The sequence below is a fragment of the Serratia sp. BFP-2025 genome (assembly GCF_050880365.1).
Lineage (GTDB): Bacteria > Pseudomonadota > Gammaproteobacteria > Enterobacterales > Enterobacteriaceae > Serratia > Serratia surfactantfaciens.
In genome coordinates this window covers 2114975-2336328 of the sequence record NZ_JBPAFV010000001.1, presented here as the reverse complement: position 1 = coordinate 2336328, position 221354 = coordinate 2114975, and the positions used below count along the sequence as shown (strand labels likewise).

Annotated in this window: 235 protein-coding genes, 11 tRNA genes and 4 other RNA genes (2 of these 250 running past the window's edge); 143 read left to right on the top strand and 107 right to left on the bottom strand. The window is 58.5% G+C overall.

Annotated features, from left to right (window positions below; translation table 11 throughout):
* Positions 1 to 515, bottom strand: the 5' portion of a protein-coding gene (locus ACRAWE_RS11240; RefSeq protein WP_063919598.1) for a GGDEF domain-containing protein. It extends 1186 nt beyond the left edge of the window; only the first 515 of its 1701 coding nucleotides appear in the window; the start codon lies at positions 513 to 515; its stop codon lies off the left edge, out of view.
* Positions 516 to 851: 336 nt separating this feature from the next.
* Between ACRAWE_RS11240 and pepN the strand changes: the two genes are divergently transcribed.
* Entirely contained in the window at positions 852 to 3470 is a 2619-nt protein-coding gene (gene pepN / locus ACRAWE_RS11235; RefSeq protein WP_432525352.1) for an aminopeptidase N, read from the top strand.
* 55 nt (positions 3471 to 3525) lie between these two features.
* Here pepN and ssuB read toward each other — a convergent pair whose 3' ends face one another.
* Genes ssuB through ssuE form a run of 5 tightly spaced genes read right to left on the bottom strand, consistent with a single transcriptional unit; the run spans position 3526 to position 7839 of the window.
* A complete protein-coding gene (gene ssuB, locus ACRAWE_RS11230) occupies positions 3526 to 4299 on the bottom strand; it encodes an aliphatic sulfonates ABC transporter ATP-binding protein (RefSeq protein ID WP_019454521.1) in 774 nt (257 codons plus the stop codon).
* Positions 4296 to 5090, bottom strand: a complete 795-nt coding sequence (ssuC, locus tag ACRAWE_RS11225) for an aliphatic sulfonate ABC transporter permease SsuC (protein WP_019454520.1) — start codon at positions 5088 to 5090, stop codon at positions 4296 to 4298. Before ssuC ends, ssuB begins: the two co-directional genes overlap by 4 nt.
* Positions 5091 to 5101: 11 nt before the next feature.
* Complete coding sequence (gene ssuD / locus ACRAWE_RS11220) at positions 5102 to 6250, bottom strand: FMNH2-dependent alkanesulfonate monooxygenase (RefSeq protein WP_432525351.1); 1149 nt, start codon at positions 6248 to 6250, stop codon at positions 5102 to 5104.
* Positions 6251 to 6270: 20 nt separating this feature from the next.
* Entirely contained in the window at positions 6271 to 7236 is a 966-nt protein-coding gene (locus tag ACRAWE_RS11215) for a sulfonate ABC transporter substrate-binding protein (RefSeq protein ID WP_019454518.1), read from the bottom strand.
* A gap of 24 nt (positions 7237 to 7260) precedes the next feature.
* On the bottom strand, positions 7261 to 7839 hold the full coding sequence (gene ssuE / locus ACRAWE_RS11210; protein ID WP_019454517.1) for an NADPH-dependent FMN reductase: 579 nt from the start codon (positions 7837 to 7839) through the stop codon (positions 7261 to 7263).
* A gap of 258 nt (positions 7840 to 8097) precedes the next feature.
* Between ssuE and pyrD the strand changes: the two genes are divergently transcribed.
* Entirely contained in the window at positions 8098 to 9108 is a 1011-nt protein-coding gene (pyrD, locus tag ACRAWE_RS11205; protein ID WP_019454516.1) for a quinone-dependent dihydroorotate dehydrogenase, read from the top strand.
* 176 nt (positions 9109 to 9284) lie between these two features.
* Entirely contained in the window at positions 9285 to 9833 is a 549-nt protein-coding gene (locus ACRAWE_RS11200; protein WP_432525350.1) for a cell division protein ZapC, read from the top strand.
* A 6-nt stretch (positions 9834 to 9839) separates the two neighbouring features.
* Here the strand turns inward: ACRAWE_RS11200 and ACRAWE_RS11195 are convergent, their stop codons facing one another.
* On the bottom strand, positions 9840 to 10943 hold the full coding sequence (locus tag ACRAWE_RS11195) for a YcbX family protein (RefSeq protein WP_025159671.1): 1104 nt from the start codon (positions 10941 to 10943) through the stop codon (positions 9840 to 9842).
* Positions 10944 to 11046: 103 nt separating this feature from the next.
* Here ACRAWE_RS11195 and rlmKL point away from each other — a divergent pair, with 103 nt between their 5' ends.
* The 6 genes from rlmKL (at position 11047) to rmf (ending at position 19104) form a co-directional block, all read left to right on the top strand.
* A complete protein-coding gene (gene rlmKL / locus ACRAWE_RS11190) occupies positions 11047 to 13173 on the top strand; it encodes a bifunctional 23S rRNA (guanine(2069)-N(7))-methyltransferase RlmK/23S rRNA (guanine(2445)-N(2))-methyltransferase RlmL (RefSeq protein ID WP_432525349.1) in 2127 nt (708 codons plus the stop codon).
* A 5-nt stretch (positions 13174 to 13178) separates the two neighbouring features.
* Positions 13179 to 15083, top strand: coding sequence for an ABC transporter ATP-binding protein (locus ACRAWE_RS11185; protein ID WP_063919141.1), 1905 nt, complete (start codon positions 13179 to 13181; stop codon positions 15081 to 15083).
* 73 nt (positions 15084 to 15156) lie between these two features.
* Positions 15157 to 16473: a membrane integrity-associated transporter subunit PqiA gene (gene pqiA, locus ACRAWE_RS11180; RefSeq protein ID WP_019454512.1), complete on the top strand. Its 1317-nt coding sequence runs from the start codon at positions 15157 to 15159 to the stop codon at positions 16471 to 16473.
* The gene (pqiB, locus tag ACRAWE_RS11175; RefSeq protein ID WP_019454511.1) at positions 16460 to 18106 is read left to right on the top strand and encodes an intermembrane transport protein PqiB; all 1647 of its coding nucleotides are present in this window, start codon (positions 16460 to 16462) and stop codon (positions 18104 to 18106) included. Before pqiA ends, pqiB begins: the two co-directional genes overlap by 14 nt.
* Complete coding sequence (pqiC, locus tag ACRAWE_RS11170; protein WP_019454510.1) at positions 18103 to 18663, top strand: membrane integrity-associated transporter subunit PqiC; 561 nt, start codon at positions 18103 to 18105, stop codon at positions 18661 to 18663. Before pqiB ends, pqiC begins: the two co-directional genes overlap by 4 nt.
* Positions 18664 to 18933: 270 nt before the next feature.
* Positions 18934 to 19104 carry a ribosome modulation factor gene (rmf, locus tag ACRAWE_RS11165; protein WP_004928150.1) on the top strand — a complete coding sequence of 57 codons (171 nt, stop codon included), beginning with the start codon at positions 18934 to 18936 and terminating at the stop codon, positions 19102 to 19104.
* 63 nt (positions 19105 to 19167) lie between these two features.
* Here rmf and fabF (ACRAWE_RS11160) read toward each other — a convergent pair whose 3' ends face one another.
* The 4 genes from fabF (ACRAWE_RS11160) to ACRAWE_RS11145 all read right to left on the bottom strand — a co-directional run bounded on the left by fabF (ACRAWE_RS11160) (position 19168) and on the right by ACRAWE_RS11145 (position 23589).
* Complete coding sequence (gene fabF, locus ACRAWE_RS11160) at positions 19168 to 20445, bottom strand: beta-ketoacyl-ACP synthase II (protein WP_019454509.1); 1278 nt, start codon at positions 20443 to 20445, stop codon at positions 19168 to 19170.
* The gene (locus ACRAWE_RS11155; protein WP_019454508.1) at positions 20442 to 20969 is read right to left on the bottom strand and encodes a winged helix-turn-helix transcriptional regulator; all 528 of its coding nucleotides are present in this window, start codon (positions 20967 to 20969) and stop codon (positions 20442 to 20444) included. Before ACRAWE_RS11155 ends, fabF (ACRAWE_RS11160) begins: the two co-directional genes overlap by 4 nt.
* Before the next feature lie 284 nt (positions 20970 to 21253).
* The gene (gene fabA / locus ACRAWE_RS11150; RefSeq protein ID WP_019454507.1) at positions 21254 to 21772 is read right to left on the bottom strand and encodes a bifunctional 3-hydroxydecanoyl-ACP dehydratase/trans-2-decenoyl-ACP isomerase; all 519 of its coding nucleotides are present in this window, start codon (positions 21770 to 21772) and stop codon (positions 21254 to 21256) included.
* Positions 21773 to 21840: 68 nt separating this feature from the next.
* Positions 21841 to 23589 carry an AAA family ATPase gene (locus tag ACRAWE_RS11145; RefSeq protein ID WP_025159668.1) on the bottom strand — a complete coding sequence of 583 codons (1749 nt, stop codon included), beginning with the start codon at positions 23587 to 23589 and terminating at the stop codon, positions 21841 to 21843.
* Positions 23590 to 23799: 210 nt separating this feature from the next.
* Between ACRAWE_RS11145 and matP the strand changes: the two genes are divergently transcribed.
* A complete protein-coding gene (matP, locus tag ACRAWE_RS11140) occupies positions 23800 to 24258 on the top strand; it encodes a macrodomain Ter protein MatP (protein WP_019454505.1) in 459 nt (152 codons plus the stop codon).
* Between the two features lie 106 nt (positions 24259 to 24364).
* Here the strand turns inward: matP and ompA are convergent, their stop codons facing one another.
* Together ompA and sulA are read right to left on the bottom strand one after the other, a co-directional pair.
* A complete protein-coding gene (gene ompA, locus ACRAWE_RS11135; protein ID WP_025159667.1) occupies positions 24365 to 25444 on the bottom strand; it encodes a porin OmpA in 1080 nt (359 codons plus the stop codon).
* A gap of 357 nt (positions 25445 to 25801) precedes the next feature.
* Positions 25802 to 26308: an SOS-induced cell division inhibitor SulA gene (sulA, locus tag ACRAWE_RS11130; RefSeq protein WP_432525348.1), complete on the bottom strand. Its 507-nt coding sequence runs from the start codon at positions 26306 to 26308 to the stop codon at positions 25802 to 25804.
* 230 nt (positions 26309 to 26538) lie between these two features.
* Between sulA and ACRAWE_RS11125 the strand changes: the two genes are divergently transcribed.
* Entirely contained in the window at positions 26539 to 27195 is a 657-nt protein-coding gene (locus tag ACRAWE_RS11125; RefSeq protein ID WP_025159666.1) for a TfoX/Sxy family DNA transformation protein, read from the top strand.
* A 3-nt stretch (positions 27196 to 27198) separates the two neighbouring features.
* Here the strand turns inward: ACRAWE_RS11125 and yccS are convergent, their stop codons facing one another.
* Together yccS and ACRAWE_RS11115 are read right to left on the bottom strand one after the other, a co-directional pair.
* On the bottom strand, positions 27199 to 29334 hold the full coding sequence (gene yccS, locus ACRAWE_RS11120) for a YccS family putative transporter (RefSeq protein WP_063919144.1): 2136 nt from the start codon (positions 29332 to 29334) through the stop codon (positions 27199 to 27201).
* Positions 29335 to 29360: 26 nt separating this feature from the next.
* Positions 29361 to 29813, bottom strand: a complete 453-nt coding sequence (locus ACRAWE_RS11115; protein ID WP_025159665.1) for a YccF domain-containing protein — start codon at positions 29811 to 29813, stop codon at positions 29361 to 29363.
* A gap of 166 nt (positions 29814 to 29979) precedes the next feature.
* Between ACRAWE_RS11115 and helD the strand changes: the two genes are divergently transcribed.
* Complete coding sequence (gene helD, locus ACRAWE_RS11110) at positions 29980 to 32034, top strand: DNA helicase IV (RefSeq protein WP_432525347.1); 2055 nt, start codon at positions 29980 to 29982, stop codon at positions 32032 to 32034.
* A 33-nt stretch (positions 32035 to 32067) separates the two neighbouring features.
* On the opposite strand, the gene ACRAWE_RS11105 is transcribed toward helD, so the two are convergent.
* Both ACRAWE_RS11105 and ACRAWE_RS11100 read right to left on the bottom strand, forming a co-directional pair.
* On the bottom strand, positions 32068 to 32526 hold the full coding sequence (locus ACRAWE_RS11105) for a methylglyoxal synthase (protein WP_015377363.1): 459 nt from the start codon (positions 32524 to 32526) through the stop codon (positions 32068 to 32070).
* Positions 32527 to 32649: 123 nt separating this feature from the next.
* Entirely contained in the window at positions 32650 to 33315 is a 666-nt protein-coding gene (locus tag ACRAWE_RS11100; RefSeq protein ID WP_432525580.1) for a DUF2057 family protein, read from the bottom strand.
* 255 nt (positions 33316 to 33570) lie between these two features.
* Here ACRAWE_RS11100 and ACRAWE_RS11095 point away from each other — a divergent pair, with 255 nt between their 5' ends.
* Positions 33571 to 33984, top strand: coding sequence for a CoA-binding protein (locus tag ACRAWE_RS11095; RefSeq protein WP_154746886.1), 414 nt, complete (start codon positions 33571 to 33573; stop codon positions 33982 to 33984).
* Positions 33985 to 34041: 57 nt separating this feature from the next.
* On the opposite strand, the gene hspQ is transcribed toward ACRAWE_RS11095, so the two are convergent.
* Both hspQ and rlmI read right to left on the bottom strand, forming a co-directional pair.
* Positions 34042 to 34359, bottom strand: coding sequence for a heat shock protein HspQ (gene hspQ / locus ACRAWE_RS11090; RefSeq protein WP_004928104.1), 318 nt, complete (start codon positions 34357 to 34359; stop codon positions 34042 to 34044).
* A gap of 60 nt (positions 34360 to 34419) precedes the next feature.
* Positions 34420 to 35610, bottom strand: a complete 1191-nt coding sequence (gene rlmI, locus ACRAWE_RS11085) for a 23S rRNA (cytosine(1962)-C(5))-methyltransferase RlmI (RefSeq protein ID WP_063919149.1) — start codon at positions 35608 to 35610, stop codon at positions 34420 to 34422.
* Positions 35611 to 35703: 93 nt separating this feature from the next.
* Here rlmI and yccX point away from each other — a divergent pair, with 93 nt between their 5' ends.
* Entirely contained in the window at positions 35704 to 35982 is a 279-nt protein-coding gene (gene yccX / locus ACRAWE_RS11080; RefSeq protein WP_025160338.1) for an acylphosphatase, read from the top strand.
* 34 nt (positions 35983 to 36016) lie between these two features.
* On the opposite strand, the gene tusE is transcribed toward yccX, so the two are convergent.
* Positions 36017 to 36346 (bottom strand): sulfurtransferase TusE, encoded by a 330-nt coding sequence (gene tusE, locus ACRAWE_RS11075; protein WP_004928095.1) that lies wholly within the window; start codon positions 36344 to 36346, stop codon positions 36017 to 36019.
* A gap of 111 nt (positions 36347 to 36457) precedes the next feature.
* The gene (gene yccA, locus ACRAWE_RS11070) at positions 36458 to 37117 is read right to left on the bottom strand and encodes an FtsH protease modulator YccA (RefSeq protein ID WP_004928091.1); all 660 of its coding nucleotides are present in this window, start codon (positions 37115 to 37117) and stop codon (positions 36458 to 36460) included.
* A 228-nt stretch (positions 37118 to 37345) separates the two neighbouring features.
* Here yccA and ACRAWE_RS11065 point away from each other — a divergent pair.
* A tRNA-Ser gene (locus ACRAWE_RS11065) sits at positions 37346 to 37433 on the top strand.
* Positions 37434 to 37661: 228 nt separating this feature from the next.
* Positions 37662 to 37877 carry a hypothetical protein gene (locus tag ACRAWE_RS11060; protein WP_019456259.1) on the top strand — a complete coding sequence of 72 codons (216 nt, stop codon included), beginning with the start codon at positions 37662 to 37664 and terminating at the stop codon, positions 37875 to 37877.
* Between the two features lie 90 nt (positions 37878 to 37967).
* On the opposite strand, the gene ACRAWE_RS11055 is transcribed toward ACRAWE_RS11060, so the two are convergent.
* Both ACRAWE_RS11055 and ACRAWE_RS11050 read right to left on the bottom strand, forming a co-directional pair.
* Positions 37968 to 38450 carry a hypothetical protein gene (locus tag ACRAWE_RS11055; protein WP_019456258.1) on the bottom strand — a complete coding sequence of 161 codons (483 nt, stop codon included), beginning with the start codon at positions 38448 to 38450 and terminating at the stop codon, positions 37968 to 37970.
* The gene (locus ACRAWE_RS11050; RefSeq protein ID WP_432525346.1) at positions 38451 to 39230 is read right to left on the bottom strand and encodes a winged helix-turn-helix domain-containing protein; all 780 of its coding nucleotides are present in this window, start codon (positions 39228 to 39230) and stop codon (positions 38451 to 38453) included.
* 401 nt (positions 39231 to 39631) lie between these two features.
* On the opposite strand from ACRAWE_RS11050, the gene ACRAWE_RS11045 reads away from it, so the two are divergent.
* From ACRAWE_RS11045 to ACRAWE_RS11025, 5 genes are all read left to right on the top strand, one after another.
* Positions 39632 to 40243 (top strand): LuxR C-terminal-related transcriptional regulator, encoded by a 612-nt coding sequence (locus ACRAWE_RS11045; protein ID WP_211130284.1) that lies wholly within the window; start codon positions 39632 to 39634, stop codon positions 40241 to 40243.
* A 179-nt stretch (positions 40244 to 40422) separates the two neighbouring features.
* Positions 40423 to 41007 carry a fimbrial protein gene (locus ACRAWE_RS11040; RefSeq protein WP_019456255.1) on the top strand — a complete coding sequence of 195 codons (585 nt, stop codon included), beginning with the start codon at positions 40423 to 40425 and terminating at the stop codon, positions 41005 to 41007.
* A gap of 49 nt (positions 41008 to 41056) precedes the next feature.
* Positions 41057 to 41752, top strand: a complete 696-nt coding sequence (locus ACRAWE_RS11035; RefSeq protein ID WP_063919152.1) for a fimbrial biogenesis chaperone — start codon at positions 41057 to 41059, stop codon at positions 41750 to 41752.
* Positions 41753 to 41767: 15 nt separating this feature from the next.
* Positions 41768 to 44260 carry a fimbria/pilus outer membrane usher protein gene (locus tag ACRAWE_RS11030; RefSeq protein WP_019456253.1) on the top strand — a complete coding sequence of 831 codons (2493 nt, stop codon included), beginning with the start codon at positions 41768 to 41770 and terminating at the stop codon, positions 44258 to 44260.
* An 18-nt stretch (positions 44261 to 44278) separates the two neighbouring features.
* The gene (locus ACRAWE_RS11025; RefSeq protein WP_211130286.1) at positions 44279 to 45349 is read left to right on the top strand and encodes a fimbrial protein; all 1071 of its coding nucleotides are present in this window, start codon (positions 44279 to 44281) and stop codon (positions 45347 to 45349) included.
* 40 nt (positions 45350 to 45389) lie between these two features.
* On the opposite strand, the gene soxR is transcribed toward ACRAWE_RS11025, so the two are convergent.
* On the bottom strand, positions 45390 to 45866 hold the full coding sequence (gene soxR / locus ACRAWE_RS11020; RefSeq protein WP_432525345.1) for a redox-sensitive transcriptional activator SoxR: 477 nt from the start codon (positions 45864 to 45866) through the stop codon (positions 45390 to 45392).
* Positions 45867 to 46011: 145 nt separating this feature from the next.
* Here soxR and ACRAWE_RS11015 point away from each other — a divergent pair, with 145 nt between their 5' ends.
* Together ACRAWE_RS11015 and ACRAWE_RS11010 are read left to right on the top strand one after the other, a co-directional pair.
* Positions 46012 to 47097, top strand: a complete 1086-nt coding sequence (locus ACRAWE_RS11015; protein ID WP_432525344.1) for an efflux RND transporter periplasmic adaptor subunit — start codon at positions 46012 to 46014, stop codon at positions 47095 to 47097.
* A 10-nt stretch (positions 47098 to 47107) separates the two neighbouring features.
* The gene (locus ACRAWE_RS11010; RefSeq protein ID WP_197667445.1) at positions 47108 to 50188 is read left to right on the top strand and encodes a MexW/MexI family multidrug efflux RND transporter permease subunit; all 3081 of its coding nucleotides are present in this window, start codon (positions 47108 to 47110) and stop codon (positions 50186 to 50188) included.
* 49 nt (positions 50189 to 50237) lie between these two features.
* Here ACRAWE_RS11010 and ACRAWE_RS11005 read toward each other — a convergent pair whose 3' ends face one another.
* From ACRAWE_RS11005 to ACRAWE_RS10985, 5 genes are all read right to left on the bottom strand, one after another.
* Positions 50238 to 51038: a DNA/RNA non-specific endonuclease gene (locus tag ACRAWE_RS11005; RefSeq protein ID WP_060387549.1), complete on the bottom strand. Its 801-nt coding sequence runs from the start codon at positions 51036 to 51038 to the stop codon at positions 50238 to 50240.
* 153 nt (positions 51039 to 51191) lie between these two features.
* On the bottom strand, positions 51192 to 52652 hold the full coding sequence (locus ACRAWE_RS11000) for a TrkH family potassium uptake protein (RefSeq protein WP_025160337.1): 1461 nt from the start codon (positions 52650 to 52652) through the stop codon (positions 51192 to 51194).
* Between the two features lie 127 nt (positions 52653 to 52779).
* Complete coding sequence (locus ACRAWE_RS10995; protein WP_016928271.1) at positions 52780 to 53094, bottom strand: hypothetical protein; 315 nt, start codon at positions 53092 to 53094, stop codon at positions 52780 to 52782.
* 236 nt (positions 53095 to 53330) lie between these two features.
* The gene (gene wrbA, locus ACRAWE_RS10990; protein ID WP_004928045.1) at positions 53331 to 53930 is read right to left on the bottom strand and encodes an NAD(P)H:quinone oxidoreductase; all 600 of its coding nucleotides are present in this window, start codon (positions 53928 to 53930) and stop codon (positions 53331 to 53333) included.
* 78 nt (positions 53931 to 54008) lie between these two features.
* Positions 54009 to 54626: a LysE family translocator gene (locus tag ACRAWE_RS10985; protein WP_004928041.1), complete on the bottom strand. Its 618-nt coding sequence runs from the start codon at positions 54624 to 54626 to the stop codon at positions 54009 to 54011.
* A 68-nt stretch (positions 54627 to 54694) separates the two neighbouring features.
* Between ACRAWE_RS10985 and ACRAWE_RS10980 the strand changes: the two genes are divergently transcribed.
* On the top strand, positions 54695 to 55618 hold the full coding sequence (locus ACRAWE_RS10980) for a LysR family transcriptional regulator (protein WP_432525343.1): 924 nt from the start codon (positions 54695 to 54697) through the stop codon (positions 55616 to 55618).
* On the opposite strand, the gene ACRAWE_RS10975 is transcribed toward ACRAWE_RS10980, so the two are convergent.
* The gene (locus ACRAWE_RS10975) at positions 55602 to 56072 is read right to left on the bottom strand and encodes a helix-turn-helix domain-containing protein (protein ID WP_432525342.1); all 471 of its coding nucleotides are present in this window, start codon (positions 56070 to 56072) and stop codon (positions 55602 to 55604) included. The genes ACRAWE_RS10980 and ACRAWE_RS10975 overlap by 17 nt on opposite strands.
* A gap of 135 nt (positions 56073 to 56207) precedes the next feature.
* Positions 56208 to 56783, bottom strand: a complete 576-nt coding sequence (locus ACRAWE_RS10970) for a helix-turn-helix domain-containing protein (RefSeq protein WP_211130289.1) — start codon at positions 56781 to 56783, stop codon at positions 56208 to 56210.
* 67 nt (positions 56784 to 56850) lie between these two features.
* Here ACRAWE_RS10970 and ACRAWE_RS10965 point away from each other — a divergent pair, with 67 nt between their 5' ends.
* Positions 56851 to 57774 (top strand): DMT family transporter, encoded by a 924-nt coding sequence (locus ACRAWE_RS10965; protein ID WP_211130290.1) that lies wholly within the window; start codon positions 56851 to 56853, stop codon positions 57772 to 57774.
* Between the two features lie 51 nt (positions 57775 to 57825).
* Here ACRAWE_RS10965 and cycA read toward each other — a convergent pair whose 3' ends face one another.
* Positions 57826 to 59226: a D-serine/D-alanine/glycine transporter gene (cycA, locus tag ACRAWE_RS10960; RefSeq protein ID WP_019456240.1), complete on the bottom strand. Its 1401-nt coding sequence runs from the start codon at positions 59224 to 59226 to the stop codon at positions 57826 to 57828.
* Positions 59227 to 59575: 349 nt separating this feature from the next.
* Between cycA and ACRAWE_RS10955 the strand changes: the two genes are divergently transcribed.
* A tRNA-Lys gene (locus ACRAWE_RS10955) sits at positions 59576 to 59651 on the top strand.
* Between the two features lie 220 nt (positions 59652 to 59871).
* Here the strand turns inward: ACRAWE_RS10955 and ACRAWE_RS10950 are convergent.
* Positions 59872 to 60375, bottom strand: a complete 504-nt coding sequence (locus tag ACRAWE_RS10950) for a DedA family protein (protein WP_019456239.1) — start codon at positions 60373 to 60375, stop codon at positions 59872 to 59874.
* A gap of 74 nt (positions 60376 to 60449) precedes the next feature.
* On the bottom strand, positions 60450 to 61763 hold the full coding sequence (locus ACRAWE_RS10945; protein WP_019456238.1) for an MFS transporter: 1314 nt from the start codon (positions 61761 to 61763) through the stop codon (positions 60450 to 60452).
* 369 nt (positions 61764 to 62132) lie between these two features.
* On the opposite strand from ACRAWE_RS10945, the gene ACRAWE_RS10940 reads away from it, so the two are divergent.
* Entirely contained in the window at positions 62133 to 62435 is a 303-nt protein-coding gene (locus ACRAWE_RS10940; RefSeq protein ID WP_198635433.1) for a putative quinol monooxygenase, read from the top strand.
* A gap of 117 nt (positions 62436 to 62552) precedes the next feature.
* On the opposite strand, the gene ACRAWE_RS10935 is transcribed toward ACRAWE_RS10940, so the two are convergent.
* From ACRAWE_RS10935 to ACRAWE_RS10905, 7 genes are all read right to left on the bottom strand, one after another.
* A complete protein-coding gene (locus tag ACRAWE_RS10935; protein ID WP_074054557.1) occupies positions 62553 to 63107 on the bottom strand; it encodes a hypothetical protein in 555 nt (184 codons plus the stop codon).
* Positions 63091 to 63657: a GNAT family N-acetyltransferase gene (locus tag ACRAWE_RS10930; protein WP_063919165.1), complete on the bottom strand. Its 567-nt coding sequence runs from the start codon at positions 63655 to 63657 to the stop codon at positions 63091 to 63093. Before ACRAWE_RS10930 ends, ACRAWE_RS10935 begins: the two co-directional genes overlap by 17 nt.
* Positions 63658 to 63781: 124 nt before the next feature.
* Positions 63782 to 64501 (bottom strand): enoyl-CoA hydratase/isomerase family protein, encoded by a 720-nt coding sequence (locus tag ACRAWE_RS10925; protein WP_063919166.1) that lies wholly within the window; start codon positions 64499 to 64501, stop codon positions 63782 to 63784.
* Positions 64494 to 65666, bottom strand: coding sequence for an MFS transporter (locus ACRAWE_RS10920; protein ID WP_432525341.1), 1173 nt, complete (start codon positions 65664 to 65666; stop codon positions 64494 to 64496). Before ACRAWE_RS10920 ends, ACRAWE_RS10925 begins: the two co-directional genes overlap by 8 nt.
* A complete protein-coding gene (hemA, locus tag ACRAWE_RS10915; protein ID WP_432525340.1) occupies positions 65663 to 66874 on the bottom strand; it encodes a 5-aminolevulinate synthase in 1212 nt (403 codons plus the stop codon). Before hemA ends, ACRAWE_RS10920 begins: the two co-directional genes overlap by 4 nt.
* Before the next feature lie 15 nt (positions 66875 to 66889).
* On the bottom strand, positions 66890 to 68101 hold the full coding sequence (locus ACRAWE_RS10910) for an acetyl-CoA C-acyltransferase (protein ID WP_432525339.1): 1212 nt from the start codon (positions 68099 to 68101) through the stop codon (positions 66890 to 66892).
* A 9-nt stretch (positions 68102 to 68110) separates the two neighbouring features.
* Entirely contained in the window at positions 68111 to 69640 is a 1530-nt protein-coding gene (locus ACRAWE_RS10905) for a 3-hydroxyacyl-CoA dehydrogenase NAD-binding domain-containing protein (RefSeq protein WP_432525338.1), read from the bottom strand.
* Positions 69641 to 69987: 347 nt separating this feature from the next.
* Between ACRAWE_RS10905 and ACRAWE_RS10900 the strand changes: the two genes are divergently transcribed.
* From ACRAWE_RS10900 to ACRAWE_RS10890, 3 genes are all read left to right on the top strand, one after another.
* Entirely contained in the window at positions 69988 to 70704 is a 717-nt protein-coding gene (locus ACRAWE_RS10900) for a LuxR family transcriptional regulator (protein ID WP_025160334.1), read from the top strand.
* A gap of 179 nt (positions 70705 to 70883) precedes the next feature.
* The gene (locus tag ACRAWE_RS10895; RefSeq protein WP_019456450.1) at positions 70884 to 71312 is read left to right on the top strand and encodes a universal stress protein; all 429 of its coding nucleotides are present in this window, start codon (positions 70884 to 70886) and stop codon (positions 71310 to 71312) included.
* A gap of 171 nt (positions 71313 to 71483) precedes the next feature.
* Complete coding sequence (locus tag ACRAWE_RS10890) at positions 71484 to 72167, top strand: hypothetical protein (protein WP_043129445.1); 684 nt, start codon at positions 71484 to 71486, stop codon at positions 72165 to 72167.
* 46 nt (positions 72168 to 72213) lie between these two features.
* Here the strand turns inward: ACRAWE_RS10890 and ACRAWE_RS10885 are convergent, their stop codons facing one another.
* The 5 genes from ACRAWE_RS10885 to ACRAWE_RS10865 all read right to left on the bottom strand — a co-directional run bounded on the left by ACRAWE_RS10885 (position 72214) and on the right by ACRAWE_RS10865 (position 78503).
* Positions 72214 to 73227 carry an Ldh family oxidoreductase gene (locus ACRAWE_RS10885; RefSeq protein ID WP_432525337.1) on the bottom strand — a complete coding sequence of 338 codons (1014 nt, stop codon included), beginning with the start codon at positions 73225 to 73227 and terminating at the stop codon, positions 72214 to 72216.
* 19 nt (positions 73228 to 73246) lie between these two features.
* A complete protein-coding gene (locus tag ACRAWE_RS10880; RefSeq protein ID WP_432525336.1) occupies positions 73247 to 74812 on the bottom strand; it encodes an APC family permease in 1566 nt (521 codons plus the stop codon).
* Positions 74813 to 74827: 15 nt separating this feature from the next.
* Positions 74828 to 76465: an aldehyde dehydrogenase (NADP(+)) gene (locus tag ACRAWE_RS10875; RefSeq protein WP_063919172.1), complete on the bottom strand. Its 1638-nt coding sequence runs from the start codon at positions 76463 to 76465 to the stop codon at positions 74828 to 74830.
* A gap of 54 nt (positions 76466 to 76519) precedes the next feature.
* Positions 76520 to 77440: a dihydrodipicolinate synthase family protein gene (locus ACRAWE_RS10870; protein WP_019456455.1), complete on the bottom strand. Its 921-nt coding sequence runs from the start codon at positions 77438 to 77440 to the stop codon at positions 76520 to 76522.
* A gap of 208 nt (positions 77441 to 77648) precedes the next feature.
* Positions 77649 to 78503 (bottom strand): AraC family transcriptional regulator, encoded by an 855-nt coding sequence (locus tag ACRAWE_RS10865; RefSeq protein ID WP_019456456.1) that lies wholly within the window; start codon positions 78501 to 78503, stop codon positions 77649 to 77651.
* Between the two features lie 389 nt (positions 78504 to 78892).
* Here ACRAWE_RS10865 and ACRAWE_RS10860 point away from each other — a divergent pair, with 389 nt between their 5' ends.
* The 4 genes from ACRAWE_RS10860 to ACRAWE_RS10845 are packed head-to-tail and all read left to right on the top strand — an operon-like array spanning position 78893 to position 82482.
* The gene (locus ACRAWE_RS10860) at positions 78893 to 79840 is read left to right on the top strand and encodes a 4-hydroxyproline epimerase (protein ID WP_063919173.1); all 948 of its coding nucleotides are present in this window, start codon (positions 78893 to 78895) and stop codon (positions 79838 to 79840) included.
* The gene (locus ACRAWE_RS10855; protein ID WP_063919174.1) at positions 79840 to 80964 is read left to right on the top strand and encodes an NAD(P)/FAD-dependent oxidoreductase; all 1125 of its coding nucleotides are present in this window, start codon (positions 79840 to 79842) and stop codon (positions 80962 to 80964) included. Before ACRAWE_RS10860 ends, ACRAWE_RS10855 begins: the two co-directional genes overlap by 1 nt.
* Positions 80961 to 81221, top strand: a complete 261-nt coding sequence (locus tag ACRAWE_RS10850; RefSeq protein ID WP_019456459.1) for a (2Fe-2S)-binding protein — start codon at positions 80961 to 80963, stop codon at positions 81219 to 81221. Before ACRAWE_RS10855 ends, ACRAWE_RS10850 begins: the two co-directional genes overlap by 4 nt.
* Positions 81214 to 82482 carry an FAD-dependent oxidoreductase gene (locus ACRAWE_RS10845; RefSeq protein ID WP_432525335.1) on the top strand — a complete coding sequence of 423 codons (1269 nt, stop codon included), beginning with the start codon at positions 81214 to 81216 and terminating at the stop codon, positions 82480 to 82482. The genes ACRAWE_RS10850 and ACRAWE_RS10845 overlap by 8 nt, the downstream gene beginning before the upstream one ends.
* A gap of 47 nt (positions 82483 to 82529) precedes the next feature.
* Here ACRAWE_RS10845 and ACRAWE_RS10840 read toward each other — a convergent pair whose 3' ends face one another.
* On the bottom strand, positions 82530 to 82889 hold the full coding sequence (locus tag ACRAWE_RS10840; RefSeq protein WP_019456461.1) for a hypothetical protein: 360 nt from the start codon (positions 82887 to 82889) through the stop codon (positions 82530 to 82532).
* A gap of 524 nt (positions 82890 to 83413) precedes the next feature.
* Between ACRAWE_RS10840 and ACRAWE_RS10835 the strand changes: the two genes are divergently transcribed.
* Positions 83414 to 83749: a hypothetical protein gene (locus ACRAWE_RS10835; RefSeq protein ID WP_019456462.1), complete on the top strand. Its 336-nt coding sequence runs from the start codon at positions 83414 to 83416 to the stop codon at positions 83747 to 83749.
* 176 nt (positions 83750 to 83925) lie between these two features.
* Positions 83926 to 84357 carry a hypothetical protein gene (locus tag ACRAWE_RS10830; RefSeq protein ID WP_019456463.1) on the top strand — a complete coding sequence of 144 codons (432 nt, stop codon included), beginning with the start codon at positions 83926 to 83928 and terminating at the stop codon, positions 84355 to 84357.
* Between the two features lie 17 nt (positions 84358 to 84374).
* On the opposite strand, the gene ACRAWE_RS10825 is transcribed toward ACRAWE_RS10830, so the two are convergent.
* Entirely contained in the window at positions 84375 to 84716 is a 342-nt protein-coding gene (locus tag ACRAWE_RS10825) for a GlpM family protein (RefSeq protein WP_019456464.1), read from the bottom strand.
* A 122-nt stretch (positions 84717 to 84838) separates the two neighbouring features.
* A complete protein-coding gene (locus tag ACRAWE_RS10820; protein WP_004927950.1) occupies positions 84839 to 85063 on the bottom strand; it encodes a DUF2594 family protein in 225 nt (74 codons plus the stop codon).
* Between the two features lie 703 nt (positions 85064 to 85766).
* Here ACRAWE_RS10820 and uvrY point away from each other — a divergent pair.
* The 9 genes from uvrY to ACRAWE_RS10775 all read left to right on the top strand — a co-directional run bounded on the left by uvrY (position 85767) and on the right by ACRAWE_RS10775 (position 91010).
* Positions 85767 to 86423 (top strand): UvrY/SirA/GacA family response regulator transcription factor, encoded by a 657-nt coding sequence (gene uvrY, locus ACRAWE_RS10815; RefSeq protein WP_025160332.1) that lies wholly within the window; start codon positions 85767 to 85769, stop codon positions 86421 to 86423.
* On the top strand, positions 86416 to 88248 hold the full coding sequence (gene uvrC / locus ACRAWE_RS10810) for an excinuclease ABC subunit UvrC (RefSeq protein WP_047568116.1): 1833 nt from the start codon (positions 86416 to 86418) through the stop codon (positions 88246 to 88248). The genes uvrY and uvrC overlap by 8 nt, the downstream gene beginning before the upstream one ends.
* A 58-nt stretch (positions 88249 to 88306) precedes the next feature.
* Positions 88307 to 88855: a CDP-diacylglycerol--glycerol-3-phosphate 3-phosphatidyltransferase gene (pgsA, locus tag ACRAWE_RS10805; protein WP_025160331.1), complete on the top strand. Its 549-nt coding sequence runs from the start codon at positions 88307 to 88309 to the stop codon at positions 88853 to 88855.
* A gap of 144 nt (positions 88856 to 88999) precedes the next feature.
* Positions 89000 to 89075 (top strand) — tRNA-Gly (locus ACRAWE_RS10800).
* Between the two features lie 227 nt (positions 89076 to 89302).
* Positions 89303 to 89443, top strand: coding sequence for a hypothetical protein (locus ACRAWE_RS10795; protein WP_019456469.1), 141 nt, complete (start codon positions 89303 to 89305; stop codon positions 89441 to 89443).
* 177 nt (positions 89444 to 89620) lie between these two features.
* Positions 89621 to 89956 carry a TfoX/Sxy family protein gene (locus ACRAWE_RS10790; RefSeq protein ID WP_432525334.1) on the top strand — a complete coding sequence of 112 codons (336 nt, stop codon included), beginning with the start codon at positions 89621 to 89623 and terminating at the stop codon, positions 89954 to 89956.
* 90 nt (positions 89957 to 90046) lie between these two features.
* Entirely contained in the window at positions 90047 to 90499 is a 453-nt protein-coding gene (locus ACRAWE_RS10785; protein ID WP_019456471.1) for a hypothetical protein, read from the top strand.
* 341 nt (positions 90500 to 90840) lie between these two features.
* Positions 90841 to 90914, top strand: a tRNA-Cys gene (locus ACRAWE_RS10780).
* Between the two features lie 10 nt (positions 90915 to 90924).
* Positions 90925 to 91010, top strand: a tRNA-Leu gene (locus ACRAWE_RS10775).
* Between the two features lie 158 nt (positions 91011 to 91168).
* Here the strand turns inward: ACRAWE_RS10775 and ACRAWE_RS10770 are convergent.
* Positions 91169 to 92509 (bottom strand): anaerobic C4-dicarboxylate transporter, encoded by a 1341-nt coding sequence (locus ACRAWE_RS10770; RefSeq protein WP_019455908.1) that lies wholly within the window; start codon positions 92507 to 92509, stop codon positions 91169 to 91171.
* A gap of 236 nt (positions 92510 to 92745) precedes the next feature.
* Here ACRAWE_RS10770 and ACRAWE_RS10765 point away from each other — a divergent pair, with 236 nt between their 5' ends.
* From ACRAWE_RS10765 to ACRAWE_RS10755, 3 genes are all read left to right on the top strand, one after another.
* Positions 92746 to 93198 (top strand): PaaI family thioesterase, encoded by a 453-nt coding sequence (locus tag ACRAWE_RS10765; RefSeq protein WP_019455888.1) that lies wholly within the window; start codon positions 92746 to 92748, stop codon positions 93196 to 93198.
* A 142-nt stretch (positions 93199 to 93340) separates the two neighbouring features.
* Complete coding sequence (locus ACRAWE_RS10760) at positions 93341 to 93622, top strand: hypothetical protein (protein WP_071892059.1); 282 nt, start codon at positions 93341 to 93343, stop codon at positions 93620 to 93622.
* Positions 93588 to 94139, top strand: a complete 552-nt coding sequence (locus tag ACRAWE_RS10755; protein ID WP_025159957.1) for a hypothetical protein — start codon at positions 93588 to 93590, stop codon at positions 94137 to 94139. The genes ACRAWE_RS10760 and ACRAWE_RS10755 overlap by 35 nt, the downstream gene beginning before the upstream one ends.
* Positions 94140 to 94206: 67 nt before the next feature.
* Here the strand turns inward: ACRAWE_RS10755 and ACRAWE_RS10750 are convergent, their stop codons facing one another.
* From ACRAWE_RS10750 to ACRAWE_RS10725, 6 genes are all read right to left on the bottom strand, one after another.
* Positions 94207 to 94476, bottom strand: coding sequence for a hypothetical protein (locus ACRAWE_RS10750; RefSeq protein ID WP_019455885.1), 270 nt, complete (start codon positions 94474 to 94476; stop codon positions 94207 to 94209).
* A gap of 103 nt (positions 94477 to 94579) precedes the next feature.
* Positions 94580 to 94708, bottom strand: a complete 129-nt coding sequence (locus tag ACRAWE_RS10745) for a hypothetical protein (protein WP_255428177.1) — start codon at positions 94706 to 94708, stop codon at positions 94580 to 94582.
* A 150-nt stretch (positions 94709 to 94858) separates the two neighbouring features.
* Positions 94859 to 96361: a glycine betaine/L-proline transporter ProP gene (gene proP, locus ACRAWE_RS10740; protein ID WP_004927916.1), complete on the bottom strand. Its 1503-nt coding sequence runs from the start codon at positions 96359 to 96361 to the stop codon at positions 94859 to 94861.
* 413 nt (positions 96362 to 96774) lie between these two features.
* Positions 96775 to 98142: a TolC family protein gene (locus ACRAWE_RS10735; RefSeq protein ID WP_432525333.1), complete on the bottom strand. Its 1368-nt coding sequence runs from the start codon at positions 98140 to 98142 to the stop codon at positions 96775 to 96777.
* A gap of 3 nt (positions 98143 to 98145) precedes the next feature.
* A complete protein-coding gene (locus ACRAWE_RS10730; protein ID WP_432525332.1) occupies positions 98146 to 100083 on the bottom strand; it encodes a MacB family efflux pump subunit in 1938 nt (645 codons plus the stop codon).
* Entirely contained in the window at positions 100080 to 101285 is a 1206-nt protein-coding gene (locus ACRAWE_RS10725) for an efflux RND transporter periplasmic adaptor subunit (RefSeq protein WP_019455881.1), read from the bottom strand. The genes ACRAWE_RS10730 and ACRAWE_RS10725 overlap by 4 nt, the downstream gene beginning before the upstream one ends.
* Positions 101286 to 101501: 216 nt before the next feature.
* On the opposite strand from ACRAWE_RS10725, the gene cho reads away from it, so the two are divergent.
* The 5 genes from cho to ACRAWE_RS10700 all read left to right on the top strand — a co-directional run bounded on the left by cho (position 101502) and on the right by ACRAWE_RS10700 (position 103873).
* Positions 101502 to 102350, top strand: a complete 849-nt coding sequence (gene cho, locus ACRAWE_RS10720; RefSeq protein ID WP_063919599.1) for an excinuclease Cho — start codon at positions 101502 to 101504, stop codon at positions 102348 to 102350.
* A gap of 112 nt (positions 102351 to 102462) precedes the next feature.
* Positions 102463 to 102559 (top strand) — tRNA-OTHER (locus ACRAWE_RS10715).
* 186 nt (positions 102560 to 102745) lie between these two features.
* Complete coding sequence (locus tag ACRAWE_RS10710) at positions 102746 to 103045, top strand: sigma-S stabilization anti-adapter protein IraP (protein ID WP_019455879.1); 300 nt, start codon at positions 102746 to 102748, stop codon at positions 103043 to 103045.
* Positions 103046 to 103168: 123 nt separating this feature from the next.
* On the top strand, positions 103169 to 103672 hold the full coding sequence (locus ACRAWE_RS10705; protein WP_015377412.1) for a YlaC family protein: 504 nt from the start codon (positions 103169 to 103171) through the stop codon (positions 103670 to 103672).
* Positions 103673 to 103741: 69 nt separating this feature from the next.
* The gene (locus ACRAWE_RS10700) at positions 103742 to 103873 is read left to right on the top strand and encodes a hypothetical protein (RefSeq protein ID WP_432525331.1); all 132 of its coding nucleotides are present in this window, start codon (positions 103742 to 103744) and stop codon (positions 103871 to 103873) included.
* A gap of 62 nt (positions 103874 to 103935) precedes the next feature.
* Here the strand turns inward: ACRAWE_RS10700 and ACRAWE_RS10695 are convergent, their stop codons facing one another.
* From ACRAWE_RS10695 to mdoC, 4 genes are all read right to left on the bottom strand, one after another.
* Positions 103936 to 104064 carry a hypothetical protein gene (locus tag ACRAWE_RS10695; RefSeq protein WP_019455877.1) on the bottom strand — a complete coding sequence of 43 codons (129 nt, stop codon included), beginning with the start codon at positions 104062 to 104064 and terminating at the stop codon, positions 103936 to 103938.
* Between the two features lie 240 nt (positions 104065 to 104304).
* The gene (locus ACRAWE_RS10690; protein ID WP_019455875.1) at positions 104305 to 106026 is read right to left on the bottom strand and encodes a potassium/proton antiporter; all 1722 of its coding nucleotides are present in this window, start codon (positions 106024 to 106026) and stop codon (positions 104305 to 104307) included.
* Between the two features lie 283 nt (positions 106027 to 106309).
* Positions 106310 to 106534: a hypothetical protein gene (locus ACRAWE_RS10685; protein WP_019455874.1), complete on the bottom strand. Its 225-nt coding sequence runs from the start codon at positions 106532 to 106534 to the stop codon at positions 106310 to 106312.
* Between the two features lie 304 nt (positions 106535 to 106838).
* Positions 106839 to 107969 (bottom strand): glucans biosynthesis protein MdoC, encoded by a 1131-nt coding sequence (gene mdoC, locus ACRAWE_RS10680; protein ID WP_432525330.1) that lies wholly within the window; start codon positions 107967 to 107969, stop codon positions 106839 to 106841.
* 260 nt (positions 107970 to 108229) lie between these two features.
* On the opposite strand from mdoC, the gene ACRAWE_RS10675 reads away from it, so the two are divergent.
* The 3 genes from ACRAWE_RS10675 (at position 108230) to ACRAWE_RS10665 (ending at position 112758) form a co-directional block, all read left to right on the top strand.
* Entirely contained in the window at positions 108230 to 109798 is a 1569-nt protein-coding gene (locus ACRAWE_RS10675; RefSeq protein WP_432525329.1) for a glucan biosynthesis protein G, read from the top strand.
* A complete protein-coding gene (mdoH, locus tag ACRAWE_RS10670; RefSeq protein WP_025159952.1) occupies positions 109791 to 112349 on the top strand; it encodes a glucans biosynthesis glucosyltransferase MdoH in 2559 nt (852 codons plus the stop codon). Before ACRAWE_RS10675 ends, mdoH begins: the two co-directional genes overlap by 8 nt.
* 163 nt (positions 112350 to 112512) lie before the next feature.
* Entirely contained in the window at positions 112513 to 112758 is a 246-nt protein-coding gene (locus ACRAWE_RS10665; RefSeq protein ID WP_074054529.1) for a YceK/YidQ family lipoprotein, read from the top strand.
* A 6-nt stretch (positions 112759 to 112764) separates the two neighbouring features.
* Here the strand turns inward: ACRAWE_RS10665 and ACRAWE_RS10660 are convergent, their stop codons facing one another.
* Both ACRAWE_RS10660 and ACRAWE_RS10655 read right to left on the bottom strand, forming a co-directional pair.
* Complete coding sequence (locus ACRAWE_RS10660; protein WP_432525328.1) at positions 112765 to 113310, bottom strand: GNAT family N-acetyltransferase; 546 nt, start codon at positions 113308 to 113310, stop codon at positions 112765 to 112767.
* A 34-nt stretch (positions 113311 to 113344) separates the two neighbouring features.
* Positions 113345 to 113722 carry a MysB family protein gene (locus tag ACRAWE_RS10655; protein WP_074054527.1) on the bottom strand — a complete coding sequence of 126 codons (378 nt, stop codon included), beginning with the start codon at positions 113720 to 113722 and terminating at the stop codon, positions 113345 to 113347.
* Positions 113723 to 113931: 209 nt separating this feature from the next.
* Here ACRAWE_RS10655 and leuA point away from each other — a divergent pair, with 209 nt between their 5' ends.
* Positions 113932 to 115611 (top strand): 2-isopropylmalate synthase, encoded by a 1680-nt coding sequence (gene leuA / locus ACRAWE_RS10650; protein WP_154746922.1) that lies wholly within the window; start codon positions 113932 to 113934, stop codon positions 115609 to 115611.
* Here the strand turns inward: leuA and ACRAWE_RS10645 are convergent.
* Positions 115571 to 116362 (bottom strand): AraC family transcriptional regulator, encoded by a 792-nt coding sequence (locus tag ACRAWE_RS10645; RefSeq protein ID WP_432525327.1) that lies wholly within the window; start codon positions 116360 to 116362, stop codon positions 115571 to 115573. The two genes, leuA and ACRAWE_RS10645, sit on opposite strands and share 41 nt — an antisense overlap.
* Positions 116363 to 116498: 136 nt before the next feature.
* Between ACRAWE_RS10645 and ACRAWE_RS10640 the strand changes: the two genes are divergently transcribed.
* Genes ACRAWE_RS10640 through ACRAWE_RS10625 form a run of 4 tightly spaced genes read left to right on the top strand, consistent with a single transcriptional unit; the run spans position 116499 to position 118060 of the window.
* Positions 116499 to 116816 carry an ArsR/SmtB family transcription factor gene (locus tag ACRAWE_RS10640; protein WP_019455865.1) on the top strand — a complete coding sequence of 106 codons (318 nt, stop codon included), beginning with the start codon at positions 116499 to 116501 and terminating at the stop codon, positions 116814 to 116816.
* Entirely contained in the window at positions 116806 to 117240 is a 435-nt protein-coding gene (locus ACRAWE_RS10635) for a YeeE/YedE family protein (RefSeq protein WP_432525326.1), read from the top strand. Before ACRAWE_RS10640 ends, ACRAWE_RS10635 begins: the two co-directional genes overlap by 11 nt.
* Positions 117241 to 117242: 2 nt before the next feature.
* Positions 117243 to 117671 (top strand): YeeE/YedE family protein, encoded by a 429-nt coding sequence (locus ACRAWE_RS10630; protein ID WP_019455863.1) that lies wholly within the window; start codon positions 117243 to 117245, stop codon positions 117669 to 117671.
* A complete protein-coding gene (locus ACRAWE_RS10625; RefSeq protein ID WP_432525325.1) occupies positions 117662 to 118060 on the top strand; it encodes a VOC family protein in 399 nt (132 codons plus the stop codon). Before ACRAWE_RS10630 ends, ACRAWE_RS10625 begins: the two co-directional genes overlap by 10 nt.
* Positions 118061 to 118111: 51 nt before the next feature.
* On the opposite strand, the gene ACRAWE_RS10620 is transcribed toward ACRAWE_RS10625, so the two are convergent.
* From ACRAWE_RS10620 to ACRAWE_RS10605, 4 genes are all read right to left on the bottom strand, one after another.
* The gene (locus tag ACRAWE_RS10620; RefSeq protein WP_019455861.1) at positions 118112 to 119665 is read right to left on the bottom strand and encodes a peptide MFS transporter; all 1554 of its coding nucleotides are present in this window, start codon (positions 119663 to 119665) and stop codon (positions 118112 to 118114) included.
* 474 nt (positions 119666 to 120139) lie between these two features.
* A complete protein-coding gene (gene mdtG / locus ACRAWE_RS10615; protein ID WP_019455860.1) occupies positions 120140 to 121378 on the bottom strand; it encodes a multidrug efflux MFS transporter MdtG in 1239 nt (412 codons plus the stop codon).
* Between the two features lie 199 nt (positions 121379 to 121577).
* Positions 121578 to 121862, bottom strand: a complete 285-nt coding sequence (locus tag ACRAWE_RS10610; protein WP_063919185.1) for a YciI family protein — start codon at positions 121860 to 121862, stop codon at positions 121578 to 121580.
* Between the two features lie 100 nt (positions 121863 to 121962).
* On the bottom strand, positions 121963 to 122883 hold the full coding sequence (locus ACRAWE_RS10605) for a Kdo(2)-lipid IV(A) acyltransferase (RefSeq protein WP_025159951.1): 921 nt from the start codon (positions 122881 to 122883) through the stop codon (positions 121963 to 121965).
* Between the two features lie 393 nt (positions 122884 to 123276).
* Between ACRAWE_RS10605 and ACRAWE_RS10600 the strand changes: the two genes are divergently transcribed.
* Positions 123277 to 124344: a rhodanese-related sulfurtransferase gene (locus ACRAWE_RS10600; protein ID WP_063919186.1), complete on the top strand. Its 1068-nt coding sequence runs from the start codon at positions 123277 to 123279 to the stop codon at positions 124342 to 124344.
* 42 nt (positions 124345 to 124386) lie between these two features.
* On the opposite strand, the gene ACRAWE_RS10595 is transcribed toward ACRAWE_RS10600, so the two are convergent.
* Both ACRAWE_RS10595 and ACRAWE_RS10590 read right to left on the bottom strand, forming a co-directional pair.
* Entirely contained in the window at positions 124387 to 124965 is a 579-nt protein-coding gene (locus ACRAWE_RS10595) for a YceI family protein (protein ID WP_019455856.1), read from the bottom strand.
* A gap of 23 nt (positions 124966 to 124988) precedes the next feature.
* Complete coding sequence (locus ACRAWE_RS10590) at positions 124989 to 125543, bottom strand: cytochrome b (RefSeq protein WP_019455855.1); 555 nt, start codon at positions 125541 to 125543, stop codon at positions 124989 to 124991.
* Positions 125544 to 125985: 442 nt separating this feature from the next.
* Here ACRAWE_RS10590 and ACRAWE_RS10585 point away from each other — a divergent pair, with 442 nt between their 5' ends.
* Entirely contained in the window at positions 125986 to 127044 is a 1059-nt protein-coding gene (locus ACRAWE_RS10585; RefSeq protein ID WP_198635405.1) for an AI-2E family transporter, read from the top strand.
* On the opposite strand, the gene ACRAWE_RS10580 is transcribed toward ACRAWE_RS10585, so the two are convergent.
* The 8 genes from ACRAWE_RS10580 to pyrC form a co-directional block, all read right to left on the bottom strand.
* A complete protein-coding gene (locus tag ACRAWE_RS10580) occupies positions 126992 to 127996 on the bottom strand; it encodes a zinc-dependent alcohol dehydrogenase family protein (protein ID WP_211129902.1) in 1005 nt (334 codons plus the stop codon). The two genes, ACRAWE_RS10585 and ACRAWE_RS10580, sit on opposite strands and share 53 nt — an antisense overlap.
* 3 nt (positions 127997 to 127999) lie before the next feature.
* Complete coding sequence (locus ACRAWE_RS10575; RefSeq protein WP_046686852.1) at positions 128000 to 128116, bottom strand: DUF2770 family protein; 117 nt, start codon at positions 128114 to 128116, stop codon at positions 128000 to 128002.
* Between the two features lie 122 nt (positions 128117 to 128238).
* The gene (locus tag ACRAWE_RS10570; protein ID WP_025159950.1) at positions 128239 to 128865 is read right to left on the bottom strand and encodes a response regulator transcription factor; all 627 of its coding nucleotides are present in this window, start codon (positions 128863 to 128865) and stop codon (positions 128239 to 128241) included.
* A 216-nt stretch (positions 128866 to 129081) separates the two neighbouring features.
* Entirely contained in the window at positions 129082 to 130197 is a 1116-nt protein-coding gene (solA, locus tag ACRAWE_RS10565; protein WP_025159949.1) for an N-methyl-L-tryptophan oxidase, read from the bottom strand.
* Between the two features lie 141 nt (positions 130198 to 130338).
* A complete protein-coding gene (gene bssS, locus ACRAWE_RS10560) occupies positions 130339 to 130593 on the bottom strand; it encodes a biofilm formation regulator BssS (protein ID WP_004927812.1) in 255 nt (84 codons plus the stop codon).
* Between the two features lie 200 nt (positions 130594 to 130793).
* Positions 130794 to 131072 carry a hypothetical protein gene (locus ACRAWE_RS10555; RefSeq protein WP_019455850.1) on the bottom strand — a complete coding sequence of 93 codons (279 nt, stop codon included), beginning with the start codon at positions 131070 to 131072 and terminating at the stop codon, positions 130794 to 130796.
* Between the two features lie 129 nt (positions 131073 to 131201).
* Positions 131202 to 131441 (bottom strand): DNA damage-inducible protein I, encoded by a 240-nt coding sequence (gene dinI, locus ACRAWE_RS10550; RefSeq protein ID WP_019455849.1) that lies wholly within the window; start codon positions 131439 to 131441, stop codon positions 131202 to 131204.
* A 75-nt stretch (positions 131442 to 131516) separates the two neighbouring features.
* Positions 131517 to 132563 (bottom strand): dihydroorotase, encoded by a 1047-nt coding sequence (pyrC, locus tag ACRAWE_RS10545; RefSeq protein WP_432525324.1) that lies wholly within the window; start codon positions 132561 to 132563, stop codon positions 131517 to 131519.
* A 213-nt stretch (positions 132564 to 132776) separates the two neighbouring features.
* On the opposite strand from pyrC, the gene ACRAWE_RS10540 reads away from it, so the two are divergent.
* Positions 132777 to 133064, top strand: coding sequence for a putative quinol monooxygenase (locus ACRAWE_RS10540; RefSeq protein WP_019455847.1), 288 nt, complete (start codon positions 132777 to 132779; stop codon positions 133062 to 133064).
* A gap of 62 nt (positions 133065 to 133126) precedes the next feature.
* On the opposite strand, the gene rne is transcribed toward ACRAWE_RS10540, so the two are convergent.
* Entirely contained in the window at positions 133127 to 136477 is a 3351-nt protein-coding gene (gene rne / locus ACRAWE_RS10535) for a ribonuclease E (protein ID WP_025159948.1), read from the bottom strand.
* 552 nt (positions 136478 to 137029) lie between these two features.
* On the opposite strand from rne, the gene rluC reads away from it, so the two are divergent.
* A complete protein-coding gene (gene rluC, locus ACRAWE_RS10530; RefSeq protein ID WP_004927787.1) occupies positions 137030 to 137989 on the top strand; it encodes a 23S rRNA pseudouridine(955/2504/2580) synthase RluC in 960 nt (319 codons plus the stop codon).
* A 6-nt stretch (positions 137990 to 137995) separates the two neighbouring features.
* Here the strand turns inward: rluC and ACRAWE_RS10525 are convergent, their stop codons facing one another.
* Positions 137996 to 138577 (bottom strand): Maf family protein, encoded by a 582-nt coding sequence (locus ACRAWE_RS10525; protein WP_063919194.1) that lies wholly within the window; start codon positions 138575 to 138577, stop codon positions 137996 to 137998.
* A gap of 141 nt (positions 138578 to 138718) precedes the next feature.
* Between ACRAWE_RS10525 and yceD the strand changes: the two genes are divergently transcribed.
* The 14 genes from yceD to ptsG all read left to right on the top strand — a co-directional run bounded on the left by yceD (position 138719) and on the right by ptsG (position 151028).
* Entirely contained in the window at positions 138719 to 139240 is a 522-nt protein-coding gene (gene yceD, locus ACRAWE_RS10520) for a 23S rRNA accumulation protein YceD (RefSeq protein ID WP_004927780.1), read from the top strand.
* A 16-nt stretch (positions 139241 to 139256) separates the two neighbouring features.
* Positions 139257 to 139424: a 50S ribosomal protein L32 gene (gene rpmF / locus ACRAWE_RS10515; protein WP_004927778.1), complete on the top strand. Its 168-nt coding sequence runs from the start codon at positions 139257 to 139259 to the stop codon at positions 139422 to 139424.
* Between the two features lie 11 nt (positions 139425 to 139435).
* Positions 139436 to 140470: a phosphate acyltransferase PlsX gene (plsX, locus tag ACRAWE_RS10510; RefSeq protein ID WP_025159946.1), complete on the top strand. Its 1035-nt coding sequence runs from the start codon at positions 139436 to 139438 to the stop codon at positions 140468 to 140470.
* A 6-nt stretch (positions 140471 to 140476) separates the two neighbouring features.
* Entirely contained in the window at positions 140477 to 141430 is a 954-nt protein-coding gene (locus tag ACRAWE_RS10505) for a beta-ketoacyl-ACP synthase III (protein WP_025159945.1), read from the top strand.
* An 18-nt stretch (positions 141431 to 141448) separates the two neighbouring features.
* Positions 141449 to 142378, top strand: coding sequence for an ACP S-malonyltransferase (gene fabD, locus ACRAWE_RS10500; protein ID WP_432525323.1), 930 nt, complete (start codon positions 141449 to 141451; stop codon positions 142376 to 142378).
* An 11-nt stretch (positions 142379 to 142389) separates the two neighbouring features.
* Positions 142390 to 143124 carry a 3-oxoacyl-ACP reductase FabG gene (gene fabG / locus ACRAWE_RS10495; protein WP_004928729.1) on the top strand — a complete coding sequence of 245 codons (735 nt, stop codon included), beginning with the start codon at positions 142390 to 142392 and terminating at the stop codon, positions 143122 to 143124.
* A 154-nt stretch (positions 143125 to 143278) separates the two neighbouring features.
* Positions 143279 to 143515: an acyl carrier protein gene (gene acpP / locus ACRAWE_RS10490; RefSeq protein WP_004719003.1), complete on the top strand. Its 237-nt coding sequence runs from the start codon at positions 143279 to 143281 to the stop codon at positions 143513 to 143515.
* Between the two features lie 82 nt (positions 143516 to 143597).
* On the top strand, positions 143598 to 144839 hold the full coding sequence (gene fabF, locus ACRAWE_RS10485; RefSeq protein WP_025159944.1) for a beta-ketoacyl-ACP synthase II: 1242 nt from the start codon (positions 143598 to 143600) through the stop codon (positions 144837 to 144839).
* A 144-nt stretch (positions 144840 to 144983) separates the two neighbouring features.
* Positions 144984 to 145781 carry an aminodeoxychorismate lyase gene (pabC, locus tag ACRAWE_RS10480; protein ID WP_197667471.1) on the top strand — a complete coding sequence of 266 codons (798 nt, stop codon included), beginning with the start codon at positions 144984 to 144986 and terminating at the stop codon, positions 145779 to 145781.
* Between the two features lie 13 nt (positions 145782 to 145794).
* The gene (mltG, locus tag ACRAWE_RS10475; protein WP_074054514.1) at positions 145795 to 146820 is read left to right on the top strand and encodes an endolytic transglycosylase MltG; all 1026 of its coding nucleotides are present in this window, start codon (positions 145795 to 145797) and stop codon (positions 146818 to 146820) included.
* On the top strand, positions 146810 to 147448 hold the full coding sequence (gene tmk / locus ACRAWE_RS10470; RefSeq protein ID WP_432525322.1) for a dTMP kinase: 639 nt from the start codon (positions 146810 to 146812) through the stop codon (positions 147446 to 147448). Before mltG ends, tmk begins: the two co-directional genes overlap by 11 nt.
* Entirely contained in the window at positions 147448 to 148455 is a 1008-nt protein-coding gene (gene holB, locus ACRAWE_RS10465) for a DNA polymerase III subunit delta' (protein WP_074054513.1), read from the top strand. The genes tmk and holB overlap by 1 nt, the downstream gene beginning before the upstream one ends.
* 19 nt (positions 148456 to 148474) lie before the next feature.
* The gene (locus ACRAWE_RS10460; protein WP_063919200.1) at positions 148475 to 149251 is read left to right on the top strand and encodes a metal-dependent hydrolase; all 777 of its coding nucleotides are present in this window, start codon (positions 148475 to 148477) and stop codon (positions 149249 to 149251) included.
* A gap of 343 nt (positions 149252 to 149594) precedes the next feature.
* Positions 149595 to 151028 carry a PTS glucose transporter subunit IIBC gene (ptsG, locus tag ACRAWE_RS10455; protein ID WP_019455831.1) on the top strand — a complete coding sequence of 478 codons (1434 nt, stop codon included), beginning with the start codon at positions 149595 to 149597 and terminating at the stop codon, positions 151026 to 151028.
* 57 nt (positions 151029 to 151085) lie between these two features.
* Here ptsG and ACRAWE_RS10450 read toward each other — a convergent pair whose 3' ends face one another.
* Together ACRAWE_RS10450 and mntR are read right to left on the bottom strand one after the other, a co-directional pair.
* On the bottom strand, positions 151086 to 151451 hold the full coding sequence (locus ACRAWE_RS10450) for a DUF4180 domain-containing protein (protein WP_432525321.1): 366 nt from the start codon (positions 151449 to 151451) through the stop codon (positions 151086 to 151088).
* A gap of 14 nt (positions 151452 to 151465) precedes the next feature.
* Positions 151466 to 151936 carry a manganese-binding transcriptional regulator MntR gene (gene mntR / locus ACRAWE_RS10445; protein WP_019455829.1) on the bottom strand — a complete coding sequence of 157 codons (471 nt, stop codon included), beginning with the start codon at positions 151934 to 151936 and terminating at the stop codon, positions 151466 to 151468.
* Positions 151937 to 152166: 230 nt separating this feature from the next.
* Between mntR and ACRAWE_RS10440 the strand changes: the two genes are divergently transcribed.
* Positions 152167 to 153471: an Nramp family divalent metal transporter gene (locus ACRAWE_RS10440; RefSeq protein ID WP_019455828.1), complete on the top strand. Its 1305-nt coding sequence runs from the start codon at positions 152167 to 152169 to the stop codon at positions 153469 to 153471.
* 9 nt (positions 153472 to 153480) lie between these two features.
* On the opposite strand, the gene ACRAWE_RS10435 is transcribed toward ACRAWE_RS10440, so the two are convergent.
* Complete coding sequence (locus ACRAWE_RS10435) at positions 153481 to 154386, bottom strand: LysR family transcriptional regulator (RefSeq protein WP_432525320.1); 906 nt, start codon at positions 154384 to 154386, stop codon at positions 153481 to 153483.
* 158 nt (positions 154387 to 154544) lie between these two features.
* Here ACRAWE_RS10435 and ACRAWE_RS10430 point away from each other — a divergent pair, with 158 nt between their 5' ends.
* The gene (locus tag ACRAWE_RS10430) at positions 154545 to 155063 is read left to right on the top strand and encodes a YybH family protein (protein WP_432525319.1); all 519 of its coding nucleotides are present in this window, start codon (positions 154545 to 154547) and stop codon (positions 155061 to 155063) included.
* A 50-nt stretch (positions 155064 to 155113) separates the two neighbouring features.
* On the opposite strand, the gene ACRAWE_RS10425 is transcribed toward ACRAWE_RS10430, so the two are convergent.
* Entirely contained in the window at positions 155114 to 155863 is a 750-nt protein-coding gene (locus ACRAWE_RS10425) for an SDR family oxidoreductase (RefSeq protein ID WP_063919206.1), read from the bottom strand.
* Between the two features lie 99 nt (positions 155864 to 155962).
* Here ACRAWE_RS10425 and ACRAWE_RS10420 point away from each other — a divergent pair, with 99 nt between their 5' ends.
* Entirely contained in the window at positions 155963 to 156340 is a 378-nt protein-coding gene (locus ACRAWE_RS10420; protein WP_029999120.1) for a winged helix-turn-helix transcriptional regulator, read from the top strand.
* Here the strand turns inward: ACRAWE_RS10420 and ACRAWE_RS10415 are convergent.
* Positions 156337 to 157242 carry a transporter substrate-binding domain-containing protein gene (locus ACRAWE_RS10415; protein ID WP_019455823.1) on the bottom strand — a complete coding sequence of 302 codons (906 nt, stop codon included), beginning with the start codon at positions 157240 to 157242 and terminating at the stop codon, positions 156337 to 156339. The genes ACRAWE_RS10420 and ACRAWE_RS10415 overlap by 4 nt on opposite strands.
* Positions 157243 to 157463: 221 nt before the next feature.
* Between ACRAWE_RS10415 and hinT the strand changes: the two genes are divergently transcribed.
* From hinT to ACRAWE_RS10370, 9 genes are all read left to right on the top strand, one after another.
* The gene (gene hinT, locus ACRAWE_RS10410; RefSeq protein WP_004928776.1) at positions 157464 to 157814 is read left to right on the top strand and encodes a purine nucleoside phosphoramidase; all 351 of its coding nucleotides are present in this window, start codon (positions 157464 to 157466) and stop codon (positions 157812 to 157814) included.
* Between the two features lie 11 nt (positions 157815 to 157825).
* On the top strand, positions 157826 to 158215 hold the full coding sequence (locus tag ACRAWE_RS10405; protein ID WP_309531122.1) for a YcfL family protein: 390 nt from the start codon (positions 157826 to 157828) through the stop codon (positions 158213 to 158215).
* 26 nt (positions 158216 to 158241) lie between these two features.
* The gene (lpoB, locus tag ACRAWE_RS10400) at positions 158242 to 158832 is read left to right on the top strand and encodes a penicillin-binding protein activator LpoB (RefSeq protein WP_019455821.1); all 591 of its coding nucleotides are present in this window, start codon (positions 158242 to 158244) and stop codon (positions 158830 to 158832) included.
* Positions 158813 to 159679, top strand: coding sequence for a thiamine kinase (thiK, locus tag ACRAWE_RS10395; RefSeq protein WP_432525318.1), 867 nt, complete (start codon positions 158813 to 158815; stop codon positions 159677 to 159679). Before lpoB ends, thiK begins: the two co-directional genes overlap by 20 nt.
* 38 nt (positions 159680 to 159717) lie before the next feature.
* Complete coding sequence (gene nagZ / locus ACRAWE_RS10390) at positions 159718 to 160737, top strand: beta-N-acetylhexosaminidase (RefSeq protein ID WP_063919209.1); 1020 nt, start codon at positions 159718 to 159720, stop codon at positions 160735 to 160737.
* A 79-nt stretch (positions 160738 to 160816) separates the two neighbouring features.
* A complete protein-coding gene (ycfP, locus tag ACRAWE_RS10385; RefSeq protein ID WP_019455818.1) occupies positions 160817 to 161359 on the top strand; it encodes an alpha/beta hydrolase YcfP in 543 nt (180 codons plus the stop codon).
* Between the two features lie 332 nt (positions 161360 to 161691).
* Entirely contained in the window at positions 161692 to 162996 is a 1305-nt protein-coding gene (locus tag ACRAWE_RS10380) for an NAD(P)/FAD-dependent oxidoreductase (protein ID WP_019455817.1), read from the top strand.
* A 357-nt stretch (positions 162997 to 163353) separates the two neighbouring features.
* On the top strand, positions 163354 to 163890 hold the full coding sequence (locus ACRAWE_RS10375) for a glycine zipper 2TM domain-containing protein (protein WP_004928798.1): 537 nt from the start codon (positions 163354 to 163356) through the stop codon (positions 163888 to 163890).
* Between the two features lie 264 nt (positions 163891 to 164154).
* The gene (locus ACRAWE_RS10370; protein WP_015377469.1) at positions 164155 to 164634 is read left to right on the top strand and encodes an RrF2 family transcriptional regulator; all 480 of its coding nucleotides are present in this window, start codon (positions 164155 to 164157) and stop codon (positions 164632 to 164634) included.
* 64 nt (positions 164635 to 164698) lie between these two features.
* Here the strand turns inward: ACRAWE_RS10370 and sdeB are convergent, their stop codons facing one another.
* Together sdeB and sdeA are read right to left on the bottom strand one after the other, a co-directional pair.
* Positions 164699 to 167842, bottom strand: coding sequence for a multidrug efflux RND transporter permease subunit SdeB (gene sdeB / locus ACRAWE_RS10365; protein WP_432525317.1), 3144 nt, complete (start codon positions 167840 to 167842; stop codon positions 164699 to 164701).
* A gap of 24 nt (positions 167843 to 167866) precedes the next feature.
* Positions 167867 to 169054 carry a multidrug efflux RND transporter periplasmic adaptor subunit SdeA gene (sdeA, locus tag ACRAWE_RS10360; RefSeq protein WP_432525316.1) on the bottom strand — a complete coding sequence of 396 codons (1188 nt, stop codon included), beginning with the start codon at positions 169052 to 169054 and terminating at the stop codon, positions 167867 to 167869.
* 296 nt (positions 169055 to 169350) lie between these two features.
* Between sdeA and ACRAWE_RS10355 the strand changes: the two genes are divergently transcribed.
* Positions 169351 to 169707, top strand: a complete 357-nt coding sequence (locus ACRAWE_RS10355; RefSeq protein ID WP_019455813.1) for a helix-turn-helix domain-containing protein — start codon at positions 169351 to 169353, stop codon at positions 169705 to 169707.
* 72 nt (positions 169708 to 169779) lie between these two features.
* On the opposite strand, the gene ACRAWE_RS10350 is transcribed toward ACRAWE_RS10355, so the two are convergent.
* The 7 genes from ACRAWE_RS10350 to ACRAWE_RS10320 form a co-directional block, all read right to left on the bottom strand.
* Positions 169780 to 170475, bottom strand: a complete 696-nt coding sequence (locus ACRAWE_RS10350; RefSeq protein ID WP_432525315.1) for a hypothetical protein — start codon at positions 170473 to 170475, stop codon at positions 169780 to 169782.
* A gap of 145 nt (positions 170476 to 170620) precedes the next feature.
* Positions 170621 to 170740: non-coding RNA, RtT sRNA (locus ACRAWE_RS10345), on the bottom strand.
* 46 nt (positions 170741 to 170786) lie between these two features.
* A non-coding RNA gene (locus ACRAWE_RS10340) (RtT sRNA) lies at positions 170787 to 170906 on the bottom strand.
* Positions 170907 to 170952: 46 nt separating this feature from the next.
* Positions 170953 to 171072, bottom strand: a non-coding RNA gene (locus tag ACRAWE_RS10335) — RtT sRNA.
* Positions 171073 to 171118: 46 nt separating this feature from the next.
* A non-coding RNA gene (locus ACRAWE_RS10330) (RtT sRNA) lies at positions 171119 to 171238 on the bottom strand.
* A 46-nt stretch (positions 171239 to 171284) separates the two neighbouring features.
* Positions 171285 to 171374 (bottom strand) — tRNA-Ser (locus tag ACRAWE_RS10325).
* A gap of 580 nt (positions 171375 to 171954) precedes the next feature.
* Positions 171955 to 172044 (bottom strand) — tRNA-Ser (locus ACRAWE_RS10320).
* 447 nt (positions 172045 to 172491) lie between these two features.
* On the opposite strand from ACRAWE_RS10320, the gene ACRAWE_RS10315 reads away from it, so the two are divergent.
* The 6 genes from ACRAWE_RS10315 (at position 172492) to ACRAWE_RS10290 (ending at position 179390) form a co-directional block, all read left to right on the top strand.
* Positions 172492 to 173958, top strand: a complete 1467-nt coding sequence (locus ACRAWE_RS10315) for a peptide MFS transporter (RefSeq protein WP_432525579.1) — start codon at positions 172492 to 172494, stop codon at positions 173956 to 173958.
* Between the two features lie 127 nt (positions 173959 to 174085).
* The gene (gene ghrA, locus ACRAWE_RS10310) at positions 174086 to 175027 is read left to right on the top strand and encodes a glyoxylate/hydroxypyruvate reductase GhrA (RefSeq protein ID WP_432525314.1); all 942 of its coding nucleotides are present in this window, start codon (positions 174086 to 174088) and stop codon (positions 175025 to 175027) included.
* A 90-nt stretch (positions 175028 to 175117) separates the two neighbouring features.
* Positions 175118 to 175855, top strand: coding sequence for a phosphatase (locus ACRAWE_RS10305; protein ID WP_049202798.1), 738 nt, complete (start codon positions 175118 to 175120; stop codon positions 175853 to 175855).
* Positions 175856 to 175897: 42 nt separating this feature from the next.
* The gene (locus tag ACRAWE_RS10300) at positions 175898 to 176476 is read left to right on the top strand and encodes a TorD/DmsD family molecular chaperone (RefSeq protein ID WP_019455786.1); all 579 of its coding nucleotides are present in this window, start codon (positions 175898 to 175900) and stop codon (positions 176474 to 176476) included.
* 158 nt (positions 176477 to 176634) lie between these two features.
* Complete coding sequence (locus ACRAWE_RS10295) at positions 176635 to 177288, top strand: tellurite resistance TerB family protein (RefSeq protein ID WP_025302440.1); 654 nt, start codon at positions 176635 to 176637, stop codon at positions 177286 to 177288.
* A gap of 68 nt (positions 177289 to 177356) precedes the next feature.
* Positions 177357 to 179390, top strand: coding sequence for a S9 family peptidase (locus ACRAWE_RS10290; protein WP_021505293.1), 2034 nt, complete (start codon positions 177357 to 177359; stop codon positions 179388 to 179390).
* 35 nt (positions 179391 to 179425) lie between these two features.
* On the opposite strand, the gene exoX is transcribed toward ACRAWE_RS10290, so the two are convergent.
* On the bottom strand, positions 179426 to 180094 hold the full coding sequence (gene exoX, locus ACRAWE_RS10285) for an exodeoxyribonuclease X (protein WP_004928833.1): 669 nt from the start codon (positions 180092 to 180094) through the stop codon (positions 179426 to 179428).
* 26 nt (positions 180095 to 180120) lie between these two features.
* Positions 180121 to 180867 (bottom strand): carbon-nitrogen hydrolase family protein, encoded by a 747-nt coding sequence (locus tag ACRAWE_RS10280; RefSeq protein WP_021505295.1) that lies wholly within the window; start codon positions 180865 to 180867, stop codon positions 180121 to 180123.
* A gap of 369 nt (positions 180868 to 181236) precedes the next feature.
* Between ACRAWE_RS10280 and dksA the strand changes: the two genes are divergently transcribed.
* Positions 181237 to 181662, top strand: a complete 426-nt coding sequence (gene dksA, locus ACRAWE_RS10275; protein ID WP_004928840.1) for an RNA polymerase-binding protein DksA — start codon at positions 181237 to 181239, stop codon at positions 181660 to 181662.
* 4 nt (positions 181663 to 181666) lie between these two features.
* Here dksA and ACRAWE_RS10270 read toward each other — a convergent pair whose 3' ends face one another.
* Positions 181667 to 182563 carry a LysR family transcriptional regulator gene (locus tag ACRAWE_RS10270; RefSeq protein WP_432525313.1) on the bottom strand — a complete coding sequence of 299 codons (897 nt, stop codon included), beginning with the start codon at positions 182561 to 182563 and terminating at the stop codon, positions 181667 to 181669.
* A gap of 148 nt (positions 182564 to 182711) precedes the next feature.
* On the opposite strand from ACRAWE_RS10270, the gene ACRAWE_RS10265 reads away from it, so the two are divergent.
* Positions 182712 to 183107, top strand: a complete 396-nt coding sequence (locus ACRAWE_RS10265; protein WP_432525312.1) for a RidA family protein — start codon at positions 182712 to 182714, stop codon at positions 183105 to 183107.
* A gap of 156 nt (positions 183108 to 183263) precedes the next feature.
* Entirely contained in the window at positions 183264 to 184217 is a 954-nt protein-coding gene (gene pip / locus ACRAWE_RS10260; RefSeq protein ID WP_242141639.1) for a prolyl aminopeptidase, read from the top strand.
* Between the two features lie 31 nt (positions 184218 to 184248).
* Here pip and ACRAWE_RS10255 read toward each other — a convergent pair whose 3' ends face one another.
* The gene (locus ACRAWE_RS10255) at positions 184249 to 184479 is read right to left on the bottom strand and encodes a DNA polymerase III subunit theta (protein ID WP_044031457.1); all 231 of its coding nucleotides are present in this window, start codon (positions 184477 to 184479) and stop codon (positions 184249 to 184251) included.
* A gap of 344 nt (positions 184480 to 184823) precedes the next feature.
* Between ACRAWE_RS10255 and ftnA the strand changes: the two genes are divergently transcribed.
* The 4 genes from ftnA to ACRAWE_RS10235 all read left to right on the top strand — a co-directional run bounded on the left by ftnA (position 184824) and on the right by ACRAWE_RS10235 (position 187346).
* Positions 184824 to 185342, top strand: coding sequence for a non-heme ferritin (gene ftnA / locus ACRAWE_RS10250; RefSeq protein WP_015377481.1), 519 nt, complete (start codon positions 184824 to 184826; stop codon positions 185340 to 185342).
* A 325-nt stretch (positions 185343 to 185667) separates the two neighbouring features.
* Positions 185668 to 186051: a CopC domain-containing protein YobA gene (yobA, locus tag ACRAWE_RS10245; RefSeq protein WP_004940886.1), complete on the top strand. Its 384-nt coding sequence runs from the start codon at positions 185668 to 185670 to the stop codon at positions 186049 to 186051.
* Between the two features lie 2 nt (positions 186052 to 186053).
* Entirely contained in the window at positions 186054 to 186935 is an 882-nt protein-coding gene (copD, locus tag ACRAWE_RS10240; protein ID WP_031300111.1) for a copper homeostasis membrane protein CopD, read from the top strand.
* Between the two features lie 69 nt (positions 186936 to 187004).
* Entirely contained in the window at positions 187005 to 187346 is a 342-nt protein-coding gene (locus tag ACRAWE_RS10235; protein WP_432525311.1) for a YebY family protein, read from the top strand.
* A 316-nt stretch (positions 187347 to 187662) separates the two neighbouring features.
* On the opposite strand, the gene ACRAWE_RS10230 is transcribed toward ACRAWE_RS10235, so the two are convergent.
* The 9 genes from ACRAWE_RS10230 to ACRAWE_RS10190 form a co-directional block, all read right to left on the bottom strand.
* On the bottom strand, positions 187663 to 188745 hold the full coding sequence (locus tag ACRAWE_RS10230) for a tyrosine-type recombinase/integrase (RefSeq protein WP_103682073.1): 1083 nt from the start codon (positions 188743 to 188745) through the stop codon (positions 187663 to 187665).
* The gene (locus tag ACRAWE_RS10225) at positions 188720 to 189061 is read right to left on the bottom strand and encodes an excisionase (protein ID WP_080435747.1); all 342 of its coding nucleotides are present in this window, start codon (positions 189059 to 189061) and stop codon (positions 188720 to 188722) included. The genes ACRAWE_RS10230 and ACRAWE_RS10225 overlap by 26 nt, the downstream gene beginning before the upstream one ends.
* Complete coding sequence (locus ACRAWE_RS10220) at positions 189027 to 189233, bottom strand: hypothetical protein (protein WP_103682074.1); 207 nt, start codon at positions 189231 to 189233, stop codon at positions 189027 to 189029. Before ACRAWE_RS10220 ends, ACRAWE_RS10225 begins: the two co-directional genes overlap by 35 nt.
* A gap of 51 nt (positions 189234 to 189284) precedes the next feature.
* Positions 189285 to 189461: a hypothetical protein gene (locus ACRAWE_RS10215; protein ID WP_168166355.1), complete on the bottom strand. Its 177-nt coding sequence runs from the start codon at positions 189459 to 189461 to the stop codon at positions 189285 to 189287.
* 41 nt (positions 189462 to 189502) lie between these two features.
* Positions 189503 to 190003: a siphovirus Gp157 family protein gene (locus ACRAWE_RS10210; RefSeq protein ID WP_103682075.1), complete on the bottom strand. Its 501-nt coding sequence runs from the start codon at positions 190001 to 190003 to the stop codon at positions 189503 to 189505.
* A complete protein-coding gene (locus ACRAWE_RS10205) occupies positions 190000 to 192174 on the bottom strand; it encodes a hypothetical protein (protein ID WP_432525310.1) in 2175 nt (724 codons plus the stop codon). Before ACRAWE_RS10205 ends, ACRAWE_RS10210 begins: the two co-directional genes overlap by 4 nt.
* 51 nt (positions 192175 to 192225) lie before the next feature.
* A complete protein-coding gene (locus tag ACRAWE_RS10200) occupies positions 192226 to 192504 on the bottom strand; it encodes a hypothetical protein (RefSeq protein ID WP_103682077.1) in 279 nt (92 codons plus the stop codon).
* A gap of 10 nt (positions 192505 to 192514) precedes the next feature.
* On the bottom strand, positions 192515 to 192832 hold the full coding sequence (locus ACRAWE_RS10195) for a hypothetical protein (RefSeq protein WP_060435313.1): 318 nt from the start codon (positions 192830 to 192832) through the stop codon (positions 192515 to 192517).
* A gap of 485 nt (positions 192833 to 193317) precedes the next feature.
* A complete protein-coding gene (locus ACRAWE_RS10190; RefSeq protein WP_079451881.1) occupies positions 193318 to 193719 on the bottom strand; it encodes a helix-turn-helix domain-containing protein in 402 nt (133 codons plus the stop codon).
* Positions 193720 to 193797: 78 nt separating this feature from the next.
* Between ACRAWE_RS10190 and ACRAWE_RS10185 the strand changes: the two genes are divergently transcribed.
* The 8 genes from ACRAWE_RS10185 (at position 193798) to ACRAWE_RS10150 (ending at position 199786) form a co-directional block, all read left to right on the top strand.
* Positions 193798 to 193998 (top strand): Cro/CI family transcriptional regulator, encoded by a 201-nt coding sequence (locus ACRAWE_RS10185; protein WP_072269387.1) that lies wholly within the window; start codon positions 193798 to 193800, stop codon positions 193996 to 193998.
* Positions 193999 to 194059: 61 nt separating this feature from the next.
* Complete coding sequence (locus ACRAWE_RS10180; RefSeq protein WP_151888345.1) at positions 194060 to 194512, top strand: toxin YdaT family protein; 453 nt, start codon at positions 194060 to 194062, stop codon at positions 194510 to 194512.
* Positions 194513 to 194536: 24 nt separating this feature from the next.
* On the top strand, positions 194537 to 194755 hold the full coding sequence (locus tag ACRAWE_RS10175) for a hypothetical protein (protein ID WP_103682079.1): 219 nt from the start codon (positions 194537 to 194539) through the stop codon (positions 194753 to 194755).
* A 2-nt stretch (positions 194756 to 194757) separates the two neighbouring features.
* Positions 194758 to 195495 (top strand): helix-turn-helix domain-containing protein, encoded by a 738-nt coding sequence (locus tag ACRAWE_RS10170; protein ID WP_193158969.1) that lies wholly within the window; start codon positions 194758 to 194760, stop codon positions 195493 to 195495.
* Entirely contained in the window at positions 195485 to 196900 is a 1416-nt protein-coding gene (locus tag ACRAWE_RS10165) for a DnaB-like helicase C-terminal domain-containing protein (protein WP_103682081.1), read from the top strand. Before ACRAWE_RS10170 ends, ACRAWE_RS10165 begins: the two co-directional genes overlap by 11 nt.
* Before the next feature lie 43 nt (positions 196901 to 196943).
* Positions 196944 to 197366: a hypothetical protein gene (locus ACRAWE_RS10160; RefSeq protein WP_103682082.1), complete on the top strand. Its 423-nt coding sequence runs from the start codon at positions 196944 to 196946 to the stop codon at positions 197364 to 197366.
* 3 nt (positions 197367 to 197369) lie between these two features.
* Positions 197370 to 197615, top strand: a complete 246-nt coding sequence (locus tag ACRAWE_RS10155) for a hypothetical protein (RefSeq protein WP_103682083.1) — start codon at positions 197370 to 197372, stop codon at positions 197613 to 197615.
* On the top strand, positions 197612 to 199786 hold the full coding sequence (locus tag ACRAWE_RS10150) for a DNA cytosine methyltransferase (RefSeq protein ID WP_432525309.1): 2175 nt from the start codon (positions 197612 to 197614) through the stop codon (positions 199784 to 199786). Before ACRAWE_RS10155 ends, ACRAWE_RS10150 begins: the two co-directional genes overlap by 4 nt.
* A gap of 40 nt (positions 199787 to 199826) precedes the next feature.
* Here the strand turns inward: ACRAWE_RS10150 and ACRAWE_RS10145 are convergent, their stop codons facing one another.
* Complete coding sequence (locus ACRAWE_RS10145; RefSeq protein ID WP_103682085.1) at positions 199827 to 200867, bottom strand: ParA family protein; 1041 nt, start codon at positions 200865 to 200867, stop codon at positions 199827 to 199829.
* 559 nt (positions 200868 to 201426) lie between these two features.
* On the opposite strand from ACRAWE_RS10145, the gene ACRAWE_RS10140 reads away from it, so the two are divergent.
* The 30 genes from ACRAWE_RS10140 to ACRAWE_RS09995 form a co-directional block, all read left to right on the top strand.
* Positions 201427 to 202020, top strand: coding sequence for a DUF1367 family protein (locus ACRAWE_RS10140; RefSeq protein WP_193158970.1), 594 nt, complete (start codon positions 201427 to 201429; stop codon positions 202018 to 202020).
* Positions 202017 to 202301: a DUF1364 domain-containing protein gene (locus ACRAWE_RS10135; protein ID WP_103682088.1), complete on the top strand. Its 285-nt coding sequence runs from the start codon at positions 202017 to 202019 to the stop codon at positions 202299 to 202301. The genes ACRAWE_RS10140 and ACRAWE_RS10135 overlap by 4 nt, the downstream gene beginning before the upstream one ends.
* Positions 202301 to 202699 (top strand): antiterminator Q family protein, encoded by a 399-nt coding sequence (locus ACRAWE_RS10130; RefSeq protein ID WP_103682089.1) that lies wholly within the window; start codon positions 202301 to 202303, stop codon positions 202697 to 202699. Before ACRAWE_RS10135 ends, ACRAWE_RS10130 begins: the two co-directional genes overlap by 1 nt.
* A gap of 260 nt (positions 202700 to 202959) precedes the next feature.
* Positions 202960 to 203036 (top strand) — tRNA-Met (locus tag ACRAWE_RS10125).
* A 2-nt stretch (positions 203037 to 203038) separates the two neighbouring features.
* Positions 203039 to 203119, top strand: a tRNA-His gene (locus ACRAWE_RS10120).
* A gap of 2 nt (positions 203120 to 203121) precedes the next feature.
* Positions 203122 to 203196, top strand: a tRNA-Gly gene (locus ACRAWE_RS10115).
* Between the two features lie 765 nt (positions 203197 to 203961).
* A complete protein-coding gene (locus ACRAWE_RS10110) occupies positions 203962 to 204300 on the top strand; it encodes a hypothetical protein (protein ID WP_432525308.1) in 339 nt (112 codons plus the stop codon).
* A gap of 173 nt (positions 204301 to 204473) precedes the next feature.
* Entirely contained in the window at positions 204474 to 204821 is a 348-nt protein-coding gene (locus ACRAWE_RS10105; RefSeq protein ID WP_103682091.1) for a phage holin, lambda family, read from the top strand.
* Positions 204808 to 205248 carry a lysozyme gene (locus ACRAWE_RS10100; RefSeq protein ID WP_103682092.1) on the top strand — a complete coding sequence of 147 codons (441 nt, stop codon included), beginning with the start codon at positions 204808 to 204810 and terminating at the stop codon, positions 205246 to 205248. Before ACRAWE_RS10105 ends, ACRAWE_RS10100 begins: the two co-directional genes overlap by 14 nt.
* Positions 205245 to 205628, top strand: a complete 384-nt coding sequence (locus ACRAWE_RS10095) for a hypothetical protein (RefSeq protein WP_181006763.1) — start codon at positions 205245 to 205247, stop codon at positions 205626 to 205628. The genes ACRAWE_RS10100 and ACRAWE_RS10095 overlap by 4 nt, the downstream gene beginning before the upstream one ends.
* Positions 205528 to 205785, top strand: coding sequence for an Rz1-like lysis system protein LysC (lysC, locus tag ACRAWE_RS10090; protein WP_219821502.1), 258 nt, complete (start codon positions 205528 to 205530; stop codon positions 205783 to 205785). Before ACRAWE_RS10095 ends, lysC begins: the two co-directional genes overlap by 101 nt.
* 83 nt (positions 205786 to 205868) lie before the next feature.
* A complete protein-coding gene (locus ACRAWE_RS10085; RefSeq protein WP_143778883.1) occupies positions 205869 to 206198 on the top strand; it encodes a TonB family protein in 330 nt (109 codons plus the stop codon).
* A gap of 146 nt (positions 206199 to 206344) precedes the next feature.
* Entirely contained in the window at positions 206345 to 207346 is a 1002-nt protein-coding gene (locus ACRAWE_RS10080; protein ID WP_103682094.1) for a terminase small subunit, read from the top strand.
* Entirely contained in the window at positions 207276 to 208688 is a 1413-nt protein-coding gene (locus tag ACRAWE_RS10075; protein ID WP_089191841.1) for a PBSX family phage terminase large subunit, read from the top strand. Before ACRAWE_RS10080 ends, ACRAWE_RS10075 begins: the two co-directional genes overlap by 71 nt.
* Complete coding sequence (locus tag ACRAWE_RS10070; RefSeq protein WP_193158972.1) at positions 208688 to 210232, top strand: DUF1073 domain-containing protein; 1545 nt, start codon at positions 208688 to 208690, stop codon at positions 210230 to 210232. The genes ACRAWE_RS10075 and ACRAWE_RS10070 overlap by 1 nt, the downstream gene beginning before the upstream one ends.
* A gap of 40 nt (positions 210233 to 210272) precedes the next feature.
* Complete coding sequence (locus ACRAWE_RS10065) at positions 210273 to 210956, top strand: phage head morphogenesis protein (protein WP_103682119.1); 684 nt, start codon at positions 210273 to 210275, stop codon at positions 210954 to 210956.
* A gap of 3 nt (positions 210957 to 210959) precedes the next feature.
* Complete coding sequence (locus ACRAWE_RS10060; RefSeq protein WP_103682096.1) at positions 210960 to 212285, top strand: DUF2213 domain-containing protein; 1326 nt, start codon at positions 210960 to 210962, stop codon at positions 212283 to 212285.
* Position 212286: 1 nt separating this feature from the next.
* Positions 212287 to 212769: a structural cement protein Gp24 gene (locus tag ACRAWE_RS10055; RefSeq protein WP_038875760.1), complete on the top strand. Its 483-nt coding sequence runs from the start codon at positions 212287 to 212289 to the stop codon at positions 212767 to 212769.
* Positions 212769 to 213797: a major capsid family protein gene (locus tag ACRAWE_RS10050; RefSeq protein WP_103682097.1), complete on the top strand. Its 1029-nt coding sequence runs from the start codon at positions 212769 to 212771 to the stop codon at positions 213795 to 213797. Before ACRAWE_RS10055 ends, ACRAWE_RS10050 begins: the two co-directional genes overlap by 1 nt.
* A 3-nt stretch (positions 213798 to 213800) precedes the next feature.
* The gene (locus ACRAWE_RS10045) at positions 213801 to 214145 is read left to right on the top strand and encodes a hypothetical protein (protein WP_103682098.1); all 345 of its coding nucleotides are present in this window, start codon (positions 213801 to 213803) and stop codon (positions 214143 to 214145) included.
* 3 nt (positions 214146 to 214148) lie between these two features.
* A complete protein-coding gene (locus ACRAWE_RS10040) occupies positions 214149 to 214619 on the top strand; it encodes a DUF4054 domain-containing protein (RefSeq protein ID WP_038875751.1) in 471 nt (156 codons plus the stop codon).
* Complete coding sequence (locus ACRAWE_RS10035) at positions 214620 to 215099, top strand: hypothetical protein (protein ID WP_103682099.1); 480 nt, start codon at positions 214620 to 214622, stop codon at positions 215097 to 215099.
* The gene (locus ACRAWE_RS10030; RefSeq protein ID WP_049194153.1) at positions 215096 to 215461 is read left to right on the top strand and encodes a hypothetical protein; all 366 of its coding nucleotides are present in this window, start codon (positions 215096 to 215098) and stop codon (positions 215459 to 215461) included. Before ACRAWE_RS10035 ends, ACRAWE_RS10030 begins: the two co-directional genes overlap by 4 nt.
* Entirely contained in the window at positions 215446 to 215997 is a 552-nt protein-coding gene (locus ACRAWE_RS10025; RefSeq protein ID WP_047730616.1) for a phage neck terminator protein, read from the top strand. Before ACRAWE_RS10030 ends, ACRAWE_RS10025 begins: the two co-directional genes overlap by 16 nt.
* Positions 215978 to 217462 carry a DUF3383 domain-containing protein gene (locus ACRAWE_RS10020; protein ID WP_103682100.1) on the top strand — a complete coding sequence of 495 codons (1485 nt, stop codon included), beginning with the start codon at positions 215978 to 215980 and terminating at the stop codon, positions 217460 to 217462. The genes ACRAWE_RS10025 and ACRAWE_RS10020 overlap by 20 nt, the downstream gene beginning before the upstream one ends.
* Positions 217462 to 217899, top strand: a complete 438-nt coding sequence (locus ACRAWE_RS10015; RefSeq protein WP_038875737.1) for a phage tail fiber protein — start codon at positions 217462 to 217464, stop codon at positions 217897 to 217899. The genes ACRAWE_RS10020 and ACRAWE_RS10015 overlap by 1 nt, the downstream gene beginning before the upstream one ends.
* Positions 217899 to 218303 carry a hypothetical protein gene (locus ACRAWE_RS10010; RefSeq protein ID WP_049194151.1) on the top strand — a complete coding sequence of 135 codons (405 nt, stop codon included), beginning with the start codon at positions 217899 to 217901 and terminating at the stop codon, positions 218301 to 218303. The genes ACRAWE_RS10015 and ACRAWE_RS10010 overlap by 1 nt, the downstream gene beginning before the upstream one ends.
* A 208-nt stretch (positions 218304 to 218511) precedes the next feature.
* A complete protein-coding gene (locus ACRAWE_RS10005) occupies positions 218512 to 220446 on the top strand; it encodes a transglycosylase SLT domain-containing protein (RefSeq protein WP_236553304.1) in 1935 nt (644 codons plus the stop codon).
* On the top strand, positions 220443 to 221249 hold the full coding sequence (locus tag ACRAWE_RS10000) for a phage baseplate protein (protein ID WP_103682102.1): 807 nt from the start codon (positions 220443 to 220445) through the stop codon (positions 221247 to 221249). The genes ACRAWE_RS10005 and ACRAWE_RS10000 overlap by 4 nt, the downstream gene beginning before the upstream one ends.
* A protein-coding gene (locus ACRAWE_RS09995) for a phage baseplate plug family protein (protein WP_047730622.1) crosses the window boundary here: on the top strand, positions 221249 to 221354 show its beginning. It continues 197 nt past the right edge of the window; 106 of the gene's 303 nt are visible here — the first part of the coding sequence; it begins with the start codon at positions 221249 to 221251; its stop codon lies beyond the right edge, outside the window. Before ACRAWE_RS10000 ends, ACRAWE_RS09995 begins: the two co-directional genes overlap by 1 nt.

Genomic DNA, 221354 nt, shown 5'->3' with positions numbered 1-221354 from the left:
AACATAAAGGAATCGGTATCCACCATCCGGGTATCGTAGGTGTAGCGATAATAGCTCTTGCTGGTTTGCGAGATGTAATAGGCGCTGTTGATGTTGAACAGATTGGCGTTGGCGTTGTTGACCTGCGAAAGCTGCAGATTGTCGTTATCCAGCAGCTGTTCCAGCAGGCCGATCATCGACAGCGCGGCGATTTTTTGCCGCACCCCGAGCTGTTTGGCGACCGCATCGTTCAGGTGTTCGCGGATCCGGGCGATTTTCTCGCGTGCTGCCCGATCGGCGGCCAGACATTGCGCGCGGGTGATTTGCGGATCGATCAGGCTCAATCGCTTGAGGCGGTGGGCCTGCAGAGATGCCTGAAAGGCCTCGGAGATTTCTTTGGCGCGATCGATCTTATACAGGTTGAGCTGGTTATCACGGTATTCGGTATGGGCTTCGAGCAGCTCCTCGACAATGAACAGCGAGAAGGAAGTCATCAGGCACAGGGTGAAAAAATAGATTGCGTATTTAATCTTCATAATGCGAGCCATCCCTGAACCTGATTCGGCAATTATACCATCATGCCGCCAGCACCGCCTTAACTATGCCGGGGCGCACCGATGGCCTCTTTTTAGCATTTAATGCTGAATTTTATTTAGCCACTGGTCACCCACTCCTGCGCCCGGCGGGCGATTTATGACTTGCTTCTGATTTCTCTATCGCGAACGCCCGGCGACTCTGGGCTTTTCAGCTAGCTGTGATACAGTTTATTCACAATCAGGTCCGCCGGGCGCCGCAGGTGAATATACCGGCTGCGGCGCGGTTGAGAAGAGCGGCTTGGCTCCTATAACTCACTGAGACGTTTAAGGGTTTTTATGACACAACAGCCACAGGCAAAATATCGCCACGATTATCGCGCGCCCGATTACAGCACGACCGATATCGACTTGGACTTCAGTCTGGACGCGGAAAACACGCGCGTGACCGCCGTCAGCAAAATCAAACGTCAGGGCGCGGCCGGCGCACCGTTGGTGCTGGATGGCGAGGATCTGACGCTGGTGAGCATTGAGGTCGACGGCCAACCGTGGGGCGCCTATCGTCAGCAGGATAACCAGCTGATCATCGAGGATTTGCCGGCACAATTCACTCTTACCATCGTCAACGATATTCATCCGGCGAAAAACACCGCGCTGGAAGGGCTGTACCTGTCCGGCGATGCGCTGTGCACGCAGTGCGAAGCCGAAGGCTTCCACCATATTACCTACTATCAGGATCGCCCGGACGTGCTGGCGCGTTTTACCACCCGCATCGTGGCCGACAAGGCGCGCTATCCGTTCCTGCTGTCCAACGGCAACCGCATCGGCCAGGGCGAATTGGCCGATGGCCGCCACTGGGTGCAATGGCAGGATCCGTTCCCGAAACCTTGTTACCTGTTTGCGCTGGTGGCGGGGGATTTCGACGTACTGCGCGACAGCTTCACCACCCGTTCCGGCCGTAAGGTGGCGCTGGAGCTGTTCGTCGATCGCGGCAACCTGGATCGCGCCGATTGGGCGATGACCTCGCTGAAGAACTCGATGAAGTGGGACGAGACCCGCTTCGGCCTGGAATACGATCTCGACATCTATATGATCGTGGCGGTCGACTTCTTCAATATGGGCGCGATGGAGAACAAAGGGTTAAATATCTTTAACTCCAAGTATGTGCTGGCCAAGGCGGAAACCGCCACCGACAAGGATTATCTGAACATCGAAGCGGTGATCGGCCATGAATACTTCCACAACTGGACTGGCAACCGCGTCACCTGCCGCGACTGGTTCCAGCTCAGCCTGAAAGAGGGGCTGACGGTGTTCCGCGATCAGGAGTTCAGTTCCGATCTGGGATCACGCTCGGTCAACCGCATCGACAACGTGCGCGTGATGCGCGGCGCACAGTTCGCCGAAGACGCGAGCCCGATGGCGCACGCCATTCGTCCGGACAAAGTGATCGAAATGAACAACTTCTACACCCTGACGGTGTATGAAAAGGGTTCCGAAGTGATCCGCATGATGCACACCCTGTTGGGAGAAGCGAATTTCCAGAAAGGGATGCAGCTCTATTTTGAGCGCCACGACGGCAGCGCCGCCACCTGCGACGACTTCGTGCAGGCGATGGAGGATGCATCCAACGTCGATCTGTCGCGCTTCCGCCGTTGGTATAGCCAGTCCGGTACGCCGCTGTTGACGGTGCGCGACGAGTACGACGCACAAACCCAACAATATCGCCTGCATGTCAGCCAGAAAACCGCGCCGACCGCCGATCAGCCGGAGAAGCTGCCGCTGCATATCCCGCTGGATATCGAATTGTACGACAGCGAAGGCAACGTCATTGCGCTGCAGAAGGGCGGTCTGCCGGTCAACAACGTGCTGAACGTCACCGAAGCGGAGCAGACTTTCGTGTTCGACGGCGTGGCGCACAAGCCGGTGCCGTCGCTGCTGCGCGAATTCTCCGCGCCGGTGAAGCTGGACTATCCGTACAGCGATCAGCAGCTGACCTTCCTGATGCAGCACGCGCGCAATGAATTTGCGCGTTGGGATGCGGCGCAGAGCCTGCTCGCGACCTATATCAAGCTGAACGTGGCGCGGCACCAGCAGAAACAGCCGTTGTCGCTGCCGCTACATGTGGCCGACGCGTTCCGCGCGGTGTTGCTGGACGAGAAGTTGGATCCGGCGCTGGCGGCGCAGATCCTGACGCTGCCGTCGGAGAACGAGATCGCCGAGCTGTTCGCTACCATCGATCCGGAAGCGATCGCTGCAGTGCACGAAGCGATCGTTCGCTGCCTGGCGCGGGAACTGGCCGATGAGTGGCTGGCGGTGTACCACGCCAACAAGACCGACGGCTACCGCGTGGAGCACGCCGAGATCGCCAAGCGCGCCTTGCGCAATGTTTGTCTGGGCTATCTGGCGTTTGGCGAAGATGCGGCGCTGGCGGATCAGCTGGTGAGCGAACAGTATCGTCAGGCGGATAACATGACCGACTCGCTGGCGGCGCTGTCCGCCGCGGTCGCGGCCCAGTTGCCGTGCCGCGATGCGCTGTTGGCGGCGTTCGACGAACGCTGGCATCAGGATGGTCTGGTGATGGACAAATGGTTCGTGCTGCAGGGCGGCAGCCCGTCGGCGGACGTGCTGAGCAAGGTGCGTGCGCTGCTGCAACACCGCTCGTTCAGCCTGAGCAACCCGAACCGCACTCGTTCATTGATCGGCGGTTTCGCTTCCGGCAACCCGGCGGCGTTCCACGCTGCGGACGGCAGCGGCTATCAGTTCCTGGCGGAGATCCTGAGCGATCTCAACCAGCGCAACCCGCAGATCGCCGCGCGTCTGATCGAACCGCTGATTCGCTTGAAGCGTTACGATGCCGGCCGCCAGGCGCTGATGCGTAAGGCGCTGGAACAGCTGAAAGGGTTGGAAAACCTGTCCGGCGATCTGTACGAGAAGATCAGCAAGGCGCTCGACGCCTGATTTTTTCGCGCTAGAGACATCAAGGGACGGCCTGGGCCGTCCCTTTTTCATTCATTCAATTCGCCGCCCGGCGCGCGGCGTCCGTCGCGGCAGGCGGCGATAGTACCCGTTCCAGCACTTCGGCCTCCAGTTCTGCCAGCCTGGCAGAGCCCTTGCGCCGCGGCCGCGGCAGATCGATGGCGAGATCCAGCCCGATATGCCCCTCTTCGATCAGGATGACCCGATCCGCCAGCGCGATGGCTTCGCTGACGTCGTGCGTGACCAGCAGTACGGTAAAACCGTGCTGTTGCCACAGTGTCTCTATCAGACCTTGCATCTCGATGCGCGTCAGGGCATCCAGCGCTCCGAGCGGTTCATCCAGCAGCAGCAGGCGGGGGCGGTGGATCAGCGCGCGCGCCAGGGCGACCCGCTGCTTTTGTCCGCCGGATAGCGCCGCCGGCCAGTCGCCGGCGCGATCCGCCAAACCGACCGCGGCCAGCGCCTCCAGCGCCGCGTCGCGCCAGTGGCCGCGCAGCCCCAGCCCTACGTTGTCGATCACCGTTTTCCATGGCAGCAGGCGCGCATCCTGAAACATCAGCCGGGTATCCTCTTTGGCGGCGGCGAGCGGCGCGTTGCCGCTGAGCAAAGCGCCGCTGCTGGCCTGTTCCAGGCCGGCCAACAGGCGCAGCAACGTGCTCTTGCCGCAGCCGCTGCGGCCGACCACCGCCACGAACTGCCCGGCGGAAATGCGCAGCTGAATATTGTCCAGCACCGTGCGGTTGCCGTAACGTTTGCCGATGGACTCCAGCGTCACCGGCGTGCCTTGCGCAAGGCGAGCGGGAAGGGTCATAGCGCTTCTCCCTGTTTCAGTTGATAGGCCGGATGCCAGCGTAGCCAAACGCGTTCCAGCAGTTGCGCACCCACGTCCGCCAGCTTGCCGAGCAGGGCGTACAGCACGATCGCCACCACCACCACGTCGGTTTGCAGGAATTCACGGGCGTTCATCGCCAGATAACCGATGCCTGAGTTGGCCGAGATGGTTTCGGCGACGATCAGCGTCAGCCACATGAAGCCGAGGGCGAAACGCACGCCGACCATGATCGACGGCAGTGCGCCCGGCAGCACCACCTGTGTGAACAAGCGGAAGCCGCTCAGGCCATAGCTGCGCGCCATCTCCAGCAGGCCGCGATCGATGTTTTTGATGCCGTGATAGGTATTGAGATAGATAGGAAACAGCGTGCCGAGCGCCACCAGAAAGATCTTGGCGGATTCATCGATGCCGAACCACAGGATCACCAGCGGGATCAGCGCCAGATGCGGCACGTTGCGGATCATTTGCACCGAGCTGTCCAGCAGGCGTTCACCCCAGCGCGACAGGCCGGTAATAAAACCGAGGGTAAGCCCGATGCCGCCGCCGATGGCAAAGCCTAACAACGCGCGCTGGCTGCTGATGCTCAGATGCTGCCACAGTTCGCCGCTTTTGCTCAGGCTCCAGAAGGCGGTCAGTACTGCGCTCGGTGCCGGCAAAATGCGGTTGGACAGCCAGCCGGTTTCGACGGCGATTTGCCAGATGATCACCAGCGCCAGCGGCAGCGCCCAAGGGGCCAGCCGGTACAGGATGCGTTGTGCGTTATTTGCCATCGGGGCGCTCCTCAACTCTGCGACACTTTTTGCGGAACATAAATGTTGGCTACCACTTCGCCCTGTGGACGCACCGGCTGAAGACGCGCGGGCGTTTCCTCCTGCGCCAGATCGAGGTGTGGGAACAGCAGTTCGCCGACGCGGTAGGCCTCTTCCAGATGCGGATAGCCGGAGAGAATGAAGGTGTCGATGCCCAGATCGGCATATTCCTGCATGCGCGCCGCGACCGTCGGGCCGTCGCCCACCAGCGCGGTGCCGGCACCGCCGCGCACCAGGCCGATGCCGGCCCACAGGTTCGGGCTGATCTCCAGGTTATCTTTCTTGCCGCCGTGCAGCGCCGCCATGCGCCGTTGGCCGACGGAGTCGAAGCGCGCAAAAGCCTGCTGTGCATTGGCGATGGTTTCTTCATCAAGGTGAGCGATTAGCCGATCGGCAGCGCGCCAGGCCTCTTCGGTGGTTTCCCGCACGATGACATGCAGGCGGATGCCAAAGCGTACCTGGCGGCCTTTCGCCGCCGCCTTGGCGCGAACTTCTTCGATCTTCTCTTTGACCTGCGCCGGCGGCTCTCCCCAGGTGAGGTACAGTTCCACCTGTTCGGCGGCCAGATCCTGCGCGGCGGCGGAAGATCCGCCAAAATAGAGCGGCGGGCGCGGTTGCTGTACCGGCGGGAACAGCAGTTTGGCGCCTTTCACCTGAATATGCTTGCCGTGGAAATCGACGGTTTCACCTTCCAGCACCCGGCGCCAGATATGAGTGAACTCGGTCGAGGCTTCGTAACGTTCTTCATGGCTGAGGTGCAATCCCTCTGCCGCCAGCTCTTCCGGATCGCCGCCGGTAACCAGATTGAACAGCGCGCGCCCGTTGGACAGGCGATCCAGCGTTGCCGCCTGGCGCGCCGCCAGCGTAGGGGAGATGATGCCCGGCCGCAGCGCGACCAAAAACTTCAGCCGCTGAGTGACCGGGATCAGCGAGGCGGCCACCAGCCAGGAGTCTTCGCACGAGCGGCCGGTAGGGATCAACACCCCACCGAATCCCAGCCGATCCGCCGCCTGGGCGATCTGCTGCAAATAGCCGTGATCGACGCTGCGTGCGCCCCGTGCGCTGCCGAGGTAGTGGCCGTCGCCGTGGGTGGGTAAAAACCAGAAAACGTTCAGGCTCATCGTCAATGTTCTCCCATTATTTATTGTGCGCTTGGGCGCCAGATGCGTTGCGAGATATCGACCTTCACCGGCACCAGTCGGTTGGCGTAAAACAGGTCGGCGGTTTGTTGCTGTGCGGCGATGGTATGCGCATCGAGCGGTGTGATGGCGGTCGGTGGGCGGTGATCCAGATAGCTGGCGATCACCGGCTCCGGCAGCCCCATGGCGTTGGCCAGCAGGGTCACGCTTTGCGCCCGGTCGCTGCGGGTCAGCGCATCGGCCTGGGTCAGCACCGTCAAGACCTGGCTGATAAAGGCGCCGTTAGCTTCGACATACGGCCGCGCGGCCAAATAGAAGGAACCGGTCTGATTCAGATCGGTGCCGTCGCCGAGCACCCGGACGCCGCCCTGCAGCAGCGCGGCGGAATAATAAGGATCCCAAATGGCCCAGGCATCGACATTGCCCTGTTGGAAGGCGGCGCGCGCATCGGCGGGCGTCAGGTAAGCGGGCTGGATGTCGGTAAATTTCAAGCCGGCCTTTTGCAGCGATCGCAGCAGCAGGTTGTGCGAGCTGGATCCTTTCTGGAAGGCGACCTTATGGCCTTTCAGATCGGCGACGGTTTTGATCGGGCTGTTTTCCGGCACCAGGATCACTTCCGCTTTGGGTTTAGGTGGCTCAACGCCGACATACAGCAGGTCCGCCCCCGCGGCCTGCGCGAAGATCGGCGGAATATCGCCGGTGCTGCCCAGATCGATGCTGCCGACGTTCAGGGCTTCCAGCATCTGTGGGCCGGCGGGAAACTCGATCCAGCTGATGCGGGTGGCGGGGAAACGCTCCTCCAGCAGCCGGTGGCTTTTCGCCAGCACCAGGCTGACCGATCCTTTCTGGTAACCGATGCGGAATTGCGCCGGATCCTGCGCGGCGGCGGCGTTGGCCCAGACCAGCGACAGCAGGCCGGTGAAGGCGGCGGCGTTCAGCCAACGGCGCAAAGCGATGCGTTGTTTCATTCAAGCTCTCCTTTTCCAGGCGTTTCAGGCCGTCTGGCGCGTCGCTAGCGGTGAGGCGACGCGCAGCGCAGGCGGTTTGCGGCGGCCAAGCGCCAGGTAGAAGCTGGCCAGCGCCTCTTCCAGCCGGGCGGCGACGGCGTCGGTGAGCGTGGCGCTTTCACCGGTCAGTTGGATCTGGCTGTCGTCGGCGAACACGCCGTGCAACACCTCTTGCGCTTTCAGCGCGGCCAGCACCGGCTTCAGCGCATAGTCCACCGCCAACATGTGGCCGATCGAACCGCCGGTCGCCAGCGGCAGCACCACCTTATGATCCAGTGCGCGCTCCGGCAGCAGATCCAGCAGGGTTTTCAGCGCGCCGGAGAACGACGCCTTATAAACCGGCGTGGAGATCAGCAGGCCGTCGGCCTGCGCCAACTGGTCGGCAAAGGCCTTGATCGCCGGGCTGTTGAAGTTGGCGTACAGCAGATCTTCGGCATCGAAGTCGTGCAGGGTATAAGCCGTCACCTCCACGCCTTGCTGCCGCAGCCAGTTCTGACTCAGCGAGAGCAGTGCGGCGGAACGTGATGGGATGCGTGGGCTACCGGCCAGTGATATAACGCGCATTGCCACTCCTTATAACTAAAAGTTAGGTTTAATTAGAAAATCAATAGGAAGTGTTTTAAACCTACCAGCAACTGGGCGCGTTTTTTAAATCTCATTTTTTGATTTGGATATCCGCAAAAGCGGATTGGCGCCGATTTGGCGGCGAAGAGAGAAAACGATTGCGTAAAAACGGCTTTTTTTGCCTTTAATCAATTCCAATTGGGCGGGGGATACCGGATAATACGCCCCCGGTTTGCAACCGGGAAATCAGGAGAGTCCATGTACTACCCCCTCATCAGGAAAGCGTTGTTCCAGCTCGATCCGGAGCGCGCGCACGAAGTGACCTTTCGTCAGCTCAGCCGTATTACCGGCACCCCATTAGCGTTTCTTGTCCGCCAGTCCGTGCCGACCAAACCGGTCAGCTGCATGGGGCTGTCGTTTAAAAATCCGTTGGGATTGGCCGCCGGTCTGGATAAAAACGGCGAATGCATCGATGCGTTCGGCGCGATGGGCTTCGGCCATGTGGAAGTCGGCACCGTGACGCCGCGTCCGCAACCGGGCAACGATAAGCCGCGCTTGTTCCGCGTGGTTGAGGCGGAAGGCCTGATCAACCGCATGGGGTTCAATAACCATGGCGTGGACAATCTGGTTGAAAACGTTAAGAAATCCCATTTTGGCGGCATTCTTGGGATCAATATCGGCAAGAATAAAGACACTCCGGTCGAGCAGGGTAAAGACGATTATTTGATCTGCATGGATAAAGTTTATCCGTATGCCGGTTATATCGCGATCAACATCTCTTCACCGAATACGCCGGGGTTACGATCCTTACAGTATGGCGAAGCGCTGGACGATCTTTTGGCGGCGATTAAAAATAAGCAGCAGGAATTACATGCGCGCCATCACAAATATGTGCCGGTGGCGGTAAAGATCGCGCCGGATCTTTCAGAAGAAGAATTGATCCAAATTGCCGATAGCCTGGTGCGGCATAATATCGATGGCGTGATCGCCACCAATACCACCTTGGATCGAAAATTGATCCAGGGATTAAATTACTGCGAGCAAGCGGGCGGGTTAAGCGGGCGTCCGTTGCAATCACGCAGCACCGAGGTGATTCGTCGTCTCTCCACCGAACTGCAAGGGCGCCTGCCGATTATCGGCGTGGGCGGCATCGATTCGCTGACGGCGGCGCGCGAAAAAATGGAGGCCGGCGCGAGTCTGCTGCAAATTTATTCCGGATTTATCTATCACGGCCCGCGTTTGATTAAAGATATCGTTACCCATATCTAATATTTTTCCTCTCATTTTATTCCGGGGGTTTATTTCTGCCCCCGGCTCGTCTATATTTTGTTCGTTAGCATAAATATCGTTCGCGGAATTATCCGATGTTTAAGCTATTTTATCGATGATAAAATCGCCTTTTAGGGTGAGTGCGGCGTTGGCGTAGGCAGCGAGAAGGATACGAAATGAAGATAAAACCTGACGATAATTGGCGTTGGTATTTTGATGCCGAACACGATCGGCTAATGTTGGATTTAGCTAATGGTATGATCTTTCGTTCACGTTTCCCGGCCAAAATGTTAACGCCGGACGCCTTCGATGAATGCGCTTTTTGCGTGGATGACGCCGCCCTTTATTTCACCTATGAAGAACAGTGCAAACAGGTCAAGCTCAGCCACGAGCAGCGCGCCGAGCTGGTGCTGAATGCGCTGGTCGCCTACCGTTTCCTGAAACCGCTGATGCCGAAAAGCTGGCATTTCTCGCAGCAGCACTATCCGTTGCAGCCGAAAAATGGCGAGCTGGCGGCGGTAAAAGTGATGGAAAGCGGCGCGGAAGCGCGCCTGCTGGTGGTGGAGGCCGGGGATAACGCCAGCCTGTGCCTGCTGGCGCAAAATCAGCTGACGGTGGCCGGCCGCACCATGGTTTTGGGCGACGCCATCAAGGTGATGCACGATCGGCTGAAACCCTGCGCGCAGGATGAAAGCTCCGCCCCGGCTTACGACAGGGCGGTGTAAGGCGGATTACGCCAGGGTTAAATCGCTTTTCGGGATGCAGCTGCAGCACAGGATGGTGCCGTTGTCGCCCAACGCGCTTTTCTTCAGGGGCGCGACCTCACCGCTCACCAACGTAATGCGGCAGCTGCCGCAAATCCCGGCGCGGCAGGAGTAAGGCACGCGAATGCCTTGCTGCTCCAGCTGTTCGAGCAGGATCTGCTGATTGTTGCCGGTAAATACCTTTCCTTCATAGTCGATAGTGACGCTGTGCGCGCTGTCTTGCGGCGCCTGCACGCTCTCCACCACTTTGCCGGCGCCATACGGGCGCGGCGGTTTGGTCGACAATACTTCCACCGTATCGCCCACGCGAATGATGCCGCTGTTGCGCGCGATCATATTCTGGCCGAAATCGATATCGCCGTTGTCGGCTGTGCGGAATTTTTGCAGCGTGCTCAGCGGTTCGCCGCTCGGATGCTTGCGGCCGCGTTCGGTACTGACGGTAGTCAGCACGCAGCGGCTGCAGGGTTTCACCAGATCGAACATCACGTCGCCGACGCGGATCACCTGCCAGCCGTCTTCGGCCCAGGCGGTTGCGCCGCTCACCACCAGGTTGGGGCGAAACTGCTCCAGCTTGATGCTGCCGGGGCAGCGCTGCTGCAGATCGTTGAACGAGGCCTGGTTAATCAGCAGATAAGGGTAGCCATCGGCAAACGTCAGCGGAATCTCAGGGTGCTTCTTCACCCGGCGGGTCAACTCCGGCCCCAGCCAGCGCAGCTGCACGTCGCGCTGGAAATAGCCGCTCAGCCAGCGGTTGATCTCATCCGGCGCGATCAGCGCGGTGAAATGGTTGCCCCACACCTCGGTCGGCTGCGGCGCGGCGGCGAAGTCGCTGAAGCGAATGGCGGCGCTTTCGCCGTCCGGCGCGGTCAGGAACAGTCCGTCCGGCAACAGCGCCGGCGTGAACAACACCATCTGCGGGTATTGGCGCGCGGTAATAAAGGTGCCGTCCGGCTCGGTGATCATAAAGTTGCGGTCGAAAGCCAGGCCGCTGCTGCCGACCTGGGCGTAAGAAAGCTGCAGACCGCGCAATGATTTAACCGGATGGACGTAGAGTCTGGAAAGCGTAATCACCCTTATCTCCGTGCGATGATTAAATAGAAGGGAGCAACTTTATGACAAGCGGTGCGGATTAGCTATAATGCGCAACAATTTTCTTTTTGGTGATAAGCACGATATGAACTCTCTGTTTGCCAGCACGGCGCGTGGATTGGAAGAACTGTTAAAAAGCGAGCTGGAAGCGCTTGGCGCTCACGACTGCAAAGTGGTGCAGGGTGGGGTACATTTTCAGGGTGACGATCGTCTTCTGTACCAAAGCCTGCTCTGGAGCCGCCTGGCTTCGCGCATTCTGTTGCCGCTGAACGAATTCCGCGTGCACAGCGACCTGGATCTGTACCTCGGGGTGCAGGCGATCGACTGGCCGAGCATTTTTGGCGTGGATAAAACCTTTGCCGTGCATTTCAGCGGCGTGAACGAAGAGATCCGCAACAGCCAGTATGGCGCGCTGAAGGTGAAAGACGCCATCGTCGACAGCTTCACCCGTAAACTGGACCAACGCCCGACGGTCGCCAAGCAGCAGCCGGATATTCGGGTTAACGTCTTCCTGCAACGCGATATGGCCAGCGTGGCGCTCGATCTGAGCGGCGAAGGCCTGCACCAGCGCGGCTATCGCGATCTTACCGGCCAGGCGCCGCTGAAGGAAAACCTGGCGGCCGCCATCGTGCTGCGTTCCGGTTGGCAGCCGGGCACGCCGATGCTCGATCCGATGTGCGGCTCCGGCACGCTGTTGATCGAAGCGGCAATGATCGCCGCCGATCGTGCGCCGGGCCTGCACCGCCAACACTGGGGCTTCAGCGCCTGGAACGGTCACGACGCCGACCTGTGGCGTGAAGTCACCACCGAAGCGCAGGTGCGCGCGCGCCGTGGCCTGCAGGAAACCCCCTCTCGCTTCTTCGGGTCCGATATCGATCGCCGGGTGATTGAAATGGCGCGCGGCAACGCCCGCCGCGCCGGCGTCGCCGAGCTGATCACCTTCAACGTCGGTGACGTGGCGCGCTTGACCAATCCACTGCCGGAAGGCCCGCACGGCACCGTGATCAGCAACCCGCCGTACGGCGAACGTCTGGAAAGCGAACCGGCATTGATCGCGCTGCACAACATGCTGGGTCGCGTGATGAAAAGCGCCTTTGGCGGCTGGCAGCTGTCATTGTTCAGCGCTTCGCCGGAGCTGTTGAGCTGCCTGCAGCTGCGCGCCGAGCGCCAGTTCAAGGCGAAGAACGGCCCGCTGGAGTGCGTGCAGAAAAACTATCAGCTGGCGGCAAACCCGGCCGGCGCCGCTACCGGCGGCGTGCAGGTGGCGGAAGATTTCGCCAACCGTCTGCGCAAGAACTTGAAGAAGCTCGACAAGTGGGCGAAGCAGCAAGGCATTGAATGCTACCGCTTGTACGACGCCGATCTGCCAGAATACAACGTTGCGGTGGATCGCTACGGCAGCAAGGTGGTCGTGCAGGAGTATGCGCCGCCGAAAACCGTCGATGCGCAAAAAGCGCGTCAGCGCCTGTTCGATGTGATCAACGCGACGTTGGCGGTGCTGGAACTGCCGTCGAATCAGCTGATCCTGAAAACCCGCGAGCGGCAGAAGGGTAAAAACCAGTACGAGAAACTGGCGCAAAAGGGCGAGTTCCTGTTGGTGGAAGAGTATAACGCCAAGCTGTGGGTCAACCTGACCGACTATCTCGATACCGGCCTGTTCCTCGATCACCGCATCGCGCGCCGCATGCTGGGCGAGATGAGCAACGGCAAAGACTTCCTCAACCTGTTTGCCTATACCGGCACCGCCAGCGTGCACGCCGGGCTGGGCGGCGCGCGCAGCACCACCACGGTGGACATGTCGCGCACCTATCTGGAATGGGCGGAGAAGAACCTGCGCGCCAACGGCCTGACCGGCCGCCAGCATCGGCTGATCCAGGCCGACTGCCTGTCTTGGCTGAGCAACGCCGACGAACAGTTCGACGTGATCTTCATCGATCCGCCGACGTTCTCCAACTCCAAGCGGATGGAGAACACCTTTGACGTGCAGCGCGATCATCTGGCGCTGATGAAAGATTTGAAACGGTTGCTGCGCCGCAACGGGACCATCATGTTCTCGAACAACAAGCGCGGTTTCCAAATGGATATGGCAGGGCTGAGCGCGTTGGGTCTGGAGGCGAAAGAGATCACCGCCAAGACGCTGTCGCAGGATTTTGCCCGTAACCGTCAGATCCACAACTGCTGGCTGGTGACTCACGCCGGCGAAGGAAAATAATTACTATGTCGTTAATCAGCATGTCCGGCGCCTGGCTCTCTTTCAGTGATGCGCCGCTTTTAGACAACACCGAAATTCATATCGAAGACAACGAGCGCGTGTGTCTTGTCGGGCGCAACGGCGCCGGTAAATCCACGCTGCTGAAGATCCTCGGCAAAGAGATCCCGCTGGACGACGGCCGGGTGATCTACGAACAGGATCTGATCGTGGCGCGCCTGCAACAGGATCCGCCGCGCAATATCGGCGGCAGCGTGTTCGATTTCGTGGCGGAAGGCGTCGCGGAGCAGGCGGAACACCTGAAGGCGTATCACGCGATCTCGCACCTGGTGGAAAGCGACCCGAGCGAGAAAAACCTGGCGCGCATGGCGCAAATCATGGAGATCCTCGATCACCAGGGGCTGTGGCAGCTCGACAGCCGCATCAGCGAAGTGCTGCTGCAGCTGGGGCTGAACGGCGACGCCGAACTGTCTTCGCTGTCCGGCGGCTGGCTGCGTAAAGCGGCGCTGGGCCGCGCGCTGGTGAGCTCACCGCGCGTGCTGCTGCTCGACGAACCGACCAACCACCTGGATATCGAAACCATCGACTGGCTGGAAGGCTTCCTGAAAGAGTTCGACGGCAGCATCGTCTTCATCTCGCACGACCGTTCGTTTATCCGCAACATGGCGACGCGCATCGTCGATCTGGATCGCGGCAAGCTGGTCTCCTGGCCGGGCAACTACGATCTGTATCTGCAGAGCAAAGAAGAAGCGCTGCGGGTGGAAGAGCTGCAAAACGCCGAGTTCGACCGCAAGCTGGCGCAGGAAGAGGTCTGGATCCGTCAGGGTATCAAGGCGCGCCGTACCCGCAACGAAGGCCGCGTGCGCGCGCTGAAGGCGCTGCGCGTCGAGCGTTCAGAGCGTCGTGAAGTGATGGGCACCGCCAAGATGCAGGTGGAAGAGGCGACTCGCTCCGGCAAAATCGTGTTCGAGCTGGAAGACGTCAATTATCAGGTCGGCGAGAAAGTGCTGGTGCGCGGTTTCTCCGCTCAGGTGCAACGCGGCGACAAGATTGCGCTGGTGGGGCCTAACGGCTGCGGTAAAACCACGCTGCTGAAACTGATGCTCGGTCAGCTGAAAGCCGACAGCGGCCGCGTGCACTGCGGCACCAAGCTGGAAGTGGCTTATTTCGACCAGCACCGCGCCGATCTCGATCCGGAGCGCACGGTGATGGACAACCTGGCGGAAGGCAAGCAGGAAGTGATGGTCAACGGCCGCCCTCGTCACGTCTTGGGTTATCTGCAGGACTTCCTGTTCCACCCGAAACGCGCGATGACGCCGGTGAAGGCGTTGTCGGGCGGTGAGCGTAACCGTCTGCTGTTGGCTAAGCTGTTTCTGAAACCGAGCAATCTGCTGATCCTCGATGAACCAACCAACGATCTCGACGTCGAAACGCTGGAGCTGCTGGAAGAGCTGATCGACGGCTATCAGGGCACCGTGTTGCTGGTCAGTCACGATCGTCAGTTCGTCGACAACTCGGTGACCGAGTGTTGGATCTTCGAAGGCAATGGCGTGATCAACGCCTTCGTCGGCGGCTACTACGATGCGCATCACCAGCGCGCCACGGCGAAACCGATTCGCCAGGCGGCGCCGAGCGCGAACAAACCGGCGGCGGAGAAGAAGGCCGAACAGCCGAAGAAGGCGGCGGCCAAGCTGAGCTACAACCTGCTGCGCGAACTGGAACAGCTGCCGCAGCGGCTCGAACAGCTGGAGGCGGAAATCGAAGCGCTGCAGGCGCAGATGAGCGACGCCGACTTCTTCACGCGGCCGCACAGCGAAACGCAAGAGGTGCTGACGGCGCTGGCTAACGCCGAGCAGGCGCTGGAGCAGGCCTTCGCCCGCTGGGAAGAGCTGGAAGCGATGAAAAACGGCTGACCGTTGCGATACCGCCCGCGCGCTGCTGCGGGCGGTATCGACGTGCCGGTGAGCAACGTTATTGAGGAGGAATATGGTGTGTTCCCACAACAATCATCAGCAGCATAGTCATTCCGCACCGGCGGCGCAGCAGCAGGATAACCTGATACTGTGCCCGCAATGCGACATGCTGGTGGCGCTGCCGCCGCTGGCCTATGGCAGCAAAGCGGTATGCCCGCGCTGCAAAACCACGCTCAGCGCCCGCTGGGACGAGCCGCGCAAGCGGCCGATCGGTTACGCGCTCAGCGCGTTGTTCATGTTGGTGTTGGCCAACATCTTCCCGTTTATCAACATGCGCGTCGCCGGCCTCGGCAACGAGATCCGGCTGATTCAAATTCCGGAAGTCATGGTGGCGGAAGACTACGCCAGCATGGCCACGCTGTTTATGGTGTTCGTGCAGCTGATCCCGGCGTTCTGCATGGTGGCGATCATCCTGCTGTGCGCCAAAGTGCGACTGCCGCTGGGGCTTAAAGAGTGGATGGCCAGGGTGCTGTTCCAGTTCAAGACCTGGTGCATGGTGGAGATTTTCCTCGCCGGGGTACTGGTCAGCTTCGTCAAGCTGATGGCCTATGGCGATATCGGCATCGGCAGCAGCTTCGTGCCGTATTGCCTGTTCTGTCTGCTGCAGGTTCGCGCCTTCCAGTGCGTGGATCGGCGCTGGCTGTGGCAGGACATCGAGCCGGCGCCGCGTCTCGATCGCCCGCTGACGGTGGGGCGCACCGGCATGCGCCAGGGCGTGCGCTCCTGCGCCTGCTGCACGGCGATCTTGCCGGCCAGTCAGGTGCGCTGCCCGCGCTGCCACACCAAGGGCTACGTGCGTCGCCGCCACAGCCTGCAATGGACGCTGGCGCTGCTCGTAACCTCCATCATGCTGTATATTCCGGCCAACCTGATGCCGATCATGGTGACCGAGGCGCTGGGCAACAAGATGAACTCCACCATCATGGCGGGGGTGATCCTGCTGTGGGGAGACGGTTCTTACCCGGTGGCGATGGTGATTTTCATCGCCAGTATCATGGTGCCGTCGCTGAAAATGCTGGCGATCGGCTGGCTGTGCTGGGACGCCAACGGCAGGAAGAAGCCGCGCGCCGACAGCGAGCGCATGCATCTGATTTATGAAGTGGTCGAATTCGTTGGCCGCTGGTCAATGATCGACGTGTTTGTGATCGCCGTATTGTCGGCGCTGGTGCGAATGGGGCAGTTGATGAGCATTTATCCCGCGACGGGCGCCGTGCTGTTCGCGCTGGTGGTGATCCTCACCATGTTCGCCGCCATGACATTTGATCCCCGGCTGACCTGGGATCGCGCAAGTGAAACAATCAACAAGGAGCCGCAAGGTGACGGAAAATAATCATAGCGTCGCGGACGTTGAGAAGATCAAACGCTGGTCGCCGGTGTGGATCATTCCCATCGTGACCGCGCTGATCGGCGCCTGGATCCTGTTTTACCACTTCAGCCATCAGGGGCCGGTGGTGACGCTGGTCACTACGACGGCGGAAGGGCTGGAAGCGGGTAAAACCAAAATCAAAAGCCGCAGCGTTGACGTCGGCGTGGTGGAAACCGTCACGCTGAGCGATGACCTGAGCAAGGTGATGGTGCAGGCGCGCCTTAATTCCGGCATGGAGAAATTGCTGCGCCAGGACTCTGCCTTTTGGGTGGTGAAGCCGCAGATCGGCCGTGAAGGCGTCTCCGGCTTGGGTACGCTGCTCTCCGGCGCCTATATCGAACTGCAGCCGGGCAGCAAGGGTAAAGACGGCAAAGACAATTATCAGCTGCTCGATGCGCCGCCGCTGGCATCCCCGGACGCCAAAGGGCTGCGCATCGTGCTGGACAGCGAAAAATCGGGCCAGCTTAACGCCGGCGATCCGGTGCTGTTCCGCGGCTATCGCGTCGGGTCGGTGGAGACCAGTTACTTCGATCCTAAAGAGCGCGCCATGCGCTATCAGCTGTTCATCACCGCGCCTTATGACCAACTGGTCACCACCAACGTGCGCTTCTGGAAAGACAGCGGCGTGGCGTTCGACATGTCGGCGCAGGGCATGCGGGTGGAGATGGGGTCGTTGACCACGCTGTTCAGCGGCGGCGTCAGCTTCGATGTGCCGGACGGCTGGGATCGCGGTGAGCAGGCGAAAGAGAAGGCGGAATACCAGCTGTTCGACAACCAGCGCAGCACGCAGGATTCGCTGTATACCGTGCATAAAGACTACCTGCTGTTCTTCTCCGATTCGGTACGCGGCCTGCAGCCGGGCGCGCCGGTCGAGTTCCGTGGCATCCGTTTGGGTACGGTGGCGCAGGTGCCGTTCTATAAAGAGGGCATGGCGCAGCGTCTGGATAACGATTACCGCATTCCGGTGCTGATCCGTATCGAGCCGGATCGTTTCCAGAAACAGCTGGGCGGCAACTTCGATATCGAAGGGCACTTGAAAGACGCCGAGTCCCGCGGCATGCGCGCTTCGATGAAGTCCGCCAACCTGTTGACCGGTTCGCTGTATATCGATCTCGACTTCTATCCGCAGGAGAAGGCGTGGAAAGGGCCGCGTGAGGTCTTCGGTTATCCGCTGATGCCGACCACCAGCGGCGGTTTGGCACAGATCCAGCAGAAGCTGATGCAGACGCTGGACAAGATCAACGCGATGCCGATCAATCCGATGATCAACGAGGCGACCAAAACGCTGGCGGAAAGCCAGAAAACCATGAAGTCGACGCAGCAGACCATGAAGTCGCTGAACGACATCATCGCCAGCAAAGAGATGCAGGCGCTGCCGCAGGATATGCAGAAAACGCTGCTGGAGCTGAACCGCAGCATGAAAGGGTTCCAGCCTGGCTCACCGGCTTACAACAAGATGGTGGGCGACATGCAGCGCCTCGACCAGGTGTTGCGTGAGCTGCAGCCGGTGCTGCGCACCCTGAATGAGAAGAGCAACGCGCTGGTGTTTGAAGCCGCTGGCAGCAATGACCCTCAGCCGAAGAAGGCCACTAAATGATGAAATGGATCCCGGTAGCCCTGGCGCTGTTGCTCAGCGCCTGCAGCAGTTCACCACAGAAGACCTACTATCAGTTGCCGGCGCTGGGCGCGCCGGCGGCGGTCAGCAGCAGCGGCGCCTCCACGCGCCAGCTGTGGCTGGAGCACGTGAGCGTGGCGGATTATCTGGCGCAGAGCGGCGTGGTGTATCAGACCAACGACGTCCAGTACGTGATAGCCCAAAATAACCTGTGGGCCAGCCCGCTCGACCAGCAGCTGCAGCAAACGCTGGTCACCAACCTGAGCAGCGCGCTGCCGGGCTGGGTGGTCTCTTCGCAGCCGATGAGCAGCGATCAGGATGTGCTGAACGTGACCATCAGCGGTTTCCACGGCCGCTTTGACGGTAAAGCGATCATTCGCGGCGAGTGGGTGCTGAACCGCCAGGGGCGTTTGATCAAACGGCCGTTCAGCCTGGAGCTGAAACAGGGTGAGGACGGTTATGACGCCTTGGTGCGCACCCTGGCGCAGGGCTGGCAGCAGGAGGCTCAGGCTATCGCAACACAGATGGGCGGCATTTAGTCATAATTTGGTCTAAAATCATCTAATCCCTGTCGGCGTGAAAAGTCTTTTTTTCTCATCGGCAGGGATTTTTATTTCATTTCAAACAGTTAAATCCTTTCCCTGCAGATCAGCCACTTAGCCTTTTCCGCGTGTGTAGCTCACAAATATGACATTGGCGTGAATTTTGCGCATTGATCTTCTGCTCTTTTAGCGCTATTGATTACTCGTGGCTGCGCAAAAAGCAGCCATTGTTTTCTTTCCACCAGACCAAAATGAGGGAAACGAGGCATGAAGAGACAGAAACGCGATCGTCTGGAAAGGGCGCATTCGAGAGGGTATCAGGCAGGTATTTTAGGGCGTTCCAGGGAACATTGTCCCTACCAATCATCAGTGGACGCCCGGTCTCAATGGCTGGGAGGTTGGCGAGAAGCCATGGAAGACAGGGCTGTGACCGCTTAAGCGGCTCCCTGTCAAATAAAAGGAATAACCTCCGCCCTTTGGCGGAGGTTTTTGTTTCAGCGTTTACTCATCCCGCCAGCGTTTCAACAAAATACTCGCATTCACGCCGCCAAACCCGAAGCCGTTTGATAAGGCGTAGGTCATGTTCATCGACTCCGCCTGTTTCGCGACCAGGTGCAGGCCTGCCGCCGCCGGATCGGGGTTATCCAGATTCAGCGTCGCAGGGGCTATCTGATCGCGCAGGGCCAGGGCGGTAAAGATGGTTTCCAGCCCGCCAGCGGCGCCAAGCAGGTGCCCGGTCGCTGATTTTGTCGAGGTCACGGCGACAGTCCCGGCGCTGCCAAACAAATGTTTGATGGCGTTGATTTCGCCCAAATCGCCGACGGGAGTCGAGGTCGCGTGCGCGTTTAAGTGCTGAACTTCCTCGGGGGCGACGTTCGCTTGCTTCAACGCGATTTTCATCGCCCGATAGGCGCCGTTGCCGTCTTCAGCGCCGGAGGTCATGTGGTAGGCATCGGCGCTGGTGCCATAACCGACGATTTCCGCGAGCGGCGTGGCGCCGCGCGCCAGCGCGTGTTCCAGCGTTTCAATCACCAGCATGCCGGCGCCTTCCCCCATGACAAACCCGTCCCGGGCGCTGTCGAAGGGCCGGGAGGCCTGGCGCGCCAATTCGGCCGGTGCAGTGGACATGGCGCGCGCGGCGGCGAAGCCGCCCAGACTGACGGTATCTATCGCGGCCTCGGTACCGCCGCATAGCGCAATATCGGCCTCATCATTGCGGATCAGACGCACCGCATCGCCAATGGCCTGCACGCCGGCCGCGCAGGCGGTGACCGGGGCGCCAATCGGGCCTTTGAAGCGGTGCTTGATTGACACATGCCCGGCCGCCAGGTTGACGAGGAAAGAGGGGATGGTGAACGGCGACAGGCGCTTGGCGCCTCGGCTGTCCGTGGTGCGTACCGCCTGGGCAATCGCCGGGAAACCGCCAATGCCCGAGGCAATGACGGTGGCGGTGCGCTCCTGTTTTTCCTCCGTATCGGCTATCCAGCCGGCCTGACGAATGGCTTCGTCCGCCGCCGCGATGGCAAACAGGATAAAGCGATCCATTTTCTTTTGGTCCTTGGGGGCGACGGCAGCGTCGGCGTTGAATCCCGCCTCGGCATCTTGCGCCAGCTCGGGAACCTGTCCTCCCACCTTGACCGGCAGCTCTGCCACGATCTCTTCAGGCAGAGGACGAATACCGGATTCCCCGTTTAACAAACGCTGCCAGATGGTCTCTACGCCGCACCCTAGCGGTGAAACGGCGCCCATGCCGGTAATGACGATACGACGATGGTTCATGATGTCTCCTTGGTCAATTCTGGGAAATTTTCGAGGCGCCGGCGCCGCATCAACTCGGCGCGCTGATGTATGCCGTCGCTGGCCGCCGGCCCTGGCGCCAACGTAATAAACCGTTGCGGCACCGGTTGCTGAGTGTCGTGATTGATCAACTGTACCTCGATCGGTTGATCGGAACGGCTGTCGATCAATTGGGCGCTGATGTCACCGTCGGTCAGATGGCGATTACCCCATTGCGAGAGGGCAGCCAGCACGGGGAGAAAATCGTTGCCGCGCTCGGTGAGCAGATACTGATAGCGCGCCGGCCGCGTTTGATAGAGTTCCTTATGCAGAATGCCGTGGGCGACCAAATCCTTCAGCCGTCGGGCCAGCAGAGTTGGCGACATCCCCAGGCTCTGCTGGAATTCGTCGAATCGGGAGAGCCCCTGAAAGGCGTCGCGCAGAATCAGGATGCTCCACCATTCTCCGACGAGATCCAATGAGCGCGCAACCGGGCAAGGCGCATCGCTAAAACAGGTTTTTTGCATTTGATTCCTTTGTAAGTACATTTATTGTAGTTACTAGGTAGACATATTAGGCGATCTTGAAAGGCAAGCAAACAGCAGGAGGAAAAAACCGTCAGGGCGATGATAAGGGGCGCGTTTGAGCCGCTGTTGATTTGGCCGCATCAGATAGGAATAGGGCAGAGATAGCGGAGTCAGGGGGTAAAGCAGGCCGTGAGAATTGGGATACTCAGACACTGAAGGCGAAAGTGATAATCCGCCGATTGGCTTGAAAAGAGAAGGCGGTGGCCGCCTTCTCTTCAGCGCGATTAGAACGCTGCGGTATCCTTGAACAGGCCCACTTTCAGATCGGTGGCGGTGTAGATTACTTCACCGTCAACCAGCACTTCACCATCGGCGACGCCCATGATTAACTTGCGGGTGATGACGCGCTTGAAATTAATGCGATAGGTCACTTTCTTCGCGGTTGGCAGCACCTGGCCGGTGAATTTGACTTCACCGACGCCCAGCGCGCGGCCTTTGCCTTCGCCGCCCAGCCAACCGAGGTAGAAGCCGACCAACTGCCACATCGCGTCCAGGCCCAGGCAGCCTGGCATGACCGGATCGCCGATAAAGTGGCAACCGAAGAACCATAGGTCCGGATTAATATCCAGTTCCGCTTCCACATAACCTTTGTTGTGAGTGCCGCCGTCTTCGGTCATCTTGACCACGCGGTCCATCATCAACATGTTACCTGCCGGCAACGGTGGGCCACCGGCGCCAAACAGCTCGCCACGGCCGGATGCTTCGAGGTCTTCTTTCGTATAGGAATCGCGTTTATCTACCATGTTCTCAGTAAGCCTTATTTTAATGAAGGACGCAGGTTAGCTAACACGTGTACGCTGAACAAGTCCGATCAGCCGTGGTTGAACCAGTTGAGCCAGCGCAGCGGCCACGGACGGCGGCGTTCCTGCAGGCTGACCTGCGCAATCCGTTCCTGAATGGCCGCCAACAGATTCGGCTGTTGTTCGTCAGAGTAGAGGCAACCCGTGAGCAAAGGCAAGGCTTCCGCCGCACTTTCGACTGCCCACAGATGGAACTGCCCCTCGCGCACCGCATCGACGATATCTTGACGCAGACACAGGTGGCGCACGTTGGTCACGGGCAATACGACGCCCTGTTTGCCCGTCAGACCGCGACGCAAACAAACCTCGAAGAAACCTTCGACCTTTTCGTTAACGCCGCCTATCGGCTGTACGTTGCCGAATTGGTCGACGGAGCCGGTGACGGCGATCTGTTGAGTGATCGGCTGCTGCGACAGGGCGCTGACCAATGCGCACAGCTCAGCCAGCGAGGCGCTGTCGCCGTCCACTTCACCGTAAGATTGTTCAAAGACGATCGAGGCGGAGAAGGGCAGTTGCTGATCCAGATCCAGCTCGGCGATCAGGAACGCCTGCATGATCATCATGCCTTTCGCGTGCAGGTTGCCGCCCAGTTCGGCTTTGCGCTCGACGTCAGTAAACTCGCCGTCGCCGAGGTGCACAACGCAGCTGATGCGCGACGGTTCGCCGAAGCTGCGCGGATGACCGGGATAATCCAGAACTGACAGCCCGTTGATCTGTCCGACGACTTCACCCTCGGTCTCAATCAGGATCTGGCCCAGTTCGATCTCATCCTGCATACGCTCGGCCAGATAGCTTTCACGCCATTCGCGGGCATTCAACGCCGCTTCAAACGCTTTGGCGGTAATGCGATCCTCTTCGGCATACAGAGCGGCTTCGGACAGCTGCTGACCAAGCCAAACCGGCGAGAGCGGCAGGATGCCCTGGTCGCCACTGTAACGCACCGCCTGGACGATCAGCGGCGACCAGGCGTCGGCCGCCAGCATCGGCAATTGTCGCTCGGCGATCACGCCGTTGACGTAGCCGCACCACTGCGCCATATCATCAACTTCGGTCAGCTGCAGGTCGTCTTCGTATTCACCGTAGACCGCTTGTTCACTCAGCTCCGGCTCGATATCGTGGAAATCGGCCAGACCGTGGCGGTCGCCGACGACGATCAGACGCAGATCCAGCGGCATTGGCGGAATGGCTACCGGCAGCGGGCGGGTTTCGTCGGGCGAAACCCAATGGAACTGGCGCTGGCCGATCATTTGCTTCAGCCGCAGCCATAGCAACGGCTGGGCCAGCAGCGCCCGGGCCGACAGGATCAGAATGCCGCCGTTGGCCTGGTGCACCAGGCCTGGCTGCAGGGTGATGTCACCATTGTGGATCCGCACGCAGCCAAACAGCTGCTCGGGTTCAATCCAATCCTGGAACACGCAAGCGCCGCCGGCGGCGAAAGGTTCATCGCCACGGCTGGCCGGTGCTACGCTGACCTGGCCATCCTGAATGACATAGTGGCTGCCGCGGAATGCGGTATTTTTCGTCAGCAGCGGCTTGACGGCGTTAGCGATCAGCTCCAGGTACTCGCGCGTTTCTTGCGCTTTCAACAGCATAAAGCGCGGCGGCGATTGGGGGTGGCAAAATAGCGTCAGGGCATTTTCCAGCCGAGGCTGAATGGCGGAAAAGGGCACGGGTGCCAACTGAGCGGCGGTATCAAATATCGCCTGATAAGGCGTTACGTCCGGCAATAAAGATTGCCATTCAAGTCGGTTATTGGTCAAAGTGTTAGATGCAATCGTTAAAAAGGGAAAGGGCGATTATACAAGAATAACGGCGGCTTGATACATGCGGAGTGCCAGTTGGCGTCAGGGAGTTTGACATCGCGCGATGACTGTGCAAAAAACAGTCTAAAAGACGGCTTAATTGCCGGGGAAATTCGGCGCAAAGCTGTTATGCTTAGTTGAAGTTACGCGGTCACTGAAGAGCTCAAGATGAAATATCAGCAACTGGAAAATCTGGAGAGCGGTTGGAAATGGAAGTACCTGGTGAAGAAGCACCGGGAAGGGGAACTCATTACCCGCTACATTGAAAACAGCGCTGCTCAGGAAGCGGTTAACGAGCTGCTGAAGCTGGAAAATGAGCCGGTAAAGGTACTTGCATGGATTGCCGCCCATATGAATCCGGAACTGGATAACCGGATGAAGCAAACGATCCGCGCCCGCCGCAAACGTCATTTTAACGCAGAACACCAGCATACGCGTAAAAAATCTATCGATTTGGAGTTTTTGGTTTGGCAACGCCTGGCTGCTTTAGCACGCCGCCGCGGCGTTACGCTGTCGGAAACCGTGGTGCAGCTTATCGAGGATGCTGAACGCAAAGAGAAGTATGCGAACCAGATGTCGTCGTTGAAAGAAGACCTGAAGGCGATTCTCGGCAAAGAGCCCAAGTAAACGGGGCTGAGGGAGAGCCTTCGGTTGCGTATGGCTTTGAATGCTCGGATAAATTCAAGACGAAAAAAAACCCCGCAATGCGGGGTTTTTTACTAAGCGAGTAAACTTAGCCCTGAGGCTGAGTTACAACGTCTTTGATACCTTTAACTTCGATCTCTACGCGACGATCTGGTGCCAGGCAGTCGATCTGAGCTTTGGTAGCGCGGCCAGCTTTGTAGCCACAGGTGTTGCCTGTAACTGGATCAGCTTTGCCCATGCCACGTGCAGAGATTTTGTCTGACGGGATGCCTTTGGAGACCAGGTAGTCAACAACGCTTTGTGCGCGTTTTTCAGACAGTTTCTGGTTGTACTGAGCAGAACCAACGGCGTCGGTGTAACCCAGAACAACTACGGAACCGTCTTTAGGATCCATGGAGCTCAGCTGGGTGTACAGCTGATCCAGAGCCTGCTGACCTTGTGGCTTCAGAGTTGCTTTGTTGAAGTTGAACAGCACGTCAGACTTCAGAGTGAAACGCTTGGTTTCAACAACTGGAGCCGGAGCTGGAGCTGGAGCAACTGGAGCAACTACGTCATCCTGACCGAAGCGGTAAGAAACGCCCAGGCTCAGCATGGTGTTGTCTGGACGTGCGCCAACGGTACCTGCGTCACCGATGTTGCTTACGAACTGGTAGTCCAGGCGGGTAGCCCAGTTTTTGGTCAGTGCGTATTCAACACCAACAGCAGCCAGCGGAGAAACGCCGGTGTCGTGGTCGCTCAGGCGAGTGCCGTTGCCGTAGTTAGCTTTGGAGTCTGCGCGCCATACCATACCACCCAGACGAGTGTAGATGTCCAGATCGTCAGCAATTGGGTAGCTCAGTTTAGCGGCCAGTTGAACGCCCTGTGCTTTGAAAGCACCGTTGTTCACGCTGCCTTTGTAAGGCATGCGGCCGAGCCAGTCATAGCCCAGTTCGAAGCCCAGGTATTGGTTTGCCTGGTAGCCCAGGAACGCGCCTGCACCCAGCTGATCTTTGTGGGTTGGGCCGTTACCGATACCGTTCTGGTAACCGTTACCGTAGAAACCAGTGTCGTGGTACTGGGACCAGCCCAGTTTAGCACCGGTGTACCAGGTGTTATCTTTTGGAGCGGCTTGCGCTACGGTAGCGAAACCTGCCAGTGCCACTGCTAATGCGATAGCTGTCTTTTTCATTTTGCGCCTCGTTATCATCCAAATAGGCAATGAGCTTTAAAGCTGTTTTAAGCCCTTGGTTAAATTCCTTCGCCAAGGTTTAAGCCCTCGTTTGTTACTCGCCAGTTTTTCTGGCGTTATAGAGCAACCTTGGCGATGTAAAGTCTACAACGTGGCGCGAAAGTTACAAGTGTGATGTGATAAGGCTCTAAAAAAAAACGCGGAATCGTACATATTTGCTAACATTCTTCGCCTAAAAAAACGGCGATTCACCAGGCGTTTTTTCGTGCCAAACCGCAGCCGGACTAGCTTTCTGCCTGACCCCGCAAAGGTTCCCTTCACGGGGTGCGAAAATGATGGGAAAAATCCTAAATTTACTTAATGATACAAAGAAGAGTGAATTTTTAGGGTGGAACAGTGTCCGTGAGTCGGGCCAATGTCACGTTGAGGACGCATGATAAACCCGTAGGCATTACCCAATTCTGCCGCACGTCTTAATTTTAGACGATCCTCCTCCGTTAGCTCGGGCAACCAGCCGAGAACCACGCTGTAATTTCCCGTTTGCAGCGCTTTTTCCATCGCCTCAACCGTATTTACCGGGCTGATTTGGCTTAGCTGCACCATTTTATCCACCGGCAGGCCGGATTGCTGCAGCCATTGCTTGCTTAATTTTTGCTGCGGCGTCAGCCATAAAAGCCAGCGAGACTGCTTGCCCAATTGCTGCAACAAGGGCAACAACAATTGAGCCACGGCGGGCTGGCGTTCGTTGTAAACAAGTTCACTGATCAAGCCATTCTCTTTGCCGACATTCGTGTTCTTCGCAACGTTGCGCGCTGTAAAAGCGCCTTGGCCGAAATGAGGTTGGTAGAGTGATTGAGTACGCATTGAGTTCCCGCCCGTCGTGTTACTGTATGTTTATACAGTATCCCTGATTTAGGATAAGATCAACCCAAATTTTCGTAGCGGCTCGCATAATTACGAACATTTTTTATACCGGGGTTTGTTTGGGATTGGCAGGCAGACGGATAGTGCGTATTTTTCTAATTAGTTGTTCGCGTTACTTTTTTCATTGATGAGAGAAATATTACGACCAGAACCTAAAACGGAGAAACACTATGAAAAGGATGTCGACGAGTAGAATCGCGCAGGCTAAAAATTGCTTTGCGGCGCTGGGGGCCATCACCACGCGATCGCAGTTTGGCGGCTACGGCCTGCTGGCTGAAGGGGTCATGTTCGCCGTGATCGCAGAAGGCGAGCTGTATTTGCGAGCAACGGCGAGCATGGAGCCGGTGTTTCGCGCACGGGGAATGGTCAACATGGTCTATTCCAAGCGGGGCGTGCCGATCACACTGCGTTATTACTGGGTTGACGAGTCGCTGTGGCGCGAGTGCAACGAGCTGGTGGGGCTGGCTTGGCAGGCGGTCAGAGAGGCGCGCCGGGAGCAAAGGCTCAAGGCCGGCGATCACGGCAGGTTGAAGGCGCTGCCGAATATTGACGTCAATATGGAGCGTCTGCTGTGGCGAGCGGGCATTCGCAACGCCTATGATCTCCGATTGCAAGGCGCCAAGCGCAGCTATCTGCGTTTACTGCAACAGCAGACCAATCTGGGGCTGCGAGTCTTGCTGTCGCTGGGGGGCGCGATAGCCGGCTATCACCAGGCGGCGTTGCCGGCCGAATTGCGTAACGAGCTGGTGCGCTGGTTCGAACATACGATGGCGATGCGCCGTCACGGACATGAACCGGTGATTCAGGGCCCGTCGATCAGGCCCTGAACATTAGGTTGTCTTATTAATTTGGGCGTGCAGCGCGGTGAGCTCCGGCAGAAGTTCGAGCATCAGCCCCACCTGCTGCAGGACCAACTGTTCTTTGCTTTCCGGCTCCGGAACGGCTTTGCGAATGCGCTCAGCCAGCTGCTCCAACGCCTGTGCAACCCGCTGGCTGTTCTGCTCTTCCTGATGCAAGGCACCATCCACGTAACACACAGCGTCATTGAGCAGATCGAGCGTGGCGGGGGTACTCAGCCGCTCGCGATGCGCCCCCAATGCCGAGATATAGCTCAGAAGAGTGTGGTTCAGGCAGAGCAGGCGGAAGGCGGCCTCCTGCAGGGCCTTGTCGGCTTTGGGATCGGCGGACATGTTAGAGATGACCGAAGCCAATTCGGCGTCGCTGTTGTGGGCGTCCCGCCGCGCAATGCGGTAGGCGAGGCCGTTATCCTTACCCTGATGATATTGCACCAGAATGGCGTCCAGATAGCGGCAGTTGGCATTCAGCGTTTTATCCACCACCACCGGCAACTGGCGGAATTTCCAGTCCGGCCAGATAAAGCTGACCGCCGCCCAGGCGATGGCGCAGCCCAGCAACGTGTCGTAAACGCGCGGGGCAGCCACTTCGAACCCTTCGCCCAACAGGTTAAAGCACAATAATACCAGCAGCGTGATAAACATGGTGGCATGGGCATATTGCACGGTGCGGAAAGCGAAGAACAGAACGCCGGTGATAACGATCAACACCAGCTGCCCTTCCACTGAAGGTACGAAATAGAGGATTGGCAAACCGATCAGTATGCCGGCCAGGGTGCCGATGATGCGCAGCGCCAGGCGCCGGCGGGTGGCGTTATAGTTCGGCTGGCAGACGAACAGGCTGGTCAACAGGATCCAGTAGCCGTGCTGCATGCCGGTGAATTGAATGAAGGCGTAGCCTACGCACAGCACTGCCGACATGCGGATGGCGTGACGGAACAGGGCCGATTGGGGCGTCAAATGGCGGCTGATGCGCAGGCGGATGTCGCTCCAGCCGGTTAAGCGGTCGTCGGCCAGGCTGTTCTCTTCCGCCTGCCCGCTGGCCAATGTCTGCTCTGATTCGATATTGGCCAACTGCGCATCGATCGCATGCAGGTTTTTCAGCAGATGCGCCAACGCCTTGGCTTGCTCGGCATTACCCTGGGTTTCGGCGATGCGCGTCAAGGCTTCCTGAATGCGGTTGAACGCCGGCTCAAAACGCGGGTTGTGCTGATACTTTTGCCGTAGCAGGATGGATTGCGCTAGCTGGCGACAGGCGCGCGCCTGCATGCTCAGCAACCGCTGGAAGCGAAACAGAATGTCGCTGTGTCGGAATTGTCGGCTGAGCGCATGATACTGAACGTGGGAAGAGCTGGCGCGTTCGTGGATATCTTGGGCGACAAAATAGTAGTGCAAGGTGCGGCGAGTGCCGCGCTGGCCGCGATCGCCTTTCAGGCGCGTCAACAGCGAGGCTTTGGTTTGGTTGAGCAATGCAACCAAGGCGCTGTTGGCCATCGCGACATCCATCCACGGCAGGTCGGCGTCGCGCTCGGCATCGGGATCGAACAGGTTGGCTTTGGCGTCCAGATAGTTGGCCAATTGATCGTAGCAGCGCGCCAGGTTCTCTTGCAGCGGCCGGATAGGAAACAACAGGTGGCCTGCCAGCGTCAGCAGGTTATACCACAGTGCGCCGATCACCAGCAGCAGCGGCTGTTGATACCAGGCATCGTACATGGCGGTGCCGAGCATGGTGTAAACCGCGATCAGCAGCGCGCCGAAGGCGATGGTGGCGTAACGTTGCCCCAGGGCGCCAAGAAGAATAAAACCGCAGGTCGACGTGGTTAAGCCCAGGGCGAATAGCCAGGGATAGGGGAACAGCAGCTCGATCGAGGCGGAGGCGATAAAGAAACATACCAGGGTGATCAGCAGATTGCGCAGCCGGCCGGCCAGGCGATCGTCCAAATCAGTCAGGGCCGCCGCCACCACGCCCAGCGTGAGCGGGATGGTCAGCTTGGGAATGCCCAGCCACCAGGGAACGGCGGTGGTGCCGGTCAGCGCAATAAGGATGCGCAGGTGGTACAGCAGGTTGCTGTTGTAGGTATATCGACGAACTGCGGGTGCAAAAGAGAGCACGAAAAACTCCTCAAACGGAGAAAAAATTAACGCTGTTGATATTGGCGGCGAGCATTCTCAATACGGGCTTGCTGAGCCATTTCTACCGAGACGACGCGGCGTCCCACCGGCCACAGTGCGATGGCGGCAATTTTGAAGTTGGCGATGCCGACCGGAATGCCGATGATCGAAATGCACTGCACGATACCGGCGGCGATGTGCGACAGGCACAGCCACCAGCCGAACAGCACCAGCCAGATAATGTTGAGCAGCGAACCGCCGGCGGAAAGCAGCGTATTGCTTTTCTCCGGGTACAGTTCATCGACGTGTATCGCTTCGTTGCCGAACGGCACCAGCGACAGCTTGGTGATTTCCCAGCAGGAGCGGGTAAGCGGCAATGTGATGACCAGCAGCACGCTGAACACCGTGGCGATGAGCCAGCCGAACGTGGTGACGAAACCGCCCAACACAAAATTAAGAATATTCAGTACAGTACGCATAGACGTCATTCTGCTCTAATGATGGCCAAACCGCGATGCGGGCGTATTCACGATAAAAACGCAAAATCTATTCTACCTTTTTTTTAGCGCTAGAGTGCCACTGCTTATCGCAGGTAAACTGGCAGATATCCGTTATTTAATCTCAACATAGTCATGGCGCGACGATATGGAACTTAAAGCGACATCGCTGGGGAAACACCTGGCTCAGCACCCTTATAACCGCGTGCGGTTGCTGCACGCCGGTGTTGAGGTGAGCGGGGAAAAACATGAATACCTGATCCCCTTCAATCAATTGATTCAGGTCAGGTGCAAGCGCGGCATCGTCTGGGGCGAGCTGGAATTTGAGCTGCCGGACGAAAAAGTGGTGCGGCTGCACGGCACCGAATGGCAGGAAACGCAGCGTTTTTATCACTATCTGCAGCAGGCGTGGCAGCAGTGGAGCGCCGAAATGAGCGAGATCAGCGCCGGCGTGCTGCAACAGCAGGTGGCGCAGATCCAGCGCATCGAGCAACAAGATAAGTGGTTCAAAAAGTCTGAGTTGGGCAAGCTGCAGCAGCAAATTCGCGAGGCTTTCTCCGCGCTGCCGATGCCGGTGGCGCGCCTGGAGGCGTTCGATAACTGCCGCGCCGACTATCAGCTGTGTCTGCAATGGCTGCAGCAAGGGCAGCGCAGCGTCGACCAACGCAACCGGCAATGGACCGAGCGCATGCTGGAGCAGCACCATGACTTCTTCCAGACCGTCGAGAGTTCGCCGCTCAATGAGTCTCAGAGCCGTGCGGTGGTCAATGGCGAGGATTCCGTGCTGGTGCTGGCCGGCGCCGGCAGCGGCAAAACGTCAGTGCTGGTGGCGCGCGCCGGCTGGCTGTTGCGTCGTCAGGAGGCGGAGCCGGGCCAAATTTTGCTGTTGGCGTTCGGCCGTCAGGCCGCCGGTGAAATGAACGACCGCATTAAAGAACGCCTGGGTGATGTCGGCATTCAGGCCAAAACCTTTCATGCATTGGCGCTGCAAATCATTCAGCAGGGCAGTCGTAAAGCACCTGCCATCAGCCGCTTGGAAACCGACGCCAAAGCGCGCAAAGAGCTGCTGATTGCCCACTGGCGCCAACAGTGTGCGGAGAAGAAAGCCCAGGCCAAGGGGTGGCGTCAATGGTTGACTGAAGAGCTGGAATGGGACGTGCCGGAAGGCGACTTCTGGCAGGATAAACGCCTGGCGGATCGGCTGGCGGGCCGGCTGGAGCGCTGGCTGGGGCTGATGCGCATGCACGGCGGCAGCCAGGCGGAAATGATTGAGCAGGCGAATGAAGAGATTCGTGATCTGTTCTCGAAACGTATCCGGCTGATGGCACCGCTGCTTAAGGCCTGGAAAAGCGCCTTGAAAGAGGAGGGGGCGGTGGATTTCTCCGGCCTTATCCATCAGGCGGTCAATATTCTTGACAAGGGGCGCTTCGTCAGCCCGTGGAAACACATTCTGGTCGATGAATTTCAGGATATCTCGCCGCAGCGCGCGCTGTTGCTGGCGGCGCTGCGCCGGCAGAACAAACAGACCTGCCTGTTTGCGGTGGGTGATGATTGGCAGGCGATTTATCGCTTCAGCGGCGCAGAATTGACGTTAACCACGGCGTTCGCCACGAACTTCGGCGAAGGGGCGCAGTGCGCGCTGGATACCACTTATCGTTTCAATGAGCGGATCGGCGAGGTGGCTAACCGGTTCGTGCAGCAGAATCCGCATCAGCTGAAAAAACCGCTCAACAGCCTGAGCAAGGGCAATAAAAAGTCGGTGGCGATCTTGCCGCACGAGCAGTTGGAGCCCTTGTTGGACAAGCTGAGCGGTTATGCCAAGCCGGATGAGCGTATCCTGGTGTTGGCGCGTTATCACCATCTGAAACCGGAAGCGCTGGCGAAAGCGGCCACCCGCTGGCCCAAGCTGGATTTGGAGTTTATGACCATCCACGCCAGCAAGGGGCAACAGGCGGAATACGTCATCATCGCCGGTTTGCATGACGGGCGTGACGGCTTCCCTGCCGTGGCGCGTGAGTCGGTGTTGGAAGAGGTGCTGCTGCCGCAGCCGGAGGACTTCCCGGATGCTGAAGAGCGCCGCCTGCTGTATGTCGCATTGACTCGCGCCAAACATCAGGTTTGGCTGTTGCAGGATCCTGAACGTCCTTCGGTGTTCGTTGAACACCTGCGGGAGCTTGGCGTCCCGGCGCAGAAAAAGCCTTAAGCATCCGGCCTGGCGGCCGCCAGGCCGCGAGGACTATTTCAGGCGATCTTGCAGATAGCGCTGATAGTCGGGGATGGCGATCTCCACTTCGCTTTTGAACAGCGGAGAGTCAATGAGAAAATCCGCGGTTGAGCGGTTGGTGGCCACCGGGATATTCCATACGGTCGCCAGCCGCAACAACGCCTTCACGTCCGGGTCGTGCGGCACCGCATTCAGCGGATCCCAGAAGAAGATCAGCATGTCTATCTTGCCTTCCGCAATCAGTGCGCCGACTTGCTGATCGCCGCCCATTGGGCCACTTAGCATGCTGGTGACAGGAATGCCGCTGGCGCGCTGGATCAGGTTGCCGGTGGTGCCGGTAGCATACAGCTGGTGCTGCGCCAGAATGGTTTTGTGGCTTTCTACCCACTCCAGCAGGGCCTGTTTACGGTGATCGTGCGCCACCAGCGCAATGTGTTTGCGCGCGGCGATAGTGCGGGTGGTCAATTCCATCTCGATGTCCTTCGCTAATCGGGGATGTGCGACAGATTACTGAAACTGTTTTTCACTGCCTAGCGTTTGCACCAGAAAATGCGAAGAAACGGCGCCTTTGCGGGTAAAGGCGCCGAGGCGGGTTCAGCGCACCGGCTGCTTATTGGCCCAGCGCAGGAAACGCTTTTGCGTTTCCTTATCCGCTTGCTGGAACCAGTATTGCAGTATCTGCTCCGATACGTTTTCGCCTTTCAGCGTCACCGTCGGGGCATTCAACGGTGAGTTGGCCTGCGGGGATACCGGGGCATTACCGGCGTTCGTCTGCACGAAGGTCGGGACGGAGGCCGGGCGGTTTTGGCGGTTGTAATCCGTCATCACCTTTTCCAAATCGGCATTGAAAGTCACGCTGTCGGGATGCAGCACATCCTGTTTGAACGGCAGGGCGTTGCCCCCTTTGTCCACCACCAGGTAATTCAGCGTTTTGTCAAAGCGTTGCGCGTCACGATTGTTCTCAATACGCGGAATTTCGATCGCGACCTGGCTGATCTTTTGCGTATTGAAGGTGGCGATCAGCGGCAGGGATGCGTAGGTTTGCGCATGCTGGCCAGAATGTAGGGTTTTGGTCACTTTAAACAGCAATTGATGCTGCCCGCCATCCAGCTCAAGACTGTCGGCGCCTTTTAACAACGAACCTGTCATTTTCTTGCCGTCGACCACCAGCAGGTCGATGTCCGGGGAGAGTTTCAGGGTCGTAGCCGCGGCAGGCATGCTGATGCTGATCAACGCCGCAACCACCAGACCAAATTTCATCATTATCTCCTTATAAAGTGACGTAGCTCTAAGTGTTGAACACGGCACAGGTTGTGTCAAAATTTTTCAATCGGGTATTTTGTTTATATTTTCACATATTTTATCGCGATTAGACACGACCATGCACAGCTGAACCGCGACAGCCTCAGACCATAAGATCGCGCTGAAGTTTCGCACGCGTTGCGTTTAGCCGAGAGAAGGCCGATCGGTTACACTCGAAACGGAGAGTGACGCAGTGATAAACGGGAGTTGAAGATGCAAGATCAAGAGATTGTTGAGCTGTTGCGGCAGGTGCATACCATCGCGCTGGTGGGGGCCAGCGATAATCCGTCGCGGCCCAGCTATGGGGTGATGGCTTATCTGTTGGCGCAAGGGTATCAGGTGATCCCGGTCAGCCCAAAACTGGCGGGGCAGACGCTGTTGGGCCAGCAGGTTTACGCGACGCTGGCAGACATTCCGCAGCCGGTGGATATGGTCGATGTTTTCCGCAATTCGCAGGCCGCGTACGGCGTGGCGCAAGAGGCGATAGCGATCGGCGCCAAGGCGCTGTGGCTGCAGATCGGGGTAGTTAACGACCAGGCGGCAGAGCTGGCACAACAGGCCGGGCTCCGGGTGGTGATGGATCGCTGTCCGAAAATCGACATCCCGCGTTTGGGGCTGGAGCGCTGAATAAAAAGGGCCTGGCGCGATGCCAGGCCCTCTAGGGTTTCTCAGGTCTTGGCGCGGTCAATTGCGCAAGCGTGGCGCCTGTAGCTGGTGGCGGATGGATTCCGCCAGCTCATCCAGCGATGGTTGCTCGGGGTGGGCTTCCTGGGGCTCGCCATCCAGCTGTGCTTCCGCCAGATAGGTGTGCACCGGTTGGCCTTCCTCGTCTTCCATCACCACGTGGTACCAAGGGGCGGAACGCAGTTCATCGTTCGCCGCTATCTCGTCAGCTTTGGGTTGTTCCAAAGAGTATTCGGGGTCGATATCGATCACGACGCCCAAATACCCCAGCAGTTTATGTCTAACCTGTTGTCCGATACCGAATTTGCTGGCAATCATGATGACCTCCTGAGAAACAATGCCTTGCTCATATATGGGGGCAAGGCAGCGCATTTCAAGTTACATCACCCGACAAGCGAAGCCTTTCAGATACAGCCCCTCAGGGTATGTGGCGATCACCGGGTGATCGGCGGCCTGCCGGAACTGCTCTATAAATTGTACATCACGTCCGGCATCTACAGCGGCGTCGGCCAAAATTTTCTGGAACAGGTCGGTCGGCATCAGCCCGGAGCAAGAGAAGCTGAGCAGAATACCGCCTGGGTTCAGCAGCTGCAGCGCCAGCATGTTGATGTCCTTGTAGCCGCGGCAGGCGCTGGCCAGCTGGTTCTTGTTCTCAACGAATTTCGGCGGATCCATGATGATCAGGTCGAACTTCTCGCCCTGGGTGCGGTAGTTGCGCAGCAGCTGGAATACGTCGTCGCGGACGAACTCCGCCTTGTTCAAATCCAGTTTGTTGAGCTCGACGTTCTGTTTGGCGATATCCAGCGCCGCCTGCGAGGTATCCACGCTGATCACCTGCGCGCAGTCGCCCATCAGAGCGGAAACGGCGAAGGCGCCGGTGTAGGAGAAGCAGTTCAGCACCCGACGGCCGGCGGAGTAGTTGCGCGCCGCCAGGCGGCTGTCGCGCTGATCGAGGTAGAAGCCGGTCTTGTGCCCTTGCTGAATGTCCACCAGCAGCTTCATGCCGTGTTCGGTGATCGGCAATAGCTCAGGCGGCAGATCGCCCAATACCGGGCCTTGCGCCAGCGGCAGTCCTTCTTTCTTGCGCACCGCGACGTCGGAGCGATCGTAAATCGAACATTCCGGGTAGCAATGCTGCAGGGCAGAAAGCAGGGCCGGGCGCTGGTATTCCGCGCCGGCGGACAGCAGCTGCAGCACCAGGAAATTCTGGAAGCGATCGATAGTGATGCCCGGCAGGCCGTCGGACTCGCCGGCGATCAGGCGATATCCGTCCAGACCGTCACGCTGTGCGACCCAATCACGCCAACTTTGCGCTTGCTGCAGGCGTCGAATAAAGAAATCGATGTTAATCTCTTCATCCTGCTGGAAGGTCCAGACGCGTGCGCGGATCTGCGACTCGGGCGAATAGGCACCGCGAGCTAGCCATTTGCCCTGGCTGTCGAGAATATCGATGGTTTCACCGGAGAGAGCTTTACCCTCAACGCGTTGAACGGCGCCGGAGAACACCCAAGGGTGGCGACGGAGTAAGGACTTTTCACGTCCTTTGGCGAGAAACAGGCGTACGGTCATAATTAATAATGCTGCCAGCTAGGATAGAAAGAGTGACACGGCGGTGCAAAGGCACGGCAATGCCATAATGAAAACTGAATTAAGGGGGCGATTATGACACAAGTTTGCATTGCTGCGTATGTGTATGGCGTAGTGCAGGGGGTTGGATTTCGCTATTCCACCCAGCGGCAGGCCGAGGCGCTGGGCGTGACCGGCTATGCGCGCAACCTTGATGACGGCAGCGTTCAGGTAGTGGCCTGTGGCGCTCAGGCCCAGGTGGATCAGCTGGTGGCATGGTTGAAACAGGGCGGCCCGCGCAGCGCGCGTGTCGAACGCGTGCTGGTGGAGCCGCAGGGCGTGGCCGATTACGCCGGGTTCGGCATTCGCTATTAAACGCTCGCCTGCAGCTGCGCTGCAGGCTGTGCAGTCAGATGCATTTCACCGGCTTCGGCAACCCGGCTATCTTGGTGGCTTGTTTGGCCGGCCCTTTCGGGAACAGGCGATACAGGTAACGGCTGTTGCCTTTTTCCTCACCGTATTTCTGCGCCATGGCCTTGACCAGCATGCGAATAGCCGGTGAAGTATTGAATTCCTGATAGAAGTCGCGCACGAAGCGCACCACTTCCCAGTGTGCTTCGGTGAGCACGATTTCTTCCTGCGCGGCCAGCAGCGGCGCCAGGCCCTCATGCCAGTCGGCGCTGTTTTTCAGATAGCCCTGCGCGTCAGTGTCGATAACCTGACCTTCAAACTCCAACATACTGCCTCGATAACGGATAATTCGGAACGGCCGCCAGTTTAGCAAATTTTTTCGGCCGCAAAAAACAAAGCCCCGCCGGAGCGGGGCCTGGAAGGCATGCGTAGCGTGCTATCAGTTGCTGCGGGCGAAGCCCAGAATGCTCAGCAGGCTGATGAACATGTTGTAGAGCGACACGTACAGGCTAACGGTGGCGCGAATGTAGTTGGTCTCGCCGCCGTGAATGATGTTGCTGGTTTCCCACAGGATAGCGCCAGCGGAGAACAGAATGAACAGCGCGCTGATCGCCAGATGCAGGGCAGGGATCTGCAGGAACAGGTTGGCGATCACCGCCACCAGCAGCACCACAAAACCGGCCATCATCATGCCTGACAGGAACGACATGTCCTTGCGCGTGGTCAGCACGTAGGCCGAGCAGCAGAAGAACACCGCGGCGGTGCCGCCCAGCGCCAGCATGATCAGATCGCCCGCGCCGGCGTTCAGGAACGAGCTGAGGATCGGGCCGAGGGCATATCCCATGAACCCGGTCAGCGCGAACGCCGCCAGAATGCCCGCCGGGCTGTTGGCCAGCTTATGCGTCAGGAACATCAGGCCGTAGAAGCCGACCAGCATCAGCAATAAGCCCGGCGCCGGCAGGCCCAACATCGTACTGGCGGTAGCGGTCAACGCCGAGAAAGCCAGCGTCAGGGATAACAGGAAATAGGTGTTACGCAGGACTTTATGCGTGCTGAGCAGCGAGTCGCGCGAGGAAGACGAGACGACAATGCGGTCCATAATGCTCTCTCTTATCAAGCCATCACAAAATAATCCCGATGATAGGCAGCGCAAGCGTTTGATTAAAGTCTGTTTACCAATCTTTACCCTTAGTTATCATTATTGCAACCGCGTGGGAGCGGCTGTGCGTTTGTTCGCCGCTTGCATGAGCGTCGCCGATTTTTCGCGCGGTTGAACGCCGCCGGGCTTTACAAGCGAATAAGCTCTGTTTATAGTGCGCGTCGTTGCGGAGGGGTGGCCGAGTGGCTGAAGGCAACGGTCTTGAAAACCGTCGACGGGAAACCGTTCCAGAGTTCGAATCTCTGCTCCTCCGCCATACATTCTGACCCCGCGCTCTCTGAGCGCGGGGTTTTTTGCTTTTGCGTGCGGAGAAACCGGCGCGCTTTGGCAGTAAACGCGTTCGGCTATTGATAAGGGCCACGCATCGGTGAGATTATGCGGTCACCAAGGTCGGCCGTTCGGCTGCCTGCTGCTGTCAGGCGTGACCGGCGTAATAATCAACGCCGCCTTATCAATTTTGCGTAATGCTCTTATGGAGACAGAGATGAACTGGTATCAAGTCGCCCTATGGACCATGATCTTCCTGAAGTCCGGCGCTTTCCTGGTATTCGTATGGTGGTGGATGTTCAAACGCGCGACCAAACCTTATGTGCGCCCGCAGGACGTCGTGGTGGACGATAAGCCGTATGACGAGAATCTCACCATGGAAGAGGTGATGAAAAAACATGGCATTACCCGCGCGGAGAATTCGGTTCAATAAGCGCGTTGCTGCCGCCGGGGGCTTTTATCACGATAGCGCCCCTGTTGATTTTCCTTTCCTGTCCCTGTTGGTTTGCGCGATGAGCGTCCGTTAGCGGCACATCGCGACGGGGAACAACACGCCGTGCATGATATAGGCGTCCTGTCGTACTTTTCGCATCGAAAAGAACCCGTTCTTAATGCCGAGAGAAATCATGGGGATCTCCTTGGTGAGCTCATCCGGTGCGTTGTCGTCGGGGCTTTTGATCACTTCACGTTGCGTCGTCATATAAAAGCCATCGCCTATTTTTTTGAGTTTAAAGATGAGTTTCTGGTCCAGATTGTAGGTTTTACCCCTGAGGGTGATATCGCCGCGTTGCACGATCACCGCCCTGTCTTCATCGTAAATGAACAAGCTGCCCGACACTTTCAGATCGAGAGCGTCGCCTGAAGCCAACAGCTTCCGAGTCACCGTCTCCGCCTTGCAGTTGATGTAGGAGGGGGGACGCAGGGTGAAGACGCGGACTATGACAATAAGAATAATCGCGGCTGACAAGCCGATAATCACTGCTTTGGGGGTGCGCAAGGCCGTCATTTATTTACCGTTGAGTATTTTGTAGGTCACACACTGAGTGTATTGATATTCATTTCCCAGGTAACAAACGCCGAGAAATGTGTCATAACTCAGCGTATGTCTGCGCATCGAAAAATACACGTCGGCGCTGATTTTCTTACAATCTACGTTGCTGAGCTGCAATATCTTCCCCGCCATGCGTTTTTCCGCTTCATTATCGATGTGTTTTTCGGCATCCAGTGAATACAGAGTGCAGTTGTCTTGTTTTCCCAACGCAATTAATTCTTGCTGCAGTTGCTTGGGAAATTCAATCGGATAGAACATCGCCATCATCAATAGTGTGGAGAGCAGGCCGATAATAATGACGGTTGGCGAGAGTCTCAGCCTTTTTAGCGCGTTATTGCGGCGTGGGGAAGGAAATGTCTCGGTCGGCAATGGCGTCTGGGAGGGTATTTCCTCTACCAGAGGCAGGGAGTGTATTTCAACCAACGCGGTAAAGCAAAAACCGACCTTGGCAATGGTTTTTATGGGAGGCGTCTCCCTTCCCAGCAGCTTGAAGGCTTTTCTTATTTCACTCACGGCGACATTCAGGCTGATTGACGAGCCGGTAAAGCCGTATTCTTCCCATACCTTCTGTATCAATACCTCGCGTTTTAATGGAACGTTTGGATGCGTCAGCATTTCAATTAGCAGTCGTGATGCCGGGTTGGATATTCGTATTGATGACTCATGGTTATCAATAAGCTGGAGGTAACAGGTGCTTGCGTCATAGATCACGCAGAGATCGATAATGTATTTCATATTTGCAGGTTTTTATAAGGATATAGGCTTCCAATGCGCGGCTAGTATTTAGGTAAAAGGCAAGGAGGTCAAGGATTATGGCGGAATTCACAAGTGAAGCGGGTTGGTTTTTTATTTTTACGCTGGGCGCAATGTCTGACCTCGAGTGTGATGAATGATGTTTTAAGTGGTTTGTGCTAATAATTTTAATATTTTTAGATTATTGTGATTAAAATTTCTGTTATAAAAAATAATCTTTCTAGTGGTGGCGGTTTGGTGCAGAATTATCCTGGCTGTACGGAACAGGGCTTCCCTGTGCATGTGGCTTATTTTCTATGTTTATCTGGTAATAAGAATTTTCCGTAAAAGTGTTTTTTTCAGTGATGATGACGTGTTCTGGTTAAGCCACGGATGGAGGGGATATGCTCAGTGTCGGTATTGTATCTGAAAATCTGTTCTTCAGAGAGGCGGTCAAGAGAATATTGACGCCAAGGATTTATCATCAAGAACACGTTATTACCTGTTACGGCGATTTGCCATTGGTAATGGGAAGTCGTTGTCATGACATTCTGGTTATTGACGACGCGGTAAAAAGCATGTTGCGTTTCAGCGTGGCGGTAACCTTATTACCGTCCATTCACGGGCTTAAATTTTTTATTGCGACGGAAGAGATGCGCCGCCTGCTATGTCGATCCTTCTGGCACGATGTCGTGGTGTTCGACAAACGGGACAGTGTCTCTAATATGAGCCAGTCTCTGGCGTTATTATTGGCTGATGTTATTCGTTGCTCAGCATCGCCCCAAAAGATAGATGACAGACCGGTTCGCGCGGCGAAACATTGCCTGACGGAAAGCGAGGCGGAAACTCTCCATTTGCTTTCTTTTGGCTATACGGTGACTCAGGTTTCCAAAATGTTGGATAAAAGCGTAAAAACCGTCAGCACGCAGAAATGCAGTGCGTTACGCAAAATGGGGCTGGAAAACCGGGTGCATAATTTGTTGGGGATTTCTTCCGGTTTTATAGGAGAGAGGTAGGGGGCTATTTCTCGCTTATATTCCTGGTGGATACATCACGTTATTTATTGGTTTTTATAAAAACAGGAATGTGATCGCTATTTTTTGCCTCTGTATTACGGGGAGGGACTGTTTCATCCCGCCGGCAGCGGCCGCTTTATTTATTATCTCAAACCAAACTGTTATGGAGTTTTATCATCATGATGAAGAAGATGTTTTCTGTTGCAATCATGGCGGCTGCGGTCGCTGCGCCTACGGCTTTCGCTGAAGATAATTCCGCCGGTGGCGTCATTAACTTTACCGGTGCCATTACCGACACCACCTGTACCATCAACGGCGGCAAAAGTGCGGATTTCACCGTAGCGCTGAGCCCGATCTCGGTGACCGATGCCGGTAACGCCGTTGGGCCAATCACCAAAAACAAAAAGTCCTTCTCGCTGACCTTCTCCGGCTGTTCGCCGGCGGCCGGCACGGCAGGCACCCCGCTGAAAATTTACTTCTCCTCCGCGGATAACATTTCCACTGACGGCAAATATTTGCTGAACAACTCGGTCAACGAGAACGACGCTTCCGTCGCGAAGAACGTGGGCTTCTCTCTGGCGGAAACCGGTTCTTCTACGCCGATCCAACTGAACGTGCCGTATGTCACCGACATCATGGGCGACAAAACGGCGCCGGATTCGGAAACCCTGACGCTGGACGCGTACTACTACAAAACCAACGCCGAAGCGGCAAAAGTGGGCGCTCTGAGCTCCAACGTGACTTACACCATTTCTTACCTGTAATCACGCTGACCGCCAGGCCCCTGACCGGGCCTGGCCACTCGGGGGAACGATGAAAAAATACTTGATGATGGCGGCGTTGCTGCTCACTGCCGTTGGCGCTCAGGCCAACGTGGTGGTTAACGGGACGCGGGTTATTTATCCGGCAAACAACAAGGACGTGATTGTCCAACTGCTGAACAATGGCGCCGACCCCTCATTGGTTCAGGCCTGGATCGACGACGGCGATATCAATTCCACCCCGGAAACCGCCAATGTGCCGTTTTTGCTGTCGCCGCCGGTGGTGAAGGTCAACGGCAATAGCGGCCAGCAGCTGCGAATTCAGAAAGTCGGCGCCGCGTTGGCGGCGGATCGCGAATCGGTGTTCTATCTCAACGTGCTGGATATCCCGCCGACGCCGGAAAACCTGCAGGGCACCAACACGCTGCAGCTGGCGATCAAGTCGCGCATCAAACTGTTCTACCGCCCGCCGGCGTTAACCCGCGGCGTAGAAAGCGCGTTGGAAAAACTGACGCTGCAAGCCAACGGCAAAGGGTTCGACGTCACCAACAGCAGCCCGTATTTCATTACGATAGCGAATATCGGCCAGGGCGCGGACAAACACTTGCTGGTTGACTCGCTCATGGTTGCGCCGTTTTCCACCCAGTTTGCCGCCAGCAAACGATCGGTCACTAAAAACGCCCGCTATGACCTGATGTATATCGACGATCTGGGGGCTTACAAGTCTAAAGCCGTCACCGCACACTAACCTGAAAGAACAACAATGAAGCTGAATAAAAAAGTCCTCTCGTTGCTGACCGCCTCTTCATTCTTGTTGCCGGACACGGCCTGGGCGGTGACGTTCGATACTTCGCTGCTGGCCGGCGAATCGCGCGATTCCGATCTTTCGCGTTTTTATCTCAACAATGACATGCCTGCCGGCCGGCAGGAGATCGATGTGTATGTCAACCATGACTGGAAAGGGCGCTACGCGCTGCTGTTTGGCGCCCAGCGCGACGATATTCAAATCGACTACCGGGATGCGCAGCGGCTGGGCATCGATCTGAGCCGGTTGCCGGCACCTCAGGCGCCCCAGGAGACGCTGCCAATCGCCACGCTGGTACAGGGCGGGCGGTTTGATATGGACGTCGGCGCGCTTAGCCTGCGGTTGACGGTGCCGCAGGCGCGGGTCAACCGGTCGGAGGCGGGGTATGTCGATCCCGCCTTTTGGAATCGCGGCATCTCAGCGCTGACGCTGGCCTACAACGCGACCTACTATCACGCAGAGACGCACGGCGACGGCAATCGCAGCAGCAATGACGATCTCTATACCGGGCTGGAGTCAGGGATCAACCTGGCCGGTTGGCAATTTCGCGACAGCAGCAGCTTTCGCCACGGCAGCGGGCGCGGTAGTCACTGGCAGAACAACACGCGCTATCTGCAGCGCGGCTTCGCCGACATCAAATCCAACCTGACCGTCGGTGATTTTTATTCGCCGGGGGATCTGTTCGACTCGGTGCGCATTCGCGGGGTGGCGCTGGCGTCGGACATCAGCATGCGCCCCAACTCGCAGCAAGGTTTTTCACCGATCGTTCGGGGCGTGGCGCAAACCAATGCGTTGGTGAAAGTGGTGCAGAACGGCAACGTCATCTATCAGGAAAACGTGCCGCCGGGCGCCTTTACGCTCGACAGCATTCAACCTACCGGCTCGGCGGGCGATCTGTGGGTGACGGTCAAAGAAGCGGATGGGCGCGAGCAGTCGTTCAGCGTGCCGTTTTCCGCCGTGCCCAACATGTTGAAGCAGGGTGTCGGCCAATACAGCGTGCTGGCGGGCAAGGTTAACGAAAGCAATACCGATTACGATCCCGGCTTTGTGCAAGGCACCTTGCAGTATGGTTTCAATAACCTGGTGACCGGCTATGCCGGCAGCATTTTGAGCGACGATTATCAGGCCTGGCTGCTCGGCAGCGGCTGGAACCTGCCGATTGGGGCGGTGTCCATCGATCTGACGCATGCCGATACCCGTCTGAAAAATCGCCGCGAAAGCGGGCAGAGCTTTCGCATCGCCTACAGTAAATTTCTCGATGTCACCGCCACCAACTTCACGTTGGCGGCCTACCGTTACTCCACCCGCGGTTACTACAGCTTTACCGACGCCATTTACTCCAATGACGGCTATCGCCAACTGGAGCGGCAATTTGATCGCTGGCGCGACGAAGAGGGTGTATCGGAACTGGATATGAACACCTGGGATGCGCTGCGTTCCGCGCGGCCGAAAAATACCTTTACGCTTAACCTGAACCAGCGCCTGAACGAAGGCTGGGGCACGTTGTTCTTCTCCGGCTCTCAACGCGATTACTGGACGGCCAACGCCAAGAGCCGCGAATACCAGCTGGGCTACTCCAACAATCTGGGGCGCGTCAGCTACGCGGTTTCCGCCAGCCGGGTGCGCAACAGCCAGCGTGAAGAAGAGACGCGCTATTACCTGTCATTCAGCCTGCCGCTGTCGGTATTCGACAACAACGCCTATCTCAGCACCGGTCTGTCGGCGACGGACTCCCACTATCAGCAAAGCACGGTCAGCCTGAGCGGCAACGCGCTGGAATCCAACCGCCTGAGTTACTCGCTGAGCGGCAGCAACCGCAGCGGCGGCGACAATATGGCCAGCGTCAATGCGGCCTATCGCGCTCGCGCTTCGACGCTGGGCGTCTCCTACAGCGAAGGCAACGATTATCGTCAGAGCGGCCTCAGCGCACGCGGCAGCCTGGTGGCGATCCCCTGGCATTTGCTGGCGTCGAACGAAATCGGTAACACCATGACGGTGGTGGAGGCGCCGCAGGCTGCGGGGTTGATGGTCAACGGCGACGAAAGCATCGTCACCAACGCGCAAGGATTGGCGCTGGTGCCCTACGCCACGCCGTACCGGCAAAACTCGATCACGCTATCGGATACCGGCCACAGCAGCGGGGCGGAAATCAGCGGCAACGTCGCCAACCACGTGCCTTACTACGGCGCGGTCAGCTACCTGAAATTCGAAACCGATCAACGCCGGCCATTCCAGCAACGGGCGCAACGCGCCGATGGCGCGCCGCTGCCGTTCGGCGCCGAAGTGCTGGATGAACACGATCGGTCGGTAGGCTTTGTCGGCCAGGCCAGCGTGCTGTATCTGCGCGCCGAACAGCCGCCAACGGCGTTGACGGTGCAACTGCGCGACGGCCGCTGCCGCATCGCCAAACCTACTCTGACGCTGGATGCGTCGCCCGGCGTTTGCCGCTAATACAGGATAATCGAACCTATGATCAGGCTGATTTCTTTACTGCTGCTGTCCGGGTTGTTCAGCGGCTATGGCTATGCTTCCTGCTATGGCAAAGGAGCGGAGTTTGCGCCCCCGATTTTCGTTGATCTCTCCGACAAGCTGAGCGCCAATACGCCGGTCTGGGAGGCGCAATATAATACCCAGTACACCGGCACATTTAACTGCAGCAAGTCCAAAAGCAACTTTTCCTACACCATCAAGCTTTCGCCGAAAGATTCGCAGGCCGCGATTTTCGGTTTTAACAACGGTCAACAGTGGATCCGAGCGGAAATCACCAACAAGATAAGCGACAGAACGTTGAGGGGGCGCGGGGAACACTCCGCGTCAGAATTAAACTCGCCGATGACCATTCGTTATTCGCTGGTGCAAAAACCCAAAGATGGGCGGGTGGTGCCGGGCGATACCTTGATGCTTGATGACGTTTTACTGGTGAGCGATGTGACCGGTATCGGCATTCTGGAATTGCCGTTCTGGCTGCTGGAACAAGTAGGGAAACTGCTCACCTGGTTGCTTACCGGCAACTGGCCTTATGACGATCGCGACATGTACGGCCAGCCGATGAACATCAAATACGCGCCGAAAACCACCACCTGTCGTTTCGACAATGCCGGCCTGACGGTCAGGTTGCCCAAAATGGGCGTGGCGCAGGTGCTGAATAACAGCCAACCCGGCTACACACCGTTCTCGCTCACCATCAGCTGCCAGAACATGCAGCAGGAAGGCATCGCCGATCGCGCCGTAGAGATGTTCCTGTCCAGCAATAACCTGCTGGCCTCTGACGCCAGCGTACTGACCAATGCCAATGCGGGCGGTGCGCAAGGGGTGGGGCTGCGGCTGGTCAAGCGCGACATGCCGAGCTCGCCGGTGGTGTTGTCGCCCTCCAACGTCGATCGCGGCGGCGCCACCTCGCTGTTTCACGTCGCCGCCGGCGGCAGTCTGAACAGTCACTTCATCATCGGCATGGGCGCTTATTATTACCCTTATCAGCGTGATGGCGTCACGCAGGGGGAAATTAACACCTCGGCCACGTTGAACATCATCTATCCCTGAGAGGAATGGGCTGGGAAGCACCGGTGAGCCGCCGTCTCGCTCATCGGTCCTTTCCGGCGCCACGTTCGAGAATCTGTGCGCCGGTGCCCTGTTGGCCCAGAATATCGTTTGGGTTACGCAGCGGGCAGTCGGCAAGCGACAGGCAACCGCAGCCGATGCAGCCGTCGAGATGGTCGCGCAGCATGGTCAGCCGTTGAATGCGCTCATCGAGCGTTTTGCGCCAGGCGGAGGACAACACGCCCCATTGCTCCGAGGTCAGCTTGCTGCCGGCGGGAAAGCGGCCCAGCGTGGCGCGGATCTCCTCCAGCGGAATGCCTGCGCTTTGCGCGATCTTGATCACCGCGATGTAACGCAGCACCACCGGCGTGTAGCGGCGCTGGTTGCCGGCGTTGCGCGTCGCCTGAATCAGCCCCTTGCTCTCGTAAAAGTGCAAAGCGGACACCGCTACGCCACTGCGTTTCGCCACCTCTCCCACGGTCAGCAGCCGATAGTTGTCAATCGGTTCATTTCTTGCCATTCCACATCCCTTAGCTTGACCTCAAGTTAACCTGAGGTTTTATAGTGCAGCCAGCCGGGCTTGGCAACCGGCATCTCTCGTCACCTGCCTGCGTTGCGTCGGGGGAAGGATGGCTTTGGCTGTAAAATCAGGAAGAAACCGTTACATGATGAAACGATACCTCATTATTGCCGCACTGTTGGCGGCGGTCGCCGTCGCTGCGGTAGCGATGCGCTCCACCGCCCGGCAAAGCGAAGGCGCGCCGGCCTATCCGCCGGTAAAAGTGGCGCTGGCGCCGGCCCTGCGTGAACAAACGGCGCGCAGCTATGCCGGCGTGGGCGAGCTGGAAGCGGCCAGCCAGGTGGAGGTCGCGGCGGAGACCAGCGGCCGCATCACGCGCATTCTGTTCGAGTCCGGCCAAACGGTGCGGCAGGGGCAACTGCTGGTGCAGCTCAACGATGCGGTCGAGCAAGCGGAGCTGGTGCGCCTGCAGGCGCAGCTGCGCAATGCCGATCTGCTGCTGGGGCGCATGCGCAAGCTGATGAACCTTAACGCCACCGCGCGGCAGCAGTTGGACGATGCGCTGGCTGAACGGGATATGGCGCTCGGTGCGGTGCAGGAAACGCAGGCCAAAATCGCCCAGAAGGCGATCCGCGCGCCGTTCTCCGGCGTCATCGGCATTCGCCGCGTGCATGAAGGGCAATACCTCAACGCCGCCGAGGCGGTGGCCAACCTGGTGGATGCCGATACGCTGCGGGTCAATTTCTCGCTGGACGAACAAAGCAGCGCCGGATTGGCGTTGGGCCAGGCGGTATCGGTGCAGGTCGGCGCCTATCCCGATCGCGCTTTCCCCGCCGTTATTACCGCTATCGATCCGATGATCGGCAAATCTCGTACCGTACAGGTGCAGGCGACGTTGACTAACCGCCAGGGATTGCTGAAGGCCGGCATGTACGCCGGCATTCGCGTCACGCAGCAACAGCGCGTGGCGGTGCTGACGGTGCCGGAAACGGCGCTGACCTATACGGCGTACGGCGATACCGTGTTCGTCGCGCAGCAGAGTGAAAAGGGCATGGTGGTCAAGCGCGTCTCGGTCACCGTGGGCGAACGCAATGACGGGCGCGTCGAGATCGTCAGTGGCCTGCAGGAAGGCGAGCGGGTGGTGACCTCGGGCCAGCTCAAACTGAGTGACGGCATGGCGGCCAAGCCGGTGGCGCAGGATACCCTGAGCGCCGCCCAGGCCGGTTCCTGAGGAGAGACCGATGACATTTACCGATCTGTTCGTGCGCCGACCGGTGCTGGCGCTGGTGGTCAGCACGCTGATCCTGCTGTTCGGCGCGCTGGCGCTCAGCCAATTGCCGATTCGCCAATACCCGCTGCTGGAAAATTCGACCATCACCATCAGCACCGACTATCCCGGTGCCTCGTCCGAGCTGATGCAGGGCTTCGTCACGCAGCCGATCGCCCAGGCGGTGTCGTCCGTCGAAGGCGTTGATTACCTTTCTTCCTCGTCGGTGCAGGGGCGTAGCGTGGTGACGGTGCGCATGGCGCTGAACCGCGATTCCACCCAGGCGCTGACCGAGGTGATGGCCAAGGTCAATCAGGTGCGTTACAAGCTGCCGGAGCAGGCATACGATCCGGTGATTGAGCGTTCCGCCGGTGAAGCTACCGCCGTGGCCTATGTCGGTTTCTCCAGTAAAACGCTGTCCACGCCGGCGCTGAGCGAATACCTGACGCGGGTGGTGGAGCCGATGTTCACCACCATCGACGGCGTCGCCAAGGTTGAAGTGTTCGGCGGGCAAAAAATGGCGATGCGCCTGTGGCTGGACAGCGATCGGCTGGCGGGCCGCGGCCTGACCGCCGCCGACGTGGCCGACGCGGTGCGGCGCAACAACTATCAGGCGGCGCCGGGCAAGGTGAAAGGGCAGTATGTGGTCGCCAACGTGCGGGTGAATACCGATCTCACCAGCGTGGAGGAGTTTCGCAATCTGGTGGTGCGCAACGACGGTAACGGCCTGGTGCGCTTGAAAGACGTCGGCACCGTGGAGCTGGGCGCCGCGGCCACGGAGACCAGCGCGCTGATGGATGGCGAACCGGCGGTGTTCCTCGGCGTCTTCCCCACGCCGACCGGTAATCCGCTGGTGATCGTCGACGGCATTCGTCACCTGATGCCGGCGATCGACAAGATGCAGCCGCCGGGCGTGAAGATGGCGCTGGCGTTTGAAACCGCGCGCTTTATTCAGGCCTCGATCGATGAAGTGGTGCATACCCTGCTGGAAGCGCTGGCGATCGTAGTGGCGGTGATCTACCTGTGTCTGGGATCGCTGCGCACCGTGTTGATCCCGGTGGTGACCATTCCCTTGTCGATTCTCGGTGCCGCCGGGCTGATGCTGGCCTTTGGCTTCAGCGTCAATCTGCTGACGCTGCTGGCGATGGTTCTGGCGATCGGTCTGGTGGTGGACGACGCCATCGTGGTGGTGGAGAACGTGCATCGCCATATCGAAGAGGGGAAAACGCCGCTGGCGGCGGCGATGATCGGCGCGCGCGAGGTGGCGGGGCCGGTGATCGCCATGACTCTGACGCTGGCGGCGGTCTACGCGCCGATCGGCCTGATGGGCGGGCTGACCGGCGCGCTGTTCCGCGAGTTCGCGCTGACGCTGGCCGGCGCGGTGGTGGTGTCCGGCGTGGTGGCGCTCACGTTGTCGCCGGTGATGAGTTCTCTCCTGCTGCCCGCCAAACAGAGCGAAGGGCGCGTGGCGCGCGCCGCCGAGTGGTTCTTCGGCGGCCTGACGCGGCGCTATGCCCGCGCGCTGGATTTCTCGCTGCATCACCGTTGGCTGACCGGAGCGCTGGCGCTGCTGGTGATGATCAGCCTGCCGCTGCTGTATCTGATGCCGCAGCGCGAGCTGGCGCCGACCGAGGATCAGGCCATCGTACTGACCGCCATCAAGGCGCCGCAGCATGCTAACCTGAACTATGTCGAACGCTTCGCCTATAAGCTGGATGAGGTCTACAACCGCATGCCGGAAACCGAAAGCCGTTGGATCATCAACGGCAGCGACGGCACGGCGTCCGGCATCGGCGGCATCAACCTGACGCTATGGCAGGCGCGCCAGCGCTCAGCGTCGGCGGTGCAGGCCGATCTGCAACGGGCGGTGAACGATGTCGAAGGCACCAGCATTTTCGCCTTCCAGCTGCCCGCTTTGCCGGGCTCCACCGGTGGGCTGCCGGTGCAGATGGTGTTGCGCACGCCGCAGGACTACCCGCAGCTGTACCGCACCCTGGAAGAGGTCAAGCAGAACGCCAGAAACAGCGGCCTGTTTATGGTGGTAGACAGCGATTTGGACTACAACAATCCGCTGGCGGAGGTGCACATCGACCGCGCCAAGGCCAACAGCCTCGGGATCCGCATGAGCGACATCGGCGAATCGCTGGCGGTGCTGGTGGGCGAGAACTACCTCAACCGCTTCGGCATGGACGGGCGCGCCTATGACGTGATCCCGCAGAGCCTGCGCGAACAGCGGCTGACGCCGCAGGCGCTGGCGCGGCAGTATGTCCGCACGCAGGACAATACGCTGGTGCCGCTCTCCACCGTGGTGTCGGTGGCGGTTAAGGTCGAGCCGAACAAGCTGACCCAGTTCAACCAGCAGAACGCGGCCACCCTGCAGGCGATCCCTGCGCCCGGCGTTTCGATGGGCGAAGCGGTAGCGTTCCTCGAACGGCAGGCGAATGCGCTGCCGGCCGAATTCAGCCACGATTGGCAGGGGGATTCGCGCCAGTATACCCAGGAAGGCAGCGCGCTGGCGTTCGCGTTCCTGGCGGCGCTGGTCATCATCTACCTGGTGCTGGCGGCGCAGTACGAGAGCCTGAAGGATCCGCTGATCATTCTGATCACCGTGCCGCTGTCGATCTGCGGCGCCTTGCTGCCGCTGGCGCTGGGCTACGCGACGATGAATATCTATACCCAGGTCGGGCTGGTGACCCTGATCGGGCTTATCAGCAAGCACGGCATTTTGATGGTGGAGTTCGCCAACGAGCTGCAGATGCATCAGGGGCTGGCGCGGCGTGCCGCGATTTTGCAGGCGGCGCAAATTCGTCTGCGGCCGGTGCTGATGACCACCGGGGCGATGGTGTTCGGCCTGATCCCGCTGCTGTTCGCCAGCGGCGCCGGCGCCGCCAGCCGCTTCGGTCTGGGCTTGGTGATCGTATCCGGCATGCTGGTGGGCACGCTGTTTACCCTGTTCGTGTTGCCGACGGTGTATACGTTGCTGGCGCGCGACCACGCGGTAGCCTCACCTCGTCAGCGCGAGTTGGCCGCTGCGCAAAAGGCGCTGACGGAGTAAGCCGCCGGCGCCCGCGTGAAAAATAAACCCGCCTCGGCGGGTTTTTTCGTCAGTTTTTGCAGCCCATCAACTCCGGCAGCACGCCGGGTTTGCTCTTCAGCGAAGCCTGCACGTCGTCCGGCAGGCCGGCCCAGATGATCAGACCGGTGCGTTTCTCAATTTCGTCGACCGTCACGCGGAATTGGCAGAAATCGGCGCCCTTCGGCGTGTTCTGGTCGAACAGGAAGGCGGCGTAGTGGTTTACCGCCGGGCTGTTGTTGATAAAAATCACCTTCCAGTAGGCGCTGGGGATGGTGTGCGCTTTCTGGGTGCCCGGCAGTTTGCCCATATCGCGTTCATACAGCGGTCCGGTCACGGTATAGACCGAAGAGATGTCGGCGCGATCGATCAGCTTGCGTTCCTGGTCTTCCAGCCGTGCCCAGGCGCCCTGGTTCAGATCGGACTTTTGCGGCGTGATGTTGGACAGATAGTTCAGCGATTCCCAGTCGGAAACGCCTGCCAGAGAAGCCAGCGGTGCCTGATGGCCGCGATCGACCTTCAGCGCCGCGTTGGCGCCGGTGTAATCGGCGGGCGCCAGGGTATCCGCCGGATTGAGCGCCGGATCGGTTTTCCAGTTGCGCGTCTTGCCGCTGGCTGGCGTGTCTTTGGTGATGTGATAGGCCACCCAGTTGGCGAACTTGGTGGTGCTGTTGTTATTCAATGTATAAGCATGACGCACGATCGACACGTTGCTGCTGCCGCCGGTCGGGCAGCCGACCGCGCAGTTGTCGATGGATTCGAGCGTGTCGGCCGACGCCTGTGCGGCGAACAGCAGGGCGACCAGGGCCAACATCTTGTTGTTAAAGCGCATATTCATATCCTCAATAAGTTAAAATGTACTGTATATATTTACAGTGAATTAAACTTATCGCAGTGAAACGAATACAACAATGCAACATATGTGTGTTGTGAATGTGTCAGCGATAACCGAGCGAAACGGCGGCTTCATGCCGGGTTTGTCCGCTTAAAAACGCCAAAACGCGCGTGAACAAAGGATCAGCATCGGGTAGATCTCGAGGCGGCCAAGCAGCATGGCGGCGCACATCAGCCATTTCGCCGCGTCGTTCAACGTGCCGAAGCCGGCGGCGGTTTCTCCATATCCCAGCCCCATATTGTTGATGCAGGCGGCGACGGTGGCGAAAGCGGTGACCAGATCATAGCCCATCAGATTCAGCAGCCAGATAAACAGGCAGGTGAACAACACGTAGAGGAAGAAAAAGCTCCAAACCGAGCGCAGCATCCGATCCTGGATCGGCGCATTGCCGACCTTGATGGTGTACAAGGCGTTAGGATGCACCAGTTGGTTGATCTCGAGCCGGCTTTGCTTGTACATGATCAGAAAACGCAGTGCTTTAATGCCGCCGCAGGTGGACCCGACGCAGCCGCCGAAAAAGCTCGCCGCCAGCAGCAGCATGATGGTGTGGGACGGAATTTTGGTGTAATCGGCGATGGCCAGACCGTTATCGGTCATCATCGAACTGGTGAGGAAAAAACCGTGCACGAAGGCGTCCTTGACCCCGTACATGCCCGAACGATACAGCTCGATGCACACGATAGCCACGACGATGGCCAGCACCAACAGGAAAAAGCGCAGCTCGGGGTTCCGGTACAGCGGTTTCAGGCTGCGGCGGCCGACGGCGACGAAATAGAGCGTGAAGTTCACCGCCGCCAGAACAGAGAAAATGCCGCCGACCATTTCCACCGCCGAACTGTCATAGTACCCCAGGCTTTCGTTGCGGGTGGAAAATCCGCCGAGCGAGACGGTAGAGATGCCGTGACACAAGGCATCGAACCACGGCATGCCCGCCAGGCGGAAGGCGACGGTGCAGGCCAGCCCCAGGCCAAGGTAGATCAGCCACAGGTTTTTCGAGGTGTCGGCCAGCCGCGGCGTCAGGCGCTCCTCTTTGAATGGGCCGGGCATTTCCGATTGATAAAGTTTGGCGCCGCCGATGCCCAGCAGCGGCAGCACGGCCACCGCCAACACGATAACCCCCAGACCGCCGATAAAATTGAGCTGCGAGCGATAGTAGAGGAATGATTTGGGGACGTTGGAGACGTCGTTCAGCACCGAAGCGCCGGTGGTGGTGATGCCGGAGACGCCCTCGAACATCGCGTCCACCAGGCGGACGTTCAGCGTGTCATCCAGCCACAGCGGCAGGGCGCTGATTGCGGAAAACAACAGCCAAAACATGACGATGATCAGGAAACCGTCCTGGGTGCGCAGCTGCACTTTCGACTGCCGGGTGCTGAACCAGCCCAATCCGCCTAGCGTGGCGGCGAGTACCAGGGTATAGAAAAACGAGAAGGCGCTTTTTTCTTTATACAGCAGGCCCATCAACAGGGGCGGGATCATTGAAAGGCTGTAAAGGAGGACTAAAAAGCTGCAAAGATGAATAACGACCAGGATTTGTTTGGTTTTGACCATGCTGTTGCTCGGAGTGCCCGCCGACGATGCGTCAATTTATTGAAGTGTATCAAGCATAAAGCAGGCGATATAAAAATAACGTAAAAATTCATATCGCCGAATAAGCATGGCGTGGAGGGGGAGAACGCTATTCCAGCAGATCGTTGACCGTGCGGCGCACATAGTGCGTCATTTGCGCCAGATCGTCCGGCGACACCGGGCCGCCGCCGGCGCGCACCACCTGCTGTTCGATCTGGGCGATCTCCTGCTCGACCTTGTTGGCGATCTGCACTTTGACTATCTTGTCTACCGAAGACAGCAGCACCTTCAATACCACTTTCAACGCGATGTTTTCGCAGAACGAGTCGTAATGATGAACCGGCGGCGGCGGGGCCGGAGCCGGCTCGGGCGCGCGCGGAGCCAGAGCTTTGAAGCTGTCTACATTTTCAATAATAAGATCCATGTCTCTTATTAGTTCATCAAAATCTTTAGACACTGACTTATTCCCTTCGCTGTGCGCAAAAAACAGAACGCCCGTCCTCAGGCTGAAAGCCGATGAGCGACGGGCAGAACGAATTCGGGCCTGGCCTTCAGACGCTGAATGGCCGGGGGAGGGGCATTCTAACCTTGCGGCGGGTCGGCAACAAGATGGGGCCGTGCGAATGCGCGGCCCTTTGAATCAAGGGTGCGGGAGGGCGCTTAACTTTTCAGCTTGGCGGTGATTTTCGCCACGTGCTCGCCCTGATAGCGGGCGATGGTCAGCTCTTCGTTGCTCGGCTGCCGCGAACCGTCGGCGCCGGCGATGGTGGTGGCGCCGTATGGGGTGCCACCGCGCACCTGCGAAACGTCAAACAGCTCCTGCGTCGCATAGCCGATCGGTACGATGATGAAGCCGTGGTGCGCCAGCGTGGTCCAGGTCGAACTGATGGTCTGTTCCTGGCCGCCGCCGGTGCCGGTGGAGGAGAAGACGCTGCCCACCTTGCCGTACAGCGCGCCGGACGCCCACAGGCCGCCGGTCTGATCGAGGAAGGTGCGCATCTGTCCGGCCATATTGCCGAAGCGGGTCGGCGTGCCGAAGATAATGCCGTCATAGTCCGCCAGCTCTTGCGGGGTGGCGACCGGCGCCTGCTGGTGCTGCTTGCCTCCGGCCTTGGCGAAGGCTTCCGGCGTCATGGTTTCCGGCACGCGTTTAATCGTCACGTCCACGTTATCGACCCGATTTGCCCCTTCGGCCACCGCCTGCGCCAGGCGTTCGATGTGGCCGTACATTGAGTAATAAAGCACCAACAGTTTCGTCATGTTCCGTACTCCCTCTCAGATGATTAACAAAAACCCCTGATAAGCATAGAAGCGAATGACGAACTTGGCGTCGCGGCGTTACTTGATGCCGGCGATCGCCAGCAGGGCGCCAAAGGCGATCAGCAGCCCGCCAAAGGTGCGATCGATGCCGCGGCGCAAACGCAAAAAGCGCGCATTGACCCCCGGCGCAGAAAATAGCAGCGCGACGGCGGCAAACCAGAAGATATGGACGGCGGCGATAAAAAGACCATAGCCAATTTGCACGCCGAGCGGGGTGTGCGGAGAAACCACCTGCATGAACAGGCTGACGACGAAGATGGTGGTTTTCGGATTCAGCGCATTGGTTAAAAAACCGGTTTTCAGCGCCGCGAAATCGCTGATGGCGGCCGGTGTCGTGGTGGGCGCGGCGTCATGATGCGCCGCGTTGCGCAGCAACGTAAAACCGAGATAGATCAGATAGGCGGCGCCGATGCCTTTAAGCAGGTTAAACAGCCAGGGCGACTGTTGAATCAACACGCCGACGCCAATCAGCGTATAGCTGACATGGATCAGCACGCCGGCGCCGATGCCGCAGGCGGTCAAGACGCCGGCGCGGCGCGAAAGCAATAGGCTGTTGCGCGAGACCATGGCGAAATCCGGCCCCGGGCTGATTACAGCGAGTAAAGTAATGGTGACGACAGCGATGAGTTCAGTCATAGTTATCCTTGCGATGTTTCTCGATAGAGTGACTGATTTATAAGAGTAATTTCCCTCGGTGACAAACGATGAATAGTGACGGTATCGGTGAGAAAAACTCACGCAAAACCCGCAGGCCGCTGCCGCTGGGCGGTCTGCGCTGTTTTGAAGCCGCCGCGCGGCTGGAAAGTTTCACGCAGGCGGCACAGGGGCTGAATTTGACGCATGGCGCGGTCAGCCGGGCGGTGCGGGCGCTGGAAGAGGAGCTGGGCGTGGCGCTGTTTGAGCGCCGCCATCGGCGGGTTCGGCTCACGGCGGCGGGGCGCAAGCTGTTTCAGGCGACGCAGCAGGCATTCGGCATTTTGGATGCTACGGCGCTGGAGCTGCGCCAGCAGGCGCTCAATGCGCCGTTGGTGTTGTCCTGTGAGCCGACCTTACTGATGCGCTGGCTGATCCCGCGCCTGCCGGCTTTTCAACAGGCGCACCCGGATATCAACTTACAGCTGGTGGCCGGCGGCGGGCCGTTTTCGTTCCATGACGGCATTACGGCGGCGATCAGGCGCAATGACTTTGATTGGGGAAAGCAGGTGCATAGCCTGGCGCTGTTTGATGAGAAAGTCGGGCCGGTGTGCCAACCCGAAGCGCTGACGAGGCTGACGGCCAGCGTGGACGGCAGGCAGAACCTGCGGCCCGACGCCAAATTGCTGCATGCCGCCACCCGGCCGGATGCCTGGCGGCACTGGGCGCAGCGGCAGAGGGTGACGTTGGCGGGGCATCCGGAGCAGCGTTTCGATCATTTCTATTTCAGCCTGCAGGCGGCGGTAGCCGGTCTTGGCATCGCTATCGGCCCGTGGCTGCAGGTGCGAGACGATCTGGCCGCCGGTTTGCTGAGCGCGCCGTTCGGTTTCACGCCCGACGGCAGCGGCTATTACCTGTTGTCGCCGCAGCCGATCGTGCCGGGCAGTGCGCTGGCCCGGCTGGCGGAGTGGCTGACGTTTACGGCAGGCGCCTGAGTTTTTGCGCCAGCCGCTGTTCCTGCCAGCGGCTGAAGACATTGCGCAGCAGCAAGGTACGCACCGCCCGCATGACCAGCGCGAGGCTCATGCCGCCGATCGCCCACAGCGACCAGAGGTACTGCGGGTGAGTCAACTCGTTGATGGCGAACAGCAGCGCGCCAATCACGGCGAAACGCACCGCCATGCTCAGCAGTTTGCCTTCTGCCGCGACCTGGCGACGAATGCGCTGCTCTTCATCTACCTCACTCGGCGTTTCCGCCTGCGGCGGTGAGGTGAGATCGCTGACCTGCACCCCCAGCGCGGCGGCGATCGCGGTCAAGGTTTCCAGGCTGGCCTGCTCGCCGTTTTCAATCCGCTGTACGGTGCGGGTGCTGAGACCGGCAATGGTCGCCAGCTGCTCCTGCGACCAGCCCTTTTCCAGACGTAATGGCCTGATGCGGTACTTTTGCATGATGCACTCCCGAGTTCACTGTCACTGTCACTGTCACTGTCACTGTCATCCAGTGTAGGGCGTGCGGGGTGACGGCGCCACGACAGCGGCACGACAGCGGCACGACATCCGCCGCCGGCGCAGGCTGGCGGGCAGTCAGAAGGCGACGTTGCGGATAAAGCGCAGGGGCAGGTCGCCGAGATTGGCGTAAGCGTAGCGTTGATCGCTGTTGAAGGTTTGCGCGGCGCCGGCGGAAAGGGTCAGCGTGCCTTGTTCCAGCTCCAGCGTCAGGGTGCCGGCAATCACATAGATCATCTCGCTCCAGCCTTCGGCGTCCGGCGCCGAGTCATAGCGCTCGCCCGGCATCAGCGTCCATTCCCACAGCTCGGCCCGTTGGCGCGCCGGCACGCTGGCGGCGAACAGCGCCTGGCTGCCGGACTGCGCGCCTTGCCAGGCCAGTTCCCCTACCAGATGGCTGCCGCGCGCTTCCGGCGCCTGGATCAGATCGGTAAAGGAAATCGCCAGGGCGGCGGCGATCTTGTCGAGCACTGCCAGGCTGACGTTGCGATCGCCGGCCTCGATGCCCGCCAGCATGCGGCGGCTGACGCCGGAAAGCTCGGCCAACGCCACTTGGCTCAGGCCCGCCTGTTGGCGGTAGCCGCGCAGATTGCTGCTCAGGTACTGCAGCACTTTCGGAGGATCGGTTTTCGCGTTATGCACCGTATTGCTCATCGCCGGACTTTATCTCATACTGGCAGGATCTGTGCATTATATTGCACTCAGCAGGAAGGGCAAGCCGGTGTCAGCAGCAAAAAAATCCTTTATTTCCGCCGTGGTTCCGCAAATCAGGTTGCCGGAAGCGGTGTTGATTTTCATCACCATGATCTGGGGCGGCACCTTTTTGGCGGTGCATCACGCGATGCAGGTCAGCGGGCCGTTCTTTTTCGTCGGTCTGCGTTTCGCCACCGCCACGCTGGCGCTGACGCTGTTTTCGCTGCGCGTGCTGCGCGGCCTGACGCTGTATGAACTGAAGGCGGGCGGGCTGATCGGGCTGGCGATCATGTTTGGCTACAGCATGCAAACCGTCGGCCTGCAGACCATCACCAGCAGCCAGTCGGCGTTCATCACCGCCATGTATGTGCCGATCGTACCGCTGTTGCAATGGCTGGTGCTGGGGCGATTCCCCGGCATCATGTCGTGGATCGGCATTCTGCTGGCCTTTACCGGGCTGATGCTGCTGGCAGCGCCGAGCAGCACCGACATGGCGCTGAGCCTCGGCGAAATTCTGACGCTGGCCGGCACCCTTGGCATGGCGGCGGAGATCATCCTGATCGGCGCCTTTGCCGGCAAGGTGAATATCCGCCGGGTGACCATCGTACAGCTGGCGACCGCCTCGCTGGCCTCATTCTTGATGATGGCGCCGACCGGTGAATCGCCGCCGCCGTATTCGGATTACCTGCTGTACAGCGCCATTGGGCTGGGGCTGGCCAGCGCGTTGATTCAACTGACCATGAACTGGGCGCAGCGCAGCGTTTCGCCGACGCGGGCCACGGTGATTTACGCCGGCGAACCGGTCTGGGCGGGCATCGTCGGGCGGTTGGCCGGTGAGCGTTTGCCGGGTGTGGCGTTATTGGGCGGCGCGTTGATCGTGATCGGGGTGGTGGTCAGCGAGCTGCGCGTGCGGCGCAAGGGGAAAGCGGCGGTGGCGACGGAAGCGGACTAGCGCCGAGACACAGAAAGAACAAAGGGGCGGCGATATCCGCCCCTTTTTACATCAAGCGGTTTTCTTCTTGCGCAGGAACACGTAAGACAGGCCGAGCACGATGAACCACAGCGGGGTGACGATCAGCGCCTGGCGGGTGTCTTCGCGCAGCGACAGCAGCACCAGCACGAACACGAAGAACGCCATGCACACCCAGCACATCAGTTTGCCGGCAGGCATTTTGTAGATCGATTTCTGGTGCAGCGCCGGGCGCTGTTTACGGTAGACCAGGTACGAACACAGGATGATAGTCCAGACGAACATGAACAGAATTGCCGACACGGTGGTCACCAGGGTGAAGACCGTCATCACGTTCGGGATCAGGTAAATCAGCACCACCCCGCCCAGCAGGCAGATGCAGGAGAAGGTGAGGCCGTTGGCCGGCACCGCGCGCTTGGATAGGTTGGCGAACGACTTCGGCGCGTCGCCTTCCTGCGCCAGCCCGAACAACATGCGGCTGGTAGAGAACACCCCGCTGTTGGCGGAGGAGGCGGCGGAGGTCAGCACCACGAAGTTGATTACGCTGGCCGCGGCCGGCAGGCCGATCAGCACGAACAGTTCAACGAACGGGCTCTTGTCAGGCACCACGGAGTTCCATGGTGTCACCGACATGATAACGATCAGGGCGAACACGTAGAACATGATGATGCGGATCGGAATCGAGTTGATGGCGCGCGGCAGCGACTTCTCAGGATCCTTGGTTTCCGCGGCGGTGGTGCCCACCAGCTCAATGCCGACGAAGGCGAATACGGCGATCTGGAAGCCGGCGAAGAAGCCGCTGATGCCTTTAGGGAACATGCCGCCGTCATTCCACAGATGGGTGAATGAGGCCACGGTACCGGTCGGCGACTGGAACTGCATGGCGATCATCACCAGCCCGGCGACGATCAGCCCGACGATGGCGACGATTTTGATCATCGCAAACCAAAACTCCATTTCGCCGAACATCTTCACCGTCGCCAGATTAAGGCCGAGCAGCAACAGCACGCACAGCAGTGAAGCGATCCACTGGGAGAGTCCCGGGAACCAGAACTGGGCGTAGGCGGTGATCGCCACGACGTCGGCGATGCCGGTCACCACCCAACAGAACCAGTAGGTCCAGCCGGTGAAGAAACCGGCCCACGGGCCGAGCAGGTCCGCGGCGAAATCGCTGAAGGATTTGTACTCCAGGTTGGACAGCAGCAGCTCGCCCATGGCGCGCATCACGAAGAACAGCATAAAGCCGATGATCATGTACACGAAGATGATCGAGGGGCCGGCCAGGCTGATGGTTTTACCGGAACCCATAAACAGGCCGGTGCCGATGGCGCCGCCGATGGCGATCAGTTGAATATGTCGGTTAGTGAGGTTTCGCCGTAGATGATCTTCTGAGGCGGGCGTCGCTTCAGTCGCTATTTTAGAGTGATCTACCATCTGATGATGTCCTGTTTTACCTGTCATTAGTGAAGTCGCGAGCTCTGAAGTGGCTCTTTTTTATACATTTATCCGGTTGGTCCGGCTTTAGTAAGGTAGTGCAATAACGCCACCTTTGTGCAACATGTTTACAACATTTATACGCGAGATAAAAGTCGATCAATCTTTACACGGAGGAGGCAAATCGGACGTTCAGGGAGCGGAAGATTACTCTTCAAAAGAGGGGATTAACAGACCTTATGCGGCTTATCTCGTTGATTAAACAAAGGGTTGTAAATTTCGCATGAGAAAAAGTAATGTGTGTAAGCGTTTGACAGCGCCTCCGACGAGGAGGACAATTCACCTCGTTGGGTCGTTAGCTCAGTCGGTAGAGCAGTTGACTCTTAATCAATTGGTCACAGGTTCGAACCCTGTACGACCCACCAACCAAATCAGCGTGTTACGCTCAGACTTTTCTTCGTTTCTTCCCGCATTGCGCCGTTTTAAGCGCGCATTCTGCAAAAAAATTCGCATTTTTCGACTGATGTTCAGAAAGGTGATCTGGCGCAAACTGCAATGTTGCACCGGACTTTATACGGCAAGGAAGGCTGTGCGCTGGCGCAACGTCGGCGTAGGGGCGGGCCATTTGCCCAAGAATCTTTCAGGTCAGGAAACGGGGAATAAATGCGCAGCCGACATCAAAAGCAGTGCCCAGACGGCGGCCGAGAGCGCGGCGGTGGCATAGACGCGCCGCGCCGGCAGTTGCAACATGCCGGCCATCAGCGGCACGGTGTAACGCATCACCGCCAGAAAACGCGAGGCGAACAGCAGCGGTAGCCCGCGTTGTTGCAAGGCGCTTTGCGCTTTACGCAGCGGAGCGTGAAAGCGCGCCGGCAGCCGGCGGCCAAGATCTTGGCGGCATAGCATCGTGCCGCAGTGGAACGACAGAATCGATCCCAACGCGGCGCCGAGGGCGATGGCCGCCCAAACCGCGCCGATGGGCAACGCATGCTTGCCCGCCACGATGCCCATCAGCAGCGTGACCGAGGCGGGTGGCAAGACGGAAGACACTACGATCACGGATTTACCCAGCGCAAACAGGAAAATCAGCAGCAGCAATATCTCCGGGTCCGGGCTGTACTTAGCGATAATGTGCGTCAATTCATCCATTTAACACCTGCGAGTGAGGAGGCTGAGTGTCAGTGTCACATTTGCAGGTTCAATAATGGCTAAATAACGCGCCGCTATCCGGCAATCTCTGCATCTGGTTTGCTCACGTCGGCACGCCGATGTTTGAGCGCCCATAATAGTGCGGCGCACAGCAGTGAAAAGGCGGCCAGCACCAGCGGCCCGGCATGCGGGCTGTTGAAGCGCTGTTCCGCCTCGGTGCGGATAAGCGGAGCTAAAAAGCTGAATGCGGCGCCGAGCGTGGTGCAAAAACCGATGCCGGCCGCCAGCGCCGGGCCGGTCAGCACCTGGGCGGGAAACGTCCAGAAAATCGGCTGTACCGCCAGGAAACTCACTGCGCAACAGCTCAGGGCGACGATAGCGAGCAAAGGGCCGGCATAGGAAGAGACCACCAAACCCAGCGCTGCCGCTACCATGCAGCCGACGGCGATCGGTAATCGTCTGGCGGTTTTTCTGTCGGCATAGCGCGGCAGGAAATAGACGCCCAGCGCGGAGAATGCCCAGGGAATGGCGGCCACCAGCGAGGCCTTGAAGCCAAGATGGGTGCCCATCAGCGAGGCGACCTGCGACGGCAGGAAAAACATCAGGCCGTATACGCCGATCTGCAGGGTGCCGTAGATCAACGCCAGATGCCAAACTTTGCCGCTGCTCATCGCCGCTTTGACGCTGCTGGTTTCGGTCTGCTGCTGTTCATCGGCCAATTGTGCCACCAGCGCTGTGCGTTCTTCCTCGTTCAGAAAGCGCGCCTGCCGTGGATTATCGTCGAGATAGAAAAAGGCGAAAACGCCGAGGACGACGGCCGGCAACCCTTCCAACACAAACATCCAGAACCAGCCGGGTTTACCCAATACGCCGTGCATCTCCAGCAATGCCCCCGACAGCGGTGAACCAAGCGTCAGCGCCGCCGGCACGCCGAGCACGAAAATGCCAATCACCGAGGCGCGAACCTTATTGGGAAAATAGATCGACGCCAGCAGCAGGATGCCGGGGTAAAAGCCGGCTTCGGCGATCCCCAGCAGAAACCGCAGGACGATAAATTGCTGTTCGTTGGTCACCAGCCCGGTGCAGGCCGATAACGCGCCCCACAGCGCGGTGGTGGCGCTAAGCCAGCGTTTGGCGCCCCAGCGATTCATCAACAGGTTGGCAGGGATGCCGAACAGCGCATAGGCGGCAAAGAATATCCCGGCGCCCAGGGCAAAGGCGGATTGCGACAGTGCGATATCGATGGCCATTGCGTCTTTGGCAAAACCGACGTTAACCCTGTCGATAAAGGCGATGAAATACATGGCGAACATCAATGGCACCAGTCTGCGCCAGGTTTTGCGGATGGCGGCATTGAGCGCAGGGGCGGCATAGGTGGCGTGATTCACTGGCGTTAACCTCTCTTCTGAGAATGACAAACGTCGGTCACAAGACCGTCTGGCGCCGTCGCCGATGACATCGGATTTTTTTCGTTCCTTTAAAGGTCTAAAGGACTAATGGTCAGGCCTTTAACGGCGAAAAAACGCCGCGCAGTGCGTCGGCATATCGCAGCAGACATCACCCTAGTGAATGGTGTGTTGCTTTTTTGTTAATCAAAAGTTCACACAGGGCTGTGGCGTGTTCAAGCGCTTTGATCGAGATCTGTGTGCGCTATCACCGAATTGAGAACTCGGTTAGAGGCCTGGAGAGCGTCGCTTTCTTCTCGAGAAGGAGAAAGATAAGGTGAAGCACGACAAAACGGAATGCAGGAGTGCGACATGCTTAAGGTCATTGCTGAAGATTTTATTCATCCGGAACACATTGAAACCGTCATGCCCTGGTATCGTGAGCTGGTGGAAAAAACCCGACAGGAGCCGCTGTGCATCAGTTATGACCTGTGCATCGATCAGCAGGATCCCGGGCATTTTATTTTTATCGAAAGCTGGCCGGACCGCGCCGCTCTGGATGTGCATTGCCAAACCGAGCATTTCACCCGGCTGGTGCCGCAGATCAATCAGCATCAGCGCAAGCCTTGCACCTTCCTGTTTATGCAGGTATTTCCGGGCCTAAACGACGGCTAGATGAAAAAAGCCCCGCAGGGGGGCGGGGCTAATGGCTTCTCAATGCATGTTGTAGTGGTTAATAAATAACCTTTCTGATCGCGTTATGCTTTGAGAATGCTCCTAAACACATTCGCACTATGAATGGTTGTGCGGCATGACCTCGCTGGCGGTTTTGATGGCGCGCAACATGCGGCGGCGTATCAACCCGCTGACCAGGCGAATGGTATACCAGTAGGGAGTAAACCGCCGCCGGCTGGCGTCGTCGGGGCAGAAGATGCGCGTTTCCGTCACCAGACGGCAACGGCCGTCCGGCAGCGGGCTCACGGCATAGCCCAGCGCCAGTTTGGCGACGCCGGGCTGTGCGAAGGCCAGAAATTCCGGCCCGTCAGCGACCTGTTTCAGGCCGTATTCGGCCTGCCAAAAGCGGCCGATCAGGCCATAGACCAACGCGCCTTCATCTTGCTCGAGCAGGCAAAAGTTATGCAGGCCAAACGGCGGCGGGCTGGGTTTATTGCGTGGCATCAGACGCGCGGGTAATTCGCGCAGCGCTATCATGCTGCGGAAAAAGCGATCGTGCTTGGGATCGTAAGCGGCCACGGCCGCCAGGACCCGGGCCTGCGGCGCGGCGATGGCGATCGCGTGCCGCTCCGAGAACTGGTATTGCCCAAGGTATTTATTCAGCAGCTTCATGTTTTGCAGCTTCCCGCCATTCGCTTTGCAGCAGAGCGAAACCGAATTCGTCGCCCCATGCGCCTTTGAAAAACACGTTTTGCCGCCAACAGGCTTCACGACGAAAACCCAGCTTGCTGAACAGCGCGGCGGCGCGAAGATTTCGCGCGTCCACCACGGCGGTAATGCGGTGCTTCGCCAGCGGCCCGAACAGCAGGGCGATGGCGGCGCTCAGCGCCTCGCGCGCCTGACCTTGCCGCTGATGAGCGGGATCGAAGGTCACGCCCAGCTCTGCCTGGCGTCCCTCATCGAAAAAATGCACTGCGACATCGCCCAGCAAGGTGCCGTCCTCGCGGCGTTCGACCGCCAGTTGAAACCAGCTGTCGTCGCGGTTGAAGGGGAGCTGCTGCTGCTGTTCGAAGAAGGCCTGGGCGTCCGCCGCGTTGTAGTCGCTCCAGCTCTGGTAGCGCGCCACGTCGGGATGATTGCGGTAAGCGGTAAAATGGGGCAGATCGTCGGCCGTGAACGGGCGCAGGATCAGCCTGGGGGTCAACAGAGGCAAATGGCGCATTGTTTTTCCTTATCAGCGCATTAGGGCAACGGGCAGTGTAGCTTAGCGTCGAGAGATGGGCTGCGTAAAATGAGCTGTGGAGGAGAGGCGGGACATGCCGACTCAGGCGAGCCGGCAAGGAGGATTAACGCCGGGCGGCCGCCTGGCGCAGGCGCTCGACCGGCGCTTGTTGAAAGTCGAACGATGGCGCTTCGCGCTGCGTCAGCCCCTGGCGCACGATGGCCTTGACGGCCAGGCTGGCGTCACGGTCTTTCCCGGCGATCTGCTCGGCGATGCGCAACGCTTCTTCCCGGGCCGAACTTGCGCTGATGCGGGAAATGGCGCCGTGTGACAACGCTTCCTGTGCGCTGACGGTTCTGCCGGTCAGCAGCCAATCCAGCGCCACGTAGGGCGAAACTCGCGTCGGCAAGCGGGCGCATCCTCCCTGGGCGGCGACTAACCCAAGCCCGGTCTCGGGAAAGCTGAAGCGCGCATCGCACCCGGCGACGATCAGATCGCACGCCAGCGCCAGCTCAAAGCCGCCGCCGTAGGCGATACCGTCAACGGCGGCGATGATCACCTTGCCGATCTGCGCATGGATCAACCCGCCAAATCCCTCCGGCGTGACGATGGGCAGTTCGCCCTGACGAAAGGCGTTAACATCCATGCCGGCGGAAAATACCGTCGGTTGACCGGCCAGGACGATAGCGCGCACCGAGTCGTCGCTGTCCGCCTGGCGCAGGTAGGTGCGGATCAGTTCGGCCATCTGCAGGTTGATGGCGTTCTTTTTTTCCGGCCGATTGAGGGTGATGACCGCAACCTGCGCGCCGTGGCGCTCATAAAGCACCGGCGGTGATTCACTCATCGATGGCCTCTCCCCGGAAAAAGAACAGCGTCAGCAGCAGGGCGATGGCGCCGAGCGGCAGCGAAAACAGCGGCAGATAATAGGCCGGCAGCGCGTAGAGCGTCAGGCCGCCCAGCATGCCGCCCGCCGCGATGCCGGCGTACAGCACCGAGCTGTTGAGCGACACGGTCAAGGCGCCAAAGCGTTTCGACAGCGATAACAAGTGGTGCTGGATCGGCACCAGATACATCCAGCCGGTGATACCCCAGACCAGAAAGATGACCAGCACCCACCAGGGCGAGGTGACATAAAAGGCCAGCAGAAACAGGGACAGCGTCTGGATCGCCACGGAAAACAGCAGCACGAATTTGCTGCCGAGGGCGTCGGTCAGCGCGCCGGAGGCAAAATTGCCGATCACCGCGCCAATGCCGAATACCAGCAGCGCGAGGGGCAGGATCGCCTCCGGGCCGAACTGGGTGTTTTTCAATAATACGCTGACGTAGCTGTAGACGATGTGCTCCGAGCAAACGGCAAAGAAGGTGATCAGCAGCGTGGTCAGCACCGCCTTTTGCCGCAGCGGGGCGAGCCGCTCTTTCAGCGAATGCTTGCCCGGCGGCGCAATGGCGCGCAGCGCCAGCGAAAGACCGAGCAGCGCAATCACTCCCAGCAGGGCGATGAACAGGAAGATTTCGCGCCAGCCGATCAGTTTGGCGAGAAAGGTGCCGAACGGGATGCCGAGCGCGATGGCTAGCGTCATGCCGCCATAAACGATGGAAATGGCCAGGCCGCGGCGTTTTTCCGTCACCAACCCCACCGCGGCGGCGGCGGCCTGCGGCGTATAGCAGGCCGCGCCCAATGCCGCCAACACTCTGCCTAACGAGATCTGCAGGTAGCTGGTGGCCCAGGCGCAGGCCAGATTGCCGGCGATGAACAGCACCAGCGCCAACTGCAGAATATGCTTGCGGTTGACGTTGCCCAGCAGCCAGGCGGTCAGCGGCGCGAACAGCATATAAGCCAGCGCGAATACCGATATCAACTGCCCCGCTTGCGCGGGGCTGACGGCAAAGGTTTCGGAAATGTCGCTGAGCACGCCGGCGACGATAAAGGCGTCGGTGCCGATGGCGAAGGTGCCGGTCGCCATCAAACAGAGCGTGACCAGATGGCCGTTATAATCCGCTAACTTCATCCCGCCCTCCGCAGGTCGTTCGCCGCCCAAACCCGTCCCAGCGCCGCCAGAAACGTTTCCACGTCGGCATGGGAGTGCGCCGAGGTCGGCGTCACCCGCAGCCGCTCGCTGCCGGCGGGCACCGTCGGGGCATTGACCGGCTGCACGTAGATATCATGTTCGTCGAGCAGCACCTGACTGATGTGCTTGTTGCGGTGCGGATCGCCGACCAACAGCGGCAGGATATGACTATCGGCCGATACCAGCGGGATGCCGGCGGCGCGCAGGCCGGTTTTCAGGTGATCGACGATCGCCAGCAGGTGCTTGCGCTGGGTGTCATGCTCGAGGTTGTATTTGAAACTGGCCAACGCCGCAGCGACCACCGGCGCCGGTGACGAGGTGCTGAACACGAATGCCGGCGCCCAGCTGCGCACCGCCTCCACCACCGAGCGGGGCGCGGCGATATAACCGCCCGCTGCGCCGTAAGACTTGCCGAATCCGCCCTGAATAATGGTGATTTTATCCAATAGGCCCAGCTGTTCGGCGTAGCCCAATCCCCTTTCGCCGTACACGCCGGCGGAGTGGATCTCGTCGAGATAGGTCAGCGCCTGGTACTGTTCCGCCAACGCCACGATCTGCGCCAGGGGAGCAAAGTCACCGTCCATGGAATACAGCGACTCGAAGGCGATCAGCTTTGGCCGCGCCGGGTCGGCGGCCTGCAGCAGTTCGGCGAGGTGCGCCACGTCGTTGTGGCGGAAGATTTTTTTCTCCGCTTTGCTGTAGCGGATGCCATAAATCATCGAGGCGTGATTCAGCTCGTCGGAGAACACGATCAGATCGGGAATGGCGTCGCACAGGGTGGACAAGGTGGCGTCGTTGGCGCCGAAACCGGTGGTGAACAGCAGCGCCGACTCTTTGCCGTAGGCGCTGGCCAGCAGCGTTTCCAGCTCGCTGTGATAAACCGAGGTGCCGGAAATGCTGCGGGCGCCGCAGGTGCCCAGCCCGACGCGGTTAACCGCGTCGGTGGTGGCCAGCAGCACCTTGGGATGGTGGCTCATTGCCAGATAGTCGTTTGAGCACCAGACGTTGAGACGACGCTCGCCTTGTTGCCCGTGACGGGTAGCCCAGGGTTTGTCCTGCACGCCGCGCTCAAGATTGAGGAACTCGCGAAAGCGCCCCTGTCTTTTGGTTTCTGCCAGCTTTTCTTCAAGAATGTTCAGTACGCTCATAGCATATTCCTTGTGTTAAACGGCTTTAAGGCTTAATGACAGACCCTGACCGACGCCGACGCACATCGTCACCAATGCATTGCCGGCCTGCCGATCGCGTAATTCCAGCGCCGCCGACAGCACCAGACGCGCGCCGGACATCCCCAGCGGATGGCCGAGTGCGATGGCGCCGCCGTTCGGGTTGACGCGTGCGTCGTTGGCGTCGATGCGCCAGTGTTTCAGCGCCGCCAGCACCTGTGAGGCGAACGCTTCGTTAATCTCGATGATGTCGAAGTCGTGCAACGTGAATCCGCCGCGCTGCAGCAAACGCTCGGTGGAGGCGATCGGCCCCAGCCCCATCAGCGCCGGTGCAACGCCGGCGGCCGCGCTGTCGCCGATCTCCGCCAGCGGTTGCCACCCCTGGCGTTTCACGTAGCGGCCGGAGGCCAGCAGCAGTGCGGCGGCGCCGTCGTTGATGCCGGAAGCGTTGCCGGCAGTGACCGAGCCGCCGGCGGAGAACGCCGGTTTCAATGCCTGCAGCTGTTGCAGCGTGCTGAGGCGGGGGAATTCATCCTGCGCGAACAGGCGGGTGGTTTTACGATCGGCCGGCACTTCCACCGGCGTGATCTCCCGCGCCAACCGGCCGCTGTCGATCGCCCAGCGGGCCTTTTGCTGCGAGGCCAGTGCGAACAGATCCTGTTCCTCGCGTGAGATATGCTGTTGTTGGGCCACGTTTTCCGCCGTGATGCCCAGCGGATCGCTGCCGTAGCGTTCCGCCAGACGCGGGTTAACGAAGCGCCATCCCAGCGTGGTGTCGTACAGCTTTACCCCCTTATCGAACGGCGTTTCGCTTTTGCTCAGCACATAGGGCGCGCGGCTCATGCTTTCCACGCCGCCGGCCAGGATCAGTTCGCTGAGGCCGCTGCGAATTTTCGCCGCGGCGTAAATCACCGCATCCAATCCGGAGGCGCAAAGGCGGTTGAGGGTAATGGCCGGCACCGACTGATCCACCCCGGAAAGCAGCGTCGCCATGCGGGCGACGTTGCGATTGTCTTCACCGGCCTGGTTGGCGCAGCCCAGCACCACTTCGTCCAGACTCGCCTCTGCCGCCGGATGGCGCTGCAGCAGGCTGCGAATGATGGTCGCCGCCATATCGTCGGGGCGGGTCTGCGCCAGGCTGCCGCCATAGGCGCCGATCGCCGTGCGCGTGCCGTCGATCAGATACACACCGTCATCTTTAATGCTCATCGTTGATCCTTAAGGCGTGGTGGTCAGCGCCGGTTGGGCGGCGTGCAGAAGGGTGTAATGCGGCGCATAGCGGGCCGCGTGCAGCAGCTGCGCCAGGTTGCTCAGCGTCGTCCTGACGTTTTTCTCCCCCAGGCGAGTGAGCCAGCCGAAAATGCCGTCGGCGTAGTTCACGCCGGCGACGGCGGCGACATCGATGTCTTCCCGGCTGCAGACGCCGCTTTCCACCATGATCACCGACTCGTTGATCAGGCTGCTGAGGACGCGGGCGACGATCAGCGCCGGGGAGTCCTTGATAAATTCAACCTGCGGAAGCGCGGTGTGCAGCAGGCGTAAAAACAACGCCTTATTAGCCGCAGAGGCGTGGCGGCTGTGCGCCGCCACCAGATACGCCGTGTCGGCGTAGTTCAGGGCGACATCGACCACAAAGGCGTCCGCCGCCGTCTGCTCGGCCAACTGATTTGCCGTGCGGCCATCGGTGACGCTGACGGTGAAAGCATCATTGACCTGAATGGCCGCTCCCAGGCCCGACAAGGCCGGCCGCTGTTCTACGCGCAACTGCGGCCATTGCAGTGCGGCTCGCTGTTGCAGCAGGGTAAACAAAGGGTGTTCGCCGTAAATGCGCAGCGTCTCGACATCCGCCTCGACGGCGGCCTCAACCGGCGGGGCGGTTTCTTCGGCGGAAAAATAGGAGCGACCGTTCTTTTTCCCCAGCAGCCCGGCATCGACCAGCGAACGCTGCAGATGGCCGGGGGTATAGCGCGGGTCGTACTGCATGTCCTGCCAAATTTGCCGGCTGACCTGATAGTTGATGTCCTGGCCGATAAAATCGGTCAGCTCGAGCGGCCCCATGCGAAAGTGTCCGCCGGCCTTGAGGGCGCGGTCGATCTGCGGCGCGCGCGCCACGTGCTCTTCCAACAGGCGAAAGCCTTCCAGGTAGTAGGGGCGGGCCATACGGTTGACGATGAACCCCGGCGTAGCCTGGCAGACGACATCGCGTTTCCCCAATGCCGCCACCAGTTGGCGGCAAGTTTCAGTGGTGGCTTGGGCGGTAAAGTAGGCCGGAATGATTTCAATCAGCTTCATTAGCGGTGCGGGGTTGAAAAAGTGCAAACCGATAAAGCGTTCGCTGTGGGTCACCGCCGTTGCCAGCTTATTGAGCGACAATGAGGACGTATTGGTGGCGATCAGCGTGTCGGGTTTGACCGCCGCAGCGATGGCGGCCAGCACCTCGAGTTTGGCTTGCTCTTGCTCGGCGATAGTTTCGAGCACCAAATCGCTGTCGACGATAGCTTCAAACACCGATGAGAACTGCAGATTGGCCAGCACCGCGTCTTTATCCTGCGGCGCGAGCCTGCCCTGTTCGACCTTTTTGTCCAGGTCTTGCACGATATATTCACGAGCCTGAATGAGGGTATTGCCGTTGCGATTATAAAGCACCGTACGAATGCCTTTTTGCGCGAAAAGATAAGCGATGCCTCTGCCCATCGTTCCCGCGCCGATAATCGCAGCCGATTGAATTGCCGCATTACGTTCTGCCATAGAAAATCCCCGTCACTGTATGCCATGCGAAATTCGCAAATGCTTATTATCTCTTTGGATTTACGGCGGCACCGGGTGCCTGTGAGGAAAGTAATTGGCGGTGTGTTGGCTGTCTAACGGTAGAAATGACAGGTTTACGCGCTGGAGGGTTTATGCTATTCGCGTAGTTTTCCCGTGTAGCGTAATAAAAAGGCGTATTCTGAGGCCAATAAACGGGAGAATAGCTTTTTTCGTTATAGCCTTGGTATTTTTTATTATATGAAACGGCTACTGACGCCAGGCGGCGATATCCTATAGTGAGTCTGACCTATCGATAAATCGGCATCGCTATCTGGAGAACTCGCGTTATGGATACCCGCACTCAACGGCTCATGGCGGAGGTGATTGGCAGCTTAACCGATCGCGAACGTTTTCTGACGCAGCTGGGGCCCTGCGCCGAGGCGTTGGGGTTTGATTACTTCTCCTACATCGTTTTTTCCTGCTACCCGGCCAGCCGGCCCAAAATGCTGATCGAGGGGAATATCCCTGCGAGCTATCTCGAGGAATATCGGCGGCAGCGGGCCTATTTGCAGGATCCGGTCATCGAGCGCGCCCACCATTCCACGCTGCAGTTTCAGTGGGACGAAAGCTTTTATCACCAGTGGCCGGCGATGTGGCGGCGTATGGCGCAGTTTGGCCTGTGTACCGGTTGGTCGCAGTCGGTCAAGGATTGCTATGGTCGCCTCGGGATCCTGACTTTTGCCGGCAAGACGCTGCCGCAGCAAACGCCGCAAGCGCGCGCGGCCAACGAAACGTTTTTCCTTTGGCTGGCGCAAACCGCCCACAAAACGCTGCGTGAAGCGTTGATATCGGTGAACGACGAAGCGATAAAAGATGTGCTGACGCTGCGCGAGAAAGATATCTTGCGTTGGTGCAGCGAAGGGAAAACGGCGGAAGAGATCGCGTTGCTGATGGGGGTGAGCGAACGCACGATCAACTTCCATATCGGCAACTCGATTAAAAAGCTTTCTGTCGCCAATAAGACCGCGGCCACCGCCAAAGCGGTTTATTTACAGCTGATTTAACGGTGAGAAATAAATAATTAATCGCCTATCAGTTAGCGGCGCGGTGTTTATATTTTGTTAAATTAAACATTGTCCTTGTCAGTATTTACCCCCGATCACAAAAGTGCGACAAAGCGGTTCACCGCGCTGGTGTGCGGCAGTATTCTGTAGGCACCCGCTTTACATAGAAAGGATGTGATATGTATAAGACTATTTTGGTGCCGATAGATATCGAAGAAGATCTGTTGACTGAACATGCGCTGAAGCATGTGGAATATTTGGCGAAGATGTCCGGCGCTAAAGTGCATTTCTTCCATGCATTGCCGGATGCTTCGGCCTTTGTTACCGCCTATTCATTTGGCCTCAAGGAGTTTGAGAATCAGGCGGAAGTGAAGGCGGTGGACAAGCTGAAGAAAATCATGTCGGAGATCGATCTGCCGTTGGATCGCCTCAACTACACCGTCAGCTTCGGTTCGGCGCGCGATCAAGCGCTGGAACTGGCGGAAGAGATCGACGCCGATCTGATCATTATCGGTTCGCGTCGCCCGAGCGTGAAAACCTATCTGCTGGGCTCCAACGCCGCCGCTATCGTGCGCCATGCCAACATCTCGGTGATGGTAGTGAGATAACCCCCCTCAAGCCCGCCGTTTTCAGGCGCGTTCTGCGGTTGCAGAGCGCGCTTTGTGTTTTTTTGCCATCTCAGCCTGAACTGCTACGATTTTAGCTGACGTTTTATCGGTGTAATCCGGTCTGCCGGCCTTACACGTTTTCATCTCAGCCAGACCAGAAGAGGGACAGCCATGCCATTAGAGGCCAACGGGATCATTAAGGGCGATCGAGGTGCCGAACCGGGCAAGTGGCAGCATACGCCCACTACGCCGTCAGTGACATTAACCTGGCACCACACCATTCCCTGGAATTGCCTGCGCGCGGTATGGAATGGTTTAGTGGCGGGAGAGCATTGGGAGGCGCTGGCAGAGTTTATGCAGTTGATCAGCGTGCCAAATTACGCGGGCGTGCTTCAGCAGATTAAAGATAAAAATGTGCATGACCGCGATGGGCTGCACACGCTGGTGACCTGGCAAGGATGGAATATTGTTGAAGGGCCGGGCAGCGAATATCGCCAGCAAGGGGATGATCCCGGGGAGAAGTATGAGCATTGGTCCGGCAAAGGGATGAGCGGCAACCAACTTTCGACGCTGCAACAGGTTAACGTGCTCAATCTTTGCATGGCGCCGTTCGCCGCCTGCGCGCTGGATCCGGCCACCAATGCGCCGGAGATCAAGCGGGCAGAGGCGGAGCACCTGCGGCGAGTGATTAAGCAGGTCAGGCCCACGTTGAAAGGCAAAGCCCCGATGCTGTGGAAAGAGAGCATGTGGCATAACGTGCAGCAGGGCAAGGTGGATAAAAAGAATGTCGGCAAATGGGCGACAAAACCGATCTGGCGTCGGCGTTTGCATACCGATTTAGTCCAGACCGGTTGATTAAGGCGGGCCCGCGATGACGCTTATCGCGAGCCCAGAGCGGCGCTTATTGGCATAGTGCCGCTATTTCATCGAACAGCGTTGCGGGAATCGCTACCCCCGACTGCTCGCTCTGTCTGCGACGCTGATAGCGCCGTTCGCCGGGGATGCGTGCGCCTTGCGCCTGCATCTCGGCAAACATTGTTTCCGCCGCGGCGAAATACGTCTCCTTATCCGCACCGAGAAAACGTTCGGGATCCAATGCGATGATCAACTCACCGCCGTAAGGCGACGAACCGGTGCCGCCGTCATAAGCCAGCGATTCTTTGCTGGTCATATCGCCGATCAGCGGGCCGGCCAGCAGTTCCACCATCGCCGCCAGCGCCGAGCCTTTATGTCCGCCGAAGGTCAGCATTGCGCCCTCCAACACGCTGGCGGCGTCGGTGGAGGGGTTGCCCGCTTTATCAATGCCCCAGCCTTCGGGTAACGGGGTGCCGGCGCGGCGATGCAGCTCGATTTCGCCGCGCGCCGCCGCGCTGGTGGCCATGTCGAACAGAAACGGCGGCCGCTGCGAGCGCGGCCAGCCGAAGGCGATAGGGTTGGTGCCGAATAGCGGGCGCGAGCCGCCGGCCGGCGTCACCCAGGCGTGGCTGGGCGTGCAGGCCAGGGCCACCAACCCCTGTTCGGTCAGCGGTTCGATGTCGGCCCACAGCGCAGAGAAATGCACGCAGCGATTGATCGCCAGGGCGGCAATGCCGTTGGCGCGTACCTTATCGATAAAGGCCGGCAGCGCGGTGCGGTAAGCCAACAGCGAAAAGGCGCCGCCGGCGTCGACCCGCAAGATGGCCGGCGCCTGGTCGACCAACCTGGGCTGGGCATCGGCGGAGACTTTGCCCGCCTGCAGTGAGCGCACGCAGCCCAACAGCCGATACAGCCCGTGCGAAGCGCAGCCGTCGCGTTCGCCTTGCGTGACATTTTGCGCTACCGCTTCGGCGTGCGCCTGATTGAAGCCGTTGCTGCGCAGCGCGCGCAATGCCAGTTGATAAGCCTGTTCCAGCGACAGAACGTGCATGGCTGTCATCTTGATCTCCTCCCTGGGGTCATTCTTCTTCATCGCCGATAAAATTGGCCTGGGGTAAACAGGTATAGGCGCCCCAGTAGTAAATCGCCAGCGCGATCGCCGCCATGGTGAGGGTGTCCCACGGGTGGGCAATGGCGCCGATGCCGCCGAAGCTGCTGAGATAGGAAAGCGTGATCACCAGCGCATAGAAGACGATCAGCCACAGCGAGGACCAGATTTGTTGCCTGAGACTAACGGCGTGGGTCGGCACCTGATTCTTGAACAGGATGTAGATGAAGAACATCAGGATCTGCAAACCGAGCAGCCAGGAAACGGTATCCCAGCCGGACCAGAAAACGATCAGCGCCGAAATGATAAATGACAGCGGGCCGAGTACGCAGAAACCGCGCACCCTGAACGGACGCGGCATATCGGGCGCATTGCGCCGCAGCCCGGCGGCGGTGACCGGCGCGATGGCGTAGCTCAGCACCAGCGCGGCGGACACCACGCCGATCAGTTTTTCCCACGACGGGAACGGCAGCGTCCAGAATACCGAGAGGGCGAAGGTCAGCCACAGCGCCGGGCGCGGGATGCCGGACTCGCCATCCACCCGGGTGAATAGCTTGAAGAAGGTGCCGGCGCGTGCCCAACCGTAGATCACGCGAGGCGTGGCGTTCATGTAGATGTTGCCGGTGCCGCTCGGCGAAACGATCGCGTCGCTGACCACCAAAAACGCCAGCCATCCCATGCCCAACGTGATGGCGATATCGCGGAACGGCAGGGAGAACTGTTGGCTGATGCCGGCCCAGCCGCCGCTCAGCATCTCGCTGGGGATACTGCCGAGAAAGGCTATCTGCAGCAGCACATAGATGATGGTGGACAACACGACCGACAGGATCAGCGCGATGGGGATGGTGCGCTGCGGTTTTTGCACCTCGCTGGCGACCGAGATGATCGGCGTCAGACCGAGGTAGGCGAAGATGATGCCGCCGGCGGAAATGGCGGCTTCAACCCCGGCGGAGCCGAAGGGGGCAAAGCCCTGGCTGTGCAGGTTTTCCGGTTTGAAGAAGCCGAACAGCACCACGATCACCAACAGCGGCACCAGAAACTTCAGCACGCTGATCAGGTTATTGGATTTGGCGAAGGTTTTGACGCTGTAGTAGTTGAGCGCGAAGAAAAAGCACAGCAGCGCCAGCTGCACCAGCCAGCCGATCGGCGTCGGGTCGCCGGAACCCGGCTGGCTGAGGAACGGAAACCAGGCGGCGGCGTACTGTCGGGCGGCGACGACTTCGATGGCAATGAGGCTGGAGAAGGCGATCAACGTAATAAACCCCAGCAGATAACCCATCAACTCGCCGTGCGAGAACACCGGATAGCGAATGATGCCGCCGGCGCGCGGCAGGGCTGCGCCGAGCTCGCAGTAGACGATGCCGAGCAGCAACACCGCCAGGCCGCCGATCAGCCAGGAATAGATGCCGGCAGGGCCGGCGATGGAGGAGACATGGCTGGCGGCGAACAGCCAGCCGGAGCCGAAGATGGCGCCCAGACCGATGAACGTCAGATCGGTGAGCGTAAGCTGCTTCTTGAATTTGCCTTGGGTTGTCATGGTGTGACCCTTTTGTTATTGGCAGATGCGGCCGGGCTGGTGTTGGGCAGGTGAAACTATGGGATCTCGGGTATAAACGCCGTTCACCAGCCGCAGCAGGTTGAGCGGGTTAGCGTCCTGCAGCGGCGGCGGCAACAGCGCCGCGGGGGTGTTTTGCAGACAGATCGGCCGCAGAAAACGCTCGATGGCCAACGTGCCTACCGAGGTGCCGCGCGCGTCGCTGGTCGCCGGGTAAGGGCCGCCGTGCACCATGGCGTCGCACACCTCTACCCCGGTCGGGTAGCCGTTGAACAGCACCCGACCGGCTTTGCGCGTCAGCAATGTCGTCAGCCCGGCTGCCATGTCGAGATCGCCGTCATCCGCCAGCAGCGTGGCGGTTAACTGGCCTTGCAAGGCCGCCAGCGTCGCATGCAGCTGCGCTTCGTTATCCACCGCCACCAGAATGCTGACCGGGCCGAATACCTCCTGTTGCAGCAGCGGGTCGGCCTGCAGCAGCAACGCGCCCTCGGCCCGATACAGCTGCGCCGCTGCCCGATGAGGAGGCGTTTCGCTTCGGCCCGCCAGACGCCGCATGCCCGGGTGCGCATCGAGGGCCGCCAGCCCGTGGCGGTAGTGCTCCAGCGTGCCGGCATTCAGCATTGGCTGCGGTTCGGCGGCGTTGACCAGGGCACTCATCGTTTCGATCAACTGTTCGAAGGCGGCGCCGCGCAGCGCGACGATCACGCCGGGCTTGGTGCAGAACTGACCGCAGCCGAGTGTGAAGGAAGAGACCAGTTCCTGCGCGATGCGTTGGCCGCGCCGCGCCAGCGCCTGCGGCAGGATAACCACCGGGTTGATGCTCGACATTTCGGCGAAGACCGGGATCGGCTGAGGGCGTTGCATGGCCAGATCGAACAACGCCCGACCGCCTTGCAACGAGCCGGTGAATCCCACCGCCTGAATCGCCGGATGCTGTACCAGGCCGGCCCCCACGCGGTTGCCGAAGATCATGTTGAAGACGCCGGCGGGCATGCCCGTGCGTTGCCGCGCGCGCTCGATCGCCTGAGCGGTCAGCTCAGCGGTGATCATATGGCCGCTGTGCGCCTTGAACACGACCGGGCAACCGGCGGCGAGCGCGGCGGCGGTGTCGCCGCCCGCGGTGGAAAAGGCCAGCGGGAAGTTGCTGGCGCCGAACACCGCCACCGGACCGAGTGCCGTGCGATATTGGCGCAGGTCGGGACGCGGCAGGGGGGAGCGCTGCGGCAATGCGCAGTCGATGCGCACACCTTCGACGTCGCCGCGCCGTAGCAGCGTGGCGAACAGCCGCATCTGGCCGCTGGTTCTGGCGCGCTCGCCGCTCAACCGCGCCGGCGGCAGGGCGGTCTCCTGCGTGGCGAAGGCGAAGAAGGCCTCATCCAAGGCATCCAGCTCCTCGGCGATGGCGTCGAGAAAGTTCGCGCGCCGCTCGGCGCTGAGTTGCGAATAAGGCGCAAAGGCTGCTGAGGCGGCTTCGGCGGCGGCAGCGATTTCCTCCGCCGTAGCCTGATGGAAACGGTAGCCGGTCGGCTGACCGTCTTCGGCGCGCAGGCTCAGCAGCACCGCTTCTTCCGCCGCGCGGCGCTGGCCGCCGATAAAGTGTTGGCCGCTGATGGCGGCGTAGCGATCGTTGGGCATCGGTACCCCCGGTAGAAAAAGAGTGACGCCCGACATGGCCGGGCGGTGAAGGCGTTACAGACCGACGTTCGGCAGCGCGGGGCGGGTGGCCAGCGCTTTATCGATCACGGCGTTGATTTCGGTGAGCGTTTCACCCTGCAGCGCCAGGCGCGGTGGGCGAGTGACGGCGCTGCCGCGGCCGACCCGCTGTTCACACAGCTTGATGCACTGCACCAGATCGGGGCGGGCATCGAGATGCAGCAGCGGCATGAACCAGCTGTACAGCGCCAACGCCTCCTCATAGCGTTTTTCCTTCGCCAGACGGAACAGGGTTTCCCCTTCGCGCGGGAAGGCGTTGGACATGCCTGAGATCCAGCCTTGTGCGCCAACGGCGATGCTCTCCAGCACCACGTCGTCCAACCCGGCGAACAGCACGAAGCGATCGCCGACTGCGTTGCGCAGATCGATAAAGCGGCGTGTGTCGCCGGACGAGTCTTTGAAACACACGATGTTCTCGCAGTCGACCAGCGAGGTCAGGATGTCGGGCGTGACGTCGTTCTTGTAAATCGGCGGGTTGTTGTAGACCATGATCGGCAGATCGGTCGCGCCGGCGACGCTGCGGAAGTGCGCGGCGGTTTCGTGCGGCTTGGCGGAATAGACCAGCGCCGGCATTACCATAATGCCGTCGACGCCGGCCTTTTGCGCTTCGCGCGCCATGTTCTGCGCGAAGGCGGTGGTGAACTCGGCGATGCCGGCGATCACCGGCACTTTGCCGTCGGCGGCGTCTCTGGCCACTTCGATCACCGCCAGCTTTTCCTGCACCGTCATCGAGGTGTTTTCACCGACGGTGCCGCATACCACCAGGCCGGAGACGCCGTCGCGCACCAGGTTTTTGATCACCGTATGGGTAGCGTCGAGATCCAGAGTGAAATCGTTGCGAAACTGGGTCGTCACCGCCGGGAATACGCCGCTCCAGCTTAGGGTTTTATGGCTCATGGTGTTTGTCCTGTCGTTCGAAAGTGTTAATGAAAAGTGAACCGTTGGTGAAACTCACCGACAGATTGACCGGTATTGCACAGGGAGGCTTGACGCTTTTCGCCGATTGCCACGACGAAATTGGCACAGTAGCGCCAAGAGGCGGGCATGCGAAAATCAGGCGCCGGTGCGCCATGAGAAGATGTTTTTAATCTGGTAGATCAGCGCATTAAGCGGAAAGCGTCAGACGGAAATCGCGCGGCGTGGAGCCGGTCATCGCTTTGAACTGACGGCTGAAGGCGCTGTGATCGGTATAGCCGCACTGCAGCGCGATGTCGGTGATCGGCAGATCGCCGGCCAGCAGTTCCGTGGCCTTTTCCAGCCGTACTTTGTGGATCATCTGGCGCGGGGTGAGGTGGAAGATGCGTTTACAGTAGCGTTCGATCTGCGCCACCGACAAACCGGTCAGCGCCGTCAACTCCTCGAGCGCGATCGGCCTGGCGTAGTGGCGGCGGATGTGCACGTCGATCGCCGCCAGTCGTTGATAAGCAGGGTGATTGGCTCTGGCTTCCTGCAGGTCGTGGGAAATGCCCGCCATGCCGATGACTTTTCCCTGTGCGTCGTACAGCGCCAGCTTTTGCGTCAGGCACCAGCCGGTTTCACGGCCGTTGTACAGATGCATTTCCAGCTGATCCTGGATCAGCACGCCGTGGCGCAACACCCGCAGATCCTGCTCGGTATAGCCGGAACCGAGCTGCGCGGGAAACACGTCGGCGGACGTCTTGCCCAGCAGCGGTGTGACGGTCTTGAAACCGCAGCGCCTGGCCAGCGTCAGGTTGGCCAGCAGGTAGCGGGCCTGGGCGTCTTTGATAAAGAACACCACGTTGGGAATCGCGTTCAGCAACGGTGCGATCAGCGCCAGCGTATTCAACAGATCGCGCAGGTTGTTCGGGCGCTGCTGCGCCAGCCCATCGCACAGGCGCGACAGATGCTCGACGGCGAAAATGTCCTCCTGTTCAGGCTGCCCCGCGAGCGAAGGCGGCGAGAGAGAAACCTGAGGCTGAGGGGCTGAAGTGGTTCGCATAGCATTCCCTTTTCGATCGTTAGCCGGAATAACAGGCGGGCCAGGTTGGCGCTTTCGCATCAATATTAACTTTCCTGTAACGAATCAAGCGCTATTTCCGGCCGGTTATTAAATATGCGGATTGCCGCATACTTTTGTCGCGCTGCGCTTGGCGGTTGCTTGAAAACTGCGGCGTCTCTCGCTACTCGGTGGTTTAGCATGAAAGTAAGGCTATGATAAATAAGTTATTGTTATGGCGTTCGTTAAACTCATACCCGCGACGCGCCAGGTCTGACGTTTATCACTGTGCTGATTTCTTCATTCGCCACGCCGAAACGCATCAAGCCGTCATGCTCGCATTCGTTCAGGCTACTGCTATTGGTAACATCTCATTAACCCTGGAGACGCCGATGGCACTTTCAGCGCATATCACCGCTTTGCGGGCGATCGATTCTCATACCGGCGGGGAGCCGACCCGGCTGATCGTCGAAGGTTTTCCCGATCTCGGTGCAGGCAGCATGGCGGAACGGCGGGCGAATTTCGCGCAACATTATGATCACTGGCGCTGTGCGGTGATGCTCGAACCGCGCGGCAATGACGTGTTGGTGGGGGCGCTGCTGTGCTCTCCCTGTTCGCCGCAGGCTACCGCCGGGGTGATCTTTTTCAACAACGCCGGCTATCTGGGCATGTGCGGCCACGGCACTATCGGGCTGATCGCTTCGCTGGCGCACCTGGGGCGCATCCGCGCCGGGCGCCATCTGATCGAGACCCCGGTCGGCCCGGTAAACGCTACGCTGCACGATGACGGCAGTGTGACGGTGGAGAACGTGGCGGCTTATCGTTATCGCCATGAGGTGCGGGTTGAGGTGGCGGGTTATGGCTCGGTGACGGGGGACATCGCCTGGGGGGGCAACTGGTTTTTCCTGATCGGTGAGTCGCCCTTGTCCATCGATAAGCAAAATTTGGAGGCGCTGACCGCGTTCACCTGGGCGGTGCGGCAGGCGCTGGAGCAGGCGGGCATCTGTGGTGAAGACGGCGGGGTGATAGATCATATCGAACTGTTCGGTGACGACCCGCGGGCCGACAGCCGCAGCTTCGTGTTATGCCCCGGCAAAGCCTACGATCGATCGCCGTGCGGCACCGGCACCAGCGCCAAACTGGCGTGTCTGGCGGCGGACGGCAAACTGCCGCCGGATACTCCCTGGCGGCAGGCCAGCGTGATCGGCAGCGAATTCCAGGCCTATTATCGCTGGAACGGCGAGCGCATCACGCCCTATATTCGCGGGCAAGCCTACGTGTGCGCTGATAGCCAACTGCTGCTCGACGAACGCGATCCCTTCGTCTGGGGCATACGCTGATGGGGACGGGGCGGGCAGCCGATGCGATCGTGGTGGGTGCCGGCATCATCGGCGCCGCCTGCGCCTGGCGGTTGGCGAGGGAAGGCTATCGTGTCTCGGTGGTGGACGATCGCCGCGCTGGCGCCACCGCTGCCGGCATGGGGCATTTGGTGTGCATGGACGATAATCCGGCCGAGCTGGCGCTGAGCGCTTATTCACTGCGGCTGTGGCGTGACGTGACGGGGCGGATGCCGGAAGAATGCGCCTGGCGCGGCTGCGGTACGCTGTGGCTGGCGGATAAAGCCGATGAAATGGCCATCGCCGAACAAAAGCGGGCGCGGCTGGCGGAGCGGGGCGTGGTCGCAGAGCTGCTGACGGCGGAGCAGATCGCCGCCATCGAGCCGATGTTGCGGCCTGGCCTGGCCGGTGGGCTGCGAGTGCCGGGAGACGGTATTTTGTATGCGCCGCAGGCGGCGCGCTGGCTGTTGGCCGATGCTGGCGCGGCGATCGACGTGGTGCAGGGTGAAGCGGTCGCGCTGGACGAGCAGACGGTGCGGTTGGCGGATGGCCGAGAGTTGGCTGCGCCGGTGGTGGTTTTGGCCTGCGGCCTGCGGGCCAATGTCTTGTTGCCGCAACCGTTGCTGCACGCCAAAAAGGGGCACCTGGCGATCACCGATCGCTACCCAGCGCGGGTGCGGCATCAGCTGGTGGAGCTGGGGTATGGCGCCAGCGCGCACGCCAGCGACGGCACATCGGTGGCATTCAATGTGCAGGCGCGGCCTACCGGGCAATGGCTGATCGGTTCTTCCCGCCAATTCGATTCCGTCGACTCGTCATTGGATATGCCGCTGTTGGCGGCGATGCTCATGCGTGCGCAGCATTTCTTGCCCGCATTGGCGCAGATGAACATCATTCGCTGTTGGACCGGGCTGCGCGCCGCCTCGATCGACGGGCTGCCGCTGCTGGGCGCGCATCCGCACCATCCCTGGCTGTGGCTGGCGTTGGGGCACGAAGGGTTAGGCGTCACGACTGCGCTCGGCAGCGCCGCGTTGATCGCCGCGCAGATCGGCCGGCAAACGCCGGAGATTGACGACTCCCCGTATTTGGCGGCGCGGGCATTTGCCGCCGAGGAGCTGGCTGTATGAACGAAAGGCAAAACACGCTCATGTTGAGCATCGACGGCGAACCCTGCCGGGTGCCGGTTGGCATCAGCGTTGCGGCGGCGCTCAGTCTGTGTGGCGCCGATCGTTGCCGGTTGTCGGTTTCACGCCAGCCGCGCGCGCCATTTTGCGGCATGGGCGTTTGTCAGGAATGTCGGGTGACCATAAACGGCCTGCGTCGTTTGGCATGCCAGACGCTGTGCCAGTCTGGCATGCGTATCGAGAGGAGCGATGATGAGTGACTTTGACTGCGAAGTGCTGATCGTCGGCGCCGGGCCGGCCGGCATGGCGGCAGCGTTGGCTGCGGCGGAGAGTGGGGGGCTGGTGCGGGTGATCGATGATAATCCGCGCCCCGGCGGGCAAATTTGGCGCGATGGGCCGCAGGTGATCCTGCCTAAGGCGGCGAACCGCTATCGGCAGGCGCTGGCGGCGCGGGAAAATATTGTGCTGCAGTCCGGTTGCAAACTGGTGGCGCGGTGCGGCGCCGATCGATTGGCGTATGAAGACGCAGAAGGCTGTGGCGTGATTCGCTATAAAAAGCTGATTTTATGCCATGGCGCCCGCGAACTGCTGCTGCCGTTTCCCGGCTGGACGCTGCCAGGGGTGACCGGCGCAGGCGGCTTACAGGCGCAAATCAAGCAGGGGCTGACGATGCGCGGCGAGCGGGTGGTTATCGCCGGCAGCGGTCCGCTGCTGCTGGCGGTGGCGCGCAGTGTGAAGCAGGCCGGCGGCGAGGTGGTGCTGGTGGCTGAACAGGCGCCGCTGTGGCGGTTGGCGGCGTTCGCCGGCGGCCTGTGGCGCTGGCCGGGCAAGCTGCGTCAGGCCTTCTCTCTGATGCCAAGCCATTATCGCGCCGGTAGCCGGGTGCTGGCGGCCTTGGGGCAAGAGCGCTTGGCGTCGGTGCGTGTCGAGATTGGCGGGCGGGAAAGTACGGTGGCCTGCGACAGGCTGGCCTGCGGCTTCGGTTTGGTGACGAACATTGAGCTGGCGATGCTGCTGGGGTGCAGAATAGAACACGACGCCGTAGCGGTTGATCATTGGCAGCAAACCAGTCTGGTGCAAGTTTATGCCGCCGGGGAGTGTACCGGCATCGGCGGCAGTGAATTGGCGCTCACCGAAGGCGCCATCGCCGGTTATGCCGCCACCGGGCAGCAGGAAAAAGCCGATGCCCTGGCGGCGCAACGGCGGCGGTGGCGTCGTTTCGCCACGGCGACGGCGAGCGCCTTTCGGCTCGATGAACGCGTGAGCTCACTGGCCAAACCGCAGACGTTGCTATGCCGCTGCGAAGACGTCACGTTGGAACAGGTACGTCATCAGCCGGATTGGAACACGGCCAAGCTGAGCAGCCGTTGCGGCATGGGGGCCTGTCAGGGCAAGGTTTGTGCGGCGGCGGCGCGGCAACTGTTGGGATGGCCTTTGCCGGCGCCGCGCGTTCCTTTAACGCCGGTGAGAACGGAAACGCTGGCTGCTCTGGGGAAGCTCTGCAGCAGCGACGATAACTGATGGGACATTGCCGCAGTGGCGTTTCAGTCTGAACCACGCTCGCTGCATCACCACTGCGGCCAATAGTAGGTTTTCTCCCGCCAGCCCTTGCCGTACATGCAGGCTTCGATGGTGGCGTCTCGAGCGGATTTATTGCGATCGGTCTGCACCGTTTTAATTGACGGCTCCTTGTCATAACGGTATCCCGATGGGCAATCTTTCTTATTCTTCTCGCAAGGAATGTATTTGTTTTCGTAGCTGAACTCCACGTCCCGCACCACATCCGGCGGGAAGCGATCGTAGCCGCGGCTGCGGCATTCGGCATATTCGGCATCCCGGGTACTCTCAACTGCGCCAGGCCTTTCCCATTGTGTGCAGGCAGTCAGCATCAATAACGGCAAAACAATCAAATAACGACAATTCTTCATAGTGTCCCTAACTCTTTCTTTATCCTGAGGACGCGGTCTAGGAATATTCCCAACCTGCGACACAAAAAAGTGTAATCAACTGGAGCGATAATTGGAAATGATAATAGTTATTGTTTAGGTGTGATTGAGGAAACACGATCATCGATAGATGATGCAGATGGGGGCGGGAGGTCTGCAGGAATCAGTGATCTGATGATGTGGGCAGGAGGCAGGCCCGGTAATTTTATCCCTTCTCTTACGCCGTCATGATCCGGTTACTGTGTGAACGTTAGGGTGATTCGGTATAATATGCAGGCTAAGCATTTTCTTATGCGATTTCACTATTATTTTTGTTTAGGATATTTACCCATGCCAAAGATTTAATTCACGGTATTAATACTCTATTTTTTTATTTCGGTTTTTTTATTGTGGTTTTATTTTCAGATTTTCTCCATAAAAGTCTTTTTAGTTATAGGGAATTCATTTGCATTTTAAATTTGGATTTTTTAAATTCATTCCAGATGAAGGATAACCGTTAGTGACAGATGCAAAAAAAGGAGTTTATTTTGCCTGGGATAAAGAAAACGTCTGAAAACCATGACGGTTTACCTTCAGCATCAGAGGATTATGATACATTTAAGTACCTCGCTGACGTCGGCGCCGTGTTGGGATATGGGCGAACCCGTTTTTATCAGTGGTGTCGCGGGCGCGGGTTTCTTACGCCGATGAATGTCCCATCACATGAAATGATCAGTCTGGGATATATGGTGGCCGTGCTGTCGGAGAGTGGCCATACCCGGGTTTACGTCACGCCGGATGGTTTTAGTTACGTCAGCGGCGCATTGGCGGCAGATATCCAACGCGGTATGGTCAAGTTATAATTTCGTAAAAACCGTCTTTATTTCAATGTTTTTAATACAGAATCTTCTTATCTTCACTGGTCATGGATGGAGACTGGGAAGTTATCCTATTTTTTCATCTCTGCGGCATTAGCACTACGGGTGGCCGCTATTCTCTTGTTACGATGAGCATTATTTTCTTCAGGAGCCAAGCAAGGATGAAGCACTACGCCGCGTTGTTTTTTGCCTCTGTACTGTTGACGGGATGTACGACCCAGGCCGTGCCGCCGCAGCAGGCCGAATTACCCCCCCCAAGCCGTCTGTTGCTCTATCAAAATATTCCGGATACACCTTATGCCACGGTGGTCGTCGTGCGCGACAGCGGCATGCTGGCGGGCAGTTGCCGCACTGGCGTCTATGTGAATGGCGAGTTCGCCGCTTCGCTGGGCGCGAAAGAAAAAGCGGAGTTTCGCGTGCCGACGGGCAATACGTCGATCAGCATCGGGCAAGATATGATCGAGAATCACCTGTGTATTTGGCGTGATACCGGCGGCAACGTGCCAATGACGCTGCGCGCCGGTGAGAGCCGCTACCTGCGTATCGCCGGCGACCGGCAGCGCGGTTTCGTTTTGCAGGCGGGGCGCCCGTAATCGCCGAGGCAAGGGCGTTAACGCCCTTGCCACCATCCCCAGAGCGTGATTAATAGCCACGCCGCTGCAATCCAGCACAGCACTGCTGCCCCTAACGCGACGGACAACCGCAGGCTGTTAATCAGAAAATACAGCGAAATCAAATACACCAGATATGGCAGCACCGCCCACATGCCGAAAATCAGCGTGGTTTTCAGAGCCGCAATTGAACGTTCATTGCCGACAATGTAGTGGGCAATCAGGGCGAAAGTGGGGAAGAGCGGGACTAAACCGGCGATATAATAGTTGCGCGTTTTGGCCAGCAGGCCAATCAGAACCACGACCAGCGCGCCGATCAGCGCTTTGACAAGAATGCCCATAATGGTCTCGGGTGTCGGGGGAATGCCAACACACTGCCCGAAAGCCTGAGCAAGATCAACGGGGTGAGGCTGAGCTTGGGGAAAAGCAGACCCGCATGTAACGCGGGTCTGAGGCGCAACGCTTACTGACGGTAAGCGTGCTTGATTTGCTGAATGCTGTTCTTGAAGATTTCTGCCTGGGTCGGATCTTCAATCTGGGCAATGAAACGTTCCATGTTGATGATGACTTTCCCGGCGTCGGCCTGGCCGATCGATTTCAGGATCAGCGTCAGCGTGGCTTTGAGGCAGGCAACCTCGGTTGCCAAGATTTCCGGGTTTGCAGACGTAGTGAAATCAACGTTGCTCATTTTTTCTCCTGATTTTTTTGAGGCCGTAGCCTGATACAAACTGCTTTGGCGCACCGCGCGCGGGCTAAGAAAGGTTGCTCCAGGCACGGCGGCGAATTTAACTGGGCGCGGAGTATAGCATAGCATGTGCCCGCCATCTGCACCGGGCTTGTTTGGGCCGCATTCCAGGGCAAAACTCGCTCACTGCATGACCGAACCATTCAATTATCGACAAGTTATTTCGAGACGGTTAACAAGTATTTGTCCGGCGCGTCATTGTTGAATCCTTGGGGTTATTATAATTATCTTGGGCTGATGGCGCTGATTTCGCCGGCATTCAGCGGGAATAATAGTTTTGCACTCAGGGGGGCAGGTTCCCATCAGTAGTGGTTCTTCCTTCGCCGTTAAATATCAAATGATTACAAAGAACCGGCAACCGTGTTAATATTATTCATGTCGTGATTGCTTACACAGATTTCCCCTTGCGGCATGATTGTCAGGCTATCCTGTATGCGGCGCAGCGAAATTATTTTATCCGGCCAATGTTTCCCCGCGTGACGATTTATCGGCGGCATAGACGGCTAAAATTGAAAAATCAGCTCTGCTCCGCAAAGTTATTCGGCAGTATGTATTAATCTGTGTTCATTCTTGTCTGAAAAACAAGTAATATCTCTGGCGAAAACAGAGGCTGATTGCGTTACTCCCTTTTTTTGGAGATTTTTCCTTGATTAGCGTTCTTCTTGTTGATGACCACGAACTGGTGCGCGCAGGGATACGACGCATTCTTGAAGATATCAAAGGTATAAAAGTTGTCGGTGAGGCCCAGTGCGGTGAAGACGCCGTTAAATGGTGCCGTGGCAACGCTGTCGATATCGTGCTGATGGACATGAATATGCCGGGCATTGGCGGGCTGGAAGCCACGCGCAAGATTGTGCGCTATGCACCCGACGTCAAAGTCATCATGTTGACTATCCATACTGAAAATCCCTTGCCCGCGAAGGTGATGCAGGCAGGTGCCGCCGGCTATCTGAGCAAGGGCGCCGCGCCGCAGGAAGTGGTTAACGCCTTGCGTTCCGTGCATGCGGGGCAGCGCTATATCGCGTCTGATATCGCCCAGCAAATGGCTCTTAGCCAGCTGGAGCCGCAGGCTGAAACGCCGTTCAGCTGCCTGTCTGAGCGCGAGCTGCAGATCATGTTGATGATCACCAAAGGCAAAAAAGTGAATGAGATCTCGGAGCAATTGAGTCTCAGCCCGAAAACGGTGAACAGCTACCGTTACCGCATGTTCAGTAAGCTGAATATCAGCGGCGACGTCGAACTGACCCACCTGGCCATCCGACATGGATTGTTCAATGCGGAGACGTTGTTAAGCAGTGAATGATCGTTTCGATGCCAAAGCCTTCCTGAGTACCGTCACCAGCCAGCCCGGCGTCTACCGTATGTACGACGCCACGGGCACGGTGATCTACGTCGGTAAAGCCAAAGACCTGAAAAAACGTCTCGCCAGCTATTTTCGGCAGCAGGTCAGCAGCCGTAAAACCGAGACGCTGGTTAAAAATATCGCGCAAATAGACGTAACGGTTACCCATACCGAAACCGAAGCGCTGCTGTTGGAACATAACTACATTAAATTGTACCAACCGCGATATAATGTTCTTTTGCGAGACGATAAATCTTATCCGCTGATTTTTCTCAGTGCGGATACCCATCCCCGTTTGGCGGTGCATCGCGGCGCCAAACACGCCAAGGGCGAATATTTCGGTCCTTTTCCCAATTCTTACGCCGTGCGCGAAACGCTGGCGTTGCTGCAGAAGCTGTTCCCGATCCGTCAGTGCGAAAACAGCGTGTATCGCAACCGGTCGCGGCCGTGCCTGCAGTATCAGATTGGCCGCTGCCTGGGGCCTTGCGTCGCCGGCCTGGTGAGCGAAGAAGAGTACCGGCAACAGGTGGATTATGTGCGGCTGTTCCTTTCAGGTAAGGATCAGCAGGTGTTGCACCAGCTGATTGCGCGCATGGAAGAAGCCAGCAAGCTGCTGAATTTCGAAGAGGCGGCGCGCATTCGCGATCAAATTCAGGCCGTGCGCCGCGTCACCGAACGGCAGTTCGTGTCGGGCGATAGCGACGATCTGGACGTGATCGGTGTGGCGTTCGACGCCGGTATGGCCTGCCTGCATGTGTTGTTTATCCGTCAGGGCAAGGTGCTGGGCAGCCGCAGCTATTTCCCTAAGGTACCGGGTGGCACGGATATGGGCGAAGTCGTGCAAACCTTCGTCGGCCAATTTTATCTGCAGGGCAGCCAGGCGCGCACGCTGCCCGGCGAGATTCTGCTGGATTTCAGCTTGCCGGAAAAAGATCTGCTCGCAGAATCGCTCTCCGAGTTGGCGGGGCGAAAAATCCAGATCCAAAGCAAACCGCGCGGTGACCGCGCTCGTTATCTGAAGCTGGCGCGCACCAATGCGGCAACGGCGTTGACCACCAAGCTGTCACAGCAGTCGACGATCCATCAGCGGCTGGCTGAATTGGCCAAAGTGCTGAACCTGACGGAAATCAACCGTATGGAGTGCTTCGACATCAGCCATACCATGGGGGAGCAAACTGTGGCCTCGTGCGTGGTGTTTGACGGTAATGGTCCGGTGCGCGCGGAATATCGGCGCTACAATATTAGCGGCATTACACCCGGCGATGATTATGCGGCGATGACGCAGGTGCTGAAGCGCCGCTACGGCAAAGCGCTGGAAGAGAAGAAGATCCCGGATGTCATTTTCATCGACGGCGGCAAAGGGCAGCTTGGCATGGCGATCGAGGTGTTCAAATCGCTGAATGTGACCTGGGACAAGAACAAACCGCTGCTGATCGGCATCGCCAAAGGCGCGGATCGCAAGGCCGGATTAGAGACGTTGTTCTTCGTGCCGGAAGGCGAGGGGATTTCGCTGCCGCCGGATTCGCCGGCGCTGCATGTGATCCAACACATCCGCGATGATTCACACAATCATGCGATTACCGGTCACCGGCAGAGAAGAGCGAAAGTCAGAAATACCAGCGCACTGGAGCTGATTGAGGGCGTAGGGCCGAAACGGCGCCAGGTGCTGTTGAAGTATATGGGCGGACTGCAACCTTTGTTGAACGCCAGCGTGGAGGAAATTGCAAAAGTGCCGGGTATTTCACAAGCATTGGCAGAAAAGATCTACAATGCATTGAAACACTGAGGGCAATGTAGCAACATACTCTTAATTTCCACTCTAGCCAGATAGTTACCGTAGCATTATGCAATTGAATATACCGACTTGGCTTACCCTGTTTCGCGTAGTTCTGATCCCATTCTTTGTGCTGGCGTTTTATCTGCCGTTCAGCTGGGCTCCGATGGTATGCGCCGTTATCTTTGTGTTTGCCGCTGTCACCGACTGGTTTGACGGCTTTCTGGCACGCCGCTGGAAACAAACGACGCGCTTCGGGGCGTTCCTGGATCCGGTCGCGGACAAAGTCATGGTGGCGGTGGCGCTGGTGCTGGTGGCGGAGCACTACCACAGCTGGTGGATCACGCTGCCGGCGGCGACCATGATCGCCCGTGAAATCATCATTTCGTCGCTGCGCGAGTGGATGGCGGAGATCGGCAAACGCAGCAGCGTGGCGGTGTCCTGGATCGGCAAAGTGAAAACCATGGCGCAGATGATGTCGCTGGTGGGCTTGCTGTGGCGCCCGGATCGTTCCGTCGAGTATGTGGCGTTCGGTTTGCTGTATATCGCGGCGGTGCTGACTTTCTGGTCGATGTTCCAATATTTGAATGCAGCGCGCAACGATCTGCTGGAACCGTGATCGATACGCTGCAAAAAGCGGCAAACGATCGTGATGGGCCAACAATTTTATTGACTCATCACGTCAGGTAAGTAGAATGCATCGCATCAGACGACAACGATGAATTGCCGAAAGATAGCAAAGAAATCAGTCAGTTCTGGTAATGCGGGAATAGCTCAGTTGGTAGAGCGCAACCTTGCCAAGGTTGAGGTCGCGAGTTCGAGCCTCGTTTCCCGCTCCAAATATTGGCCTGTTGAATCCCAGTGATTCGACAGGCAAGCGAAAAGGGGCTTTGGCCCCTTTTTCGTTTTCTTTTTTAGCGCCGTTCGCTAAACCTTTCTTCAATTTCCCATATCGATTATTGACCCTCCTCACGTTATCTCTCCCGCTATCTTCATACTGCTGGCTGCGCCCGTTAAACGGTGAAAGAATGAGCGGCAGAATTTTGGCTATGCCGGGAGCAGCGCCATGCAGGAAGAAACTCACGCGGCGTATGAAACGATCCATTTTATCGCAGCGGACGGCTATGCGCTGAGCGGCAGCTACTTTCCTGCCCCATGCGGTAATAAAACGCCGGTGCTGATTTGCCCCGCCACCGGCGTTAAGTAAGGGTTTTATTATGCCTTCGCGCAGTGGCTGAGCGAGCAGGGGCATCCACGCTGTGCTTTGGCCGCGATTGATCGCAGGGCTATCGGCAAAGTGAAGCGTTATGTCGGTATGAGAAAGAGCGTCTACGGGGGGCTGGCCGCTGCTGGCGATGGACCACTATAGGAAGAAGGGGGGCCGATGGCCTCAAAACCGAGTACGGTAGAATTTATCATCGGCAATATTGCTGTGTCGGATACGGTTTCGGCAAAGAAGATGTTCGGTGAGTATGGCATTTATTGCGGCGAGAAACTGGTCGCGTTGGTGTGCGATGATCGATTGTTTATCAAACCGACGGCGGGCGGCAAAACGCTCCTGAACGACGGTTTAGAGGCGGCGCCTTATCCTGGCGCAAAGCCTTGCTTTCTGATCCCTGAAGAGCGCTGGGAGGATAGCGCCTGGCTTTCCCAATTAGTCTCTGTGACTTACGCCCAGTTGCCGGCACCCAAGAAAAAAGCATCGAAGAAATCCAATTGAATGGCGCGGAGCCACCTTTTACACGGCAGTCTACCCATTTCACCATTACTGTCGGTATCTTGGGGCCGCGCATAGCGCATAGGAGGCGGTATGGAATCCGGTGCTATAAGGCATCTGGTGAGGACGGCGGCGGCATGCATGTTATTTTTCGGTCTGATTGCACCGCCGTTAGGGGGCGTTATCATGTTGCTGCTGATGACGTTCGGCAGCGGCGAACTGGCGGAAATGGGCCGTTTCGACGCCGGAGATATGCTGGGCATGGTGGGGTTTATCGGGGCTTTTTCTTACGCGATTGGTTTTTTGCCGGCATGCTTGGTGGGGGCTATCGTCGGTATCGCCCATCCTGGCATCAGCCGGTTGCGATGGTTTCTGCTGTTATGCGCGCTGCTGTCCGCCGTTGCGCCCGGTTTGCTGAATGTCGAACAGCGCATTTTTGGCGCGATTGCGGTCTTGCCGGGGATAATCACCGGTTTTTTATGGTGGCGCAGGAGATTGCGAGCAGCCTCTAACCAGGATATTTTGCCCGGTACGCCATGGCAATAAACAAGCGCCCCAACAGTCTGAACGAGAAAAAATCGCCGATTTGCCCGTGAACTTCTGAGCCGATGCATATAAAATCAACATTCCGCTTGCCTTTGCGTCGGCATTGTGAACAGTGCGCCCACAAAATAAGCAGTTGAAAGCGTTAGAGAACTTTTTGCTATTTCGAGGGGTTGCCAAGGTAGGGGGTTTAGTCCATAATGCAGTCCATCGATTCGGCGGTAACGAAACAAATCGCTTGAGAATCAGATGATTAGGTTAAGCGGTTTCAGCATCGCAGACCAAAAGAATAAAACGAAGCGGGTGATTCACCGGCTTTAGCATGAAAAGGCAAACAGAATAAAGGCGCGTTAACAAAGCGGTTATGTAGCGGATTGCAAATCCGTCCAGTCCGGTTCGACTCCGGAACGCGCCTCCAACTTTCCCGAGCCCGGGTGGTGAAATCGGTAGACACAAGGGATTTAAAATCCCTCGGCTTATGGCTGTGCGGGTTCAAGTCCCGCCCCGGGTACCAGGGAACAAAAATACCGAATAATCAAAGCAATAAGTAGTAATGTCGTAGACCGCCGAGAGGCGGTTTTTTTGTGCCTGAAATTCGCATTATACCTGCATCCTTTCTTGTCGTGCTGCCACCCTGCCTGCACGGAGCCCCGCAGGGCTCCGAAGTACAACTCATAAGAAACCGAACGCTGCGGCGAGGATCCAGCCGAAGACGCAGGAGACGCTGACGCCGATCAGGCCGGGCAGAATAAAGCTGTGGTTGATCACGAAGCGGCCGATACGGGTAGTGCCGGAGCGGTCAAATTGGATCGCCGCCAGATCGCTGGGGTAGGTCGGCAGAATGTAATAGCCGTAGCAGGCCGGCGCCGAAGCGACGATATAGGCCGGGTTAACGCCGATCGCCAGCGCGACCGGCACCAGCGCCGCCAGTGCGGCGGCCTGTGAATTGACGAACTTCGACACCAGCAGCAGGATCAGCGCATAGGCCCAGGGGTACTCTTTCACCAGCACGCCCAGCGTGGCCTCTATCTGCGCCAGATGGGCGCCAAACATGGTTTCTGCCATCCAGGCGACGCCATACACCGCCACGATGGCGATCATGCCGGAACGGAACACTTCATTTTTAGAGATCGACGCCGGATTGGTGCGGGTGATGATAACGATCAGCGCCCCAGCCATCAGCATACACATCTGGATCACCAGGACCATGGAGAGCGGTTTGCCGCCGAAGTTGGGCCGCAGGTCGGAAAAGGCTCCCAGCACCGCCACCAATGCGATGGTGGCGAGGAAGATCCACATGGCGATCCAGTTGCTGCGCGGCAGCACCCGATCCAGCAGGGTGGCGGCGTCGCCATAGACGTAGCGATGGTTCTCCGGCACCGAGATAAATTTTTGGAACTCGGGATCTTTGTCCAGGTCTTTGCCGCGGAACCAGCTGAAGATGCCGATCGCCAGAATGCCGCACAGGGTTGAGGGAATGGTGATCGACAGCAGATCGAGGAATTCCAGATGGCGGCCATTAAAGGTGTAGCTGCTGAGCATCGCCACCAGTGAGACCACCGCCACCGAGACCGGGCTGGCGATAATGCCCATCTGCGCGCCGATCGAACTGGCGGCCATCGGCCGTTCCGGGCGGATATTATTTTTGATCGCCACGTCATAGATGATAGGCAAGATGGTGTACACCACATGCCCGGTGCCGCACAGGATAGTGAGAATGCAGGTGACGAACGGTGCAATGATCGAAACATAGCGCGGGTTACGCCGCAGCATCCGTTCGGCTATTTGCAGCATGACGTCCAATCCGCCCGAGGCCTGCAGGGTGGCCGAAGCTGCAACCACCGCAATGATCACCAGCATCACGTCTACCGGCGGTTTGCCGGGCTGCAGGTGAAAGCCGAACACCAGAATCATCAAACCGATACCGCCCAGCAACCCCAGCGCGATGCCGCCCTTACGCGCCCCATACAGCAGGCATGCCAATATAACCGCTAATTGCAGAAAGAAATCCATGATAGATGCGCCTTAATAATGTTGAACTTAACTGCGTTCAGTTTCCGGCGGCGCTTACAGCAGAAAGTTGTTTTAAATCTATAGTCATGAATAAATTGTGGTTATTAACCCTAAAGAGTGATAGCGGTCACATTCGAGCATCGGAAACGCGGCTGACTGACGTCATCAGCACGAAAAAGCAAGCCAACAGGTCAGACCTCTCCTATATGACGGGTTTACCACCAGAGGAGAAAACTATGGATCCGACCAAAATGACAGGATTGGCGTTATTACAGGCTGCGATGGCCGGCAAGATCCCACCGGCTTCAATCGCTGAAACGGTGCCCATGAAACCGGATGCGGTTGAAGAGGGCTATATCCGCATCGTGGCGCGGGCTGACGAACGTCACCTGAATCCGCTGGGAGGCGTTCATGGCGGCTTCGCCGCCACGGTTCTGGATTCGGTGACCGGTTGCGCGGTGCACAGCACGCTGGCTGCGGGGATTGGCTATGGCACTGTCGATCTGCAGGTTAAAATGTTGCGCCCTGTGCCGAAGGGAATTGATCTGATCGCCGAGGGGCGCCTGGTCTACACATCGAAGAATGTCGCGTTCGCTGAAGGCACGCTTAAAACGACGGAAGGGAAGCTGTTGGCTTCGGCAACCGCCACTTGCTTTATCATTCGCCCTACCGGGCAAGCGCCGCAATAACCTGTCACTTATCAGGCCTGGGATTAATCATCCGGGGCCTGATGCCTTTCTCTTCGGCTGCATATCACGCGGTGGCGCAATGGCGGGCGCGATGCGTCATTGTGGTCTAGTATTCTTGGGTAAAAATTTTATCGGAGTGAGTATGCAGCCGCATAAAGAGGTTGAGTTTGATCATGAGCTTTGTCTGGCGATCGGCAGGGCCGTATTGGACGTGGTGGCGCAGGGGGAAGAAACCAGCGCGCCGACAGTCATGGGCGCCATCGAGCGGTCGGTGGCGCAGGGGTTGAATGATGAGGAAACCGCTATCGCCGACGACGCTCTGGATTTGATGGCTCGTTTGATCCACCGTTGTGGATTGACTCATCCGACAGGCGGAGAGGATGCTTCCCATGCATTGGTTGAATTTCAAGCGTTACAAGAGTGAGGTTGCCAAACAGGCTGTGCCGCCGCATCTGAATGCGGCCGAATTCGCACGACATTACGCGGCTCAGCCGCAGGCGAATACGGATGAATACTTCTCGTTGAGCGGGGAGATATGTTGGGATGCGGTCGTGCTTTGCGCCTATCGCTCCGGGGCACTCAGCAAGGCGAAATATAAGCAGCTGTGGCTGACGGTATTCGATAAACAATACAAACATTTCGTCAGCCCGGAAGATACCGAGATCCGCACCAGTGCAGAGATGCTGCGCGCTCCGCAGGGCTGCTTTATCGGCATATTCTCCCTGCGCGACGCGGCGGCTCCCCGTTTGCTGCATGCGATGATCGGCACCGGTGCGGGCTTTGCCGCAGGCAATAAAAATCTTTGCATCGGCGTGGGCGGCGCGGTCGGCTGGGAAAATCTCAACCTGGCGCGCGATCTGCGCTGGCAGCCGGAAGGCGGCTTTTTACGCCAGGGCGACAACGAAGTGCTGCGCATTTTTTATCGGCCTTTCCCCGCCTGACCCGGCCAGCATGCTGCCCGAAATAAAAAACCGCCGTCCGGCGGTTTTTTATTGGTGACCATCGCCCTTATTTGAAACCACCGTTGCGAATGAACTCGAGACCAGCGGCGGTGATCCGCGTTTGATGCGGATCGATGTCATAGTTGTTCTCGTCGATATCGCTCATTACATAGGCCTGTATCAGCCCCTTGGTTTTGAGATAGGCGAAGGGATCGGCGAAGGCGTGCGGGCTGGTGGCGTCTTGCTTCCACAGCTCGTAGGTTTTTTCATCCAGCGTGCCGGGGTGATTGGCGGCCAGCCGGGTCAGGATCTGATTGTAGAATACATAGTCGGTCATGATGCGGTCCTCTTTATCGCGAGCGACAGTCTCGGAAAATGACGGTAACGTCTTTCAATCATAGTCGATGTTTGCTCATCGCCCGTGTTGCCGCGTACGCAGGCTATCCTCGTTGGCTTTCAATCCAGTGAAACAGACGAGAAATGGTGAAGGTGATATCGCCGATGTTGAACAGTGCGCCGAGCCACAGGGTTAGCATAACCAGGATGCCAATGATGACGGGAAGATCCATCTTGCTCATGATCAGGTGCTTCATCAATAAAGAGTGTGGTTCAAAGCGTATCATCAATCCTGATTGCCATAAAATGCGCTGCGCGTTGTTTCGCGTGAAACCCATGTAAAAAAGCCACCCAAGCGGGTGGCTTTTGCCTTTCAGCGCCGATCAGTCCAGCTTGGGATGCTGGTCGATCAGGATCTGCTTTTTCTTTTCCAGTTCGGCGATCTGCGCGTTGATGTCCTCGACTTTCTGTTCGATGTTGTCGTAGGTCTCCTGCAGCAGCTCTTTCGCTTCGGTACGGTCAGATGCCGCCGGCGTCGCGCCGCGTAGTGGCTTGTTGGCAGTTTCTTTCATGTACAGACCGGTGATAAGACCGATTACCGCCACAACCATCAGGTAGTAGGCCGGCATGTACAGGTTGCCGGTCGCCTCCACCAGCCAGGCGGCGGCGGTTGGCGTTGCACCGGCGATCAGCACCGAAATGTTGAACGAAATCGCCAGCGCGCTGTAGCGGATGTGCGTTGGGAACATCGCCGGCAGAATGGACGCCATCACCCCGGTGAAGGAGTTGAGCAGCACCGCCAGCACCAGCAGGCCGACGAAGATCAGGCCAATCACGTTGCTGTTGATCAGAATGAAGCACGGGATCGCCAGCGCCAACAGGCCGATACTGCCGCCGATAATGAACGGCTTGCGGCCGATGCGGTCGCTGGTCAGGCCGATCACCGGCTGCACGAACAGCATGCCGATCATGATGGCGATAATGATCAGAACGCCGTGATCTTCCGAGTAGTGCAGGTTATGTGACAGGTAGCTCGGCATGTAGGTCAGCAGCATGTAATAGGTCACGTTGGTGGAGATCACGATACCGACACACACCAGCAAACTTTTCCAATGTTTGGCCGCGATCTCTTTGAACGAGGTTTTCGGCGGATTTTCGATGGCGTTGCGGTCCTCTTTCTCCATCTTGTCCACGTGCTGCTGGAACGCCGGGGTTTCTTCCAGCGCATGGCGCAGATAGAGACCGATCAGGCCCAGCGGTGCGGCGATGAAGAACGGGATACGCCAGCCCCAGTCGAGGAAGTTGGCTTCACCGACGATGCTGGAGATCAGCACCACCACGCCGGCACCCATCACAAAGCCGGCGATGGAGCCGAAGTCCAGCCAGCTGCCCATAAAGCCGCGTTTGCGGTCCGGCGAGTACTCGGCGACGAAGATCGCCGCACCGGAATATTCACCGCCGACGGAGAAGCCCTGTGCCAGCTTGGCCAGCAGCAGCAGGATCGGCGCCCAGATGCCGATCGACGCATAGGACGGGATCAGGCCGATACAGAAGGTGCTGACCGCCATGATGATAATGGTGACCGAGAGAACTTTTTGCCGGCCGAACTTGTCGCCCATGGCGCCGAAGAACAGACCACCGAGCGGACGCACCAGGAAGGGCACGGAGAAGGTCGCCAGCGCGGCGATCATTTGTACGCCGGGAGAGGCGCCGGGGAAGAAGACCTGGCCAAGCGCATAGGCGACAAAGCCGTATACGCCGAAGTCGAACCACTCCATCGCGTTGCCCAGGGCCGCCGCGGTGATCGCCTTCTTGAGTTTGCTGTCATCGATGATGGTGATGTCGTTAATGTGCATCGGTTTATGTCGTTTTTTTCTTAACTTCATATAATCATCCCTTAATGAATTATTCGTTGTTCGTGAAAGCGTAATCTCCGTTCACTGTTGTTTTCGAGTTATCAAATCGGCTAATCGAATCGCGATTCAAGACGATCCATTATCCACATTTAAGTTGTGATGTGGATCGCAAAATAACCTCGCTTATGCCGATGTTATGTCATTTAGGTGACTAATTATTTTGCATCTATAGCTTAACGTTATATCTTGCGGCGATCAAATCCAGCAGTTTAACTTAAGTGTTTGCACCGATTTGGTGCGAGATTGGTCTAATAATTGCGCGATCTGGCGATTTTTCGTCTGATTGACGATGCTTCAAGTATAGAGAGTGCGGGAGATAAAACAGGAAAAATTGATGTGTTTGCCGTCAAAAAAGACCCGGCCCGATGGCCGGGCCGGTTGGGTTATGGCGCCGACGAACCGCCGAATTCCAGATAGATTTTCGCCAGATTCTGGTACTGCGCGAAGCGGTTTTCGTCTACCGCCAGTTCCGCCTGACGACGTTGCTCCTGAGCGTTGAGCCAGTCGGTAATGGTGACGGCGCCCTGTCGGTAGCGCACCTCGTTCAGCCGCTCCGATTTGCGCGCCAGCGCCAATGAAGCCCGCAACTGCGTCTCCTGCGCCAGCAGCTGCGTACGCAATGACAGTGCGTTGTTCACGTCGCCCATAGCTTTGTACAGCGCCTGCTTGAACGCCAGAACCTGCTGTTCATAGTCGTTGCGGGCGATCTTGATATCCACGCCCATTTGCCGCCATTGCAGGAACGGCAGCGTCAGACTGGCGCCGAGGCTGCCCGTCGGGTTGCGCAGGAACTCCAGTAGCGCACTGCTGCTGGCACCCAGCGAGCCGGTCAGGCTGAACGCGGGATAGTATTGCAGCCGTTTCTCGTCGACGTTGGCCAGCGCGGCGCGCAACCGCAGCTCTTTAGCGCTGAGGTCCGGGCGGCGGCTCAAGACGCTGGCGGGAATGCCGGTGTTGATCTGCGGCATCGCCGCCGTCGGCAGACGTGCGGGGACGATGGTGGCCTGGCCTGAAGGCGCACCCAGCAGCACCGCCTGTTCATTCAGCGCCTGTTGGCGTTCGTGCTGCAACGCCAGCAGCCGGCTTTCCTGCGTCAGCAAGCTTTGCTCCGCGTTCACCACGTCCAGCGCCGAGATGCTGCCGGCGCGGTAGCGGGCGTTGGCCAGCCGCAGGGTTTCTTTGGCGTAGGCGATGCTCGCCCGGCTGACGTCGATCTGCTGATTGAGGAAGCCGATGCGCCAGTAATTGGTGGCCGCGTCGGCCAGCAGCGTCAGGCGCGCCGTCTGCAGATCCTGCTCGGAAGCCTGGCTGGCCCACTCGGCGGCGTCGCGCTGGCGCGCCAGTTTGCCCCACAGATCGACTTCATAGCTCGTAGAGAGAGAGGCGCCGCTGGTTTTGTTCCAGGCGGAGGATTCGGACAGCGGGCGATTGATGCCGTTCGTCAACGAAGCGCTGACGGCGGGCGCGGTGCTGATGCCGACGCGTTCCGCTTCGAGCCGCGCGCGGTAAACACGCAGCACGGCGAGGGCCAAATCGTTGTTGCTCGCCATCACCTGTTGCAGCCAACGATCGAGCTCGGGATCGTGGAAATCACGCCAGTCGAACGGCGTCGGTGCGGCATTGTCTGCCGCGTGCTGCCAGCCCGCCGGGTAGTTGACCTGCGGTGCCTGGTAGTCGCTTTTCAGGGCATTGCCGCAGCCGGCGGTGAGCAGGGCGGCGAGGCTTAGCGCCAGGGGGGATAAAATTTTCATGGGTTACTCGCTGGCCAATGAAACGACCGGATCCATCCTTGCCGCTTTGCGGGCGGGGAGATAACCGAAGATCATGCCGATTAAGGTTGAACAGAAAAACGCCGTTGCGGCAGCTTGCCAGGAATAGATGGCGGTGAACATGCCGCCCGCCAGCGAGGTGAACAGCGACCCGGCGGCGAGCGACAGCGCAATGCCCAATGCGCCGCCGATCAGACAGACCAGCACCGCTTCGATCATGAACTGTTGCATGATGTCGCTGCGCCGCGCGCCGACCGCCATGCGCACGCCGATTTCGTGGGTGCGTTCGGTCACCGAAACCAACATGATGTTCATCACGCCGAGGCTGCCGATCACCAGCGAGATCGAGGCTACCATCAGGATCAGCAGGCTGAGCGTCATCGAGGTGCGCTCGATCGACTTACGGAACTGATCGCGGTTGAAGGTCATGAAATCCTTGACGCCGTGGCGCTGGGTCAGCAACTGCGTGATGGCGCTGACGGCGGCATCGCTGGCGACGTCATCCTTCAGCCGCACGGTGATGCCGCTGAGCGTGGTTTTGCCGACCATGCGGTACATCACCGTACTGTAGGGCATCCAAACGCTGATGCGGTTGGGCGCGTAGTTGCGCTCGCTTTTGGCGACGCCGACCACTCGCGCCGGCACCGAGCCGAGAAACACGATCTGGCCGAGCGGCTCGACGCCGAAGTCGCCGAACAGCGCCTGGCGCGCGTTGTCGTCGATGATCACTTCCTGCAGCGCGTTGCGATCGTCGCGGAAGGTGGCGCCTTGCACCAGCGTGATGCCGTTGACGCGGAAATAGTCGCGCCCGACGCCGGTGATTGACGCGGTGGCGGATTTGCTGCGAAAACGGATGCTGTCGGACGCGCTGACTTCCGGGCTGACGCTGTCGACGAAGCTTTGCTGCGCCAGGGCGTCGGCGTCGGCCGGCACCAGGGTGCGGATGCTGTCGATGGCGTCGTCGAAGAAGTCGCGCCCCGGATAGATGCTCACCACGTTGGTGCCGAGCCCTTTGATATTCTCCAGCGTGCGTTGCTTGGCGCCTTCGCCCAGCGCGACGACCGTGACCACGGCGGCGATGCCGAAGATGATGCCGGTCATGGTCAGCGCGGTGCGCAGGCGGTGGGCATTCATCGCCTTCAGCGCCATATGCAGCGATTCGCGGGTGCGGTCGATAAGACTTTGCCAGCCGCTTTGCCGGCTGCGGTTTGGCGACGGCAGCGAAGGACCGGGCGCTGACTGGCGGCCGCTGTCAGCGATGATTTCGCCGTCCCGCAGCTCGATGACGCGCTGTGCATGCTGCGCCACTTTCATGTCGTGGGTGACGATCACCACGGTGTGGCCGCGCTGATTCAGTTCGCTGAGGATCGCCAGCACTTCCTGGCCGGATTGGCTGTCCAGCGCGCCGGTCGGTTCGTCCGCCAAAATGATCTCGCCGCCGTTGATCAGCGAGCGGGCGATGCTGACGCGCTGCTGCTGGCCGCCGGAAAGTTGACCAGGCTTATGGTCTTCGCGTCCCTCCAGGCCTAACCGCGCCAGCAGCTGCGCTGCGCGCCGCCGCCGCTGATCGCGCCTGTCATTGGCATAAATCGCCGGGATCTCGACGTTGCCCAGCGCGCTGAGATCGGGCATCAGGTGATAGCGCTGGAAGATGAAGCCGATATGCTCGCGGCGCAAGCGGGCCAATTCGTCAGGCGACAGATGGGCGGCGTTCTGGCCGCTGATGTAGTAGTCGCCGCGATCCGGCACGTCGAGACAGCCCATGATGTTCATCAGCGTCGATTTGCCGGAACCGGAGGCGCCGATGATCGCCACCAGTTCGCCGGCGGCGATGCTCAGATCGATGTCTTTCAACACCGTCAACGCCTGGCCGCCGTTGGTGTAGGTTCGGCTGATGCCTTTTAGCTCGATGATCGCGTTCACAGGAAGAAGCCATCCTCAGCCGATTTGGCGGCAGGCTGCGACAGCACCACGGCCTCACCGGCTTTCAGACCGCTGAGGATCTGAATATCGACGTTGTTGGTGATGCCGGTGGTCACTTCGCGCGTTTCCAGCCGCTGGTCTTGGGTCAGCACCTGTACCTGCTGCACTTTCCCTTCGGTTTTATGCACCGCCTGGATCGGCACCAGCAGGGCGTTCTTCGCTTCGCCGAGCAGCAAGGAAACCTGCGCGGTCATGGCGATGCGCAGGCGATTTTCCGGGTTAGGTACGTCCAACAGCGCGTTGTAATAGACCGACGCATTCGAGGTGCCGGAGCCGGACGCGGAGCTGGTGCCGGCGAGCGAATCGTCTTTCATCACCGATTCCGGCGCCAGTTCGATGGTGCGCAGCGTGGCGTCGTAGCGTTTATCCGGATCGGAGAAAATCGTGAAGTATGCCTTTTGCCCTGGCGAAATGCGGGTGATGTCGGCTTCGGAGATCTGCGCCTTGATAGTCATCATATCCAGCCGCGCCAGCTTGACGATGGTCGGCGCGCTTTGGCTGGAGTTGACTGTTTGCCCCTGTTGCGTGACCACGGCGATGACGATGCCGTCCATCGGCGCGACCACGCGGGTATAGCCTAGATCGATCTTTTTCTTGTCGACGTCAATCTGCGCCTGTACTAGGCGCGCATTGAGCGAAAGCTGTTCGGCGCGGGTGGTAGCGAGCGCGGTCTCGGCGGTTTCGAAGTCTTCACGCGAGCTGGCTTCGTCGCTCAGCATGCGGCGTTGGCGTTTGAAACGTGATTCCGCCTGTTTCAGCTGCGCCTGTTTGGCCTGCAGCTCGGCTTTGATCACGTTTAGCGCCGCTTCGGCGTTGCGCAGATCGTTGCGCTGTTGCAGATCGTCGATGTCGGCGATCGGCTGGCCTTTGGTGACGCGATCGCCCAGTTTGACCTTCAGCGATTTGACCTCACCGGAGACTCGCGCACCGACGTTGACGCGTTCGACGGCGTCCAGCCGCCCGGTGGCCAGCACGGCGTTTTCGATATCGCCCAGCCGGGCCGGTGCGGTAACGTAATCCTGTTGCGGCGGGCGTTGCCAATAGATGGCCAACGCGACAGCGACGGCGATGAATACGATGACGGCGACCAACGCCAGGCGGCGGGAGGAGAGTTTCAGTGATGGCATACCCAGGTTTTCCATAACGATAAAAGCGGCGGTTCCAGTCTGCCATCATGGCAGCGCCAGCTTGAACTGGCGCTAAACGTCAGGCGCTTTCCCGCTGGAAAGGGGATAGTAAAGGCTTTCTCGCTAAAGATCACGGTGAGTTACTATCCGTTGGGTGTGCAACCGACGGCGATGGGCGTTATACTGGGTAAAAAACCAGTATTCATTCATCAGCAGGATGACACCGCCGCCATGATGCCGAACCGCCTCGAGCCTGAGCTCGATATTTACCAATACCCGGAGCACCTGCGCGCTTGCCTGGCGTCGTTGCCCAAGGGGCCGGGCGTGTATGTGTTCCATGGCCAGAGCGAAAGCCTGCCGCTTTACATCGGCAAAAGCGTCAACGTACGCAGCCGGGTGATGGCGCATTTTCGCGCGCAGGACGAGGCTAAAATGCTGCGTCAAACCCGGCGCATCAGCTTTATCGAGACCGCCGGCGAATTGGGGGCATTGCTGCTGGAGGCGCAGCTGATCAAGCAACAGCAGCCGCTGTTCAACAAACGCCTGCGGCGTTCGAAGCAGCTGTGTGCGCTGCGTTTGCTGGCGGGGAACGTGACGATAGCGCATGCCAAAGAGATTGATTTCGCCGTCACGCCCGATCTCTACGGGCTGTTCGCCAATCGCCACGCCGCGTTGGAAAAGCTGCGCGCCATCGCTGACGAGCATCGATTGTGTTACGGCAAGCTGGGGATCGACAAGCTGCCCGCCGGGCGAGCCTGTTTCCGTTACAGCCTGCGCAAGTGCGCCGGCGCCTGCTGTGGCGTGGAGTCGGCACAGGAACATGCTCTGCGGCTCAGCGCGGCGCTTGAACAGTTGCGCATCGCCTGTTGGCCGTTCGCCGGGCGCGTGGCGCTGGAGGAGCAGGGCGAGGCGCTGCGGCAGTACCATGTTATCCACAATTGGTTTTATCTGGGATCGGTCAGCAGCCTGGCGCAGGCGAAGTTGCTGCAGAGCGCGGCCAGCCACTTTGACAGCGATGGCTACAAGATTCTGTGCAAGCCGCTCATCGGTGGCGATTACCGGATTATTGCGCTGCCTTAATGCCGGAACGCTAGCGATTACCTAAGACTTATCCGTAAATGCATGACATTATGCTAAAAAAGCTTGAGTCCATAATGTTGTTATGGATAATGTCGCCCCGAAGCGAAGGAACGCGCTATTAACTCAGTTGGCAGAGTGATTGGTTTTATAATGGCTTGTTTTGGCTTGAAAATTGATAGACGCGGGTTCGAGTCCTGCATAGCGCGCCAGCTTTCTTTCCCTTCACCTCACCGCGTTTACCGTAAAGCGCACCCGGGTTGATTTGCACTATCGGCTCCTCGTTGGGATTTTCGGGTGTGCTTTACCGTAACCGCTGGCTTTCCTTCCTCTTTCTCTTTCGATCCTTTGCTAAACTGTAATCAGGCAGGCTGTCTGCCCGGCAACAGGAGGTCGATATGTCTCACTCCGAGCAACTGCAGGAGCTCTTGCAACGCGTCGCCGCCCTCGAGGCGAGGGAGAAAGCGCTGACCGCCGCATCCAACGCTTATCAGGCGATTATCACCACCATGTTGGGCAATATGGAGAAGGCCGAACGTGACCGGATCATCGCCATGATCGATCAGGCCCATGAAATCGCCTACGCCCGCGCCATTCAACGCAGCAACGAACCGCAAAAGCAAAAAATCAAACAGGCCGACGACGTCGCCCAGCGCATGTTCATGTTTGCGCAAGGCAAAGCCGCTCAGCCGCGCTGAAGCCGAACTATAACAGTTGCCGTCATTAAGTTGGCTAACTGATCTACTCGGCAAAACTGTACTTGTGTTACTTTTAGCGGTGAGATTTGATGGCAATGCTGTTTCCAGCATAAGGTTGTAACGATGGACGCGATTAAAAGCATCTTGGTTAAAGAGATTGAACAGATCAATCGGCGCGAGGGGCGCGACGGCAAGCCGCGTTTCAACAGCGAATTCGCCCGCACTCACCGCTATTTGTGCCTTGCCATGTTCGCCGGTTACTTCGCGGTGATCGCCGTGATGTATCAGGTGCCGTATATGGGGATGTATGCCTTCCTGGGCTTCACCGCCTTCGTGCTGTTCATGTTCGCCATGCTGCTGATCGAGATTCGGCCGGTGTATCGTTTCGAGGACATCGGGGTGCTGGATTTGCGGGTTTGCTACAACGGCGAATGGTACTTCACCCGCGCGCTGTCGCCTTATGCGGTGCAGCAGCTGCTGGATGAGCCGTCCATCGGCGCCGCGCTGAAACAGAAGATGCGAATCATCATCGGCAACAAGGGCGAAATCGATTTCTACGACGTGTACGACATGGCCTACGGAAAAAAGCCGCAGGATGAGCCGTCTCAGCTGGCGGCGGCGAACTGAAAGGTTTCCGGCCGGCGGCTTGTCGATTATACTCAGCGTTTGAACGTGAAGCAGAATAAGGACCAAGCGATGAGCGATGATATTTTCGATTTTGATATCGATGCCGAACTGGCGAAAGCCGAAGAAAAAGCGGCGCAGAAGGCAAAAGAGGTTCCTGAGTTCCTCGAGGACGAAGCGGACTGCGAAGGCTGCAAGATCTGATCGCCTGCCCCATAAAAAAAACCGCCGCGGCGGTTTTTTTTATGTCTGAGCATCGCGCGGCGTCAATCCAGCACGAATCCCCAGATCAGGAACGCCGCCACCAAAATCAGGCAAAGCGCGGACACCGTCACCAGTATTTTCCCCAGAATGTCTTTTTCTTGTTCCCGCTGCGTCACGTTGAAGTTATCCAATTAAAAGTCTATGGACCAAACCGGCGATGCCGAGATCGAGCGCCGCTACGCCCAGCGCCATGATCATTATCACCGAAAGAAATCGAGTCTTGCCGTTCACATCCCTAATCCCTGTCGGCGCCGTTATATCAAAGGGATATAATTTGGCGGCGCCGTACTGCATACATCGTGATAGAGATTAAGAGCGTTCTTAAGGCCAGAAGTTCCCTCATCTGATAGGCCGGCGCCTGAGCTGCAGCGTTAGTCGGTCACGATCCGCACGCCTATCTTGCTGACTTGATTGCCTTCCATTTCGGCGATGGTCCAGGTCAGACCGTCCCATTCCACCTGGTCGCCGATGACCGGTTCACCGCCGATCAATTGAATAACAAACTGGCCGAGCGTCTGCTGCTCATCCACGTCGTCTTGCAGATTGAGGCCATAGACCTGCGAGATATCGCTCAAACGGGCGTCGGACTGCAGGATAAAGTCGCCGAAGAACCGCTCATCGAGCGTCACGGCCGGCGCCTGGCTGAACAGCTTGCCGAGGATCGGCAGATCGTGCTCATGGCCGATAACGCACAGAATATCGTTCTCTCGCAGCCGGGTGCTGCCGCTCGGGTGCAGCAGTTCTTTGCCGCGGAACAGGGCGGCGATGCGGGTGTTGGGCGGCATTTTCAGCTCGCGCAGCGCCGCGCCGACGCACCAGTTTTCCGCCGAAAGTTGATAGACGAACTGCTCCCACTGGTTTTCCGGGTGCACGTCCAGCCCGACGCGGGAGATCGGCGTCAGCGCCGGCGGCACGATCACCTTGGCTTTTTTGGCGGCGAAAGACAGCGTGGTGCCCTGCAGCAGCAGGGAGACCAGCACCACGAAGAACGCCACGTTGAAGAACAGCTGGGCGTTGGGCAAGCCGGCCATCATCGGGAACACCGCCAGGATCACCGGCACCGCGCCGCGCAGGCCAACCCAGGAGATAAAGCCGCGCTCGCGCAGGGTAAAGCTGCGAAACGGCAGCAGGCCGATAAACACCGACAGCGGGCGGGCGAACAGGATCATCCACAGCGACAGCAGCAGGGCAGGGATGGCGATCGGCAGCAGCTCGTGTGGATTAAGCAGCAGGCCGAGCACCAGGAACATGCCGATCTGGCTGAGCCACGCCAGGCCATCGAAGGTTTGCACGATGCCGTGACGGTTGCGGATCGGCCGGTTGCCCAGCAGCAGGCCGCACAGGTACACCGCCAGAATGCCGCTGCCGTCCAGCGCGGTGGTCAGCGCGAAAATGAGAATGCCGCCGCTCACCGCCAGCAACGGATAGAGGCCGTCGGCCAGCTTGATGTGGTTGATCAGCGTCAGCAGCAGCCAGCCGCCGCCCAAACCGAAGACGATGCCCATGCCGAACTGCTGCATCAGATGCAGCGGGAAGGTCCAGCTTAGCGCGGTTTCCCCGGCGGCGATCATCGCAATCAGCGTGATAGTGAGAAATACCGCCATCGGATCGTTGCTGCCGGATTCGATCTCCAGCGTGGCGCTAACGCGTTCGTTCAAGCCTTTGCCGCCGAGGAGCGAGAAGACTGCAGCGGCGTCGGTGGAACCGATGATGGCGCCGATCAGCAACCCCTGCAGCAGATCGAGATTGAACAGCCAGGCGGCGGCCATGCCGGTCAGGCCGGCGGTGATCACCACGCCAATGGTGGCGAGAGAGAGCGCCGGCCACAGGGCGACGCGGAAAGAGCTGACCCGGGTGCGCATGCCGCCGTCGAGCAGGATCACCGCCAACGCGAGGTTACTGACCAGATAAGCGACCGGGTAATTGCTGAAGACGATACCGCCTGGCCCGTCGACGCCGGCCAGCATGCCGATCGCCAGGAAGATCACCAGGATCGGAATGCCGAGCCGGGAAGAAAATGAGCTGAGCAGAATGCTTGCCCCCACCAGCACGGCACCGATGACGAACAAACTGTTAATGGTGCTGGCATCCAAAATATCGCTCTCCTGAGGCTGGGGGATAGGGGGCACTGCGCTGGTGTCGATGATAACGTGTTTAGTGGGTAAAACGCCAAGGCTGATTGCGAAAACAACCGATCAATTATTGCCCTTTGGTGCGATTAACCGAAGAAAGTGAGGGGAAGAGGGAGAATGCTGCCTTTTATCCAACATTATCAGTCTGCTGTATTTCTGCTTTGGCAACAATGCCCGATCGTGGCTGAGGGAAAAACCATTAAGCCCGCGCAGGCAGGCTTAATGGTTTGCAGGCGCGGCAGGGTTAATGGTCGAGCGATTCCAGCGCCCGCTTGATTAGCTCGGTCGCCAGCTTGCTTTCCGTTTCGGAAATGCCGTCGAGATTGAAGTTGGCGAGTTCAGTTACCAAAACGCTGCGTTCTTTGCCGCTGATCGAAGCGTCCAGCGCGGACAGCAGCCGGCCGAGGATCTTCAGCAAGGTGGCGTTTTCCGCTACGGCTTCCTCAGCCGGTGGGGTTTTATCGGTCATTCAAAATCCTCTCTGTCGTGACGGAAGGGAGAAACAGCTAGCGCCATCGAATATATCAAGCGGTCGCGCAGCCCCTCGGGGGTGTTGAGCCCAATCGCTACCGTAAGGCAGGGATCCGGATTTCTACTTATGCATTGCAGTTATAACGCCTAGGTTATCTATGCAGCCGTATCACTTTGCCTCAACGGTCGACGCCAGGCTGAGCAATGTGTGCTCTGCATGCAAACCACCAGTATAGGCTTTTTACGCGGCGTAAATATGACAGGAAATCCCTGCAAACGATCGGGTTTACAGGGAGGGAAGGTTATTGCGGCTTGCCGGAGAACAGGAAACGCAGCACCGGAATACGCCTATGCAGTTCATATAAAGCGAAGGCCAGCGAGAACACAAACAGCAGGCCCAGCAAGAATCCCAACAGATTGTTGCCGATATAAGGCGTCACGAAGGCGCCATATATCAGCGTCAGAGGATGGTGCACCAGATATATAAACAGCGAGGCGTTGACCAGATAGGTGATGCGCGGCGAGTGATAATTCAGCAGGTTATGCCCGAAAGAGAACACCACATTGGTCATCAGAATCCCCATTAGGGTTTTGATCACCACTTCCAGTTCGAACATATAGCTGCTGTGCGCCAGCAGTTTCTGGTTCAGCATATACGCGATAAACAGCAGCAGTGAGCCGAGCAGCGCCAGCGGCGAACGGCGCAGGAAAATCTCCTTAAGCCACACGTACTTAAACGCATAGGCGCCGAGGATGAAGAACGGCAGGTAGAACATCGTCTCCATCACCACGAAATTGAACAGGCCGTTGGATAATAGCTGCGGCGCGAAAATCAAAATAATACGGTGCGCGGCCGAATAGCATACCGCATAAATAAAGAAACACAGTGAGATGTTTCCTAATCCCCGCATTCTATTTATTAAGGCTGGGATATGCTCACGGGTTTGACGCTTGATTTTACGGAACAGATAAAAACAGGCGCAGGTTAACAGTGATAACGTCAATAAGAACCACAGATGAGAAACCAATTCCCAAACTGTTACATTTATTTTCTGATAGAGAGAAAACGTATCCCAGCCATTTAATTTATCGGTGAAATATTTCAGCATAAAGAACTGCGGCACCGTTATTAGCGGGATGGAACTCAGCAGCGGGATCGCCACCCGTTCCAGCCTGACCTTCAGCCACTGATGTCGCTCGTAGCGTTCGTAAAGCATGTAGGAGAAGTAGCCGGATATCACGAAGAACACCTGCATGCGGAAGGCGTGGATGAAGTCGTTCAGCACCGTGAGCGAGAAGGAGGGCGACGCGCTGTTCACCGCCCAGGCATGGCTGGAATAAATCAGGGAGAGGTGAAACGGAATGCCGAGCAACATCAAATAGGCTCGGATCGAATCGAGGAAAAACTCGCGCTGTTTGCTGCCTTTAGTCATAGATTACCGCTGGTGATTTAATCGGGTGCTCATTAACACGCTTAATAAGTCGTCAAAGGTTAAATTGTTATCCGAAACCCTACTATAGCCCCCCGCATTTTTCCATAGCGTCTTGTTGCGCGGCTTGCTACGCTGGTGCTCCATCAGCTGCTTAAACAATGAGCCGTAAACATGAACCATCCATTTATCATGTTGTCGGAAAGCTGAGTAATCCATTAATATGGATTTAAAATGATTTGAGCACACGAATAGGGGGGGATGTGCTAGTTAATATATTATCCGGACAACCACGCGCCACGAGCGTTCGTTGGTTAGGTGCCACCGTATTGTTCACGCTGTTCAGTGCGCCGGCGTGGGCCTTTTCTATTGATGATGTGGCCAAGCAGGCGCAGGATCTGGCTGCGAAAGGTTTCGAAGCCCCGAAGAGCAACCTTCCTTCTCAGTTCCGCGAGATGAAGTTCGCAGACTATCAGCAGATTCAGTTCAATCACGATAAAGCCTATTGGAGCAAGCTGAAAACCCCTTTCAAGCTTGAGTTTTATCATCAGGGGATGTACTTCGATACGCCGGTGAAAATCAACGAGGTCACCTCCACCAGCGTAAAACAGATCAAATACAGCCCGGATTACTTCAATTTCGGTTCGGTCAAGCACGATCCTGAATCGGTGAAGAACCTCGGCTTTGCCGGCTTTAAGGTGATCTACCCGATCAACAGCGCCGACAAAAACGATGAGATCATGAGCCTGCTGGGCGCGAGCTATTTCCGCGTGGTGGGTAAAGGGCAGGTTTACGGGCTTTCCGCTCGTGGCCTGGCTATCGATACCGCTTTGCCGTCCGGCGAAGAGTTCCCGCGTTTCCGCGAATTCTGGGTTGAGCGTCCGAAGCAGGGCGACAAACACCTGGTGATCTACGCGCTGCTGGATTCCCCGCGCGCTACCGGCGCTTACCGTTTCACGGTGATCCCGGGTCGCGATACCACCGTGGACGTCGAGTCCAAAGTGTTCCTGCGCGACAAAGTGGGCAAACTGGGCCTGGCGCCGCTGACCAGCATGTACCTGTTCGGGCCAAACCAGCCGTCGCCGACGCTGAACTACCGCCCGGCGCTGCACGATTCCAACGGCCTGTCCATCCACGCTGGCAACGGCGAGTGGATCTGGCGCCCGCTGAACAATCCTAAACACCTGTCCGTCAGCACCTATACCGTCGAGAATCCGAAAGGCTTCGGCCTGCTGCAGCGCGGCCGCAACTTCAAGGATTACGAAGATCTGGACGATCGTTACGATCTGCGCCCGAGCGCCTGGATCGAACCGAAGGGCGACTGGGGTAAAGGCAAGGTCGAGCTGGTGGAGATCCCGACGGCGGATGAAACCAACGACAACATCGTCGCATTCTGGACGCCGGACACCTTGCCGGAAGCCAAAAAACCGCTGACGCTGAGCTACCGTCTGAACTTCACCCGCGATGAAGATAAACTGCATTCGCAAGACATTGCCTATGTGGCGCGCACTATGCGTTCGACCGGCGACGTGAAGCAGTCGAACCTGATTCGCGAGCCTGACGGCAGCGTGGCCTTCCTGGTCGACTTCGTCGGCCCGGTGCTGAAAGGGCTGGACGCCAACACGCCGGTCGCTTCTCAGATCAGCATCGGCGACAACGGTGAAATGGTAGAAAACAACGTCCGCTATAACCCAGTGACCAAAGGCTGGCGCCTGACGGTGCGTCTGAAAGTGAAAGACGACAAAAAACCGGTAGAAATGCGCGCGGCGCTGGTCAATGGCGATAAGACTCTGTCGGAAACCTGGAGCTATCAGCTACCTGCCAATGAATAAGCCTACTCAACCCGCCCAGGATTATCTTGCGGCGCTGCCTCTGACCGCTGAGCGGTCGGAGGCGCTCACCCCTCAAACGGCGGATGACGCTCAGGCACTGGAGGCGCTCCATCGGCAGATGGGCGCCGCCGACGCCAACGTCAATAGCCTGTCGGCGGATGACGTGGCGCTGGCCTCGGTCAAACCGCGTATCGAAAGCGCCTGGCCGGATGCGGTCAGCGATGACGACTTCGATACCGACGCCGAAGGGCGCGCCATTCTGAAAGCGACGCCGCCGATCAAACGCACCACCATGTTCCCGGAAGCCTGGCGCACCAACCCGGTGGCGCGCTTCTGGGATTCTCTGCTGGGGCGTTCGCCGCACAATCGGCACGCCACCAAAGAGGAGGCCGAGGCCGAGAACCGCTGGCGTGTCGTCGGTTCGATGCGCCGCTATGTGCTGCTGGTGCTGATGCTGGTGCAGACCGGCATCGCCACCTGGTACATGAAAACCATCCTGCCTTATCAGGGCTGGGCGCTGATCGATCCTATCGCCATGCTGGATCAGGACCTGATGCAGTCGGTGTTGCAGCTGCTGCCGTATGTGCTGCAGACCGGCATTCTGATCCTGTTCGCCGTGCTTTTCTGCTGGGTCTCGGCCGGTTTCTGGACCGCGCTGATGGGCTTCCTGCAACTGCTGATCGGCAAGGACAAATACAGCATTTCCTCCACCATCAAGGGTGATGAGCCGATCAACCCGGCGCACCGCACCGCGCTGATCATGCCGATCTGCAACGAAGACGTCGAGCGCGTGTTCGCCGGCCTGCGTGCGACCTATGAGTCCGTCGCCGCCACCGGTCAGCTGGAACACTTCGATATCTACGTGCTGAGCGACAGCTACGATCCGGACATTTGCGTGGCCGAGCAAAAGGCGTGGATGGAACTGTGTCGCGATGTCGACGGCCACGGCCGTATCTTCTATCGCCGCCGCCGCCGCCGCGTAAAACGCAAGAGCGGCAACATCGACGACTTCTGCCGTCGCTGGGGCGGCGAGTACAGCTACATGGTGATCCTGGACGCCGACAGCGTGATGAGCGGCGAATGCCTCACCGGGCTGGTGCGCCTGATGGAAGCCAACCCGAACGCCGGCATCATCCAGTCCGCGCCGAAGGCGTCCGGTATGGATACCCTGTATGCGCGCGTGCAGCAGTTCGCCACCCGCGTTTACGGGCCGCTGTTTACCGCCGGTCTGCATTTCTGGCAGTTGGGCGAGTCGCACTATTGGGGCCATAACGCCATCATCCGCGTGAAGCCGTTTATCGAGCACTGTGCGCTGGCGCCGCTGCCGGGCGAGGGCTCTTTCGCCGGTTCTATCTTGTCGCACGACTTCGTTGAGGCCGCGCTGATGCGCCGCGCCGGCTGGGGCGTGTGGATCGCTTACGATCTGCCGGGCAGTTACGAAGAGCTGCCGCCGAACCTGTTGGATGAGCTGAAGCGCGACCGTCGCTGGTGCCACGGCAACTTGATGAACTTCCGCCTGTTCCTGGTGAAAGGCATGCACCCGGTGCACCGGGCGGTGTTCCTCACCGGCGTGATGTCCTACCTGTCGGCGCCGCTGTGGTTCATGTTCCTGGCGCTCTCCACCGCGTTGCAGGTGGTGCACACGCTGATGGAGCCGCAATACTTCCTGCAGCCGCGGCAGCTGTTCCCGGTTTGGCCGCAGTGGCGGCCGGAGCTGGCGATAGCGCTGTTCTCCACAACGCTGGTGCTGCTGTTCCTGCCGAAGCTGCTCAGCATCGTGCTGATCTGGGCCAAGGGCGCGAAAGAGTATGGTGGGGCGTTCCGTCTGTTCATTTCGATGCTGATGGAAATGCTGTTCTCGGTGCTGCTGGCGCCGGTGCGCATGCTGTTCCATACCGTGTTCGTGGTGAGCGCTTTCCTTGGTTGGGAAGTGGTGTGGAATTCGCCGCAGCGTGACGATGACGATACGCCGTGGGGCGAAGCGTTCCGCCGCCATGGTTCGCAGATGTTGCTGGGCCTGGTGTGGGCCGGCGGCATGGCGTGGCTGGATCTGCGCTTCCTGTGGTGGCTGTCGCCGATCGTGTTCTCGCTGATCCTGTCGCCGTTCGTGTCGGTGCTGTCGAGCCGCGCGACGCTGGGCATGAAAAGCAAACGCGCCAAGCTGTTCCTGATCCCGGAAGAGTACAATCCGCCGCGTGAGCTGCTGGCGACGGAAGAGTACCTGCATCTCAACCGTAATCGTGCGCTGACCAACGGCTTTATGCACGCGGTGGTCAACCCGTCCTTCAACGCGCTGGCGACAGCGCTGGCGACGGCGCGTCACCATCTGCGCGCCACGCTCGATCGCAACCGCGAAGAGCGGGTGAACGAAGCGTTGCAGCTGGGGCCGGAGAAGCTGGTGAAGGGCAAACGTCTGGAGCTGTTGAGCGATCCGGTCACCCTGGCTCGTCTGCACCAGCGCGTCTGGCTGTTGCCGGAAGGCGCCGCCTGGCGTGAGCATTATCAGCAGTTGCCGCATAACCCGCTGGCGCACCCAACGGGCCGGCGTTAACCGCTAAACGGCAACGCTCGACGGGGAATGCGCATCGCGCGTTCCCCGTTTTTTTTTACCTATTGCTTACGCGCGCCGGTACCGGTGGAGAAAGGGAACTGTGATAGACTGCGGCCAATGCATTGTTCACTCGCGAAACAACCCTTTGCTCAGAGTTAATGTCGTGAAGCTCTCTTCCTACTTTCGCCTGGCCTGCGTGGCGGCCGGCGTGATGGTCTTAACCGGTTGCGGCAGCATCATCAGCCGCACCGTGCCCGGTGCCGGGCATGGCCACCAGTATTATCCCGGCGTGCAGTGGGATCTGCGCGATACGCCCTGGCGCTACGTCACGGTGATAGACGTGCCGCTGTCGATGGTGGTGGACACCTTTATGCTGCCGTTCGATGCGCAGCATGGCCCCTATGAATAGATCCGTTCAGCGGGTGGCGAACACCACCAACTGATAACCTTTTTGTCCGCAGTGGAAAGGCGTCAGCGCCGTCATGCCCAGTCCCTGCACGTGAGCGGCCAGCGAATGCGGGTTGTCGTCGTCGATAAACAGCGCGCCCACGTCGTAGTCATGGCGGGTGTGCGCTTTGACCGCGTCGTAGAGGCGTTTCAGCACACCCTTGCCGCGCCAGGCGGCGTCGAGACAGACCGGGCCGTAGAGAAACACCCGCTGCTCGCTCAGCGCCCGGCCGGCGAAGGACTGCGTGACGAGCGTTGCCAGCATCGCGTCCACCACCGGCGGCCGCGGTTGCACGTCGGCGGGCATCAGGCAAACAAATCCTGTCAGTTGGCCATCCTGTTCCGCCACTACTATGCCGATGCCGCGGTTGATCGCCGCCAGCTGCGCCTCATTCATGCGCGAAACGATAAATCCCTGCCTTTTTTGGCGCTCGTCGAGCGCTTCCGGCACGTTTTCCCCCTGCAGCTGCAAAATGGCGGGGTAGTCACTGGGACGGGCCTGACGAATAATCATGTTGCCTCCTTGGCGATAAAATCTCTGGAGCGGATTAGCGCTCATCCCATTCATCGGCGGCGGCCTGGCCCTCTTCGGTGTCCAGCGGCGGCTCGAGCTGGAAGTCGCCTTCTTCCCATTCGTACAGGGTATTTTCGTCTATCCACTCGGCGGTGATCTCCACCTCGTCGTAGTCACCGTCGAAAATCGCTTGCGCCGCCGCACCGCTGCGTAGCGTCAGGCATTCCACCGCTTCGCCTTCGTCTTCGAAGAACTCCGCCTGCCACATCGTATCGCCATCCTGCATCACGTACTTTTGCAGATTGAACTGCTGCGGCACCGGCGGTTCGCCATCGCTGCCGCCTTCTGCGGTGTCGATAAACTCTTCGCGTGCGGCCTCGATGGCTTCTTCCAGGGTTGCATACAGGCTCATGTTCGCCTCCGTTGACGATGAGAGTAAAGCGCCCGGCGTACTGTTGGCGCGGTGGGAGAAATATCAAAACTAATTGTTGTCTGACTGGCGCAGGATGCAAATTTTTTTATTGTCCGTTGTGCGACGACGATTGTCTGCAAAGCGGGAGAAGCAGAGGCGGAGGCGGGAAATAATGACGTTATCGTTCACTCAGGCGTCAGGAGAAGCCCATGTTAATCGACCCTTCACACAAATACCGACCGTTCCCGCCGGTGGCGTTACCGGATCGCCAGTGGCCTTCACGCACGCTGCGACAGGCGCCGCGTTGGTGCTCCAGCGATCTGCGCGACGGCAATCAGGCGCTGGCGGAGCCGATGGATAATGCGCGCAAACGCGAGTTTTATCAGTTGCTGTTGCAGTGCGGTTTCAATGAGATCGAAGTGGCTTTCCCTTCGGCGTCGCAAACGGACTTCGACTTTGTGCGCGCGCTGATCGACGAGCGGCTGATCCCGGACGACGTCACGATTCAGGTGCTGACGCAGTCGCGCGATGATCTAATCGATCGCACTTTTGAGGCATTGCAGGGCGCCCCGCGGGCCATCGTACATTTGTATAACGCCACTGCGCCGATGTTTCGCGACATCGTGTTCCGTCAGGATAAGGCGGCGACCGTGGCGCTGGCGGTGAACGGCGCGCGCCGCATTCGCCGACATTGCGAGGCGCAGCCCGATACCGCCTGGTGCTTCGAGTATTCGCCGGAGACCTTCTGCTTTACCGAATTGGAGTTCGCGCTGGAGATCTGCGAAGCGGTGGCGGATGTATGGCAACCGGGGGCACAACGGCCGATGATCATCAATCTGCCGGCGACGGTGGAGGTGAGCACGCCCAACGTGTATGCCGATCAGATCGAATGGTTCTGTCGCCATTTCAGTCGTCGCGCCGACGTGACGATCAGCGTGCACCCGCATAACGATCGCGGTACTGGCGTGGCTTGCGCGGAGCTGGCGCTGTTGGCCGGCGCCGACCGCGTCGAAGGTTGTCTGTTCGGCAACGGCGAACGCACCGGCAACGTCGATCTGGTCACGCTGGCGTTGAATCTCTATACCCAGGGCGTGGCGCCGGGCCTGGACTTCAGCCGCCTGAAGCAGGTGGTGGAGGTGGTGGAGCAGTGCAATCAGCTGCCGGTGCATCCTCGCCATCCTTATGCCGGCGAGTTGGTGTTTACCGCCTTCTCCGGTTCGCATCAGGATGCGATCAAGAAAGGCTTCGCCGCACAGCGGCAGCGGCAAGACGGCCGCTGGCAGGTGCCTTACCTGCCGCTCGATCCCGCCGATGTCGGTTGCAGCTATGAGGCGGTGATCCGGGTCAACAGCCAGTCCGGCAAAAGCGGCGCCGCCTGGCTGTTGGAACAGAATCATGGGCTGGCGTTGCCGCGCGGTTTGCAGATCGATTTCAGCCAGGTGGTACAGCGGGCGACCGACGGCAGCGGTAAGGAAATGAGCGTCGCACAGCTGTGGCGTTTATTCCGCGACACTTACGGGCTGGTGGAACAGCCGTGCTTGCAGCTGCTGAGCTACCAGACGGAAAGCCACGGCGCAGAGGCATACAGCTTCAACGCACGAGTCGCTTGCGCAGGAGAACAATTGCGGCTGCAGGGAGCCGGCAACGGTCTGCTTTCCAGCGCGGTGGATGCGTTACGTCAGCGTTTCGGCTTGCCGTTGGCGATCGAGGATTACCACGAACACACGTTAGGGCATCAGAGCGACAGTCGAGCGGTGGCCTACATTCGCTGCGTCTTGCCGCATGGAGAGGCGAGCTACGGCGTTGGCATCGACGTCGACTCCGCCAGTGCCTCGCTGCAGGCGCTGTTCAACGTTGCCGGGCGCTATCTGGCGTCGCGGTTCGAGTGAAATAGTCGCTGGGCGCGACGCCCAGCACCCGGCGAAACATGGCGCTGAACGCGCTGGGGCTGTCATAGCCGAGATCCAGCGCGACTTCCAATACTGAACGGCCGGTCGCCAGCGCGTTTAATGCCGCCAGCAAACGGGCGCGTCGCAGCCAATCGCTAAAACGCAGCCCGGTTTCTCGCTGGAAGCGTCGTGACAGGGTGCGTCCGCTGACGCTGAGGCGAGCGGCCGCCTGTTCCAGCGTCCAGGGCTGCGCCGGTGAGGTCTGTATATGGCGGCACAGGGCGAGCAGCGAGGCTTCGCGCGGTTCCGGCAGGTGCAGCGGCAGGATCGGCAGCATCCTTAACTCATCCAGAATCAGTTCCATCACCCGCTCATCGCGCCCGCCGCTTGGGTAGCCTGGCGCAATCTCCATCGCACAGATAATCAGCTCGCGCAGCAATGGCGAAACCTGCACCACCTGGCATTGGGCCGGCAGATCGGCGCGCGCCAACGGATCGACGAACAACGTTCTGGCTGCCACCTGGCCAGTGATGCGCAGGATGTGCACCATTTTCGCCGGCACCCAGACGCCGCGGCCGGGCGGCACAACCCAGCTGCCAAGCCGGGTTGTGACCTGCACTACACCGCTCAGGCTGTGTATCAGCTGTGCGCAATGATGGTAGTGCTCCGGCTCGCTGTCGCCGTGGCGATAATCTTTGGCTAATGGCCGGATAGGCTGATTGGCCGGCAGAACGTCGTGAAACAACAGCATGGTGAGTGTTCTCCGCGCGGCGAAAAGGGAATAACAGCATGCCATGAGGCGCGGTTTAGCACCAGCCGGTGGCGCGGCACGGTTAGATGGTATATAAAATGATATTATATAATTTTATAAATTGTTTGGAGGGTCAATGGACATAGACGCGATGCGCAAGGCGGCGGCGCAGGCCGGCGCGATGCTGCGCACCTTAGGCAATGAAGATCGGCTGCTGCTGCTGTGCCGGCTCAGCCAGGGAGAAATGGCGGTGAGCGAGTTGGCGCAGGCGCTGGATATCCGCCAGCCGACGCTGTCCCAACAGCTTGGCGTGCTGCGTGAGGAAGGCTTGGTCTCCACCCGGCGCGCCGGCAAGCAGATTTACTATGCGGTGGCCGATGCCAAAGCGCTGGCGCTGCTCCATACCCTGTATCAACTCTATTGCCCACAGCCGGAGAACCGCGATGAACATTGACTGGCAACATTTCACGCCTTATTCCGCGTTGGCGGGCGGGGCCATTATCGGCGCAGCGGTGGCGCTGCTGCTGCTGTTCAACGGCCGGATCGCCGGTATCAGCGGCATTACCGGCGGCTTATTGAGCGCCGGCGGTCGGGAGCGGGGCTGGCGCGTCGCATTTATTGGCGGGTTGTTGCTCTCTCCCTGGCTGTATGCTGCCGCTGTGGCTTTGCCGTCCGGTGAGATCGCGACCGGCAGCGGCTGGCTGGCGGCCGCAGGGCTGTTGGTGGGATTGGGCACTCGATTGGGCAGCGGTTGCACCAGCGGGCACGGCGTGTGCGGCGTCGCAAGGTTGGCGCCGCGTTCGCTGGCCGCCACGGCGGTGTTCATGCTGCTGGGGTTTATGACCGTCTGGCTGATGCGCCACCTGTTGGGAGGGTGAAAATGCTTAAATCGTTGTTGGCGTTGCTGAGCGGCGTCATTTTCGGTCTGGGGCTGATCGTCGCCGGCATGGCCAATCCGGCTAAGGTGTTGGCGTTTCTCGACGTTACCGGCCAGTGGGATCCTTCGCTGGCGTTAGTGATGGCTGGGGCGATCGCGGTAGCGGCGCCGGCCTTCCTGTGGGCGCGGCGACGCGAACGGAGCCTGTTGGGGGAAACGTTGCAGATCCCGGCCGCCGGACGTGTGGATCGCCGTTTGCTGGCGGGTAGCGCGCTGTTCGGCATCGGCTGGGGCATCGCGGGCATCTGCCCCGGCCCCGCCTGGGTGCTGGCGGGAGCGGAGATGCAGCGGGTGTGGCCGTTCCTGTTGGCGATGCTGGCGGGTATGGCGCTGTATGAAATTATCATGAGGCGGAGGCGTTCATGTCGATAGCCAAAGCGGTGTTGCGCATCGCGCGCCCCACGGATCGGTTGCAAGAGATCGCCGCGCTGTATTGCCGCGGGTTGGGATTCGAAAGGCTGGGCGAGTTTGTCGATCATCAGGGCTTTGACGGCATTATGATCGGGCATCCGCAGCATGCCTACCATCTGGAGTTCACACAGCATCGCGGAGTGCGAGTCGGACAGGCGCCGACGCAGGATCATCTGCTGGTGTTTTATCTGTCGGATGAGAACGATTGGCGCGCAGCGTGTGAGCGGATGCGGGCGGCGGGGTTCCTATCGGTCGCCGCCTATAATCCCTATTGGGATCGGGCGGGGCAAACCTTTGAAGATCCTGATGGCTACCGGGTGGTATTGCAACATCAGGCCTGGCAAGCATAAAAAAAACCGGCGCATCGAGCGCCGGTTTGCGAGATGAAAACGGTTTATCCGTCAGGCGTTGGTCGCCGGTTTTGGCGCGCTCTTGGACTGGGTATTTTCCAGCATGCGGCGAATCGGTACGATCAACACAATCAGCACGGCGGCGCAAATCAGCAGCGCGACTGAGCAGCGAGCGAACAGATCAGGCAGCATATTCAGTTGGTCGGCCTTGACGTGACCGCCGATCAGACCGGCCGCCAGGTTGCCCAGCGCACTGGCGCAGAACCACAGCCCCATCATTTGCCCGCGCATTCTCTCCGGCGCCAGCAGCGTCATGGTAGCCAGCCCGATCGGGCTCAGACACAGTTCACCCAGCGTCAGCATCAGGATGCTGCCCACCAGCCACAGTGGCGATACGCCGGCGCCGCCATTGCTCAGCACGTTCTGCGCGGCCAGCATCATCAGGCCGAAGCCGCCGGCGGCGCACAGGATGCCGATCACGAACTTGGTGATGCTGCTCGGACGCACGTTATTGCGCGCCAGCGCAGGCCAGGCCCAGCTGAACACCGGCGCCAGCAGGATGATGAACAGGGCGTTGATCGACTGGAACCACACCGCCGGGATCTCGAAGCCGCCAATCATGCGATTGGTGTAATCGTTGGCGAACAGGTTGAACGAGGTCGGTTTCTGCTCAAACGCCGACCAGAAGAACGCGGCGGAGATCAGCAGGATGAAGCACACCAGCAGGCGTGCGCGCTCTTTGCGGCTCAGGCCGGCAAAGGCGAACAGATAGATGAAGTACAGGGTGACCGACGCGGCGATCACGTACACCAGCACGCTGGCCACCTCGACCGGGTTGATGACGATGGTGCCTTGGGCGATCAGCACGATGACGGCCACCAGGATGGCCGCCAGCGCCAGCAACCAGGCGCCGACGCCTTTTTTCTTCGCGACCGGGCTGTTCCAGGTGGAGTCCAGGCCCACTTCGCGGTCATAGCGTTTCATTGCCGGTACGGCGAACACCCGGAAGATCACCAGCGCCACCAGCATCCCGATACCGCCGATGCCGAAGCCCCAGTGCCAGCCGTGTGATTTGATCAGCCAGCCGGAGATCAGAGGAGCGATGAACGAGCCGATGTTGATGCCCATGTAGAACAGCGAGAAACCGCCGTCGCGGCGCGCATCGCCTTTCTTGTACAGCGTGCCGACCATCACCGAGATACAGGTCTTGAACAGGCCGGAACCGAGCACGATGAACATCAGGCCGATGAAGAACAGGTTGGTGCCCATCACCGCGGACAGGGCGATCGACAGGTGGCCGAGCGCGATCAGGATCGAGCCGTACCAGACGGCCTTGCGTTGGCCGAGCCAGTTGTCCGCCAGCCAGCCGCCCGGCAGCGCCGCCAGGTACATGCTGCCGGCGAAGATGCCGACGATCGCCGAAGCGTTCTCACGCGCCAGACCCAGACCGCCGTCGTACACGGTGGCGGCCATAAACAGGATCAGCAGCGGACGGATGCCGTAGAACGAGAAGCGCTCCCACATTTCGGTGAAGAACAGCGAACCCAGCGGATAGGGATGGCCGAAGAAGGTCCGGCTTTCTGACTTATTGACAGAGGATTGCATAACGATTTCCCAATAAAAGGCGCTGCAAGGCTGCAGCCCGTACTGTGGTATGTATGTGTATTTAATGAAGGCGCTCCGCCCAATGCGGATTACCCGACAAAACCGCGGCTGCAACGCTGATAAACCGTGGAAAGCGTGCTGACCTTTTCTTCACTTGGCCGATGGTTCACATCTGGCGTGATATTATTTAACCATTTGATAACTGGTCGTTGGTTTTGTCTAGTACCTGTATCCCATTTTTTAGACGAAAAGTCGACAAGCATCTCCTTTTCTGGTTTTTCCGTTGGTTAAAGCAGGAATAAGATTGACAGCGGGTTTTATGTGCTGAAAGTTTGTTTTTTGTTGATAAACAAACTGTTGCGATAAGAATGTTCTGAGTGAGGCGAAAATTCACCGCTTCGGGGGAGGCACTATTAAAAGTAGGGGAAATGCGCCGTTGATCCGGTCAACGGCGAAAACTGGCGATAAATGCAGCTATTGTTCCTCTTGCAGCGTGTCTTCCCGCATGTATCCCGGGCGCCGCCGCAGACACCACCAGGAATAGCCGGCGTTGAACAGCACCACCAGCGCGGTGACGCAGAAGACCGCGCGGAAACCGTAGCCGGCGGAGACCGCGGCGCCGAGCAACGGACCGCTGACGTTGCCGACATCGCGGAACGACTGGTTGTAGCTGAAAATACGACCGGCCACCTGATTGGTGCAGTTATAAATCAACAGCGTCTGTACCGCCGGCAGCAGCGCGCCGTCGGCCGCCCCCAGCAGAAAACGCAGTACCCCAAGCTGCCACGGCGTTTGCACGAACGCCATCGGGATCAGCAGCAGCACCGAAAGGAGCAGCATGCATACCAGAATCCGCTCCGGGCCGATGCGATCGCCCAGTTTGCCCAGCCGCGGGGCGCTCATCAAGGCCGCGACGCCGGGCACAGAGGCGATCAGCCCGCTGATAAACGCCAGATTATGGGTGGCGCCGGCCAGATCGCGCACATACAGCGTCAGGATCGGCGCAATCGAGCCGGTGGCGATCTGAATGATCATGGTGGTGACGAACAGGCTGAGCACCAGCTTTGGGTTCTTCAGCGAGGCGAACACCTGCCGTGCGTGCAACATGTCGCGTTTTTGCACTGGAGTGAATTGCTCTTTGACATACAGCAGCGTCAGCACGAAGCAGACGAACAGCACCGCAGCGGTGATGTAAAACACCGGGCGCAGGCCGTACAGATCGGCCAACAGGCCACCGATCAGCGGGCCGATCAGCGCACCGCCTACGCCGCCGGTAGACAGGGTGCCCAGGGCCCAACCGCTGCGGTTGCGCGGCACCTGGGTGGCGATCAGCGCGTTGGCGTTGGGGATGAACCCGCCGAGCAGCCCCAGCACCGCGCGCAGCGCGAGAAACTGCCAGACCGTTTGCGCCATGCCCATCAGCACCATGACGATCGCCATGCCCAATGCGGAGCGCAGCAACATCAGTTTGCGGCCGCGTCGGTCGGCCAGAGCGCCCCAAAACGGCGCGGCGATAGCGGAAAACAGGAAGGTGATGCTGAACAGCAGGCCGGACCACATGTTGAGCGCCTGATGGCCGGTTACGCCCAGCGTCTCTACGTACAGCGGTAGAAACGGCATCACCAGGCTGAAGGCGGCACCGGTGAGAAAACATCCCAGCCAGGCGACGAAAAGGTTGCGTTTCCAGTTAACGGGTTCTGCTGCCGAAGCCATAAATGTCCACTGCCGAAAGGTGACGCGTTTTGCCAGCGGCAAGGTAAAGGGGCAAAACGTGAAAGTTAGCCTGATAAGTATGCGCCGCCAGCGCGGCAACGGCAAACGAGGGGACGAAGATCGGGGTAAAAATGAAATAAAGTTTTAAAAATGGCGTTTAAACCTTATTCCGCGCTTATCGCGCGGAATTTACAGCGTTTTATAGTCCGGCCAGCGCCTCGAAACCGGCGGCGGTGGTGGTGGCGCTAAAGTCGGTGACCTCATAGTGGGCCACGGCGTTGAAGGGATCTTCGGCCAGGATGGCGTCCAGACGCGCGCGTTCAATGCCCTTGGCCAGGATCACGCCGCCGGTGCGGGGATTCTTGCGGCCGGAGGCGACGAAGGTGCCGTCCTGAAAATATTGTTTAAGCCAGGCGATGTGCCCGTCAAGGTGGCTGTCGACTTCGGCAATCGGGCGATGGTAGGTCAGGCTGACAATGTACATAGCGGCTCCAGGGTTGGCGGCAAAGGCTTTACCATCCCACCCTCGCCGGCGATTCTCAAGGGGCGCGCAATAAAAAACCCGCCGGCGGCGGGTTTTTAGGTTAGTACAGCGAAGGCTCGCCTTCCGGGCGAGTCTTGAAGCGGCGATGCAGCCACATGTACTGGTCCGGCGCCATCAGGATCTCTTTTTCCACCACTTTATTCATAAAGGCGGCGGCGTCGAGTTCGTTATCCAGCGGGAAGTTCTCCACCGCCGGCTGCATGATGAGCTCATAGCCTTTGCCGTCCGGCAGGCGGCGCGGGGTGAACGGAATGATCGCCGGCTTGCCCATCCGCACCAGCACGTAGCTGCCGGTGGTGGTGGCGGCTTTGTCCACCGCGAACAGCGGCACGAAAACGCTGCTGCGCGGGCCGTAGTCGTGATCCGGCGCATACCAGATGATATCGCCCTGTTTCAGGGCGCGGATCATGCCTTTGACGTCCTTGCGATCCAACATGGATTTATTGGAGCGCATGCGTCCCCAGGTTTGCAGCCAGTCCATCAGCTTGTTGTCGTGCGGGCGGTAAACGCCGATGCCTGGGTTGTGAATGCCGAAGATGCGCGCGCCCAGCTCCAGCGTCAAAAAGTGCAGGCCAATCAGCAACACGCCCTGATGGTTATCGCGCGCTTTTTGGATATGCTCCAGGCCGCTGACCTTGAACCAACGCTCGATGCGCCAGTTCGGCCAGAACCACGCCATGCCGGTTTCAAACAGACCCATGCCGACCGACTCGAAATTCTTTACCACCAGCGCATCGCGTTCGGCCTGCGGCATGTCGGGAAAACAGAGCTCGAGGTTACGTTGGGCGATAACGACGCGCCGCTTGAGAAAGCGCATGGAAAACCGACCGATCGAGGTGCCGAGCCAGTAGATGACGGGGTAAGGCAGCAACACCAGCAGATACAGCAAGCCGATGCCTACCCAGGTCAGCCAGTAGCGCGGGTGCAATAAGGAACGATTGAAAGTAGGAACTTGAGTCATGGATTCTCTGTTTGAATACGGTTGTTTAAGTGTAATGACAGAGTCATAGCATGGTCTGGCGGCGGATATGCTCGGCCGTCAGGTTCGTTTCTGCCGTTTGTTTGCGACTATTGTGGCATTTTTCTGGCGCGTCGGGAAAAAACAACGCATTAAAATCCCCTTTTCGGCGTTAAATATGCATCAGGTGCGGGATTTTTCCACAAAATTTCCTGTGCAAGGACAACGGCATGGGCATCTTCGGCGATGTTATGGTGCACAAGGCAGCGATATGGCGGCCCTTGGCTCGTGCGCAGCTGTGCGCTGCGCCGGTTTTTCGGGTATGATGTGCGCCGCGCGCGGGCCGGTTGGCAGCGCGCGGTATCAGTCACCTCCCGAAAGACAGGAAAGTACACCATGCCAGTGTTACATAACCGAATTTCTAACGAGGAACTGAAGGCGCGCATGCTGGCGGAAACCGAGCCGCGCACCACAGTTTCTTTTTATAAATACTTCTCCATCGACGATCCCAAAGCGTTTCGCGACAGCCTGTACGTTCAGTTTGAAAAACTGAAGGTGTTCGGCCGCATCTACGTGGCGAAAGAGGGCATTAACGCGCAGATCAGCGTGCCGCAGCATAACTTCGACGCGTTCAAAGCCGCGCTGTTCGCCTCGCACCCGGCGCTGGATCAGGTGCGCCTGAACATCGCGCTGGAAGACGACGGCAAATCCTTCTGGGTGCTGCGCCTCAAGGTACGCGAGCGCATCGTGGCCGATGGCATCGATGACGACAGCTTCGATCCGAGCAACGTCGGCGAGTATCTGCAGGCCGATCGCGTCAATCAGATGATCGACGATCCGAACACGGTATTTGTCGATATGCGCAACCACTATGAGTACGAAGTCGGTCACTTCGAAAATGCCATCGAGGTGCCATCGGATACCTTCCGCGATCAGCTGCCGATGGCGGTGGAGATGCTGCAGGACAGCAAAGACAAAAACATCGTCATGTACTGCACCGGCGGCATTCGCTGTGAAAAAGCCAGCGCCTATATGCTGCACAACGGCTTTAAAAACATCTACCACGTGGAAGGCGGGATCATCGAGTACACTCGCAAAGCGAAAGAGCAGGGGTTGCCGCTGAAGTTTATCGGCAAAAACTTCGTGTTCGATGAGCGCATGGGCGAACGCATCTCCGACGATGTGATCGCCAACTGCCACCAGTGCGGTGCGCCGTGCGATACCCACACCAACTGCAAGAACGACGGCTGCCACCTGCTGTTCATTCAGTGCCCGAGCTGCGCCGCCAAGTTTGAAGGGTGCTGCAGCGAGATTTGCCGCGAAGAGCTGAAGCTGCCGCGCGAAGAGCAGCGCGCGCGCCGTGCCGGCCGTGAGAATGGCGTCAAGATCTTCAATAAATCGAAAGGATTGTTGCAGACCACGATGCACATTCCGGCACCGGAAGAAGAAGGCCCAGCCCGCTGAGCCTGACGAAATGAGAAGCCCGGCCGTCTGGCCGGGCTTTTTTTATTTCTCGCGCACGCCTTCTACGGAGATGATCAGCTCAACGTCTTGCGATGCCGGGCCCAGATCGGTGGTGATGCCGAAGTCTTTCAGCTTGATCTTGCCGTTGGCTTCAAAGCCGGCGCGGTAGCCGCCCCACGGATCGTTGCCCTGGCCAATCAGTTTGGCGTCCAGCGTAACCGGCTTGGTCACGCCGTTCAGCGTCAGGTTGCCGACCACCGCATAACCGTCGCCGTTTTTCTTCACTTCGGTGGATTCAAACTTGGCCTGCTTGTTCTTCTCCACGTTGAGGAACTCGGCGCTGCGCAGATGCTTGTCGCGCTCGGCGTGGTTGGTGTCGACGCTGGCGGTATTGATGGTCACATTGACCTTGTCCTTGGACGGATCTTTTTCGTCGAAGGTGAAGCCGCCGTCGAAGTCTTTAAAGCTGCCGTACAGCCAGCTGTAGCCCAGGTGCTGGATGCGGAACTCGATAAAGGCGTGTTGGCCCTGTTTGTCGATCTTGTAGTTCGCCGCCAGTGCGGAACCGGCGCTCAGCAGCAGGGCGCCTGCGGTCAGGCCCAATACGGTCTTTTTCAACATAGCAATCTCCATAAATCCAAAGGTTAATCGGCGCTGCTACCCAGCATCCGTTTCAAAGTGACATCACGATCGATAAAGTGATGTTTAAGCGCGGCCAGCCCGTGCAGTACCGAAAGCACGACCACGGTCCAGGCCAGGTAAAGGTGTATGGCGCCGGCGGTATCGGCCTGTTCGGCCATACCGGTGACGGTGGCGGGCACGTTGAACCAGCCGAACACGCTGATCGGCTGGCCGTCGGCGGTAGAGATCAGATAGCCGCTGATCAGAATGCCGAACAACACGGCGTACAGCGCCAGATGCGCGAGGATGGCGCTGACGCGAGTGAGGCGGCCATAGCTGGCCAAAGGCTTGGGCGGCGGCGAGACAAAGCGCCAGATCACGCGGATCACCATGACGATGAACAGCAGCGCGCCGATGCTTTTGTGGATCTCCGGCGCCTGGTGGTACCAGACGTCGTAATAGCCCAGCGTGACCATCCACAGGCCGAGCGCGAACATGCCGTATACCGTCAGCGCCACCAGCCAGTGGATCAACACTGACACATGGCCGAAACGATCGGCGGTATTTTTCCAGAGCATCCTGTTTCCTTCGATTACCGATTGGCTGGCTGCAATAATTAAACTTTAGGAAACATAAAATCAATAATAAATTTAACTATGTTACTACTTTGAAATATTAGTCAGTGAATTTGTTTGAGATGTTGGGAGTTAATCAGATAAATCGTTGAAGATGATATTATTTTGCTCACGTAAAATTTATGCTAGTTGTTGAAAATTAGGATTATTCTTTATTAACGTCAGCTTTTGTCATTTTACGTAAATTCTGCATGAATTGCTCGGCGGGATTATTTGTTGGCAAAGGTTATGCCTATTTCTTGCGACGAGAGAAGGGCGAAAAGATTAGTTTCATCGAACGGTTGCGTTAAATCCCCTGCGGCGCGGCGGCGGAATTTTGCTACCATTAGCGCCAAGATACGGCCCCATGAGGCCGGTTAACCCAGTGAAATAACAAGGAAACGTCATGGGCCGTACCCGCGTGACCGACAGCAGCCTGCGCCTGGCCGTCCTGCTGGCGATGTTGGTGATCATTTTGGCCGGGGTGAAAGCCGCCGCCGATATCGTGGTGCCGTTTTTACTGGCGGTGTTTCTCGCCATGGTGTTGAACCCGCTGGTGGCAATGCTGGAACGCAAGCGCGTGCCGCGCATCGTTGGCGTCACGCTGCTGGTGACGGCGGTGATCGTGGTCGTGATGCTGTTTATCGGCATGTTAGGCGCTTCGCTCAATGAGTTCGCCCGCTCGCTGCCGCAGTATCGCGGCATGATGATCGAGAAGCTGCGCGAGCTGCAGCATTACGCCGACCGCTTCAACATTAGCCTCTCCAGCGAAGCGATGCTGCAGTATGTCGATCCCAGCGCGGCGATGAATCTGGTCACCCGCATGCTGGGGCACTTGTCTGGCGCCATGACCAACGTCTTCCTGCTGCTGATGACCGTGGTGTTCATGCTGTTCGAAGTGCAACTGCTGCCTTACAAGCTGCGGCAGGCGCTGGATAAACCGGACGAGGGGCTCGCCGCGATGCGGCGAGCGCTGGATGGCGTGACGCGCTATCTGGTGATTAAAACCATTATTAGCCTGGCCACCGGGGTGATCGTCTGGATCTTTCTGGCGGCGGTCGGCGTGCGCTTCGCCTTTATCTGGGGGCTGCTGGCGTTTCTGCTCAACTATATTCCCAATATCGGCTCGGTGTTGGCCGCCATTCCGCCGCTGATTCAGGCGCTGCTGTTCAACGGATTGGGCGATGCGCTGGTGGTAGCGGGCGGCTTTATCGCTATCAACATGGTGATCGGCAATATCCTCGAGCCGAGAGTGATGGGGCGCGGGCTGGGGTTATCGACGCTGGTGGTATTCCTGTCGCTGATCTTTTGGGGCTGGCTGCTCGGGCCGGTAGGCATGCTGCTTTCGGTGCCGCTGACGATCGTGGCGCGCATCGCGCTGGAGACTACCGAGGGCGGCTATCGGCTGGCGGTCATTTTGGGGGACGGTCGCCCGCCGCGTCAGCCTCCGATGCCGCCGGAGTGAGGAAGATTTTTCCGTTTACGCCTGGCTGGGCGGCATGCCGCAGCGCCGCAGCGAACTGGTGAAGAGGGTAAATCGCAGCGGGCGGGCGCAGCGCCAGCTCCCCGCGTCGCAGCAGCTGGAAGAGCTGATAAAACGCCATCTGCCACTGCGCCGGTGCTGCCTGTGCGTTCCATTTGCGCAGGTGAAACAGCGAAGCGCGCAGCTTAAGCTCGTCCACCACGCGCCGCCAGTCCACCTGACGCCCACCTAAAAGGCCCAGCGCCACGAAGTCGCCGCCGGTGCGAACCGCCCGCGCCAGCTGCAAGCCGTCTTCTCCACCGATGCAGTCGATGGCCGCGCGGGCGCCAAAATTCGTCATCTGTGCCAACTGAGGCGCGTCGATAACGCGCCAGGCGCCGGCGGCCAGCAGCGCCGGGCGATGAGCGGCGTTGCGCGCCACGATCGCCAGACGAATGCCGCGCAGCGCCGTCAGCTGCGCCAGCAGCAGGCTAACGGCGGAGCCGCCGCCGTTAAGCAGCAGCACGTCGCCGGCGGTGAGCGACAGCCATTGCGTCAACAGCACCCAGCAGGTGAGCGGGTTGATATAGATTTGCGCCGCGCTGGCGTCGTCGATGTCGTCCGGTACCCAGACCACCCGCTCGTCAGGCAGCGTGACGAAGGTTTGCCAGCTGCCGTCACCGGCTATCGCCAGCGCGCGTCGGCCGGTTGGGCGCCCGCTTTTCGGATCGACGATGACGCCCACGCCTTCATACCCCGGCACCTGCGGCAGGGCGATGCGGTGCGCATATTGACCGTGAATCGGGATCAGGTCGGAAGGGTTGATCGGGGCATAGCGCATCCGCAGCAACCGCTGGCCGGGGCGCAGTGGCGGTTTGCTCGCCTGCTGCAGTTCCAGCACCTCGGCGGGGTCGCCAAAGCGGTTGAAGCTCAGTCGGGGAAATGACGACGACATGGGTTACATCACGAAGAAGAAATAGACATCCAGCACCAGCAGCACCAGCCACAGACACAGGTACAGCACCAGGTGCTCGCGCACGTTGTTGACGATCGCCGCCAGAATTCGGTTTAACATTTCAGCCGCCTGAAGAAAGGGACCTTTGATTATAGTCCTTTTCTTGGCGTCTTTTATAGCGCGCCGCATGGGGGCGGTGGGCGAATGGCGATAAAAAAGCCTGCGTTATCGCAGGCTTGATGCTAAACCGCCAGCAGCGCCAACGGCGTCGAATTGGTTGGTGCACTCGGCGGATAGAAGTAGCGCAGTACGTTATACAGCGAGTAGAACTCCAGGCGATTGCGCGCGTTGATCTTCTCCGTAATGTGACGTTTGTGCACGTACACCGTATGCGAGCTGATCTGCAGTTTTTTCGCGATGCGGTAGTTGGGCATTTCCGCCATCCAATATTTCATCACCGTCAGTTCCTGCGGGCTGAACAGCGAACGCTCTTCGCCGTCATCGGCCAACGCCAGCGGATTTTCGCGCAGCATGCGCAAGGTGAACGGCAGGATGCTTTTATTGAACAGAAATGCGTTATCGGCGATACGCATTGGCGTTTCGCTGTAAGGGTAAGGGGTGTCGAGATAGATGAACAGCAGGGCGGACTGGCTGGCTTCCATAAACGCCAGCAGCTGCGCGTCGGCTTCGTTATAGCGGCATTGGTTGCTGAGGTTCACCAGTATATGACTCGGCTGAAAGCTGGCCAACAGCGGCGTAGCGTGCTCAATGCTATGGCAGCATTTGATCGTCGTAATTCCACTATCCGCAAAGTAGCTGGCTATACCGACCCGGGTGAAGCAGCATTCGTCCACGACAAGTAGTTTCATGGTGACGTCCTTGTTGAAAGCCGATGGAGCATATCTTCTGTAAAATAGGACTTACACTGCAAGTGTTCAATTCGGAAATTCAATTGCTGAATACAAGAAATTTCCGTTATCAGGATTTTTACTTGATATTTAAAAGCGTTAGCAGGTTAATAAATTGTAACCATCAAATTTCGCTGTCCAGGGACAAGGGTGAATGCGGACAGCGAAATCCTTCGCTCAACGAAATCGCTTCAGGCCAAAGCAGGAAACGTCGACCGGCGGTGCTTTGTCCTGCGCGAACAGCGCGGCGATCTCGCCTAGTGCGCTGGCGAACTTGAATCCGTGGCCGCTCAGGCCGCTGATGACCATCAGGCGATCGCAATCCGGCAGGGTATCGATAATAAAATCTTCGTCGGGGCTCATATCGTAACTGCAGGCTTCACCGTGTAAACATACGCCTACACCCGGCAAAAACTGCCGCAGGAAGGCGAAGACTTCCGTGCCGTCGCTGGCATAGCTGCCGAAGGGTTTACGCTGCTCGGGGGCATCCATCGGCTGGCCGCCGTCGTGCTTGCCTATTTTCAGCCCGTCGTTGTCCGCCGGGAAGCCGTAATAATGCGTGCCGTCTTGCGCTTCGACGGTAAAGGCCGGGAAACGATTATTCACGCTGTAGCGGCCGTCCGCCTGGTGCCAGGAGAAGACCTTGCGCAATGGCGTGACCGGCAATTGCGGCAACAGCGCTTTGACCCAGGTGCCGGCGGTAACTACCGCTTTGCGCGCCGTAAAGCGCCCTTCGCCGGTGACGACCTCCACACCACCATCGATAGGCGTTACCGCGTTGACCGGGCAGTTGAACAACTGACTGCAGCCGGCTTCTTTCGCCAGCTTGATCAGGCCGGCTACCGCCAGCTCGGAACGCAGGAATCCGGCGTCCGGCTCGAAGACGCCGACGTAGCCTTCCGGCGCACGGAATTCCGGCCAACGTTGATTGATCTGTTCGGCGCTGAGGGTTTGCGCGTTCAGGCGGAATTGTTGTGCGCTGTGCTGCGCATTGCGAATGAATTCGGACTGCTGCGGCCCCAGGTTGAGCACGCCGCATGACTGGAACAGTTCCTCGCCGGATTGCTGAATCAACGCATTCCACAGCGCCTGCGCGCGCAGCACCAACGGCACGTATTTTTCGCCTTCGCCGTAAGCGTGACGGATAATGCGGGTATCGCCGTGATGGCTGCCGTTGCGGTGCGGCGGGATGGCGCTGTCGATCATCAGCACTTTCAAGCCGGCGCGCGTGGCGTAATAACCTGCCGCTGCGCCGACGGAACCGCTGCCCACCACAATCAAATCATATTCCACGTGCCCACCTTCTCTGATAGCGATTTCTTATCGGCCCATGATAAAAGTTTGGCGAGCGCAATGCACTGATTGAACGGCGAAAGGCAAAGAAAAAGGCGCCGGGAATGGGGCGCGGCGCCTTAGGGGTTAGGGGACGATGAATCAATGCTTTCTGCGATCAAGATCCTGGTAATCCGTAGCTTCAATTTTGGCGATGCCGGCCTCTAAGATATTGATTAATTGACGGGCGACATCTGTGGTCAGCCAAAGCGTTCGGTCTACTTGGGCTTCTTCGGGCGTTTGGTCTAGTGAAGACAGGTAATGAAGGCGTATCATCATGGCGTCGTAAACGTCGACAGTACTGATATCCCAACCGACAAGCGGGTGCGTCTGAATTACTTCATCATTTCTGTCCATAAAGACCCCTTATTGAGTAGTAACTACCGTGAGTGACTAACGAGGATCAATGCGGCTCATCATCATGAGAGCAATTACAGTATACGCATCCGCTTTCATCGGTGGAGGGGGTTGTCACCGAAATTTGCAAAATAAATATTTATTTGAACAATTATTCTACAAATTCGTATGCGGTTCTGTGGATGAAAAGCGCGGCGGCGTTATTCCGCGCCGGCAGGCGGCGGTGAGCCGTGCAGGCATTTTTCCAGCTCCTCGGCCAAATGCGCGAAATGCTTTTGCGTTTCGGCGTCGCGGTTCTGGCTCTGCGATTCCAGCTTCAGGCTGTGGATCAGCAATTGATTGGCTTTGTCATCCAGGCTGAATGCCAGATAAGAGAAAGCCACTTCCAGTACGTTGAGACGCCTTTTCTGATCGGCAATCAGCGCCAGCAATTCGCCAAACGTCATCGCGTCTTCGGATTTCACCTTGTCCGGGGCCATGCTAACTCCTTTGCGTTAAAAACAGTATGCAGCGGATTTTGTTCCAGAATAAGGGTAAGCGATGAAAGAGCAGGGCGCCAGAAACAAAAAAGCCGGAGAGCGACCCCCGGCAAAAACAGCATTGCAGTGTTATTCTGCGCTGAACCATTCGTCCGCGCTTTCCCAGGTTTCCTGAAGGATTTCCTCGATCAGATCCCGGTCGGTTTTGGCACCCCCCAGCACGGAGAGCCCGTTGGTGCCGGCATAGCGGACGTGCACGACGGCGTCTGGAAACTGGCGATTGACCCGCTTGCCCAGTTCACCGGTCAGCGCCTCAATGGCGCCCGACGGCAGCGGCCGGGTTTTATCTATAGTGACTTCAACACGCATAATTGCCCCCGAAGCGATTTACTGTTTATTTATACAGTTAACCGCGAGCGGGAGCAAGTAGGGAAAGCAAAAATATCAGTCTTTCAGCGACCAGCTTAAGGTTTCGCCGGCCAGGAAGGGGATGACGGACTCATCGCCCAGGGCGATCGCTTCCGGCTGGGTGGTTGGCACGCGCTGCAGCTCGATGAAGTCTTCGTTGAGCGGCAGGCCGTAGAAGCGCGGGCCGTTGAGCGAACAGAAAGCCTCGAAGTGCTCCAGCGCGCCGAGCTGTTCGAAAACGGCGGCGTAAGCCGGGATGGCATTCGGTGCGTTGAAACAGCCGGCGCAGCCGCAGCTGGACTCCTTGCGATGCTTGATGTGCGGCGCAGAGTCGGTGCCGAGGAAGAAACGGTCCGAGCCGCTGGCCACCGCCTGGCGCAGCGCTTCCTGGTGCACATTGCGCTTGAGGATCGGCAGGCAGAACAGGTGTGGGCGAATGCCGCCGACCAGCATGTGGTTGCGGTTGAACATCAGGTGCTGCGGCGTGATGGTGGCGCCGAGGAAACGGTTGCCTGCCTGCACGTATTGAGCCGCTTCTTTGGTGGTGATGTGCTCGAAGACGATTTTCAGTTCCGGGAAGTGACGGCGAATAGGTTCCATCACCTGTTCGATAAAGCGCGCCTCGCGGTCGAAGATATCGACGGCAGGATCGGTCACTTCGCCGTGGATAAGCAGCGGCATGCCGATTTTTTGCATCTGCTCGAACAACGGGTAAATGCCGGTCACGTCGCTGACGCCGTGGCTGGAGTTGGTGGTGGCGTTGGCCGGATACAGCTTGGCGGCGGTAAACACCCCTTGCTCGAAGCCGTTGATCAGTTCACTGGCCGCCAGGGAGTTGGTCAGGTAGCAGGTCATCAGCGGAGTGAAATTGTGGCCCTGCGGAACCGCCGCCAGAATGCGATCGCGGTAGGCGCGCGCGGCGGCCACGGTCGTTACGGGCGGAACCAGGTTCGGCATCACGATCGCCCGGCCAAATACCTGGCTGGTATAGGGCACCACGGTTTTCAGCATCTCATCGTCACGCAGGTGAATATGCCAGTCGTCTGGGCGGCGGATTTTCAGAACTTGAGGTTGTGCGGTCATCTAGCTAGGCTCCGGCGGTCAAATACGTCTAATGAAAAGCGAATAATGGGTTTATTCACGCCGGGGTGTAAGGATAAGCGGAAAGTGCCGCAGATGCATCTGTTTGTTGCCGACAAGTTGAAATCAATGTGCCAGCAGGCGCATAGTGGCAGGGATTTCAACGATGCCGACATGATTAGGGTCGACTGCCATCAAGTGGAAAGGGAGAAAACAATGGAAGTACGCGTTATCGCCACCCTGCAAGCAAAAGCGGGATTTGAGGCCGCCGTCAGCGAAGCGGTGCACGACATACTCGAGCCTAGCCGCCAGGAGTTGGGCAATCTGCAATATGATTTGCATCGCGACCTGGAAAAACCGGGCGTCTTCGTGTTCTTCGAGCGCTGGGCCAGCAGCGAAGCGCTGGATAAGCATAATAAGACGGCGCATTTTCAGCAGTTCGTCAGCCGGCTCGATGGCAAGCTGGATGTTTTGGACATCAAAAAGCTGAAGAAGATCGCCTGAACCTTTTTGCAGCCAAGAAAAAACCCGCCGATGGCGGGTTTTTTTTAGGGTTGCAGATTAACTTATTCGTTAACCGGCTGCGGCTTGGTGGCCGGCGCGGTCGCCTGGCTCACCGCCGAGTGACCGCCGGCGGAACCTTTGCCTTCAAAGTTGAAGGAAGGGCGCTGCCAGTCGCTGTGCTTGCGTTCTTCCGGCACGTAGGCAGGCGCAGGCGCTTTAGTCATCGGCGCAGTGGCGATGTGCTTGTACAGCACGTCCTGCACGGCTTTCACCGGCGTTGGTTGTTGAACAACCGCAGGCACAGGTTCAGCGGCGATAGTCGCAGGAGCTTTTTCCTCCGGGGCCACTTCCACGGCGGCGGCTGCAGGCGCTGTTTCTGCCACAGGCGCAGCTTCTACCGGCGCAGCGACGGCCACAGGGGCCTCTTCCGCTGGTGCGGCAGTTTCAACCACAGGTTCTGCCGCAACGGTTTCAGCTACCGGCTCGGCTTCCACTGCCGGGGCAGTTTCTTCCGCTTTCGGCTCTTCAACCGCGACAGCTGCCGGCGCTGCTGCTACCGGCGCAGGGGTTTCCTCGGCCGGGGTAGCAACGACTGCGGCTTCTTCCGCTACGGCGACGGTAACAGTTTCAGCGGCGGCTTCTGCTGCCGGTTCGTTGACGCTGGCCACGATCTGCGCTTCTTCCACGGCAACGCTGTGCTGTTCAACCGCTGCGGCGACAACGGGTGCCGCTGCCTGTTCTACGGTTTCGGTCTGCACTTCGGCTTCTTCAACCTGAGCGACCGGGTAGCTCACCCACACTTTGCCCGACGCCATTTCCGGCGAAGCGAAGGCGCCCGCCAACGGCATTGGGGATTGCAGCGGGTAACGCTCATCGCGGTAACGACGGCGACGCTGGCCGCTGACGCGCAGGTGACGCGGTGAACGACGGGAACGGCGCGGCATGCCTTCGCCGTTGCCGCGGTTTTCACCTTGGGCATCGTCTTCCGGTTGTGCAGCAACGGTTTCCGGCAGCAGCTTGACGCTGTCGTCGGCAGTCGGCTGCGCGTCTTCGGCTTTCGCTACCGGCGCTTTCGGCGCCAACAGCTCTTCCGCTGCACGCTGCAGTTCTTCTTCCGCAGACAGGATACGCACTTTCTGCGACAGTGGACGGCGCTGACGGCGCTGCATGTTCTGCTGCTGGCGTTCTTCCTGCTCTTCGTCGGTGCTCTCGACCGCTTCAACGCTTTCCAGCGCTTTCACTTCCTGCTGAGCCTGACGTTTCTCTTCCTGACGACGACGCTGGCGTTCAGCACGCTGCTCACGGCGCTGCTGCTGATCTTCGCGCGGCGCTTTAGCGCTTTCTTCCGTTGCGGTTTCCTCAGCTACCGGCGCGTTCTGCTGCTGGTTGCGGCGGTTACGGCGCTGCTCATCGCGGGATTCACGCGATTCACGGCCTTCACGGTTCTCACGCGGTTCACGGTTGTCGCGCTCGCGATTGTCACGGCCTTCACCGCGCTCTTTACGCTCGCCGCGTTCCGGACGATCGCCACGCTCACCGCGCTCTTTACGGCCGGTGCCTTGGCGGCGCTGACCGCGACGATCCTGACGACGGTTTTCACCGTTGCCTTCCGCTTTCGGCGTTTCGGCCGGTTTGGCTTCTTCGACGGCAGGTTGTTCTTCACCGGCGAACAGGCTCTTAAGACCACCGAACAGGCGGCCCAGGAAGCCTGGCTTGGCGGCGACCGGCGCTGCGGCTTTAGCCTTGGCGGCTGCAGCGACAGGTTTGGCCACGGCGACAGGCTCTTCAGCCGGCGGCGGCGCATCGGCGGACAGAGAGAAGGAAGCCAGGGCCGGTTGCTCCGGACGCTTGCGTTCCATCGGCGCATCTTCCAGCGGGCGCTCCATGTCTTCTTCGTGCAGCTTCGGCAGCAGGTAGCTGAGGGTGGAAGTCTCTTCACCCTTACGCACGCGCAGCACCGAGTAGTGCGGGGTTTGCATCTGATCGTTCGGCACGATGACGGCTTTCACGCCGCCCTGGCGTTTTTCGATCGCGCTGACGGATTCGCGCTTTTCGTTCAGCAGGTACGAAGCGACCTGAACCGGCACGATAGCGTGAACTTCTTTGGTGTTTTCCTTCAGCGCTTCTTCTTCGATCAGACGCAGGATGGACAGCGCCAGCGATTCGTTGTCGCGAATGGTGCCGGTGCCGTTACAGCGCGGGCACACATGGTGGCTGGACTCGCCCAGCGACGGGCTGAGGCGCTGACGCGACATTTCCAGCAGGCCGAAGCGGGAGATGCGGCCGATCTGGATGCGCGCGCGGTCCTGACGCACGGCGTCGCGCAGGCGGTTTTCCACTTCGCGCTGGTGGCGTACCGGCGTCATGTCGATGAAGTCGATGACGATCAGGCCGCCGAGGTCACGCAGGCGCAGTTGGCGCGCGATCTCGTCCGCCGCTTCCAGGTTGGTGTTGAACGCCGTCTCTTCGATGTCGCCGCCTCGGGTTGCGCGCGCGGAGTTGATATCGATGGCGGTCAGCGCCTCGGTGCTGTCGATGACGATCGAACCGCCGGACGGCAGGCGCACTTCGCGCTGGAAGGCGGATTCGATCTGCGATTCGATCTGGTAGTGGCTGAACAGAGGGATCTCACCGCTGTACAGTTTGATCTTGCTGCTGAAATCCGGGCGGCCCAGCGCAGCGATGTGCTCTTTGGCCAGATCGAGAATTTTCGGGTTGTCGATCAGGATTTCGCCGATGTCCGGGCGCAGGTAATCGCGGAAGGCGCGCACGATAACGTTGCTTTCCTGATGGATCAGGAACGGCGCAGGGCGGCCTTCGGCGGCTTTTTTAATCGCTTCCCAGTGCTTCAGGCGGAAGGAGAGATCCCACTGCAGCGCGTCGGCGGATTTGCCTACGCCCGCGGTGCGAACGATCAGGCCCATGCCGTCCGGCAGTTGCAGCGAAGAGAGCGCTTCTTTCAGCTCGGTGCGATCGTCACCCTCGATGCGGCGAGAAATGCCGCCGGCGCGCGGGTTGTTCGGCATCAGCACCAGATAGCTGCCCGCCAGGCTGATGAAGGTGGTCAAGGCGGCGCCTTTGTTGCCACGTTCTTCTTTGTCTACCTGAACGATGACTTCCTGGCCTTCGCGCAGCACATCTTTGATGTTCGGGCGGCCATGGGAAGAGTAATTGCTAGGGAAGTATTCGCGGGCGATTTCTTTAAGAGGGAGGAAACCATGTCGTTCTGCGCCGTAGTCCACGAACGCTGCTTCAAGACTTGGTTCAATGCGGGTGATTTTGCCTTTGTAAATATTCGCTTTTTTCTGCTCATGACCCGGACTTTCGATATCCAAATCATACAGCCGCTGTCCATCTACGAGGGCAACACGCAACTCTTCCTGCTGAGTTGCGTTAATCAACATTCTTTTCATCTTAACTTACTCGTTATTTTTACATTATCGACAAAGCTGCGGGCAAAATAACCTCATGGCCGGAGTTAAACCGAAAGCCCCGTGTCTTCTCGCAAAGCCGTCAACCTCACGGTTGTCGCCTGCATAGGGGCGCATTATCTCGGTAAGCCTGCCTTTCTTTGTGAAAGGCAGCACTTTTACTAGGGGAATAGCCTCTGATTTACGTCGACAGATCTGATTCCATTTGCCGGCCAAGCTGCAACCCGCAGCCCGCTAATTGTTTGATTTCGCATTACGTCTTACGCCATTGCTGCGTTTTTGCGCGATCAGACAAATTTTATAATTCCACCGTTTTCCCTGTTTAACGAGAATCAACGCGGAAAGTGACTGCATTATTCCACTGCTGATGCCGTTATAGCAAGGTGACTTTTCCTTAACTGCGGAAGAAATCGCAAACGTTCAAATCGGCTTGCTGCCTTATTGTCCGCTGGGGTTTCGCCCGCCGTCAGAGAGACAGTTAAGCACAGAAAAAGATGTGGCGCTATTCACGCGCTCTATTTAGAATCCCGCACCATGAAAACGAACAATCCAGCAGTACAATTCATCACGATTTCTGACGACGAAGCCGGTCAGAGAATCGACAACTTTCTGCTCGCTCGCCTGAAAGGCGTGCCGAAGAGCATGATTTACCGCATCGTGCGTAAAGGCGAGGTGCGGGTCAATAAAGGGCGCATCAAGGTCGAATACAAATTGGCGGCCGGCGACGTGGTGCGCGTGCCGCCGGTGCGCGTGGCCGAACGCGAAGAGGCGCCGGTGTCGGCCAAGCTGGATAAGGTGGCCGCGTTGGCCGACTGCATTCTGTATGAAGACGACCACCTGCTGATCCTCAACAAGCCTTCCGGCACTGCGGTGCACGGCGGCAGCGGCCTGAGCTTCGGCGTGATTGAAGGGCTGCGGGCGCTGCGCCCCGAGGCTCGCTTCCTCGAGCTGGTGCATCGCCTGGATCGCGACACCTCCGGCGTGCTGTTGGTGGCCAAGAAGCGTTCCGCGCTGCGCTCTTTGCATGAGCAACTGCGGCTGAAGGGCATGCAGAAGGATTATCTGGCGCTGGTGCGCGGCCAGTGGCAATCCCACTGCAAGGCCGTACAGGCGCCGCTGCTGAAAAACATTCTGCAAAGCGGCGAACGCATCGTGCGCGTCAATAGCGAAGGCAAGCCTTCAGAAACCCGCTTCAAGGTGGAAGAGCGTTACGAGTTCGCCACCCTGGTGAAGGCCAGCCCGATCACCGGGCGCACCCACCAGATCCGCGTGCACACCCTGCATGCCGGGCACCCGATCGCTTTTGACGATCGCTATGGCGATCGCGAGTTCGATCGTCAACTGGCGGGCACCGGCCTGAAACGTCTGTTCCTGCACGCTGCGGCGCTGCGCTTTGAGCATCCGGCCACCGGCGAAACGATGCGCATCGAAGCGCCGATGGACGAAGAACTGCGCCACTGCCTGCAGGTGCTGCGCCGGCAGGCGGCCAAGTAATCCGCATCAGACCAGCGGGTTGACGCCTTCAGCCCGCAACATATCCAACAGCGCGATCAACGGCAGGCCGATCAGGGCATTCGGATCCCGGCCCTCCAGCCTGTCGAACAGCGCGATCCCCAATCCTTCGCTTTTGAAACTTCCCGCGCAATTCAGCGGTTGCTCCAGACGCACATAGGCGGCGATCTCCGCTTCGCTCAGCGCGCGAAAATGTACGTGGAAAGGCTCGCACAGAGCCTGCAGCTGTTTGCTGCGGCCGTTGTACAGCGCCAGGCCGGTATAGAAGGTCACGGCCTGGCCGGCGGCCTTGCGCAGCTGCGCGCGGGCGTTTTCCTCGGTATGCGGCTTGCCGGTGATGGCGCCGTCGATCACGCAGACCTGATCGGAGCCGATGATCAGATGTTCAGGATAGGCGAGGGCCAGCGCCCGAGCCTTCGCCGCCGCCAGGCGCAGCACCAGCGCTTCGGCGTTTTCACCCGGCAGTGGCGTTTCATCCACCTGCGGCGCGGCGCAGTCGAAGGGCAGTTGCAGCTTCTCCAGCAGCATTTTTCGATAGGGGGAGGTGGAGGCTAAAAGCAATCTCTGCATAATTTTTTTCGCAAACCGTAGCGTAAATGGGTACGGCATTTTAAACTGTCGGCCGCTGTGGAAGCGAATATTGGTGAAAGGAGCCGTTTTACGGCCTTTTTCTTTGACTCTATGTCGTTACAAAGTTAATATGCGCGCCCTATGCAAAAGGTAAAATTACCCTTGACCATTGATGCGGTACGTACCGCTCAGAAACGCCTGGACTATGCTGGTGTCTATGCGCCTGAGCAGGTTACTCGTGTTGCCGACTCCGTGGTCAGTGTGGACAGTGATGTCGAGGTGTCATTGTCGTTTAATATCGACAATCAGCGCCTCGCGGTGATAACAGGGCATGCGGACGTCACGGTAACGTTGATGTGCCAACGCTGTGGAGTCCCGTTCGAGCATCAGGTCCACACGACATATTGTTTTAGCCCGGTCGTCAATGATGAGCAGGCTGAGGCATTACCGGAAGCGTACGAACCGATCGAAGTTGACGAGTTTGGCGAAGTCGATCTGTTGGCAATGATTGAAGACGAAATTATTCTTTCACTGCCTGTCGTTCCGGTACATGAATCTGAACACTGTGAAGTGTCCGAAGCGGACATGGTATTTGGCCAACTGCCTCCTGAGGCGGAGAAACCGAATCCGTTTGCCGTATTAGCCAGTTTAAAGCGTAAGTAATTGAGGAGTAAGGTCCATGGCCGTACAACAGAATAAACCAACCCGTTCCAAGCGTGGCATGCGTCGTTCTCACGATGCTCTGACCACGACTACTCTGTCTGTAGACAAAGTATCCGGTGAAACTCACCGTCGTCACCACATCACTGCCGACGGTTTCTACCGCGGTCGCAAGGTTATCGGCTAAGTAGCGATACCTTGACTCGTCTAACCCTGGCGTTAGATGCAATGGGCGGGGACTTCGGTCCCTGCGTCACAGTGCCTGCTTCGTTGCAGGCACTGGCCTCTAATTTACAGCTTCATCTCCTGCTGGTCGGCAATCCCGACGTCATCTCCCCTTTGCTTGCCCACGCCGATCCGGTTCTTCTGGAGCGTCTGCAAGTCGTGCCCGCCGAGTCTGTGATCGCCGGCGACGCCAAACCTTCACAAGCGATACGCGCCAGCCGCGGCACGTCGATGCGCATTGCGCTCGAACAGCTTAGCAGCGGCAACGCGCAGGGCTGCGTCAGCGCCGGCAATACCGGTGCGTTGATGGGGTTGGCGAAGCTGCTGGTCAAGCCGTTGGAAGGCATCGAACGCCCGGCGCTGATGACGGTGATCCCGAATCAACAACGCAGCAAAACCGTGGTGCTGGATTTGGGCGCCAACGTCGAGTGCGACAGCACCATGCTGGTGCAGTTCGCCGTGATGGGCGCGGTGATGGCGGAAGAGGTGATCGGCATTGCGCAACCGCGAGTGGCGCTGCTGAATATTGGCGAAGAAGAGACCAAAGGCCTGGATAATATCCGCGAAGCGGCCGCTGTGCTAAAAAATACGCCGGCAATCAACTATATTGGTTATCTGGAAGGAAACGAGCTGCTCACCGGCAAGACCGACGTGTTGGTCTGCGACGGCTTTGTGGGCAACGTCACCCTGAAAACCATGGAAGGGGTGGTCAGGGTGTTCTTATCGCTGCTGAAATCGTCCGGCGACGGAAACAAGCGAGCCTGGTGGCTGAAATTGTTGGGCCGTTGGCTGCAAAAACGGGTGGTTAAGCGGTTCGGCCACCTGAACCCCGACCAGTATAATGGCGCATGTCTGTTAGGATTGCGCAGCACCGTAGTCAAGAGCCACGGCGCTGCGAACCCTCACGCGTTTGCAGTCGCAATCGAACAGGCTGTGCAGGCGGTGCAGCGGCAAGTCCCGGAAAGGATTGCTGCGCGCCTTGAGGCTGTATTACCTAAGAGTGACTGATCGTACATGTATACAAAGATTCTCGGTACGGGGAGTTATTTGCCCGTACAAGTGCGCACCAATGCTGATTTGGAAAAAATGGTGGATACCTCTGACGAGTGGATCGTCACGCGTACCGGTATTCGCGAACGCCGTATCGCCGCTGCGGATGAAACCGTTGCGACGATGAGCTTCCAGGCCGCTGAAAAAGCGCTGGAAATGGCAGGTGTGGCTAAAGAAGACATCGGGCTGATCGTGGTGGCGACCACCACGAATACGCACGCGTTCCCGAGCGCGGCGTGCCTGGTGCAAGACATGCTGGGTATCAAGGACTGCGCGGCGTTCGATCTGGCCGCGGCCTGCGCCGGCTTTACTTATGCGCTCAGCGTGGCCGATCAGTACGTGAAAAACGGCGCGGTCAAACATGCGTTGGTGATCGGCGCTGATCTGTTGTCACGCACGCTGGATCCTGAAGATCGCGGCACCATCATTCTGTTTGGCGATGGCGCAGGGGCGGTGGTGCTGGGGGCTTCCGAAGAGCCGGGCATCATGTCCACCCATCTGCACGCCGACGGCAGCTACGGCGGCCTGCTGACGCTGCCGTACAAGGATCGTCAGAATCAAGACAAGCCGGCCTATGTCACCATGGCGGGCAACGAAGTCTTCAAGGTTGCGGTCACCGAGCTGGCGCGCATCGTCGACGAGACGCTGCAGGCCAATAATCTGGACCGCAGCGAGCTGGATTGGCTGGTGCCGCACCAGGCCAACCTGCGCATCATCAGCGCAACGGCGAAAAAATTGGGCATGGGGATGGACAAAGTGGTGGTGACGCTCGATCGTCACGGCAACACCTCCGCCGCCTCGGTGCCTTCCGCACTGGACGAAGCAGTGCGCGACGGGCGAGTTCAGCGCGGCCAACTGGTGCTGCTGGAAGCCTTCGGCGGCGGCTTTACCTGGGGCTCGGCGCTGGTTCGTTTCTGATTTGGACAGGAAGAAAAAATGACGCAATTTGCTTTTGTTTTCCCGGGCCAGGGGTCGCAGGCCGTTGGCATGTTGGCCGATTTGGCCGCACAGTTCCCGATCGTCGAAGAGACCTTCGGTGAGGCTTCCTCCGCCCTGGGTTACGATCTGTGGCAGCTGGTGCAGCAAGGCCCGGCGGAAGAGCTGAACAAGACCTGGCAGACCCAGCCGGCGCTGCTGGCCGCCTCGGTGGCGATTTTCCGCGTTTGGCAGCAGCAGGGCGGTAAAGCGCCGGCGCTGATGGCGGGTCATAGCCTGGGCGAATACTCGGCGCTGGTTTGCGCCGGCGTGCTGGACTTCAAGGCGGCGATCCGTCTGGTCGAGCTGCGCGGCAAGCTGATGCAGGAAGCGGTGCCGGAAGGCACCGGCGCGATGTACGCCATCATCGGCCTGGACAACGACGCGATCGCCAAGGCGTGCGAAGAGTCCGCGCAAGGGCAGGTGGTTTCACCGGTCAACTTCAACTCGCCGGGCCAGGTGGTTATCGCCGGCAACAAGGAAGCGGTTGAACGCGCAGGCGCCGCCTGTAAAGCCGCCGGCGCCAAACGCGCGCTGCCGCTGCCGGTGAGCGTGCCTTCGCACTGCGCACTGATGAAACCGGCCGCCGACAAGCTGGCCGTGGCGCTGCAGGACATCACCTTCAACGCGCCGCAGGTGCCGGTGGTGAACAACGTCGACGTGCGTACCGAAAACGATCCTGAAGCGATCCGCAGCGCGCTGGTGCGTCAACTGTACAGCCCGGTGCGTTGGACCGAAAGCGTAGAATTTATCGCAGCACAGGGAGTGACGTCGCTGCTGGAAGTGGGGCCGGGCAAAGTGCTGACCGGCCTGACTAAACGTATTGTTGACACCCTGACGGCTGCGGCGGTGAACGACACCGCCAGCCTGTCGGCGGCGCTTGAACAATAAAGAGGAAAATGATGAGCTTCGAAGGTAAAATCGTTCTGGTCACCGGCGCGAGCCGCGGTATTGGCCGAGCTATTGCAGAAACGTTTGTGGCACGCGGCGCCAAAGTGATCGGCACCGCGACCAGCGAGAGCGGCGCTGAAGCGATCAGCGGCTACCTGGGCGCAAACGGCAAAGGGTTTATGTTGAACGTTGTTGATGCGCAATCTATCGACAGCGTGCTGGCATCGATTCGCGCCGAATTTGGCGAAATCGACATTTTAGTGAATAATGCCGGCATTACGCGTGATAACCTGCTGATGCGCATGAAGGATGATGAGTGGGAGGATATCCTCGACACCAACCTGACTTCCGTATTCCGTCTGTCAAAAGCGGTAATGCGCGCTATGATGAAAAAGCGGTTTGGCCGTATCATCACCATCGGTTCCGTTGTCGGTACCATGGGGAACGCAGGGCAGGCGAACTACGCGGCGGCTAAAGCCGGCCTGATTGGTTTTAGCAAATCTTTGGCACGTGAAGTTGCTTCGCGTGGCATTACGGTCAACGTCGTGGCACCTGGCTTTATTGAGACGGACATGACACGGGCGTTGACAGATGATCAACGCGCAGGCATTTTGTCATCAGTTCCAGCCAACCGGCTGGGCGATGCTAAAGAAATCGCCAGCGCTGTTGCATTTTTGGCCTCTGATGAGGCCGGCTATATCACCGGTGAAACGTTACATGTCAATGGCGGCATGTACATGATTTAAAAAATGCGAAAACCATTTGCGTTATTTGAGGCAAAAACCGCAAAATAGCGTAAAATCGTGGTTTGACCAGCCGGGATTTAGTTGCATCTTTTTCAGCATTTTATACACTACGAAAACCATCGCGAAAGCGAGTTTTGATAGGAAATTTAAGAGTATGAGCACTATCGAAGAACGCGTTAAGAAAATCATTGTTGAGCAACTGGGTGTTAAACAGGAAGAAGTTTTGAACAACGCTTCTTTCGTTGAAGATCTGGGCGCTGATTCTCTTGACACCGTTGAGCTGGTAATGGCACTGGAAGAAGAATTCGACACCGAGATTCCAGACGAAGAAGCTGAGAAGATCACTACTGTTCAGGCAGCTATTGATTTCATCAACGCTAGCCAGCAGTAAGAGAACATATCTAGGCGGTCGTTCGACCGCCTAAGTTTTTTCTATCCCTAGTGTCATATTTTTCCCTCCCTGGAGGACAAACGTGTCTAAGCGTCGAGTAGTTGTGACCGGACTGGGCATGTTGTCTCCTGTCGGCAATACGGTAGAGTCCACGTGGAACGCTCTTCTTGCCGGTCAGAGTGGCATCAGCCTGATCGACCATTTCGATACCACTGCCTATGCGACCAAGTTTGCTGGCCTGGTAAAGAATTTTAATTCTGAGGATTTCATCTCTCGCAAAGATGCGCGCAAGATGGACGCCTTTATCCAGTATGGTATCGCTGCCGGCATGCAAGCCATGCAGGATGCAGGTCTGGACATCACCGAGGCTAACGCCACCCGCATTGGAGCCGCGATCGGTTCCGGCATCGGCGGCCTGGGTTTGATTGAAGAAAACCACAGTTCACTGGTTAACGGTGGCCCACGGAAAATCAGTCCGTTCTTCGTGCCATCCACCATCGTGAATATGATTGCAGGCCACCTGACAATCATGTACGGCATGCGTGGCCCAAGCATTTCCATCGCCACCGCCTGTACATCAGGTGTGCACAACATCGGCCATGCGGCGCGTATCATTGCTTACAATGATGCTGACGTGATGCTGGCCGGTGGGGCAGAGAAAGCCAGCACCCCATTGGGCGTCGGCGGCTTTGGCGCAGCGCGCGCCCTGTCCACCCGTAATGACAACCCGCAGGCGGCGAGCCGTCCGTGGGATAAAGACCGCGACGGCTTCGTGCTGGGCGACGGCGCCGGCATGATGGTGCTGGAAGAGTACGAACACGCGAAAAAACGCGGCGCGAAAATCTACGCCGAAGTGGTTGGCTTTGGGATGAGCAGCGATGCCTATCACATGACTTCGCCACCGGAAAACGGCGCTGGCGCTGCGCTGGCGATGGAAAATGCCCTGCTTGACGCCGGTGTGACCCCGTCACAAATCGGCTACATCAACGCACACGGCACCTCTACGCCGGCGGGCGATCAGGCGGAAGCGCAGGCGGTGAAATCCGTATTTGGCGCCGATGCCCAGCGCGTACTGGTGAGCTCGACCAAATCGATGACCGGCCACCTATTGGGTGCGGCAGGCGCGATCGAGTCCATCTTCACCGTGCTGGCGCTGCGCGATCAGGCGGTACCGCCAACCATCAACCTGGATAACCCGGATGAAGGTTGCGATCTGGACTTCGTGCCTCACGAAGCGCGCCAGGTCAGCGATATGGAGTTCACCCTGTGTAACTCCTTCGGCTTCGGCGGCACCAACGGCTCGCTGATCTTCCGCCGAGTGTAACTCGCACGGTCGACTGCTGATGAAAGCCCGGTTTTTTAACCGGGCTTTTTTACGTCTGACGCCTGACTCTCTGCGGGGCTGCACATCGCTTCATCGCCTGCTATTCTGCGAGCGTGAAGTCATCAGCCGGCAACAGGAGGAAGCATGTATTGGATTAACGGACAACGCCACGATGCGCTGGCGCCGAGCGATCGCGGCCTGCAATTCGGCGATGGCTGCTTTACTACCGCCCGGGTTATCGACGGCAAAGTCGAGCTGCTGCCCTGGCATCTGGAGCGGCTGCAGCAAGCGGCGCAGCGGCTGATGCTGCCCGCCACCGATTGGCTGGCTTTCGAACGGGAGATGGCGCAGGCGGCCGAATCAATTCCGCTCGGCGTGGTCAAAGCGATACTGACGCGCGGCAGCGGTGGGCGCGGCTACAGCCCGTCGGGGTGCGAAAACCCAACGCGCATCGTCGCCCGCAGCAGCTATCCCGCGCACTATTTGCAGTGGCGCGAGCAGGGCATCACGCTCGCGCTCAGCCCGGTGGCGCTGGCGCGTAACCCGCTGCTGGCGGGGCTAAAGCATTTGAACCGTCTGGAGCAGGTGCTGATCCGCGCGCATCTTGACCAGACGGCCGCCGACGAGGCGCTGGTGCTTGACACTGCCGGTATGCTGGTGGAATGCTGTGCGGCTAATTTGTTCTGGCGTAAGGGAAAAGCGGTGTTTACCCCGGACCTGAGCCAGGCGGGCGTCGCCGGGCTGATGCGGCGGCGGGTGATCGCGCTGCTGACCGGTTCGGAATACCGTCTGCACTGCGTCAGTGAACCGCTGGAGACGCTGGCCGACGCTGACGAAGTTCTGGTGAGCAACGCGCTGATGCCGCTGCTGCCGGTAAACGTTGCCCAATCATGGCGTTATCATTCGCGCCAGCTGTATGATTTTTTGCGTCCACACTGTTAACCATGGCTGATTGATGAAGAAAAGAAAGCTGAAGGTCCTGTCTGTTATTGTTGTTCTGGCATTGGCGCTGCTGTTTTGGGGCTACCAGAAGATCGAACGCTTTGCCGATACGCCGCTGGCCATCCAGCAAGAGACTATCTTCAAACTGCCTGCCGGCACCGGCCGGGTGGCGCTGGAAGGGTTGCTGGTGCGCGATAAACTGGTGCGCAACGGCCGCTGGTTCCAGTGGCTGCTGAAACTGGAGCCGGAGCTGGCGGAGTTCAAGGCCGGTACCTACCGTTTCACGCCGGGCATGACGGTGCGCCAGATGCTGAAGCTGTTGGCCAGCGGCAAAGAGGCGCAGTTCACCGCGCGCTTTATCGAAGGCTCACGCCTGCGTGACTGGCAGCAGGTGCTGCAGCAGTCCAAATACCTGAAACACACTCTGGCGGACAAGAGCGAAGCGGAGATCGCCACCGCGCTAGGCATTCCTGCGGGCGAAACGCCGGAAGGGCACCTGTACCCGGATACCTATCAGTATACCGCCGGCATGAGCGACATTGCGCTACTCAAACGCGCTCACGTGCGCATGAACAAAGCGCTGCAGGCAGCCTGGGCCGGCCGCGACGCCAGCCTGCCGTATAAAACGCCGGAAGAGTTGTTGACCATGGCTTCGATCGTCGAGAAAGAGACCGCCGTGCCGGAAGAGCGCAGCAAGGTGGCGTCGGTGTTCGTCAACCGCTTGCGCATCGGCATGCGTCTGCAGACCGATCCGACGGTGATCTACGGCATGGGCGAAAGCTATAATGGCAACATCACGCGCAAGGATCTGGAGACGCCGACGCCTTATAACACCTATGTGATCGCCGGCCTGCCGCCAACGCCGATCGCCATGCCGGGTGAGGCCTCGCTGCAGGCGGCCGCCAATCCGGCCAAAACGCCTTATCTCTATTTTGTCGCCGACGGTAAGGGTGGGCATACCTTCACCACCAATCTGGCGAGCCATAACCAGGCGGTGCGCGCGTACCGTCAGGCGTTAAAGGAAAAGAATGAAAAGTAAATTCGTTGTTATCGAGGGGCTGGAAGGCGCGGGCAAGACCACCGCGCGCGACACGGTGGTCAATGTACTGCGTGAACACGGCGTCAGCGATATCGTCTTCACCCGCGAACCGGGCGGTACGCCGCTGGCGGAAAAGCTGCGCGATCTGTTTAAGCGCGGCATCGATGGCGAATTGCCGACCATCAAGGCCGAAGTGCTGATGCTGTACGCCGCGCGCGTGCAGCTGGTGGAGACCGTAATTAAACCGGCTCTGGCGCGCGGCGCGTGGGTGGTGGGCGACCGTCACGATCTCTCTTCACAGGCTTACCAGGGCGGCGGCCGTGGCGTGGATCCGCAACTGATGGCCTCGCTGCGCGACACCGTGCTGGGGGATTTCCGGCCGGACCTGACGGTCTATCTCGATCTGCCGCCGCTGGTTGGCCTGCAACGCGCACAGGCTCGCGGCCAGCTGGATCGCATCGAACAGGAAACGCTGCCGTTCTTCGAACGCACCCGCGCGCGTTATCTCGAGCTGGCGGCGCAGGATGAAACCATCGTCACCGTCGACGCCGCCCAACCGCTGGAACAGGTGACGGCGGCGATCCGCGACTGCGTCAGCCAGTGGCTGCGGCAGCAGGAAGGCGCATAATGAACTGGTATCCGTGGCTGAATGGCCCTTATCGCCAGCTGGTTGGGCAGTACGCCGAGGGCCGCGGCCATCATGCGCTGCTGCTGCACGCTGCGGCGGGCAACGGTGACGATGCGCTGGCCTACGGCCTGAGCCGTTGGTTGATCTGTCAGCAGCGCAACGGTGAAAAAAGCTGCGGTGAGTGCCATAGCTGCCGGCTGATGCTGGCGGGTAACCACCCGGATTATCACGTGCTGGCGCCGGAAAAGGGCAAGAGCAGCCTGGGGATCGAACCGATTCGCCAGGTGATTGAGAAGCTGTATGCCCACGCGCAGCAGGGCGGCGCCAAGGTGATTTGGCTGCCTCAGGCGGAACAGCTGACCGAGGCGGCGGCCAACGCGCTGTTGAAAACGCTGGAGGAGCCGCCGGAGAAAACCTATTTCCTGCTGGGGTGCCGGGAGCCGTCGCGGCTGATGGCGACGCTGCGCAGCCGCTGCCTGTACTGGCATTTGGCCAGCCCGGAGGAGCAGCTCAGCCTGCAGTGGCTGGGCCGACAGGCGGCCGGATCTCAGACGGACCGCCTCACGGCGCTGCGCCTGCACGACGGCGCGCCGCTGGCCGCCGAACAGCTGTTGCAGCCGCAGCAGTGGCAACAGCGCAGCGCCCTGTGCGCTGCATTGAGCGCCGCGCTGCCGCAGCGCGATATGCTGTCGCTGCTGCCGGCGTTAAACCACGAAGACGTCGCCGAGCGCCTGCACTGGCTGTGCGCGCTGCTGGTGGACGCGATGAAGTGGCAACAGGGCGCGCATCACTATGTATTGAATCAGGATCAGCAGCCGCTGGTGCACCAGTTGGCCAGCCTGCTGAGCAGCGCCTCGCTGCAGCAGATCGTGCAGCAGTGGCTGAACTGCCGTCACCAGCTGCTCAGCGTGGTGGGCGTCAATCGCGAGCTGCTGCTGACCGAACAGTTACTTCGCTGGGAACAGATGCTCGGCGCCGCCGGCTATTCCCAACCTCATTCGCTGTAAAGTAAAAGAGTTAAAAATTATGTTGTTAGTCGATTCTCATTGCCATCTTGACGGCCTGGATTATCAAACGCTGCACCAGAATGTGGACGATGCGCTGGCCAAGGCCAAAGCGCGCGACGTCGGCTATGTGCTGGCGGTCGCCACCACGCTGCCGGGCTACCGTTCCATGACCGAACTGATCGGCCAGCGCGACGATGTGGCCTTCTCCTGCGGGGTGCATCCGCTCAACCTGGAAGAAGGCTATGATTACGCCGAGCTGCGTCGCCTGGCGGCGGCGGAGCAGGTGGTGGCGCTGGGGGAGACCGGGCTCGATTACTTCTACCAGAAAGACAACCTTGAGCTGCAGCAGGACTCTTTCCGCGAGCATATCCGCATTGGCCGGGATCTGAACAAGCCGGTGATCGTCCACACCCGCGATGCGCGCGCGGATACGCTGGCGATCCTGCGTGAAGAGAACGCACAGGACTGCGGTGGCGTACTCCACTGCTTCACCGAAGATCTGGCCACGGCCGAAGCTTTGCTGGATCTGGGCTTTTACATCTCTTTCTCCGGCATCGTGACCTTCCGCAACGCCGAACAGCTGCGTGAAGTAGCCCGCTATGTGCCGCTGGACCGCATTCTGGTGGAAACCGACTCGCCTTATCTGGCGCCGGTGCCGCATCGCGGCAAAGAAAACCAACCCGCCTATGTGCGCGATGTGGCTGAATACATGGCGGTATTGAAGGGCGTTAGCCTGGAACAACTGGCCGAAGCGACCACCGCCAACTTTTCACGCTTATTTCACCTCGATCTGTGATCTTTGACCTAGGCTATAGCTGTAGGTCATTGTCTGCATAATTTTTTTTGAGCTCGTAATTAATCACTGAAACGGGTAAGGTTCCCTCCCGTTTCAGGTTGTTCGGTGCGTATTTTTTGGCCTGTTTCGCCAAAAAACAGCCGGTTTATGCAAAGTTGCTGCGGCTCGATCATCGAAACGTGATTGTCATCAAACATTGCGCAGGCTATTTATTTTACTCTGCGTAATAAATTCAAGGGGTGCTCAGACACCCTGAATTGCAGGGGTTTTTCTCCCCCCCTTGCAGCGCGACGTATCGCGACAAGAAGTAGCAAAGCATTATTACTCAGGAGCACACTCAACTATGTTCAAGAACGCATTTGCAAACCTGCAAAAAGTAGGTAAATCGCTCATGCTGCCGGTGTCCGTGTTGCCTATCGCAGGTATCCTGCTGGGCGTCGGTTCCGCCAACTTTAGCTGGCTACCTGCGGTAGTCTCCCACGTGATGGCGGAAGCGGGCGGTTCGGTCTTCGCCAATATGCCGTTGATTTTCGCTATCGGCGTCGCCTTGGGCTTCACCAACAACGACGGCGTTTCCGCGCTGGCGGCGGTGGTGGCTTACGGCATCATGGTGAAAACCATGGCGGTGGTTGCGCCGCTGGTGCTGCACCTGCCGGCTGAAGAGATTGCGGCCAAACACCTGGCGGATACCGGTGTGCTCGGGGGGATTATCTCCGGCGCCATCGCGGCCTATATGTTCAACCGCTTCTTCCGCATTCAACTGCCGGAATACCTGGGCTTCTTTGCCGGTAAGCGTTTCGTGCCGATCATTTCCGGTCTGGCGGCGATCGTTCTGGGCGTAGTGCTGTCCTTCATCTGGCCACCGATCGGTACGGCTATCCAGACCTTCTCGCAGTGGGCGGCTTATCAGAACCCGGTTGTAGCCTTCGGCATTTACGGCGTGGTTGAGCGTGCTCTGGTGCCGTTCGGTCTGCACCACATCTGGAACGTGCCGTTCCAAATGCAAATTGGTGAATTCACCAACGCGGCGGGCCAGGTGTTCCACGGCGACATCCCTCGCTACATGGCGGGCGACCCAACTGCGGGCAAACTGTCCGGCGGCTTCCTGTTCAAAATGTACGGTCTGCCTGCTGCGGCCATCGCCATCTGGCACTCGGCTAAGCCGGAAAACCGCGCTAAAGTCGGCGGCATCATGATCTCCGCTGCGCTGACCTCGTTCCTGACCGGTATCACCGAGCCGATCGAGTTCTCCTTCATGTTCGTCGCGCCGATCCTGTACGTGATCCACGCTATCCTGGCCGGTCTGGCGTTCCCAATCTGCATTCTGTTGGGCATGCGTGACGGCACCAGCTTCTCGCACGGCCTGATCGACTTTATCGTACTGAGCGGCAACAGCAGCAAAATCTGGCTGTTCCCAATCGTCGGCATCATCTACGGTCTGGTGTACTACACCATCTTCCGCGTGCTGATCGCCAAGCTGGATCTGAAAACCCCGGGCCGTGAAGACACCGCTGCCGAGCAGACTGCGCAGGGCGGTTCCGAAATGTCCGCAGCGCTGGTTCAGGCCTTCGGCGGTAAAGAAAACATCACTAACCTGGATGCTTGCATCACCCGTCTGCGCGTCAGCGTGGCCGACGTGTCCAAAGTTGACCAGGCGGGCCTGAAGAAACTGGGCGCAGCCGGCGTAGTCGTCGCTGGCTCTGGCGTGCAGGCCATCTTCGGCACCAAGTCTGACAACCTGAAAACCGATATGGACGAATATATCCGTAATCACTGATTCAGGCAGGGGAGTTACCAAGGGAGGCGAAAAGCCTCCCTTTTTTATTGCCTTTCGTCAGGTGCCAAGGCGCTGTTCGAGTTCGGCGAGAGAAGGGAGGAACCAGACCTGTTCGCCGCGATTGGCTTCGCGCACGAAGTCTTGCAGCGCGTTGCTTTGCGCCAGCCAAGGGGTGATATCGCCCAGCAGCGCCACGCGCAGGCGGTAGTTGACGAATTTCTGCAATACGGCACCGGCAATACCGCTTCTGAGCTGGAAGAAGGTGGCGTCCAGGCGGCTGACGGGGAGGGCGATCATCCCGGCGTCGTGTTCAAAGGCGGGCGCGATAAACAGGCTGACGTCGTTTTCATCTTTCAGCGCCGGCCCGGCTTCGGCGAAAACCACCAGGCGCAGATCATGGATTTGCTGCACGGCGTAGCTCATCGGCGCTCCGGGAGTCAGGGTTTGGCGTGCTGCTGTAGATAATGTTCGAACACCGCCAGCGTTTCGTCCGAGATATGGTGTTCAATCCCTTCGCTATCCAGCTCGGCGGTTTCGCTCGGCACCCCGAGGCACATCAGCAGATCGACCACGATGCGGTGACGGCGGCGCACCTTCTGCGCCAGCTGCTCGCCTTCCTCGGTTAAAAACACCCCGCGATAAGGGCGCGATTCAACCAGCCCGGCGCTTTTCAGCCGCGCGATATTTTTGATCGCCGTCGGGTGAGACACGCCGAAGCGGCGCGCGATATCGGTGGTTCTGGCTTCGCGGGTGCTTTGCAGCAAATCGGCGATCAGCTCAACGTAATCTTCGATCAGCGCATTGGACTGCGCTTCACGGGCGCGGCTAAAACGCAGGGCGTGCTCGGCCTCGTCCGGCATATCGGTCAGGGCGGGGCGGTCGGCGTTATCTGGCGCGCGGGTAACCATAGCGTGGGGCGTCCTGTAAGCGTAAAAATGGCGTCTCCCGGCAATATGGGGAGGGTTGCCCTAAGTTAGTCCAAATAGCACACATTATCAATTCGATGCCACGCATTGTGGTAGTTAGAAATATCTCTACACAAAGCCAATGAATTTCGCCTGTTGCATAAAGTGTAGCCGATGCTACATTGTCAGCATGATAGGTGGAAAAATAACCAGTAAAAGATTGAGGGTAATCCATGCGTGATGCGGCAACCACCCCATCGTTAACCGAACGGACCAACATCGCGATTGGCGCCGCCCTTGCCGGACGCAAGCGCGGCGCCTTTACGCCGTTGCTGTTCGCCGGCCCGGCGGTGATTGCCTCTATCGCCTACATGGATCCCGGTAACTTCGCCACCAACATTCAGGCTGGGGCTAAATACGGTTACAGCCTGCTGTGGGTGGTGGTGATGGCCAACCTGATCGCCATGCTGTTTCAGGCGCTCTCGGCCAAGCTCGGCATCGTCACCAACCGCAATCTGGCGGAAATGTGCCGCGATCAGTTCTCACGGCCGGTGGTGATCGGCATGTGGCTGCTCAGCGAAGTGGCGGCGATGGCCACCGATCTGGCGGAGTTTCTCGGCGGCGCGATCGCGCTGGCGCTGTTGTTCCACATGCCGCTGCTGGCGGGGATGGGCGTGACGGCGGTGATCACCTATGCGCTGTTGATGGTGGAAAAAAAAGGTTTCCGCCCGGTTGAACTGATGATCGGCGGCCTGGTGGGCATCATCGCGCTGTGCTATCTGGTGGAGATGTTCATCGTACCGGTGGATTGGCAGGCGGCCGGCATCGGCATGGTGACGCCGCAGTTGCCCGACGCGCAGGCGCTGACCATCGCCGTCGGCATTATCGGCGCCACCGTGATGCCGCACGCCATTTTCCTGCACTCGGGGCTGACCCAGCACCGCAGTCCGGCCAGCGACAACGGCGAGCGGCGCAAGCTGCTGCGTTTCTCCAATATCGAGGTAGTGATCGCGCTGGCGCTGGCGGGGCTGGTGAATATTGCGATGGTCATCATGGCTTCGAGCGCCTTCCACGCCGGTAACAGCGACGTGGCCGAGATTGGCACCGCCTACCATACGTTGACGCCGCTGTTCGGCGCGGCTGCCGCCGGTATCTTCCTCGCTTCGCTGATCGCCTCCGGTATCTCCAGCTCGGTGGTGGGCACCATGGCCGGGCAGATGATCATGCAGGGCTTCGTCGGCTTCCGCATCCCGGTGTGGGTGCGCCGCCTGGTCACTATGGTGCCGGCGTTTATCGTGGTGGCGATGGGCGTCAACGCCACCGATGCGCTGGTCTACAGCCAGGTGGTGCTGAGCCTGGCGCTGCCGGCGCCGATGATTGCGCTGGTGATGTTCACCCGCCGCCGCGACATCATGGGCGAGTTTGCCAACGGCCGCTGGACCAGCCTGGCGGCGGTGGTCGGCACGGTGGTGATCGTGCTGCTCAACGTGGTGCTGCTGTTGCAGACCTTTGGCGTCGACATCCCCGGGTTGGGGTGAGCCGCGCGATCAGGGCCTGGCGAATTTGTCGGCGAACAGCTCGCTGATGAAGTCGACGAAGACCCGAATTTTGTGGCTGCGATCCCGCAGGCGCGGATAGAGAATATTGATCGGCGCCCCGGTGGGCGCCCACTCCTGCAGTATCGGCTCCAATTCCCCCGTCTTCAGATAATTTTCCAGCGTGCAATCCAGCAAGTAAACCAGGCCGAGATGATTCCTGGCAACCTCGCACAGTGATTGGGAATGGTTAAAGCTCAGCAGCGGGCTGGGCGCCAGAGAGTAGCGTTCGTCGCCGCGAATGAACTGCCAGTCATCCGCCGCCGCCGCGCCTGAACAGATAAATCCCAGCCGCTGGTGCTGTTGCAGTTGTTCCGGGTGTTCTGGCCGGCCGTGGCGCGTAAAATAATCGGGAGACGCACAGCACAGATAGCGTGGTTGCAGCAATTGACGGCTGACCATCTCGGGGATGTCGCCGGCGCCGATGCGAATAAATACGTCGGCGCGATCTTCCGCCGGATTGACCAGGCGATCGCTGACCGAAACGCTGAGCTGCAATTCCGGGTATTGTGCCAAAAAAGCCGGCAGCGCCGGGGCGATATGCATGCTGCTGAGCATCGAGGCTATCTCGACCCGCAGCGGTCCGCGCGGTTGTTCAAAGTCGCCCGACATGTCGTTTTTCAGCCGGTCAAACTGCTGCAGTATCTCCTGCGCGGTGCGGTAGCAACGCTCCCAGGCGCTGGTCAGGGAGAAGCGCCGGGTTGAGCGTTTGAAGAGGGGCTGCCCGAACTGTTTTTCAAGCTGATTGATGCTGTACGTGACGCTGGCCGGGGAGAGCCCCATTTTGGTTGCCGCCTGGCTGAACCCCTCCATTTCTACCACCTGGCAGAACACGCGTAGCGCATGCAGTTCATTCATGTTAACGGCTTCCATTATTTAAATTATTAAAAGAGTATTTTTAAATATGCCGGCTGTCAATTTAACGCGGTATTGGATATTTTATTTTCAGCGTTTTTATTTATCTGAAATCGCATCCTGTATTGCCATAATGAAATAACGCCGAAGAGGATATTTATATGAGAAAGTTAACTGCCGTATTGTTATTGGCTGGAGCAGGCTTGTGCGGCCAAACGTATGCCGCAGGCAGCGAGGCCGCGCCACAAAGTTACAGGGTTTCCGCTGATGCGGGCGTTGCGGCTGAGCAGAAGGCGGTTTATCAGCTGATAAACCGATACCAGACAGCGCTTAATGCCGGCGATACGCAAACTATTTTGTCACTTTTCGCACCACAAAGTTATTCGCAGTGGAACGAAAAGCCGACGGCGGACAGCAATGAAAAGCGCCGTCAACAATATGACGACCTATTTAAAAAAGAGAAATTTGAAACCGAGTTCGCGTATGACAGCGTTAGCGTGAACGGTAATATGGCCTATGTGCGCACGCACCATCATCGCGGCGCAACGGTCACCCGAATAAGCGACGGCGCCACCCTGATCGATTTAAATCGTGAAGTATTTGTATTGAAGAAACAGCAGGGGCAGTGGAAGATCGTAGTCTACACCTTTAATACCAACCCGATTCAAGGGGTGAGCTGAGTGGCACCTGATAAAGGCCGCATAAGCGGCCTTATTGTGCTGCGTAATAGTTAAAGATTCCCCACGCCGCCGTCCATCTGCAGCTCGGCGCCGACCATAAAGGCCGATTCGTCCGCCGCCAGAAATACCGCCGCTTTGGCCAGCTCCAGCGCGCTGCCCATGCGGCCGATCGGCACCAGCGCGCGGATATCGTCGCGCAATGCCTGCTCATCCGCTTCCGCCAACCCCAGCTTGCCCAACGCCGGGGTTTCGGTCGGGCCGGGGCTGAGGCCGTTAAGGCGAATGCCGCGCGCGTGCAGCTCGCCGGAGAGCGTTCTGGCCAGCGATAACAAACCGGCTTTGCTGGCGGCGTAGGCGCTGCTCTGCGGCAGGCCGATATGGGCGCTGACCGAACCGCACAGGATCACCGAAGAAGGGTTGGCCAGCAGCGGCAGCAGCGCCTGGATCAGAAAGAACGGCCCTTTCAGGTTGATGTCCATCAGCCGCTGATAGCTCTGTTCATCCCACTCCTGCAGCGGGCGGTGTGTGACGTCGCCGGCGTTGACATACAGCACGTCCAGCCGCGGCCACCGTTGCTCCAACTGCTGCGCCAGCGCGCGCTGCTGCGGGATGTCGCCGGCGTCGCTCAACAGCAACAGCGCCTTGCCCACCAAGGCCTGGTCTGCCGCGTCCAGAGCGCTTTGGCTGCGGCCGGTGATCGCAACCAAAGCGCCCTCGGCGATGAACTGGCGAGCGGTTTCCAGCCCGATGCCGCTGGTGCCGCCGGTAATCAATGCGTATTTGCCTTGCAGTCGTGACATAACCGATTCCTCTTGAGCGTCTGTTGCGGCATTATTTGCGCTATAGTTCCTTTTGCATAGTAGGCACCCTTTGGATACTAAAGGACGAGGTGGGATGAAATGACGGCGCAAGCACCCTTAGCGAAGGAAAATAATTTGGCGGCGTTGCCGACGGCAGGCGAATCCTGCCCGATGGTGGACTTCGTCAATCTGGTGTCGGGCAAGTGGGCGATACCGATCCTGTACCGGCTGATCGTGATCGACGATCCGGTGCGATTCAGCGAGCTACAGCGGGCGGTAGCGCCCATCGCGCAAAAAGAGCTGACGCGCCAACTGCGGCTGTTCGAGCAGCGCGGTCTGGTGACGCGGCGGGTGTTTCCCGAAGTGCCGCCGCGGGTGGAGTACCAGGTCACCGCGCTCGGCAAATCGCTGCGGCCGACGCTCGACTCGCTGGCGGAGTGGATGCGCCGGCACGCGCCGCAGCTGATCGGCGGCTAGTCGCCGATGCCCGGCGGGTTGATGGTGGAGCGCTCGACCTTTTCGTCGCCTTCGCCCCAGCGTTCCAGCACCTGCGCGTATTCGCCGCTGACGATGACGCCGTTGACGGCGGCGTTGATGGCGTTCACCAGCCCGTTGCCTTTCTTGCTGGTGACCGCCACGTAGGCCACGTTGGGGCCGATGCCGACCATTTTGGTTTTGCCGGTCAGCGCCGCCTTGTAGGCGCCGGTAGAGTGGGGGCCGAAGAACGCGTCGGCGCGCCCTGACTGAATGCTCAGGTTGGTGGCGGCGTCGTCGGTCACGTAGATCGGTTGTACCGCCGGCAGCCCGGCGGCGCGGTTCTGCTTATCCCATCCCAGTAGAATGTTTTCCTGATTGGTGCCGGATCCGACGATGATCCGCAGCCCGGCGACGTCCTGCGGCCGATTGATAGAGGCGATCTTGCTGGTGGATTTGACGTAAAAGCCCAGCGTGTCCACCCGGTAGGTGGCGAAGTCGAATTTGGTCTTGCGCTGTTTGGTGACGGCGATGTTGAAGATCGCCGCGTCGTATTTGCCGGCGCTGATGCCCAATGGCCAATCCTCCCAGGAGGTAGGCACCAGGTTCAACTCTAGCCCGAGGCTGTCGGCCACCAGGCGGGCGATGTCCGGATCGCTGCCGATCAGCGTTTTATTGTCCTCGGCGAACAGCGCCAGCGGCGGGGAGTTTTCGAACGCCACCGCCACAGTCAGTTTGCCGGGCGTCGCGAAGTGAAAGTTCGTCGGAATCAGCGCAATAGCGGCGGGATTGCGCTCTGCGCGTATCGGCTGTCGGTTAGCCTGCAGATCGATACCGCCCGACGGGGCCGCCTGAACGGCGGCGCTCAGCAACAGCGCGCACAGCGCCGGAATCCTCGGTGACATAACGCCCTCTATCCTTTGTTAATCATGGGGTTACTATTGGCGGCGGTGAGGGGCAAGTAAAGCAACAATAGTGAATAACCAAAGTGAAAAGATGCACAAGCGGGGCGCCTGCCTGCGCGAATCTGCAGCACTCGACGTGGAAAGTGCGCAATCAGGTTGAAAGCAGTAGAATTTGTCACTCATACTGCGTACAGCTAATTGTGTAAAACAAGGAACGCCAGATGGCCGAAGAAACGATTTTCAGTAAAATTATCCGCCGCGAAATCCCTGCTGATGTGGTTTATCAGGATGAACTGGTCACCGCTTTCCGTGACATCTCCCCCCAGGCACCCACCCACGTGCTGATCGTTCCCAACGTGCTGATCCCAACCGTCAACGACGTGACCGTGGAGCATGAAGCCGCGCTGGGTCGCATGATCACCGCCGCGGCGAAAATCGCCGAACAGGAAGGCATCGCCGAGGATGGCTACCGCCTGATCGTCAACTGCAACCGCCACGCCGGTCAGGAGGTCTATCATATTCATATGCACCTGGTCGGTGGCCGCTCGCTGGGGCCGCTGCTGTCACGTTAAGCGAGGAAATCATGCGCGGTAAAAAAACTCTGCGTTGTCTGATGGCGTTGGCGTTGCCCGCCGCGTTGCTGATGGGGTGCAGTTCGCCGTCCGGCATCGCGGTCAACCAAGGGCAGACGGTGGTGATGGATCCTTCGGTGCTGACCGCCGGCATTTTGGCCGATACGCCTTCGATTTCGAACGCTTCCGGGCGGGTGATGGCGACCTCGGTACTCAATAACAGCCAGGCGACGCCGGTCACCGTGCATTACCGTTTCTATTGGTACGATGCGCAGGGGCTGGATATTCGCCCCTTCGAAAAACCGCGTGAGATCGTCGTGGCGCCCGACTCGGACGCCAAAATCTACTCGATTAACGGCAATCTGGACGCCAAAACCGCGCGTCTGTATCTGTACCTGTAAGCGCTTGCCAGGTTTGGAGAAAAAGCATGAAAAAGTACGTCTTAGTGGCGCTGGCCGCATTAACCCTGAGCGGCTGCCTGTCGCGCCAGCCTGAGCCGGATCAGCCGTTGCCGCCGGTCACCGTCGAGCCGGAACAGCCGAAGCCTCCGGTAGAACAGCCGCAGCCGCCAACCACCGAGCCGGTGCCGCAGCCGCCGAAAATTCAGCAGCTCGATTGGCTGGGTAGCGTTCAGCCGCTGGTAGGGCAGATGTTGAAGGCCGATGGCGTGACGGCCGGCAGCGTGCTGCTGCTGGACAGCGTCAAGAACAATACCAACGGCTCGCTGCAGATGGGCAAAGCCACCGCGGCGCTGTATAAGGCGCTGGCGTCGAACTCCACCTTCAGCGTGGTACCGGAAGCGAAGCTGACCAGCGCCAGACAAACGTTGGGCCTGTCGGCGGATGACAGCTTCGGTTCGCGCAGCAAGGCGATCGGCCTGGCGCGCATCGTCGGCGCGCAGTACGTGCTGTACAGCGACGTCAGCGGCGACGTGAAGTCGCCGGCGCTGGATATGCAGCTGATGCTGGTGCAAACCGGCGAGATCGTCTGGTCGGGCAATGGCGCCGTTAAACGCTGAGGCCGCGCTGCGACGATTGATGGAAACCAGACTGCCGGCGGTGAATACCGCCGGTTGTCATTTCAGCCCGGTGCAGGGGCTGACCGGCGAGAGCTGGCGCATCGACGGTTCGGGCATCACGCTGTTGGCGCGGCAGCACAGCGCTGAGAAACGTGCGCTGGGGGTGAGCCGATGGCGGGAAGCACAGGCCTTGCGCCGCTGCGCGACGGGGCTGGGGCCACGGGTTTTCGCGCAGAATAATCAGTGGCTGGTGCTCGAATGGCTCGAAGGTGACGTCGTCACAAATGCCGAATTTGTCGCGCTGAACCAGCGCGGCGAGCTGGCGGCGATGGCGGCGGCGCTGCATCGGCGGCCGCTCAGCGGTTACCGGCTGGATCTGCGTCGGCAGTTCATTCGTTACTGGCAGCTGTTGGACAGGCGGCGTTTAACCCCTCTTTGGCTGCGCTGGCAGCATCACTTTTTGCAAAGCGAGCCGCCGTCACCGTTGAAGCTGGCACCGCTGCACATGGATATCCATCCGGGCAATCTGCTCGCGACCGGCGAGGGGCTGCGGCTGATCGACTGGGAGTATGCCGCCGACGGCGACGTGGCGCTGGATATCGCCGCGCTGTTTCGCGGCAACGGCTGGGCGGCCGAGCAGCAACAGCGTTTTTTGCAGCAGTACGCGCGCCAGGGCTATCACGACCTCGCCCGGCTGCAGGCGCAGGTGCGCCGCTGGCTGCCGTGGGTGGATTATCTGATGCTGCTGTGGTTTGAAGTGCGCTGGCAGCAGAGCGGCGACGTTGAATTTTTGCGCTGGGGCGCGGCGCTGCGCCGGCGATTCTGTTTATCATCATCCGAATTCTGAACGAACAATAATGAAGTGAGGTGCCCGTGGGCCCAGTAATGCTAGATGTCGCCGGCTATGAGCTGGATGCAGAAGAACGCGAGATTTTGAAACACCCGCTGGTTGGCGGATTGATCCTGTTTACCCGCAACTTCCACGATGCGGAGCAGCTGCGTGAGCTGGTGCGGCAGATCCGCGCCGCTTCGCACGATCGGCTGGTGGTGGCGGTAGACCAGGAGGGCGGGCGCGTGCAGCGCTTCCGCGAAGGCTTCACCCGTTTACCGGCGGCGCAGTCGTTCGCGGCGCTGCACGATGCGCAGGAAGGCGGCCGTCTGGCGCAGGAGGCCGGCTGGCTGATGGCGGCGGAAATGATCGCGCAGGATATCGACATCAGCTTTGCGCCGGTGCTGGACATCGGCCACGGTAGCGCGGCGATCGGCGAGCGTTCGTTCCACAGCGATCCGCAGCAGGCGCTGGCGATGGCGGAACGCTTTATTCTCGGTATGCACAGCGCCGGCATGAAAACCACCGGCAAGCACTTCCCGGGGCACGGCGCCGTCAGCGCCGATTCGCACAAGGAAACCCCGCGCGATCCGCGGCCGCTGGCGCAGATCCGCGAGCACGACATGGCGATCTTCCGTGAGCTGATCAATCGCCAGCTGCTGGACGCCGTCATGCCGGCCCACGTCATCTATACTGAAGCGGACCCGCGTCCGGCCAGTGGTTCGCCTTACTGGCTGCAGCAGATCCTGCGGCAGGAACTGGGCTTCGACGGCGTGATTTTCTCCGACGATCTGTCGATGGAAGGCGCCGCCATCATGGGCAGCTACGCCGAGCGCGGCCAGGCGGCGCTGGATGCCGGTTGCGACATGATCCTGGTGTGCAACAACCGCGCCGGTGCGGTCAGCGTGTTGGATAACCTGTCCCCGGTCAAAGCAGAGAAGGTGAAGCGGTTATATCATCGCGGTCAGTTCACCCGTCAGGAACTGCGCGCCTCCGAGCGCTGGCAGCAGGCGCACAAGGCGCTCAGCGCGCTGAGCGAACGCTGGGAGGAGCACAAGCAGCGTTCGCAAGGGTGAATCCAGGCGCCGCATCGCGGCGCAGAGCGGAAATGATGAGGGCCGCGCCCGCGGCCCTTGGCTTGTTGCGAGGATCCACATGATTATCTATTTGCACGGCTTCGATTCCACCAGTCCCGGCAATCATGAAAAGGTGTTACAGCTGCAGTTTATCGATCCGGACGTGCGCTTTATCAGCTACAGCACGCTGCACCCGCGTCACGACATGCAGCATCTGTTGAAAGAGGTGGACAAGGCGGTGCAGCAGGGCGGCGACGCGCACCCGTTGATCTGCGGGGTTGGCCTCGGCGGTTTCTGGGCTGAGCGCATCGGCTTCCTGTGCGGCATTCGCCAGGCGATGTTCAATCCCAATCTGTACCCGGAAGAACACATGCACGGCAAGATAGACCGACCGGAAGAGTATCGCGATATCGCCACCAAGTGCGTGGAGGATTTCCGCGAGAAAAACCGCGATCGCTGCCTGGTGGTGCTGTCGCGGCGCGATGAGGTGCTGGATAACCGACGCAGCGCCGAATTGCTGCATCACTATTACGAAATCGTCTGGGATGAACAGCAGACGCACAAGTTCAAAAACATCTCGCCGCATCTGCAGCGGCTCAAGGCGTTTAAGGCGCTGGGTTAACAGTTTCATAACGCCGCCGCGAGCCGCGCCTGCCGTTTTTCACCGACGGAAAGTGCGGCTTTTTTGTGCACCAAGACTAAATTTGAGGTGGCAATCGGCAAAATTTAAAACTGTGACTCAGCGCTAACTATTTGAATCACAATCCCCAAAAAATCCCCTCGTCCAGCCTTTAACCAAAAAAATTTGATGTACGTCAATTTTGGTATGACCAAATAACCTCACATGCTATTCTGGCTGCAGAGAGCCGAATTATTTTACGCGAACCCTATGTATTCTAAGGATATTATTTATTTACCCTGGAATAACAAATGGTTCACATTTAGGGGGTTATTTTGACAACGCCAAAGAAGAAAATCGTTATTGTCGGCGGCGGCGCCGGTGGTCTGGAGCTGGCGACCAGCTTGGGCCATAAGCTCGGCCGCAAGAACAAAGCGGAGATCACGTTGGTGGATCGCAACCACAGCCATTTGTGGAAACCGTTGCTGCACGAAGTGGCGACCGGTTCCCTCGATGACGGCGTGGATGCGCTCAGCTACCTGGCGCACGCGCGCAATCATCATTTCAGCTTCCAGCTGGGGTCGTTGACCAACATCAACCGCGAGGCGCAAACGCTGCAGCTGGCGCAGATCTGCGATGAGCAGGGCGGCGAGCTGGTGCCGGCGCGCGATCTGCCGTACGACATCCTGGTGATGGCGCTGGGCAGCACCTCGAACGATTTCGGTACGCCGGGCGTGAAAGAGCACTGCATCTTCCTGGATAACCCGCATCAGGCGCGTCGTTTCCACAACGAAATGCTCAACCTGTTCCTGAAGTTCTCGGCGCAGCCGGGGCAAAAAGAGCGGGTCAACATCGCCATCGTCGGCGGCGGCGCCACCGGCGTTGAACTGTCCGCCGAACTGCACAATGCGGTGAAACAGCTGCACAGCTACGGTTTCGAAGGCCTGGACAACAGCGCGCTGAACGTGACGCTGGTGGAAGCCGGCGAGCGCATTCTGCCGGCGCTGCCGCCACGCATTTCCGCCGCCGCGCACCAGGAGCTGATCAAACTGGGCGTGCGCGTGCTGACCAACACCATGGTGACCAGCGCCGATGCCAAGGGCCTGAACACCAAGGGCGGCGAGTTCATCGACGCCGATCTGATGGTGTGGGCGGCCGGCATCAAGGCGCCGGACTTCATGAAGGACATCGGCGGCCTGGAAACCAACCGCATCAACCAGCTGGTGGTGGAGCCAACGCTGCAGACCACGCGCGATCCGAACATTTTCGCCATCGGCGACTGCGCCTCCTGCCCGAAAGAGGGCGGCGGTTTCGTGCCGCCGCGCGCCCAGTCTGCGCACCAGATGGCCTCACGCTGCGCTACCAACATCCTGGCGCTGATGAACGGCCAGACGCTGAAGCCTTACGTGTATAAAGACCACGGCTCGCTGGTGTCGCTGTCGCGCTTCAGCACCGTCGGCAGCCTGATGGGCAACCTGATGCGCGGTTCGATGATGGTGGAAGGGCGCATCGCGCGCTTCGTCTACATCTCGCTGTACCGCATGCACCAGGTGGCGCTGCACGGCTACATCAAAACCGGCCTGATGATGCTGGTGGGCGGCATCAACCGGGTGATCCGCCCGCGTCTGAAGATGCACTGATCCTGCCCTTATCGACCAACCCGCGCCGGTTCGCCTGCGCGGGTTTTTTTATGGCGGCGTAAGGCGAACGGCGGCGGTTGCTTGATTCTTCAGCATAAGCTGTCGCGGACATGGGTAAAATTCTTAAGATTCCTCCTAAACAGCGGCCAAACGGCCGTTTTCCCGCATTTTTGGTCCCCTTGTCTTATTGCGAGCCCTCAAATCATTGTGCAGACTTTACCTCGTTTACAGACGGCGCGTCGCGCACGCCGTAAACCGGGATACCGCAAGCCGCCCATGCGCAAAACAATAAGCGCGGTGCCATGCCGGTAACAGACCCCGGAAAAAATGCGTGGTAACACTTTCAGGAGGTTTCCTGTGAACAAGTCAATGTTAGCCGGTGTTGGGATTGGTATCGCTGCCGCTCTGGGGATCGCCGCGGTAGCCAGCCTGGACGTCTTTTCTGCCGGTCCGCAATACGCGCAGGTGCTCGCCGCAACGCCGATTAAAGAAACCATCAAAACGCCGCGTCAGGAATGCCGCAACGTTACCGTTACGCACCGTGCCCCGGTGCAGGATGAAAACCGCATCGCCGGCTCCGTGCTGGGCGCAGTGGCGGGCGGCGTGATCGGCCACCAGTTCGGCGGCGGTCGCGGGCGCGACGTGGCGACCGTAGTGGGCGCGCTGGGCGGCGGCTATGCCGGCAACCAGGTGCAAGGGGCGATGCAGAACAATGACGTCACCACCAGCGTTCAGCAGCGTTGCAAAACGGTCTATGACAAGTCCCAGAAAATGCTGGGCTATGACGTGACTTACAAGATCGGCAATCAGCAGGGTAAGATCCGCATGGATCACGATCCAGGCACGCAAATCCCGTTGGATAAAAACGGCCAGCTGGTGCTGAACAGAGCCTGATCGCAGCATTCGCATTAAGCCCGCGGGCAGTGTTAGTTCTGATCGTTTAACCCGGTTAAGCGAGCGGCGTTAACATTGACGCGGGTTTCTGTTTTTGTTCGCCGGAGAATTCGGCGATCGTTCTAATGTCTGCGTGCGATATCACTGGGCAAAACTTCAAAAAAGCCCCTGCGTTTGTTATATTATTGTGCGATTAAACGGTGTTATCGGCGCCAATCGCCGCACCGGCCAAACCCGAGTATTTCGTCTCGCAGAGATAACGACATGTTAGATTTTCGCTTTCCGACAGCGTTGCAAATGGTCCTTAGCGTCGCCGTAGCTGAGAAGCAGGGCATGCGTTCGACGAGCGCCACGCTCGCCGCTGCTCTGGAAGCCAACCCGAGCTTTATCCGCAAACTGATGGTGCCGCTGACCAAAGACGGCATCATCGTGTCCACCCTGGGGCGAAACGGCTCTATCCACCTCGGTCGTCCGGCGGAAGAGATTACCCTGCGGGATATCTATCTGGCGGTAATCGACGACAAGCGCATCTGGGCCTCTCGCCCTGAAGTGCCGGCCCGCTGCCTGGTGAGCGCCAACGCCTGTTGGTATTTCAAATCGGTGGTGAACGAAGCGGAGCAGGCTTCGCTCGCGGTGCTGGCGCGCCATACCGTGGCCGACTCGCTGGCCGAGTTGGAGCGGGGCGACAAGCGCGCCTGCGCGGAATACGCCGCCGAGCAAGAGGCTGAAGCCGCCGGTAAATAATGCCGGATGGAGCGCATAAAAAAGGTCGGGCATTGCCCGACCTTTTTGCATTTCAGGATGATGATTACGCCCTCTGCGGCTGCGCTTTGCGCGCCACCAGGCGCCGCAAGGTGACGTAGAACACCGGCGTCAGGAACAGCCCGAACAGGGTGACCCCCAGCATGCCGGAGAACACCGTAATGCCGGTGACGCCGCGCACTTCGGCGCCGGCGCCATGGCCAAGGATCAGCGGGATGGTGCCGGCGATGAAGGCGATGGAGGTCATCACGATCGGCCGCAGCCGCAGGCGGCAGGCCTCCAGCGCTGCTTCGACGATGCCTTTGCCCTGCATTTCCAGTTCGCGGGCGAACTCGACGATCAGAATGGCGTTCTTGCAGGCCAGCCCCATCAGAACGACCAGCCCGACCTGCACGAACACGTTGTTGTCGCCGCCGGTCAGCCACACGCCGAACAGCGCCGACAGCATGGTCATCGGCACGATCAGGATCACTGCCAGCGGCAGCGTCCAGCTTTCGTACAGCGCCGCCAGCGCGAGGAACGCCAGCAGCACCGCCACTGGGAACACCACCAGCGCGGCGTTGCCCTGGGTCGATTGCTGGTAACTCAGATCGGTCCACTGAATGTTCATGCCGTTCGGCAACAGCTTGCCGGCCATCTGCGTCAGCGCACCCATCGCCTGGGTAGAGGAGAGCACGCGCGGATCGGCGTCGCCGATCAGGTCCGCCGCCGGGAAGCCGTTGTAACGGATCACCGGATCCGGGCCGTAGGTGGTGCCGATGCTGACCATACTGCCGATTGGCACCATTTCGCCCTTATCGTTGCGGGTACGCAGGTTGGCGATGTCTTCCACGCTGTCGCGGAACTGGCCGTCGGCCTGCGCCATCACCTTCCAGGTGCGGCCGTAACGGTTGAAGTCGTTGATGTAAGACGAACCGAGGTAGGTCTGCAGCGTGCTGAACAGCGCGTTGAGCGGCACCCCCTGCGCCTTGGCCTTGTCGCGATCGATTTTGGCGCCCAGCTGCGGCACGTTGGCCTGATACGAGGAGATCGGGAACCCCATTCCCGGCGTTTGCATAATGGCGCCGGACAGGGTGTTGATCGCCGTCTGCAGCGCGCCGTAACCCAGCCCGGCGCGATCCTGCACGTAGAGCGAATAGCCGGAGCCCTGGCCGATGCCGAGGATCGGCGGCGGCATGATCGAGAAGGCGAAGCCTTCCTGGATCTGCGAAATGCGTGCGTTGATCTCGGCGTTGATCTGCGCTGCGGTGCGGGTTCGGGTGCTCAATGACTCCAGCGCGAAGAACACCGTGCCGGTATTCGGCGTATTGGTGAACTGCAGCGCGTTCAGGCCGGGGAAGGCCACCGCATCGGTGACGCCGTCCACGCTCAGGCCGATGGCGCTCATCTTGCGGATCACCGCATCGGTGCGCTCCAGCGAGGCGCCTTCCGGCATCTTCACGCCGCCGATCAGGTACAGCTTGTCCTGCGTCGGGATAAACCCGCCGGGCACGGTCTTGAACATCACGCCGGCGGCGGCCAGCAGCAGCAGGTAGACGACGAACACCGCGCCGCGCCGGCCCAACACGCGGGAGACGCCCTGTTGGTAGCGTTGCGAACCGCTGGCGAAGAAGCGGTTGAACGGCCGGAACAGCCAGCCGAACAGCCGGTCGATCAGGCGCGACGGCAGATCTTTCGGCGCGCCGTGCGGTTTCAGCAAGCGTGCCGCCAGCGCCGGCGACAGGGTCAGCGAGTTGATGGCGGAGATCACCGTCGAGATGGCGATGGTGACGGCGAACTGCTTGTAGAACTGGCCGGTGACGCCGGAAAGGAACGCCATCGGCACGAACACCGCGCATAGCACCACGGCGATGGCGATGATCGGGCCGGAGACCTCGCGCATCGCCTGGTGCGCCGCCGCCAGCGGCGACAGCCCCTCTTCGATATTACGCTCGACGTTTTCCACCACCACGATGGCGTCATCCACCACGATGCCGATCGCCAGCACCAGCCCGAACAGGCTGAGGGTGTTGAGCGAGAAGCCCAGCAGATACAGCGCGGCGAAGGTGCCGACCACGGAGATCGGCACCGCCAGCAGCGGAATGATCGAGGCGCGCCAGGTCTGCAGGAACAGAATGACCACCAGCACCACCAGGATCACCGCTTCCAGCAGGGTATCTACCACCGCGCGGATCGAGTCGCGCACGAATACCGTCGGGTCGTATGGCGACTTCCAACTCATGCCGTCCGGGAAGCGGGTCGCCAGCTCGGCCATCTTGCCGCGCACCGCGTCCGACAGCTCGATGGCGTTGGCGCCCGGCGACTGGAATATGCCGATGCCGACCGCATCCTTGTTATTGAGCTGGGCGCGCAGCGCGTAGCTGCCGGAGCCCATTTCGATGCGCGCCACGTCGCGCAGCCGCACGATCTCGCCGTTGTTGCCGCTCTTGAGGATGATGTTGCCGAACTCTTCTTCGGTTTGCAGGCGCCCCTGGGCGTTGATCGACAGCAGATAGTCGCTGCGCGTCGGCATCGGTTCCGCGCCGAGCTGGCCGGCGGAGACCTGCACGTTCTGCTCCTGCATGGCGCTCACCACGTCGGAAGCGGTCAGCCCGCGCGCAGCGACCTTGTTCGGATCGAGCCAGATGCGCATCGCGTATTCGCCGGCGCCGAAGATCTGCACCTGGCCGACGCCCGGCAGACGGGCCAGCTCATCCTTGACCTTGAGGGTGGCGTAGTTGCGCAGATATAGCGAGTCGTACTTGCCGGAAGGCGATACCAGATGCACCACCAGCGTCAGCGCCGGGGATTGTTTCTGGGTGGTGATGCCCTGGCGGCGCACGTCTTCCGGCAGGCGCGCTTCGGCCTGCGCCACGCGGTTTTGCACCTGCACCTGCGCCTGATCGGGATCGGTGCCCGGGCGGAAGGTGACGGTGGTCACCAGCACGCCGTCGGAACCGGCTACCGATTTCATGTACATCATGTTTTCGACGCCGTTGATCGCTTCTTCCAGCGGCGTCGCCACCGTTTCAGCGATCTCTTTCGGGTTGGCGCCCGGGTATTCGGCGCGCACCTGTACGCTGGGCGGCACCACGTCCGGGTACTCGCTGATCGGCAGCAGCGGAATGGCGATCACCCCGGCGACAAAAATCAGGATCGACAGCACCGCGGCGAAGATCGGCCGGTCGATGAAAAAACGGGAAAAGTCCATGGGTCAGAATTCTCTGCTGGGGGCTTAGTTGAGTGCGGAAGCGGTGGTGGTCATCGCGACGCTTTTCGCGTCGACCGGCATGCCCGGCATAAACACTTTCTGCATGCCGTCGACGATCACCCGATCGCCGCTCGCCAGGCCTTTTTGCACGATGCGCAATCCTTCGGCCATGCGGCCTACGTCGATGTCGCGGCGTTGCGCCTTGCCGTCTTTATCGACGATATAAACGAATTTGCGATTCTGGTCGGTCATCACCGCTTTATCGTCGATCAGCAGGGCGTTGAACTCGGCGCTGCCGGGCATCTGCACCCGGGCGAACAGCCCCGGCGTGAAGCGGCGCTCGCGGTTGTCGAGCAGGGCGCGCATGCGGATGGTGCCGGTACCGGCGTTCAGCTGGTTATCGGTGAAGTCCACCAATCCTTGATGCGGGGTGCCGTCTTCGCCCACCAGGCCGACCTTCACCGGCAAACGGGCGTCGTGCCGGCCCTGCTGTTGATAGCGCAGGAAGGTGGCTTCATCCACGTCGAAATAGACGTAAACCTTGTCGAGCGACACCAGCGTCGTCAGCACGCTGGCGCTGTCGCCGGCGGTGACCAGGTTGCCGGCGGTGATCATTGCGCGGCTGGCGCGCCCGTCAATCGGCGCGGTAACGCGGGTAAAGTCGAGATTCAGCTGCGCCATGTCGAGCTGGGCCTGCGCCGCCAGCACGTTGCTTTGCGCCTGAGCGGCGGACGAACGCCGCTGTTCCCACACTTCCTGCGAGATGGCCTGCGTGCCGATCAGTTTCTCGGTGCGTGAGGATTCGCTGCGCGCCAGCGCCGCCTGATTGCGCGCCCGCACCAGCTCCGCTTGCGCCTGTTCGCGCGCGGCGCGATAGGTGCGATCGTCGATGGTGAACAGCACCTGGCCTTTTTTCACTTCGTCGCCTTCGGTGTAATTGACCCGATCGATATAGCCGGAAACCCGCGGCCGCAGCTGCACGCTCTGTACCGCTTCGACCCGGCCGTTGAATGCATCCCATTGGCTGATCGGTTTGACCACCACGCTGGCGGCGCTGACCATCGGCGGCGGCGGTGGGGCATTGTGCGCGACGCTGTTGTCGCACCCGGCGAGCAGGGCGGCCAGCAGCGCGACCCCTAAGAGCCGCTGGCCCAGAGCGACGGCGCGCGGGCGGCGGCCGGCGTTGAACGATGAGTTTGGTTGATTTGCCATTATTTTTATTCCGATAAGTAAGCGCAGTCCGGCCCCATACCCAGCCCTGTCATCCGGGCTTTCCCTTCTTGCCCATCTGCGGCGGAAGGGGGGTTGCGCCTTGCTGCGGCGCAACGTTAGGTTTTGAAACATATTGGTGTCACATTAATGTATCAATATCGGTTACATTAATTGGGTGGAGTATAGAGGCGGCTTTCTGGTAAATGCAATAATAAAAATTGCATTTAAAGCGAAACTGTTGCAACGTATGTGCATAGGGCAGTGGTTGACCCTGCCGACATGATGGGAGCATCAGCATGAACACGACGGGTTTCATTACCGATTTGAAGGCGTGGATCGACAACAATCTGGAAGAAAAGCTGGATATCAACACCGTAGCGGACCGCGCGGGCTATTCCAAATGGCACCTGCAGCGCATGTTCAAGCGCCAGACCGGCTATGCGCTCGGGGAGTATATCCGCATGCAAAAACTGAAGGTGTCGGCGGAGCGTCTGGCCAACAGCGGCGAACCTATCGTCAGCGTGGCGATCTCGCTCGGCTTCGACTCACAGCAGTCGTTCAACCGCAGTTTCAAACGCCAGTTCGGCCAAACGCCGGGCGATTGGCGCCGCGCGCTGGCGCAGCCGACGGCGATGGGGCGCACGCACCACTGAGCGGTGCGGCAGTGGGGATAAAAAAGCCTGAATTTGCGTTCGGGCTTTTTTGTCTCCGCTAGCGGTGCCGGTTTAAAGCGTGTCGCAACTGCCTGACTTTGCCACCGTATCGCTGTCGCGGCAGAATATGCGAATGGCCTCGTTGAGGGAGTTTGAACGAGAAGGCGTCCAGTAGTTCTCAATGACCAGGTAGCGAACCTTGTGCTGGCGAGAGTAAAGGCCCAAGGCGTCAAATGTGCCTTCAATAGCGGCAAGTAGCGGGTTTGACGAGTTGATTTCATAGCGAATATCAACGATGGCCGCCTCAGGTGCCATCCAGGTGCGATTGGAAAGCGGCGGCACGCGAAACTTTAATGAGGAGTTCGCGGATAAGCGTTGGCCATCAAGCTCTTTGAATTCCGCTGCGGGAACATAACTCTCGTTGCCGCCTGGCAAGGTGAGCCGTCTTTGTTCATCGAGGGTGGCGTACACATCCTCGGTGACTTTATAGATCACTTGTTGGACGTCGGGGGGAATAATGCGGAAGGACTTTATCGTTCGATCCGAAGGCGTGTCGTTCGTCAGTTGGAATTCATAGGCTCTTCCGACGGATTGCACGAAAGCTAATGAAACGCTGCCCGCGAAGTACTGATAGGCGGCGCCCAATACAGCCACGAGAATCCCTGAACCGACCAAAAACGCCGATATTTTCGCCAGGCGGTTATTCGACTTTTCTTTAACGGGGCCGGTCTTTGGCCGCGGGGCATTACCTTTCTTCTTACGCGTCACGTTTCTTCCTTGCATTACGCATTGGCTTACCTTTGAGGGCATTATGATCGACAGCTTGTGTCTCTGTCGAGGATGGCTCCCTCGCGACGGGTGCGCCATGCATACAAAAAAGCCTGAACGTGAGTTCAGGCTTCTTCGTAGAATATGGCGGTGAGGGAGGGATAGATTCGCTGCGCTCACCCTGCGGGCCGCCGTTGGCGGTCCAAAACGCAGGCGTTTTGTCGAACCCTGTCGAGGGTTCTCACCCTCCCGGTCGGTGCGCTATGCATACAAAAAAGCCTGAACGTGAGCTCAGGCTTCTTTGTAGAATATGGCGGTGAGGGAGGGATAGATTCGCTGCGCTCACCCTGCGAGCCGCCGTTGGCGGTCCAAAACGCGGGCGTTTTGTCGAACCCTGTCGAGGGTTCTTACCCTCCCGGTCTGTGCGTTATGCAAACAAAAAAGCCTGAACGCGAGCTCAGGCTTCTTCGTAGAATATGGCGGTGAGGGAGGGATAGATTCGCTGCGCTCACCCTGCGGGCCGCCGTTGGCGGTCCAAAACGCAAGCGTTTTGTCGAACCCTGTCGAGGGTTCTCACCCTCCCGATCGGTGCGCTATGCATACAAAAAAGCCTGAACGTGAGCTCAGGCTTCTTCGTAGAATATGGCGGTGAGGGAGGGATAGATTCGCTGCGCTCACCCTGCGGGCCGCCGTTGGCGGTCCAAAACGCAGGCGTTTTGTCGAACCCTGTCGAGGGTTCTCACCCTCCCGGTCGGTGCGCTATGCATACAAAAAAGCCTGAACGTGAGCTCAGGCTTCTTCGTAGAATATGGCGGTGAGGGAGGGATTCGAACCCTCGATACACTTTCGCGTATACACACTTTCCAGGCGTGCTCCTTCAGCCACTCGGACACCTCACCATATTTTTTTGTTGCGAAATCATCGCTGCAACGGGGCGCTACTATAGGGAGTGGGGCCGATCCGGTCAAGAATAATTTCTGTGTTTTTGTTCGTCCGCTCAAGCCGTGTTCACTTTGCTGAAAACTGCGGCGAACGGCAGGGCGGAAGCCATGAAAGAGCGAGAACATCAGGGGTAAGGTTCGTGGATAACCGGCGGAAATGGGAATCACGGTCACAGAGGGAGGGAGATGCGCTGCGCACGCCCCTCTCGGCGGTGCGCCATGCAAAAAAAAAAGCCTGGACGCGAATCCAGGCTTTCTCTTTGAATTTGGCGGTGAGAGAGGGCTTGATTCGCTGCGCTCACCCTGCGGGCCGCCGTTGGCGGTCCAAAACGCAGGCGTTTTGTCGAACCCTGTCGAGGCTTCTCGCCCCTCTCGGCGGTGCGCCATGCAAAAAAAAAGCCTGGACGCGAATCCAGGCTTTCTCTTCGAATTTGGCGGTGAGAGAGGGGTTCGAACCCTGTCGAGGCTTCTCGTCCCTCTCGGCGGTGCGCCATGCAAAAAAAAGCCTGGACGCGAATCCAGGCTTTCTCTTCGAATTTGGCGGTGAGAGAGGGGTTCGAACCCTCGATACACTTTCGCGTATACACACTTTCCAGGCGTGCTCCTTCAGCCACTCAGACACCTCACCGTTTTGTCGTCGATAACGCCTTGCGCTGTCGACGGGCGCTAATGTAGGAGAATCTGATCTCAGCGTCAACCCTCTTATTTCATTCTCATGACTGTTTAGCCAAACTTGCAGCAATTTGCTGATTTACCGAACGATATTCCCACGCTTGGCCGCTGGCGGGCAGGGCGGACTACGTTCAAAACGCGTGAAAGATGATTGTTTGACCTTTTTCTGTGCGAGTAGCTCAATATATCGCCAATGAGATCGGTCTATTTGCTGTTATATGCATTAATACTGGATTATTAGTCAAATGTGTCGCTAAATGGAATTATGTCGGCGCGGCGTTTTTGGCAAGGAATATCACGGCGCCGCGCAGATTGCCGGATGACAGGCCGGCGATATCGCAGACAGGGACAGACTCATTACATAATAATGCAGTAGAGGTTCGTTTTGACTCCTTCAGATGCCATGCCGGCGCCGCAAGCGCGCCATGCCATTCCCCCCGGTGCGGGGGCGCTGTTCTTCATCCAGATCTTCGCCACACTGGGCTTCGCCGTGCTTTACTCCACGCTGGTGCTGTACGCCACCAAGCGATTGGGCTTCAACGAAAGCAGCGCCAACGCCATGATGGGCGTGTTCGGCGCCTTCAACTATGGTCTGCACATGTTCGGCGGCTACCTCGGCGGCCGTTTCCTCAGTAACCGCAATCTGTTCGTGCTGGGCATGGTGTTGCAGGTGATCGGCTGCGCGCTGATTGCCGTCGCGGGCGTGTGGGGGCTGTACTGGGGGCTGGCGATGTTCCTGACCGGCAGCGGCCTTAACGTGACCTGCATTAATATGATGCTCACCCAGCGTTTCAAACCGGATGATGACCGGCGCGAATCGGCATTCCTGTGGAACTACGCTGGCATGAACCTCGGGTTCTTCGTTGGCTTTACCGTCGCCGGGTATTTCCAACTGACGGAAAACTATCGCGCGCTGTTCCTGTTCGCCACGCTGGGCAATGCGGCGGCGATCATCGTCGCCGTCTGCCGCTGGCGGATTCTGGCGGATCTCAATACGCCGCTGCACGATGCCAGCCGCAGTCAATACCGTTGGCGCATGCTGGTCGGGCTGGCGGTGCTGGTGGCGCTGGTGCCGATTATCCGCGTGATGCTGACCCACGCCGAGTTCAGCGGCCATTTCGTGATCGTGCTCGGCGCGCTGATCTTCCTGATGCTGTGCGTGGTGACGCTGCGCCACCATCCGCGCGATGAGCGCCGCAGAATGGCGGCCTATCTGATCCTGGCGCTGGGGTCGCTGGTGTTCTGGGCGCTGTATCAGCTGGCGCCGATGGGGCTGATGCTGTTCTCCGAGCACAACATCAACCTGAACGTTTACGGCATTCAGGTGGCGCCGCAGTGGATCCAGAATATCAACACGCTGGTGATCGTGGTGGGCGGCCCGCTGCTGGCCTGGTGGTTCAATCGCCTGCGCGCCCGCGGTTGCAACATCGACATTCCGCTGCAGTTCTCCGGATCGCTGTTCTGCATCGGGCTTGGCATGCTGGTGCTGCCGCTGGGCATCAGCATGGCCGGCGGCGACGGGCTGGTGGCGTTTAAATGGATCGTCATCAGCTATGTGCTGCAAAGCGTCGGTGAATTGATGATCTCGCCGATCGGTTACGCGATGATCGGCAAGCTGGCGCCGCCGCGCTATCAGGGCGTGATGATGGGCTGCTGGATGATGGTGACCGGCGTCGCCTCGGTGCTGGCGGGCTACGTCTCCGGCCTGATGCCGGAAAACAGCGGCAGTACGCCGCTGCAAACCAATCCCGGCTACAGCGAAATCTTCAGCGCACTGGGCTGGGGGGCGACGGGCGTCGGCGTGGCGATGCTGATCCTCATTCCGCTGCTGCGGCGTCTTATCCGGCGCGACGGCGCGTCTACCGCCTGATTTTGCGCACATGCACAACAGCCCCACTGGTCGGGGCTGTTTTTATTTTGGGCTTTAACGCTTGCATCCGGCGGCGAATCGCGGAAGGCTGAAGGAAAACCAATAAAAACAAACCGGAGCCCGCAGTATGAACATCATCTATTACCACCCCTTGTTTAACGCCCAGGAATGGCTGATCGGCATCAAGCAACGCCTGCCGCAGGCCGAGATCCGCGAATGGCAGCGCGGCGACGAGCGGCCGGCGGATTACGCGCTGGTATGGCGCCCGCCGCACGAGATGTTAGCCAACCGCCGCGATCTGAAAGCGGTGTTCGCCCTCGGCGCCGGCGTCGACGCCATTCTCGATCAGGAGCGCAAACACCCCGGCACACTGCCCGCCGGCGTGCCGCTGCTGCGGCTGGAGGATACCGGCATGGCGCAGCAGATGCAGGAATATGCGCTGAGCTATGTGCTGCGCTATTTCCGCCGTTTCGACGAGTATCAGGCGTTGCAGCAGCGGCAGGAATGGCAACCGCTCGATCCGCACTCGCTGGATGATTTCACTATCGGCATCCTCGGCGCCGGCGTGCTGGGGCAGAGCGTGGCGCGCAAGCTGACCGAGTTTGGCTTCAGCGTACGCTGCTGGAGCCGCAGCGCCAAACAGATCGACGGCGTGCAAAGCTTTGCCGGAGAGGCGCAGCGCGCGGCCTTCCTCGACGGCGTCAAACTGCTGATCAACCTGCTGCCCAATACGCCGGAGACTCTCGGCATCCTCAACCGCGAGCTGTTCACGCAGCTGCAGCCGGGCGCCTATCTCATCAACATCGCGCGCGGCGCGCATCTGGTGGAGGCCGATCTGCTGGCGGCGCTCGAGCAGGGGCAACTGGCCGCCGCCACGCTGGACGTGTTCGCCCGCGAACCGCTGCCGCAGGATCACCCGTTCTGGCGTCATCCGCGTGTCACCATTACCCCGCATATTGCTGCCATCACGTTGCCGCAGCAGGCGATGGATCAGATCGCCGCCAACATTCGCGCGCTGGAGGCGGGGCATGCCCCGGCCGGTGTGGTCGACAGGCAACGGGGTTACTGATCCTTCAGCCGCCGTTCGGTAACTGATAAGCTGTTATCGTCATCGCGCCTGCCCGTACCTTTGCGGGCGGGCCCTCTGGAAGGAGAAACAATGTACCCCGTTGATTTGCATATGCACACCGTCGCCAGCACCCACGCCTACAGCACGCTGCACGATTACATCGCCGAAGCCCAGCAGAAGGGCATCAAACTGTTCGCCATCACCGATCACGGCCCGGACATGGCCGATGCGCCACACTATTGGCACTTCATGAACATGCACGTGTGGCCGCGCCTGGTGAACGGCGTGGGCATCTTGCGCGGTATCGAAGCCAACATCAAAAACCTGCAGGGCGACATCGACTGCACCGGCCCGATGCTGACCGCCACCGACGTGATCATCGCCGGTTTCCATGAGCCGGTGTTTGCGCCGCAGGATAAAGCGTCCAATACTGAAGCGATGATCGCCGCGATGGCGCAGGGAGACGTGCATATCATCAGCCATCCCGGCAACCCGCGTTACCCGATCGACATTCCCGCCGTTGCGGCGGCGGCGGCCAAATACGAAGTGGCGCTGGAGCTGAATAACTCGTCGTTCACCCACTCCCGCAAGGGCAGCGAGGCCAATTGCCGGGCGATCGCCGCCGCGGTACGCGACGCCGGCGGCTGGCTGGCGCTGGGTTCGGATTCGCACGTCGCTTTTTCACTGGGTAATTTCGAGCACTGCGAGCGCATCATCGAAGAGGTGGGCTTCCCGCAGGAGCGCATTCTCAACGTCAGCCCGCGCCGGTTGCTGGATTTTCTCGAGCGGCGCGGCAAGCCGGCGATTGCGGAATTGGCCGATTTGTGACATCGTCCCGGCAAAATTTTCCGTATTGTATAAGGCATTATCATGAATGAGTTTTCCATTGTCTGCCGCGTGCTGGGTACGCTGTTCTATCGCCAGCCGCAGGATCCGCTGTTGGTGCCGCTGTTCGCCTTGATCAAAGAGGGCAAGCTGCAGCAACACTGGCCGCTGGAGCAGGATGACCTGCTGAAGCGCCTGCAGCAGGGTTGCGACGTCAACCAACTGGCGACCGACTTCAACGCGATGTTCGTCGGCAGCGAATGCAGCGTGTCGCCGTTCCGCTCCGACTACGTCGAAGGCGCCAGCGAAGCGGAAGTGCGCACCTTCCTGCAGCAGCGCGGCATGCCGCTGGCGGAGGCGCCGGCCGACCATTTCGGCCAGCTGCTGCTGGCCGCTTCCTGGCTGGAAGATCAATCGCAGGAAGATGAAGCGCAGGCGCAGATCGCCCTGTTCGACGAGTTTCTGCTGCCGTGGTGCGGCCGCTTCCTCGGCAAAGTGGAAGCGCACGCCACCACCGGTTTCTACCGCACGCTGGCGCTGATGACCCGCGATGCCATCCAGGCAATGCGCGACGAGCTGGCGGAGTACGAGCAGGACGACGAAGCGGGCGACGAAGAAGCGTAACGCCGCAGCCCATCAAGGCGGGCCGTCCGGCCCGCCGATCCGCTAAACACAGGTTTGCATCCCCCAGACGTAAATTGACAAAAGATCCCCTAATCTGGCGGTTTACCGTCGGTTCGGCCGCGCCTGCGCGCCGCGCTTTTTCACGCAAGGGGTAGATGATGAAAAGTAACTGGATGCAGCAGATTCAAACGTTGATCGGGCAGAAGGCCGGCGCGATGGGCGGGGCGGAAGGCATCGGCAAGCTGCTGGCGCCCACGGCGCTGGGCGGTCTGGTCGGCGTGCTGTTGGCCAACAAATCCTCGCGTAAGCTGGTGGGCAAGTTCGGCAAAAATGCGCTGATCATCGGCGGCAGCGCGGCGGTGGGCGCGGTGCTGTGGAACAAGTATAAGCAGCGGGTGAAAGAGACCCATCAGGACGAACCGCAGTTCGGTTTGCAAACCACGCCGGTGGATCTGCGCGCCAAACGTTTGGTGCAGGCGCTGGTGTTCGCCGCCAAGAGCGACGGCCATATCGATGCCGACGAACAGCGCGCCATCGATCACAGCCTGGCGCAGCTGCAGGTGGGGGAAGAGGCGCAGGGCTGGGTGCAGGAAGCGCTCGATCAGCCGCTCAACCCGGAATTGATCGCCCGCAGCGTGCAAAACGAAGACGAGGCGCTGGAGGTTTACTACCTGAGCTGTCTGGTGATCGACGTCGATCACTTTATGGAGCGCGGCTACCTCGATGCGCTGGCGCAGGCGCTGAAGATCCCAGCGGACGTCAAGCAGGGCATCGAGAGCGACGTCAACGAGAAAAAGCGCGAGCTGGCATAGCGCCGCTTGGCAAGCCGGGGGGAATCGTGTCACTCTTGCCGCAATCTATGTAAGCGGATGATTTAGTAATGATGACCCCACCGAAAGCGGAAAAACGCCCTTATCCCATCACCATCCACGGCGACACGCGCGTGGATGACTACTACTGGCTGCGCGACGACGAGCGCGCAGACCGCCAGGTGCTGGACTACCTGCAGGCGGAGAACGCCTACACCGATGCGATGCTGAAGCCGCAGCAGGCGCTGCGCGAAACCCTGTACGAAGAGATGGTGGCGCGCATTCCGCAGCAGGAACATTCGGTGCCTTACGTGCGCCACGGCTACCGCTATCAGACGCGCTACGAACCGGGCAACGAATACGCGATTTATGTGCGCCAGCCGCAGGCCGAGAGCGAGCACTGGGAAGTGCTTATCGACGGCAACCAGCGCGCCGAGAACCACGAGTTTTACACCCTGGGCGGGCTGGACGTCAGCCCCGACAATCAGCGGCTGGGGGTGGCGGAGGATTTCCTGTCGCGCCGCCAGTATGACATTCGCTTCAAGAACCTGGCCGACGGCAGCTGGGCGGACGAAGTGTTGGAAAATACCTCCGGCAGCTTCGAGTGGGCTAACGACTCCTCGACGGTGTACTACGTGCGCAAGCACGCCAAGACGCTGTTGCCGTATCAGGTCTATCGCCACGTGGTGGGCAGCGATCCGCGGCAGGATGAGCTGATTTACGAAGAGCTGGACGATACCTTTTACGTCGGGCTGGAGAAGACCACCTCCGAGCGTTTTATCCTGATCCACCTGAGCAGCACCACCACCTCGGAGATCCTGCTGCTGGACGCCGATCGTGCGGACGCCAAGCCGCAGCTGTTCGTGCCGCGCCGCAAGGATCACGAGTACGCCATCGATCACTATCACCAGCATTTCTACATCCGCTCCAACAAGGACGGCAAGAACTTCGGCCTGTACCAGAGCGAGCAGGCGGACGAAGCGCAGTGGCAGACGCTGATCGCCCCGCGCGCCGATGTGATGCTGGAGGGCTTCAGCCTGTTCCGCGATTGGTTGGTGGTGGAAGAGCGCAATGCCGGCCTGACGCTGCTGCGCCAGATCCACTGGCAGACGGGCGAAGAGAAACGCATCGCCTTCGACGATCCGACCTACACCACCTGGCTGGCGTATAACCCGGATCCGGAAACCGCGCTGTTGCGCTACGGCTATTCGTCGATGACCACCCCGACCACGCTGTACGAACTGAACATGGACAGCGGTGAGCGGACGATGCTCAAACAGCAGGAAGTGAAGAACTTCACGCCGGAAAACTACCGCAGCGAGCGGGTGTGGGTGAAGGCGCGCGACGGCGTCGAGGTGCCGGTCTCGCTGGTGTATCGCCAGGACAGCTTCCAGCGCGGCGCCAACCCGCTGATGGTGTACGGCTACGGCTCTTACGGCAGCAGCATGGATCCGGCGTTCAGCGCCAGCCGCCTGAGCCTGCTGGATCGCGGTGTCGTGTTCGCGCTGGCGCACATTCGCGGCGGCGGTGAGCTGGGGCAGCTGTGGTATGAAGACGGCAAACTGTTCAACAAGCAGAACACCTTCAACGACTTTGTCGACGTGACCGAAACGCTGATCGCCCAGGGGTACGGCGACGGCAAGCGGGTGTTCGCCATGGGCGGCAGCGCCGGCGGCCTGCTGATGGGCGCGGTGATCAACCAGGCGCCGCAGCTGTTCCACGGCGTGGTGGCGCAGGTGCCGTTCGTCGATGTGGTGACCACCATGCTGGACGAGTCGATCCCGCTGACCACCGGCGAATACGACGAGTGGGGCAACCCGAACGAGCAGGCCTATTACGACTACATCAAACAGTACAGCCCGTACGATCAGGTGAAGGCGCAGGCATACCCGCATCTGCTGGTGACCACCGGCCTGCACGATTCGCAGGTGCAGTATTGGGAGCCGGCCAAGTGGGTGGCCAAGCTGCGCGAGCTGAAAACCGACGATCGGCAGCTGCTGCTGTATACCGACATGGATGCCGGCCACGGCGGCAAATCCGGCCGCTTCAAGGCCTATGAGGATATTGCGCTGGAGTACGCCTTCATTCTGGCGCTGGCGGAGTAACGGCGAACAGCGGGCGGCCTGCGCCGCCCGCTGTGCTAGCCAATCAGATAGTATTTCAGCGTGTGTTTCATGTCCGGGCTCAGATCGTCGATGGATTTCAGCATCCAGCGCAGATAGCCGGGATCTTCCTGGGCGATGCGATCGATTTCCTGCCCGCGATACTTGCCGAATTTGAACTTCTTCAGCAGCACCGGCTGTTCGGTGATCTGCACCATTTGCTCCGGCGTCCAGCCCGAATCCTTGATGATGCGCTGCAGCAGCGCGGCGGTGACGTAGCAGTCGTACAGCGCGCGGTGCGGGTACAGCGTGGCGTCTGCCGGCAGTTGCACGTCCAGGTTCAGCGCGTAGCGCAGATACTGGTTGCCGTACTTGATGTCCGGATACAGCGTGCGCGCCAGCTTGAGGGTGCAGATCCAGGCGCCGTTCATCTCCGGCAACACCCCGCGATCAAAGGCGGCGTTGTGCGCCACATAGTAGGGGCTGCCCTGATAGCGGCCGATCGCCACCGCGATGCGCGGTTTGCCTTCCACCATCTGTTCGGTGATGTGATGAATAGCCATCGCGTCGAGGCTGATGGGGCGATCCGGGCTGACCAGGTCGCTCATCGGATTGGTTAACTGGCCGTCGAGCAGATCGAGGGAGGCCACTTCCACCACGCCGCCGTCCAGCCCGCAGGTCTCGGTATCTATTACGCGTAACGTCATGCTTTCCTCCGCGTTGCCGTCAGGCTTCAGCTTAACCGGCACAGGCGACCGTGCCAACCGTCGAAAGTCTTGCCGGCGATGATCAGCCCAGGAGCGTCATCCGGCGCGGCAACCAAAAGCGCTCCCGTTTCATCCCAGATGGCGCTGCGGCCTGCCGGGATCCAGCCGCCGGTCGGCGCCGCATGGTTGGCCATCAGCGTGACCATGCGGTAACGTCGGGCATAGCCTGCCAGCGCGGCGCTGTCTTTCGCGTAACCGGCTTCAGATACCAGCACGCCGGCAGCATAAATCTGCGCGCCCGCCTGTGCGGCGGCGCTCGCGTGGCCGGGCTCCGAAGTATCGGCGCAGATGGCCAGCGCGATGCGCTGCCGATGTATTTCCAGCAGCGAGCCGCCATCGCCGGGCAAGAACCGTTGCCGTTCCGCGCCGTGCAGATGCTGCTTGGTATAGGGCGTCAATGCGCCATTGGGGTGAAAGATCAAGGCGGCGATATGCAGCGCCTGGCCGCTGCGTAAGGGCGCGCCGACGATGATCGTCATCTGATGCGATTGCGCCGCCGCAGCGAGCGGTTGCAGACGCGGATCGCCCAGCGTCAGCGCCAGTTCGGCAGCATCAGCCAGTTCATAGCCGCTGAGCGACAGTTCGGGAAACACCAGCAGCTGCACCTGCTGTTGGGCTGCCTGCGCGACAAATTCAAGGTGGCGTTCAAGGTTACAGGCGATATCGGCCGCAGCGGCGGGGTATTGGGCGGCGGCGAGGGTGAAGCAGGACATCGGCCATCTCTCCTGTGAGGCAATAAAAAACCCGCCTTGGCGGGTTTAATGACGGATGGAAGGACGCTTACTCACCAGACGGATGCGCTTTTTTGGCGCGTTTCTCCGCACGTTTCTCTGCTGGGGTTTTCAACGGCTTCTTCTTCGCATTTTTTTTGCTATCCATTCCCTTACTCATGATGGCCTCTCGTTACCTATGATTGGGTGGCTTGCTCAGCCATTAACCGCCTAAAGCCGGCAGGATGCAAGCGACAAAGTGCGAATTGCATTTAACTTTATGTTTACACGTGAGATTTTGTTTTAGGATGACCGGGTGATAAAAATAATTATTATGTTATAATATTACACTTTCAATATTCGGAGAACGCAATGACTGTGATGGCATTACCGGATGCGCAGCAACTGCTGGCCATGCCGGATTCTGATTATATGAACTCGGTTCAACGGGCGTTTTTCCGTCAGCTGCTGCAGGATGAGCGGCAAAAGCTGCTGCTGCACATCGATGAGCTGAAAAAAGAGATCGATGGCGGCGAAGCGACGGGCGATGAGGCCGATAAGGCGGCGCGCGAAGAGGATCTGCGCCTGCTGTTCCGCCAGCTGGATCGCGAAAGCCGCCTGCTGCCGAAAATCGATGCGGCGCTGGCGCGCTTGCAGAACGGCGAATACGGCTACTGCCGGGAAACCGGCGAACCCATCGGGCTGGCGCGCCTGCTGCTGCGTCCGACGGCGGAACTGAGCATTGAGGCGAAAACCGCGCAGGAGATGCGTGAGCCGCATATGCGTAAAGGCGGGTAAGGTCTCAGCCGCCGAGCGTATCCACCAACAGATCGAGAAAGCGCCTGACGCGAGGTTCCAGCAGGCGCTTATTCGGATAGAGCGCCACAATCCTGACTTCTTCACCCGCCACGGCGCGCAACACCTGCTGCAGACGGCCGGCGGCCAGGTCCTCCGCAATCATAAACTCCGGCAGATACGCGATGCCCAACCCGGACAGAGCGGCGTCGCGTAACGCTTCCCCACTGTCTAGCCGCAGGCGGCCGCGCATCGGGGCCTTGACCCATTCGCCGCGCTCGTCGCGCAGCCGCCAGGGCTGTTTTTGGTTGCGGCTGCTGAACAGCAGAGCCTCATGCCCGGCGAGCGACTCGACGGTAAGTGGTTCGCCACGGGCGGCGAGGTAGGCGGGGGAGGCGCACAGCAGGGCGCGATACCTGGCGAGGGTTCTGGACACCAGCCGGGTATCCGGCGCCGTGACGCCGATCCGCACCGCTAAATCAAATCCTTCTTCCACGATATCCGCCAGGCGATCGGAAAAACTGATCTCCACCTGCACCTCAGGCCAGGCGACGAGAAATTTCGGCACCAGCGGCAACAGGATCCGTCTGCCGAAGGCGGCGGGAGCGGTCAACCGCAGCACCCCGCGTGCGGTGCCTTTGTCGCCGGCCACGCTGGCCTCGGCGTCGTCGACCGAAGCGAGGATCTGCAGACCGCGCCGATAAAACTCCCGCCCCTCGTCGGTCAGGCCAAGTGAACGCGTGGTGCGATGCAACAGCCGCACGCTCAGCCGCTGCTCCAGACGCGCGATGGCCTTGCCCGCCGCCGAACGCGATAGCCCCATCGTCTGTCCGCCGGCGACAAAACTGCCGGCGTCGACGACGGCCATGAAAACCTGAATGTCATTGAGATTCGCCCGTAGCATGCTGCCCTCCGAGAACCGGTGAAAAGACAATAAATTTAACATATTCAATATATTAAATGCATCGTTAACGTCGTTTCAGTGACGACATCCATTCGCCAATCAAACGATTATAGTCGCCATGGAAACGATAAACGGTTGGAGAAACAGCATGAAAAATGGCATCACGCACTACCAGCACGGGGTCATTTGGGAAGAGGAGAATGGCGTGTCCCAAGGCTATCGCGTCAAGGATACCCTCTACATCTCGGGGCAGTTTTCCCATGATATGCAGGGTGAGTTTATCGGCGCGGGCGATATCGAACGGCAAACCCAACAGACGTTGGACAACCTGGATCGGGTATTGGCGGGATTCGGCGCCGAACGTTCGAACCTGGCGTATGTGGAGATCTATCTGACTGACGTACAGGCGCATTTTGAACCCTGCGTTGCGTTGTTCAAACGCTATGTCGGCGCTCACCGGCCCGCCGGTTCGCTGATCGGCGTCACCGGGCTGGCTTCGCCCGAGCAGTTGGTGGAGATCAGCGCGATTGCGCACCTGAACTGATCGGGCCTGTGGGCGTTTTGCAAGCAGGTCGTTGTGATTTTGAGCAAACGCGCGCCGAGTTCCCGGCGCGCGTTCGAGTTTTCGGGTTTTACCGTTGACCTGCCGGGCGGCTTCCGCTTTGATGAAAGCATGACTCACAGAGAGACGGAAAGCGCCATGGAACAATTACGAGGTTTGTACCCGCCGTTAGCGGCATACGACAGCGGTTGGCTGGACACTGGGGATGGCCACCGGATCTACTGGGAGCTGAGCGGTAACCCGAACGGTAAGCCGGCGGTTTTCATTCACGGCGGGCCGGGCGGCGGCATCTCCCCGCATCATCGTCAGCTGTTCGATCCCGAACGCTACAAGGTGCTGCTGTTCGATCAGCGCGGCTGTGGCCGCTCCCGTCCGCATGCCAGCCTGGACAACAACACCACCTGGCATTTGGTGGCCGATATCGAGCGGCTGCGCGAAATGGCCGGCGTCGAACAGTGGCTGGTGTTCGGTGGTTCCTGGGGATCGACGCTGGCGCTTGCCTATGCGCAGACCCACCCGGCGCGCGTCAGTGAAATGGTGCTGCGCGGCATCTTCACCCTGCGCAAGCAGGAGCTGCATTGGTATTACCAGGACGGCGCTTCGCGCTTCTTCCCGGAAAAATGGGAGCGCGTGCTGTCCATCCTCTCGGATGACGAGCGTAAAGACGTGATCGCCGCCTACCGGCAGCGGCTGACCTCGGCCGATCCGCAGGTGCAGCTTGAAGCGGCCAAACTTTGGAGCGTGTGGGAAGGGGAGACGGTTACGCTGCTGCCGAGCCGCGAATCCGCTTCGTTCGGCGAGGATGATTTCGCGCTGGCGTTCGCCCGCATTGAAAACCACTACTTCACCCATTTGGGCTTCCTGGAGAGTGACGACCAACTGCTGCGCAACGTGCCGCTGATCCGCCATATTCCGGCGGTGATCGTCCACGGCCGTTATGACATGGCCTGCCAGGTGCAGAATGCCTGGGACCTGGCCAAGGCCTGGCCGGAGGCGGAGCTGCATATCGTGGAAGGGGCGGGGCATTCGTATGATGAGCCGGGCATTTTGCACCAGCTGATGATCGCCACCGACCGGTTTGCCGGCAAGTGACGCAAAAAACCCGCCGTAACGGCGGGTTTTTCTATTTAGCCTTCGGCTCGTACGGCAGGCGCGAAAACTTGTGGGATTCCGCGCGGTAGTGTGCCACGCGCTCGCGAAAATAGTCGCGCAGCGCTTCCGGTTGCTCGCGCTCCACCACTTCCGGGATCACCGGCATGTTGTAGCGCTCTTTATACGCCACGCCTGAGGCGGCGAGATCCACATTCACCCTGTCCATTTCCTCTTTGGGCAGCTCGGCCAGATTGTAACCCACGCTATGCTCCTTACTTACTTTGCCGCATTGAATCTGCGCAGAAGGTAATCCACCCGGCGGCGCTTGGCAAGCCCATTACGCCGTTGCCGGGAGCGATATTTATCCAGCAGTAATGCAATCTATTTATTCTTTTAAATAAGAATGATTCGCTTTTTGATTAAACTAAAAGATGAAAATAATTATCATGTTAATTCTCAATGTGGCGGTGATATTATAATTTGTTGATATATATGATTTTTATAATTAATGTGATTTGAGTGTAAATAAGGTGTTTTTATTTTTACGGCAGCAGGGCATAATGCGCGGAAATTAAATTCATGACCTGCAAAATAAAAGGAATCATTATGCTTACGCAAGAAATGACTCAAAAGCTGAATGAGCAACTGAATCTGGAGTTCTACTCCGCCAACCTGTATCTGCAGATGAGCGCATGGTGCAGCGATAAAGGCTTTGAAGGCGCCGCCGCATTTCTTAAAGAGCATTCTCAGGAAGAGATGCAGCATATGCAACGTTTGTTCGACTATCTGAGCGACACCGGCTCTCTGCCGCTGCTGGGCACCATCGCCGCGCCGCCGGTGGCGTTTGAGTCGCTGGCGGACGTGTTCCAGCAGACCTACGAACACGAACAGCTGATCACTCGTCAGATCAACGAACTGGCGCACGCCGCCATGACCGCACACGATTACTCCACCTTCAACTTCCTGCAGTGGTACGTGGCGGAGCAGCATGAAGAAGAGAAACTGTTCAAATCCGTGCTGGACAAGCTGGCGCTGGTGGGCACCAGCGGCAAGGGCCTGTTCTTCATCGACAAAGATCTGAAGAAAATGGGCGCGATGGGCCAGGGCGGCAACGATCAGGCCTGATCTGCATCAGAACATCGAAAAACCGCGCGCGGGCGAGCCTGATGCGCGGTTTTTTTTTACCCTGCGTTTATCGCGGTTATGCGGCGATACGTGCTGCCGGATCGCAAAATGCCAGTGATGCGCTCGACTTGCCGCAGCGTGGTCGTTATGATTTACCGCGATACGCTACAGGGATGGTAGAGTCAAAACAGCGGGTTAGCCGATACAACCCGTTTTTCTGTTTACCCGTGGCGCAATCATTGCGGTGGGTTGGGGCCGCTGATACATCGCCTTGGCTGTGGCCTTAACCCTTATGACCCTCTTTATATTGTTAAGGGATACCACTGTGATCGGTAAAATTCGTTCCTCTTGTCGCCTGCTTTCCACCGTTTTCGTTCTGTTCGTTGGCCTGTCTTCGCAGCAAGCGCTGGCGCACGCCCACCTGAAAGTGGAAACGCCGAAGGCCGACGCCAGCGTCAGCCCGGCGCCGAAGGCGCTGACCCTCAGCTTCTCCGAAGGCATCGAGCCGAACTTCAGCGGCGTGAAAATCACCGGCCCGGACAACGCCGTGGTGAAAACCGGCAAGCTGCAGCTCGATCCGAACAACAACACTCAGGTCAACGTGCCGATTGAAGGCGAGCTGAGCGCGGGCAAATACAACGTCAGCTGGCATGTGGTGTCGGTCGACGGGCATAAAACCAAAGGCCAGTACAGCTTCACCGTAAACTGATCGTGACTCTGGCGACCCTGTTCGTTCTGTGTCGCTTGGTGCACTTTGCGGCGGTGATGCTGATGTTCGGCATCAGTCTGTTCACCGCCTTATTGTCACCGCAGCGCCTCTCCCCGATCCTCTCCCGCGATGTGCGTCCGCTGCTGCTTGCCGGCACCTGGGTTGCCGGGCTTTCCGCCGTGGCGCTGCTGGCCATCCAGGCCGGGCAGATGGGCGACGGTTGGCAAGACGCCTGGCGGCTGGAGGTCTGGTGGGCGGTGCTCGGCACCACCTTCGGCGAAGTGTGGCGCTGGCATCTGGGCCTGACGCTGCTGGCGATCCTGGGCCTGCTGCTGCCGGAACGGCCGCGCGTACAGGCGTTGGCGCTGTGCTCGGCGCTGCTGCTGGTGAGCCTGGCGTTCATCGGCCACGCGGCGATGCATGAAGGCGCGTTGGGCGCGCTGCACCGCGCCAACCATGCGGTGCACCTGCTGGCCGCCGGTTACTGGTTCGGCAGCCTGGCGCCGCTGCTGGTTTGCCTGCGTTACCTGTCGCCGCCGCAGTGGCGCAGCGACGCCATCACCACGCTGATCCGTTTCTCGCGCTGGGGGCACCTGGCGGTGGCGGCGGTGATCGTCACCGGCATCGTCAACAGCCTGATCATTCTCGGCGGTTGGCCGCTCAACCTCGGCTCGCCTTATCAGCGCCTGCTGCTGATCAAAACCGCGCTGGTGGCGCTGATGGTGATGGTGGCGCTGGCCAATCGCTACGCCATCGTGCCGGCGATGAGCCGCGTACCGGCGCTGGCGCAGCGCGGTGTGGTGCTGGCCTGCTGGCTCGAAGTCGGGCTGGGGATGGCGGTGCTGCTGCTGGTCAGTTTATTTGCAACCTATGCGCCGGTATGACATTTCAGCTTGCCGCAACCGGCCAAGCTGCGGGAAAATCGGCGCGAATAGCAACCTTAAGGCCATCACATGAAATCGGTATTACTCGGCATTACGCTGCTGGCAACCGCGACCGGCGCGCTGGCGGCAGACAAACTGGTGAACATCACCAAACTGGAGTACGGCAAACAGTGGGCGTTCACCAAGGAAGAAGTGACGCTGCAGTGCCGCAGCGGCGGTGCGCTGTTTGTGCTGAATAACAGCACCCTGATGCAATATCCGCTCAACGACGCGGCGGAGCAGCAGGTGAAGAAGGGCCATCAGCGCGCGCAGTCGCTGGAAGTGATCCTGCTGGACGACCCTGCCGAACCGGGGAAAAAAATGAGCATGGCGCCGTTTATCGAGCGCGCCGAGAAGCTGTGCGCTGACTAACCGCTTGTTTGCCAACGCCTTGCCCAGCGTGCGCAGATTGATGCGCATTTGCCGCATAGTTATTTCGTCACGAAACTATCACGCGGCCGCCGGGCGGCTGGCAAAACTGGCGCGGTAGGCTACTCTTAAAGTGCACGGCTGAACAAGCCCTGCATTAAATGCCAACTTTTAGCGCACGGCTCTCTCCCAAGAGCCATTTCCCTAGACCGAATATAGGAATCGTATTCGGTCTTTTTTTGAGTTGTTGATTTTAAAGGGTTTATTTTCGTTTGTCCGAAAATGTCCGAAATATGTCCGAATTTTGATATTCGGTCTTTTAGAGCATCACGTACTCCTTCCCCCTCGTTTTAAGATATTTCAGCGTCATCATTTCGGTTGTATGCCCCAGCAGTTTTTGAGCAAATGCCTTGTCGTTCTGCTTTTCGTACAGGCGGCCGGACAGGCTTCGGATCTCGTGGAACGTCGGCGGGCTTTCCTGAAATTCCAAACCTGATGCTTTCCGCGCGGCGACAAATTTTTTCGTTAGCCCGTCGGGGTGGATCGAGCCATCTGGGCTATTTTTCCTGATGCCGGCACTGATCATGAAGTCAGTCGTGCTGACCAATCGGCATCGGTCGATAACGGCGCCAAGCCGCAGGCCCATGCATTTCAGTTCAAGATCAAGGGGGAGGGAGAGCAAAGCCCCCGTTTTGCCTTGTTCAACCTGCAGGCGGCCGTCAACGATATGGCTAAATCGCATTTGTGTCAGATCCTCGCGGCGCTGGCCGGAGACCAGAGCGAGATCCATCGCCAGGCAGAACCAAGGCGGCATTGTTTCCGCGGCCTCTCGAATCGGCCCGTATTGCTTCAGTTCCAGACGTTCGCGCATCACGACAGCTTTCGCCGCGCGGGTAGGGGTCACAGGGTTGTTTTCGATGTGACCTTCCACGATCGCCTCGCGGAAAATATCAGACAGCACCGATCGCATGGTTGCGGCCATTGTCTTTTTGTTCTGGGCGATCCAAAACTCGAGAAATTCGGCGATGTGGCGTGTCGTGATTTTTGTCAGCACCATGTCGCCCAGGCGTTCCCGGATAATGGCAATTTGGCCGGTGCGCACTTTGTATGTGTTCTCGGCCAGTTCTCGCCGCTTGAACAGGACATCGTACCGATCGAGCCAGGCGTTTAGCGTGTATTCGTGGCTGCCCTTGATTTTCTCCAGGAGCAGAACGGGAGAGTAATTTTGCTCGATATAGTGGTTGGCTTCAATCGCTTGGGCGATAGCCTCGCGTCGCGAAATCTGGCCGAGAGAGATCTCCTTTTTGGTGACTGGATTGCGCCAGTAGAACGCGTTCCGGTTTCGGCGGAATGTCAGGTTTTTAGGCAGTCGCATGTCATACCCCCCCCTTTGCCGAGTCATTAATCACTTTCTCCATAAACGCTGTTCTTGCTGGCTCGATGCTGCGAGCTTCTTTTATTTTTTTGCCTAAGCGAGGATCGCTTGGGTCTATGTATATGGCACCAGGTACAAGCCTGTATTGCTTACCGTGTTTTTCAGCCGCCGGGTAAAAATTGCCGTTTCGAGCCCAGCGCTGAAGAGTTTGCAATGACGGTTTTTTCCCAGGATAAGTGCTATTGCACCATTCCTCTAAGGTCAAAAATACGGCGTGGCTAGTGCTGTTGATTGTGTTTGGAAGATGACTATTGCAACTCCCCTGGATCAATTTGTTGGACATGGTCTTTCCTCAGTTTCAGCTTCAGTATTTGGGCGATTGCGTCGTCGGTCACACGACACGCCCGGGCGATATCGTCATCGCTCAGCGTCGCTTTTCTGACGCTGGCAGATAGCCGGCCGATCTTGATATCGAAATCAGAGAGTAGGCGGGCGCCTGGTTGCCATGGTTGCATTGCTGTTCCCCCGTTGTGTGGTTTCCAACAATGCAAACATGGCGGGGGTGGTTATTTCTGATTAGGCGTAATCGGTTTTTTAAAGGCTTCTTTCTCGCGTGTCAGGCGTACAGATTGCGGGAAGTGGAAAGCCAGTTCGCCGCGGCTCTCGGCCTCAATGATTCCGGTGGTACCGTCAGGGAAGGTCACGTGCACCGCATCGCCTTTGGCCAGGTACATTCTCAGCATGTGAGATCCTCAGTATTGGCCCCGTCGCCGGGGCCGGATGATTAACGCACCTGCAGCGACGGTTCGCCGATTTCGATATGCGCGCCTTTGACTTCCACGCCGTTCTCGATTGCCTCTTTGATGGCTTTCTTGTCCGGCGCTACCACCGTTTGCACCGTCACCAGTTCATCAGGCAGCAGGTCGGCATTGTCGACCACCACGCTCGCGGATCCTTTGCGCGCAGTGAAGGTGTTCGCCGTGGTTTTAATGGATCCCTGACCGCTGGCCAACAGACACGTCAGCACATACTTGCGGATCGACTTTGCGCGGTTCTCGAATGACTTTTTACGGTCGGACAGGCGTTTGATTTCCGCCGCCAGAGTGTCGGCTTGCCCCTCAATATTGCGAACGTGAATAAAGGCGGCGTCCAGTTTGTCACCCAGCGCTCCCTCAATGCCTTCCAGTGTGTCGGCGATCATCTCCGGCATCAGATCGTCGGAGGCTTCGATCAGTTCGTGAAACTTGGCGTAATCAGCGGCCAGTGCAATGGCGGTAGTGCTCATGATGCTTTCTCCTCGGTCAGTGCGGCGATGCGTTCATCTTTCAGGGCGGTCAGTCGGCGCAGTCGGCCGGCCAGGTATTGGGCAAACTCTTTATCGCCTTTTCCGTCGGCGGCCTTGCGATGGGCTTCAATCTCACGGGCGACAGAACCGTGAACCTTGGTCGCCTCATTGGCTGTAACTGCACCTTTGAGGGTCTCGGCGACTTTCGCCAGATGCTCATCCAACTCTTCGCGCATGCGGGTTACGCCCTCGGCTTTCTCGCTGGCGTTCTTGAGCGCGAACTCTGCATCGTTCTCTTGGCGGTAGGTCAGATCGTCGTACAGGCCGAGGAACACGTCGGCGGAGAAACCGAGTTGTGACAGGGCTTTTTTGGTGGCGTCTGTAAGAGACTTTTTCGGGGCTTCACCGTCGCTGAATGTCCCGTTTTTGCTCTTGTAAACGTATGGCGTGCAGCCATAAGCGATCACCTCGCCAGTCTGACCGCTGTGCTTGTACCACAGGCGGATTTTCACGGTGTGGTTTACCTCACACAGATAACCGCCGGCGCCGTTCGGAATGATCTCTTGAATAAAGCTCCCGTCCTGCTGCTTCACCGATCGCATGATTGGAGCGCCGTTATCGAAACGCTCTTCGATGATTTCTACACCCCAGTTAATGCCCTGTGGCCCGAATACTTTGGTGGCCTGCATCACCATGTATGTGCCGTTGATCGATGTGCCGCCGCCGTTATTGCTGAATGCCTTGGTAAACTTGGCATCGGTCTTATAAACGCGGTTCCAGATTCCGAGGTTGTCGCCATCCTCCGCCGATTGCTCAGCGATTACCTGCTCAACCTGCGCGGCGCGCTGCTGGAAATCGTCGGCTTTCAGCTGCTGCGCCAGTACTTCTGCGCGGTCGGCGTTTTCTTCTGCCTGCTGCAGTTGCGGGGATTTCTCCGCTGGTGCGTTGGCGTAAACGCCATAACCCATCTGATCCAGTTGCTGCTTGGCTTGCGCCGCTGCTGCGTCGGTAACTTGCTGCTGCGCCACTTCCGTTTTTTCACCCTGATTTGAGGCGGCAGATTGCGCCGGGCCGGTCTCCGCATGCTGCTGCTCACCGCTTCCGATCAGACCTTCGATAGAGAAGCGGCCGCCGCCAAGGTTGGCCACCTCGACCGGCTTCTCGTCGTCCTTGCCATAGTCCGCCAGCTCGGCGCATGCAGGGTGGCCAGCAAGACGGGATTTCACAAAGTGCAGGCGTTCGGCGTCGCCGCTGATCAGCTTCAGGTTTTTTAGCCCATCGGAAATGATGCCGTGCCGCACATCGGTTTCGACGTTGAGAATGCCGACGATCACCCGCAGCGTTTTGTCCCACGCGCGCCAGGCGTTATCGCGGTTCGCGATAATCTCTTTCGCGTTCTTCACGTCAGCCGCTTTCGCCTCTGCAGGATTAACGCCCATGATCGACAGTGCTGTGTGCATGCTCAGGGTGTTGTAGTCGGCCGCGCCGCCGGTATTGTCGGTGCTGGTGCTGGTGCTGGTGCTGGTGCTGGTGCTGGTGCTGGTGCTGTTCTGCGTGAGGTTTTCGCGATCGTCAGGCTTGTCGACCCAGGCCTGTGCGAATGCGGTGGTGGCTTCTTTGGTCGGCATGGCGGTGGTGTTTTGGAACAGTGCTGAAACCAATTTGTAGACGGATGCGGGGTACATAGCGCCGACAGCGGGAACTGATACAAGCCCGTCGATCACCGCACGCATGCCGGTATCATCTGGCGTTTTCTCGTCATTGAGCAAATCCACAACCAGCGATAACTGGCTATTATCGATCTCGGCATCACCGTACATCACAACGGCTGCGATCCGAACGTTGGCAGGCTGCGCCATCAGGTCGATAGGTCCGGCCGGTACTTCCGGCTCAGGCTCTTTTGGCGTCCACGCGCTGCCGTCGAATACGTTATCAGCGGCAAACTTTTCATCGAACTGACCGACGGCCGGGCGAGGGTGGCCGGTCTGATCTTCGACAGTTTTCGGATTGAAGAAGTTGTCGCCGCCCTCCGGGTAGGCTTCGTACAGTTTGCCGGTAGCGATGCTTTCGGCCGCGCGCTTGTTTGGCGCTTCCAACGCGATCACCAGCGGCACGGCGCCGTTAACCTGAGCCTTTTTCTTAGGCTCAAAAAGTGAAATGTAGATAGGCATTTTTGGTCTTTCCTCTGTTAAAAATCGGCGCTGGTCAGGCGCCGGGGTGGGTTAAAACTTCTCGCTCGCTACGGCTTTCACGTTGTCGCAATACCAGCTGTAAAGCTCACACTGGCGCTGCTGCAGGGTGTCCGGCGTCGCCATCATTACGGCCATCAACAGGCGGTCGCGGGTCTCGGCGGCGGTGCCGTCGATGTGGGTGAAAACTTCGATCGCCTCGTCGGAATAGCCGTGCGTCGCCGCGGCTTCGAATTGGTCGCGCTGCCCGGCCTCTTCATGGCGTTGCCATAGCGCCAGCTCGGCGCTCAGATTGTGGGTTTCGATATTCATGGCCGCGCCCTCAGTACGGGAGTTCGTCGGCGTCTACAGGGCAGTGCTCAATGCAAAGCAGCTGCTGCACCTGATCGTCGATCTCGGCAATGCGTTTGTAAGTGGCGTCGGCCAGACGGGCTTTTTCCAGCTGCAACGCTTCAACCTGTTTCCCGATGATGTCGATCGGTTCAGGCTGGTTAACGTCGATGTGGATTGTGCGGGTTTCCAGCAGCACGTATTCCGGGTACTGAGACATATCCATGGTGAACACGGAGATTTTCTCTTGGGTGTACTGGCTAACGTTCGCGTGGATAAACAGCGTGACGGGTATCTGTAGTGCTTTCATAGCGACTCCTGATATAATCGGAGCTGATCAGTAGCTCCATGGGTTATTGGTCTTTCCTCGATACAGGGTTGGTCCCCTGTATCATTCCCGGTTGCTTTGGTCGGCGCCGGGGTAAAAGAACCCGCTTCGGCGGGTTTTTTTACGTCTGGGTTGCCGGTCTTTCCCGGCTGTCAGGCTGGTCAGGCCGCTGGTCTTTCCTCAATTTGCTGGGTGAAAAATTGCCCCGGCGCGCGGAGCGAAAGACTACACACAGCAATGTCTTTCGGGTTGTGGTGGCCGAGAACAACGCCCCGAAGTTACGACCACCACGTTTAAATCCTTTGCCGCGTATCGCCCGGCTGGCGGAACATTTCTGAACAACCGCTGCAGGGTTAGTGCGCTGTTGATGGAAATTAGCTTAACTAAAGGTAAGTTATTGGTCAATGAAAATTACTTGCAAAAAGTTAAGTTTCTGCATCGAATGGAGTAACTGACTGATATTTGGATTATTTTTTCTTTGAGTTTTTTCTTGCAGTCAAAAGCTCTTCAAAAAGAGCATTGAAGTCGTTGACCTTGGCCTCTAGATCAGCCAAGTGACGATCTTTCTCTGATTCAGGAAGAGAATCAAATAGTTCGATGAGCTTTGTTTGTCGCTCGTCAAGCTCTACAGGCAACTGATCGGCAGGGAGTGGGGTTTGATCTTCATCACCGTAAAGCAACCAGGTAGGAGTACAGCGTAGAGCCTTAGACAACAGAAAAAGGTTTTTGCCTTTCGGTTCAGTGTCTCCGTTCTCCCATTTAAAAACTGTGACGTGAGAAACCTTCACAGCGTCAGCTAGTCGCTGCTGTGAAATGTCCAGTTCTGTCCTGCGCATTTTCATGCGGTCGCTTAATGAGGTCATTTTCATCCAGTTACTATAAATTAATTTGACTTAGCTTTTGTTAAGTTGTAATTTTCAAACAAATGTTAATAACGGGAGGCAAGAATGCTTACTGAAGACGCAGTTAAATTCTTCGGAAATAAAACCAAACTCGCTGAAGCCGCGGGTGTTTCGCAGGCTTCAGTATCGCGTTGGGGAAAGCAAATTCCCGAACGACGCGCTGCTCGTTTAGATCGCTTAACTGATGGTGAGCTGTCTTACGACCCCGCGGCATACCAGCACCCGAAATCAACGGATGCAGCTTAACAACCAACCCCACCGAAATCCGATTAAGCAAAATTGGTTTTCGAGCGACAGGAGACGCGAAGTGGAAAACATCGAGAAACTGAAAAACGAGATCGTGAGCTGGGCGGCGGAGCAAGGGCAGGAACACGTTGCAATCGAGATCACGCGCGCATGGTTCCAGCTCGGCGCCGACGGTGGCCGGGTTCGGCTGTATCCGATCGAGGATGAAACCGGCGCCGCCGATTGGCGGGCGATCAACACCAACCGGCAGGCGATATTTCGCCACATGCGCAGCGAGTCGAAAGCCGCGCGCGAGAAGGTGCGGGAACTGGCCGACGCCATGCTTGCCGCGCTGCCTGCGGAACGGCGCGCCCGGCTGGCCGGCCCGACTCAACAGTATTTGCTGTCGGTGGCCATCCGAGAATTTGCCGCCGCGATTATCGCAATCCTGCTCGGCGCCTGTGACACGCCGCAGCGCATTGCCGGCGCACTTGTCGCCCTGCAGGAAACCCAGCGCCTGACCAGCGCCGCGTAAAAACTTTGTACCGAGGAAAGACCAATGCAAGCCAACCACATCACATACCGGAACGGCTGGCGCCTGAATGGCATGCCCGCCGACGCCGCAGAAATCAGACCGATCTTTGAAGATCGCCAGGCTGCCGCGTATGCCGTCTGGGAACAATACGAGCAGGGCAAGGCCGCGCTGCGTGAAGAAAACTTATCGCCGGAGCAGTACCAGGACGCGTGCCGCCAGCTTGCAGACTCGCTGGGGATCTGATCATGAGCATGGAACTGATGGTGCGGGCCATGAAAATCAAAGTCGGCAACCCGCTGCGCAAATTGGTGCTGCTGAAACTGGCCGACAACGCCAACGATCAGGGGGAGTGCTGGCCAGCGGTTCAGTACATCGCTGAGCAGTGCGAAATCTCCAAGCGCTCTGCCCAAAATCACATTCAGCAGCTGGTCAAAGACGGTCTGGTGCGTATCGAAGAGCGCAAAGCCGAGAACGGCCTGAATCGCTCAAATATCTACCACTTAGTGCTGGGTGGGTATGGTGCAAATGCTGCACCCTATGGTGCAAATCCTGCACCCATGGGTGCATCTGCTGCAGGGGGGGAGGGTGCAGGAGCTGCACCCAGAATCAGTCATTCTTTTGAACCAGTCAATGAACCTATTGTTGGTGGATCAGCTGGCGCTGATCACCCTGAACAGCCGCAGGTCGATCGGATGGATTATCAAAAAATCCTCGAAGCCTATCACGCCACGCTGCCGGAAATGGCGACGGTGCAGATCCTGACGGATACCCGGAAGCGCACGCTGCGTAACTTCTGGAAGAAATTCAAGTTCAACGAAACCCGCTGGCAGGCATACCTGCAGTTTATCGCCGAGAACTGCCGTTGGATGCTGGAAGACCGGCCGAACGGCCGCGGCGGTCAGTGGCGCCGCAAAAACTTCGACTACCTGATCACCGAGCGCTGCTATGTCGCCGTGAAAGAGGGCCGCGCCGATGATCGATAACCTGCCGGCCGCGCCGTACAACATCGACCTTGAGCAGGCCATTCTCGGCAGCCTGATGCACAACACGGAGCACGACAGGGCGGCGGCAGTGTTCGGCCTGCTGAAACCAGAATCGTTCTACCTGGCGGCGCACCGGATAATTTTCACTGAGCTGCGCGCGCTGGTGAACGCCAGCCGACCGACTGACCTGATCACTCTGAGCGATTCACTCGAGAGCAAGGGCGTACTGGAGCAGGTAGGCGGCTTCGCGTATCTGGCAGAAACCGGCAGGAATACCAGCGTCCCGGCGATGGTCAGCTATGCGCATGCAGTGCGAGAGAAAGCTGTTCTCCGCTATGCGCTGGAGAAGCTTTACGCCTGCGTTGAGCTGGTGGGCGCCAACAACGGCATGGACGCGGCGAACAAGCTGGCCAGCGTGCAGCAGATGATCACCGCCGTATCCGACCATGCGAGAACCGGCAAACGCGGCGGCCTGCGCGCGGCGGGCGACGTGATCGGCGAATGGGTGGACGAGATGGATCGCCGGTTCCAAGACCCGGACAGCGCCGCCGGCCTGACGCTGGGTATCGAGAGCCTCGACCGGCTGATGTACCCGAAACAGGTGCTGCGTGGCGCGCTGGTTGTGGTGGGAGCCCGCCCGAAGATGGGCAAAACCGCGCTGTACAACAAAATCAGCGCGCACTTTGCGTTGAACCACCGACTGCCGACGCTCGTTTTCAGCCTGGAAATGACCGACCGGGGGATCATCGAGCGAATGGTCGCACAGGAAGCCCGCGTGAAGTCCGAAATTTTCTACGTTGGCGCCCACGACGACAGCGATATGGCACGCGCCATGGCCAAGGCCACCGAACTGGCCGAGTCGAATCTGATGATCGACAGTACGCCGGGCGTGACGCTGGCGCACATTGTGGCGGAGTGCCGCAAAGTGAAGCGCCAGCGCGGCACGGTGGGACTGGTGGCGATCGACTACCTGACCCTGATGAAAGCCGAGGAAGCCGAGCGCCGCGATATTGCGTATGGCGATATCACCACTGGCCTGAAAAATCTGGCCAAAGAATTGGATTGCCCGGTGCTGCTGCTGACCCAGCTGAACCGCAAACTCGAAGACCGCGCCGATAAGCGCCCGGTGCCGAGCGACAGTAAGGACACCGGCCAGATCGAGCAGGATTGCGACGTATGGATCGGCCTGTATCGTGACGCCGTATACACCAAAGGCGCCGACCCGCAGCTGATGGAAGTGATTTTGCGCCTGAACCGCGAGGGCGCTACTGGCACCGCTTATGCGCTGCTGGAAAACGGATATATCCGTGACATAACCGACGAGGAGGCCGCGCGCCGGGCGCAAACCGGGCAAACGAGAGAGCGGCGTTACGCCGACAAGAACGAAGCGACAAAGAGTTTTTAACCGGCGCCTGACCAGCGCTTAACGACCAAAACGAGGAAAGACCATGAGCACTATCAACGAAATGATCCGCGATAAGCGGTTTGTGATGGATGACGGCTGCGACCACGCGCCGGCGATTCTCGACCGCATCAACCAGGCAGCCCGCGCCCGTTCCCGCGCGCCGTACTGCCCACCTCCGAAACCCCAGCGCGTCGCCCGGCCGGCAGCCGAATCCGGCCCGATCGTCAAAATCGGTGACCGTATCAGCTACGGACGCCGGGTGATGACCGGTATCTACGAGCTGCAGCGCCTGGGGCGCTCTCCTGAAAGCATCGCGCTGATGCTCCGCATGCCTCTCGATCGGGTATTGCACATCCTGAAGCCTATAACGGCCGTACGCCGCGAAATACAGAAAAGCGTGGCAAGTGGGTTACCTCCACGTGAAAAAGACGTCATGCGCCGTTTGGCGGACGAATCGAGGGCATAAACCATGGCCGGGCAATCGGACTATCTACCGCCCGGCCTGCCATTCAATCGAGGCGCCTGGACGCAGGAACAACGCGATTTAGAGCAGTTCGACCTGCGCGCCTGCGGCCTGGTACGCGATTTATTCGCGAGGAAGATCACTCGCACAAAGGTGCTGGTGGCGATTGAAGAGGCGCCGGAGCAATACCGGGAACATTTCAGAGCACGCTTGAATTACTGGCGTGATCGCAGAGAGGGGAAAGAGGCATGAGTATTTGGCCAACAGAGGTTCAGCAGTGCGCATCTTCCGTGCTGCCAGTTCACGCGTTGAGCGGCGAAGAACAGCAGGGCGTCCTGCAGAAAATTAATCAGATGTTCCTCAACCGTGTCAGCCCGCAGGAAATTCAGAAAACGGCGCATGCCTGGGCGCGCAAAAAACAGATCGTCGATTTCCGCCCGGACGCTGTTGATAACGGTTTGGTTGTGGTTGGGTTTGCCGGCGGTGGCGGTAGTTGCGAAGGCATCAAGCAGGCACTGGGTTTCGAGCCGCACATCGCGATGAATCACAATCCGGTCGCCATGGCGATGCATGCAGTTAACCATCCGCGCACGCTGCACTACCCGGAAGACATTTTCAGCGTTGATCCGAAAATCTCCACCGGCGGCCTGCCGGTGCTGCTGGGCTGGTTCTCGCCGGACTGCCGCCACTTCTCGAAAGCGAAAGGTGGAACGCCGGTAAGGAAGGAGATTCGTGGGCTTGCCTGGGTGGTGCTGCGTTGGGCGCTGGCGGTACGCCCGCGCTACCTAATGCTGGAAAACGTAGAGGAATTCCGTTCATGGGGGCCGCTGAAAGCAGATAAGAAGGGCAATTTGTACCCTGACCCAGCTTATACAGGCGAAACATTCCGCTCGTTCATCGGCATGCTGAGCAGCGGCGTGGCGCCAGATTGCCCGGCGTTGGCTGAAGCCTGCGAATTCCTGCAGATCGATGTCGATAGCGACGACGCTCGCCGTTTGGTTGATGGGCTGGGCTATAACGTCGATCACAAAGAGCTACGCGCGTGTGACTATGGCGCCCCAACAATCCGCAAGCGCCTGTTTGTCGTCAGCCGTTGTGACGGTGAAGCGGTCGTGTGGCCAGATCCTTCACATGGAGCGCCGGATAGTGCCGAAGTGCTGGCGGGGCAGCTGCAACCATACCGCACCGCCGCCGAGTGCATCGACTGGTCAATCCCTACACGCAGCATCATGGGCCGCAAAAAGCCGCTGGCGGACAACACGCTGCGCCGCATCGTGAAGGGGTTGAAACGCTACGTTATCGACTGTCCGGATCCGTACATCGTTCAAATCGGGCAAACGGGGTTCGGAGGCGACGGCCGACAATATGCCACCGGCACACCGCTGACTACGGTCACAAGCAAAGCAGAACACCTGCTGATCGAGCCGTTCGCCGTGAAGTGCAATCACACGTCCAACCGAACAAAGTACGACTGTTTCCGGGGGCAGTCCGGCCGCCTTCCGCTGCAGACGGTCACGCAAACCCATGGTTTCGCCGTGGCGGTGCCCGTGGTTGTGCGCCAGTTTGGGAACAGCACCGGCCAGCGTGCTGATGCGCCGGTGGGCACGATCATGCCTGGCGGCGGTGGCAAAACGCAGCTGGCCAGTGCGGTGCTGGTGGGTGCTGGCGGCCCGACATATTCCGGCAAGCCGCGCAGCATCGGCGCGCCAACGGCGACCATCCCGACGGAATCGCATACCGCAGTGGCAGCAGCCCATTTGAGCAAGCACTACGGCGGGAACTACACCGGCGCCGGGCTGGGAATGGAGGAGCCAATGCACACGGTGACGCAGGTCGATCACCACTCACTTTGTACGTCGCACCTGGTGCAGCTACGTGGAACATGTAAAGACGGGCGGCCGACGAATGCGCCAGCGCCAACGCTCACCGCTGGCGGCAATCATGTTGGCCACGTGACTGCGTACCTGCAGAAATACTACGGCAACGAGAAAGACGGCATCGACGTCGACGCCCCGATGCACACGGTGCCGACGCATGATCGGTTTGGCCTCACAGAGGTGAAATGCGAGCCGACGCTGATCACCGACGACCAGCGTTATAACGCCTGGTGCTGCGCGCGTTTGATGGATGAATTCAGCGACGAACCGGACGACAGCCACCTGTTCCCGGCGCCGCGCCCGCAGCTTATCCAGGTCGGCGAATACATGGTGGTCGACATTTGCATGCGAATGCTTGAACCACGCGAGCTGTATAACGCAAATGGCTTCCCGCGCAGCTACATCATCGATCAGGATATCGACGGCACCCGCTGGCCGAAATCGGAGCAGGTGGCACGCTGTGGGAATTCGGTGCCGCCGCCATTTGCGGAGGCACTGGTGAGGGCAAACATGCCCGAGTTTTGTATTTGGCAGCAAGCTGCTTGAGTTTTTATATAAAAAAACCCGGCATGACGCCGGGTTTACTTTAAAGAATACTCACCAAGTATTTTAGTTCTCTTTTATAACGCTCGGCAGAACTGTTGACTTGAAGTCTTTTACCTTCAACCGAGTGGAATGAGTTAACTTTCAATTCGGCAATAGGGATGCTTTTTGCACCACTGATTCGCCCCGTTGACATAAAGTCATCCGTTATGACAAATGCATCTCGAGGGTCATCAAAGTCGAAAAGATGTGGGTATTTCTCTGCAATAGCCAAGGCTCTTTCAACATACATCCGAGACGCACTATCAGGTGTGAATTTTTTCTGACTCTTAGCACCAGCCATAGTCATAACGATTGCTGCAACTTTCGGCGTATTTCTTCCTCCCGCCCTTTCATCCCAAATCTTGAAGTCTTTGCTTTTATTTGAGAGTAGATCAAGAGTAAGCTCAAGTGATTCAATGGAATGTTCGTCTACACGTACGGGGATAATTACCGCATCCGCTGCACACCAAGCTAAGTGAGTGCCGCCAGCGTAGAATGGACTTGTATCCATGATGATTTTTTCAAGTTTCTTTTCTTCCGATTCTTTATTTAGAATCTTATTTAGGATATCCAAAAGATTATTTACTGCTTTAGCGTTGTTCTGAGCATTTGCTATTTGTAGTTGTTGGTAAAGGGTTGATGGAAAAGCGAAAAGCTCAGGGCTTCCCGGAATTATAAATGTTGGTTTTCCGCCCTTAAATGAATCACAATAGCTGCTAACCTTGTAAGATATATCGTCGGGAACATCACCAAATGCTGAACCAAGAAGAGCAGGCTGGAGTGCACGTAAAATATCAACCCTATGCTCAGCGCCCCGTAAAATGTTTTCGGTTAAGTTTGTTTGAGCGCACAGATCAGCTATTAGTAGGGAATGCTTTCTAGATATTTCGAACGCTAGGTTGAAAGAAAGGGTAGATTTTCCTACGCCACCGCGCAGGGTTGTAACTGCGTAACTACGATATTTTAGATCGCCAGTGGAGATGTAACCTTCTTCGACGACTCTAGAGTGGTTGTCAAGAATTTTTTGAATTTCAGTAGCCATGCTGATCACCTGTCAGGAATAAGTGAATTGCAAGTTATCATGCAGGACCTGCAGGAGCAACAAAAAACTGCAGGAGTAGCAAAAAACTGCAGGAGTAGCAAAAAACTGCAGGAGCAGCAAAAAGCTGCAGGAGTAGCAAAAAGCTGCAGGAGAAAGCATGTAACGAGAACAGTATACCTATTTTGCTAATAGGCGAAGATGTTTACCCCGTGACCGCACAAAACCACTGTGTTTATATACAGTTTGTTTGTGCAATAATTCCATTGTGAGTTTTGTTGTGTCAGGGGGTAAGCAAAAAATGATTATGGAACAGGACGTTATAAAAAAGCTACCATATGATGGGCGAGTGTTGCTGAGGTGTGAGGGAGGCCGAGTGACAAGTGCGAGAACACTTCGAGATGACGAACATGTAGCATCACTTAATGCGTTGATTGATATAGCTAAGCAGTCTGGTTATTCAGTTGTTTCACCGGACGGTCATACGCTATAATTGATGGGTTGGACTGAACACCCAGCACACCTCAATTCTGAACAGCTGCTGCGCTACTGGAGATTATCAATGGCGCAGTATTCGTACATCAAAGCAGCAGGTGATTTGCTGGTACCCGCAACCCAGGATGCCAGGGATTTTCTGCGAGCCAAAAAAATCGGCTCTATCTTATACGCCGATTTCAAACAGACCCGAAACCCGGCTTTTCATCGCAAGCTGTTCTCGTTGCTGAATCTCGGCTTTGACTACTGGCAGCCGACCGGTGGCACCATATCCCCCGCAGACAAAGTGCTTGTGAATGGGTATGTAAAATTCCTCGCATATTACGCCGGCGGTGAAGATGCGTTGCGGGCCGCCGCCGATGAATATCTTGCGGATTTAGCAGAAAAGCGAGCCGGGAATATCAGCGCCGCAAAGTCATTCGAAGCTTTCCGGGCATGGGTAACTATTCAGGCGGGCTTCTACACCGAATTCATCATGCCTGACGGAACCATTCGTAACGAGCCAAAGTCAATCTCTTTCGCAAAAATGGACGACATCGAATTTGGCGAATTTTACAAAGCCGTCCTTGATGTGCTCTGGAACTACATCCTGTTTCGCACTTTCCCCGATCAACAGTCTGCAGAAAACGCTGCCGCCCAGCTGATGGGGTACACGTCATGAGCAAATTAACCAAAGAGGCTCGCGGTCGAGAATGCCAGGTGCGGATCCCCGGCGTCTGCAACTTCAACCCAGAAACCACTGTGTTGGCACATTACCGGCTGGCCGGCACCTGCGGCACGGCAATAAAGCCAGATGACACGCAGGCCGCGTGGGCCTGCAGCGCCTGCCACGATGAAGTAGACCACCGCACGCGCTTTATCGACGCGAACGACGCCCGACTGATGCACGCCGAAGGCGTCATGCGCACGCAAGAAATTTTGAGAAAGGAAGGAAAATTATAATGCGCGATATACAGATGGTTTTAGAACGCTGGGGGCAGTGGGCGCAGGACAACAGCGGAGTGGACTACTCCCCAATTGCAGCCGGTTTTAAAGGACTGCTGCCTGATACACGTAAGAGCAAACCCTCATGCTGCGATAATGACGGACTGATCATCGATGGTGCTGTCGGTAGGTTGAAGAAAGTACGCGATGAGAGAGAGCTTGGCGTCATCATGTTGCATTATCGCTATGGGGTTTCCAAGTCAGCCATAGCTCGTCGTTGGAAGATCTCAGAGGGGAGTGTGCGGCAAAAACTAATGATGGCGGAAAGTTTTATTGAAGGCTGTCTGGCTATGACTGGGGCAACGCTTGAGATAGATGCATGGACGAGCAGATCAGTAATTTCGGCAGTCGCGTAGATTTCCGCTTTTCGTTACGAATTTTACTGGCTATTGTGATAAGAGTGGTTACGCAGTGACGTAGCTTATCAACTTTCAAAACCTCGCTTCGGTGGGGTTTTTTATTTCTGGTTTGTGAAGTGGGCGGCGGAGAGGGTATCGGTGAACTTCACTAGTAGTTGTCGGCGATGTAGGATACTCTCTGGTTGTGGTGAATTGCAGTCCTCCGAGACAAGCCGAAGATAAGCGCCGGCCACCACTCAACATTTCATCCTCGCCTCGGCCATTTAGCTCAGTTGGTTAGAGCAGTCGGCTCATAACTGATTGGTCGCTGGTTCAAGCCCTGCAAGGGCCACCAAACCGCCATTAGCTCAACGTGGCAAGAGCATTGCTTCGTGACAGGAAGTAAGAGCCGGGGTTCGAGACCTCGATGGCGGACCAATGCGGCCATCGTATAATGGCTATTACCTCAGCCTTCCAAGCTGATGATGCGGGTTCGATTCCCGCTGACCGCTCCAAACATGACGCCGTAATGCAGGTTGCATTTTTTGTTCAGACGCCACCACCTGGACAGCGGACAGCGGACAGCGGACAGCGGACAGCGGACAGCGGACAGCGGACAGCGGACAGCGGACAGCGCAGTAAAGACTATGCTGTCACTTCACTCACTTTCCACCTTTATATCGAGACTAATATTGGTTATCACCATAAAGCGCTGGTGGCAAATTCGAACGCTTAAGCGTCAATGGAGCGATGATCGGTCGCTGCGTAAGGCGGCTATTAAAAAAGACTGGTTCGGTGTGTTGGAGGTATTTCACTTTGAAAGAAGCTACATGGAAATCAAGCGGGGAGCGCGTCTCATTGCCTTGAGCTGAAAATGAAATATCTGTAAATCGCCAGGCTTTTTTGATCACAACAGGTAAGAGCATTGCCGGTACCAGATGGATATATTATCGGCGTCTACGTAGAGCCCTTTCCGTTATGGTGTAACTCAATTCCCGCTTGCGGGTTAGATGGATAGAGTAAGGCATCAACCGGTTCGCTGGCAGGGCAAGCATGATGCTAATGCTGAACCTGAGTGCGGGTTCGAGTCCCGCCACTACACAACTTTCAACACCTTGTTTCGGCGGAGTTTTTTGCTATTCGGCAGTAGCGCCAGAATTGGCAATGTTGTTCCAAGGCTGTCACGACCCCAATGATTACTCAGAGTTAGAGCCTCCATGTAAAGTCTAGACATCGCCAAATAGATGGCGATTTCAACTACTTTTCAAGGAGATATACTAATGCAAGCTGCTGAAACTCACTATTTGGACTACGGTTACACCTTCCATATTCCAGCCGTCTCATATCGTCGTCGTGTCTGCGTGCCGCTTCTGATGGCTATCGCGCCAGGCGGTAAATCGAAAGCGAAGCATATGTTGGTATTCAATGGTTCTTGGGTAACTGAAGCGAAAGCAGAAGGCGCGATTTTCCTCGACGGTGGCTCAATGCCAGCAACTGCTTGTAACTCGTGGAACACATACATCGAACCTAATCAGTCAGTCTCAATTCAGGCGGTTGGTGAAGGTTCTAATGGTGGCTATGTATTGCCAAGCATTACGGTTTTAATCGGACAAGATTAACCTAGCTTTTTCAAAGCAAAGTAATTTACACAAGCCCCTTAAATACGGGGCTTTTTGCATTTCAGCCCCAGCCAACGGACGACACACACGGCACCCTCTTACCGGCAGCGTTTACGGCTGGTGGCTGATCCTTTCCTACAAATAGCACAGCCCGATAGCCGGGAGGTGGAGTCATGAAGATGCCAAACAATCCTCACAACTGGGCAGAGCTCAGCGACATTCTTTCGGCCTGGTGGCGCGGTGACGTGCCGCTTGGTGGCGTCGTCATGGCTGTCGTGATGGCCGTTCTTCGGATGGCGTATGCCGGCAGCAGCTGGAAAGAAACCATATTCGAAGGTTTGATGTGTGGCGCCCTGGCGCTAACTACGTACTCGGCCCTGGATTACTTCGACGTACCGAAAGCCTTAACGGTAGGCATTGGTGGATTCATTGGCTTTGTCGGCGTGAAGAAGCTCAGCTCGTTTTTGTCCGGTTACGTGGGTAATCGCTTCGGCGGGGGCAATCAGAATGCAGATAAGTAAAAGCGGCATTGAGCTGATCAAGCGCTTTGAAGGCCTTCGGCTGAAAGCCTATCAGGATTCGGTGGGCGTCTGGACGATCGGTTACGGGTGGACGCAGCCAGTTGACGGTAAGAAAGTCGGCCCCGGCATGCAGATTGTTCAGGCCACTGCCGATCGTTTGCTGAAATGCGGTGTTGTGCAGTATGAGCAGGGAGTTAGTCTGCTGGTGAAGGTAAAAATCACCCAGAGCCAATTCGATGCACTTGTGAGCTTTGCGTATAACCTCGGCCTGCGTTCACTGAGCACATCCACACTTCTGAAAAAGCTGAATGCCGGCGACAAGCAAGGCGCTGCCGATGAGTTCGGTAAGTGGGTAAATGCTGGAGGTAAACGGCTTGATGGTCTGGTTGTGCGCCGTGCAGCAGAACGCGAGTTGTTTTTGTCATGAACACCTCATTCAGCTTTCGCACGATGGCGATCGGATTGCTGCTGGTGGCGCTAATTGTCACCGGCAGGCTGGCGTCTTACTTCCACAGCAACGCAGTAAAGGCTGGCGAGCAGGTTAAGCAGCAGGAAAAGACGCTGGTGCAGCAGCAGTCACTGATAACAGCATTACGCAAGAACGCCGCCCGGAATAGCTCGCTAATGGCAGAACAGCAACAAAGAGAACAGCAGCTTCGCCAGCAGGGCGAAACCTATCAGAGGAAATATCGTGAAGCAACCAAGAATGACGAGTGTAGTCGGCGTTTTGCTCCTTCCGCTGTTATTAGCCTCCTGCGCGGAACGGACACCACCGCCGCCGGCGCCGCTCGTGCTGTTTCCCCCTGAATCGGTGTTCACCCCCTGCGAGGTGCCAACATTGCAGGGTGACACATGGGGCGACATTGGCAGCCATGCGCTGGCGCTGCAAACGGCTTTATTAATCTGCGCCGGCCAGGTGGAGACGCTCAACACCTGGCGGCGAGCTACCACTAGATTAAAGTGATTGAATAACAATTGCGTGGTTATTGAAAATCATTATCATTTGTGAGGGGCGACTACTATACATTTTGTCAAAAGGATTTTGTCATGCTCAAGTTTTTAGTAACCATACTAACGGTCTTCTCCCTCAACGCTTGTGTAGCTGAAGGGCCTAAACCGAAGCCTGTATCCAGAGTTAATCCTGTATACCCAATTTATGCTTATGACAATAAGATAGAGGGATATGCAAAAGTAAAATATGACGTTGATAAAGATGGAAAAATTAGTGAGATAAGAATCATAGAGTCAAGCCCTCGGGGTTTGTTCGATAATGCGCTTGTTATGGCGATGTCAAAGTGGCGGTTCGAAAAAAATAAACCATATAAGAACCTGGAGATTACCGTTCGTTTTAAAATGAGCAGCCCAATCTCCCAATGAGTGAGCCCGCTTCGGCGGGTTTTTTTATTGCCCATCACAGAGCATCTATCCAGGTGCTGCGTAATGCGCAAGCAAAGCCACAGGCGACACCCACCGATCACTCAGATCATGGTTGCCCGTGGCTTTTTTTATTCACGGAGAACGTTATGTCACAACCGGAAGAAAGCGGCCTTGAGCGCGATTACTGTGCCGGTCAGCTTTCTCTCCGTGAGATGGCAAAGATATACGGCATCAGTGAAGCAGCCATTAGAAAGCGGGCCAAAAAGCATGGGTGGGTACGCAGTGAGAAAACTGGTACGCAACCCGGTACGCAGGTACGCAAAAAAGGTACGCAAAAAGAGAAGGTGCGCACCAAGCCAAAAGCGACAGGAAAAACCTCAGAAAAAGGCGAGGTGGAACTGACGGTTGATCCTGATGAATACGGACTGACGTTGCAGCAGGCGTGGTTTGTTCATTGGTGCGTGGTGAGTAAAAGCAGAGTTGAAGCGTACCGCCTGGCTGGCTACGAGGGGACAGGGAACACCGCCTATGTGGGCGCCAGCCGTCTGTACAGAAGGGATAACGTTCGGCGCGCTATTCGCGACCTGCAGGAAAGAACGGCAAAGCGCTACCAGGCAGACCTCGACGATTTGATAAATCAGCTGGTGGCAATAACCAAAGCTGACCCGAACGACCTGATGCAGTACCGGCGAGTGAATTGTCGTTACTGCTGGGGTGAGGGACACAAATACCAGTGGCGAGATCTGGGCGAGCAACTTAAGGCCGAAAAAAAAGCCGAGGCCGACAACAGACCTCCGCCGGATTTGTCGGGCGGCATTGGGTTTATCGAAAACATGGATCCCAACCCGGACTGTCCGCATTGCAACGGCGAGGGTGAAGGTTATGTCCACATCCACGACACCCGGGACCATGTAGGCGAAGCGCGATTTTATTTCACTGGTGTGAAGGAAACGAAATTCGGCATCGAGATCCAAACGGAGGATAAGAAAGCCGCTCGGGCCATGTTGATCCAACTCATCACGAAACTGGATCTGAATAATCCGGCGAGTGATGTACCGAGAGGCCTCGACGATTTCTATGCAGATATTGGACAAAGCAAGCCTGAATCCAGCGCTCCGGCAGTTCTGGACGACAAAGGCGAGGAATAAGGTTTTATACGGTGGACGAACCTCATCGAAGTCATGGGACGCCGCCGGCTTTGCGACGTTCCTGAGCGACAAATACCGCCTGCGTTTTTTATGCACGCGCCAGATCCAAAACAAAATTGAGGAATCGGTGTACGCGTTGCTGAAAATTCAGATCGAGCGGTTTGGCCTGCGTCATCGCTTCCGCATTCTGGACAACAAAATCATCAACCGGTTTACCGGCAGTGAATTCATGTTTTACGGGTTGTGGCGGCACGTTGACGAGATCAAGTCGCTGGAAAGCATCGATGTGCTTTGGAACGAAGAGGCGCACGCGATGACCGAGGCTCAATGGGAAATTCTGGAGCCAACGATCCGTAAGGAAGGCTCGGAATGCTGGTTTTTATTCAACCCGCGTTTGACGACAGATTTTGTCTGGCGAAATTTCGTTGTTACACCGCCGCCTGACACGCTGGTCAGAAAAATAAATTTCGACGAAAACCCGTTCCTCAGCCGCACCATCATGAACGTGATCGAGGCGGCCAAGGCCCGCGATGAGGAAATGTTCGAGCACGTTTATCTCGGCGTGCCTCGCACGGACGACGATGAAGCCATTATCAAGCTCTCGTGGATAGAAGCCGCTGTCGACGCTCACAAGGCGCTCAACATCGAACCGGCCGGCCGCCGGCGCGTAGGCTTTGACGTTGCCGACAGCGGCGCTGATAAGTGCGCCAACGTGTATGCGCATGGTTCGGTGGCGCTTTGGGCTGATGAATGGAAAGCACTTGAAGACGAGCTGATGAAAAGCTGTAAACGCACGTACAACGTTGCGTTGAAGCATGATGCGGCGATCGTTTACGACAGCATCGGCGTTGGTGCATCGAGTGGCTCTAAGTTTGCCGAAATAAACGAGGAACGTGAAAACGCCAGTGATTGGGGCGCGGAAGCGATCGAGTATTTCAAATTTAACGCCGGCGGCGCGGTCTTCGAGCCAGAGCGTGAATATCAGCCAGGCATCACCAATAAAGATTTTTTCGCGAATATAAAAGCGCAGGCCTGGTGGCTTGTCGCTGACCGCTTCCGTAATACGTACAACGTGATCAACGGAAAGGAAAAACGCGAGAGCTTTACTGACGACCAACTGATCAGCATCGATTCCGATTGTCCGCTGCTGGACAAACTCAAATTTGAGTTATCCACGCCGAAACGTGATTTCGATAAAAACGGGCGCGTAAAAGTGGAAACGAAAGACGATCTGAAAAAGCGCGACATTCCATCCCCGAACGTCGCCGACGCTTTCATTATGGCCTTTGCGCCGATCGAGATGCCGCTCGTGATTTCCGATGACTTCCTGGAGAATATTTGATGTGGCCCTTTAAGCGAAAAAAAACGAGTGGTGAGGCGCCGCCAGTGCAGGAGGCGCCAAAATCGCCAGGGATTGCGATCAGCGACGAGATGCTCGCCGAGGTCGGACACAAAAAGCGGCGTGAGTTCGAGAAGTACGAACCGCCGGCCGGTGTTATCCCTGACGGTATCCGCAGTGCGATTCTTGCGATGGATGCAACGCCATACGATTCACTGAACGGCAGCTACCCCGATTACGTTTTCGGCGGATTCCCTGGCTATCCCTATTTGGCACAACTCGCCCAGCTGCCGGAATATCGCCGGATGGTGAGCGTGATCGCCGAGGAAATGACCCGCAAATGGATCAAGGTTAAAGCGGCCAGTGACGGGGATGAAAGCAAGGCTGACCGCATCGCGCTACTCGTTAAGGCGATGGAGCGCTACAAGGTGCAGGATATTTTCCGCCTGGCTATTGAGCACGACGGATTTTTCGGCCGCGGCCAGATATACATCGATGTGCGTTCCCCGCGCGGTTTGTCCGCGTGGACAGATCCGGAGGAGCTGCAATCACGGCTGTTCCTGTCCAACAAAAAAATCACGCCCGGCTCGCTGGTGGGCTTTCGCGTGATTGAGCCGGTATGGACTTACCCAGGCATCTACAACGCCGATAACCCGCTGAGCGATGATTTCTACAAGCCGGCGGAGTGGTTCGTGATGGGTAAGACCGTGCACGCCAGCCGCATGTTGGATCTGATTTCCCGGCCGGTGCCCGACATGTTGAAGCCGGCCTATAACTTCGGTGGCTTGTCACTGACGCAAATCGCCGAGCCCTACGTCAATAACTGGCTGCGTACCCGCGATAGCGTGGGTGATGTGCTTCATTCCTTCTCCCTGAGCGGCATCAGCACGAACATGACGAATGCGTTAAGCGGAAAGAACGATCCCAACTATGCCAAGCGCGCGGAGCTGTATAACCGCACGCGGGACACGCGCGGCTTGTTGATACTGGACAAGGCGCAGGAAGAGTTCTTCCAGTTCAACACGCCACTGAGCGGACTGGATACGCTACAGGCGCAGGCACAAGAGCACATGTTCTTTGTCAGCGCGATCCCGTCGGTGAAATTCGCAGGCCTGAGCCCCACGGGGTTGAATGCCTCGAGCGAGGGCGAGATCAAGGTGTTCTACGACACGATAGCGGCCGGCGCGTCCAGATTGCTCAAGCACCCGATAAAGCGCGTGATGGACATTATCCAACTGTCGGAGTTTGGCGACATCGATCCGGATATCACCTTTGAATTCGAATCCCTGCACGAAATGACGCGTGAACAGCAGGCCGCAATCCGCAAAACAGAAGCGGAGACGGACCAGATTTACGAGAGTATCGGCGCGGTGACGAATAACGAGGTGCGCGAAAAACTGGCCTCTGATCCGAACAGCCCCTATAGCGGTCTGGATTTAAGCGGGGAGATTGAGATTGACGACGACGAAGACGACGAAAACTTCAACCTCGAGGAAAGCGCGTCGGAAAAAGACCCTCCGTCAGATACGACCCAACGCGGGGATTGAGGCCTGGTACCGGCGGCAGCTGGATAGGGCGGTGCAGGAGCTGCACAACAGCACGCTCTATTGGCTGCGCGCCGAATACCGGCAGACCGGGCTGGCGCAGGATGCCTCACCGGCGATCATGATGCGCGATGCCATGCGCAAATTGTCGCGGCGCTGGCGAAAAAAATTCGATGTGCTGGCCGGGAAACTGGCTGAGCGTTTCGCTTCTGATGTGATGAAGAATAGCGATGCGTCGCTTTCCACTGCATTGCAGCAGGCCGGTTTCACGGTGCCCTTCAAAATGACGGCGGAAATGAACAACGCGCTGCAGGCGACCATCACCGAGAACGTCAACCTGATCCGCTCCATTCCGCAGCAGTACCTCACGCAGGTCGAAACGCTGGTAATGCAGTCGGTATCCCGTGGGCGTGATCTCGGCACCCTGACAAAAGAGCTGCAACAGCGCTATGGCGTCACCCGGCGCCGGGCGGCTTTTATCGCGCTGGATCAGAACAACAAGGCAACGTCTGCCATGCAGTCGGCGCGCCAGCGTGCGCTTGGCATCCGCCGCGGGCGCTGGCGCCATTCCCACGCAGGGAAAGAGCCGCGCCCCTCCCATGTGAAAGCCGACGGCAAAGAGTTCGATCTGGACAAAGGCATGTTTATCGATGGCGAATGGATCATGCCAGGCGAAAAAATACGTTGCAGGTGTGGATGGGAGGCGATTTTACCGGGACTGGAGTAATGAATGACGACTGAACGACTGGCATTTGACCGGGGTTCGGTGCGGCAAATTGATAAGGTCGGACGGCTGCAGGTAGAGCGCAGCAACATCAGCAAGGCCAACGTGTGCGGCTATTACGGGCGAGAAATCCCGAATTCCGAGGCGCTGGGACTTGAGCCCGACCGGCTGTACATGCTGTACCGCGACCCCGAGGAGCTGCGCAAGGCAGCGAAAACATTCAATAACATCCCCATCCTTTGCCGACACAAGCCTGATTACCCAGGCGCGCCCGCGCGTGAGCTTCGGGTGGGGACAACGCATGCCAACAGTGATTTTGATGGCACCTACCTAACAAACGGATTGTCGATTTGGGACAACTCCGCCATCGCCGGTATCGAGACCGACGAGCAACGAGAACTGTCATCGTCGTATGCGTACGTCACTGACATGACCCCAGGCGTTACCCCGGATGGCGTCAAATTTGACGGCGTGATGCGGGATATCGTCGGTAACCACGTGGCGCTGGTCGGTGACGGCCGGGCCGGATCCGATGTGCTGGTATTTGATTGCCTCCCGAAGGAGTTACAAAACATGAAATTAAATCGTAAGGGTGTCGCCATGCGCGCAGCGCTGGGCGCCTATCTCAAACCTCGCCTGGCGCAAGACGCCTCGCCGAAAGACCTCACGCAATTGGTGGGCCAGCATAAACGCCCCAACGCGATCGCGAATGCGGTCAAATCCGCGTTTTCCGGCCGTCTGGCGCAGGATATGGAAATCGAGCCGGCCGAGCTTGCCGAACTGATGGAGGCCGCTGAAGAGGTGGTCGAGCCGGAAGATAATGGACCAGCGTTTGATACCGAAAACCCACTGGAAAGCATCCTGGCGCTGTTGTCCGACAAAGTGCCGGAGGAAGTGCTGGAAAAAATCAAAGCGGTACTGATGCCGGCTGCGGATGACACCCCGGACGATCCAGCAAAAGACCCGGTAAAACCGAATCCCGATACGGTCAGCAAACCGGCAATGGACGCGGCTATCAGGCTGGCGGCTGACAACGCCACCAAGGCGGCGGCGAAAAACTTCCAGGCGGTTCGCACCGCTGAAAGTGAGGTGCGTCCTCTGATTGGTGACGTGGTGGCGATGGACTCCGCCGAGGAGGTTTACCGCACTGCGCTCGAACAGGCCGGGATCGATATCACCGACGTACACCCAAGCGCTTACCGCAGCATGGTGAAGTATGCCGTAGAGCAAAAACAGGCCGTCAAAGCGCCGAAACTGGCCCATGACTCCGCGGCTGCATCGTCTTTCGCTGCCGACTTCCCTACCGCCGGCAAACTTAAACGAGGTTATTAACATGTCAGGATTTCAGACGAGCATTAACCAATACCCGGCTCCGGGTATTGAGGGGGCTTTTGCCAGTAACAACCCATACACCAGCTATGTGGCCGGTGAGGGGGCATTGGTCACCGGTGCCGACGGGTTAACCATTGGGCGATTTGCCTGGGTGGTGAAGGGCGTGGCATCGAACAAAGGCACTGGCGCGCCGTCGGGGTTTGTTCCTCGCGATGGCCAGGCGTCAATCGTTGAATGGCTGGGCGCGGCGTCTAACGTGATCCAGCCGGGGCGAGAGTGCACGCTGCACACCGGCGGTGATTACTGGGCGGTTACCACGACAGCGGCCACTGTCGGCCAAAAAGTGTTTGCGTCACTGACCACCGGCGAGATTGCTACCGGTGCCGCCGGCGCGACCATTGAAGGCTTTGCGGAAACGGCATTCTCGGTGGCCAGCGCCGCGGCGGCCAAAGAACGTATCAAAATCAGCACCTGGAGCAAGTGATGAATAAATTTAAGCAGCATTACGCTACCGCCAGCCGCGATTACGGCATCATCCTGCCGGGCGCGCAGGCTTACCTGCCGCCGGAGTACGCGAGCGATTTCGCGCTGGCGATGGATGCGCAGCCTAATCTGGTAACGGTCTCAAACTCCGGCGTGCCGGCCTATTTCACCAACTACGTTGATCCAGAATTAATTCGTGTGCTGGTGACACCGATGAAAGCGGCCCAAATCCTGGGCGAAACCAAAAAGGGCGACTGGACGACGCTGACCACTCAATTCCCGATCGTGGAATCAGCCGGTGACACCAGCTCTTACGGCGACTACAACAACAACGGCATGGTAACCGCGAACGCAAACTGGGTGCCGCGTCAGAGCTACCACTACCAGACGCATACCCGCTGGGGTGAACGCGAACTGGACATGTACGGCGCGGCGCGCATCGGCTGGGCGGCGGAGTTGAATGTCGCGTCTGCCCTGGTGCTAAACAAGTTCCAGAATAAATCCTACTTCTACGGCATCGAGGGCTTGCAGAACTACGGCCTGCTGAACGATCCATCGCTGTCGGCGCCGATTACCCCGATTGACGTCGGCGGTAAGTTGAAATGGGACGATAAGGACGCCGAGGCGATTTATAACGACATCGTCAAGCTGTACAAGCAGCTCGTCAGTCAGACCAAAGGGCATGTCGAGCGTACCGACGCGATGAAGCTGAATATGTCTCCGTTGTCGGAAGCCAACCTGACGAAGACCAACCAATACAAGGTCAACGTTGCAGACCTGCTGCAGAAAAACTTCCCGGGTATGACCATCGAAACGGCGGTGGAGTATTCCAGCGACGCGGGTGAAGTGGTTCAGCTGATTGCCGAGCGTCTCGGGGAGAACGACACCGGTTACTGTGCGTTCACTGAGAAAATGCGCGCGCACGCCGTGGTGACGGAGTCTTCAGCCTGGCACCAGAAAAAATCCGCCGGTACCTGGGGGGCGATCATTCGCCAACCGCTGGCTTACGCACAAATGTTGGGGGTTTAAAAGATGGCAGAGCAAGTAACAGTTGGCTGCAAATTGCCGAACGGTTTGGTGTTGGAAGTCGACGGCCATCAGCAGGCGGTCGCGGGTTACCGCGGCGAAGATGTGCGCATTATCGGCGGCTATGGCCTCACACCGGTCGATAAGGAACTGTGGGATGCCTGGTTGAAGATCCACAAAGATCAACCGTATGTAAAAAACGGTGTGATCTTCGCCCAGGAGAATGGCAACAGCGCCCGTGCGCAGGCCAAAGAGCAGGAAAAGTTGAAGTCAGGCCTTGACCCATTGCCGCAGAACAACCCGGCGCCGGGGATCAAGCGTGATGATGAAGCGATGAATAAGAAGGAGTAATGCATGGGCGCCGTGGTTTTCAACATCAAGGCATTTCGGGCGCTTTACCCGGCGTTTGCAACGGGATGCGGATCGGCGCCAAGTGATGACCTGCTCGAGGCGCTGTTCAATCAGGCCTCGACCCTCTACCTCGATAATACCGATGAAAGCAAAGTGCAGGATCTGAAAGAGCGCGAGCAGTTATTTTTCCTGCTTGTTGCTCATCTCTGTGCGTTGCGTGGATTTGGTTCAGGACAGTCGGGCGGTCAGGGAAGCGGCCTTGTTGGCCGCATTACCAGTGCCTCAGAGGGATCGGTTTCTGTATCGGTGGACAGCGCCGGCAGTAACGATCAGTCATGGTGGTATCTGCAGACTCCCTATGGCGCGGATTATTGGCAAGCGACCGCGCCCTACAGGACGATGGTTTATCACCCGGGCTCATCGCCATCGCGCTATCCAGATCACTACTATCGGCCGGTCAGGCGGGGGCGCTAAATGGGTGCCAGTGTTCGCGGCGGTGCCGCGTTTAAAGCGCGCCTGGCGCAAATTGCCGACGGGTTGTCTTCGGGCAAGAGCCTCAAGGTGGGTTTTTTGGCCGATGCGACCTATGAAGACGGGACCCCGGTTGCGCTGGTGGCCGCCGCGAACGAGTTCGGAAAAATGGTGATGACCAAGGCCGGGGAGTCCTATTTTCAGCTGCCGCGGCCTTTTTTTCGCAACATGATTTCAGCCAACAGTGCGCAGTGGCCCGGTGAGTTTTCGCAGCTTATCCGTTCATCAAATTATGACGCGCGGTTAGCGCTTGGATTGATGGGGGAGCGGATAAAAAGCCAGCTGCAGGATTCAATCCGGGAGCTCAACTCTCCGCCGTTGGCGGAATCGACCATTAAGCGCAAAGGGTTCGATAAGCCGCTGGTCGACACTGTCCACATGCAGAACAGCGTCGACTATGCCGTTGATGGAGGTGATGAGTGAATTTGCACGGTATTGTTTCGCGCGCCGTCGGCGCAGTTAATCCCTTCGTTGAGGCGCAGATCTATCGATCGCTCGGTGCCGAAAAACGTGAGGATTATTCCCGGGCGCCGGCCTATGACGCGCCTATTCCGATGATGGTACAAAAACAGGCTGTTACCCAGGGCGATATCCGCCACCTGGACAACCTGAATATTCAGGGGGTGTTCACGTCCATCTATACGAACGGGAACTGGTGCGGTGTGAGCCGACCGAAGCAGGTCGGCGGTGACAAATTCGTCATCGCGGGCGAAACGTGGCTTGTGGTGGCGGTGCCGGAGAACTGGCCGGATTGGACGAGGGTTGTTGCATGTCTGCAAACGTAACGCTCTCGATCACTGAAAGCGATCTCTATAAAGCCCTTGGCGATTTTCTCCAGGGGCTTTTTGTTGATGCGCAGATCGAGCGCACCCAGCAAAACGGGGTGCCGATGCCACAGGGCGAATTCATCGCGATGACTTCGCTGAATTCTGCCGGTTTATCTACGGCGGTGGTGAAGTACACGCCGCCACCGGCGGCCGGAATGGGTACGCAACACATCACGCGCACCACGCGCTGGGAATGTCAGCTTGATTTCTTTGGCGACAGCGCGGAGCGAAATTCCCTGATGTTCGCCACGCTGATCCGCTCGGAGTTTGGCACCTCCGCTTTTCGCTGCTCCGGGGGCGTCTTAACGCCGCTCTACTGTAGCGATCCCCGTCAGACCACGATGATTAACGGCGAGTGGCAATACGAACCGCGCTGGACGCTGGAATTCATCGCGCAAATCAAACCGGTGGTCAGTGCGCCTCTGGCGTTCTTCGACAACGTGACCATCAAAACGACCACAACGGAGTCCATCGATGGCAATTCCAATCAGTAAAGACGTAAAAATCAAACCGGGCGTGCTATCCGCTGTGGGTAATGCGGTCGACCTCAACGGCCTGCTTTTAACCGACAGCCCTTACGTACCGATCGGCGACGTCCCTTCGTTTTCGTCACCCTCGAGCGTGGCCGATTATTTCGGTGGTGACTCTGACGAATACGTTATGGCATCCATGTATTTTCAGGGCTACAACAACGCGACAAAATCTCCGGGGGCGTTGCTGTTCGCCCGATTCAACCGCGCGCCGGCGGCCGCATGGTTGCGCAGCGGATCGTTTAAAGGGGTGACGGTCGAGGAGCTGAAAAAAATCTCCGGTACGCTCACGATCAGCATCAGCGGGAAGAATGCCAGTGCGGAAGTCAATTTCAGCGCGGTAACCAGTTTTGCGGAGGCGGCCGCCGCGTTGCAAACCTCATTGACGGCCGCCGTGGCGACGGTGGTATATGACACCACGCACAATGCCTTCATCATCACTGCTGCAGGCGCCAAGCCGGAAGCGACGACTATCGCGTATGCGACCGGCACCGCAGCGGCACCCATGAAGATGACCAGCGATCTCGGCGCCAAGATCTCCCAGGGGGCGCCGGTGGCAGTGGTTCCCGCGCTGTTCACGGCAATCATCGCCAAGTCGCAGCAGTGGGCCTCATTCTCGACCGTTTTCGAGTGCAAGGATGATGAACACCTGGCGTTGTCCGCATGGGCCAGCGCGCAGGAGGAGCGCTTTTTCTATGTGGCGTGGACCACCAACGAAAAAGCCCGAATTACGGGCAATCAGGACCACATCGCGTACAAGATCATCACCGTGAACAATTACGGGAGTGTCGTGCCGGTGTTCTGCACTGACGTGAAAAAACCTGCATCCGTATTGGGATATGCCGCTGCGCTGGACTTTACCCGCACTGAAGGGCGCGTGCCGTTCAAATTCCGCGAATACAACGGGCTGGCGGCCGATGTGACCAGCGGTGATGAGTACGACGTGCTGATCGCCAATGGCTATAACTTCTACGGCAAGTACGCCGCCAATAACATCGTCGAGGATTATTGGGCAGATGGCTCGATCACCGGCGATTTCAAATGGCTGGACAGCTTCGCCGGGCAAATTTGGCTGAACGCCAACCTGCAGGGCGCGGTGCTGGCGCTGTTCAAATCCAACAAGACGATCCCCTACAACAACGCTGGGCGCGCGCTGGTTGCAACCTCGATGACCGATGTGATCGAGCAGTTTAAAGCATGGGGCGGCATTCGTGCCGGGGTGACACTGTCCGCGGCGCAAAAACTGGAGATCAGCAACGCAGTAGGGGAAGACGTGTCGGCGACAATTTTCGCGACGGGGTACTACCTCTATGTCGGTGAAATGCTGCCGGCCCTTCGTCCTGCTCGCACCAGCCCGAACTGCGCGTTGTGGTACAGCGACGGCGGCAGCATCCAGAAATTGAATATTGCATCGACGGAGGTTCAATAATGTCCAACACCATCACTTCTGCCGACGCCATCATTACGCTGTCGGTAATGAACCTGTACCCGTCAGGCGTGCAGCTGCAGGGCTTCGCTGCGGATAATATCTACGGGACCGACGCACTGAGCCTGGCGGAAACGGTGCGCGGCGCCGACGGCAAGTTATCGGCCGGCTTCATTTACGGCAACATCAACCAGACGATCTACATTATGCCGGATTCGGAGAGCCGGGACGTGTTCGATACCTGGGCGACCACATCGCGCGCCAGCGTGGCGGTGTTCCGCTGCAATGCAACGGTTATCCTGCCGGCGCTCAAGCGCAAATATAAATGCGTGAACGGCGTGCTGAAGCAGTGGAAGGCGCTACCGGATGCCGGCCGCATTCTGCAGGCCAGCCAGGCGATCATCGAATGGGAATCCATCACTCCAGAGGCGTTTAACTGATGGCACGTAAAGAGACGTTTATCACTATCGACGCCGCCGGGCGCGATCAGGGCAAGGTTTTCTACATCAAGGAAATGTCGGCGTCACAGGCTGAATGGTGGGCTTTGCGGGCGCTCATGGCGATGGGGCGCGGCGGCGTCGAGATCCCCGATAATTTACGCAGCATGGGGATCGCGGCGATGGCTGTTGAGGGCTTAAAGGCGATTTCGAAGATCCCCCCGGATGAGGCCAAGCCGCTGCTTGATGAGTTGATGACCTGTGTTCAGGCCGTGCCGAATCCAGCGGATAAAACCGTGGTCCGCCCCTTGATTGAAGCCGATATCGATGAAGTGGCCACACGCCTTAACCTGCGCGCGGAGGTGTTCAAACTGCACGTGGATTTTTTCGCTACCGCCGGCCGCTAGATATCCCGCCTCGTTTTGCCAATCCTGACAGGCCGTTTGGGCTTGTTGATTACACCAACGTCCCGCACACCATCGCCACCGTGATTTCCGCCGGCAAAGCCTCCAAGGCTGAGCTGGATGCGGTGCTTGGTGTGCAGGACTTGTGGGATTTGTTGGAAATCATCCAGGTGGACGCCCATAACGCACGCGTAATGCAGGAGGGGAAATAGTGGCAATGGTACTTGACGAGCTCGTCCTCGCCCTGGGTATTGACGACAAAAACTTCAGCGCTGGCGAGCAGGCGGTAGTGGCGGGGCTTGACCGCCTGACAGCGGTCATGGAGAACGTTGCGCAGGCGTTCGACACCGGCGAGAAGAAAAGCAGCGAGGCGCTGGATAAAACCGGGAAAAAAGCCGACAAAACCGCCAAAGACATGGAAGCCAGCGGCAAAAAGGCGGCGTCGTTCTTTTCCAGTATTCGCGCCCAGGTGCTGGCGCTGGCCGGCGTCACGTTGTCGCTGGGCGGCCTCAAAAGCTTTGTTACCGGGTTCACCAGTAACCTGAACCAATTGGCGACGGCGGCCGATGCCTTTGGCATGTCGGCCAAATCGCTGGATGGCTGGACCAAGGCGGGCGAGGCGTTCGGTGTCAGTGCCAACGAGATCGTGGGCGCGTTCTCCCGCATCAACGATGCAAAGGCACGCTTAAAATCTGGCCTTGGGCTGGATCCTCAACTTCAAAGCCTGCTATTGGCCGTCAACCAGGCGGGCGCCAATATCGATCTGGGCCGGGATGGGACTGAAGATATTGTCCGCAAATTGGCAGCCGCATTTCCAAACCTGAATAAGGATCAGCAGCAGGCCTATGGCAGTGAGCTGGGGTATGGCTACGCCGCGCAGCAATGGTTCGGATCTGGCCATGCGTTGCGCGATGTTGACCGATTTACAGCGCGCTCAGGCGTTGACGATCAGTCAATCGCGGCGGCGCGGAAGTTTCGCCAGCAGTGGGCAGAGATCAGCCAGGCCTTTGAGAAAACGGGATACATCCTCTTTAACGCGCTGCTGCCTTACATCAAACAGTTCAACGCGTGGCTGAATGATCTGGCGAACTGGATGGCACAGCACCCGGATGAAATCAAAGCCGCGGTGCAGGGCGTGTTCGATGTTCTGTCGAACATTGTTGGTGTCGCCGGTGAAGCCGCCAATGCGGTAGGAGGCTGGCAGAACGCCATTCTGCTGCTGGTTAGCGCATCGGTGGGTGGCAAGCTGCTTTCCCTGTTTAAAGGTCTCAGCGGGGCGCTGATGGGGCCTGCTGGCCTTATTGCAGCTCTGGTGGCGCTTGAGGAGTTTGTTGTTAAACCCCTCGAGGAAAAATACCCTGCGCTGAAAAATAACCCCGTTGCGGATGCCCTGAACAATCTGCCATTCAGTGACAAGGTAGAGGGGTGGGGAAAATCCGCTCACGATTGGGTTAAGGATACATTCGGGATCAATCTTCCGCGTGGTGATGGTTACGGGCAAGGCCAGGCTCCGACGCAGTTTGCTCAATCTGTACGCCGGCCACAGCCAACAAAGGCCGGTGAGGAAATGCTGGCGTGGCTGCAGCCGAAACTCAGCAAGCTGGAGGAAACGTTCGGGCTCCCTGCCGGGCTGCTGCGCAGCATGGTGATCACGGAGTCAGGCGGCGATACTCAGGCTGTATCGAAAGCGGGCGCCAAAGGGCCGTTTCAGTTCATGCCAGGCACGGCGAAGGACTTCGGGCTGGTCGGCGATGACGTTTTTGATCCGGAGAAATCAGCCCATGCTGCAGCGCGCTACATGTCGCAGCTGCTGAAAATGTTCGATGGTGATCTGGGTAAGGCGCTGGCGGCGTATAACTGGGGCCAGGGTAATGTTGAGCGCAAAGGGCTCGGCGCGGCCCCGCAGGAAACGCGGGAATACGTGCCGAAGGTGTTGTCGAATTTGCCTCAGCCAGGCGCAGGCATGGCGGCGCAGGCGCGCCAGCCGCTCGGCGGTTCGCAATCCACGATCACCGAAACAACCCATATCGGCACTCTGCAGGTGAATTCGCCGGCAGACAGCACGAAAGGGATCATCGACGACGCAAGGCAAAAAATTAATCGCTCCAGCCTTGTGGGCGCGTATGCATCGGGAGTATCGACATGAGGTTTTCCCTGAATCAGGCCACTGTACTGAATGCTGTGCGGGGCGGTGGCCTGCTGTCTGTCGTTAACAGCGTGCTGGCACCGGGATACGGGATTTATTATGCCTCCGGCGCCAGTGTCGGCACGAAGCCCTTTTCGCCAACGTCATTTGTCGTTATCGAAGTGGGGGGCGAAGCGTCGATCACCACGGCGCCGATCGAGCGAGGTGGTTACACCACATTCAACAAGGTGCAGCGGCCGGCAGAATTACACATTACGTTTACCGTGGAGGGCTGGACAGGGTTTTCAGGCGGGCTTCCGAACCTGACTAATCTCACGCTGACATCCCGCTCGGACGTGCTGGCCACCCTGGAGACGATGCGAACAACGGCGGAGGTTTATGACATCGAAACCCCCGACAAAACCTATTCGTCTTATGACCTGACCAAATACGATTATCGGATCCGAAGCGACGGCGGCCCGACGTTGCTTACGGTAACGGCGGTTTTTCAGGACGTGCAGGACGTGGCCGAGGTGACCGTCAGCAGCGAGACATCGCAGGCCGACACTACCAATAATCAAATCACCCAGGGAGCGAGCGCCAAAACGGAGCTCGTTACCTCTTCAACGAGTGGTTCCACCCTTTCTGATGTGAAGAAAGCGATCTCCGGCGTGCAGCGCTCGGCGTCGGAATTGGTTGGGAACATTGCCGATAAGGTTTCGTCAGCGGTCGAGGATGTGACCAAACCTCTCGGAGAGGTCACCGTAAGCGCGACGCAAAAGTTGGATGCAGCGGTCAAGCAATTGGCGGGGAGTTTAACCTGATGCTGGAAATTGTACTCAAGCCCCTCAAGTCTCAACGGTTTACCGTCTCCCTGAATAATCAGGCCTGTGAAATTCGTCTGGCACAGCGTACCACGGGGCTATATA

Excerpts from the sequence above, each read along its gene's own strand:
- pepN (WP_432525352.1), top strand. The coding sequence starts at position 852 with ATGACACAACAGCCACAGGCAAAATATCGCCACGATTATCGCGCGCCC.
- ssuB (WP_019454521.1), bottom strand. The coding sequence starts at position 4,299 with ATGACCCTTCCCGCTCGCCTTGCGCAAGGCACGCCGGTGACGCTGGAG.
- ssuC (WP_019454520.1), bottom strand. The coding sequence starts at position 5,090 with ATGGCAAATAACGCACAACGCATCCTGTACCGGCTGGCCCCTTGGGCG.
- ssuD (WP_432525351.1), bottom strand. The coding sequence starts at position 6,250 with ATGAGCCTGAACGTTTTCTGGTTTTTACCCACCCACGGCGACGGCCAC.
- ACRAWE_RS11215 (WP_019454518.1), bottom strand. The coding sequence starts at position 7,236 with ATGAAACAACGCATCGCTTTGCGCCGTTGGCTGAACGCCGCCGCCTTC.
- ssuE (WP_019454517.1), bottom strand. The coding sequence starts at position 7,839 with ATGCGCGTTATATCACTGGCCGGTAGCCCACGCATCCCATCACGTTCC.
- pyrD (WP_019454516.1), top strand. The coding sequence starts at position 8,098 with ATGTACTACCCCCTCATCAGGAAAGCGTTGTTCCAGCTCGATCCGGAG.
- ACRAWE_RS11200 (WP_432525350.1), top strand. The coding sequence starts at position 9,285 with ATGAAGATAAAACCTGACGATAATTGGCGTTGGTATTTTGATGCCGAA.
- rlmKL (WP_432525349.1), top strand. The coding sequence starts at position 11,047 with ATGAACTCTCTGTTTGCCAGCACGGCGCGTGGATTGGAAGAACTGTTA.
- ACRAWE_RS11185 (WP_063919141.1), top strand. The coding sequence starts at position 13,179 with ATGTCGTTAATCAGCATGTCCGGCGCCTGGCTCTCTTTCAGTGATGCG.
- pqiA (WP_019454512.1), top strand. The coding sequence starts at position 15,157 with ATGGTGTGTTCCCACAACAATCATCAGCAGCATAGTCATTCCGCACCG.
- pqiC (WP_019454510.1), top strand. The coding sequence starts at position 18,103 with ATGATGAAATGGATCCCGGTAGCCCTGGCGCTGTTGCTCAGCGCCTGC.
- rmf (WP_004928150.1), top strand. The coding sequence starts at position 18,934 with ATGAAGAGACAGAAACGCGATCGTCTGGAAAGGGCGCATTCGAGAGGG.
- fabF (WP_019454509.1), bottom strand. The coding sequence starts at position 20,445 with ATGAACCATCGTCGTATCGTCATTACCGGCATGGGCGCCGTTTCACCG.
- ACRAWE_RS11155 (WP_019454508.1), bottom strand. The coding sequence starts at position 20,969 with ATGCAAAAAACCTGTTTTAGCGATGCGCCTTGCCCGGTTGCGCGCTCA.
- fabA (WP_019454507.1), bottom strand. The coding sequence starts at position 21,772 with ATGGTAGATAAACGCGATTCCTATACGAAAGAAGACCTCGAAGCATCC.
- matP (WP_019454505.1), top strand. The coding sequence starts at position 23,800 with ATGAAATATCAGCAACTGGAAAATCTGGAGAGCGGTTGGAAATGGAAG.
- ompA (WP_025159667.1), bottom strand. The coding sequence starts at position 25,444 with ATGAAAAAGACAGCTATCGCATTAGCAGTGGCACTGGCAGGTTTCGCT.
- sulA (WP_432525348.1), bottom strand. The coding sequence starts at position 26,308 with ATGCGTACTCAATCACTCTACCAACCTCATTTCGGCCAAGGCGCTTTT.
- ACRAWE_RS11125 (WP_025159666.1), top strand. The coding sequence starts at position 26,539 with ATGAAAAGGATGTCGACGAGTAGAATCGCGCAGGCTAAAAATTGCTTT.
- ACRAWE_RS11115 (WP_025159665.1), bottom strand. The coding sequence starts at position 29,813 with ATGCGTACTGTACTGAATATTCTTAATTTTGTGTTGGGCGGTTTCGTC.
- helD (WP_432525347.1), top strand. The coding sequence starts at position 29,980 with ATGGAACTTAAAGCGACATCGCTGGGGAAACACCTGGCTCAGCACCCT.
- ACRAWE_RS11105 (WP_015377363.1), bottom strand. The coding sequence starts at position 32,526 with ATGGAATTGACCACCCGCACTATCGCCGCGCGCAAACACATTGCGCTG.
- ACRAWE_RS11100 (WP_432525580.1), bottom strand. The coding sequence starts at position 33,315 with ATGAAATTTGGTCTGGTGGTTGCGGCGTTGATCAGCATCAGCATGCCT.
- ACRAWE_RS11095 (WP_154746886.1), top strand. The coding sequence starts at position 33,571 with ATGCAAGATCAAGAGATTGTTGAGCTGTTGCGGCAGGTGCATACCATC.
- hspQ (WP_004928104.1), bottom strand. The coding sequence starts at position 34,359 with ATGATTGCCAGCAAATTCGGTATCGGACAACAGGTTAGACATAAACTG.
- rlmI (WP_063919149.1), bottom strand. The coding sequence starts at position 35,610 with ATGACCGTACGCCTGTTTCTCGCCAAAGGACGTGAAAAGTCCTTACTC.
- yccX (WP_025160338.1), top strand. The coding sequence starts at position 35,704 with ATGACACAAGTTTGCATTGCTGCGTATGTGTATGGCGTAGTGCAGGGG.
- tusE (WP_004928095.1), bottom strand. The coding sequence starts at position 36,346 with ATGTTGGAGTTTGAAGGTCAGGTTATCGACACTGACGCGCAGGGCTAT.
- yccA (WP_004928091.1), bottom strand. The coding sequence starts at position 37,117 with ATGGACCGCATTGTCGTCTCGTCTTCCTCGCGCGACTCGCTGCTCAGC.
- ACRAWE_RS11060 (WP_019456259.1), top strand. The coding sequence starts at position 37,662 with ATGAACTGGTATCAAGTCGCCCTATGGACCATGATCTTCCTGAAGTCC.
- ACRAWE_RS11055 (WP_019456258.1), bottom strand. The coding sequence starts at position 38,450 with ATGACGGCCTTGCGCACCCCCAAAGCAGTGATTATCGGCTTGTCAGCC.
- ACRAWE_RS11050 (WP_432525346.1), bottom strand. The coding sequence starts at position 39,230 with ATGAAATACATTATCGATCTCTGCGTGATCTATGACGCAAGCACCTGT.
- ACRAWE_RS11045 (WP_211130284.1), top strand. The coding sequence starts at position 39,632 with ATGCTCAGTGTCGGTATTGTATCTGAAAATCTGTTCTTCAGAGAGGCG.
- ACRAWE_RS11040 (WP_019456255.1), top strand. The coding sequence starts at position 40,423 with ATGATGAAGAAGATGTTTTCTGTTGCAATCATGGCGGCTGCGGTCGCT.
- ACRAWE_RS11035 (WP_063919152.1), top strand. The coding sequence starts at position 41,057 with ATGAAAAAATACTTGATGATGGCGGCGTTGCTGCTCACTGCCGTTGGC.
- ACRAWE_RS11030 (WP_019456253.1), top strand. The coding sequence starts at position 41,768 with ATGAAGCTGAATAAAAAAGTCCTCTCGTTGCTGACCGCCTCTTCATTC.
- ACRAWE_RS11025 (WP_211130286.1), top strand. The coding sequence starts at position 44,279 with ATGATCAGGCTGATTTCTTTACTGCTGCTGTCCGGGTTGTTCAGCGGC.
- soxR (WP_432525345.1), bottom strand. The coding sequence starts at position 45,866 with ATGGCAAGAAATGAACCGATTGACAACTATCGGCTGCTGACCGTGGGA.
- ACRAWE_RS11015 (WP_432525344.1), top strand. The coding sequence starts at position 46,012 with ATGATGAAACGATACCTCATTATTGCCGCACTGTTGGCGGCGGTCGCC.
- ACRAWE_RS11010 (WP_197667445.1), top strand. The coding sequence starts at position 47,108 with ATGACATTTACCGATCTGTTCGTGCGCCGACCGGTGCTGGCGCTGGTG.
- ACRAWE_RS11005 (WP_060387549.1), bottom strand. The coding sequence starts at position 51,038 with ATGCGCTTTAACAACAAGATGTTGGCCCTGGTCGCCCTGCTGTTCGCC.
- ACRAWE_RS11000 (WP_025160337.1), bottom strand. The coding sequence starts at position 52,652 with ATGGTCAAAACCAAACAAATCCTGGTCGTTATTCATCTTTGCAGCTTT.
- ACRAWE_RS10995 (WP_016928271.1), bottom strand. The coding sequence starts at position 53,094 with ATGGATCTTATTATTGAAAATGTAGACAGCTTCAAAGCTCTGGCTCCG.
- wrbA (WP_004928045.1), bottom strand. The coding sequence starts at position 53,930 with ATGACGAAACTGTTGGTGCTTTATTACTCAATGTACGGCCACATCGAA.
- ACRAWE_RS10985 (WP_004928041.1), bottom strand. The coding sequence starts at position 54,626 with ATGACTGAACTCATCGCTGTCGTCACCATTACTTTACTCGCTGTAATC.
- ACRAWE_RS10980 (WP_432525343.1), top strand. The coding sequence starts at position 54,695 with ATGAATAGTGACGGTATCGGTGAGAAAAACTCACGCAAAACCCGCAGG.
- ACRAWE_RS10975 (WP_432525342.1), bottom strand. The coding sequence starts at position 56,072 with ATGCAAAAGTACCGCATCAGGCCATTACGTCTGGAAAAGGGCTGGTCG.
- ACRAWE_RS10970 (WP_211130289.1), bottom strand. The coding sequence starts at position 56,783 with ATGAGCAATACGGTGCATAACGCGAAAACCGATCCTCCGAAAGTGCTG.
- cycA (WP_019456240.1), bottom strand. The coding sequence starts at position 59,226 with ATGGTAGATCACTCTAAAATAGCGACTGAAGCGACGCCCGCCTCAGAA.
- ACRAWE_RS10950 (WP_019456239.1), bottom strand. The coding sequence starts at position 60,375 with ATGGATGAATTGACGCACATTATCGCTAAGTACAGCCCGGACCCGGAG.
- ACRAWE_RS10940 (WP_198635433.1), top strand. The coding sequence starts at position 62,133 with ATGCTTAAGGTCATTGCTGAAGATTTTATTCATCCGGAACACATTGAA.
- ACRAWE_RS10935 (WP_074054557.1), bottom strand. The coding sequence starts at position 63,107 with ATGAAGCTGCTGAATAAATACCTTGGGCAATACCAGTTCTCGGAGCGG.
- ACRAWE_RS10930 (WP_063919165.1), bottom strand. The coding sequence starts at position 63,657 with ATGCGCCATTTGCCTCTGTTGACCCCCAGGCTGATCCTGCGCCCGTTC.
- ACRAWE_RS10925 (WP_063919166.1), bottom strand. The coding sequence starts at position 64,501 with ATGAGTGAATCACCGCCGGTGCTTTATGAGCGCCACGGCGCGCAGGTT.
- ACRAWE_RS10920 (WP_432525341.1), bottom strand. The coding sequence starts at position 65,666 with ATGAAGTTAGCGGATTATAACGGCCATCTGGTCACGCTCTGTTTGATG.
- hemA (WP_432525340.1), bottom strand. The coding sequence starts at position 66,874 with ATGAGCGTACTGAACATTCTTGAAGAAAAGCTGGCAGAAACCAAAAGA.
- ACRAWE_RS10910 (WP_432525339.1), bottom strand. The coding sequence starts at position 68,101 with ATGAGCATTAAAGATGACGGTGTGTATCTGATCGACGGCACGCGCACG.
- ACRAWE_RS10905 (WP_432525338.1), bottom strand. The coding sequence starts at position 69,640 with ATGGCAGAACGTAATGCGGCAATTCAATCGGCTGCGATTATCGGCGCG.
- ACRAWE_RS10900 (WP_025160334.1), top strand. The coding sequence starts at position 69,988 with ATGGATACCCGCACTCAACGGCTCATGGCGGAGGTGATTGGCAGCTTA.
- ACRAWE_RS10895 (WP_019456450.1), top strand. The coding sequence starts at position 70,884 with ATGTATAAGACTATTTTGGTGCCGATAGATATCGAAGAAGATCTGTTG.
- ACRAWE_RS10890 (WP_043129445.1), top strand. The coding sequence starts at position 71,484 with ATGCCATTAGAGGCCAACGGGATCATTAAGGGCGATCGAGGTGCCGAA.
- ACRAWE_RS10885 (WP_432525337.1), bottom strand. The coding sequence starts at position 73,227 with ATGACAGCCATGCACGTTCTGTCGCTGGAACAGGCTTATCAACTGGCA.
- ACRAWE_RS10880 (WP_432525336.1), bottom strand. The coding sequence starts at position 74,812 with ATGACAACCCAAGGCAAATTCAAGAAGCAGCTTACGCTCACCGATCTG.
- ACRAWE_RS10875 (WP_063919172.1), bottom strand. The coding sequence starts at position 76,465 with ATGCCCAACGATCGCTACGCCGCCATCAGCGGCCAACACTTTATCGGC.
- ACRAWE_RS10870 (WP_019456455.1), bottom strand. The coding sequence starts at position 77,440 with ATGAGCCATAAAACCCTAAGCTGGAGCGGCGTATTCCCGGCGGTGACG.
- ACRAWE_RS10865 (WP_019456456.1), bottom strand. The coding sequence starts at position 78,503 with ATGCGAACCACTTCAGCCCCTCAGCCTCAGGTTTCTCTCTCGCCGCCT.
- ACRAWE_RS10860 (WP_063919173.1), top strand. The coding sequence starts at position 78,893 with ATGGCACTTTCAGCGCATATCACCGCTTTGCGGGCGATCGATTCTCAT.
- ACRAWE_RS10855 (WP_063919174.1), top strand. The coding sequence starts at position 79,840 with ATGGGGACGGGGCGGGCAGCCGATGCGATCGTGGTGGGTGCCGGCATC.
- ACRAWE_RS10850 (WP_019456459.1), top strand. The coding sequence starts at position 80,961 with ATGAACGAAAGGCAAAACACGCTCATGTTGAGCATCGACGGCGAACCC.
- ACRAWE_RS10845 (WP_432525335.1), top strand. The coding sequence starts at position 81,214 with ATGAGTGACTTTGACTGCGAAGTGCTGATCGTCGGCGCCGGGCCGGCC.
- ACRAWE_RS10840 (WP_019456461.1), bottom strand. The coding sequence starts at position 82,889 with ATGAAGAATTGTCGTTATTTGATTGTTTTGCCGTTATTGATGCTGACT.
- ACRAWE_RS10835 (WP_019456462.1), top strand. The coding sequence starts at position 83,414 with ATGCAAAAAAAGGAGTTTATTTTGCCTGGGATAAAGAAAACGTCTGAA.
- ACRAWE_RS10830 (WP_019456463.1), top strand. The coding sequence starts at position 83,926 with ATGAAGCACTACGCCGCGTTGTTTTTTGCCTCTGTACTGTTGACGGGA.
- ACRAWE_RS10825 (WP_019456464.1), bottom strand. The coding sequence starts at position 84,716 with ATGGGCATTCTTGTCAAAGCGCTGATCGGCGCGCTGGTCGTGGTTCTG.
- ACRAWE_RS10820 (WP_004927950.1), bottom strand. The coding sequence starts at position 85,063 with ATGAGCAACGTTGATTTCACTACGTCTGCAAACCCGGAAATCTTGGCA.
- pgsA (WP_025160331.1), top strand. The coding sequence starts at position 88,307 with ATGCAATTGAATATACCGACTTGGCTTACCCTGTTTCGCGTAGTTCTG.
- ACRAWE_RS10795 (WP_019456469.1), top strand. The coding sequence starts at position 89,303 with ATGCAGGAAGAAACTCACGCGGCGTATGAAACGATCCATTTTATCGCA.
- ACRAWE_RS10790 (WP_432525334.1), top strand. The coding sequence starts at position 89,621 with ATGGCCTCAAAACCGAGTACGGTAGAATTTATCATCGGCAATATTGCT.
- ACRAWE_RS10785 (WP_019456471.1), top strand. The coding sequence starts at position 90,047 with ATGGAATCCGGTGCTATAAGGCATCTGGTGAGGACGGCGGCGGCATGC.
- ACRAWE_RS10770 (WP_019455908.1), bottom strand. The coding sequence starts at position 92,509 with ATGGATTTCTTTCTGCAATTAGCGGTTATATTGGCATGCCTGCTGTAT.
- ACRAWE_RS10765 (WP_019455888.1), top strand. The coding sequence starts at position 92,746 with ATGGATCCGACCAAAATGACAGGATTGGCGTTATTACAGGCTGCGATG.
- ACRAWE_RS10760 (WP_071892059.1), top strand. The coding sequence starts at position 93,341 with ATGCAGCCGCATAAAGAGGTTGAGTTTGATCATGAGCTTTGTCTGGCG.
- ACRAWE_RS10755 (WP_025159957.1), top strand. The coding sequence starts at position 93,588 with ATGCATTGGTTGAATTTCAAGCGTTACAAGAGTGAGGTTGCCAAACAG.
- ACRAWE_RS10750 (WP_019455885.1), bottom strand. The coding sequence starts at position 94,476 with ATGACCGACTATGTATTCTACAATCAGATCCTGACCCGGCTGGCCGCC.
- ACRAWE_RS10745 (WP_255428177.1), bottom strand. The coding sequence starts at position 94,708 with ATGGATCTTCCCGTCATCATTGGCATCCTGGTTATGCTAACCCTGTGG.
- proP (WP_004927916.1), bottom strand. The coding sequence starts at position 96,361 with ATGAAGTTAAGAAAAAAACGACATAAACCGATGCACATTAACGACATC.
- ACRAWE_RS10735 (WP_432525333.1), bottom strand. The coding sequence starts at position 98,142 with ATGAAAATTTTATCCCCCCTGGCGCTAAGCCTCGCCGCCCTGCTCACC.
- ACRAWE_RS10725 (WP_019455881.1), bottom strand. The coding sequence starts at position 101,285 with ATGGAAAACCTGGGTATGCCATCACTGAAACTCTCCTCCCGCCGCCTG.
- cho (WP_063919599.1), top strand. The coding sequence starts at position 101,502 with ATGATGCCGAACCGCCTCGAGCCTGAGCTCGATATTTACCAATACCCG.
- ACRAWE_RS10710 (WP_019455879.1), top strand. The coding sequence starts at position 102,746 with ATGTCTCACTCCGAGCAACTGCAGGAGCTCTTGCAACGCGTCGCCGCC.
- ACRAWE_RS10705 (WP_015377412.1), top strand. The coding sequence starts at position 103,169 with ATGGACGCGATTAAAAGCATCTTGGTTAAAGAGATTGAACAGATCAAT.
- ACRAWE_RS10700 (WP_432525331.1), top strand. The coding sequence starts at position 103,742 with ATGAGCGATGATATTTTCGATTTTGATATCGATGCCGAACTGGCGAAA.
- ACRAWE_RS10685 (WP_019455874.1), bottom strand. The coding sequence starts at position 106,534 with ATGACCGATAAAACCCCACCGGCTGAGGAAGCCGTAGCGGAAAACGCC.
- mdoC (WP_432525330.1), bottom strand. The coding sequence starts at position 107,969 with ATGACTAAAGGCAGCAAACAGCGCGAGTTTTTCCTCGATTCGATCCGA.
- mdoH (WP_025159952.1), top strand. The coding sequence starts at position 109,791 with ATGAATAAGCCTACTCAACCCGCCCAGGATTATCTTGCGGCGCTGCCT.
- ACRAWE_RS10660 (WP_432525328.1), bottom strand. The coding sequence starts at position 113,310 with ATGATTATTCGTCAGGCCCGTCCCAGTGACTACCCCGCCATTTTGCAG.
- ACRAWE_RS10655 (WP_074054527.1), bottom strand. The coding sequence starts at position 113,722 with ATGAGCCTGTATGCAACCCTGGAAGAAGCCATCGAGGCCGCACGCGAA.
- leuA (WP_154746922.1), top strand. The coding sequence starts at position 113,932 with ATGTTAATCGACCCTTCACACAAATACCGACCGTTCCCGCCGGTGGCG.
- ACRAWE_RS10645 (WP_432525327.1), bottom strand. The coding sequence starts at position 116,362 with ATGCTGTTGTTTCACGACGTTCTGCCGGCCAATCAGCCTATCCGGCCA.
- ACRAWE_RS10640 (WP_019455865.1), top strand. The coding sequence starts at position 116,499 with ATGGACATAGACGCGATGCGCAAGGCGGCGGCGCAGGCCGGCGCGATG.
- ACRAWE_RS10635 (WP_432525326.1), top strand. The coding sequence starts at position 116,806 with ATGAACATTGACTGGCAACATTTCACGCCTTATTCCGCGTTGGCGGGC.
- ACRAWE_RS10630 (WP_019455863.1), top strand. The coding sequence starts at position 117,243 with ATGCTTAAATCGTTGTTGGCGTTGCTGAGCGGCGTCATTTTCGGTCTG.
- ACRAWE_RS10625 (WP_432525325.1), top strand. The coding sequence starts at position 117,662 with ATGTCGATAGCCAAAGCGGTGTTGCGCATCGCGCGCCCCACGGATCGG.
- ACRAWE_RS10620 (WP_019455861.1), bottom strand. The coding sequence starts at position 119,665 with ATGCAATCCTCTGTCAATAAGTCAGAAAGCCGGACCTTCTTCGGCCAT.
- mdtG (WP_019455860.1), bottom strand. The coding sequence starts at position 121,378 with ATGGCTTCGGCAGCAGAACCCGTTAACTGGAAACGCAACCTTTTCGTC.
- ACRAWE_RS10610 (WP_063919185.1), bottom strand. The coding sequence starts at position 121,862 with ATGTACATTGTCAGCCTGACCTACCATCGCCCGATTGCCGAAGTCGAC.
- ACRAWE_RS10605 (WP_025159951.1), bottom strand. The coding sequence starts at position 122,883 with ATGACTCAAGTTCCTACTTTCAATCGTTCCTTATTGCACCCGCGCTAC.
- ACRAWE_RS10600 (WP_063919186.1), top strand. The coding sequence starts at position 123,277 with ATGCCAGTGTTACATAACCGAATTTCTAACGAGGAACTGAAGGCGCGC.
- ACRAWE_RS10595 (WP_019455856.1), bottom strand. The coding sequence starts at position 124,965 with ATGTTGAAAAAGACCGTATTGGGCCTGACCGCAGGCGCCCTGCTGCTG.
- ACRAWE_RS10590 (WP_019455855.1), bottom strand. The coding sequence starts at position 125,543 with ATGCTCTGGAAAAATACCGCCGATCGTTTCGGCCATGTGTCAGTGTTG.
- ACRAWE_RS10585 (WP_198635405.1), top strand. The coding sequence starts at position 125,986 with ATGGGCCGTACCCGCGTGACCGACAGCAGCCTGCGCCTGGCCGTCCTG.
- ACRAWE_RS10580 (WP_211129902.1), bottom strand. The coding sequence starts at position 127,996 with ATGTCGTCGTCATTTCCCCGACTGAGCTTCAACCGCTTTGGCGACCCC.
- ACRAWE_RS10575 (WP_046686852.1), bottom strand. The coding sequence starts at position 128,116 with ATGTTAAACCGAATTCTGGCGGCGATCGTCAACAACGTGCGCGAGCAC.
- ACRAWE_RS10570 (WP_025159950.1), bottom strand. The coding sequence starts at position 128,865 with ATGAAACTACTTGTCGTGGACGAATGCTGCTTCACCCGGGTCGGTATA.
- bssS (WP_004927812.1), bottom strand. The coding sequence starts at position 130,593 with ATGGACAGAAATGATGAAGTAATTCAGACGCACCCGCTTGTCGGTTGG.
- ACRAWE_RS10555 (WP_019455850.1), bottom strand. The coding sequence starts at position 131,072 with ATGGCCCCGGACAAGGTGAAATCCGAAGACGCGATGACGTTTGGCGAA.
- dinI (WP_019455849.1), bottom strand. The coding sequence starts at position 131,441 with ATGCGTGTTGAAGTCACTATAGATAAAACCCGGCCGCTGCCGTCGGGC.
- pyrC (WP_432525324.1), bottom strand. The coding sequence starts at position 132,563 with ATGACCGCACAACCTCAAGTTCTGAAAATCCGCCGCCCAGACGACTGG.
- ACRAWE_RS10540 (WP_019455847.1), top strand. The coding sequence starts at position 132,777 with ATGGAAGTACGCGTTATCGCCACCCTGCAAGCAAAAGCGGGATTTGAG.
- rne (WP_025159948.1), bottom strand. The coding sequence starts at position 136,477 with ATGAAAAGAATGTTGATTAACGCAACTCAGCAGGAAGAGTTGCGTGTT.
- rluC (WP_004927787.1), top strand. The coding sequence starts at position 137,030 with ATGAAAACGAACAATCCAGCAGTACAATTCATCACGATTTCTGACGAC.
- ACRAWE_RS10525 (WP_063919194.1), bottom strand. The coding sequence starts at position 138,577 with ATGCAGAGATTGCTTTTAGCCTCCACCTCCCCCTATCGAAAAATGCTG.
- yceD (WP_004927780.1), top strand. The coding sequence starts at position 138,719 with ATGCAAAAGGTAAAATTACCCTTGACCATTGATGCGGTACGTACCGCT.
- rpmF (WP_004927778.1), top strand. The coding sequence starts at position 139,257 with ATGGCCGTACAACAGAATAAACCAACCCGTTCCAAGCGTGGCATGCGT.
- ACRAWE_RS10505 (WP_025159945.1), top strand. The coding sequence starts at position 140,477 with ATGTATACAAAGATTCTCGGTACGGGGAGTTATTTGCCCGTACAAGTG.
- fabD (WP_432525323.1), top strand. The coding sequence starts at position 141,449 with ATGACGCAATTTGCTTTTGTTTTCCCGGGCCAGGGGTCGCAGGCCGTT.
- fabG (WP_004928729.1), top strand. The coding sequence starts at position 142,390 with ATGAGCTTCGAAGGTAAAATCGTTCTGGTCACCGGCGCGAGCCGCGGT.
- acpP (WP_004719003.1), top strand. The coding sequence starts at position 143,279 with ATGAGCACTATCGAAGAACGCGTTAAGAAAATCATTGTTGAGCAACTG.
- pabC (WP_197667471.1), top strand. The coding sequence starts at position 144,984 with ATGTATTGGATTAACGGACAACGCCACGATGCGCTGGCGCCGAGCGAT.
- mltG (WP_074054514.1), top strand. The coding sequence starts at position 145,795 with ATGAAGAAAAGAAAGCTGAAGGTCCTGTCTGTTATTGTTGTTCTGGCA.
- tmk (WP_432525322.1), top strand. The coding sequence starts at position 146,810 with ATGAAAAGTAAATTCGTTGTTATCGAGGGGCTGGAAGGCGCGGGCAAG.
- holB (WP_074054513.1), top strand. The coding sequence starts at position 147,448 with ATGAACTGGTATCCGTGGCTGAATGGCCCTTATCGCCAGCTGGTTGGG.
- ACRAWE_RS10460 (WP_063919200.1), top strand. The coding sequence starts at position 148,475 with ATGTTGTTAGTCGATTCTCATTGCCATCTTGACGGCCTGGATTATCAA.
- ptsG (WP_019455831.1), top strand. The coding sequence starts at position 149,595 with ATGTTCAAGAACGCATTTGCAAACCTGCAAAAAGTAGGTAAATCGCTC.
- ACRAWE_RS10450 (WP_432525321.1), bottom strand. The coding sequence starts at position 151,451 with ATGAGCTACGCCGTGCAGCAAATCCATGATCTGCGCCTGGTGGTTTTC.
- mntR (WP_019455829.1), bottom strand. The coding sequence starts at position 151,936 with ATGGTTACCCGCGCGCCAGATAACGCCGACCGCCCCGCCCTGACCGAT.
- ACRAWE_RS10440 (WP_019455828.1), top strand. The coding sequence starts at position 152,167 with ATGCGTGATGCGGCAACCACCCCATCGTTAACCGAACGGACCAACATC.
- ACRAWE_RS10435 (WP_432525320.1), bottom strand. The coding sequence starts at position 154,386 with ATGAATGAACTGCATGCGCTACGCGTGTTCTGCCAGGTGGTAGAAATG.
- ACRAWE_RS10430 (WP_432525319.1), top strand. The coding sequence starts at position 154,545 with ATGAGAAAGTTAACTGCCGTATTGTTATTGGCTGGAGCAGGCTTGTGC.
- ACRAWE_RS10425 (WP_063919206.1), bottom strand. The coding sequence starts at position 155,863 with ATGTCACGACTGCAAGGCAAATACGCATTGATTACCGGCGGCACCAGC.
- ACRAWE_RS10420 (WP_029999120.1), top strand. The coding sequence starts at position 155,963 with ATGACGGCGCAAGCACCCTTAGCGAAGGAAAATAATTTGGCGGCGTTG.
- ACRAWE_RS10415 (WP_019455823.1), bottom strand. The coding sequence starts at position 157,242 with ATGTCACCGAGGATTCCGGCGCTGTGCGCGCTGTTGCTGAGCGCCGCC.
- hinT (WP_004928776.1), top strand. The coding sequence starts at position 157,464 with ATGGCCGAAGAAACGATTTTCAGTAAAATTATCCGCCGCGAAATCCCT.
- ACRAWE_RS10405 (WP_309531122.1), top strand. The coding sequence starts at position 157,826 with ATGCGCGGTAAAAAAACTCTGCGTTGTCTGATGGCGTTGGCGTTGCCC.
- lpoB (WP_019455821.1), top strand. The coding sequence starts at position 158,242 with ATGAAAAAGTACGTCTTAGTGGCGCTGGCCGCATTAACCCTGAGCGGC.
- thiK (WP_432525318.1), top strand. The coding sequence starts at position 158,813 with ATGGCGCCGTTAAACGCTGAGGCCGCGCTGCGACGATTGATGGAAACC.
- nagZ (WP_063919209.1), top strand. The coding sequence starts at position 159,718 with ATGCTAGATGTCGCCGGCTATGAGCTGGATGCAGAAGAACGCGAGATT.
- ycfP (WP_019455818.1), top strand. The coding sequence starts at position 160,817 with ATGATTATCTATTTGCACGGCTTCGATTCCACCAGTCCCGGCAATCAT.
- ACRAWE_RS10370 (WP_015377469.1), top strand. The coding sequence starts at position 164,155 with ATGTTAGATTTTCGCTTTCCGACAGCGTTGCAAATGGTCCTTAGCGTC.
- sdeB (WP_432525317.1), bottom strand. The coding sequence starts at position 167,842 with ATGGACTTTTCCCGTTTTTTCATCGACCGGCCGATCTTCGCCGCGGTG.
- sdeA (WP_432525316.1), bottom strand. The coding sequence starts at position 169,054 with ATGGCAAATCAACCAAACTCATCGTTCAACGCCGGCCGCCGCCCGCGC.
- ACRAWE_RS10355 (WP_019455813.1), top strand. The coding sequence starts at position 169,351 with ATGAACACGACGGGTTTCATTACCGATTTGAAGGCGTGGATCGACAAC.
- ACRAWE_RS10315 (WP_432525579.1), top strand. The coding sequence starts at position 172,492 with ATGCCGGCGCCGCAAGCGCGCCATGCCATTCCCCCCGGTGCGGGGGCG.
- ghrA (WP_432525314.1), top strand. The coding sequence starts at position 174,086 with ATGAACATCATCTATTACCACCCCTTGTTTAACGCCCAGGAATGGCTG.
- ACRAWE_RS10305 (WP_049202798.1), top strand. The coding sequence starts at position 175,118 with ATGTACCCCGTTGATTTGCATATGCACACCGTCGCCAGCACCCACGCC.
- ACRAWE_RS10300 (WP_019455786.1), top strand. The coding sequence starts at position 175,898 with ATGAATGAGTTTTCCATTGTCTGCCGCGTGCTGGGTACGCTGTTCTAT.
- ACRAWE_RS10295 (WP_025302440.1), top strand. The coding sequence starts at position 176,635 with ATGAAAAGTAACTGGATGCAGCAGATTCAAACGTTGATCGGGCAGAAG.
- ACRAWE_RS10290 (WP_021505293.1), top strand. The coding sequence starts at position 177,357 with ATGATGACCCCACCGAAAGCGGAAAAACGCCCTTATCCCATCACCATC.
- exoX (WP_004928833.1), bottom strand. The coding sequence starts at position 180,094 with ATGACGTTACGCGTAATAGATACCGAGACCTGCGGGCTGGACGGCGGC.
- ACRAWE_RS10280 (WP_021505295.1), bottom strand. The coding sequence starts at position 180,867 with ATGTCCTGCTTCACCCTCGCCGCCGCCCAATACCCCGCCGCTGCGGCC.
- dksA (WP_004928840.1), top strand. The coding sequence starts at position 181,237 with ATGACTGTGATGGCATTACCGGATGCGCAGCAACTGCTGGCCATGCCG.
- ACRAWE_RS10270 (WP_432525313.1), bottom strand. The coding sequence starts at position 182,563 with ATGCTACGGGCGAATCTCAATGACATTCAGGTTTTCATGGCCGTCGTC.
- ACRAWE_RS10265 (WP_432525312.1), top strand. The coding sequence starts at position 182,712 with ATGAAAAATGGCATCACGCACTACCAGCACGGGGTCATTTGGGAAGAG.
- pip (WP_242141639.1), top strand. The coding sequence starts at position 183,264 with ATGGAACAATTACGAGGTTTGTACCCGCCGTTAGCGGCATACGACAGC.
- ftnA (WP_015377481.1), top strand. The coding sequence starts at position 184,824 with ATGCTTACGCAAGAAATGACTCAAAAGCTGAATGAGCAACTGAATCTG.
- ACRAWE_RS10235 (WP_432525311.1), top strand. The coding sequence starts at position 187,005 with ATGAAATCGGTATTACTCGGCATTACGCTGCTGGCAACCGCGACCGGC.
- ACRAWE_RS10230 (WP_103682073.1), bottom strand. The coding sequence starts at position 188,745 with ATGACTCGGCAAAGGGGGGGGTATGACATGCGACTGCCTAAAAACCTG.
- ACRAWE_RS10225 (WP_080435747.1), bottom strand. The coding sequence starts at position 189,061 with ATGTCCAACAAATTGATCCAGGGGAGTTGCAATAGTCATCTTCCAAAC.
- ACRAWE_RS10220 (WP_103682074.1), bottom strand. The coding sequence starts at position 189,233 with ATGCAACCATGGCAACCAGGCGCCCGCCTACTCTCTGATTTCGATATC.
- ACRAWE_RS10215 (WP_168166355.1), bottom strand. The coding sequence starts at position 189,461 with ATGCTGAGAATGTACCTGGCCAAAGGCGATGCGGTGCACGTGACCTTC.
- ACRAWE_RS10210 (WP_103682075.1), bottom strand. The coding sequence starts at position 190,003 with ATGAGCACTACCGCCATTGCACTGGCCGCTGATTACGCCAAGTTTCAC.
- ACRAWE_RS10205 (WP_432525310.1), bottom strand. The coding sequence starts at position 192,174 with ATGCCTATCTACATTTCACTTTTTGAGCCTAAGAAAAAGGCTCAGGTT.
- ACRAWE_RS10200 (WP_103682077.1), bottom strand. The coding sequence starts at position 192,504 with ATGAATATCGAAACCCACAATCTGAGCGCCGAGCTGGCGCTATGGCAA.
- ACRAWE_RS10195 (WP_060435313.1), bottom strand. The coding sequence starts at position 192,832 with ATGAAAGCACTACAGATACCCGTCACGCTGTTTATCCACGCGAACGTT.
- ACRAWE_RS10190 (WP_079451881.1), bottom strand. The coding sequence starts at position 193,719 with ATGAAAATGACCTCATTAAGCGACCGCATGAAAATGCGCAGGACAGAA.
- ACRAWE_RS10185 (WP_072269387.1), top strand. The coding sequence starts at position 193,798 with ATGCTTACTGAAGACGCAGTTAAATTCTTCGGAAATAAAACCAAACTC.
- ACRAWE_RS10175 (WP_103682079.1), top strand. The coding sequence starts at position 194,537 with ATGCAAGCCAACCACATCACATACCGGAACGGCTGGCGCCTGAATGGC.
- ACRAWE_RS10170 (WP_193158969.1), top strand. The coding sequence starts at position 194,758 with ATGAGCATGGAACTGATGGTGCGGGCCATGAAAATCAAAGTCGGCAAC.
- ACRAWE_RS10165 (WP_103682081.1), top strand. The coding sequence starts at position 195,485 with ATGATCGATAACCTGCCGGCCGCGCCGTACAACATCGACCTTGAGCAG.
- ACRAWE_RS10160 (WP_103682082.1), top strand. The coding sequence starts at position 196,944 with ATGAGCACTATCAACGAAATGATCCGCGATAAGCGGTTTGTGATGGAT.
- ACRAWE_RS10155 (WP_103682083.1), top strand. The coding sequence starts at position 197,370 with ATGGCCGGGCAATCGGACTATCTACCGCCCGGCCTGCCATTCAATCGA.
- ACRAWE_RS10150 (WP_432525309.1), top strand. The coding sequence starts at position 197,612 with ATGAGTATTTGGCCAACAGAGGTTCAGCAGTGCGCATCTTCCGTGCTG.
- ACRAWE_RS10145 (WP_103682085.1), bottom strand. The coding sequence starts at position 200,867 with ATGGCTACTGAAATTCAAAAAATTCTTGACAACCACTCTAGAGTCGTC.
- ACRAWE_RS10140 (WP_193158970.1), top strand. The coding sequence starts at position 201,427 with ATGGCGCAGTATTCGTACATCAAAGCAGCAGGTGATTTGCTGGTACCC.
- ACRAWE_RS10135 (WP_103682088.1), top strand. The coding sequence starts at position 202,017 with ATGAGCAAATTAACCAAAGAGGCTCGCGGTCGAGAATGCCAGGTGCGG.
- ACRAWE_RS10130 (WP_103682089.1), top strand. The coding sequence starts at position 202,301 with ATGCGCGATATACAGATGGTTTTAGAACGCTGGGGGCAGTGGGCGCAG.
- ACRAWE_RS10110 (WP_432525308.1), top strand. The coding sequence starts at position 203,962 with ATGCAAGCTGCTGAAACTCACTATTTGGACTACGGTTACACCTTCCAT.
- ACRAWE_RS10105 (WP_103682091.1), top strand. The coding sequence starts at position 204,474 with ATGAAGATGCCAAACAATCCTCACAACTGGGCAGAGCTCAGCGACATT.
- ACRAWE_RS10100 (WP_103682092.1), top strand. The coding sequence starts at position 204,808 with ATGCAGATAAGTAAAAGCGGCATTGAGCTGATCAAGCGCTTTGAAGGC.
- ACRAWE_RS10095 (WP_181006763.1), top strand. The coding sequence starts at position 205,245 with ATGAACACCTCATTCAGCTTTCGCACGATGGCGATCGGATTGCTGCTG.
- lysC (WP_219821502.1), top strand. The coding sequence starts at position 205,528 with ATGACGAGTGTAGTCGGCGTTTTGCTCCTTCCGCTGTTATTAGCCTCC.
- ACRAWE_RS10085 (WP_143778883.1), top strand. The coding sequence starts at position 205,869 with ATGCTCAAGTTTTTAGTAACCATACTAACGGTCTTCTCCCTCAACGCT.
- ACRAWE_RS10080 (WP_103682094.1), top strand. The coding sequence starts at position 206,345 with ATGTCACAACCGGAAGAAAGCGGCCTTGAGCGCGATTACTGTGCCGGT.
- ACRAWE_RS10075 (WP_089191841.1), top strand. The coding sequence starts at position 207,276 with ATGCAGATATTGGACAAAGCAAGCCTGAATCCAGCGCTCCGGCAGTTC.
- ACRAWE_RS10070 (WP_193158972.1), top strand. The coding sequence starts at position 208,688 with ATGTGGCCCTTTAAGCGAAAAAAAACGAGTGGTGAGGCGCCGCCAGTG.
- ACRAWE_RS10060 (WP_103682096.1), top strand. The coding sequence starts at position 210,960 with ATGACGACTGAACGACTGGCATTTGACCGGGGTTCGGTGCGGCAAATT.
- ACRAWE_RS10055 (WP_038875760.1), top strand. The coding sequence starts at position 212,287 with ATGTCAGGATTTCAGACGAGCATTAACCAATACCCGGCTCCGGGTATT.
- ACRAWE_RS10050 (WP_103682097.1), top strand. The coding sequence starts at position 212,769 with ATGAATAAATTTAAGCAGCATTACGCTACCGCCAGCCGCGATTACGGC.
- ACRAWE_RS10045 (WP_103682098.1), top strand. The coding sequence starts at position 213,801 with ATGGCAGAGCAAGTAACAGTTGGCTGCAAATTGCCGAACGGTTTGGTG.
- ACRAWE_RS10040 (WP_038875751.1), top strand. The coding sequence starts at position 214,149 with ATGGGCGCCGTGGTTTTCAACATCAAGGCATTTCGGGCGCTTTACCCG.
- ACRAWE_RS10035 (WP_103682099.1), top strand. The coding sequence starts at position 214,620 with ATGGGTGCCAGTGTTCGCGGCGGTGCCGCGTTTAAAGCGCGCCTGGCG.
- ACRAWE_RS10025 (WP_047730616.1), top strand. The coding sequence starts at position 215,446 with ATGTCTGCAAACGTAACGCTCTCGATCACTGAAAGCGATCTCTATAAA.
- ACRAWE_RS10020 (WP_103682100.1), top strand. The coding sequence starts at position 215,978 with ATGGCAATTCCAATCAGTAAAGACGTAAAAATCAAACCGGGCGTGCTA.
- ACRAWE_RS10015 (WP_038875737.1), top strand. The coding sequence starts at position 217,462 with ATGTCCAACACCATCACTTCTGCCGACGCCATCATTACGCTGTCGGTA.
- ACRAWE_RS10010 (WP_049194151.1), top strand. The coding sequence starts at position 217,899 with ATGGCACGTAAAGAGACGTTTATCACTATCGACGCCGCCGGGCGCGAT.
- ACRAWE_RS10000 (WP_103682102.1), top strand. The coding sequence starts at position 220,443 with ATGAGGTTTTCCCTGAATCAGGCCACTGTACTGAATGCTGTGCGGGGC.